The sequence below is a fragment of the Pseudomonas sp. IT-93MI4 genome (genome assembly GCF_949767635.1).
In the GTDB taxonomy this organism is placed as follows: Bacteria; Pseudomonadota; Gammaproteobacteria; order Pseudomonadales; family Pseudomonadaceae; genus Aquipseudomonas; species Aquipseudomonas putida_A.
Window position 1 is genome coordinate 1 of the sequence record NZ_CATKPP010000044.1, and the last position, 230,686, is coordinate 230,686.

General features: G+C 61.2%; 194 protein-coding genes, 2 tRNA genes and 1 pseudogene (1 of these 197 cut by a window edge). 98 read left to right on the forward strand and 99 right to left on the reverse strand.

The features are described from left to right. Positions 1–399: 399 nt before the first annotated feature. On the reverse strand, positions 400–1,893 hold the full coding sequence (locus ACM6I7_RS16920; protein ID WP_027613649.1) for a CoA-acylating methylmalonate-semialdehyde dehydrogenase: 1,494 nt from the start codon (positions 1,891–1,893) through the stop codon (positions 400–402). Between the two features lie 76 nt (positions 1,894–1,969). After that, positions 1,970–3,319, reverse strand: coding sequence for an aspartate aminotransferase family protein (locus ACM6I7_RS16925; protein WP_003221395.1), 1,350 nt, complete (start codon positions 3,317–3,319; stop codon positions 1,970–1,972). Between the two features lie 138 nt (positions 3,320–3,457). On the opposite strand from ACM6I7_RS16925, the gene ACM6I7_RS16930 reads away from it, so the two are divergent. From ACM6I7_RS16930 to ACM6I7_RS16970, 9 genes are all read left to right on the forward strand, one after another. After that, on the forward strand, positions 3,458–4,378 hold the full coding sequence (locus tag ACM6I7_RS16930; RefSeq protein ID WP_007968115.1) for a LysR family transcriptional regulator: 921 nt from the start codon (positions 3,458–3,460) through the stop codon (positions 4,376–4,378). 121 nt (positions 4,379–4,499) lie between these two features. Continuing rightward, on the forward strand, positions 4,500–5,888 hold the full coding sequence (locus tag ACM6I7_RS16935; RefSeq protein WP_336840591.1) for a nucleobase:cation symporter-2 family protein: 1,389 nt from the start codon (positions 4,500–4,502) through the stop codon (positions 5,886–5,888). Between the two features lie 87 nt (positions 5,889–5,975). After that, complete coding sequence (locus ACM6I7_RS16940; RefSeq protein ID WP_414888917.1) at positions 5,976–6,626, forward strand: TetR/AcrR family transcriptional regulator; 651 nt, start codon at positions 5,976–5,978, stop codon at positions 6,624–6,626. A 7-nt stretch (positions 6,627–6,633) separates the two neighbouring features. Continuing rightward, positions 6,634–7,215, forward strand: coding sequence for an IMPACT family protein (locus ACM6I7_RS16945; protein WP_096794857.1), 582 nt, complete (start codon positions 6,634–6,636; stop codon positions 7,213–7,215). A 606-nt stretch (positions 7,216–7,821) separates the two neighbouring features. Further along, a complete protein-coding gene (locus tag ACM6I7_RS16950) occupies positions 7,822–9,369 on the forward strand; it encodes an ABC transporter ATP-binding protein (RefSeq protein ID WP_414888918.1) in 1,548 nt (515 codons plus the stop codon). A 15-nt stretch (positions 9,370–9,384) separates the two neighbouring features. Continuing rightward, the gene (locus ACM6I7_RS16955) at positions 9,385–10,491 is read left to right on the forward strand and encodes an ABC transporter permease (protein WP_414888919.1); all 1,107 of its coding nucleotides are present in this window, start codon (positions 9,385–9,387) and stop codon (positions 10,489–10,491) included. Next, positions 10,491–11,417, forward strand: coding sequence for an ABC transporter permease (locus tag ACM6I7_RS16960; RefSeq protein WP_003221385.1), 927 nt, complete (start codon positions 10,491–10,493; stop codon positions 11,415–11,417). Before ACM6I7_RS16955 ends, ACM6I7_RS16960 begins: the two co-directional genes overlap by 1 nt. 247 nt (positions 11,418–11,664) lie before the next feature. Further along, the gene (locus tag ACM6I7_RS16965) at positions 11,665–12,351 is read left to right on the forward strand and encodes an SDR family oxidoreductase (protein ID WP_095138233.1); all 687 of its coding nucleotides are present in this window, start codon (positions 11,665–11,667) and stop codon (positions 12,349–12,351) included. A 258-nt stretch (positions 12,352–12,609) separates the two neighbouring features. Continuing rightward, on the forward strand, positions 12,610–13,968 hold the full coding sequence (locus ACM6I7_RS16970; protein WP_336840600.1) for an 8-oxoguanine deaminase: 1,359 nt from the start codon (positions 12,610–12,612) through the stop codon (positions 13,966–13,968). A 124-nt stretch (positions 13,969–14,092) separates the two neighbouring features. Here ACM6I7_RS16970 and ACM6I7_RS16975 read toward each other — a convergent pair whose 3' ends face one another. Then, positions 14,093–15,184, reverse strand: a complete 1,092-nt coding sequence (locus ACM6I7_RS16975) for a calcium:proton antiporter (RefSeq protein ID WP_096794854.1) — start codon at positions 15,182–15,184, stop codon at positions 14,093–14,095. Positions 15,185–15,471: 287 nt separating this feature from the next. Between ACM6I7_RS16975 and ACM6I7_RS16980 the strand changes: the two genes are divergently transcribed. The 3 genes from ACM6I7_RS16980 to ACM6I7_RS16990 all read left to right on the forward strand — a co-directional run bounded on the left by ACM6I7_RS16980 (position 15,472) and on the right by ACM6I7_RS16990 (position 18,690). Then, positions 15,472–16,545 (forward strand): BMP family ABC transporter substrate-binding protein, encoded by a 1,074-nt coding sequence (locus ACM6I7_RS16980; protein ID WP_414888920.1) that lies wholly within the window; start codon positions 15,472–15,474, stop codon positions 16,543–16,545. A gap of 143 nt (positions 16,546–16,688) precedes the next feature. Beyond that, on the forward strand, positions 16,689–17,654 hold the full coding sequence (locus tag ACM6I7_RS16985) for a 2-oxoglutarate and iron-dependent oxygenase domain-containing protein (protein WP_414888921.1): 966 nt from the start codon (positions 16,689–16,691) through the stop codon (positions 17,652–17,654). Between the two features lie 82 nt (positions 17,655–17,736). Next, complete coding sequence (locus tag ACM6I7_RS16990; RefSeq protein ID WP_003221371.1) at positions 17,737–18,690, forward strand: adenosine deaminase; 954 nt, start codon at positions 17,737–17,739, stop codon at positions 18,688–18,690. Positions 18,691–18,808: 118 nt separating this feature from the next. On the opposite strand, the gene ACM6I7_RS16995 is transcribed toward ACM6I7_RS16990, so the two are convergent. The 3 genes from ACM6I7_RS16995 to ACM6I7_RS17005 form a co-directional block, all read right to left on the reverse strand. Beyond that, positions 18,809–20,191, reverse strand: coding sequence for an MFS transporter (locus ACM6I7_RS16995; RefSeq protein ID WP_150369578.1), 1,383 nt, complete (start codon positions 20,189–20,191; stop codon positions 18,809–18,811). A 126-nt stretch (positions 20,192–20,317) separates the two neighbouring features. Continuing rightward, complete coding sequence (locus ACM6I7_RS17000) at positions 20,318–21,049, reverse strand: ArsR/SmtB family transcription factor (protein ID WP_027613635.1); 732 nt, start codon at positions 21,047–21,049, stop codon at positions 20,318–20,320. A gap of 315 nt (positions 21,050–21,364) precedes the next feature. Further along, positions 21,365–22,294, reverse strand: coding sequence for a LysR family transcriptional regulator (locus ACM6I7_RS17005; RefSeq protein ID WP_007962958.1), 930 nt, complete (start codon positions 22,292–22,294; stop codon positions 21,365–21,367). Between the two features lie 118 nt (positions 22,295–22,412). On the opposite strand from ACM6I7_RS17005, the gene ACM6I7_RS17010 reads away from it, so the two are divergent. From ACM6I7_RS17010 to ACM6I7_RS17020, 3 genes are all read left to right on the forward strand, one after another. Continuing rightward, a complete protein-coding gene (locus ACM6I7_RS17010) occupies positions 22,413–22,706 on the forward strand; it encodes a putative quinol monooxygenase (protein WP_336840608.1) in 294 nt (97 codons plus the stop codon). Positions 22,707–22,738: 32 nt separating this feature from the next. Then, positions 22,739–23,752, forward strand: a complete 1,014-nt coding sequence (locus ACM6I7_RS17015; protein WP_183783568.1) for a zinc-binding alcohol dehydrogenase family protein — start codon at positions 22,739–22,741, stop codon at positions 23,750–23,752. 153 nt (positions 23,753–23,905) lie between these two features. Next, complete coding sequence (locus tag ACM6I7_RS17020) at positions 23,906–24,079, forward strand: hypothetical protein (protein ID WP_166496092.1); 174 nt, start codon at positions 23,906–23,908, stop codon at positions 24,077–24,079. A 5-nt stretch (positions 24,080–24,084) separates the two neighbouring features. Here the strand turns inward: ACM6I7_RS17020 and ACM6I7_RS17025 are convergent, their stop codons facing one another. Together ACM6I7_RS17025 and ACM6I7_RS17030 are read right to left on the reverse strand one after the other, a co-directional pair. Next, positions 24,085–25,287, reverse strand: a complete 1,203-nt coding sequence (locus tag ACM6I7_RS17025; RefSeq protein ID WP_183783570.1) for a multidrug effflux MFS transporter — start codon at positions 25,285–25,287, stop codon at positions 24,085–24,087. A 233-nt stretch (positions 25,288–25,520) separates the two neighbouring features. Then, a complete protein-coding gene (locus ACM6I7_RS17030) occupies positions 25,521–25,721 on the reverse strand; it encodes a heavy-metal-associated domain-containing protein (RefSeq protein ID WP_096794848.1) in 201 nt (66 codons plus the stop codon). A gap of 148 nt (positions 25,722–25,869) precedes the next feature. Between ACM6I7_RS17030 and ACM6I7_RS17035 the strand changes: the two genes are divergently transcribed. The 3 genes from ACM6I7_RS17035 to cueR all read left to right on the forward strand — a co-directional run bounded on the left by ACM6I7_RS17035 (position 25,870) and on the right by cueR (position 29,251). Next, positions 25,870–26,253: a hypothetical protein gene (locus ACM6I7_RS17035; RefSeq protein ID WP_027613629.1), complete on the forward strand. Its 384-nt coding sequence runs from the start codon at positions 25,870–25,872 to the stop codon at positions 26,251–26,253. 194 nt (positions 26,254–26,447) lie between these two features. Continuing rightward, positions 26,448–28,841, forward strand: coding sequence for a heavy metal translocating P-type ATPase (locus tag ACM6I7_RS17040; RefSeq protein WP_414888922.1), 2,394 nt, complete (start codon positions 26,448–26,450; stop codon positions 28,839–28,841). Next, positions 28,838–29,251 (forward strand): Cu(I)-responsive transcriptional regulator, encoded by a 414-nt coding sequence (gene cueR, locus ACM6I7_RS17045; RefSeq protein ID WP_007962968.1) that lies wholly within the window; start codon positions 28,838–28,840, stop codon positions 29,249–29,251. The genes ACM6I7_RS17040 and cueR overlap by 4 nt, the downstream gene beginning before the upstream one ends. Here the strand turns inward: cueR and ACM6I7_RS17050 are convergent. The 3 genes from ACM6I7_RS17050 to ACM6I7_RS17060 all read right to left on the reverse strand — a co-directional run bounded on the left by ACM6I7_RS17050 (position 29,205) and on the right by ACM6I7_RS17060 (position 33,041). Further along, positions 29,205–30,407 carry an MFS transporter gene (locus ACM6I7_RS17050; RefSeq protein ID WP_414888923.1) on the reverse strand — a complete coding sequence of 401 codons (1,203 nt, stop codon included), beginning with the start codon at positions 30,405–30,407 and terminating at the stop codon, positions 29,205–29,207. The genes cueR and ACM6I7_RS17050 overlap by 47 nt on opposite strands. Before the next feature lie 223 nt (positions 30,408–30,630). After that, positions 30,631–31,527, reverse strand: coding sequence for a PA4780 family RIO1-like protein kinase (locus ACM6I7_RS17055; RefSeq protein WP_003221347.1), 897 nt, complete (start codon positions 31,525–31,527; stop codon positions 30,631–30,633). A 236-nt stretch (positions 31,528–31,763) separates the two neighbouring features. Continuing rightward, positions 31,764–33,041 carry an acetyl-CoA C-acetyltransferase gene (locus tag ACM6I7_RS17060; RefSeq protein ID WP_183783578.1) on the reverse strand — a complete coding sequence of 426 codons (1,278 nt, stop codon included), beginning with the start codon at positions 33,039–33,041 and terminating at the stop codon, positions 31,764–31,766. Positions 33,042–33,277: 236 nt separating this feature from the next. On the opposite strand from ACM6I7_RS17060, the gene ACM6I7_RS17065 reads away from it, so the two are divergent. The 4 genes from ACM6I7_RS17065 to ACM6I7_RS17080 all read left to right on the forward strand — a co-directional run bounded on the left by ACM6I7_RS17065 (position 33,278) and on the right by ACM6I7_RS17080 (position 39,184). After that, positions 33,278–34,630, forward strand: coding sequence for a 3-oxoacyl-ACP reductase (locus tag ACM6I7_RS17065; protein WP_097089933.1), 1,353 nt, complete (start codon positions 33,278–33,280; stop codon positions 34,628–34,630). Positions 34,631–34,632: 2 nt separating this feature from the next. Beyond that, complete coding sequence (locus tag ACM6I7_RS17070; protein WP_414888925.1) at positions 34,633–35,487, forward strand: MaoC family dehydratase; 855 nt, start codon at positions 34,633–34,635, stop codon at positions 35,485–35,487. 302 nt (positions 35,488–35,789) lie between these two features. Then, positions 35,790–37,379: a collagen-like triple helix repeat-containing protein gene (locus ACM6I7_RS17075; protein WP_414888926.1), complete on the forward strand. Its 1,590-nt coding sequence runs from the start codon at positions 35,790–35,792 to the stop codon at positions 37,377–37,379. Positions 37,380–37,513: 134 nt separating this feature from the next. Beyond that, positions 37,514–39,184, forward strand: a complete 1,671-nt coding sequence (locus ACM6I7_RS17080; protein ID WP_027613621.1) for a ShlB/FhaC/HecB family hemolysin secretion/activation protein — start codon at positions 37,514–37,516, stop codon at positions 39,182–39,184. A 169-nt stretch (positions 39,185–39,353) separates the two neighbouring features. On the opposite strand, the gene ACM6I7_RS17085 is transcribed toward ACM6I7_RS17080, so the two are convergent. The 9 genes from ACM6I7_RS17085 to cpaB form a co-directional block, all read right to left on the reverse strand. Further along, positions 39,354–41,756: an autotransporter domain-containing protein gene (locus ACM6I7_RS17085; RefSeq protein WP_414888928.1), complete on the reverse strand. Its 2,403-nt coding sequence runs from the start codon at positions 41,754–41,756 to the stop codon at positions 39,354–39,356. Between the two features lie 226 nt (positions 41,757–41,982). Next, positions 41,983–42,255, reverse strand: a complete 273-nt coding sequence (locus tag ACM6I7_RS17090) for a DUF3613 domain-containing protein (RefSeq protein ID WP_097089929.1) — start codon at positions 42,253–42,255, stop codon at positions 41,983–41,985. A gap of 17 nt (positions 42,256–42,272) precedes the next feature. Beyond that, a complete protein-coding gene (locus tag ACM6I7_RS17095) occupies positions 42,273–42,995 on the reverse strand; it encodes a tetratricopeptide repeat protein (RefSeq protein WP_097089928.1) in 723 nt (240 codons plus the stop codon). A gap of 23 nt (positions 42,996–43,018) precedes the next feature. After that, a complete protein-coding gene (locus ACM6I7_RS17100) occupies positions 43,019–43,903 on the reverse strand; it encodes a type II secretion system F family protein (protein WP_096794837.1) in 885 nt (294 codons plus the stop codon). 1 nt (position 43,904) lies between these two features. After that, positions 43,905–44,789 (reverse strand): type II secretion system F family protein, encoded by an 885-nt coding sequence (locus ACM6I7_RS17105; RefSeq protein ID WP_097089927.1) that lies wholly within the window; start codon positions 44,787–44,789, stop codon positions 43,905–43,907. 18 nt (positions 44,790–44,807) lie between these two features. After that, a complete protein-coding gene (locus ACM6I7_RS17110) occupies positions 44,808–46,076 on the reverse strand; it encodes a CpaF family protein (protein WP_115988283.1) in 1,269 nt (422 codons plus the stop codon). Continuing rightward, positions 46,073–47,263, reverse strand: a complete 1,191-nt coding sequence (locus tag ACM6I7_RS17115) for a pilus assembly protein (protein ID WP_414888929.1) — start codon at positions 47,261–47,263, stop codon at positions 46,073–46,075. Before ACM6I7_RS17115 ends, ACM6I7_RS17110 begins: the two co-directional genes overlap by 4 nt. Continuing rightward, entirely contained in the window at positions 47,260–48,483 is a 1,224-nt protein-coding gene (locus tag ACM6I7_RS17120) for a type II and III secretion system protein family protein (RefSeq protein WP_097089924.1), read from the reverse strand. Before ACM6I7_RS17120 ends, ACM6I7_RS17115 begins: the two co-directional genes overlap by 4 nt. A gap of 20 nt (positions 48,484–48,503) precedes the next feature. Continuing rightward, positions 48,504–49,439: a Flp pilus assembly protein CpaB gene (cpaB, locus tag ACM6I7_RS17125; protein ID WP_096794832.1), complete on the reverse strand. Its 936-nt coding sequence runs from the start codon at positions 49,437–49,439 to the stop codon at positions 48,504–48,506. 336 nt (positions 49,440–49,775) lie between these two features. On the opposite strand from cpaB, the gene ACM6I7_RS17130 reads away from it, so the two are divergent. The 3 genes from ACM6I7_RS17130 (at position 49,776) to ACM6I7_RS17140 (ending at position 50,798) form a co-directional block, all read left to right on the forward strand. Next, positions 49,776–49,991, forward strand: a complete 216-nt coding sequence (locus ACM6I7_RS17130; protein ID WP_414888930.1) for a Flp family type IVb pilin — start codon at positions 49,776–49,778, stop codon at positions 49,989–49,991. Between the two features lie 120 nt (positions 49,992–50,111). Next, positions 50,112–50,324: a Flp family type IVb pilin gene (locus ACM6I7_RS17135; protein WP_134785354.1), complete on the forward strand. Its 213-nt coding sequence runs from the start codon at positions 50,112–50,114 to the stop codon at positions 50,322–50,324. 66 nt (positions 50,325–50,390) lie between these two features. Continuing rightward, complete coding sequence (locus tag ACM6I7_RS17140) at positions 50,391–50,798, forward strand: response regulator (RefSeq protein WP_095138201.1); 408 nt, start codon at positions 50,391–50,393, stop codon at positions 50,796–50,798. A 60-nt stretch (positions 50,799–50,858) separates the two neighbouring features. On the opposite strand, the gene ACM6I7_RS17145 is transcribed toward ACM6I7_RS17140, so the two are convergent. Beyond that, the gene (locus tag ACM6I7_RS17145; RefSeq protein WP_096794830.1) at positions 50,859–51,644 is read right to left on the reverse strand and encodes a response regulator transcription factor; all 786 of its coding nucleotides are present in this window, start codon (positions 51,642–51,644) and stop codon (positions 50,859–50,861) included. A gap of 118 nt (positions 51,645–51,762) precedes the next feature. Further along, entirely contained in the window at positions 51,763–52,233 is a 471-nt protein-coding gene (locus ACM6I7_RS17150; RefSeq protein ID WP_115988286.1) for a prepilin peptidase, read from the reverse strand. A gap of 75 nt (positions 52,234–52,308) precedes the next feature. Between ACM6I7_RS17150 and ACM6I7_RS17155 the strand changes: the two genes are divergently transcribed. Continuing rightward, complete coding sequence (locus ACM6I7_RS17155; RefSeq protein ID WP_414888931.1) at positions 52,309–52,752, forward strand: TadE/TadG family type IV pilus assembly protein; 444 nt, start codon at positions 52,309–52,311, stop codon at positions 52,750–52,752. Continuing rightward, positions 52,749–55,496, forward strand: a complete 2,748-nt coding sequence (locus ACM6I7_RS17160; RefSeq protein WP_414888932.1) for a PAS domain-containing protein — start codon at positions 52,749–52,751, stop codon at positions 55,494–55,496. The genes ACM6I7_RS17155 and ACM6I7_RS17160 overlap by 4 nt, the downstream gene beginning before the upstream one ends. Here the strand turns inward: ACM6I7_RS17160 and ACM6I7_RS17165 are convergent. From ACM6I7_RS17165 to ACM6I7_RS17185, 5 genes are all read right to left on the reverse strand, one after another. After that, positions 55,493–57,490 carry a pilus assembly protein TadG-related protein gene (locus ACM6I7_RS17165; protein ID WP_414888933.1) on the reverse strand — a complete coding sequence of 666 codons (1,998 nt, stop codon included), beginning with the start codon at positions 57,488–57,490 and terminating at the stop codon, positions 55,493–55,495. The genes ACM6I7_RS17160 and ACM6I7_RS17165 overlap by 4 nt on opposite strands. Positions 57,491–57,742: 252 nt before the next feature. Beyond that, positions 57,743–58,300: a DUF4136 domain-containing protein gene (locus ACM6I7_RS17170; protein ID WP_103368076.1), complete on the reverse strand. Its 558-nt coding sequence runs from the start codon at positions 58,298–58,300 to the stop codon at positions 57,743–57,745. A 51-nt stretch (positions 58,301–58,351) separates the two neighbouring features. Continuing rightward, complete coding sequence (locus ACM6I7_RS17175; RefSeq protein WP_098967043.1) at positions 58,352–58,960, reverse strand: DUF4136 domain-containing protein; 609 nt, start codon at positions 58,958–58,960, stop codon at positions 58,352–58,354. A gap of 12 nt (positions 58,961–58,972) precedes the next feature. Then, a complete protein-coding gene (locus ACM6I7_RS17180) occupies positions 58,973–59,722 on the reverse strand; it encodes a methyltransferase (protein ID WP_103368075.1) in 750 nt (249 codons plus the stop codon). Next, entirely contained in the window at positions 59,722–60,024 is a 303-nt protein-coding gene (locus ACM6I7_RS17185; protein WP_007951009.1) for a MazG-like family protein, read from the reverse strand. The genes ACM6I7_RS17180 and ACM6I7_RS17185 overlap by 1 nt, the downstream gene beginning before the upstream one ends. Before the next feature lie 160 nt (positions 60,025–60,184). Here ACM6I7_RS17185 and ACM6I7_RS17190 point away from each other — a divergent pair, with 160 nt between their 5' ends. Both ACM6I7_RS17190 and ACM6I7_RS17195 read left to right on the forward strand, forming a co-directional pair. Beyond that, entirely contained in the window at positions 60,185–60,478 is a 294-nt protein-coding gene (locus ACM6I7_RS17190) for a hypothetical protein (protein ID WP_007963021.1), read from the forward strand. Between the two features lie 151 nt (positions 60,479–60,629). Beyond that, a complete protein-coding gene (locus ACM6I7_RS17195; protein ID WP_414888934.1) occupies positions 60,630–61,979 on the forward strand; it encodes an MATE family efflux transporter in 1,350 nt (449 codons plus the stop codon). On the opposite strand, the gene ACM6I7_RS17200 is transcribed toward ACM6I7_RS17195, so the two are convergent. The 7 genes from ACM6I7_RS17200 to ACM6I7_RS17230 form a co-directional block, all read right to left on the reverse strand. Further along, complete coding sequence (locus tag ACM6I7_RS17200; RefSeq protein ID WP_414888935.1) at positions 61,973–62,848, reverse strand: alpha/beta hydrolase; 876 nt, start codon at positions 62,846–62,848, stop codon at positions 61,973–61,975. The genes ACM6I7_RS17195 and ACM6I7_RS17200 overlap by 7 nt on opposite strands. A 12-nt stretch (positions 62,849–62,860) precedes the next feature. After that, positions 62,861–63,655 carry a DUF4123 domain-containing protein gene (locus ACM6I7_RS17205; protein ID WP_414888936.1) on the reverse strand — a complete coding sequence of 265 codons (795 nt, stop codon included), beginning with the start codon at positions 63,653–63,655 and terminating at the stop codon, positions 62,861–62,863. After that, the gene (locus ACM6I7_RS17210; protein WP_414888937.1) at positions 63,652–64,989 is read right to left on the reverse strand and encodes a type VI secretion system Vgr family protein; all 1,338 of its coding nucleotides are present in this window, start codon (positions 64,987–64,989) and stop codon (positions 63,652–63,654) included. The genes ACM6I7_RS17205 and ACM6I7_RS17210 overlap by 4 nt, the downstream gene beginning before the upstream one ends. 230 nt (positions 64,990–65,219) lie before the next feature. Beyond that, positions 65,220–67,133, reverse strand: coding sequence for an arginine decarboxylase (gene speA / locus ACM6I7_RS17215; RefSeq protein WP_003221289.1), 1,914 nt, complete (start codon positions 67,131–67,133; stop codon positions 65,220–65,222). A 219-nt stretch (positions 67,134–67,352) separates the two neighbouring features. Beyond that, on the reverse strand, positions 67,353–67,724 hold the full coding sequence (locus ACM6I7_RS17220) for a translation initiation factor Sui1 (protein WP_007914613.1): 372 nt from the start codon (positions 67,722–67,724) through the stop codon (positions 67,353–67,355). 188 nt (positions 67,725–67,912) lie between these two features. Next, positions 67,913–68,470 carry an NUDIX hydrolase gene (locus ACM6I7_RS17225; protein ID WP_135294876.1) on the reverse strand — a complete coding sequence of 186 codons (558 nt, stop codon included), beginning with the start codon at positions 68,468–68,470 and terminating at the stop codon, positions 67,913–67,915. A gap of 3 nt (positions 68,471–68,473) precedes the next feature. Then, complete coding sequence (locus ACM6I7_RS17230; protein WP_007963034.1) at positions 68,474–69,541, reverse strand: DUF2333 family protein; 1,068 nt, start codon at positions 69,539–69,541, stop codon at positions 68,474–68,476. Positions 69,542–69,967: 426 nt separating this feature from the next. On the opposite strand from ACM6I7_RS17230, the gene gcbA reads away from it, so the two are divergent. The 12 genes and pseudogenes from gcbA to ACM6I7_RS17290 all read left to right on the forward strand — a co-directional run bounded on the left by gcbA (position 69,968) and on the right by ACM6I7_RS17290 (position 86,176). Next, a complete protein-coding gene (gene gcbA, locus ACM6I7_RS17235; RefSeq protein ID WP_027613596.1) occupies positions 69,968–71,638 on the forward strand; it encodes a diguanylate cyclase GcbA in 1,671 nt (556 codons plus the stop codon). A 1,491-nt stretch (positions 71,639–73,129) separates the two neighbouring features. Continuing rightward, positions 73,130–73,636: pseudogene (locus ACM6I7_RS17240) on the forward strand (methyl-accepting chemotaxis protein); the annotation flags it as partial. 241 nt (positions 73,637–73,877) lie between these two features. Beyond that, complete coding sequence (gene aroQ / locus ACM6I7_RS17245; RefSeq protein WP_025111759.1) at positions 73,878–74,330, forward strand: type II 3-dehydroquinate dehydratase; 453 nt, start codon at positions 73,878–73,880, stop codon at positions 74,328–74,330. Positions 74,331–74,378: 48 nt separating this feature from the next. Beyond that, positions 74,379–74,840, forward strand: a complete 462-nt coding sequence (gene accB, locus ACM6I7_RS17250; RefSeq protein ID WP_027613594.1) for an acetyl-CoA carboxylase biotin carboxyl carrier protein — start codon at positions 74,379–74,381, stop codon at positions 74,838–74,840. A gap of 17 nt (positions 74,841–74,857) precedes the next feature. Beyond that, the gene (gene accC, locus ACM6I7_RS17255; RefSeq protein WP_007961940.1) at positions 74,858–76,216 is read left to right on the forward strand and encodes an acetyl-CoA carboxylase biotin carboxylase subunit; all 1,359 of its coding nucleotides are present in this window, start codon (positions 74,858–74,860) and stop codon (positions 76,214–76,216) included. Between the two features lie 255 nt (positions 76,217–76,471). After that, entirely contained in the window at positions 76,472–77,350 is an 879-nt protein-coding gene (prmA, locus tag ACM6I7_RS17260; RefSeq protein ID WP_027613592.1) for a 50S ribosomal protein L11 methyltransferase, read from the forward strand. 30 nt (positions 77,351–77,380) lie between these two features. Beyond that, the gene (locus tag ACM6I7_RS17265) at positions 77,381–78,655 is read left to right on the forward strand and encodes a DUF3426 domain-containing protein (RefSeq protein WP_096794818.1); all 1,275 of its coding nucleotides are present in this window, start codon (positions 77,381–77,383) and stop codon (positions 78,653–78,655) included. 185 nt (positions 78,656–78,840) lie between these two features. Next, positions 78,841–79,851, forward strand: coding sequence for a tRNA dihydrouridine synthase DusB (gene dusB, locus ACM6I7_RS17270; RefSeq protein WP_003221277.1), 1,011 nt, complete (start codon positions 78,841–78,843; stop codon positions 79,849–79,851). Then, the gene (fis, locus tag ACM6I7_RS17275; RefSeq protein ID WP_003221275.1) at positions 79,848–80,168 is read left to right on the forward strand and encodes a DNA-binding transcriptional regulator Fis; all 321 of its coding nucleotides are present in this window, start codon (positions 79,848–79,850) and stop codon (positions 80,166–80,168) included. Before dusB ends, fis begins: the two co-directional genes overlap by 4 nt. A gap of 82 nt (positions 80,169–80,250) precedes the next feature. Continuing rightward, the gene (purH, locus tag ACM6I7_RS17280) at positions 80,251–81,858 is read left to right on the forward strand and encodes a bifunctional phosphoribosylaminoimidazolecarboxamide formyltransferase/IMP cyclohydrolase (protein ID WP_097089909.1); all 1,608 of its coding nucleotides are present in this window, start codon (positions 80,251–80,253) and stop codon (positions 81,856–81,858) included. 148 nt (positions 81,859–82,006) lie between these two features. Next, complete coding sequence (purD, locus tag ACM6I7_RS17285) at positions 82,007–83,302, forward strand: phosphoribosylamine--glycine ligase (RefSeq protein WP_027613589.1); 1,296 nt, start codon at positions 82,007–82,009, stop codon at positions 83,300–83,302. Positions 83,303–83,401: 99 nt separating this feature from the next. Further along, positions 83,402–86,176 (forward strand): hybrid sensor histidine kinase/response regulator, encoded by a 2,775-nt coding sequence (locus tag ACM6I7_RS17290; protein ID WP_027613588.1) that lies wholly within the window; start codon positions 83,402–83,404, stop codon positions 86,174–86,176. Positions 86,177–86,206: 30 nt separating this feature from the next. On the opposite strand, the gene ACM6I7_RS17295 is transcribed toward ACM6I7_RS17290, so the two are convergent. Together ACM6I7_RS17295 and ACM6I7_RS17300 are read right to left on the reverse strand one after the other, a co-directional pair. Beyond that, positions 86,207–87,001: a hypothetical protein gene (locus ACM6I7_RS17295; RefSeq protein ID WP_414888938.1), complete on the reverse strand. Its 795-nt coding sequence runs from the start codon at positions 86,999–87,001 to the stop codon at positions 86,207–86,209. Then, positions 86,982–87,767: a hypothetical protein gene (locus tag ACM6I7_RS17300; RefSeq protein WP_027613586.1), complete on the reverse strand. Its 786-nt coding sequence runs from the start codon at positions 87,765–87,767 to the stop codon at positions 86,982–86,984. The genes ACM6I7_RS17295 and ACM6I7_RS17300 overlap by 20 nt, the downstream gene beginning before the upstream one ends. A 256-nt stretch (positions 87,768–88,023) precedes the next feature. Between ACM6I7_RS17300 and ACM6I7_RS17305 the strand changes: the two genes are divergently transcribed. After that, positions 88,024–88,620: a MarC family protein gene (locus ACM6I7_RS17305; RefSeq protein WP_027613585.1), complete on the forward strand. Its 597-nt coding sequence runs from the start codon at positions 88,024–88,026 to the stop codon at positions 88,618–88,620. Between the two features lie 62 nt (positions 88,621–88,682). On the opposite strand, the gene ACM6I7_RS17310 is transcribed toward ACM6I7_RS17305, so the two are convergent. The 7 genes from ACM6I7_RS17310 to ACM6I7_RS17340 all read right to left on the reverse strand — a co-directional run bounded on the left by ACM6I7_RS17310 (position 88,683) and on the right by ACM6I7_RS17340 (position 108,341). Then, a complete protein-coding gene (locus ACM6I7_RS17310) occupies positions 88,683–95,642 on the reverse strand; it encodes a TcdA/TcdB pore-forming domain-containing protein (protein ID WP_414889036.1) in 6,960 nt (2,319 codons plus the stop codon). 109 nt (positions 95,643–95,751) lie between these two features. Then, positions 95,752–102,807, reverse strand: coding sequence for a TcdA/TcdB pore-forming domain-containing protein (locus tag ACM6I7_RS17315; RefSeq protein WP_414888939.1), 7,056 nt, complete (start codon positions 102,805–102,807; stop codon positions 95,752–95,754). Positions 102,808–103,216: 409 nt separating this feature from the next. Further along, entirely contained in the window at positions 103,217–104,917 is a 1,701-nt protein-coding gene (gene cobJ / locus ACM6I7_RS17320; RefSeq protein ID WP_414888940.1) for a precorrin-3B C(17)-methyltransferase, read from the reverse strand. Then, positions 104,917–105,651: a precorrin-2 C(20)-methyltransferase gene (locus tag ACM6I7_RS17325; RefSeq protein WP_371917839.1), complete on the reverse strand. Its 735-nt coding sequence runs from the start codon at positions 105,649–105,651 to the stop codon at positions 104,917–104,919. Before ACM6I7_RS17325 ends, cobJ begins: the two co-directional genes overlap by 1 nt. Then, entirely contained in the window at positions 105,648–106,274 is a 627-nt protein-coding gene (locus ACM6I7_RS17330) for a precorrin-8X methylmutase (RefSeq protein ID WP_096794809.1), read from the reverse strand. The genes ACM6I7_RS17325 and ACM6I7_RS17330 overlap by 4 nt, the downstream gene beginning before the upstream one ends. Next, on the reverse strand, positions 106,267–107,565 hold the full coding sequence (gene cobG / locus ACM6I7_RS17335) for a precorrin-3B synthase (protein WP_414888941.1): 1,299 nt from the start codon (positions 107,563–107,565) through the stop codon (positions 106,267–106,269). Before cobG ends, ACM6I7_RS17330 begins: the two co-directional genes overlap by 8 nt. A gap of 119 nt (positions 107,566–107,684) precedes the next feature. Beyond that, the gene (locus ACM6I7_RS17340) at positions 107,685–108,341 is read right to left on the reverse strand and encodes a hypothetical protein (RefSeq protein ID WP_414888942.1); all 657 of its coding nucleotides are present in this window, start codon (positions 108,339–108,341) and stop codon (positions 107,685–107,687) included. 233 nt (positions 108,342–108,574) lie between these two features. Here ACM6I7_RS17340 and cbiE point away from each other — a divergent pair, with 233 nt between their 5' ends. The 26 genes from cbiE to ACM6I7_RS17470 all read left to right on the forward strand — a co-directional run bounded on the left by cbiE (position 108,575) and on the right by ACM6I7_RS17470 (position 134,799). After that, positions 108,575–109,786: a precorrin-6y C5,15-methyltransferase (decarboxylating) subunit CbiE gene (cbiE, locus tag ACM6I7_RS17345; RefSeq protein ID WP_414888943.1), complete on the forward strand. Its 1,212-nt coding sequence runs from the start codon at positions 108,575–108,577 to the stop codon at positions 109,784–109,786. Then, positions 109,779–110,876 (forward strand): cobalt-precorrin-5B (C(1))-methyltransferase, encoded by a 1,098-nt coding sequence (locus tag ACM6I7_RS17350; protein WP_134785333.1) that lies wholly within the window; start codon positions 109,779–109,781, stop codon positions 110,874–110,876. The genes cbiE and ACM6I7_RS17350 overlap by 8 nt, the downstream gene beginning before the upstream one ends. Beyond that, positions 110,873–111,601 (forward strand): cobalt-precorrin-6A reductase, encoded by a 729-nt coding sequence (locus ACM6I7_RS17355; protein WP_414888944.1) that lies wholly within the window; start codon positions 110,873–110,875, stop codon positions 111,599–111,601. Before ACM6I7_RS17350 ends, ACM6I7_RS17355 begins: the two co-directional genes overlap by 4 nt. 159 nt (positions 111,602–111,760) lie before the next feature. After that, positions 111,761–112,063, forward strand: coding sequence for a type II toxin-antitoxin system RelE/ParE family toxin (locus tag ACM6I7_RS17360; RefSeq protein ID WP_003221246.1), 303 nt, complete (start codon positions 111,761–111,763; stop codon positions 112,061–112,063). 3 nt (positions 112,064–112,066) lie between these two features. Continuing rightward, on the forward strand, positions 112,067–112,357 hold the full coding sequence (locus tag ACM6I7_RS17365; RefSeq protein ID WP_003221244.1) for an addiction module antidote protein: 291 nt from the start codon (positions 112,067–112,069) through the stop codon (positions 112,355–112,357). 99 nt (positions 112,358–112,456) lie between these two features. Further along, positions 112,457–112,855, forward strand: coding sequence for a DUF2946 domain-containing protein (locus tag ACM6I7_RS17370; protein WP_414888945.1), 399 nt, complete (start codon positions 112,457–112,459; stop codon positions 112,853–112,855). A 48-nt stretch (positions 112,856–112,903) separates the two neighbouring features. Further along, a complete protein-coding gene (locus ACM6I7_RS17375; RefSeq protein WP_097089900.1) occupies positions 112,904–113,383 on the forward strand; it encodes a copper chaperone PCu(A)C in 480 nt (159 codons plus the stop codon). A 21-nt stretch (positions 113,384–113,404) separates the two neighbouring features. Continuing rightward, positions 113,405–113,851: a DUF2946 domain-containing protein gene (locus ACM6I7_RS17380; protein WP_414888946.1), complete on the forward strand. Its 447-nt coding sequence runs from the start codon at positions 113,405–113,407 to the stop codon at positions 113,849–113,851. Positions 113,852–113,936: 85 nt separating this feature from the next. Next, on the forward strand, positions 113,937–116,057 hold the full coding sequence (locus tag ACM6I7_RS17385) for a TonB-dependent copper receptor (RefSeq protein ID WP_414888947.1): 2,121 nt from the start codon (positions 113,937–113,939) through the stop codon (positions 116,055–116,057). A 177-nt stretch (positions 116,058–116,234) separates the two neighbouring features. After that, complete coding sequence (locus tag ACM6I7_RS17390) at positions 116,235–117,614, forward strand: PepSY-associated TM helix domain-containing protein (RefSeq protein ID WP_414888948.1); 1,380 nt, start codon at positions 116,235–116,237, stop codon at positions 117,612–117,614. A gap of 150 nt (positions 117,615–117,764) precedes the next feature. Further along, a complete protein-coding gene (locus tag ACM6I7_RS17395) occupies positions 117,765–119,888 on the forward strand; it encodes a TonB-dependent receptor (protein ID WP_414888949.1) in 2,124 nt (707 codons plus the stop codon). Positions 119,889–120,060: 172 nt separating this feature from the next. Further along, positions 120,061–120,849 (forward strand): ABC transporter ATP-binding protein, encoded by a 789-nt coding sequence (locus ACM6I7_RS17400; RefSeq protein ID WP_103368053.1) that lies wholly within the window; start codon positions 120,061–120,063, stop codon positions 120,847–120,849. Continuing rightward, on the forward strand, positions 120,846–121,793 hold the full coding sequence (locus ACM6I7_RS17405) for an ABC transporter substrate-binding protein (RefSeq protein WP_103368052.1): 948 nt from the start codon (positions 120,846–120,848) through the stop codon (positions 121,791–121,793). The genes ACM6I7_RS17400 and ACM6I7_RS17405 overlap by 4 nt, the downstream gene beginning before the upstream one ends. After that, on the forward strand, positions 121,790–122,800 hold the full coding sequence (locus ACM6I7_RS17410) for a FecCD family ABC transporter permease (protein WP_103368051.1): 1,011 nt from the start codon (positions 121,790–121,792) through the stop codon (positions 122,798–122,800). Before ACM6I7_RS17405 ends, ACM6I7_RS17410 begins: the two co-directional genes overlap by 4 nt. Before the next feature lie 328 nt (positions 122,801–123,128). Continuing rightward, positions 123,129–124,394 carry an urea ABC transporter substrate-binding protein gene (gene urtA / locus ACM6I7_RS17415; protein ID WP_027613564.1) on the forward strand — a complete coding sequence of 422 codons (1,266 nt, stop codon included), beginning with the start codon at positions 123,129–123,131 and terminating at the stop codon, positions 124,392–124,394. Positions 124,395–124,632: 238 nt separating this feature from the next. Continuing rightward, positions 124,633–126,135: an urea ABC transporter permease subunit UrtB gene (gene urtB, locus ACM6I7_RS17420; protein WP_027613563.1), complete on the forward strand. Its 1,503-nt coding sequence runs from the start codon at positions 124,633–124,635 to the stop codon at positions 126,133–126,135. Further along, positions 126,135–127,214 (forward strand): urea ABC transporter permease subunit UrtC, encoded by a 1,080-nt coding sequence (urtC, locus tag ACM6I7_RS17425; protein ID WP_098966991.1) that lies wholly within the window; start codon positions 126,135–126,137, stop codon positions 127,212–127,214. The genes urtB and urtC overlap by 1 nt, the downstream gene beginning before the upstream one ends. After that, on the forward strand, positions 127,211–128,080 hold the full coding sequence (urtD, locus tag ACM6I7_RS17430; RefSeq protein WP_414888950.1) for an urea ABC transporter ATP-binding protein UrtD: 870 nt from the start codon (positions 127,211–127,213) through the stop codon (positions 128,078–128,080). Before urtC ends, urtD begins: the two co-directional genes overlap by 4 nt. Before the next feature lie 140 nt (positions 128,081–128,220). Next, on the forward strand, positions 128,221–128,919 hold the full coding sequence (urtE, locus tag ACM6I7_RS17435; protein WP_346651193.1) for an urea ABC transporter ATP-binding subunit UrtE: 699 nt from the start codon (positions 128,221–128,223) through the stop codon (positions 128,917–128,919). Between the two features lie 30 nt (positions 128,920–128,949). Further along, positions 128,950–129,789, forward strand: a complete 840-nt coding sequence (locus tag ACM6I7_RS17440) for an urease accessory protein UreD (protein WP_414888951.1) — start codon at positions 128,950–128,952, stop codon at positions 129,787–129,789. A gap of 157 nt (positions 129,790–129,946) precedes the next feature. Further along, on the forward strand, positions 129,947–130,249 hold the full coding sequence (ureA, locus tag ACM6I7_RS17445) for an urease subunit gamma (RefSeq protein ID WP_007915951.1): 303 nt from the start codon (positions 129,947–129,949) through the stop codon (positions 130,247–130,249). 9 nt (positions 130,250–130,258) lie between these two features. After that, on the forward strand, positions 130,259–130,792 hold the full coding sequence (locus ACM6I7_RS17450) for a GNAT family N-acetyltransferase (protein ID WP_027613559.1): 534 nt from the start codon (positions 130,259–130,261) through the stop codon (positions 130,790–130,792). Positions 130,793–130,798: 6 nt separating this feature from the next. Further along, complete coding sequence (locus tag ACM6I7_RS17455) at positions 130,799–131,335, forward strand: GNAT family N-acetyltransferase (protein WP_027613558.1); 537 nt, start codon at positions 130,799–130,801, stop codon at positions 131,333–131,335. Continuing rightward, on the forward strand, positions 131,332–131,640 hold the full coding sequence (locus ACM6I7_RS17460; RefSeq protein WP_007966984.1) for an urease subunit beta: 309 nt from the start codon (positions 131,332–131,334) through the stop codon (positions 131,638–131,640). The genes ACM6I7_RS17455 and ACM6I7_RS17460 overlap by 4 nt, the downstream gene beginning before the upstream one ends. Positions 131,641–131,823: 183 nt before the next feature. Continuing rightward, positions 131,824–133,524 carry an urease subunit alpha gene (gene ureC / locus ACM6I7_RS17465; RefSeq protein WP_414888952.1) on the forward strand — a complete coding sequence of 567 codons (1,701 nt, stop codon included), beginning with the start codon at positions 131,824–131,826 and terminating at the stop codon, positions 133,522–133,524. Between the two features lie 147 nt (positions 133,525–133,671). After that, positions 133,672–134,799 carry a sensor histidine kinase gene (locus ACM6I7_RS17470; RefSeq protein ID WP_027613555.1) on the forward strand — a complete coding sequence of 376 codons (1,128 nt, stop codon included), beginning with the start codon at positions 133,672–133,674 and terminating at the stop codon, positions 134,797–134,799. Between the two features lie 124 nt (positions 134,800–134,923). On the opposite strand, the gene ACM6I7_RS17475 is transcribed toward ACM6I7_RS17470, so the two are convergent. Next, positions 134,924–135,229: a chaperone modulator CbpM gene (locus ACM6I7_RS17475; protein ID WP_027613554.1), complete on the reverse strand. Its 306-nt coding sequence runs from the start codon at positions 135,227–135,229 to the stop codon at positions 134,924–134,926. A 23-nt stretch (positions 135,230–135,252) separates the two neighbouring features. Further along, positions 135,253–136,200 carry a DnaJ C-terminal domain-containing protein gene (locus tag ACM6I7_RS17480; RefSeq protein ID WP_027613553.1) on the reverse strand — a complete coding sequence of 316 codons (948 nt, stop codon included), beginning with the start codon at positions 136,198–136,200 and terminating at the stop codon, positions 135,253–135,255. A 291-nt stretch (positions 136,201–136,491) separates the two neighbouring features. On the opposite strand from ACM6I7_RS17480, the gene ACM6I7_RS17485 reads away from it, so the two are divergent. After that, on the forward strand, positions 136,492–137,766 hold the full coding sequence (locus ACM6I7_RS17485) for an Hsp70 family protein (protein ID WP_007966976.1): 1,275 nt from the start codon (positions 136,492–136,494) through the stop codon (positions 137,764–137,766). A gap of 132 nt (positions 137,767–137,898) precedes the next feature. On the opposite strand, the gene ACM6I7_RS17490 is transcribed toward ACM6I7_RS17485, so the two are convergent. The 3 genes from ACM6I7_RS17490 to ACM6I7_RS17500 form a co-directional block, all read right to left on the reverse strand. Further along, the gene (locus ACM6I7_RS17490) at positions 137,899–138,912 is read right to left on the reverse strand and encodes an AI-2E family transporter (RefSeq protein ID WP_027613551.1); all 1,014 of its coding nucleotides are present in this window, start codon (positions 138,910–138,912) and stop codon (positions 137,899–137,901) included. Between the two features lie 197 nt (positions 138,913–139,109). Continuing rightward, positions 139,110–139,415 (reverse strand): PsiF family protein, encoded by a 306-nt coding sequence (locus ACM6I7_RS17495; protein WP_007966973.1) that lies wholly within the window; start codon positions 139,413–139,415, stop codon positions 139,110–139,112. A gap of 63 nt (positions 139,416–139,478) precedes the next feature. Then, the gene (locus ACM6I7_RS17500; protein WP_414888953.1) at positions 139,479–140,273 is read right to left on the reverse strand and encodes an AraC family transcriptional regulator; all 795 of its coding nucleotides are present in this window, start codon (positions 140,271–140,273) and stop codon (positions 139,479–139,481) included. Positions 140,274–140,369: 96 nt separating this feature from the next. Here ACM6I7_RS17500 and ACM6I7_RS17505 point away from each other — a divergent pair, with 96 nt between their 5' ends. Next, complete coding sequence (locus ACM6I7_RS17505) at positions 140,370–141,257, forward strand: DMT family transporter (protein WP_027613549.1); 888 nt, start codon at positions 140,370–140,372, stop codon at positions 141,255–141,257. 120 nt (positions 141,258–141,377) lie between these two features. Here the strand turns inward: ACM6I7_RS17505 and ACM6I7_RS17510 are convergent, their stop codons facing one another. From ACM6I7_RS17510 to ACM6I7_RS17520, 3 genes are all read right to left on the reverse strand, one after another. Then, entirely contained in the window at positions 141,378–142,268 is an 891-nt protein-coding gene (locus ACM6I7_RS17510) for an esterase/lipase family protein (protein ID WP_150369546.1), read from the reverse strand. A gap of 91 nt (positions 142,269–142,359) precedes the next feature. Then, complete coding sequence (locus ACM6I7_RS17515; RefSeq protein WP_098966977.1) at positions 142,360–142,665, reverse strand: DMT family transporter; 306 nt, start codon at positions 142,663–142,665, stop codon at positions 142,360–142,362. Then, positions 142,666–143,304 carry an FMN-dependent NADH-azoreductase gene (locus ACM6I7_RS17520; protein WP_150369545.1) on the reverse strand — a complete coding sequence of 213 codons (639 nt, stop codon included), beginning with the start codon at positions 143,302–143,304 and terminating at the stop codon, positions 142,666–142,668. Positions 143,305–143,424: 120 nt separating this feature from the next. On the opposite strand from ACM6I7_RS17520, the gene ACM6I7_RS17525 reads away from it, so the two are divergent. Both ACM6I7_RS17525 and ACM6I7_RS17530 read left to right on the forward strand, forming a co-directional pair. After that, the gene (locus ACM6I7_RS17525) at positions 143,425–144,342 is read left to right on the forward strand and encodes a LysR substrate-binding domain-containing protein (protein WP_414888954.1); all 918 of its coding nucleotides are present in this window, start codon (positions 143,425–143,427) and stop codon (positions 144,340–144,342) included. A gap of 90 nt (positions 144,343–144,432) precedes the next feature. Beyond that, positions 144,433–144,966, forward strand: coding sequence for a ferritin-like domain-containing protein (locus ACM6I7_RS17530; protein WP_027613544.1), 534 nt, complete (start codon positions 144,433–144,435; stop codon positions 144,964–144,966). A gap of 101 nt (positions 144,967–145,067) precedes the next feature. On the opposite strand, the gene ACM6I7_RS17535 is transcribed toward ACM6I7_RS17530, so the two are convergent. After that, on the reverse strand, positions 145,068–147,143 hold the full coding sequence (locus ACM6I7_RS17535; protein ID WP_097089886.1) for an AsmA family protein: 2,076 nt from the start codon (positions 147,141–147,143) through the stop codon (positions 145,068–145,070). Between the two features lie 385 nt (positions 147,144–147,528). Here ACM6I7_RS17535 and ACM6I7_RS17540 point away from each other — a divergent pair, with 385 nt between their 5' ends. The 7 genes from ACM6I7_RS17540 to ACM6I7_RS17570 all read left to right on the forward strand — a co-directional run bounded on the left by ACM6I7_RS17540 (position 147,529) and on the right by ACM6I7_RS17570 (position 152,822). Further along, the gene (locus ACM6I7_RS17540; RefSeq protein WP_098966970.1) at positions 147,529–147,993 is read left to right on the forward strand and encodes a hypothetical protein; all 465 of its coding nucleotides are present in this window, start codon (positions 147,529–147,531) and stop codon (positions 147,991–147,993) included. A 172-nt stretch (positions 147,994–148,165) separates the two neighbouring features. After that, positions 148,166–148,798 carry a TetR family transcriptional regulator gene (locus tag ACM6I7_RS17545; protein WP_027613541.1) on the forward strand — a complete coding sequence of 211 codons (633 nt, stop codon included), beginning with the start codon at positions 148,166–148,168 and terminating at the stop codon, positions 148,796–148,798. 297 nt (positions 148,799–149,095) lie between these two features. Beyond that, complete coding sequence (gene ureE / locus ACM6I7_RS17550) at positions 149,096–149,596, forward strand: urease accessory protein UreE (RefSeq protein WP_003221180.1); 501 nt, start codon at positions 149,096–149,098, stop codon at positions 149,594–149,596. Continuing rightward, positions 149,593–150,267, forward strand: coding sequence for an urease accessory protein UreF (locus tag ACM6I7_RS17555; RefSeq protein ID WP_027613540.1), 675 nt, complete (start codon positions 149,593–149,595; stop codon positions 150,265–150,267). Before ureE ends, ACM6I7_RS17555 begins: the two co-directional genes overlap by 4 nt. A 23-nt stretch (positions 150,268–150,290) precedes the next feature. Then, positions 150,291–150,905 (forward strand): urease accessory protein UreG, encoded by a 615-nt coding sequence (gene ureG / locus ACM6I7_RS17560; RefSeq protein ID WP_007966946.1) that lies wholly within the window; start codon positions 150,291–150,293, stop codon positions 150,903–150,905. A 27-nt stretch (positions 150,906–150,932) separates the two neighbouring features. After that, entirely contained in the window at positions 150,933–151,505 is a 573-nt protein-coding gene (locus ACM6I7_RS17565) for a HupE/UreJ family protein (RefSeq protein WP_097089885.1), read from the forward strand. Positions 151,506–151,688: 183 nt separating this feature from the next. Next, the gene (locus ACM6I7_RS17570) at positions 151,689–152,822 is read left to right on the forward strand and encodes an AGE family epimerase/isomerase (protein ID WP_414888955.1); all 1,134 of its coding nucleotides are present in this window, start codon (positions 151,689–151,691) and stop codon (positions 152,820–152,822) included. Positions 152,823–152,944: 122 nt separating this feature from the next. Here the strand turns inward: ACM6I7_RS17570 and ACM6I7_RS17575 are convergent, their stop codons facing one another. The 9 genes from ACM6I7_RS17575 to ACM6I7_RS17615 form a co-directional block, all read right to left on the reverse strand. Next, positions 152,945–153,850 carry a cation diffusion facilitator family transporter gene (locus tag ACM6I7_RS17575; RefSeq protein ID WP_414888956.1) on the reverse strand — a complete coding sequence of 302 codons (906 nt, stop codon included), beginning with the start codon at positions 153,848–153,850 and terminating at the stop codon, positions 152,945–152,947. A gap of 198 nt (positions 153,851–154,048) precedes the next feature. Continuing rightward, positions 154,049–154,813, reverse strand: a complete 765-nt coding sequence (locus ACM6I7_RS17580; RefSeq protein WP_027613536.1) for an SDR family oxidoreductase — start codon at positions 154,811–154,813, stop codon at positions 154,049–154,051. Between the two features lie 759 nt (positions 154,814–155,572). After that, entirely contained in the window at positions 155,573–156,289 is a 717-nt protein-coding gene (locus ACM6I7_RS17585; protein ID WP_027613535.1) for an ABC transporter ATP-binding protein, read from the reverse strand. Next, a complete protein-coding gene (locus tag ACM6I7_RS17590; protein ID WP_027613534.1) occupies positions 156,286–157,158 on the reverse strand; it encodes an ABC transporter ATP-binding protein in 873 nt (290 codons plus the stop codon). Before ACM6I7_RS17590 ends, ACM6I7_RS17585 begins: the two co-directional genes overlap by 4 nt. Then, positions 157,155–158,456, reverse strand: a complete 1,302-nt coding sequence (gene livM / locus ACM6I7_RS17595; RefSeq protein ID WP_027613533.1) for a high-affinity branched-chain amino acid ABC transporter permease LivM — start codon at positions 158,454–158,456, stop codon at positions 157,155–157,157. The genes ACM6I7_RS17590 and livM overlap by 4 nt, the downstream gene beginning before the upstream one ends. A 3-nt stretch (positions 158,457–158,459) precedes the next feature. Next, positions 158,460–159,374: an ABC transporter permease subunit gene (locus ACM6I7_RS17600; RefSeq protein WP_027613532.1), complete on the reverse strand. Its 915-nt coding sequence runs from the start codon at positions 159,372–159,374 to the stop codon at positions 158,460–158,462. 242 nt (positions 159,375–159,616) lie between these two features. After that, positions 159,617–160,750 (reverse strand): ABC transporter substrate-binding protein, encoded by a 1,134-nt coding sequence (locus tag ACM6I7_RS17605; RefSeq protein WP_027613531.1) that lies wholly within the window; start codon positions 160,748–160,750, stop codon positions 159,617–159,619. A gap of 368 nt (positions 160,751–161,118) precedes the next feature. Then, a complete protein-coding gene (locus tag ACM6I7_RS17610; protein WP_115988328.1) occupies positions 161,119–162,402 on the reverse strand; it encodes an NAD(P)/FAD-dependent oxidoreductase in 1,284 nt (427 codons plus the stop codon). A gap of 149 nt (positions 162,403–162,551) precedes the next feature. Beyond that, on the reverse strand, positions 162,552–164,042 hold the full coding sequence (locus ACM6I7_RS17615) for an aldehyde dehydrogenase family protein (protein WP_414888958.1): 1,491 nt from the start codon (positions 164,040–164,042) through the stop codon (positions 162,552–162,554). Between the two features lie 165 nt (positions 164,043–164,207). Between ACM6I7_RS17615 and ACM6I7_RS17620 the strand changes: the two genes are divergently transcribed. The 3 genes from ACM6I7_RS17620 to nadE all read left to right on the forward strand — a co-directional run bounded on the left by ACM6I7_RS17620 (position 164,208) and on the right by nadE (position 167,380). After that, positions 164,208–165,110 (forward strand): LysR family transcriptional regulator, encoded by a 903-nt coding sequence (locus ACM6I7_RS17620; RefSeq protein WP_097089881.1) that lies wholly within the window; start codon positions 164,208–164,210, stop codon positions 165,108–165,110. Positions 165,111–165,324: 214 nt separating this feature from the next. Continuing rightward, complete coding sequence (gene pncB / locus ACM6I7_RS17625; RefSeq protein WP_041065644.1) at positions 165,325–166,548, forward strand: nicotinate phosphoribosyltransferase; 1,224 nt, start codon at positions 165,325–165,327, stop codon at positions 166,546–166,548. 4 nt (positions 166,549–166,552) lie between these two features. Next, positions 166,553–167,380, forward strand: a complete 828-nt coding sequence (gene nadE / locus ACM6I7_RS17630) for an ammonia-dependent NAD(+) synthetase (RefSeq protein ID WP_027613527.1) — start codon at positions 166,553–166,555, stop codon at positions 167,378–167,380. Positions 167,381–167,448: 68 nt separating this feature from the next. Here the strand turns inward: nadE and ACM6I7_RS17635 are convergent, their stop codons facing one another. Together ACM6I7_RS17635 and azu are read right to left on the reverse strand one after the other, a co-directional pair. Then, a complete protein-coding gene (locus tag ACM6I7_RS17635; protein WP_414888959.1) occupies positions 167,449–168,369 on the reverse strand; it encodes a hypothetical protein in 921 nt (306 codons plus the stop codon). 222 nt (positions 168,370–168,591) lie between these two features. Beyond that, positions 168,592–169,038 carry an azurin gene (azu, locus tag ACM6I7_RS17640; protein WP_097089879.1) on the reverse strand — a complete coding sequence of 149 codons (447 nt, stop codon included), beginning with the start codon at positions 169,036–169,038 and terminating at the stop codon, positions 168,592–168,594. A gap of 340 nt (positions 169,039–169,378) precedes the next feature. On the opposite strand from azu, the gene ACM6I7_RS17645 reads away from it, so the two are divergent. Next, entirely contained in the window at positions 169,379–169,966 is a 588-nt protein-coding gene (locus tag ACM6I7_RS17645) for a TIGR00730 family Rossman fold protein (protein ID WP_027613525.1), read from the forward strand. 68 nt (positions 169,967–170,034) lie between these two features. Then, on the forward strand, positions 170,035–170,220 hold the full coding sequence (locus tag ACM6I7_RS17650) for a hypothetical protein (protein ID WP_103368243.1): 186 nt from the start codon (positions 170,035–170,037) through the stop codon (positions 170,218–170,220). Positions 170,221–170,431: 211 nt separating this feature from the next. Here the strand turns inward: ACM6I7_RS17650 and ACM6I7_RS17655 are convergent, their stop codons facing one another. The 11 genes from ACM6I7_RS17655 to rnr form a co-directional block, all read right to left on the reverse strand. Continuing rightward, positions 170,432–171,322 (reverse strand): transglutaminase family protein, encoded by an 891-nt coding sequence (locus ACM6I7_RS17655; protein ID WP_096794772.1) that lies wholly within the window; start codon positions 171,320–171,322, stop codon positions 170,432–170,434. Beyond that, positions 171,322–173,808, reverse strand: a complete 2,487-nt coding sequence (locus tag ACM6I7_RS17660) for a circularly permuted type 2 ATP-grasp protein (RefSeq protein WP_414888960.1) — start codon at positions 173,806–173,808, stop codon at positions 171,322–171,324. The genes ACM6I7_RS17655 and ACM6I7_RS17660 overlap by 1 nt, the downstream gene beginning before the upstream one ends. A gap of 88 nt (positions 173,809–173,896) precedes the next feature. Further along, on the reverse strand, positions 173,897–177,172 hold the full coding sequence (locus ACM6I7_RS17665; RefSeq protein ID WP_414888961.1) for a DUF2126 domain-containing protein: 3,276 nt from the start codon (positions 177,170–177,172) through the stop codon (positions 173,897–173,899). 337 nt (positions 177,173–177,509) lie between these two features. After that, the gene (locus tag ACM6I7_RS17670; RefSeq protein WP_007967456.1) at positions 177,510–179,813 is read right to left on the reverse strand and encodes a YgiQ family radical SAM protein; all 2,304 of its coding nucleotides are present in this window, start codon (positions 179,811–179,813) and stop codon (positions 177,510–177,512) included. A 192-nt stretch (positions 179,814–180,005) separates the two neighbouring features. After that, positions 180,006–181,403 carry a replicative DNA helicase gene (gene dnaB, locus ACM6I7_RS17675; RefSeq protein ID WP_003221138.1) on the reverse strand — a complete coding sequence of 466 codons (1,398 nt, stop codon included), beginning with the start codon at positions 181,401–181,403 and terminating at the stop codon, positions 180,006–180,008. Positions 181,404–181,523: 120 nt separating this feature from the next. Beyond that, positions 181,524–181,970 carry a 50S ribosomal protein L9 gene (gene rplI / locus ACM6I7_RS17680; RefSeq protein ID WP_003221136.1) on the reverse strand — a complete coding sequence of 149 codons (447 nt, stop codon included), beginning with the start codon at positions 181,968–181,970 and terminating at the stop codon, positions 181,524–181,526. 19 nt (positions 181,971–181,989) lie between these two features. Next, entirely contained in the window at positions 181,990–182,883 is an 894-nt protein-coding gene (locus tag ACM6I7_RS17685; RefSeq protein ID WP_097089873.1) for a hypothetical protein, read from the reverse strand. A 36-nt stretch (positions 182,884–182,919) separates the two neighbouring features. Further along, positions 182,920–183,150 (reverse strand): 30S ribosomal protein S18, encoded by a 231-nt coding sequence (gene rpsR / locus ACM6I7_RS17690; protein ID WP_002551829.1) that lies wholly within the window; start codon positions 183,148–183,150, stop codon positions 182,920–182,922. Between the two features lie 28 nt (positions 183,151–183,178). Continuing rightward, the gene (rpsF, locus tag ACM6I7_RS17695; protein ID WP_003221133.1) at positions 183,179–183,601 is read right to left on the reverse strand and encodes a 30S ribosomal protein S6; all 423 of its coding nucleotides are present in this window, start codon (positions 183,599–183,601) and stop codon (positions 183,179–183,181) included. 313 nt (positions 183,602–183,914) lie between these two features. Further along, a complete protein-coding gene (gene rlmB, locus ACM6I7_RS17700) occupies positions 183,915–184,679 on the reverse strand; it encodes a 23S rRNA (guanosine(2251)-2'-O)-methyltransferase RlmB (RefSeq protein ID WP_003221131.1) in 765 nt (254 codons plus the stop codon). Then, the gene (rnr, locus tag ACM6I7_RS17705; protein ID WP_027611420.1) at positions 184,676–187,306 is read right to left on the reverse strand and encodes a ribonuclease R; all 2,631 of its coding nucleotides are present in this window, start codon (positions 187,304–187,306) and stop codon (positions 184,676–184,678) included. Before rnr ends, rlmB begins: the two co-directional genes overlap by 4 nt. A 225-nt stretch (positions 187,307–187,531) precedes the next feature. On the opposite strand from rnr, the gene ACM6I7_RS17710 reads away from it, so the two are divergent. From ACM6I7_RS17710 to ACM6I7_RS17725, 4 genes are all read left to right on the forward strand, one after another. After that, positions 187,532–187,618: transfer RNA gene (locus ACM6I7_RS17710), tRNA-Leu, on the forward strand. A 180-nt stretch (positions 187,619–187,798) separates the two neighbouring features. Continuing rightward, positions 187,799–187,885 (forward strand) — tRNA-Leu (locus ACM6I7_RS17715). Positions 187,886–188,088: 203 nt separating this feature from the next. Next, a complete protein-coding gene (locus tag ACM6I7_RS17720) occupies positions 188,089–189,099 on the forward strand; it encodes an iron ABC transporter substrate-binding protein (RefSeq protein WP_414888962.1) in 1,011 nt (336 codons plus the stop codon). Then, a complete protein-coding gene (locus ACM6I7_RS17725) occupies positions 189,099–190,664 on the forward strand; it encodes an ABC transporter permease (protein WP_414888963.1) in 1,566 nt (521 codons plus the stop codon). Before ACM6I7_RS17720 ends, ACM6I7_RS17725 begins: the two co-directional genes overlap by 1 nt. A gap of 100 nt (positions 190,665–190,764) precedes the next feature. Here the strand turns inward: ACM6I7_RS17725 and ACM6I7_RS17730 are convergent, their stop codons facing one another. The 12 genes from ACM6I7_RS17730 to ACM6I7_RS17785 form a co-directional block, all read right to left on the reverse strand. Beyond that, entirely contained in the window at positions 190,765–192,699 is a 1,935-nt protein-coding gene (locus ACM6I7_RS17730) for a methyl-accepting chemotaxis protein (protein WP_097089869.1), read from the reverse strand. A gap of 139 nt (positions 192,700–192,838) precedes the next feature. Next, positions 192,839–194,128: an adenylosuccinate synthase gene (locus tag ACM6I7_RS17735; RefSeq protein WP_003221122.1), complete on the reverse strand. Its 1,290-nt coding sequence runs from the start codon at positions 194,126–194,128 to the stop codon at positions 192,839–192,841. Positions 194,129–194,182: 54 nt separating this feature from the next. Further along, positions 194,183–195,370, reverse strand: coding sequence for an ATP phosphoribosyltransferase regulatory subunit (locus ACM6I7_RS17740; protein WP_047600701.1), 1,188 nt, complete (start codon positions 195,368–195,370; stop codon positions 194,183–194,185). Between the two features lie 313 nt (positions 195,371–195,683). After that, positions 195,684–196,553 (reverse strand): protease modulator HflC, encoded by an 870-nt coding sequence (gene hflC, locus ACM6I7_RS17745; protein WP_027611416.1) that lies wholly within the window; start codon positions 196,551–196,553, stop codon positions 195,684–195,686. Then, positions 196,553–197,728 carry an FtsH protease activity modulator HflK gene (gene hflK / locus ACM6I7_RS17750; protein ID WP_007967435.1) on the reverse strand — a complete coding sequence of 392 codons (1,176 nt, stop codon included), beginning with the start codon at positions 197,726–197,728 and terminating at the stop codon, positions 196,553–196,555. Before hflK ends, hflC begins: the two co-directional genes overlap by 1 nt. A 96-nt stretch (positions 197,729–197,824) precedes the next feature. After that, on the reverse strand, positions 197,825–199,126 hold the full coding sequence (gene hflX, locus ACM6I7_RS17755) for a ribosome rescue GTPase HflX (RefSeq protein WP_003221114.1): 1,302 nt from the start codon (positions 199,124–199,126) through the stop codon (positions 197,825–197,827). A gap of 12 nt (positions 199,127–199,138) precedes the next feature. Next, positions 199,139–199,399: an RNA chaperone Hfq gene (gene hfq / locus ACM6I7_RS17760; RefSeq protein WP_003221112.1), complete on the reverse strand. Its 261-nt coding sequence runs from the start codon at positions 199,397–199,399 to the stop codon at positions 199,139–199,141. Positions 199,400–199,493: 94 nt separating this feature from the next. Then, positions 199,494–200,465, reverse strand: coding sequence for a tRNA (adenosine(37)-N6)-dimethylallyltransferase MiaA (gene miaA, locus ACM6I7_RS17765; RefSeq protein WP_330207439.1), 972 nt, complete (start codon positions 200,463–200,465; stop codon positions 199,494–199,496). Then, the gene (mutL, locus tag ACM6I7_RS17770) at positions 200,465–202,363 is read right to left on the reverse strand and encodes a DNA mismatch repair endonuclease MutL (protein WP_414889037.1); all 1,899 of its coding nucleotides are present in this window, start codon (positions 202,361–202,363) and stop codon (positions 200,465–200,467) included. Before mutL ends, miaA begins: the two co-directional genes overlap by 1 nt. A 5-nt stretch (positions 202,364–202,368) precedes the next feature. Next, entirely contained in the window at positions 202,369–203,748 is a 1,380-nt protein-coding gene (locus tag ACM6I7_RS17775) for an N-acetylmuramoyl-L-alanine amidase (protein WP_371260346.1), read from the reverse strand. A gap of 51 nt (positions 203,749–203,799) precedes the next feature. Then, the gene (gene tsaE, locus ACM6I7_RS17780) at positions 203,800–204,270 is read right to left on the reverse strand and encodes a tRNA (adenosine(37)-N6)-threonylcarbamoyltransferase complex ATPase subunit type 1 TsaE (protein WP_098966932.1); all 471 of its coding nucleotides are present in this window, start codon (positions 204,268–204,270) and stop codon (positions 203,800–203,802) included. Then, complete coding sequence (locus ACM6I7_RS17785) at positions 204,258–205,757, reverse strand: NAD(P)H-hydrate dehydratase (protein ID WP_150369529.1); 1,500 nt, start codon at positions 205,755–205,757, stop codon at positions 204,258–204,260. The genes tsaE and ACM6I7_RS17785 overlap by 13 nt, the downstream gene beginning before the upstream one ends. Positions 205,758–205,820: 63 nt before the next feature. On the opposite strand from ACM6I7_RS17785, the gene queG reads away from it, so the two are divergent. Further along, a complete protein-coding gene (queG, locus tag ACM6I7_RS17790) occupies positions 205,821–206,891 on the forward strand; it encodes a tRNA epoxyqueuosine(34) reductase QueG (protein ID WP_097089863.1) in 1,071 nt (356 codons plus the stop codon). 2 nt (positions 206,892–206,893) lie between these two features. Here queG and ACM6I7_RS17795 read toward each other — a convergent pair whose 3' ends face one another. The 3 genes from ACM6I7_RS17795 to orn form a co-directional block, all read right to left on the reverse strand. Further along, the gene (locus ACM6I7_RS17795) at positions 206,894–207,940 is read right to left on the reverse strand and encodes a Fic family protein (protein WP_414888964.1); all 1,047 of its coding nucleotides are present in this window, start codon (positions 207,938–207,940) and stop codon (positions 206,894–206,896) included. 154 nt (positions 207,941–208,094) lie between these two features. Further along, positions 208,095–208,706, reverse strand: a complete 612-nt coding sequence (locus ACM6I7_RS17800; RefSeq protein WP_003221099.1) for a trimeric intracellular cation channel family protein — start codon at positions 208,704–208,706, stop codon at positions 208,095–208,097. 204 nt (positions 208,707–208,910) lie between these two features. Beyond that, on the reverse strand, positions 208,911–209,453 hold the full coding sequence (gene orn / locus ACM6I7_RS17805) for an oligoribonuclease (RefSeq protein ID WP_003221098.1): 543 nt from the start codon (positions 209,451–209,453) through the stop codon (positions 208,911–208,913). 107 nt (positions 209,454–209,560) lie between these two features. Here orn and rsgA point away from each other — a divergent pair, with 107 nt between their 5' ends. The 4 genes from rsgA (at position 209,561) to ACM6I7_RS17825 (ending at position 212,659) form a co-directional block, all read left to right on the forward strand. Next, the gene (rsgA, locus tag ACM6I7_RS17810; RefSeq protein ID WP_123585491.1) at positions 209,561–210,592 is read left to right on the forward strand and encodes a small ribosomal subunit biogenesis GTPase RsgA; all 1,032 of its coding nucleotides are present in this window, start codon (positions 209,561–209,563) and stop codon (positions 210,590–210,592) included. 212 nt (positions 210,593–210,804) lie between these two features. Then, positions 210,805–211,212, forward strand: coding sequence for a TIR domain-containing protein (locus ACM6I7_RS17815; RefSeq protein ID WP_103368233.1), 408 nt, complete (start codon positions 210,805–210,807; stop codon positions 211,210–211,212). A gap of 2 nt (positions 211,213–211,214) precedes the next feature. Next, a complete protein-coding gene (locus ACM6I7_RS17820; RefSeq protein WP_135294832.1) occupies positions 211,215–212,174 on the forward strand; it encodes a caspase family protein in 960 nt (319 codons plus the stop codon). Beyond that, the gene (locus ACM6I7_RS17825; protein WP_027611406.1) at positions 212,174–212,659 is read left to right on the forward strand and encodes a toll/interleukin-1 receptor domain-containing protein; all 486 of its coding nucleotides are present in this window, start codon (positions 212,174–212,176) and stop codon (positions 212,657–212,659) included. Before ACM6I7_RS17820 ends, ACM6I7_RS17825 begins: the two co-directional genes overlap by 1 nt. A 52-nt stretch (positions 212,660–212,711) precedes the next feature. Here the strand turns inward: ACM6I7_RS17825 and motB are convergent, their stop codons facing one another. Beyond that, complete coding sequence (gene motB / locus ACM6I7_RS17830; protein ID WP_134785299.1) at positions 212,712–213,788, reverse strand: flagellar motor protein MotB; 1,077 nt, start codon at positions 213,786–213,788, stop codon at positions 212,712–212,714. 3 nt (positions 213,789–213,791) lie between these two features. Then, positions 213,792–214,643, reverse strand: coding sequence for a flagellar motor stator protein MotA (gene motA / locus ACM6I7_RS17835; RefSeq protein WP_007952169.1), 852 nt, complete (start codon positions 214,641–214,643; stop codon positions 213,792–213,794). Positions 214,644–214,809: 166 nt separating this feature from the next. Here motA and ACM6I7_RS17840 point away from each other — a divergent pair, with 166 nt between their 5' ends. The 3 genes from ACM6I7_RS17840 to asd are packed head-to-tail and all read left to right on the forward strand — an operon-like array spanning position 214,810 to position 218,084. After that, positions 214,810–216,348, forward strand: a complete 1,539-nt coding sequence (locus ACM6I7_RS17840) for an HDOD domain-containing protein (protein WP_414888965.1) — start codon at positions 214,810–214,812, stop codon at positions 216,346–216,348. Between the two features lie 42 nt (positions 216,349–216,390). Then, positions 216,391–217,224, forward strand: coding sequence for a thiosulfate sulfurtransferase (gene rhdA, locus ACM6I7_RS17845; protein ID WP_098966921.1), 834 nt, complete (start codon positions 216,391–216,393; stop codon positions 217,222–217,224). Then, positions 217,224–218,084 (forward strand): archaetidylserine decarboxylase, encoded by an 861-nt coding sequence (gene asd / locus ACM6I7_RS17850; protein ID WP_414888966.1) that lies wholly within the window; start codon positions 217,224–217,226, stop codon positions 218,082–218,084. Before rhdA ends, asd begins: the two co-directional genes overlap by 1 nt. 60 nt (positions 218,085–218,144) lie before the next feature. Here the strand turns inward: asd and ACM6I7_RS17855 are convergent, their stop codons facing one another. Continuing rightward, positions 218,145–218,546, reverse strand: coding sequence for a hypothetical protein (locus ACM6I7_RS17855; protein WP_027611401.1), 402 nt, complete (start codon positions 218,544–218,546; stop codon positions 218,145–218,147). A 221-nt stretch (positions 218,547–218,767) separates the two neighbouring features. On the opposite strand from ACM6I7_RS17855, the gene ACM6I7_RS17860 reads away from it, so the two are divergent. After that, positions 218,768–220,522, forward strand: a complete 1,755-nt coding sequence (locus tag ACM6I7_RS17860; protein ID WP_414888967.1) for a molecular chaperone — start codon at positions 218,768–218,770, stop codon at positions 220,520–220,522. 118 nt (positions 220,523–220,640) lie between these two features. Here ACM6I7_RS17860 and serB read toward each other — a convergent pair whose 3' ends face one another. Continuing rightward, positions 220,641–221,855: a phosphoserine phosphatase SerB gene (gene serB, locus ACM6I7_RS17865; RefSeq protein ID WP_007967407.1), complete on the reverse strand. Its 1,215-nt coding sequence runs from the start codon at positions 221,853–221,855 to the stop codon at positions 220,641–220,643. 134 nt (positions 221,856–221,989) lie between these two features. Between serB and ACM6I7_RS17870 the strand changes: the two genes are divergently transcribed. Continuing rightward, entirely contained in the window at positions 221,990–223,504 is a 1,515-nt protein-coding gene (locus tag ACM6I7_RS17870) for an AhpA/YtjB family protein (RefSeq protein ID WP_096794755.1), read from the forward strand. Positions 223,505–223,757: 253 nt separating this feature from the next. Here the strand turns inward: ACM6I7_RS17870 and ACM6I7_RS17875 are convergent, their stop codons facing one another. From ACM6I7_RS17875 to ACM6I7_RS17900, 6 genes are all read right to left on the reverse strand, one after another. Further along, positions 223,758–224,468 carry a membrane integrity-associated transporter subunit PqiC gene (locus tag ACM6I7_RS17875; RefSeq protein WP_095138104.1) on the reverse strand — a complete coding sequence of 237 codons (711 nt, stop codon included), beginning with the start codon at positions 224,466–224,468 and terminating at the stop codon, positions 223,758–223,760. A gap of 186 nt (positions 224,469–224,654) precedes the next feature. Beyond that, positions 224,655–226,919 carry a DNA topoisomerase IV subunit A gene (parC, locus tag ACM6I7_RS17880; RefSeq protein ID WP_027611397.1) on the reverse strand — a complete coding sequence of 755 codons (2,265 nt, stop codon included), beginning with the start codon at positions 226,917–226,919 and terminating at the stop codon, positions 224,655–224,657. A gap of 7 nt (positions 226,920–226,926) precedes the next feature. Beyond that, complete coding sequence (locus ACM6I7_RS17885; protein WP_027611396.1) at positions 226,927–227,451, reverse strand: TIGR02281 family clan AA aspartic protease; 525 nt, start codon at positions 227,449–227,451, stop codon at positions 226,927–226,929. Next, on the reverse strand, positions 227,448–228,437 hold the full coding sequence (locus ACM6I7_RS17890) for an esterase-like activity of phytase family protein (protein WP_150369524.1): 990 nt from the start codon (positions 228,435–228,437) through the stop codon (positions 227,448–227,450). Before ACM6I7_RS17890 ends, ACM6I7_RS17885 begins: the two co-directional genes overlap by 4 nt. Continuing rightward, positions 228,437–230,344, reverse strand: a complete 1,908-nt coding sequence (parE, locus tag ACM6I7_RS17895) for a DNA topoisomerase IV subunit B (RefSeq protein ID WP_007967400.1) — start codon at positions 230,342–230,344, stop codon at positions 228,437–228,439. Before parE ends, ACM6I7_RS17890 begins: the two co-directional genes overlap by 1 nt. Before the next feature lie 42 nt (positions 230,345–230,386). After that, positions 230,387–230,686, reverse strand: partial view of a YqiA/YcfP family alpha/beta fold hydrolase gene (locus ACM6I7_RS17900; RefSeq protein ID WP_096794752.1) — the final stretch only. Its footprint extends 309 nt past the window's final position; only the last 300 of its 609 coding nucleotides appear in the window; the start codon falls outside the window, past its right edge; it ends in the stop codon at positions 230,387–230,389.

Genomic DNA, 230,686 nt, shown 5'->3' on the forward strand with positions numbered 1-230,686 from the left:
ATTTTCAGAAGTTTTCGAAGATTTCTTCAACAACTTCAACCACTTACGCTTCCGATCTCTCGTTAGCGGGAGGCGAATTCTACAGCGTTACACGCTGCTGTCAACACCTCTTTTTCTCCGCTTTCGACCGAGAAGATCGAACCGTCAAAAGAGCCAAACATCACCGCTCTTTCAACTCCCTCCAGGCTTCGATGAACTGAAGCAAGCCACTGCCGAAAACTGCGTAACTCATTGAATCTCAAGGAGTTTTCCGTTTCGACTGCGCCGGAAGTGGGGCGAATTATAGACCTCCAGAATCTGCCGTCAACCGCTTTTTTCACATTTCTGTCATATCGGTCAAAAAAACACGAAAACACGAAGGCCGACCTCTAGAGGTCGGCCTTCGTCATGCCCTGCTACTTACAAGCTAGGGAAAGCAAACTGCGAAGCCTCATGGCTCGCACGCTGCGGCCAGCGCTGGGTGATGGCCTTGCGACGGGTATAGAAGCGCACACCATCCGGGCCGTAGGCATGCAGGTCGCCGAACAGCGAGCGCTTCCAGCCGCCGAAGCTGTGGTAAGCCACCGGTACCGGCAGCGGTACGTTGACGCCGACCATGCCGACTTCAATTTCGTCGCAGAACAGACGCGCCGCTTCACCATCACGAGTGAAGATGCAGGTGCCGTTGCCGTATTCGTGATCGTTGATCAGCTTCATCGCCTCTTCCAGGCTATTGACCCGAACCACGCACAACACCGGCCCGAAGATCTCTTCCTTATAGATGCGCATCTCAGGGGTGACGTTGTCGAACAGGCAGCCGCCGAGGAAGAAGCCCTCTTCGTTACCCGGAATGCTCAAGCCGCGACCATCGACGACCAAGGTCGCGCCCGCTGCCACACCGTCATCGACATAACCACTGACCTTGTCCCGCGCCTGACCGGTCACCAGTGGGCCCATGTCCAGACCACACGAAGTGCCGGCACCGATTTTCAGCGCCTTGATCTGTGGAACCAGTTTCGCCACCAGCGCATCCGCTACCTGATCGCCGACACACACCGCGACCGAAATCGCCATGCAGCGCTCACCGCAAGAACCATAGGCCGCGCCCATCAGCGCGCTGACTGCGTTGTCCAGATCCGCATCCGGCATCAGCACCGCATGGTTCTTCGCCCCGCCCAGTGCCTGAACGCGTTTACCGCGCTTGGTACCTTCGGCGTAGATGTATTCGGCAATCGGCGTCGAACCAACAAAGCTCAGCGCTTTGACTTCCGGCGCTTCAATCAGTGCGTCCACTGCAGTCTTGTCGCCATGCACCACGCTCAGCACGCCTTTCGGCAGACCGGCTTCGATCAGCAATTGAGCGATCAGCAGCGTCGAGCTTGGGTCACGCTCGGACGGTTTGAGGATAAAGCAGTTGCCGCAGACGATCGCCAGTGGGTACATCCACAGTGGCACCATCGCCGGGAAGTTGAATGGCGTGATACCTGCAACCACACCCAGTGGCTGGAAGTCCGACCAGGCGTCGATGTTCGGGCCGACGTTGCGGCTGTATTCGCCCTTGAGGATTTCCGGGGCGGCGCAGGCGAACTCGACGTTCTCGATACCGCGCTTCAGTTCACCGGCGGCGTCTTCGAGGGTCTTGCCGTGTTCTTCGCTGATCAATTGCGAGATGCGTGCTTCGTTCTGCTCCAGCAGTTGCTTGAAGCGGAACATCACCTGGGCACGCTTGGCCGGAGGAGTGTTGCGCCATGCCGGGAACGCAGCCTTGGCGGCGTCGATCGCGTGTTGAATGGTTTCGCGGGTGGCCAGCGGCAGCTTGTGGATCGCCTGACCGGTGGACGGGTTGAACACATCAACCGCGCGACCGTTCTCGGTCACCAGTTCGCCATTGATCAAATGCGGGATAACGCTCATCGAAAACTCCTGAATTCTTGTGTACAGACGCCCACATGGGGCGCCTGTTATTCGCAGGTATATATAGAGGGAAAAATCAGTCGAGCTTGTTCAGCACTTCGCCAACCGCGTCGAACAGACGATCGAGGTCTTGCGGCTTGCTGTTGAAAGTTGGGCCGAACTGCAGAGTGTCGCCGCCGAAGCGCACGTAGAACCCGGCTTTCCACAGAGCCATGCCCGCTTCGAACGGACGCACGATGGCGTCGCCGTCACGGGCCGCGATCTGGATCGCACCGGCCAGGCCGTAGTTACGGATGTCGATGACGTTCTTCGACCCCTTTAGGCCGTGCAGGGCATTTTCGAAATGCGGCGCGACTTCGGCCACGCTCTGCACCAGGTTTTCCTTTTGCAGCAGGTCGAGTGCCGCCAGGCCAGCGGCGCACGCCACCGGGTGGGCCGAGTAGGTGTAGCCGTGGGGGAATTCCACCGCGTATTCCGGAGTCGGCTGATTCATGAAGGTCTGGTAGATCTCGGAGCTGGCAATCACCGCGCCCATCGGAATCGCGCCGTTGGTGACTTGCTTGGCGATGCACATCAGGTCCGGGGTCACGCCAAAGCTCTCGGCGCCGAACATCGAGCCGGTGCGGCCGAAACCAGTAATCACTTCGTCGAATACCAGCAGGATGTTGTGCTGATCGCAGATCTCGCGCAGACGCTTCAGGTAACCCTGAGGCGGAACCAGCACACCAGCGGAACCGGCCATCGGCTCAACGAATACCGCCGCGATGTTCGAAGCGTCGTGCAGTTCAATCAACTTCAGCAGCTCATCGGCCAGAGCGATACCGCCCTGCTCCGGCATGCCACGGGAGAATGCGTTGCTGGCCAGCAGCGTGTGCGGCAGGTGATCGACATCCATCATCGCCTGACCGAACAGTTTACGGTTGCCGTTGACGCCGCCGAGGCTGGTACCGGCGATGTTCACACCGTGGTAGCCACGGGCACGGCCGATCATTTTGGTCTTGGTCGACTGACCTTTCAGGCGCCAGTAGGCACGGACCATTTTCACCGCGGTGTCGGCGCATTCGGAGCCGGAGTCGGTGAAGAACACGTGGTTCAGGTTGCCCGGGGTCAGGTCAGTGATCTTTTCCGCCAACTGGAACGACAGCGGATGGCCGTACTGGAAGCCTGGCGAGTAATCGAGGGTGCCCAGTTGTTTGGATACCGCTTCCTGAATTTCCTTGCGGGTGTGCCCGGCGCCGCAGGTCCACAGACCGGACAGCGAATCGTAGATCTTGCGGCCCTTGTCATCGAACAGCCAGCTGCCTTCGGCACCCACAATCAGACGCGGATCGCGCTGGAAGTTGCGGTTGGCGGTGTACGGCATCCAGTGCGCGTCCAGCTTCAGTTGGCTGGCCAGTGGCGACGGCGCGTTTTCAGGCATGTTCATCGGGCAAAACCTCGCAGGGCATAAGCATCAGGGAGATAAAAAGCGTTGTTGCAGCTAAATTGCCACGCGGATAAAGTCGGTGAAATCCAACTTTTCTAACCTTCAGTTAGAAGCCTGCTAAACAATGAGAACAACAGCATGAGCAGTCGCCGCCCCGATCCGCTGGCCCAGGTCAGTGATTTTGATATTCGCCTGCTGCGGATTTTCCGCAGCGTGGTGGAGTGCGGCGGCTTCTCGGCGGCGGAAACCGTGCTTGGCATCGGTCGCTCGGCGATCAGCCAGCAAATGAGCGATCTCGAACAGCGCCTTGGCCTGCGTTTGTGCCAACGCGGCCGCGCCGGGTTCTCGCTGACCGAAGAGGGCCGCGAGGTTTATCAGTCAGCGCTGCAACTGTTAAGTGCGCTGGAAAGTTTCCGCACCGAGGTCAATGGCCTGCACCAGCACCTGCGTGGCGAACTGATCATTGGCCTGACCGACAACCTCGTCACCCTGCCCCACATGCGCATCACCCACGCCCTCGCACAGTTGAAGGAACGCGGGCCGGACGTGCAGATCCAGATTCGCATGATCGCTCCCAACGAAGTCGAACAAGGCGTGCTCGACGGTCGCCTGCATGTCGGCGTGGTGCCGCAGGCCAGCGCACTGTCGGGGCTGGAATATCAGCCGTTGTACAGCGAACGCTCACTGCTTTATTGCGCGGTGGGTCATCCGCTGTTTTATGTCGATGACAAGCAGCTGGATGACGAGCGCCTTAATAGCCAGGATGCGATTGCCCCGACCTTTCGTTTGCCGGCGGAGATTCAGGCGCATTACCAGGCGCTCAATTGCACCGCCAGTGCGTCCGACCGTGAGGGCATGGCGTTTTTGATTTTGACCGGGCGTTACATCGGTTATCTGCCGGATCATTACGCCAGCCTGTGGGTGCAGCAAGGTCGCTTGCGTGCGCTGAAATCGACGACACGTTTTTATGATTTGAGTCTGGCATCGGTCACGCGCAAGGGGCGGCGCCCTCATTTGGTGCTGGAAAGTTTTCTGGAGAGTCTGGCGGCGACGCGTTGAAAAATCCTGCAAGGCCCGACAGATCAGGTTTTCAACCACAAAATCACTGAATAACCTGAGCAAGTGGACAGCTTTTTGCAAAGCAGGATCAACCCCGATCCTTCAACAAGAAGCCTAAGCCATGCAGCCAGATTCTGAACCGTCCAGCGACCTGATCTACGGCCTCGACGACCGCCCAAAACCACCCGCCGCAATCCTCGCCGCCCTGCAACACGTGCTCGCCAGTTTCGTCGGCATCATCACCCCGCCGCTGGTGATCGGCTCGGCCCTCGGCCTGACCGCACACTTGCCGTACCTGATCAGCATGGCGCTGATGGTTTCCGGGGTCGGCACCTTTATTCAGGCGCGGCGGCCGTTCGGCATCGGCGCCGGGATGATCTGTTTGCAGGGCACCAGTTTTGCCTTTCTCGGCGCGGTGCTGTCGGCCGGGTTTCTGGTCAAGCAGCGCGGTGGCAGCCCGGAAGACATTCTGGCGATGATCTTCGGCGTATGCTTTTTCGGCGCCGTGGTGCAGATCGTCCTCAGCCGTTTCATCGGTCAATTACGCCGGGTTGTTACGCCGCTAGTGACCGGGATCGTCATCACCCTGATCGGCGTCAGTCTGATCAAGGTCGGCATCACCGATCTGGGCGGTGGATTCAATGCGCCGGACTTCGGCGCGCCGGGCAATCTGGCGCTGGGGGTTTTCGTGTTGCTGACGATCATCCTGCTCAACCGCTCGAACACGCCGTGGGTGCGGCTGTCGGCAATCATTGTCGGACTGTTGCTCGGCAGTCTGGCCGCGTGGTTCAGCGGGAAACTGGTTCCGCAGGCATTGCCTGACTTGCCGCTGGTGAGTCTTCCTGCACCGTTCAAGTTCGGTTTCAGCTTCGACTGGACGGCTTTCCTGCCCGTCGCGTTGATTTATCTGATCAGCACCATCGAAACCGTCGGCGACCTCACGGCCAATTGCATGCTCGCCCGCCAGCCGATCAGCGGCCCCTCCTATATAAGCCGATTGCGCGGTGGCGTACTCGGTGACGGCGTGAGCTGCATGATCGCCGCCACCTTCAGCGCCTTCCCCAACACCACGTTTGCGCAGAACAACGGCGTAATCCAGTTGACCGGCGTGGCCAGCCGCTATGTCGGGCTGTACATCGGCGCGATCCTGTTTTGTCTTGGCCTGTTCCCCATGATCGGCGCGGTGCTGCAGCAGATCCCCAAACCGGTGCTTGGCGGCGCCACGTTGGTGATGTTCGGCAGCGTGGCAGCGGCCGGGGTGCGGATCCTCGCGCAGTCGCCGCTGGACCGACGCAGCATGCTGATCATCGCCACCTCGCTCGGCGTCGGCCTGGGCATTGCCGCGCAACCGAACCTTCTGCATCTGTTGCCGAAACTGGTGCAAAACCTGTTCGATTCGGCGATCACCAGCGGTGGCCTGACCGCGATCATCCTGTGCCTGTTGCTGCCGGAGGCAAAAACCACCCGCGTCGAATCCGCCGCAGCGCTGAACAAGATCGAACAGGCGTAACGGTTTTATTGCATCAGGACTTGTCGGATGCCTGTGGGTGCGTTATCAACGCAACTGGTTGCACCCACAGACAAACCGGAAGTGCCTATGACCTTTGAAGTCCCCGCTCACGGCGGCAAACCCGCCAGCCGCATTCGTCAGAAGAACGAAGAGACCATCCTCAAAGCCGCCGAAGACGAGTTCGCCCGTCACGGTTACAAAGGCACCAGCATGAACACCATTGCGCAGAATGCCGGGTTGCCCAAGGCGAACCTGCATTACTACTTCACCAACAAGTTGGGGTTGTACGTGGCGGTGCTGAGCAACATCATCGAGCTGTGGGACAGCACCTTCAACACCTTGACCGCCGAGGATGATCCGGCCGAAGCGCTGACCCGCTACATTCGCGCCAAGATGGAATTCTCCCGCCGCCAACCGCAAGCCTCGCGGATCTTTGCGATGGAAGTGATCAGCGGTGGCGAATGCCTGACCGAGTATTTCAACCAGGACTACCGCGCCTGGTTCCAAGGCCGCGCAGCAGTGTTCCAGGCCTGGATCGATGCCGGCAAGATGGACCCGTTGGATCCGGTGCACCTGATTTTCCTGCTGTGGGGCAGCACCCAGCATTACGCCGACTTCGCCACGCAGATCTGTCGCGTCAGCGGTCGCAGCAAGTTGACCAAGCAGGACATGGAAGACGCCGGCAACAACCTGATCCGCATCATTCTCAAAGGCTGCGGCCTCACCCCGACTATTTAAGACGTTTATGCCTTTCACCCTCAGCGGTTTTTGCGAGTACCGCGAAGAGATTCGCAAGAGCCGCTTCATCACCTTCGCCGCGCCGATCGGCAGCCCCGCCGACGCGCAGGCGTTCTTCGAACAACACAGCGACTTGAATGCCTCGCACAACTGCTGGGCGTGGAAACTCGGTGCGCAATACCGCAGCAACGACGACGGCGAACCCGGCGGCACCGCCGGACGACCGATTCTGGCGGCCATCGAAGCGCAGGATTGCGATCAGGTCGCGGTGCTGGTGATCCGCTGGTATGGCGGCATTCAACTGGGCACCGGCGGTTTGGCCCGAGCCTATGGCGGCGGCGCGAACAAGTGCCTGCAAGCGGCGGCAAAAGTCGAGTTGATCAGCCGTGTGCCGCTCAGTTGTGCCTGCGGCTTTGCCGAGTTGGCGTTGGTGAAGCTGCGGGTGGCGGACCTGGGTGGGTTGGTCGTCGAAGAAAACTTCACCGCCAATGGTGTTGAGTTGCAGTTGGCGGTGGGTGAGGCGCAGATCGAGTTGTTGCAAACGCAGCTGGCGGATCTCAGCCGTGGGCGGATAGTGCTGCAGCGTTAGAAGAGCAAAAGATCGCAGCCTTCGTCAGCTCCTGCACAGGACTTTGCGTTTCCCTGTAGGAGCTGCCGAAGGCTGCGATCTTTTAGGGCATCGACGGATTTCTTTATTCCAGCAACTTGCCCACATCTGCTGTGCACCCGACTGTGGATAACCTGAGCACATATGGCTGTAACCCTTCTGTCACGTGGCTTTGCGCGATTTGCTCACTTTTCGTCCATTGCGCATGAAAAAAGAGAAATCCCACGTAAAAACAGATAGTTAGCGCTGTTTATCACCATTGGGAGATAGCACCGCAGCGCTTATGCCGAGGATTTCCAATTGCGCACAAATACTGTGGAACAACCTGTGGATAAGCCGTTCATGGCTGGCGCAGTAGCAGGTTCTGTATAGCTTCGACCCGGCTGCTCGTTTTTTAACCAGTTCGTCACGGTGCAAAAGTGGAGCCTGATCAACGGCTTTGCGCTGAATTGGTGCCCGCTCCCCCTGCGATTTTCATCGCGAAGCTCTGTCGCCGGCGCGCGGCGACAGTGACGGCGGGCGTTCCTGACTCAATGGCCAGGAAATTGCTTTATCCACAGGCACAACTCCAAGCCAGTCGAGCCTGTCATGCCAAGCCCAGATTCAACGCCGCGCCTGCAACTGCGCCAGATCAGCAAACGCTACCCCGGTTGTCTGGCCAATGACGCCATCGACCTGAGCATCGCGCCGGGAGAAATCCACGCACTGCTGGGTGAGAACGGCGCGGGCAAAAGTACCTTGATGAAGATCATCTACGGCGTGACCCAGGCCGATTCCGGCGAAATGCTCTGGCAGGGGCAACGGGTGAATATCCGCAACCCGGCGCAGGCCCGGCAGTTGGGGATCGGCATGGTGTTCCAGCATTTCTCGCTGTTCGAAACCCTCAGCGTGGCGCAGAACATTGCCCTGGCGATGGGCGCCAGGGCCGGCACGCCGAAACAGCTTGAGCCGAAAATTCGTGAAGTGTCGCGCCGCTATGGCATGGCGCTGGAGCCGGAGCGACTTGTCCACAGCCTGTCGATCGGCGAACAGCAACGGGTGGAGATCATTCGCTGCCTGATGCAGGACATCCGCCTGCTGATCCTCGACGAACCGACGTCGGTGCTGACGCCGCAAGAGGCCGACGAATTGTTCATCACACTGCGCCGTCTCGCCGCCGAGGGCTGCAGCATTCTGTTTATCAGCCACAAGCTCGCGGAAGTGCGCGCGCTGTGCCATAGCGCCACGGTCTTGCGCGGCGGGCGGGTCGCCGGGCATTGCCGGCCGGCCGAATGCTCGGATCAGCAATTGGCGCAGATGATGGTTGGCGAAGCGGCAGCACTGATCGGCGAATACCCGAAGGTCAGTGGCGGCGCGGACTTTCTACAGGTCAACGGCTTGAGCTGGCACAACCCCGATCCCTTCGGCTGCTCGTTGAGCGACATCAACCTGCAAGTGCGCGGCGGCGAAATCGTCGGCATCGCCGGGGTCGCGGGCAATGGCCAGGATGAGTTGCTCGCCCTGCTCAGCGGTGAACAAACGCTGCCCCGCGACGGCGCGACAACCATTTGTTTCGCCGGGCAAGCGGTCGCCGATTTGCGTCCGGATGCGCGGCGCCAACTCGGTCTGGCGTTCGTCCCGGCAGAACGCCTGGGCCACGGCGCAGTGCCGGAACTGAGCCTTGCCGACAACGCCTTGCTCACGGCCTTTCAACAGGGGCTGGTGAGCAACGGTTTGATCGAGCGCAGTAAAGTCGAAGCCCTCGCCCAACAGATCATTCAGCGCTTCGGGGTGAAAACCCCGGGCACTCACGCGGCCGCGCGCAGCCTGTCCGGCGGCAATCTGCAGAAATTTATCCTCGGCCGGGAAATCCTCCAGCAACCGAAACTGCTGATCGCCGCGCACCCGACCTGGGGCGTGGACGTTGGCGCAGCGGCGACCATTCACCGCGCGCTGATTGCCCTGCGCGATGCCGGCGCGGCGATCCTGGTGATCTCCGAAGACCTCGACGAACTGTTCCAGATCAGCGACCGTCTCGGCGCCCTGTGCGCCGGGCGTCTGTCGCCGCTGCAGAACACCACCGACACCCTGCTGGGCGATGTCGGCGGCTGGATGGCCGGGCACATCAACCACCCGCATTCATCGGCCACGGCCTGACGGAGTTTTCCCAACATGCTGCTTTCCCTAGAACCCCGTGGCCAGCAATCGCGCCTGATGCTGTGGTGCTCGCCATTGCTGGCGGCGCTGCTGACCCTCGGTTGCGGCTCGCTGCTGTTCATCGCCCTGGGGCATGATCCGCTGCAAACCTTGCACACGCTGTTGATCGCACCGGTCAGCGATCTGTATGGCGTCTCCGAACTGCTGGTCAAGGCGCTGCCGATTCTGCTTTGCGCACTCGGTCTGGCGGTGGCTTATCAAGCGCGGATCTGGAACATCGGCGCCGAAGGTCAATTGCTCCTCGGCGCACTTGCCGGCAGTGCCTTGGCGGTGAACATTATCGACCTGCAAAGCCGTTGGGTGCTGGTGCTGATTCTGCTCACCGGGACCTTCGCCGGGGCCGCTTGGGCCGGGCTGACGGCATGGCTGCGCACGCGCTTCAACGCCAACGAAATCCTCACCAGCATCATGCTCAATTACATCGCGCTGAACCTGTTGCTGTTCTGCGTGCACGGGCCGCTGAAGGATCCGGCCGGCTACAACTTTCCCGAGTCGGCGATGTTCGGCGACGCCAGTCGCCTGCCGCTGCTGATGGAGGATGGCCGGGTGCACGCCGGGGTGTATTTCGCTTTGCTCGCACTGGTTGCGGTGTGGGTGTTGTTGCAGAAAAGCTTCGTCGGTTTCCAGATCAAAGTGCTCGGTCTGGATAAACGTGCGGCGGGGTTCGTCGGCTTTCGCGAAAAACGTCTGATCTGGCTCGCGCTGTTGATCAGCGGTGGTTTGGCCGGGCTCGCCGGGGTTTGCGAAGTGACCGGGCCGATCGGGCAATTGGTGCCGCAAGTCTCGCCGGGCTATGGCTATGCAGCAATCACCGTGGCGTTTCTCGGGCGGTTGAACCCGATCGGGATTCTGTTCTCAAGCCTGCTGATGGCGCTGCTGTACATCGGCGGTGAAAGCGCGCAAATGACCTTGAATCTGCCGCAAGCGATCACCCAACTGTTTCAGGGAATGATGCTGTTTTTCCTGCTGGCCTGCGACGTGCTGATTCTCTATCGGCCACGCCTGAAACTGCGCTGGGCACGGCGCACCTCGACCACCGCCGTAACCGCCGGAGCGCTGTGATGGATATCGATCTGTTGAGCAATATTTTCTACGCCATGGTGCGTTGCGGCACGCCGCTGTTGTTGGTGGCGCTGGGTGAGTTGATCTGCGAGAAGAGCGGCGTGCTCAACCTCGGGCAGGAAGGAATGATGCTGTTTGGCGCGGTGATCGGTTTTATCGTCGCCCTCAACAGCGGCAACCTGTGGCTCGGCGTTTTGCTGGCGATGCTCGCGGGGATGCTCTTGTCATCGCTGTTTGCCCTGGTGGCGCTGGTGTTCAACGCCAATCAGGTGGCGACCGGGCTGGCGCTGACGATCTTCGGTGTGGGCCTGTCGACCTTTGTCGGTGCAGCGTGGGTCGGCAAGCCGTTGGCCGGATTCGAGCCGTTGGCGATTCCGTACTTGAGTGAGATTCCGCTGATCGGTCGCATGCTGTTTGCTCAGGACTTGCTGGTGTACCTGTCGTTCGCGCTGTTTGCGCTGGTGGCGTGGGTGATCATCAAAAGCCGTGTCGGGCTGATCATTCAGGCCGTTGGTGAGAACCCGGACGCGGCCAGTGCGATGGGCCTGCCGGTGCTGACCGTGCGCACGCTGGCGGTGCTGTTCGGCGGGGCGATGGCCGGTTTGGCCGGTGCCTATCTGTCCCTGGCTTACACGCCGATGTGGGCCGAGAACATGACCGCCGGACGCGGCTGGATTGCCCTGGCGCTGGTGGTGTTTGCCAGTTGGCGGGTGTGGCGCTTGTTGCTCGGGGCTTATCTGTTTGGCCTCGCCAGCATCCTGCATCTGGTGGCGCAGGGCTTGGGGCTGGCGATTCCGTCGAGTCTGCTGGCGATGCTGCCGTATGTGGCGACGATTGTGGTGTTGGTGCTGTTGTCGCGCGATGCCGTTCGGACTCGGTTGTATGCGCCGGTGTCGTTGGGGCAGCCGTGGCAGGCGGGGCATTAAAGCGATGACCCTGCCGGCCTCTTCGCGAGCAAGCCCGCTCCCACAGTGTGGTGTTGTGTATCTGACTTGCGAACACCGCTGAGGGTCCTGCGAATTCGAGAAGCAACCACGCTAAAGTCTGGAGTATGCTTCGGGATCAACAGCTCTTTTGAGACCCGGCTCGATGTGTTGCGACGAGTGTTGCAACTACGGCTCGGTCAGGCGTGTCCATTGAATCCGTGAACCGTAACTTTCAAGGAACCCCGTCATGTCCCAGGCAAAAAACGCACTGATCATCGGCGCCTCCCGTGGCTTGGGCCTCGGGCTGGTGAAAACCCTGCTGGCCGACGGCTGGCAAGTGACCGCCACCGTGCGCAATCCGCAAAAGGCCGAGGCGCTGCAAGCGCTGGGCAAGGTGCGGATCGAGAAACTCGACATGGACGACCAGCAAGCGGTGATCGCCCTGAGCCAGCAGCTCAAGGGCGAGACCTTCGACCTGCTGTTCGTCAACGCCGGGGTCAAAGGCCCTGAAGTGCAAACCCCGGGTGGCGCGACACTGGCCGAAGTCGGGCAACTGTTTTTCACCAACGCCGTGGCGCCGATCAACCTGGCGCAACGCTTCGTCGGGCAGATCCGCGACGGCAGCGGCGTGCTGGCGTTCATGAGTTCCGGCCTGGGCAGCGTCACCGTACCCGACGCCCCGGAGCTGGCGCTGTACAAGGCGAGCAAGGCCGCGCTGAATTCGATGACCAACAGTTTTGTCACCCAGTTGGGCGAGCAGAAACTTACCGTGCTGTCGCTGCATCCGGGCTGGGTGAAGACGGATATGGGCGGTGAAGGGGCTGACCTGGATGTGGAGACCAGCACTCGCGGGCTGATTGATCAGGTGAATGCGTATACCGGCAAGGGCGGCCATCACTTCATCAACTACAAGGGTGAAACCATTCCCTGGTAAGCACTGAAAATCCCAATGTGGGAGCGAGCCTGCTCGCGAATGCGGTGTGTCAGACAATGGATGTATCGACTGATACGACGCCTTCGCGAGCAGGCTCGCTCCCACAAGGGTTGTGTGGTGAATGGTCGGGTTGGGCTTGCCCGATCCGGCGATTTGTTTGAAACTCCGCACCTCGTCCAACGCGGCGACCCTGGATCAGCAGACAGGGCAACACTGAGCTGGCAACCCTGAACCCAACTTTCAGAGGAGCCGGCCACAATGCCTGCGACCCGTACCTGGTTAAAAAATCCCCTCGCCATTTTCACGGCCAACGCGCTTGATGCCCGTGGCGGTCTGGTGCTGCAAGACGGCGTGATCGTCGAAGTGCTGGCGGCCGGTCAGCAACCGTCCGCGCCGTGCAGCGAAGTGTTCGATGCCCGCGTGCATGTGATCCTGCCGGGCCTGATCAACACCCATCACCATTTCTATCAAACCCTGACTCGCGCCTGGGCGCCGGTGGTCAATCAGCCGCTGTTCCCGTGGCTGAAAACCCTGTACCCGGTGTGGGCACGGCTGACCCCGGAAAAACTCGCCCTCGCGACGAAAGTGGCTTTGGCTGAACTGCTGCTGTCAGGTTGCACCACCGCCGCCGACCACCATTACCTGTTCCCGGACGGTCTGGAAAACGCCATCGACGTGCAAGTCGACACCGTGCGTGAACTGGGCATGCGCGCCATGCTCACACGCGGTTCGATGAGCCTCGGCGAGAAGGACGGCGGCCTGCCGCCGCAGCAGACCGTGCAGGAAGGTCAGGTGATTCTCGACGACAGCCAGCGCCTGATTCACGAGTACCACGAGCGCGGCGATGGTGCGCAGATCCAGATCGCTCTGGCGCCTTGCTCGCCCTTTTCGGTGACCCCGGAAATCATGTCGGCCAGCGCCGAACTGGCGAATAAACTCGACGTGCGCCTGCACACGCACTTGGCGGAAACCCTCGACGAAGAGGATTTCTGCCTGCAACGTTTCGGCCTGCGCACCGTGGATTATCTGGACAGCGTCGGCTGGCTCGGCCCACGCACCTGGCTGGCCCATGGCATCCACTTCAACCCGGATGAAATCGCTCGCCTCGGCCAGGCCGGCACCGGTATCTGCCATTGCCCGAGTTCGAACATGCGTCTGGCCTCCGGCATCTGCCCGAGCATCGATCTGACCGATGCTGGTGCGTTGTTCGGTCTGGGCGTGGACGGTTCGGCCTCGAACGACGCGTCGAACATGATTCTCGAAGCGCGGCAGGCGTTGTACATCCAGCGTCTGCGTTACGGCGCCGAGAAGATCACCCCGGAACGCGTGCTCGGCTGGGCAACCAAAGGCTCGGCGAGCCTGTTGGGACGTACCGACATTGGTGAACTGGCGCTGGGCAAGCAGGCGGATCTGGCGTTGTTCAAGCTCGATGAGCTGCGTTTCTCGGGCAGCCATGATCCGATTTCGGCGCTGCTGTTGTGCGGTGCCGATCGTGCGGATCGGGTGATGATTGGCGGCAAGTGGCGCGTGGTGGACGGTCAGGTTGAGGGGCTTGATCTCAAAGGCCTGATCGCCGATCACAGCCAGGCGGCTCGGCAGTTGATCGCCGGCACCTGATCCACCGCCGTTCAAAACTGTGGGAGCGAGCCTGCTCGCGAAGAGGGAGTGTCAGACAACATGTTTGTTGAATGACACACCGCTTTCGCGAGCAGGCTCGCTCCCACATTGGTCTCTGTCAGCCTCAAAGGCCGAGCAGGGACAGCATGATAAACGTCGCAAACAGCACAAAGTGAGTCATGCCTTCGATGGCATTGGTCTCGCCGTCATTCAGGTTGATCGCACTGACAATCAGCGTGATGAAGATCATCACCGTCTGCACCGGGGTCATCGCCATCTGAAACGGCTGACCGGTGTACAGCGCCATCGCTTCCATCACCGGCACGGTGAGGATCACCGTCGACAGTGACGCGCCCATCGCAATGTTCACCACCGACTGCATGCGGTTGGCCAACGCGGCACGCAACGCCGTCAGAATCTCCGGCGCCGCGGAAATCGCCGCCACCAGAATCGCCGTGATCACCGGCGGTGCGCCCGTACCTTCCAGACCCAGATCGAGGGTCTTGGACATCACTTCGGCCAGTGCGCCGATCACCACCACGCCGAACACCAGAATGCCGATCGACCAGGTCAGGCTCAGCGGTTTCGGTTCATCTTCCACCGGCTCTTTCTTGCGGCGTTTATCCGGGTAGCTGTAGCTGAAAAAGTAACTGTGCGGCCCGACCTGCATGCGCAGGAACAGCGCGTAAAGCACCACCATCGCACCAATGGTGAACGCTGAATAAATCTTCCAGTTGGCCGCCGGAATAAACTCCGGCACCACCATCGATACGCCCATGGCGGTGAGGATCATCACGCTGTAGCTGCGTGCCGAATCATCGTTGTACGACTGCTCGCCGTGCTTGAGCCCGCCCATCAACGCGGCGAGGCCGAGGATGCCGTTAATGTCGAGCATCACCGCCGAATAGATCGTGTCCCGCACCAGCGTGGCGGACGCCTCGTTGCTCATCATGATCGCCAGGATCACCACTTCCACCAGCACCGCAGCGAGGGTCAGGATCATCGTGCCGTAGGGGTCGCCGACTTTTTCTGCGAGCAGTTCGGCATGATGGGCGACGCGCATCGAGGCGGCGACGATGAAGGCGATCAGCACCAGACCGCAGATCAGCGCGACGATCTGGCCGCTGTGGAGCATCCAGTGTTCCAGCGGATAAGCGATGCACGCGGCGATCACCGCCAGCAGCAGAAAGCTTTCTTGCTTGAGGATCGTGAGCATGGCGGGCCTTTTTGCCGAGAGATTCGAATGAGCTACTGACTGCGGCGCGGCGCTAACGTTTCGTTACACCTTAGCGCACCAACCGATTGCAGCGGGTTTCAGGCATGCACTTTTATCGTTCCTGCCGGCCTCTTCGCGAGCAAGCCCGCTCCCACAGGGAATCGCATTCCAATGTGGGAGCGGGCTTGCTCGCGAAGGCCGCGCCTCGGTTTCGGATTGTTTGTTGTCCTGTTGGTCAGCAATTTGCATTGCCCCTGACCACACACAACAAAATGGAGTTCGAATTCATGCAAATACGTCCGTTGCACAAACTGCTGTGCGCCGCCATCGGTCTGGGGATCAGCCTGAGCGCCAGCGCTGCCGATCCGCTGAAGGTCGGTTTCGTCTACATCGGCCCGATTGGCGACCACGGCTGGACGTATCAGCATGAACAGGGGCGCAAGGCACTGGCGGAGAAATTCGGCGCGCAGATCAGCACCAATTACGTCGAGAACGTGGCCGAGGGCGCCGACGCCGAGCGGGTGATCCGCAACATGGCCAAGGACAATTACGACCTGATTTTCACCACCTCCTTCGGCTACATGAACCCGACGCTGAAAGTCGCCAAACAGTTTCCCAAGGTCACCTTCGAACACGCCACCGGCTACAAGCAGGACAAGAACCTCGGCACCTATCTGGCGCGCACCTACGAGGGGCGTTATGTCGGCGGTTTCCTTGCAGCGAAGATGACCAAGACCAAGAAGGTCGGTTACGTCGCCTCGTTCCCGATTCCGGAAGTGATCCGCGACATCAACGCCATCCAGCTGGCGCTGAACAAGTACAACCCCGGTACCGAGATCAAAGTGGTGTGGGTCAATTCGTGGTTCGACCCGGGCAAGGAAGCCGACGCCGCCAACGCCCTGATCGATCAGGGTGTGGACGTGGTGTTCCAGCACACCGACAGCCCGGCGCCGATTCAGGCCGCCGAACGGCGTGGCGTGTACGCCGTGGGTTACGCCTCGGACATGGCACACTTCGGCCCGAAAGCGGTGCTGACTTCGATCGTCAATGACTGGGCGCCGCATTACATTCAAGCGACCCAGAGCGTGATCGACCACAGCTGGAAATCCCAGGACTACTGGGGCGGGCTGAAGGAAGGCACGGTTGAACTGCCGATCAGCGAGCTGGTGCCAGCACCGGTGAAAGCCGAGGCCGAACAGATCATCGCCGACATCAAGAGCGGTGCCCTGCAACCGTTCACCGGGCCGATCAAGGATCAGGCCGGCGTCGAGAAAATCCCGGCCGGTGTGAGCGCAACCAATGCCGAACTGGCGTCGATGAACTACTACGTTGAAGGCATGAAGGCCGAGATGCCGAAGTAATCTCTTCAAACTTGCATCGTCCCTGTGGGAGCTGGCTTGCCAGCGATGGGGTCCTCACATTCAACATCATTGTTGCCTGTCAGACCGCTATCGCTGGCAAGCCAGCTCCCACATTTGATCTTCAGCGTTCTCAAGGATTGTGTATGGATCAGCTTCCGGTCATCGACATCAGCCCGCTCTATTCCACCGACCAAAACGCCTGGCCCGCCGTCGCCGCGCAGATCGACCAGGCCTGCCGCGAATGGGGCTTTTTCTACATCAAGGGCCACCCGATTTCCGCACAGCGCATCGACTCGCTGCTCGACCACGCCCAGCGTTTTTTTGCGCAACCGACAGAAGAAAAACTCAGGATCGACATCACCCAGACCCGTCACCACCGCGGCTACGGCGCTATCGCCACCGAGCAACTCGACCCGGACAAACCCAGCGACCTCAAAGAAACCTTCGACATGGGCCTGCACTTGCCGGCGGATCATCCCGAGGTGCTCGCGGAAAAACCGCTGCGCGGGCCGAATCGTCATCCGGCACAAGCAGGCTGGGAGGCGCTGATGGAGCAGCATTACCTCGACATGCAGGCGCTCGCGCAAACCCTGCTGCGGGCGATGACGATTGCGCTGGGGATCGAACGCGACTTCTTCGATTCGCGCTTCGTTGAGCCGGTCAGCGTACTGCGGATGATCCACTACCCACCACGCCACACCGCCAGCAGCGCCGAACAGCAAGGCGCCGGAGCGCACACCGATTACGGCTGCATCACCCTGCTCTACCAGGACAGCGCCGGCGGCCTGCAAGTGAAGAACATCAACGGTGAATGGATCGACGCGCCACCGATTGACGGCACCTTCGTGGTCAACCTCGGCGACATGATGGCGCGCTGGAGCAACGACCGCTATCGCTCGACCCCTCACCGGGTGATCAGCCCGCTGGGGGTGGATCGCTATTCGATGCCGTTCTTCGCCGAGCCGCACCCGGACACCCGCATCGAATGCCTGCCCGGTTGCCAGGACGCACAGCATCCGGCGAAATATCCGACCACCACCTGCGCCGAATTCCTGCTGTCGCGCTTCGCCGATACCTACGCCTATCGGCGCGAGCCGCAAGCGGTGTGATGGATCGCTTGGTCAGGTTTTGCCAATTGTTTCGGCGCGCATCTGTAGAATGGCCGCCATCTGCACCTGATGAGAAAAGAATATGTACGATTGGCTCAACGCCCTGCCCAAGGCCGAACTGCACCTGCATCTGGAAGGCTCGCTGGAGCCTGAGTTGCTGTTCGCCCTGGCCGAACGCAACAAGATCGCCCTGCCGTGGAGCGATGTCGAAACCCTGCGCAAGGCTTACGCCTTCAACAACCTGCAGGAATTTCTCGACCTGTATTACCAGGGCGCCGACGTGCTGCGCACCTCGCAGGACTTCTACGACCTGACTTGGGCCTACCTGCTGCGCTGCAAAGCGCAGAACGTGATTCACACCGAACCGTTCTTCGACCCGCAGACCCACACCGACCGGGGCATCCCGTTCGAAGTGGTGCTCAACGGCATCGCTGCGGCACTCAAGGATGGCGAACAGCAACTGGGCATCACCAGCGGTTTGATCCTGAGCTTCCTGCGCCACCTGAGCGAAGACGAAGCACAGAAAACCCTCGATCAGGCGCTGCCGTTCCGTGATGCGTTTGTCGCCGTCGGTCTCGACAGCTCCGAGATGGGTCACCCGCCAAGCAAGTTCCAGCGTGTGTTCGACCGCGCCCGCCACGAGGGTTTCCTGACCGTCGCCCACGCCGGTGAAGAAGGCCCGCCGGAGTACATCTGGGAAGCCATCGACCTGCTGAAGATCCAGCGTATCGACCATGGCGTACGCGCCATCGAAGACGAGCGCCTGATGCAGAGGATCATCGACGAGCAGATCCCGTTGACTGTGTGCCCGCTGTCGAACACCAAGCTCTGCGTGTTCGATCACATGTCGCAGCACAACATCCTCGACATGCTAGAGCGTGGGGTGAAGGTCACCGTCAACTCCGATGACCCGGCGTATTTCGGCGGCTACGTCACCGAGAACTTCCATGCGCTGCATGAACACCTGGGCATGACCCAGGATCAGGCCAAGCGCCTGGCGCAGAACAGCCTGGATGCGCGTCTGGTAAAACCGTAAGTACAAAGCAAATCCCCTGTGGGAGCGGGCTTGCTCGCGAAAGCGGTGTGTCAGTCGACATATTGGTTGAATGACACACCGCTTTCGCGAGCAAGCCCGCTCCCACAGGGTGCTGTGTTCAGCCAGCGATCTCTGCTTCAGTCAGCTCTTCCAGCGTCTTGCCCCGCGTCTCCATCCCGAACAGCCACACCACCCCCGCCGCAATCGCAAAGCACAGCGCGCCCAGCGCAAAAACTCCGCCTTGCCCGGTAATCGGGAACACCAGCCCGGTCACCAGCGGCCCGAGCAACGAGCCGACACGGCCAATCGCCGAGGCAAAGCCCGAGCCTGTGGCGCGCGCCGAAGTCGGGTACAACTCCGGCGTATAGGTGTAGAGCACCGCCCACATGCCGAACAGGAAAAACTGCATCAGCAGCCCCGAGCTGATCAGCAAGGCGACGTTGCCGCCGAACACCGCGCTCTGCCCGTAGAGAAACGCCATCACCCCGCCGCCAAGCAACGTCACGATGCACACCGGCTTGCGCCCCCAGCGCTCCACCAGCCACGCCGCCATCAGGAATCCGGGAATCCCGCCCAGAGAAATCAGCACGGTGTAATACACCGACTGGGTCACGGCAAAACCCGACTGTTGCAACAACGCACTGAGCCACGACGTCAGCCCGTAAAAACCGAGCAAGGCGAAAAACCACAGGCTCCAGATCATCGTGGTGCGCTGGCGATATTGCGGCGACCAGATCTGCCTGAGCGCCGAGAAGAAGTTGCCCGGCGGCGTCACTGTTCTTGGCAGGCGCACCGGCTCAGGCAGCGTCGCGACCCCGAACGAGGTGCGCACGCGCGCCTCGATCGCGCTCAGTACTTTGTCCGCCGCCTCATGGCGTCCGGCTTGCTCCAGCCAGCGCGGTGATTCGGGGATAAAGAACCGGATCGCCAGCACAAACACCGCCGGCACCGCCAACACCAGGAAGATATCGCGCCAGCCAATCAGCGGCAGCAGAAAGTACGACAGCACCCCGGCGGCAACAAAACCCAGCGGCCAGAAACCGTCCATCAATGCAATGTAGCGCCCGCGCCGCTGCGCCGGGATCAACTCCGAAAGCATCGACTGTGCAATCGGAAACTCCATGCCCATGCCGATCCCCAGCAGGATCCGGAACAGCGTCAGGCTCTCGACCGTTTGCGCGGTCGAACACAGATAACTGGCCACGCCCCACAACACGATGCTCCACTGAAACACCGGTTTGCGCCCGAAACGATCGGCGAGCATCCCCGATAACGACGCCCCCAGCACCATGCCGAAAAAACTCGAACTGGCGAGCAGGCCAGCCTGTGCACTGCTCAAGCCGAACTCGGTTTTGATCGAGCCGAGCAGGAACGTCATCATGGCCAGGTCCATGGAGTCGAAAAAGAACGCCAGGGCAATGATGATGAAAATAACCCGGTGATAACCGCTGAGCGGCAGCCGTTCCAGGCGTTCTGCCGCGCTGAAGTCTCGCGTATCCATGCCCATCCCCTCCGCAATGTGTGCGGATCGAGTGTGCGCGATAACGCCTCAGCGCTTTTTCTGGATACGACCTGTTCGCAGTCACAGGCGACGCCAGCGTCGAAGTGTCGGCCGGCGAACGCTCTATTACGCCAATTCCAGCTCGGTTTCCTTGGCGAACCGCTGGATTTCCCGCTGCCCGGCCGAGGTCACTTGCAAGGCTCGGGAGTCCTTGGGCAGCACCAGCCAGCCGGACTGCATGAACAGTTGCAGCACCGCCGCGCCGAGTGAACCGCCCAGGTGCGGGCGACGTTCACTCCAGTCCGGACAGGCACACGCCACCTGAGCCTTGCGATGAGCGAGGGCCTGGATGAACACACCGCGGTTGGCCAGTTGCGTCGAGCCTTTGAGGGTCACCACGACCCGCTGCTCGATCTGTTCGAGCCAGCCGGCATCGAGCAGACGCTGATACAGATCGGCGGCCAGCGTGCCACCCAAATGATCATCGCAAAAGCGCGCACGCAGCAGTGAAGACGGCGCAGTCCGGGGATTGGCGCTCGGTGCCGAGCGTTTGAATACGTGAGGAATTTCCCGCGGTGCGCTGGCGATCGTGGCACTGGCCAGCGCTTCGATGGCCGCCGCGATCTCCGGGGCTGCCAGACGGAAAAAGCGCTTGCGCCCACGGACCTCGACTTTCAACAGGCCCCCGGCGGACAAACGCCCCAGATGCGCACTGGCCGAAGATGGCGACAACCCTGCCAGCAGCGCCAGCTCTTCGGTCTGGCGTGCCGAGCCATCCATCAACGCCCACATCATCGCACTGCGCTTGGGGTCGGCCAGCAGCGTGGCGATCTGGCTGATGCAAGGTGCATGTTCCATGTATTCACTCCCTGTTGAATCGTATCGTCTACTGCTCGAAGACATCTTGACCAGTAATGGGTCATCGGCCAAGACGGGTAAAACGCCATGAACCGGAGCAAGCCAGGCCGGTGCTGCGGCACCCGTCAATGGAGTGTCCGCGGCGTTTGTGCAGCGCTCGCCCGGCTCTGAAAAACCGGCCGGATTCAGTCCTGACCGGTTATCGGTGCAGGTTTGAGGCGGTCGCTAGTATAAGCGGGATGCACGCTGCTTCCTGCGCCGTGGCTGACACGAATGGTGATAGTTCCTGAGTGAAATTTCGCTAATTGCCTGCGACTAATGATCAACTTTCGGGAAATGGGGAAATTGACTACTCAATTCGGCGCATCGGCTGGCGAGCATTTCCCTCAAAAGGTTCACCGGCTTACTCAATTGTGCGCGATGGGCGCACAACAGATTCAGCGGAGCACGCTCACAGAGCAGCTCTGGCAGCAACACTTTGAGGCGCCCGGCGAGCACATCCGCGCCGACATCGAGCCACGATTTGTAGGCGATGCCCGCCCCCGCCACCGCCCACAACCGGACGACGTCGGCGTCATCACTGAAACGATCACCACTGACCGTCAGGCCGACTTCACGTTTGCCGTCATGAAAACTCCAATGGTCGTGCACGCGACTGCCGAGCATGTACAGCAGGCAATTGTGCTGCGCCAGTTGTTCGAGCTGACGCGGTTCGCCGTGGCGCGCCAGGTACGCCGGCGATGCGCAGAGCACGCGGCGATTGTCCGGAGCGATGGGCAGGGCCACCAGGCTCGAATCCTCGGGTTCGCCATAACGCAGGGCGATGTCCACCGGCTGGCGGAACAGGTCGGCGATGCGATCACCGAGCAACAGGCGCACGGTCAGTTTCGGATGCTCGCGCTGAAACTCGTCGAGCCACGGCAACAGCAAGTTGCGCCCGAAATCCGAAGGCGCCGACAACTGCAGGATGCCGCTGACCTGATCCTGCGCGCTGGAGAGAAATCGCCGGCCTTCGTCCAGCGAACTCAACGCGGCCCGCGCGTATTCGAGGAAGCCTTCGCCCTCGGCGGTCAGACGCAGGCTGCGGGTCGAGCGCGCCAGCAAACGCACGCCCAGTTGCTGTTCGATGCGTTTGAGCGCGGCGCTGGCCACTGCCGCGGACATGTCCATCACCCGCGCCGCTGCCGACAGGCTGCCCAGATCCGCCGCGCGAACGAACAACTGTAAATCGTCGAAACGCAGCATTCTCAGCCTCGATTATCAAAAAAATATTGAAAGAGACTGCTCTTTTAGCCGGTTTTATCGCGCCGAGAAATAGCCAATGATGGGTTCAAGCAAATTTATCCCGCGACTGGAGCCGCACATGTCCCAAGCATTCACCGCCATCGCCACCCTGATCGCCAAACCCGGCCAGCAGGACACCCTCGAAAACGCCCTGCGCGAACTGGTTGAGCCGAGTCGCGCCGAAGAAGGCTGCAGCCAGTACGACCTGCATCGCGACCTCGCCGATCCGCTGACCTTTTATGTGATCGAACACTGGGCCAGCGAGGAAATCCTTTCGGCGCACAACGCCAGCGCGCATTTTCAGAACTTCCAGGCCGTCGCCGGCCACTGCATCGAACACTTTCAATTGAAACGTCTGGGCGCCATCGCCTGAGCCCTTCTTCTATTACCGTTACGGAGCAAGTCATGAAAGCCATCGCCTATTTCGCCTCCCTGCCGATCAGCGACGAAAAATCCCTGCAAGACATCGAACTGCCGGAGCCGGTCGCCGGCCCGCGCGACCTGCTGGTGGAAGTCAAAGCCATCTCGGTCAACCCGGTCGACACCAAGGTGCGGCAGAACGTGGCGCCGGAAAACGGCGCAGCAAAAGTACTCGGCTGGGACGTCGCCGGTGTGGTCAAGGCCGTCGGCAGTGAAGTGACGCTGTTCAAGGCCGGCGACAAAGTGTTTTACGCTGGCTCCATCGCCCGTGCCGGTGGCAACAGCGAGCTGCACGTGGTCGATGAGCGCATTGTTGGCCACATGCCCAAATCCCTCGGTTTTGCCGAAGCCGCCGCGCTGCCGCTGACCGCGATCACCGCGTGGGAACTGCTGTTCGAACGCCTGCAGATCCGTGAGGGCAAGACCGATGAAGGTCAAAGCCTGCTGATCGTCGGCGCCGCTGGCGGCGTCGGTTCGATCCTCACCCAACTGGCCAGCCAGTTGACCGGCCTGAAGGTCATCGGCACCGCGTCCCGTGCACAGACTCGCGACTGGGTGACCGAGCTGGGTGCCGACCTGGTGATCGACCACAGCCAGCCGTTGAGCGAGGAACTGAAACGCGCCGGCATCGATCACGTGACCCACGTCGCCAGCCTGACCCAGACCGATCTGCACCTGGAGCAACTGGTCGAGGCGTTGGCCCCGCAAGGCAAACTCGCGCTGATCGACGATCCGAAGTCGCTGGACGTGAGCCAGCTCAAGCGCAAGAGCCTGTCGCTGCACTGGGAGTTCATGTACACCCGCTCGCTGTTCGAAACACCGGACATGATCGAGCAGCACAAGCTGCTCAACCGCGTGGCCGAGCTGATTGATGCGGGGACGTTGAAGACCACCGTCGGCGAGCATTTCGGCACGATCAACGCGGCGAACCTGCGCCGGGCGCATGAGCTGCTGGAAAGCGGCAAGGCCAAGGGCAAAATTGTTTTAGAAAGTTTCTGAAAACCCGGACGTCGTAATCAGCGCCAGTCCTTTCAAGGGCTGGCGCTATTTTTTGCCGTCAGTCAGATGCTTGATCGTTGTCACAAATCCGATCGTATTCAGGTCTACACTCGAAGCCTCTGCGATGCATCTTTTACACAAGGGAGGTCAGTAATGAAGATCCTGATAAAAGAAGTGGCAAAGTCCCAATGGCAGGTTCGCCTGGACCAGCACGCCGTGACCTTTCGCAGTGAAGCCGAGGCGCTCGCCTTCACCCGCACCCTCGAAGCGCGCCTGCACGCGCCCCATCGGATTCCCGACCCCGGACAGCAACGCGCCGTCGGCTGAGGCAATCAGGCTTCGGCCTGCGCTTGCGCCAACGCCCGGGCATTCTGCAAATGCCGGGTGTACATCGCGACGCTCACCACCAGCAACCCGCACAGACTGATGACCATGGCCATCGGCATGGCGCTGCCATCGTGCAGAACGCCCACCAGCGAAGCCGCGCCGGAAGCCACGCTGAACTGCAGGCAGCCCATCAGTGCCGACGCACTACCGGCACGCGCACCCTGGCCGTTCATTGCACACGCCGCTGCGTTGGGCAGGATGCAGCCGAGGCTGGCGATACACACGAACAACGGGATCAACAGCGGCCACAACGCTTCGGTGTGCAGCGAGCTGACCGCGAGCAAAGAAACCCCGGCCAACAGATACACCCACACCGCCCGTGCCAGCAGGAATGCCGGACCGCGCTTGGCCAACAGCCGCGCATTGACCTGGGCCACCAGAATGAACCCCGCCGCATTGGTGCCGAACAGCCAGCCGAAATGCTCGGCGGGTACGCCGTACAGTTTGATGAAGACGAACGGCGAACCGGCGATATAGGAAAACATCCCGGCGACCGCGATACCGCCGGTCAGGGCGTGGCCGAGAAACACCCGGTCGCCAAACAGCCGGCCGTATTGGCGCAACGCACCGGACAACGGCTGGCGCGGCACATAGTCCGGCAGACTTTCCGGCAGACCCAGCGCCACAGCCAGGCCGGCCAGTGCGCTGAAGCCCGTCAGTGCGAGGAAGATCGACTGCCAGCCCGTGGTATTGACCAGCAGACCGCCGAGCAACGGCGCGAGAATCGGCGCCAATCCCATCACCAGCATCAGTTGCGAAAAGACTTTCGCCGAACCGACCGCATCGCACTTGTCACTGACCACCGCCCGGGAAATCACCATCCCCGCGCAGCCGCCCAGCGCCTGAACGAAACGCGCGCCGATCAGCCATTCCAGATTCGGTGCATAAGCACAGGCCAGCGAAGCCAGGGTGAACAGGCCGACACCGACCAACAGCGGCAGGCGCCGACCAAACCGGTCGGCCACCGGCCCATACAGCAACTGCCCGATCGACAGACCGGCGAAATAGGCTGCCAGGGTCAGTTGCACATGCTTTTCATCAGTGCCAAAGGCCAGCGCCATCGACGGGAACGCCGGCAAATAGAAGTCGATCGCCAGCGGACCGAAGGCGCTCAGGGCACCGAGAATCAGAATGGTACGGAAGTTCATCAGGCATCCAGGTGGGATAGAAGTCGGCAGCCCGACAGTCTAGCCGCGCTGAGACACCTTGAACATTCCGATAGCTCGCTAACTATTAGAAATCAGATGACCTACACCTGAAACCTGTGGCGAGGGAGCTTGCTCCCGCTGGACTGCGCAGCACGCCGAGTGTTTTTCAATTGAAAAAAAGGGCCGCTTCGCGACCCGGCGGGAGCAAGCTCCCTCGCCACAGGGATTTATCGTTATCCGGCGAGTTTTACCGGGTAGCCCTCTTCGCTGATCACCTCGATCACTTGCTCGGCACTCAGCGAACTCTCGACACCAACTTCTTTAGCCGCCAGATCGACCCGTACGCTGGCCGCCGGATCCTTCGCCTGCACGGCGTTGGTGATGGCTTTGACACAGTGGCCGCAGGACATGCCTTGAACGTTGAACACTTGCATGGATGGACTCCTTTGAGTGAGGTTGCCCGCAGTGTCGAGCTTGCCACCATGGCAAGGTCAAGTTCTGCAGAAAACTGCCGGGCTGGCAATCGGCGTCGCGCTCAGCCAAGCTGCGTGCATCAATGACTCAAATTCAGGAGATTCAGCCATGCGCTGGTCAGCTTTCAGCCTGTTTGGCTTGCTCAGCCTCTTTGCCGCCCTGCCCCAGGCCAACGCGACCGGTGAGGACTACGCCGTTCTGATCATCTCGCGCGAGCGTCTGGAAGTGCCGACTCCCTGCGAGATTGGCGTGTACGTCAATGATGAACTGGCAGCGCGCCTGCTGCAGGAACAGACCACTTCGTTCAACCTGCCCCACGGGACGATTTCCATCCGTCTGAAACAATTGCCTGGCCAAGTGCCGGGTTGCCAGGCAGGCATGCTCGCGCCGCCGGCGCAGGAGATCTCGCTTAAGGCCGGCGATGTGCTCAAGTACCGGATCGCGGCAAATGCCAAAGGCTTGTACCTGCGACCTGCCGCCCTCGAATACTAAGCAAAACTCCAAATGTGGGAGCGGGCTTGCTCGCGAATGCGCTGTGTCATTCAGCGATGATGTTGACTGACACACCGCATTCGCGAGCAAGCCCGCTCCCACACTGTTTTTGTAGTGAGTCAAATATTGGCGCTTGACCTTGCCCGCGTGGCAAGGTTGATCCTTGTAGGCATCTTCTACAGGGAGTAAGACCGATGTCCGATTCCATCACTTTCGATCTGCCGATTGCCGGCATGACCTGCGCCAGTTGCGCCGGGCGTGTCGAGCGGGCGTTGCGCAAAGTCAGCGGCGCCAGTGCCGTCAGCGTCAATCTCGCCACCGAACAGGCCCGCGTCCAGGCGCCTGGTGACAGCTTGCCGTCGTTGATGGCGGCGGTTGAACGCGCCGGTTACAGCGTGCCGCAGCAGACGGTGGAGTTGAGCATCGACGGCATGACCTGCGCCTCGTGCGTCGGTCGCGTCGAGCGCGCCCTGAACAAAGTCCCCGGGGTGAAGAGCGTCAGCGTCAACCTCGCCAACGAACGCGCACACCTCGAATGGCTCGGTCAGGTCGACATTCAGTCGCTGCTCGATGCTGTAAGCAAGGCCGGTTACTCGGCCAGCGTCTGGCAAGCCGAACACCCCGCCACCGATAACCAGCAACAGCGCCTGCAACATGAACGCTGGGCGCTGATCTGCGCGATCGTCCTGGCGTTGCCGCTGGTGTTGCCGATGCTGCTGCAACCGTTCGGCATTCACTGGATGCTTCCGGCCTGGGCGCAATTCGCCCTCGCCACCCCGGTGCAATTCATTTTCGGTGCACGTTTCTACGTGGCCGCGTGGAAAGCCGTGCGCGCCGGCGCCGGTAACATGGACTTGCTGGTGGCCCTCGGCACCAGCGCCGGTTATGGCTTGAGCCTGTACGAATGGGCCACCGCCGCCGGGCGCATGCCGCATCTGTATTTCGAAGCCTCGGCGGTGGTGATCGCCCTGGTGCTCCTCGGCAAATACCTGGAAAGCCGCGCCAAACGCCAGACCGCCAGCGCCATCCGCGCCCTCGAAGCCTTGCGTCCGGAACGGGCGATTCAGGTCATTGACGGTCGCGAGCAAGACGTGGCGATCAGCGCTCTGCGCCTGAATGATCAGGTGCTGGTCAAACCCGGCGAACGCTTCCCGGTCGACGGCGAAGTGCTCGAAGGTCAGAGCCACGCGGACGAAGCGCTAATCAGCGGCGAAAGCCTGCCGGTGCCAAAACAGCCGGGCGACAAAGTCACCGGCGGCGCGATCAACGGTGAAGGTCGCTTGCTGGTGCGCACCACCGCCCTCGGCGCGGAAAGCGTGCTGGCGCGGATCATCCGTCTGGTAGAAGACGCTCAGGCGGCGAAAGCGCCGATCCAAAAACTGGTGGATAAAGTCAGCCAGGTGTTCGTGCCCAGCGTGTTGCTGATCGCCCTCGCCACCCTGATCGGCTGGTGGCTATACGGCGCGCCCATGGAAACCGCGTTGATCAACGCTGTTGCCGTGCTGGTGATTGCCTGTCCATGTGCCCTCGGCCTCGCCACGCCGACGGCGATCATGGCCGGCACGGGTGTGGCTGCGCGTCACGGCATTCTGATCAAGGACGCCGAAGCGCTGGAACGTGCCCATGCAGTCGACAACGTGGTCTTCGACAAGACCGGCACGCTGACTTCCGGCACCCCGCGCATCGCCCATTTCAGTGCGCTGGATGGCGATGAAAATACTCTGCTGAGACTGGCCGGTGCCCTGCAACGCGGCAGCGAGCATCCGCTGGCCAAAGCCGTGCTGGACGCGGCCGCCGAGCGTGACCTGAGCGTGCCGGATGTCAGCGACAGCCAGTCCCTGACCGGGCGCGGTATCGCTGGCACGCTTGACGGTCGGCGCCTGGCGCTGGGCAATCGGCGCTTGCTGGAAGAAAGTGGCCTGAGCGCGGGCAATCTCGCCGAGTCCGCCAAGGCTTGGGAAAGCCAAGGCCGAACCCTGTCGTGGCTGATCGAGCAAAGCCCGGAACCGCAAGTGCTCGGACTGTTCGCCTTCGGCGACACGCTCAAGCCCGGCGCACTGCAAGCCGTGCAGCAACTGGCCGTCCGCGGTATTCACAGCCATCTGCTGACCGGCGACAACCGTGGCAGTGCGCGCGTGGTGGCCGAGGCGCTGGGCATTGAAAACGTTCATGCCGAAGTGCTCCCCGCCGACAAAGCCGCGACCGTCGCCGAACTGAAGAAAACCGGCGTGGTGGCGATGGTCGGCGACGGCATCAACGACGCCCCCGCACTAGCCGCTGCCGATATCGGCATCGCCATGGGCGGCGGCACCGATGTGGCCATGCACGCCGCCGGCATCACTCTGATGCGCGGCGATCCACGGCTGGTGCCGGCAGCGCTGGAGATCAGCCGCAAGACCTACGCGAAGATCCGCCAGAACCTGTTCTGGGCCTTCGTCTACAACCTGATCGGCATTCCGCTGGCGGCGTTCGGCTTCCTCAACCCGGTGCTGGCCGGTGCGGCGATGGCACTGTCGAGCGTCAGCGTGGTGAGCAATGCGCTACTGTTGAAAACCTGGAAACCGAAGGATCTGGAGGAACAGCGATGAACATCGGCCAAGCGGCCCGGCACAGTGGCCTGAGCGCGAAGATGATCCGCTATTACGAGTCGATCGGCCTGCTCAAGGCTGCCCATCGCACCGACAGCGGCTACCGGGTCTACAGCGACGATGACCTGCACACCCTGGCGTTCATCAAGCGTTCGCGGGACCTGGGTTTTTCCCTTGAGGAAGTCGGCAAGCTGCTGACCCTGTGGCAGGATCGCCAGCGTGCCAGTGCCGATGTGAAAGCGCTGGCGCGTCAGCACATCGACGAGCTGAATCAGAAGATCCGCGAACTCGGCGAGCTGCGCGACACCCTGCAGGATCTGGTCGAGCACTGTAATGGCGACCATCGCCCCGATTGCCCGATCCTCAAGGAACTGGCGTCGGGCTGCTGCGCTCAACCCGCCCGCGCCTGAGCGCCAGCCACTTCACGGCCAACAATGTGCCGAGCGGGATGCCGTGGAACAGCATGACCACGGCACCCGGCGTCCACCAACCGTAAAACGGCGCGGCAATCAGCATGCCGACGCCGAACCCGGTCATTTGCAGCAAGGTCAGGAAACTGAAAATCGGCAGCCGCAAATGCTCCGGTTCACGTTGCAGGCGCGACATCAGGCCGACTTCAGAAATACCGTCACCCAACCCCGCCGGCAGGGAAAACAGCAGCAGACCGAAAAGGCTGTGCTGCTGGAACATCAGGATGAAACCGCAGGACATCAACGCCACGCCGAAGAAATACCGTCGTTCCAAATCAATGTTATCCGTGCCTTTGAGGCGACTGGCAATCCGTGCCCCGAGCAGTTTGCCGCTGGCCCACACCGCCAGCATCAGGCCCAGCGTGGTGCTGGCCGAGTCGGGTGTCAGCAGTTTGGAAATGATCGGGAAGCCGACGTTGTGCGCGGCACTGCCCAAGGTGTCGGCCATGGTCACGGCGAGCATCGCCGCAATCACCGGAGCGCTGCGCAGGCCTTGTTTCAGGGCTGACCATTCGCCGCGTTCGCTGATCGATTGTTCGCTGACTTCTGCAGCGGCGAAGCGCAACGGTGCAATCAACAGCGCCGCCAGCACATAGGTCAGTGCGTTGAGCGCGAAGACCGTTTCGAAACCGAAGGCTGCCACCAGCAAACCGGACACCAGGCTGCCGCCGACCATCGCTGCGGATGACGCCGAGGTGATCCAGGCATTGGTTTTCAGTAGCAGCGCCGGCTCGATCAGCCGTGGCAACTGGCTGTTGAGGCCGATGGCGAACATCGAATTGCCAAAACCCAGGCCGAAAGCGATCACCGGCAACAGCAACGCCTGCTGGCTCACCGGCAGGATCAACAGCAGCCCGAGCAGCGCCGCGCGCAGCAGATCGAAGGCGATCAGCGGCACCCGGCCATTCCAGCGCCGATAGAACCGTGTGCCGATCAGGCTGGCGAAAATCCCCCCACCGACGCGGCTGGCGAGGAACACCCCGACGCTCATGGCGCTGTTGCTTAGCAGGTAAACGTAAGTCGCCAGGGCGACCATGTTGAGGAAGGCGCCGAAGTCGGAGATCAGCCGGGCGGTGATGATGAGGCGGGCGTTCACATTCAATCCTTGAGTGTGCGAGGGCGGACAAGATTCCCACACACATTCCAGGAACACCACAAATCCCTTGTAGGAGTGAGCCTGCTCGCGATGGCTGTGTATCAGGCAACACTTTTGCTGAATGACACACCGCCATCGCGAGCAGGCTCACTCCTACAAGGGATCTTCGGTGTTTTGGGCAGGCACAAAAAACCCGGCCGAAGCCGGGTTTCTGTTCATGCGCTTACTGCATCCACGGTGGCGGCGGCGGTTCGTCGGACTTGCCTTTGGGCTCGTCATCCGCCGCACGGATCGCCTGCTTGCGCTCTTCGTCGAGCCGCGCCGCTTCGATCTCGCGCAACACTCCGCCAACGTCGGCCAGGTCTTCAGGATCGTCGAACTCGCCGGTGAGCACGCTGTTGGGGTGCAAGGTGCCGGCTTCGTACAGCGCCCACATTTCTTTCGCGTAGCGGGTCTGCTTCAGCTCCGGGGCAAAGCGCCCGAAGTACGAAGCCATGTTGCCCACATCGCGCTCGAGCATGCTGAACGCGTGGTTGTTGCCAGCGGCATCCACCGCCTGCGGCAGGTCGATGATCACCGGGCCGGTCGGGGTCAGCAGCACGTTGAACTCCGAGAGGTCACCGTGCACCAGACCGGTACACAACATCAGCACGATCTGCGAGATCAGGAACGCGTGATATTCGCGGGCCTGATCCGGCTCCAGCACCACATCGTTCAGACGCGGGGCGGCATCGCCGTATTCGTCGGCCACCAGTTCCATCAGCAGCACGCCATCCAGAAAGTCGTACGGCTTGGGCACTCGCACGCCGGCACCGGCCAGACGGAACAGCGCCGCGACTTCGGCGTTCTGCCAGGCGTCTTCGGTCTCTTTGCGACCGAATTTCGAACCCTTGGCCATCGCTCGCGCCTGCCGGCTGTTACGCACCTTGCGGCCTTCCTGATACTCGGCTGCCTGGCGGAAACTGCGTTTGTTCGCCTCCTTGTAAACCTTCGCGCAACGTAACTGGTTACCGCAGCGCACCACATAAACAGCTGCTTCTTTACCACTCATGAGTGGGCGCAGCACTTCGTCGACCAGACCGTCTTCGATCAGGGGTTCAATGCGTTTTGGAGTCTTCATCAGCTTTTATTGTGGGTCCTTTATTACCAAACACGCGAATGTCACTCGTTATACGGCAATCCTCGCGCTACGGGGAGGGGTTGCCGACCTGTGAACCCTGTGGATGCACACACTGTGCCGAAATAATCGACCGTTGCCGATCATAGCTGAGCCCGTTTGAAATGTTGGCAATCAGCGTCGAGGGCATTTGCGACAGAATCTGACATTGGCATTCATTTCCCCCTATGGGAGCGGGCTCAACGTTCGATGATCGCGGTGACACCCTGGCCGCCCGCCGCGCAGATCGAGATCAGCCCCCTGCCCTTGCCGGCCGCATCCAGCAGTTTTGCCAGGTTGGCGACAATCCGCCCTCCGGTCGCGGCAAACGGATGCCCCGCCGCCAGCGAGCTGCCTTTCACATTCAGCCGGCTGCGGTCGATCGAACCCAGCGGTGCGTCCAGCCCCAAACGCGTCTTGCAGTATTCGGGGTCTTCCCAGGCCTTGAGCGTGCACAGCACCTGCGCGGCAAACGCTTCGTGAATTTCGTAGTAATCGAAGTCTTGCAGGGTCAACCCATTACGCGCCAGCAGGCGCGGCACTGCATACACCGGCGCCATCAACAGGCCTTCGGCGCCGTTGACGAAATCCACCGCCGCCGCTTCGCCATCGCGCAGGTAGGCGAGGATCGGCAAACCACGCTCCTTCGCCCATTCCTCGCTGCCCAGCAGCACCACCGAGGCGCCGTCGGTGAGTGGCGTGGAGTTGCCCGCTGTCAGCGTGCCCTTCGCGCTTTTTTCGAAAGCGGGTTTGAGCGTGGCGAGTTTTTCCAGGGTCAGGTCCGGACGCAGGTTGTTGTCGCGGGTCAGGCCGAGGAACGGCGTCATCAGGTCGTTGTGCCAGCCTTCACTGTAGGACGCGGCGAGTTTGTGATGGCTTTCGAGGGCCAGTTGATCCTGCTCCTCACGGGGGATGTTCCAGGTCTGCGCCATCAGTTCGCAGTGCTGGCCCATCGACAGACCGGTACGCGGTTCGCCGTTACGCGGGAATTCCGGGATCAGGTGCCGCGGACGCAGTTGCAGAAAGGTTTTCAGCTTGTCGCCGGTGGTCTTGGCGCGGTTGGCCTGCAGAAGGATTTTGCGCAAGCCTTCGCTGACGCTGATCGGCGCGTCCGAGGTGGTGTCGACGCCACCGGCAATGCCGCAGTCAATCTGGCCGAGGGCGATTTTGTTGGCCACCAGCAGCGCCGCCTCCAGCCCGGTGCCGCAGGCTTGCTGGATGTCATAGGCCGGGGTGGCCGGCGACAGCCGCGAGCCGAGCACGCACTCGCGGGTCAGGTTCATATCTCGTGACAATTTAAGCACCGCACCCGCCACCACTTCCCCGATGCGCAGGCCGTGCAGGTTGTAGCGTTCGATCAGGCCTTCCAGGGCAGCAGTGAGCATCACCTGATTGCTGGCAGTGGCGTACGGCCCGTTGGAACGGGCGAAAGGAATACGGTTACCACCGATGATGGCGACGCGGCGCAGCTGACTCATGAAAAGCTCCTTGTTGATCCGAATTCATGGAAATCCCTGTGGGAGCTGGCTTGCCAGCGATAGGGCCGGCACCTCCAGCATTTCCAGTGGCTGACACTCCGCCATCGCTGGCAAGCCAGCTCCCACAGGGACGGTGGTCTACTCTGCTGTTCTAGCGTAGGCCTTATTGCGTGGATCGAACGATTGATTGCCGTTGGTAGTCCACACTTTGAACCCCAACTTTTGGAGAGCGTTCCATGTCTGACCGCTATATCGACTTCGCCAACTCATCCATCGGCCACCGTCTGGTCGGGGCTTTGGGCCTGCCGTCGCCGGTGCGGCTGGAACGCTGGCAGGCCGGACGCCTGCGGCCGGTGGACGGCGCGCTGTTGATCGGTGGCGGGCCGCTGGCCGAGCGGGTCAATGCGTTCGCCAACCGCCTGACCGATGCGATCTACAGCTACGGCACTGAACCGTCGCTGGCCACCGCGTGGATTCCCGGGCACGGGCCTAAACTCAAGGCCGTGGTGTTCGATGCCAGCGACCTGCAACACACCGACCAGCTCAAACAGCTGCGCGAATTCTTCCAGCCGTTGATGAAAAACCTCGACAGCAGCGCGCACCTGGTGATTCTCGGCCGCGCCCCGGAAACCCTGCGCGAGCCCTTTGCATCCAGTGCGCAACGGGCGCTCGAAGGCTTTTCACGTTCGCTGGCCAAGGAGCTGCGCAGCGGCGGCACGCTGCAACTGATCTATGTCGGTGACGGCGCTGAAGATCAGCTTGAGGGGCCGTTGCGGTTTTTCCTGTCACCGAAAAGTGCCTTTGTTTCCGGGCAGGTGATTCGCCTGAGCCCGTGCGCCACGCCGGTCACCGATTGGACCCGGCCATTGGCCGGACGCAAGGCGCTGGTCACCGGTGCGGCACGCGGGATCGGCGCCTCGATTGCCGAGACCCTCGCCCGCGATGGCGCCGAGGTGATTCTGCTCGACGTCCCCCCGGCCAAGACTGATCTGGAAGCCCTCGCCGCACGTCTTGGCGGCCGGGCGATCACCCTTGATATCTGCGCCGAAGATGCCGCCGCGCACCTGATCGAACAACTGCCGGACGGCCTCGACATTCTGGTGCACAACGCCGGGATCACCCGCGACAAGACCCTGGCCAACATGACCCCGGAATTCTGGGACGCGGTGCTGGCGGTCAACCTCAATGCCCCGCAAGTGCTGACCAAGGCGCTGCTCGACAGCGGCACCCTGCACGACAATGCGCGGGTGATTCTGCTGGCCTCGATCAGCGGCATCGCCGGCAATCGTGGACAGACCAACTACGCCGCGAGCAAGGCCGGGCTGATCGGCCTGGCCCAGGCTTGGGCGCCGACGCTGCACGAGCGCGGCATCAGCATCAACGCCGTGGCCCCGGGCTTCATCGAAACCCAGATGACCGCGCACATCCCGTTCGGCCTGCGTGAGGCCGGACGGCGCATGAGTTCGCTGGGCCAGGGCGGCTTGCCGCAAGACGTCGCCGAAGCCGTCGCGTGGCTGGCGCAACCGGGCACCGGCGCATTTACCGGCCAGGCGCTGCGGGTCTGTGGCCAAAGTGTTCTGGGGGCATAGGCATGAGCATTGAATGGCACACCCTCGACCGTGAACCGAGCCTGCCCGGCCTGTACGCGCGGGCCGCGACACGGCGCAAGATCACTGGCACCCGACTGCCCGACAGCGGTTTGCGCTGCTGGGTCGATGTCGACCCGCAAAAACTGGCGGCCTATCGCAAGGTCTGCGGCTTTACCGATGACGGCCTGCTGCCGCCGACTTATCCACACATCCTCGCGTTCGCCCTGCAGATGCAATTGCTCACGGCGAAGGAGTTTCCGTTCCCGTTGCTGGGGCTGATTCACCTGAGCAACCGCATTCGCGTGTTGCGGCCGATGGGCGGGATCAGTCGCGCGCAAGTCAGCGTCCGCGTGCATAACCTGCAGCCGCATCCCAAAGGCGCGACCTTCGAGGTGTTGACCAGCCTCGATGATCAACTCGGGCCGCTGTGGGAAGCCGAAAGCCAGATGCTCTGTCGCGGAGTGAAACTGGACGGCGAACCCGTCGAGCAACACTGGGAACCGTCCCAGGTGTTGACGCAAGTCGCGCAATGGAAAGCCTCTGCCGACATCGGTCGGCAATACGCCAAAGTCTCGGGCGACTACAACCCGATTCACCTGAGCGCGGCCAGTGCCAAGCTGTTCGGTTTTCCCACGGCGATTGCTCACGGTCTGTGGAACAAGGCACGAACCCTCGCCGCGCTGGCTGATCATCTACCCAAGGCCAACCTTGAAATCGCCGTGCACTTTCGCAAACCGGTGCGCTTGCCCAGCGAGGTCTCATTGCTGGCGAGCGCGCCGGGATCCAGCGGCGAGTTGCGCCTGATCGGCAACGGCGATCTGGAACATATGGTCGGTCAGTGGCAACCGGTTGCCTGAGTATCCGCCCGGGCGAGCCTGTAAATTGTGTATATATCACTTAAGTTTTTCCACGTTTGGCGCCGCACTCTGAAAAACTCCAGGCCTTGATTTTCAAGGCCTTTTTTTATGCGTCTATATCCTGGGTATTAGTCCTTAGGCACGGCGCGGCGCCTTATATATAAAGGCGTTAATACCAACTTGAGAATGGTGGAAAAGCACAGCGCGATCGAGATTGGCACCACGGACGAGGCATCACCGGCGACAGATCGGTGAGCCATCGAAAACGACGAATGTTGTTACAGGTGCAAGGAATCTCAATCATGAAAACTCAAGTGTGGTGCAAATCGGCAACAGCTCTGGCATTGATCCTCTCCCTTGGTCTGGCTGGCTGCAGCAGCGGCGGTGGCGGCCATCACAGCAGCTCCGGCAGCTCTTCGCCAGACAGCGCGACGTCGGGCACTGGCGGCACTGGTGGCACAGGCGGTAGCAGTGGCACTGGCGGTACTGGCGGCACCGATACCGCTGGCACAGGTGGTACCGGTGGCACTGGCGGTACCGGCACGACCAACCCGACCAATCCGACGAACCCGACCAATCCTACCAATCCGACAGACCCTACGGATCCAACCAACCCGACCAACCCGACTACCACCCCGCTAGTGACCACCACCCTGGTGCAGGATGTCGGCAACACCGTCGCGGGCGTCGGCAGTGGTGTCGGTCAGGTCGGCGACTCCTTGAGCACCGTTCCAGTAGTGGGCGGCGTGGTGCAAAGCGCAGTAAAAACCACAGGCAATGTGGTCACTACCCTGGGTGATGGCGTGGCCAACGGCATCGGCAAACTGGGCACGGTCGACAATGGCCTGGGCGTCACGGCGTCCTCGGTCGGCGGCGTGGTTTCAGATGTCGGTACCGGCGTCTCGGATCTGAGCAGCAAACTGGCGACCGCCACCGGCAGCGTTCCGGTTGTCGGCGGCGTGGTCACCAAAGTCGCTCCGGTGCTCGACGGCGTCGGTGAAAAAGTCACCATGCTCGGCGACACCCTGAGTCTGGCCACTACCACTGGCCCACTGGGCTCGGTGACTAAAAGTGTCGGCAACGGTCTGGTACCAGTGATTGCCATGGTTGAAAGCACCACCGACAAAGTCGGCGATGCAACCGGCCTCGGCGCTCCGCTCAATGGTGTCCTCGGCCAGGTCGGTGGCGCCGTCAAAGGCGTGGGCGGTCAGGTAACCGGTGCTGGCGGCGGCAACGCGTTGACCAACACCGTCGGCGGCGCCTTGACCAATGTCGGCACTGCCGTCGGCAAAGCCGGCGGGCTGGTGGACAACGGCACCAGCAGCGGTGGCGGATTGGGCGGTGGTCTCGGCGGCGGCCTGGGCGGTACCGGCTTGCTGCAAACGGTTGGCGGCGCCGTGGTCAACGTCGGTGCCGGTCTGAACGCCGGCAGCACCAACGGCGTGGTCAGCGCCGGCGGCGTCACGGCTGGCGGACTGGGCAACACCATCGCTTCGCTCAACACCGTACTCGGCGGCTCGGGCACGCCGATCACCGCCACCACCTCGCCACTGGCCACCGTCGGCGCTACCGTCGGCGCAGGGCTGAACCCAGTCACCAGTGCGGTCACCAGCGTCACTCAACAAGTCGGCGCCGCGACAGGTCTGGGCGCGCCGGTCGCCGGTCTCACCGGCCAGGTCGGCGGAGCGGTCAGCATGATCGGCAACACCATTGCCGCCACCAACAACCCGGTCACCACCGCCGTGGGTGGTGTGGTCAGCAACGTCGGCGCCACCGTCGGTGCGGTCGGCGGACTGGTCAACGGCGGCACCGCCACTGGAGGCACCGCAACCGGAGGTCTGGGTGGCGTGCTCGGTGGTCTGACCGGCGCTCTTGGAGGCAACAAACGCTAAATTGCACCTGGCCGATTCGACGGCCGCACCTACAGCGCCTACGCTTGGTTGAGGGCGGAAGATTCCCACGAGTCTTCCGCTTTTTTCTTAGGAAAAATTCAGCCCAGCGCTGTGATCTGACCATGGAGTGTCCTATGCGCGTAATGGCATCCCTGCTGTTCCTCAGTCTCAGTTCCGCCGCCCTCGCCGACACCCTGCCCAGCTTTCTCAACAGCAACGAAACCACCCGCAACCTGCCCGTGCCGAATCTGCCGGCAGATGCCTATCGCCCCGCCGCCACGCCCCTGCAAGTACCCGACCCCGGCGCGGCCACGGCGCAGCCGTTGTTGATGGAGACCAAAGTCAATCTGAAAACCGTGCAGATCGAAGGCGGCACGATCTACCCGCTCAACGAACTGGCCGAAGTCTACAAACCCCTGATCGGCCATCAGACCAGCCTCGCCGACCTGATCGAAGCCACACGCGACATCACCCGGCGCTACCAGAAGGACGGCTATCTGCTGTCCTACGCCTTCCTGCCGCAACAGCGTTTCGACGACGGCGTAGCGCGGGTGGTGCTGGTCGAAGGTTATGTGCGCGATGTGCAGGTGCAGGGCGATGTCGGCCGGGTCAAAGGTCTGCTCGACGAACTGGCAGCCAAAATCCAGGCCGAACGCCCGCTGACCCGCAAGACCTTCGAACGCTACACCACCCTGATGACCCGCATCCCCGGCGTGACCATCCAGGCGCAAGTGCCGCCGCCCGGCACCACCGACGGCGCAACAACACTGGTGGCCCAGGCCAGCCGCAAACCGTTCACCAGCACCATGAGCACCACCGAAGATAACCGCAACGGCACGCAGGCATTGCTGGGGGTCAGCAGTAACTCGCAGACCGCCATGGGCGAGCAATTGACCCTCAGCGGGCTGTTTCCGCCGGGCGACGATCACGAACATTACTACCGCCTAGACTACAACCAGTTCCTCAATAGCGAAGGTACGCAACTGAGCCTGTTTGCCTCGCGCTACCGGGCCGATCCGGGCACCAATGTGCTCACCAGCGATGGCTTCGAACTCAAACCGCACAAGGAAGACAATCGTTACTCCATCGGTGTCAGCCACCCGTTCATTGCCGCCTCCAACGAACTGCTTAACGCGGGAGCGCGGCTCTATGCAGTGGATGACAAAAACCGCTACGACGTGGTCGGCTATCCGCTCAGCATCGAAGAGCGCACCAACGTGCGTGCCCTCGCATTCGAAGGCGACTGGCGCAAGAGCGATGCCCGGCAACTGCGGATTCTCAGTGGTGGCGTGTATCAGGGTCTGGACAGCATGGGCGCGCATTCCAACAACCCGGCGCTGGACCTGAACTTCCTGCGCCTGCGCCTCTCCGGGGTGCAAAGCGACAAGTTCTTCGACAACTGGCAAGGCGTGCTGTCGGCCGCGCTGTACTGGAGTGATGACACCCTGCCTGACAGCGAACGCGCGGTGTTCGGCGGGCAGAATTTCGGCCGTGGCTACCCGGACGATCAGGCATCGGGCGACAAGGGCTGGGGTGCGGCTTACGAGATCAACTACAGTTTCAATCGCGACGGCAACTGGGTGCGCATCCTGCAGCCATACGTGGTGCTGGACCGTTCGAAAACCTGGTTCAACAAGCTGGCGGTGCAGAGCAATGACCTGTCATCGGCAGCAGTAGGCCTGCGTTTTGGCGATGCCAAGTACTACAACATTGCGTTGGAGGCCGCCAAACCGATGTCCGATGAAGCGCTGGACACGTTCAATCGTCGGGCGCGTTACAGCATCAGTTTCAGCTATCAACTGTAGGGTGTCAGATCAATCAACTGAGCAGGCAGACCGCTTGCTCTCACATTGCAGCGCACATCCCTGTGGGAGCGGGCTTGCTCGCGAAAGCGGTGGATCAGTCAGCATTTTTGCCGACTGACACTACACCTTCGCGAGCAGGCTCGCTCCCACAGGTTTTACGCGATGTGGATCAGAACGCGTAACGCACCTTCGCAGTAAAGCTGTCGGCGTCGAAACCGCTGGAGGTCAGATAGTTGTAAGAGCCGCCGACGCTCCACGCGCCCATCCGGTAGTTGGCGCCCAGGCCCAGTTCATAGCTGTCACGCACCGGAGTGGTACCGCGGCTGACGGACGACTCGCCCCCCAGCACGAAGGCCGATGTGGTGCTGACCTTGTCACCGATGAAGTCATGCCAGGCCATCAGCTTCGCTTCCGGTTCCAGGCTGCCGCTGCCAACATCGAATGCCGCCGCCAGACGTGCACCGACGCCCATCTCACCGACTTCATAACGCTGACTGCCGACATTCAGCGACGCCGAGCTGCCCTTCTCGCGATACGCGTCCATGCCGACATTGGCATAGCGCGCGCCAACCTGTGGTTCCAGCACCACATCAGGCATCAGCCGCAGGCTGTACCCGGCCAGTGCGCTCACGCCGAATACATCACTGTCGTAATCAGCCTTGGCCTGAGTGCCAGCGATATAGCGTTTGGATTCGTTATCGTTCCAGCCGTACATCAGCGACGAGTCGACGAACCAGTTGTCATGCACCCAGTTGCTGTACAGCGTCAGCGCATGCCCAGTGACCTTGGTCTTGTTGCCGAGGTCGGATTTCACATCGGTATCGAGGTAGCTGTAGGCCAGACCCAATGTGGTATCGGCATTCAACTGACCATCGGCACCGACCGCGATCCCGTGGCTGTCGGCGTCATAACCGGCCACACCACGGCGCTCGTCCTGATTGGCATCGCTGCTCAAGGCTTGCAGCCATACGCCTTTTTCCGGGGCGCCGGTGGCTGAGCGTGCGCGACTGGAGCGATCATTGATCACGCCCGAGACCAGCGTCTGACTGTTGGTCGCCGCGTGCAGTACACCACGGCTGACATCCGGGCTGAGGGTTTCACTCAGGCGCGCCAGTTCGGCATCGGTGCCAGCGTTGGCGAATGCCTGGAACACCGGATCCTGTTCATCGAGGCGTGCCAGCAGTCCTGGCACATGCCCGACCGCCGTCGCCGCGTTATCACTACCGCCGACTGCCAGGGTGTTCTCGGCCAGCACCTCGCTCGACTTGGTCGTCACCACGCTGGTGATGTCGTTACCGACCACACCGAAACTCTTCACATCCAGCAGCGCGGAGGTCGAGGTCACGGTCAGGTTGTTGCCACCGACCAGATTCCCCGAGCTGATCAGGGTGTAACGCGTTCCACCGGGGCTCACGCGAAAATCACTGGAGCGCGCCAGCAGACGCAGTTGCGCGCCCGGAGCGATATCGGTGGTGCCGGTGACTTTCAGCACAGGCAGCGCCGGGTTGGTGTCATTGCCCAGGTACATCTCCAGCACCGAGTTCGACTCTTCCATATCGAAGTCGCCGATGAAGGTGGTGTGCGGCTTCATCAGGGTCAGCGTGCCCTCTTCGATAGTGACGTAGCCGGAGCGGATGGTCGAACCGTCGAAAGTCGCATCACCGTCGACCAGTACTCCAGACAGGCCGAGCAAGTCACCCTTCACCGCGCCGCCATAGAAATAAAAGTAGCTCGTGCCGTCATCGACCTGGATCGCCGCCTTGCCGCCCTCGATCAACCCGTTCATTTGATAGATGCTGAAAGGCAGGGCGCCACTGGCCTGGCCACTGACATGCACACCGATGTCCTCGCCGGAGATGGTTCCGCCGTTCCACAGCGCGGTGGAATTGGCGCTCGCCGGAGCGCTGAACTTGACCCCCTCGAACACTACCGCCTCGGCATTGGCACCGGTCGCACGGATAGTCCCGGTGTTGTTGACCGACTGGCTCAGCGTCGCGCCATCGAGCAATACGCCCAATGCGTCGGTGCCGCTAGCGGTGATGGTGCCTCGGTTGCTGAGCCCGGTCATGTTGGTATGCACCAGCAACAGGCCACTGGCGGTCTGGCCGCTGACGTCGATGCTGCCACTGTTGACCAACGAATCGCCCAGCGTGCTGCCGAGATCGGAAATACCGCTGGAGGTGCCAGCGTCGGCCAGACCGTGAACTGAAATAGAGCCTTCGTTGAGCAGCGCGCCGGCGATTTTGGTCGGCACCACTCCAGCGGTCCCCAGACTGATCCCGGTGCCGAACCTGGCGCCGTCAATCCGGATATTGCCGGTGTTGCGCAGTTGATCCGCCGTGACTCCCGAGAGCTGTGCGCCGTAGGTCGTACTCACCTGGGAAACAGGAGCGATATTGCCGTTACCGCTCAGAGTGATCAGCCCCCAGTTCTGCAGGTTACTGGTCAGCGGGCCGCCACTCAGGTCATGGTTCAGGCTCGCGCCGGCGGCGACAGCCATAGAGGTGTGCAAAGCGGCGGCGGCGGAGATGGAGAGCGCCAGGACAGAGCGGCGCAGGCATACGATAGTCACGCGAGATTCCCTTCCAAAACATGAGAAACAGTTTCAGCAGGGTTCATTACATGATTCAGGCATCCCTACCGTCCCACCAAGTCGTCCTGGTTCGGGCGCGGGGAATGTACACGAGCCATCATTTTGATACCACACAAAAGTCAAATTGATGGCGTCAATTTTCAAGACAATCCATCCAGTATCCGCTCAGGCCGCATCTCCTGCGCGCTTGAGCGTGGCGATCAACCTAGTTCTTGGTCTCGATCTTGCCGCCCGCATCCGGGTCGTAAAAATCCGGAATCTCGTATTTGTATTTCTTCAACCAGCGTTGCAGCGCCAGCTCCCGCTCCGCCGCCGTGGCGGTTTGCGGCTTGAGCGAGGCGGCCTGGTTGCGACTTTGCAGCACCAGCCACCCTTCGGTTTCCTGTTGCTGCGCCGAGGCCGGGCCGGCGTCGATCGCCTGGGCGGCGAACGGCAGGCTGAGCAGGGCCAGGCAATAAACACTGTGCAAGGTGTTCATGGTCATCTCCCGGAGTGTCACTTGAGCTTCGACGGTTGTGGGTCAGCCACCACCGCTACTTGATTACCAACCGCGGTCGGGGCCTTGGCCGGCACCTTGAGTTTTTCCGCGCGGGCCTGGGCGTCGGCGAACTGCTCCGGCGTCAGGTGCGCGCGGCTGACGATTTCGGCTGCTTGCTGCCAGTTGTTCTGGTACAGCAGCAAGCTCACCAGATTCAGCGTGGCCAGTTGATCGTTCTGCTTGAGTTCGATGGCCGTCAGGAACTCGAAACGCGCATCTTCAAGACGCAACTGGTTGAGGTAGACCACGCCGAGGTCGTTGCGGATTTTTTCATTGGTCGGCGCCAGACGCACCGCGCGTTGCAAGTGCGCCTGAGCCTGGCCGTTGTCGCCACGGGCGGCATAGATCTGCCCCAGGCCGTGTTCGGCGTCCGCCGTGAGGCAAGTACCGAGTAGCCCGCGATACAGCGGCTCGGCTTCATTGCGCCCGAGCAAGCGATACACCCTGGCCTTGCGTAGGCGGACCTCGACCAGTTTGTCGGGCAGGCTTTGCAGGTTGGCCAGGCTGGCGTGCAGTTTGCCGTCGTTGGCCAGATCGTCCGCCAGGTTCAGTGCCAGTTCCTGTTCGGAATCGAGTTTGCTGCAACTGGTCGGTGCGAGCATCGCCGACCACGGCGCCGGACCGTCGGTGGCGCAACCACCGAGCAACAACACACTTGCCAAGACAATCAGTGCTTTCATCAAACGCTCTCCATGAGCCAACGTCAGTTTGCAAACGCCCGGGTAATCGCGGTGAACCCCGGGCCGGCCAGTACGATCAGCAAGGCAGGAAACAGAAACAGCATCATCACCACCGACATCTTCGCCGACATCTTCGAGATGTATTCCTGCAGTCGGGTGAGGCGGCGGTCGTCGAGTAATTGTTTGAGCGCCAGCAGCGATTTCATTGCCCCGCCACCCTGCTGAATCAGTTGCTGCAGGATCACGCAGGTGTCGGTGAACTCATCGACCGCCAGCATCACCGAGGTCTTGTTCAACTCCTGTCCCAGCTCCAGTCCCGAGTCGACCCGGGCCAGAATCAGGCGCAGTTCGCGGGTCAGTTCCGGCAGCAGTTTCTGCCCTTCGGTGCTGAGCACGCGCAAGGCTTGTTCAACCGCCATGCCCGACTCGAATAGGATGCGCAGCAGCGGAATGAACGTGGAGATCTCCACGGCGATGGTTTTCTGCCGACGCCCGGCGGCGTAAGCCAGCAGCCGCTTGGGTAACAGGTAACCGGCGCCGGTGGCGAGCATCGGCACGATCCAGCGGTTGGCGGCGTGCGGAAAAAAAACTTCCTGGAGAAAGATCGCCAACCCAAGCGTCAGCAGCGGCGTGCCGATCTGGCAGGCGGCGAACAGCGAGCGCTCACTGGCGCGGCGCCAGCCGAGGCGACTGAGCAGGGTCTGGGTTTCGCTGTCGATGCTCACCGAGCGCTGACCGAACCTGCTGTTACCCAGAGCCCGCAGCCAGTTACCGAAACGGTTCTCGCGCACCAGATGCCCCTGCAAACGCTGGTTGACCTGGCGCACCCGGCGGCGCTCGGTCAGCAGGTGATTGACCACCAGCAACAGCGCGCCGAGCAGCAGCATCAGAGCGGCGAGATAGACCATTTCAAATACTCCGCAACATGCGCCACAGCGCCAGGCAACCGGTCACTTGCAACACCACGGCGATGATCAACATGGTCCGACCACCGGAGTCGTGCCACATGCCGAGCATGTAGCCGGGGTTGGTCAGCATGAAGTAGCTCACCAGAATCACCGGCAGCGAACCCAGCACCCACGCGGTCATGCGTGTTTCGCCAGTCAGTGCGCGCAGTTGCCGGGCGCCCTGGTCACGTTCGCGGATCAGCTTGATCAGGTTCTCCAACAGCTCGCTGGCATTGCCGCCGTAGCGATGATTGACCTTGAGGCCGAGGGCAAACATGCGCAGTTCGTCCTGTTCGTAGAGTTCGGCGAAATCGCTGACCGCATCCGGCAGATTGACCCCCAGTTGCACGTTGCGCTGCACCCGGCCCATGGCTTTTTTCAGCGGATCCTCGCTCGATTCGATGCCGCCCATGACGGCGTCGCTCAAGGTGCGGCCGGACTTGAGACTGCGTACCGTGTAGTCGAGCAGCTGTGGCAACTGCTCGATCATGCGTTTGATCCGCCGGTGGTACAGCCAGGAAATGTACAGGCGCAGGATCAGCGGCGGCGCCAGCAGCATCGCCAGCAAACCGATCCAGTCCGCCAATAGATAACCCAGGACAATCGCCACGCCCCACAGGGTCATCCACAGCCCGAAACGCTCGCTGGGACGGCCAAGCCCGGCGCGCAGAAACATCCGTTCAAGCCCGACCCAGGTCGGTTTCTGTGCGGCCAGTTGCGGCTGCCCCGCCGCGAGACGATTGAGAACCCGTTCGTTGCTGGTCTTGTGGATACCGTGCACGAACAGCCAGATCGACAGCCCGAGCAGGATCAGACACAGGAGGATAAGAATGGCCGGTCCGATCATGATGCAAGTCCCATGCGGTCAGCCCAGGTGGGTCTCGTAGCGCAACTTGTCGCCCGCCGGATTGACCGCTTCGCGCAGGAAGCCGAAACCAGTGCGCCGATCAAGGCGAAACAAGGTGTTGGTGACGTAGACGTCTTCACGGATGCCGACCACTTCCACCACCTCGCTGACACAGCGGCGGCCGTCGGGCATGCGAGTCAGCTGGATGATCACATCGAGGGCGGCGCAGATCATCTGGCGCAAGGTGCGCTCGGCGATCGAGCGACCGGTCAGCCCCACCAGCGTCTCCAACCGCAGCAACGCATCCTGGGCATTGTTGGCGTGTACGGTGCTCATCGAGCCGTCGTGACCGGTGTTCATCGCGGTCAGCACATCGACCACCTCGACTCCACGAATCTCGCCAAGGATGATCCGGTCGGGGCGCATGCGCAGGGCGTTGCGGATCAGGTCGCTGGCCTTGACTTCGCCGTGGCCCTCGGCATTCGGCGGACGGGTTTCCAGGCGCACAACATGCGGGTGGCTGAGCTGCAATTCGGCGACGTCTTCGATGGTCACCAGACGTTCGTGGGGGTTGATCAATTGGCTGAGGATGTTCAGCAGCGTGGTTTTGCCGGTGCCGGTACCGCCGCTGATCAGCACGTTACAACGCTTGCCGACCGCCTCCTGAAGGAACTCGAAAATCGCCAGATCGATGGTCTGCATCGCCATCAGATCACTGCTTTTGAGCATGTCCTTGCGAAACTTTCGAATCGACAGGCAGGGGCCGTCGAGCGCGATCGGCGGGATGATCGCGTTGACCCGGCTGCCGTCCGGCAGACGTGCATCGACCATCGGCGAAGACTCGTCGAGACGCCGCCCGAGTGGCGCGAGAATCCGTTGCATGACCCGCTCGACGTGGTGCGCGTCGATAAAACGCAGGTCACTTTGATGCAGCACGCCATCGCGTTCGATGAATACCCGGTGCGGGCCGTTGACCAGAATTTCGGTCACTGACTGATCGCGCAGCAGCACTTCCAGCGGACCGAAACCGGTGAGTTCATCGACGATTTCCTCGGCCAGCCGCTCCATCTCGTAACGGGAAATCGCCAGGTGCAGGCGGGCGATGTATTCGGCGACCTTATCGGTGACAAACTGCGCCAGCAATTGGCGCGAGCCCTCCAGCAGGTTTTTCCCCGACTCTTCGATGGCGTCGATGATGTAGCGGTGCAGGACCAGTTTCAGGCCTTCGTGATCGGTATTGCCGGTCGCGCCGCGCTGCACCGCGCCGAACAGTTTTTCCGCGCTCATGAGGTGCCTCGCAAGCGATCGAACCAGGTGACTTTGGGTTTGGCCAGGCCTTCGGAGCGCCTGGCCAGACGCTCACCGAGAGCACGCAGGCTTTGCGTGATTTTTTCCCGCGGGGCCAGTTCGAACAGGCTGACGCCCTGATTCTTGGCGTTCAGGCGCACTTCGGCATTGGCCGCCAATACCGCGATCACTTCGAGGTTGAAGGTTTTGCCCAGGGTTTCAGCATCCGGGGCCACGTTGCCCAGATAGCCGTCCACCAGCAAACGTGCGTGGTCGAGCTTCATGCCCTTCTCGCGCCACAAGTTGAGTACGGCGAGGTTGCGGCGGCAGTTGAGCACGTTCTGATCGGTATACCAGATCAGCTTGTCGCAGTGGCTGACAAACGTGCGCAAGGCTTCACTGTCAGATTGCCCGGTAAGGTTCACGACGATGTGCTGAAAGTGTTGGCGCAAAGCGCTGAGCAACATGTACAGCTCGGCGGCACTGGTGTTTTCCAGCGGCTCGTCGCTGCTGGCATACGCCAGAATCCGCAGCCCCGCTTCAGCGCTGGTGAAGGCACTGTCGATCAGCGTCGCATCGAGCCTGCGCAAGTGACGCAAGGCATCGCCGAAGTGGAACGAACTCTCGAGCCCGAGCAACGCCAGGCTGTCACCGCGCGGCAGGCCCAGATCCAGCAGCAAGGTCTGCTGTCCGCTCTTTTGCACCACCTGCGCCATATGGTTGGCCAGCAGCGCGCCATCCGAATAGCTCTGCGTGCCGTACAACACCGTAAGGCCGCCAAGCTGGGTATTGGCCGCCACGGGGGGCAGACGTTTGTTCAGGCGCCGCACCAGCCCCGCGACCTCACTGGCCCGCGAACCGTAGGCGACGAAATCCCGGGCGCCGGCACGCATGGCGTTGAGCACCAGTTGGTTGTCCATGCCGTCGCCGAGCGCAACGATGGCAAGCATCGGTTTGGCTTCCAGCGCGCCTTCGATCAACGCACTCTGCGCCACCACATGGTCGCGATCGAGGCCGACGAACACCAGGCTGGCGAAGGTGACATCGACCAGCGCCAGCAACTCGTCCAGGCTCCCGGCCCCGGCGCTCACCACTTGGCCCAGCGGCGCGAGTGCGCCTTGCAGCCACTCCAGATCGGTGCTGTTACGGGTGATCGCCAGAAAGGTCTGGCTCAGGTTCTGGTTCATTGGGACAGCCCACTGCGTTTGTCGAAGTTGCCGTTTTCGAGGAAGAACATGCGGTAGAAATTCGGATCGTAGTTGCGCAGTTTTTCCCCCGGCAGCGATGGCAGTTGCGCGTCCGCCGCCAGTGGCTGCACCAGGTGCGGGGTGACAATCATCAGCAGTTCGCGCTCTTCGCGTCTGATCTGCGAGCCTTTGAAAAAGGCGCCGAGCACCGGGATATCGCCCAGCCCCGGAAACTTGTTCACCTGCGAACTGTTGGTGGTGCTGATCAGGCCGCTGATCACGAAGCTTTCGCCATCGGCCAGCGAGACGCTGGTGTCGGTACGGCGGATGGTCAGGGCCGGCACGGTGGTGCCGGCGATCTGCACGGCGTTGCTCAAATCCAGTTCGCTGACTTCCGGTGCGACCTTCAGCGCGATGCGGTCGTGGCTGATCACGGTCGGGGTCAGGGTCAGGCGGATACCGAACTCCTTGTACTCGATCGACACGTTGTCGCTACCGGCGCTGGGCACCGGAATCGGGATTTCACCACCGGCCAGAAAGCTTGCGCTCTGCCCGCTCAACGCCACCAGGCTGGGGCGCGCGAGGGTGTAGGCGAAACCGCTGGTTTCCAGCGCGTTGATGATCGCCATGGTCTTGCCGCCGATCCACGAAAAATTGAACAGGCCGTTATCCACCGGCAGTCTCGGCGTCGGCACGCCATCGATTGGCGGCAACGTACCGGGCGAACCAAACAGGAAATTGCCCCGGGTGCCGATCAGCGAAGCGGTGGCTTCCTTGAGTTTGGTGCGGCTGACTTCGACGAAACGAATGTCGGTCTGCACTTGCGAGGGCAGCATCGGATCATCGGAAGGCATTCTGCTGGCGCTGGTCAGTGCGGCAGTGGCACTGCCCTTGACGAACACCATGCTCTGGCGCGGCTCACTGGAGCACGACGTCCAGACCATCAGGCTGGTGGCGCCGGGGGCCACGCCGGTGAGTAGAAACGAGGCGCTGCCGGTGTCGTGCACATCAGCGATCTTCGGGTCGCCGATAGCCACGCGGGTGATTGCCACGGGCGACTGGATGTCCTGCTGGAAGCCTTCGCCGATCTCGATCACCGGCGGCATACGGCCGAGTGCCGAGCAATTGCCGGTGGCCGCGACGGCGGCGTTGATCGACAGTCCCATCAGTATCAAGGCCCGGACGACAGGTGTTAATAGCGGCCTGAATCGACTCTGCATGCACGTGGATCCTTGCTCAGTCATGGGGCTTGTTGGGAAAGCTGATTGCCGCGGATCACTTCCATCGGCCGCGCACCGCCATGGCCGCCAGCGGCCGGCGCTTTTGGCGCGGCACCGAGGGCCAGTTGGGTGAACTGGAAGAGCTGGCTGTTGGCGTTATCCACATGCGCCGGTGACTGGGTTTCACCGGCCCAGTACTTGGCCAGACGCTGTTCTTCGCTGCTGCGCACGGCCAGGCGCAACGTGCCGACCTGAGTGGCGAGCATCATCCGGCTGAGCAATTGTTCGGGCACCGCCAGCACCACGGTGCGTGCAGCGATCCGGCGTTGATCCTGTTTGAGTTTTTCGTCGGCGCTCAAGGCCGGGGTGGCGGGTTGGCCGTCGTTGGTCAGGCCGTATTGCTCACCGACACCGAGTACGCGCATGGCCGGCACCACGATCTGCGCCGACTGCTGCAGATTGCTCGCGTCCTGACGCAGGTAGAGCAGCACATCGACGTAGTCGCCGGGAATCAGTTGCCCGGCGGCGCCGATCACTTCATCCACGGCCACGGTGAGCGCGCGCTCATCACTGTGAATCATCCGCGCCAGTGAGCCACCGGCCTGAAAGCTTTCGTCGTTGAGCCAGGTGCCTGCGCTCAAGTGCCGCCACGGCGTGCGACCCACCGCTTGCTCGACACTGGAAAGGCTGCCGGCTGGCGCACTGCGCAATTTCTCCACCGCCACATCGGCAGCCGTGAGCGGCGTGAACGGCGGCACATCGTGCAACAGCACGACCACTGGCTGGCGGGTCTGATCTTCGGCGGCGGCCAGGGTTTTTTCCATGGCGACTGCCGGGGCGGCAGGCACTTGGGCAACGGGAGCCGGTTGCCGACTGAGCATCAGGCCCCAGTAGCCGACGACGATTGCCCCCAGCAGCAGAACGGCTGCAAGACCCATGGTGACGCGACTGTTCATGACGGCTCTCCCTTTCCTCACTGCACCGACAGCCTGTACTTCCTGCCGAGAGAATTTTTCGCGATCAGGCAGCTATGAACATGCAACGATTTCGCTATTTCCAAGCTAGCTGATCCGAGCCAAAACGCCATTTCTGACAGGAAAATAACTCACTAAAGTATGAGTCCTGGCCAATTAACTGTAGGGTTTGGCTCGACTAACGTTCTGGTTAATCCTTTGTGATTAATCCGTTCTTACAGTTGTTGAGCAGGGGTTTGTTGACAATGCTCTGATAGCACGGTGAAAGCATGCCGCTGTAGCGTTGGATCGGCGCCAGAGGCGCAAAGGAGTGGACGTATGTTTCGGATGATCATCGACTATCTACTGGCCAGGGCCAGGCTGCTGTGCAGAAGTGAAGAAGGCGCATCTGCCATCGAATACGCGATTGTGGTGGCAATGGTGGCGGTCGTGGTTGTGGTGTTTGTGACGCCCATCGGCGACAAGGTGCTGGCCATTTTCAACCTGGTGTTGACCAAACTCGGTGGCGCTACGCAGGTCAGACCGACACCTTGATCAAAAACCTTGCCCCTCTTCCAGTGCCCGGTCCCATGCTCACCCATAGCAGCGCTCAGGCACTGGCAAGTCATCGGATTTCACAGGTCCGATCTCCCGTTGTAACTAAGGAGAATGTCAATGATCCTTGAATACCTGATCATGCGCCTGAGGTCCTTTCTGGCCAGTACGGAAGCCGCTTCAGCCATCGAGTACGCGATTGTCGTGGCTATGGTGGCGGTCGTGGTGGTGGTGTTCATCACACCCCTGGGCGCGAAAATCTTTGCGATTTTCAACAATGTTCTGGTGGCGCTCGGTGGAGCCTCGCAAACCGCTCCGGTACAAACCCCCTGATGTGAGTCGCGTCCGGCGAATGTCGCGCTACACTCGATCTCACTTCCAGCTTTTCAGGGACTGCCCATGACTGCCTCCTCGCTCCCCCGCCAACAGTTGCTTCTGGTTGACGACGAAGAGGACGCGTTGCTTGAGCTGGCCGAGTTACTGGAGGGCGAGGGCTTTGTCTGTCACACCGCCACCTCGGTGAAACTCGCCCTGCATCACCTCACCCGCTTTCCGGATATCGCCCTGGTGATTACCGATCTGCGTATGCCGGAAGAGTCCGGCATGTCGCTGATCAAGCGTCTGCGCGAGCACACCTCACGCCAGCATCTGCCGGTGATCGTGACCTCCGGACATGCCGACATGGAAGACGTCAGCGACATGCTGCGCCTGCAGGTGCTGGACCTGTTTCGCAAGCCGATCTACCACGTGCGCCTGCTGGAAACCCTGGACAATCTGTTCCCCAAACCGAAGACGCAGGCCGGGTAATTCACTCAGGGTGTTTTTGGAAGAATTGACTGCCTGCCCGCGAGGAACAGGCAATCAAGATCAGTGTGCTGTCACACGCTGACGGGCGGCCGAAGCACTCGGTGATAGCGCCAATGCCAACTGGGTGCGGTTGTGCATATGGGTCAGGCGCAAGACCTGCGAGACATACAGTTTCACGGTGTTTTCGGTGATGCCCAACTCGCAGGCGATCTGATAGTTGGTCTGCCCTTTGCCCACCAGCCGCGCCACATCCAGTTGCCGTGGCGAGAGCTGATTGAAGATCGCCGGGATCTCCTGCTCGGCTTCGGCGCCGTCGCCGCCGAGCATGTCTTTGACCACCGCCGCCGGATTGCGCCGGACCTTGTCCAGATCCTGGTAGAGATCGTCGATGGATTCCGAGAGAAACTGCAGCTTCTGGTTCAAGTGGCCCAACTGGACATTCTTGTGCCGCTCTTGCAGGGCCGCTTCCTGACGTTTCACGCCTTCGAGCAGTTCATCCAGCTGGATCGGCTTCTGGTAGTAGTCGGCAATCCCGGCACGCAGGGCCTTGATCACGTCCTGTTTGTCGGCGCGCCCCGTGAGCATGATCGCTTCGAACACCCGGTGTTTGCCGCTGATGCGTTGCAGCTCCTGCACCAGTTGGATGCCATCCATGTCCGGCATATGCAGGTCGCTCAGCACCAGACCGATTTCGGCGTCTTCACTGAAACGCTCGATCGCCTGAGTGCTGGATTCACACGGCACACAGCGGTACCCGCTGCTTTCGAGAAACTCGCACAATTCTTCGACGATCAACGGTTGATCATCGACCACGAGCACTTTTACCGCCGACGTAAGCTTGTTCACGAACCACTCCATTGCTCGGGCCAAAGCTGACTTTTTCTGCACTTTGGCGATGTAACCACTTCATTTGAAAGTAGACGCACTTTCCGACTATGTACATAGGACTAGTGGCATCTGGCGACTAATGGATCCAATGTATTGAAGCCAATACACCCAGCAGCACGAACGGCGCAAATGGCAGCTTCTTTGACGCTCCTGGCTCTAAATATCGAAGACGTTCTCTAAGCCATTGACTCATATGAAGCCAGACTCTTGGCGCGATCAGCAGCCAGAGCAAACTCGCGATACCCGCGCCGATAAACGCACAAAGAATGAATAAACCGTTCGTCGCAAGGCCCATGGCTGTCATTAATTTCACATCGCCTGCGCCCATCCGGCCCATGAAATACCCAGGAACGGTCAACATCAGGGCGATCGCGGCGGCCCACCATCCCTGCTGCGCATCGGCTCCGAACCAGGTCGTGCCAGTCGCCAGCAAATGGATCAGCGCCAGCGCTCCTGCACCGAACGTCAGCACATTGGCGATACGCCGTTGCCGGGCATCCTGGGCGGCGCACAGGGCCAGCCAGATCAGGAGAACTAAACTCTGCATCCGGTTAAATCCATCCGATTTTGCTGAATGATTCTATGCTGATACTACGCAGTGAAAGTCAGGGTAGACGCACTCATGAAAACCGGCTTCGCAAAATCACAGGCAGGCGCAGTGGCGATCGAATTCGCCTTGGTATTTGTGATTTTTTTTGCCGTGTTCTACGCGCTGGTCAGTTACAGCCTGCCGTTTCTATTGATGCAGAGCTTCAACGAGGCGACGTCCGAAGCCGTGCGCCGCAGCGTCGCGGTGGATCCGAATACCCCCGGTTATGCCTCGGTGGTGGTGAGCACTGCCAACGCCGTATTGGCCGATCAGTTGCAGTGGACATCAACCCTGAATCTGGTGGTCGGCGTCGACACCTCAGCGGTCTATGACGCCGCTCAGGGCACGTTGACGGTCAGCGTCAATTACCCCACTAGCAAGCTCAATCAGATCATGCCGTTTCTGGTGCTGCCGGGCGTGGGTGCAGTGCCGAGTCTGCCCGCCACCCTCTCCGCCGCGTCGAGCCTGAAATTTTGACCGCCGGCGACAATCTGTTCGGGCGCCTGCTCAAGCGCGCGCCACCGCCGGCCAACGAACTGCCCGATCATCTCGGCGCACCGCCGCTGGGCCTGCACCTGCAACTGAACCACGACGGCGGCGTATTGCAGATCGCCGGGCCGTTGCGCCACCAACTCGCGCAACAGCCACCCCACGACTCGCCGCTGCCGTTGTCGGCTTATTTACTCGAGCACAGTACGTTGGCAATTGAAGGCCGCCCGCAGGACTGGCAAGGGCAAATACTCGATCTGGATTTTCCCGGCCTCAGCGATCAGACCCTGCACCTGCGCGGTTGGGTGCAGCCTTCGGCCGAGGGCTGGATGCTGCAACTGATGGACATCGGCGACCTGCTGCTGGAGCGCCAGCAGTCGCGCAATCGTGAAACCTGTCAGGCCCTCGCCGGGCAGATCAGCGAACACCTGCGCGTCTGCAACCTGACGCGTTTGCCGATGGTGCTCAGCGAGCAATTGCAGGCCATCGCCCAGCGCTGGCATATCCCGTGTCTGGCCATCGCCCTGCTCGACGAACAGGCACAGGGCTGGCAGATCTACGAGCAATATCGCGCCCACGACGCGCCGCTGCTGTGGCAGGATGGCCAGCGTCTGGGCACGCCGCTCGACAGCCTCAACGGCAGCGCGCCGCAACGCCTTGGCGCCCATCATGGTTTGTACGAACACGCGCGGGTGGAGGCCACGTTTGGCAACGCCGATGGTTTCGCCGTGCCCTACAGCGATGATCGTGGGGTGGTCGCGTGGCTGCTCTGCGGCTTCTACAACGTGGACGTTGCCGCCCCGCACCTGAACGACCGCGACTGGATGGCCCTGACCAGCGCACTGGCCGGCCCGTTACTCAGCCGCCTGCGAGAACAGCAACATCATCACTACACCGAACGCCTCGAATCGCTGCAGACCCTGCTTGGCACCGGTTGGTGGGAAATGCTTGGCGACGACATGCTGCTGGCGCCTACGCTGCTCGATGTGTTGCCGGCGGACCGTGCTCGCATCTCGCTGCAAGACTGGCTGGCACTGATTCATCCGGCCGACCGCGAAGAACTGCGCAGTCGTCTGCATGCCCTGCAATTGCACGGCGAGCCCCTGACCCTGTGCGTTCGCCTGCACCGCAGCGGCCCCGGACAAACGCCCCTGTGGTATCGCGTTCAGGGCCAGGTCGCCGGCAGCGGTGAACAGCGGCGGCTGGTGGGATTCATGCTCGACATCAGCGACATCCAGAACCAGCAGCAACGCGCCGAAGCCGCCCATGCGCGGCTGGATAACCTGATCGCCAGTTCGCCGGCGGTGATTTATGTGCAGCGCTACGTCGAGGGTGCGCTGCTTCCCGACTTCTTCAGCGCCAGCCTGCAGCCGCTGCTGGGCTGGACGCCGGCCGAGGGCTGCGCCGCCGACTGGGTGCAACTGATTCACCCCGAAGACCGCGAGCTGTATTTCGCTCGCACCCGGCAACTGTTGCGCGAAGGCTCGGCGCGCGCGCGTTTTCGCTTGCGCGACGCACGCGGCGACTACCACTGGCTGCTCGACGAAGCCAAACTGCTGCGCAATGATCTTGGTCTGCCGGTCGAAGCCGTCGGGCTGTGGCTGGACGTCACCGAAGCGACCCTCGCCGCCGAACAGGTCAGACACAGCGAAGAGCGTTACCGGATTCTGGTGGAAGACTCGCCGGCGATGATCTGCCGTTATCGCCCGGACCTGACGCTGACCTTCGGCAATCGGCCGCTGGCGACTTATCTGGAATGCACCCCGGAGCAATTGCCGGGGGTAGATCTGGGCAGCTGGATGTCCGACGAACAACGCGCCGCCTTCATCCAGCGTCTGGCACTGCTGACCCCGGAGCTACCAGTGAGCACTGCCGAAATCAGCCTGCAATTACCCGGGCGCGAACATGCATGGTGGGTGTGGTCCGATCGCGGGGTGTTCGATGAACACGGGCGCCTGCTTGAGGTGCAGGCCGTGGGCCGCGATAACACCGAGGTGCGGCGCTCGCAGCAGCAACTCACGCAAAGCGCAAAAATGGCCACCCTCGGCGAAATGGCCACTGGTCTGGCCCATGAAATCAATCAGCCGCTGAACGTGATGCGCATGGCCATCGTCAACGTGCTCAAGCGTCTGGGCAACGGCGATGTGCAGATCGACTATCTGACCGACAAACTCAATCGCATCGACGCCCAGGTGCAGCGCGCCGCGAAAGTGGTCGATCACATGCGCGTGTTCGGCCGTCGTTCGGAGATCGAGCAACAACTGTTCAACCCGGCCTCGGCCATCGAAGGCACCTTGTCGTTGCTGGCCGAAGGCATGCGCGGCAAAGGCGTCGAACTGCGGATCAGCGAAACCGCTTTCAGCGTGCAGGTGCGCGGTTACGTCGATCAGTTGGAGCAGGTGCTGATCAACCTGATGGTCAACGCCCGCGATGCGCTGCTCGGCAAACGCGAGAAAGACTCATCGTTCAAGCCATGGATCTCGATTTATGCCGAGCGCGACGAGCACAAGGTTCGGCTGTGGGTCGAGGACAACGGCGGCGGCATCGAGCCGCGTTTGCTGGAGCGGATTTTCGAACCGTTCTTCACCACCAAACCGGTGGGCGTCGGCACCGGGCTGGGGCTGTCGGTGAGCTACGGCATCATCGAAAACATGGGTGGTCATTTGAGCGTGCGCAACTCGCTGGAGGGCGCACGTTTCTGCATCGAGTTGCCGATTGCACCGGACGCCTAGATCACCAGATAGGCCTTGCCGGTCTGGCCGCAGGTCATGTTGGCACCGACGTCGACGTCCATAAGGTTGATGCCCAGGCTTTTCAGCAGGTTGTTGAGCAAGGGGTCGAGCAATGGGCTGAGCACGCTGGTCACCACGGGCAACAAACGGCTGCTGACATCACTGATCAACGAGGCCACTCCGGTGACAATGGCACCGAGCGGGTTGCTGCCGACCGGTTGGTAAACGATCAGGTTGATACCCGCCAGGGTGTTGCTCAGGCTACCGACGATATTGTTGGTGGGAATCGCCGATTGCACGCTGGAGGGCAATTTGAGGTTGGGCGGAGTCGCGAACGGCGTGCCACTGGAAAACACCAGGTCCTGTGAATTTTGCGCGACCGGGGTGTCGAGTTTGATCGCGATGCCGCCGGCACCGTATTGAACACGGGTCGCGGCGTCGCAACTGCCGAGGCCGAGAATCTTGTGGCAGGTCACGATGCCCAGATCCACCAGCGGTAAAGGCGAGACCACAGGCTCGGCCGCCGATGAAAAGGCGTTGGTCGGATCAATCTTGCCAAGTTTGAGGTCTGCAATCGACGTGACGGTGTGGGCTGTCAGGCTTTTGGTGCCGGTAGTGCCGGTCGGACAGCTGTAGTCCGTGACATAACTTTTCGCGCCGCCGGCATCCAGCGCGATATCGATTTGCGGGCTCGGCAGCAGTTTCGGATCGAGTTGCTCGCAACCGGCGCCCAGCAGACAGAGCACGGAGTTGAGCGTGTCGACCAGATTCAGACTCAGCAGCGCATTGAGGGTCGGGGTCAGTGTGCCGACCAGCCCCAACACCGCATTGGCCAGCCCGGTCACCCCGGACAACACCGGCAGATTCACCGAGAGCATCGTGCGAATCTGCGCCGTGCGCACATAAATCCGATCCGCCCCCAATGGGTTGGCCTTGGCCCGCGCCGGATCACCAATCGCCGAGAACTGCGGCGGCTCGATCACCTTGACCCGCACCGTGACATTCGCCAGCCCCAGCACGCTGATCGGCAAGGTCGCGGCCACCGCGCTTTTGCTGTTGGCCAGTTGCACCACACCCTGAATCAGTTGCAGCAGTTGCAGGTTGGCATCCAGCCCGGCGGCGGTGGTGCCGGTCTGCAACTGCAGGATGTCGCCGAGTTTGACCGGCGCAGCATTGATCGCCGCAACCTGCAGCTGACCCAGCGCAGTGATCACCGTCGCGGTCGCGCCATTGAGCTGCACCACCGTCGCGGCCGCCTGAATCAGTTGGGTGACCGTGGCCTGGGTGTTGAGCAGTTGCGTGTAGTTGCCGGCGGCGACGTTGAGGTTGATCGCCAGTTGGTTGAGGTAGCTGAGCAGGTTGATGTCGGTGTTGAGCAGACCGTCCCAACCCAGAGCCGTGAGGTTGACGCTGCCGCCGAGCAGCCCCGAGAACAGCGGATTGAGAATGTTCGACTGGGCGGTGTTGATGCTCGCCAGCGTACTGCGGATGTTCAGTTGCGCAACCGTCGGGGTCGGTTGCGCGGCGACGGCTGAGGCGTTGAGTGTGGTTTTCAGACTGACCGTCGAGCCGCTGAACAGGGCCTGCACCCCGCCGGCAAAACTGGTGGTCACCGTGCGGCTGGCGTCCACTTTGATTGCGCTCGACCGGGTTGCATCGGCGGTGAACGCGCGCAACCCGCTGGCCGCGGTCTGCACGCTGCCGCAGGTGGTCGTCAGAGTGTTGTTGGTATCGACGGTGTAGCCATTGCGCACTGCGCTTTGCCCGGTATACGTGGCCGCGCTGAGGCCTGACTGACAATTGCCGCCGCGACTGACCGCTTCCAGCGCCGCGCTGTCGACCACTCGCTGCAACTTGCGCTGCTCCATGTATAGCCGACCGGTGTCGACCACCAACAGCATCAACACCAGCGCCAGACTGAGGGTGGCAGCCGCCATCAACCCGATCGCCCCGCGTTGCCGGGCCGGGCCGTTGAACTGCGTACGAGGCGACATGGCGCACTCCTTTGCCGGCGCGTTGCCGAGCGCTACCTCCGATGGTGGATTTGAGTGTAGACGGCGCTAATGGCAACGCGCCATTTGGTGCTGCACAAAACCCTGCAGACCTCGTCTTCTCGCGAATGCGCTGTGTCATTCAACATGGATGTGGCTGACACGCCGTCTTCGCGAGCAAGCCCGCTCCCACAGGGAGATTTGTGGTGGGGCAAAAAATGGGAGCCTCTTGGGCTCCCTTTTTTTTACAGCGAACTAGCGCGGTGGATAGTTGGCCAATATCCGGCCCACCGTTTCGCGCACTGCGTTGCTGCGATCCTGCGGATTGGGCGTGCTGCTGAGCATCTGTTCATCGCTGCCGCGCCACACGAGTTTGCCGTCCTTGCCGTCGAGCAGGTCGATCTGGATCGTTGCCACCTTGTAGGTGATGTTGCGAGTTTCGTTGTACATCGGCGCGCCCCAGTAACCGTTCCACGGGCCACCCCAACCGCCGCCGTAGTTGGTGGTCACTTGCTGCTGGCGATCCTCGACAATCAGGTAGGTCTGCACGCTCAGGTCGCCCTTGGCCCCCGCCGCGGCGGGACGCAAACCGCGCTGGTCGAGCTGATCGCTGACGGCCTGGCGGATGCGTTGCTCGGTCAGGTCGCTCTTGATCCGTGGATCATCCGGGCGATATTGCAGCGCGGGTTCTTTCCAGCTCCAGCTGCGATAGGCGGCGAAATCGCGGCTGGCGTCAAAGTCGTGATTGACCTGGTTGGCAGCGCAAGCACTGAGCAGCGCGGCCATGGCCAGTAAAGCGAGACGACGGAACATGGTTGTTCTCCGGTTGAAGGCCTGAACCTGCGAAGCGTTCTCACATGAAGTCTAGCTCGGCGGATAGGCCGACAGGGCTTTTTCCAGAGCCTCGCGAATGGCGTCGGTGCGCACCAGTTGGCTACCCTGGTTGGCGGTCTCGGCGCTGGCGCTCCACACCGGTTGACCGGTGCCGGCATCGAACAGATTGACCTGCACCACCACGACCTGCTCCTGATAGGTGCGAACAATCGGCACAGTGTTGTACATGCCGTAACCGCGCCCGTAGCGATCATAGCCACTGTATCCGCCGTAACCGTAATCGTCCTGCACCTGCCGCAAGCGAGTTTCCAGACGCAGATTGGCGCTGACCAGCAAGTCGGCCGGACGGTTGTCGTGCAACGGACGCAACCCGCGTTGGTCCAGCGCATTGCTCACCGCTTCGGCCACTTGCGCCGAGTCGGCCCAGGCCGTGCCCGGCGGTAACTGCCCGTTGAGCCAGGCCCAACTGCGATAGCGCCCGTAATCGCGTGTCGGCGCCGGGTAGGCGCTGCGATCAAAGGTGTTGGCCGCTTGCGGCGGCGCTGGCGGCAACGGCCGCGACTGCGCGACGTACGGGTTGCTGCCTTGGCAGGCGGCCAACCCCAGACAGATCAGCAATAAACCGGATTGAGCTTTCATGTGGTGCTCCGATCAGATCGGCCGGCAGATCCAGTGCAAGTAACGCCCAAGCCCGGCGAAGCTTGGGTGGCGACGGTGAGCGAGCTCCATCTCCAGCAAATCCACGAGTTCGGCGCGGGCCTGGAATTCCACCGGCATGTAGTCGTGGAAAACCCGGATCCCGCTCTGGGTTTCGACCTGCCACAACCCTTCGAGTTGCGTTGCCAGCTCCCTCGGATCAAGCGGCTGCTGCGGGGTCAGGCTCTGCTTTTCACCGGCCATGGTGTTTTTGCGCATTTTCTTGAAATGGCCCTTGAGCAGATTGCGATAAATCAGCGCATCACGGTTGTAGAACGCCAGCGACAGCCAGCCACCGGGTTTGGTCAGTTGATGCAGCACCGGCAGGATCGCGTGAGGTTCGGCCAGCCATTCGAGCACCGCGTGGCAAATCACCAGATCGTAGGGTTCGGTGAGCTGACCGAGCAGTTCCTGCCACGGCGCCTGAATGAACGTCGCGCTCTGCCCGGCTTCGGCGAAGCGCTGGCGGGCACCTTCGAGCATCGGTTCGGCCGGCTCGGTGAAGGTCACTTCATGGCCGCGTTCGGCCAGCCACAGCGACATGTGGCCCAGACCGCCGCCGATGTCCAGCACGCGCAGCGGTCGGTCCGGCAATGCTTCGGCCAGGTCGGCCTGCAACACCGCGAGGCGAATCGCGCCTTTGGCGCCACCGTAGATTTTTTCGGCGAAACGGGTCGCCAACTGATCGAAATGCCGGTCGCTCATCAGCTGAACCGCCGTTCGCTGTCGGCGAGCTTGCTGCGCACCACTTCATTCATGTCCAGCCCCAACTCGCTGCACAGCAGCAACAAATACAGGACGATATCGCCGACTTCCTGCCCGGCATGCGCCAGTTTGTCCGCCGGCAACTGGCGTGACTGGTCTTCAGTCAGCCACTGGAAAATCTCCACCAACTCGGACATCTCGACGCTGGCGGCCATGGCAAGGTTTTTCGGGCTGTGAAATTGCCGCCAGTCATTGCGGTCGCGAATGGCGTGCAGGCGTTCGGTCAGTTCAACAAGGTTCATCGGGCTCTCCTGAAGGCGTATAGCTTCGGGGGGATGTCGGCTGAACGCAAGCGGCCATGGCTCGCTCCCACACAGGATTGAGGCAAACCCTCTATAGTTGCAGGGAACTCGGCCACCCGCGCGGTGGCCCAAGGCTCAGCTCTTTCATCAGGATGCACACATGCAGGTAGAAAGCTTTTTCGAATGGCTCGGCCAGGCACTCGGTTCGATCATCCGTTTCATCGTCGATGGGCTCAGCGGCCTGTTCAACATTCTGAGCAACGCCGGCGGCAATTTTGTCGATGGCCTGGCGAAGACGCTGGGCATGGACACTTCGATCATCAGCATCCTCGCGCTCATCGTCGGCCTGATGCTGCTGTGGTCGGCGATTCGCGCGTTCATGAATGCGTCGATCATTGCCGGGATCATCTGGTTGCTGCTGGGGTTGTGGTTGTTGAGCTGGATTATTCATTAGCCCTTGTGGGAGCGAGCCTGCTCGCGAAGGCGTCAGATCAGTCAAAACTGTTCTGAATGACACACCGCTTTCGCGAGCAGGCTCGCTCCCACATTGGTTGCATCGCAGGCCGTACGAATCGCTACAATCCCCGCTCCCCCAAGGAGCCCGCATGTCCAACCTGATTGCCGACTGGCGCGACCGCCCGACTCACCGCAAGGTCTGGGCGCTCGCCGCGCCGATGATTCTTTCCAATATTTCCGTGCCGCTGGTGGCGCTGGTTGACAGCACCGTCATCGGCCACCTGCCCCACGCCCATCAGTTGGGCGCAGTGGCGGTCGGCGCCAGCCTCTACACGTTTCTCGCCTGGGCCATGGGCTTTCTGCGCATGGGCACTACGGGGTTTGCCGCTCAGGCCGCCGGGCGCAGCGACGGCGCGGCGTTACGGCAGATTCTGTTGCAGGGTTTGCTGCTGGCGCTGGGACTGGCGATCGTGCTCGGCACTCTCGGCGTGCCGTTGAGCGGCGTGGCCCTGCACTTCATGCAGCCGTCGGCCGAACTCGATCAACTGACCCGCGAGTTCTTCCACACCCGGTTATTCGGGCTGCCGGCAGCGCTGGCCAGTTACGCCCTGGTCGGCTGGTTCCTCGGTACCCAGAACGCCCGGGCGCCGCTGGCGATTCTGCTGAGCACCAACCTGATCAACATCGCTCTCAACCTGTGGTTCGTGATTGGTCTGGAATGGGGTGTGGTCGGCTCGGCCCGAGCCTCGGTGATTGCCGAGTGGAGCGGCGCCCTGCTCGGCCTGTGGCTGACCCGTGGCGCCTTGCGCGCCTATCCCGGGCACATCGTCTGGGCAGCGTTGAAGGTGTGGCAGAGCTGGCGCCCTTTGCTGGCGGTCAACCGCGACATTTTCATCCGCAGCCTGGCGCTGCAATCGGTATTTTTCCTGATCACCGTGCAAGGCGCGCGGCTCGGCGATGCCACGGTGGCGGCCAATGCTCTGCTGCTCAACGGTTTGCTGCTGACCGCGCATGCGCTGGACGGTCTGGCGCATGCGGTCGAAGCGTTGTGCGGACACGCCATCGGCGCCCGCGACCGGCTCGCCCTGCGCCGTTCGCTGGTGGTGGCCGGCGGCTGGTCATTGCTGGCCAGCCTCGGTTTTGCCGCGCTGTTTCTGTTGGGCGGACACTTGTTCATCGAGATGCAGACCGACATCCAGAGCGTCCGCGACACCGCGTTCATCTACCTGCCGTATCTGGCGGTACTGCCGCTGATTGCGGTCTGGAGCTACTTGCTCGACGGCCTGTTCATCGGCGCCACTCGAGCCCGGGAAATGCGCAACGGCATGCTGCTGACCGTCGCCTTGCTGCTGCCGTTCGCCTGGGCATTACAGGGACTGGGCAATCATGGGCTGTGGATAACGTTCCTGCTGTTTATGGTCTTGCGCAGCCTGACCCTCGGCGCACTGGCCCTGTGGCTGCGGCGCAACGACGGCTGGTTCAGCGGTGCCGCTCACTGAGCCGGTGTGTGTTTGACGAACGCGACGACCTGATCAAGCACCGGCGCCAGTCGCCGAAGTGGCCGCGACAGAGTCGCCACCAGCGTCACATGATTGGGGCGCGAGTAGTACAGATCCTGCACCGATACACCCGCCTCGCGCAGTTTACGCGCCAGACCTGCGGTGTTGCGTGCCGGGTTGACCAGATTGTCCTTGGTCGCGGCAATCAGCAGCGCCGGGGGTTCACCCCTACGGACATGGTTGATCGGCTGCGATTGCGGCGGTGAGTCCGGCCAGAAGAATACCGGACGCACCTGCGGATTCTTGATGGGCAGAAAATCATACGGACCGGCCAGGCCGATCCAGCCGCTGAGGTCTTTGGGCGTCATGCCCACCGCACCGAGCAGACGCGGATCCAGCGCCAGCATCGCCGCGTTGTAAGCGCCGGAACTGTGGCCCATCAGGTACAGGCATTGCGGGTTGCCGGAGAACTCGCGGATATGCGCCCGGGTCCAGGCCACCGCCCGCGCCGAGTCTTCAAGAAACAACGGATAGCGCACCTGCGGGTAGAGCCGATAATCCGCCAGCACCGCGACAATCCCCCGCGACGCCAGCGCCTCGCCGACAAACGCGTAATCGCCACGATCACCGCTGTTCCAGCTACCGCCGTAGAAGAACACCACCACCGGCGCGTCCTCCAACGGCTGGCGCGGCACGTAGACGTCGAGCTTCTGTCGCGGATCATCGCCATAGGCAATCCCGGCGGTTTTGTGGAACGTGTCGTCGGGGGTCAGCGCATTGAGCACCTTGACCGGGGAACATCCCGTCAGCACCAGCAGCAGAAACCCGCCGAGGACTGCGCCGAACCGCTGCCACAGAGGGTTTGTCATGGATGTCGCACCTCAAGATTGATCGTTCTGCCACTGTCGCCGCACATGCTCGAGCCGTTCCTGCTGGCTCAGCCCGTCCGGCACGCCGGGCAGTTGCGCCCGGGGATGCTGCAAGCGTAGCCACAACCAGCCATCCAGCACCGTGCGGTCGCTGAACCCCAGGCTCAGCCCCTCCTGCACATGGGAGGCCATGCGCGCGTAGTCGGTTCCCATTGATTGGCACCAGCGCCAGATGTGTTGTTCCAGCAGGCAGCTTTGCAAACGTTCGCGCTGACGATGGGTGAGGCTTTCGTCGATCCCCAGCGGTTCGACCGCCCACTGCGGGTTGCGCAGTTGCTGCCAGCCCTGACTGCCGATGGCGAGGTCGGCCCAGGTGCCGCCGTACCAGCGCAGCAGACGAATCGGCCCGAGCCAGCGGCTCAAGTCGGCGGCGTCACAGGCGTCGAAGAAATAACTTGCCGTCTGGCGGTTGTAATAACCGAGCAAGGCACGGTGATTGAGCCCGAACGAGACCGTCAGCATCCGTCGCAGGTGGCTCAGCATTACTGCCTGCGAGGCATCACTGGCGAACAACAACCCGCGCCAGGTCTGCGGATCACGCTGACACAGCGCCGCCAGTGCCGGGCAGTCATGCAGGTCGACCAGCAGCGGACCGTGCTCGCTTACCGCTTGAAACTCGGTGCACTGGAACAGCCGCGTGCAACGTACGCTGGCGAACCCCTGGCGCAATGTCGCCAGCGCCTGCTGCGCATCGGCGCCATCGAGCAACAGCCACTGTACCTGCGGGGCAAAGCCGACGCCGCTCAAGCGGCGCCGTCCTGATCCAGCGACGCGACCAATCGGCAACTGCAGATCGACGCCGTGCAGTGGTTGTAACTGCCGCCGCCGGGCATAAGACACAACAGCAACAGCGGTTCGGCAGACTTGAGCCATTGCGCCAGGCCCGCGCTCGGCAGCACGTCCGGCAGCGCCAATGGCGCTTCGCAGTCTTCGATCACCGCCGGCTCCTGCAGCACACCACTGATCACCGGCTGATCCGGATCGCCTTCATGAAAACTCACCACCACTTCAACGCCTTCGCGCAACGATGTCAGTGAGGCGTCGCTCAACGCTGCTGCGAGCGGCAGCCAACAATGGCTGGCGGCAGCGCCTTCGCCCTGATAAAGCCAGTCGAACTGCACCGCCACCGGCCGCTGATCGTCGGGCTGCGGTTCATCGACCGTCACTACCCATGCACGTTGCAGACTGTGCATGCGCGGCCTGGCACAGGTGCTCGTCAATGTCGGCAGTTGCGCCTGGGCGGCGGCGACGATCCGGTTGCTGTAAGCCGGCTCGCTGGCGGGATCAGCACGATGCTCGATCCGGCTCAGCAACCAGCGGCGGTTGCATTCGGCAAACGGATGCGCGGTCAACGCCAGCCACTGCGCGGCGCGCAAGGTCGGCAGATCGCTGTGGCCATAAGCTTTGCCGGCCTGCGCCGAACCCGCGTCCACATCGCTGGCGTCCACCTGCATCTGCCAGCGTCTTACCGCCGGGGTGCTCGCGCCATCGTCCACAGACGCCGCGCCGGCCACGGGAAAACGCCCTGGATCATCGACAAAGACCAGACAGTGTCCGTCCGGTCGGTGCTCGAAGTAGTAGTGGATCCGCGCCTGCGCGCACAGCCGCTGCACGAACTGCAGGTCCGACTCCCGGTACTGGGTGCAGAAAGTGTGCACCGGGTATTCGCACTGCAAATCAAAACGCCGTTGCGCACCAACGATCCCATGCTCCTTGAGCACCTGCGCGAGGATCTTCGGCACGCACTGACTGCTGAAGATCCGTTGACTGAAACGCAGCGCCAGACAACTCAGCTTCGGTCCTAGTGTCACTCGACACAATCGGGCGCCCTGATCGTGCTCATGTTGGACGACACTCTGCAATTGCCCGCTCAGGCCATTGCGTCCGGGACCGAACTGCAGGAACGCCGAGCGGTAAAGCAGGCCGGCCAGGTCCAGTTGCGGATCATTGATCAACAGATCGATATCAAAGGCGAAGGGTTCGCTGATGCCCTCACTTCCGGTAAAGGCCAGCACCTCGAAGGGCTCGGGCAGCCCCGTTACATCGAGACGAAACGACGGCTCGTTGACTGATTCGAACATGGGCGGATCTCTACAGGAGGGGCGGCCGGGGATTCTCGCCGAGAGCCATGGCCGAGTAGAGAGCTGAAGTACAACTTAGGAAATGACCTACGCGAAAAGCAGACCGGATCACTTCTCCGGCTGTGGCAGGCAATTATTTCGCAGGGGATTTGGGAAATGTCCCACCGGGTCATCCGAATTTTCCACAGCTTGAGGGAAAATTTCAGACAACCCGGTGCAACAGACCTGACTCAGGAAGACAGGTAGGAGGAGCGGGTCAGGCCCAGACGCAAGGCATCGAGGAACTGCGTACGCTCGCTGGCACTGATGCGGGCACTGGCGCACTTGTCGCGGTAGTGGGTCATCAGTTCTTCCGGCGACAAGTGCACGTAACGCAACATGTCTTCGATGGTGTCGTGGGTCTCGATACCGGCGTGGTACACGCTGCCATCGGCGTTCTGGTAGATGTTCACCGAGTCGGTGTCACCGAACAGGTTGTGCATGTCGCCGAGGATTTCCTGATAGGCGCCGACCAGGAACACGCCCAGCAGATAGTCTTCACCTTCGTTCAGACCGTGCACCGGCAGGCTGGTCTCGATGCTCTGCTCGTCGACGTACTGGTTGATCTTGCCGTCGGAGTCGCAGGTCAGGTCTTGCAGCACGGCGCGACGCAGCGGCTCTTCGTCCAGACGATGCAGCGGGATGATCGGCAGCACCTGATCGATCGCCCAGGTGTCCGGCAGGCTCTGGAACACCGAGAAGTTGCAGATGTACTTGTCGGCCAGCTTGTCGTTGAGTTCGTCGAGCACCTGGCGGTGCGAACGCTGACGTGCCTTCAACGAGTTGTGCAGGCGACGGCACACAGCGAAGTAGCACTGCTCGGCCAGGGCCTTTTCCGCCAGGGTCAGTTTGCCGTCGGCGTACTGCGAAGCCACGTCGCTCATGTAGTGCGTGGCGCGCCAGTAAGTCTCGGTGACCATTTCGATATCGGTCGGGCCGAGCAGGTCCACCAGCCACTGCACGGTTTCCGGCAGGTTTTCCTTGTTTTCGATCAGCGGGATTTCGTCGTTGTGTTTCTCGACGTCGGTCACCTGCACCACCAGCATCGCGTGGTGCGCGGTCAGCGAGCGGCCGCTTTCGGAGAAGATGTGCGGATGCGGCAGGCTCTGCGCGTCGCAGAATTCCTTGAGCATGCCGACCACGACACCGGCGTAGTCGTCCATGTCGTAGTTGATCGAACTGGCATTGCGCGAGTGGGTACCGTCGTAGTCGACACCCAGACCGCCGCCGACGTCGATGTGATCGACCGGCAGGCCAAGGTTGCGCAGCTCGCCGTAGTAACGGATCGCTTCCTTGAAACCGTGCTGGTAGTCAGCCAGGTTGGCGATCTGCGAACCCATGTGGAAGTGCAGCAGGCGAATGCCCTGATCCAGGCCGGCCGCGCGGAAGCGCTCGACCACCGACAGCAGTTGCGCCGCCGACAGACCGAACTTGGATTTCTCGCCACCAGTGTCCGCCCACTTCGAGGAGGCCAGCGACGACAGACGCACGCGCAGACCAACCTGCGGCTTGACCTTGAGCGAGGCGGCTTCTTCGATCACCAGGCCGACTTCGGATTCTTTCTCGATGACGATGAACACATTGTGGCCGAGTTTCTGCCCCATCAGCGCCAGACGGATGAACTCGCGGTCCTTGTAACCGTTGCAGACGATGGTGCCGCCCTTCGGCGCCAGTGCCAGCACCGCCAGCAGCTCAGGCTTGGAGCCGGCTTCCAGACCGATGGAAACGTTCTGGGTGGCGATGATGTTCTCGATCACCGCTTCTTGCTGGTTGACCTTGATCGGGTACAGCGCGGTGTACTTGCTCTGGTATTCCAGGCGCTCGATGTTCGAGTCGAAAGCACCGGTCAGTTGACGGACACGGTCTTGCAGGATGTCGGGGAAACGTACCAGCAACGGCAGGGACAAGCCGCTCTTGCGCAGTTGGTCGACTTGTTCGAACAGGTCGATAGGCGAGCTGCTCGGGCCGTTCGGACGAACTTCGACGCGACCGGCGTCATTGATCGCGAAATACCCGGCCCCCCAATGGCGAATCCCGTAAACACTGCGGCTGTCCGCAACTGTCCATTGGCTGCCATCGTCTTTACGTGTGCGTCGTACGGACATCGAAGTCCCCTATAAAGAAGTCATAGTGCGTCGCCTGATCGCAGGCCGGCGCAGTCTAAAGAATGAAAATGACGGTTCGTCAGTGCGGCGGTAGACCGCACTGACTGCGTGTAGTTTAGAAACCGGTCATGAACAGGCTCTGTGAAAACCATGGAGACGACGCCGGATCTGAACTGCTTCAGTGCCGGATCAAGCCGCAGATGGATTTCACAGAGGCTGCTAGCCGCCGGACTTCTTCGCTTTGAAACCGTGTTTGATCAGCTCTGCCAAGAGTAGCTCGACATGATCGCCCTGGATTTCGATGATCCCGTCCTTCAACGCCCCACCGGTGCCGCAACGTTTCTTCAGCGTTGTCGCCAGCTCCTTGAGGGCGTCTTCGGCCAGTGGCACGCCGGTGATGGTGGTCACCGTTTTGCCGCCACGGCCCTTGCTCTCGCGACGCACGCGGGCAATGCCGTCCCCGGCCGGGATCACGGTTTGTTTGCAGATACAGGCGTCCACCGGTTTACTGCATTCCGGGCAATGACGACCTGCGTCGGTGGAAAATACCAGGCCACCAAGGGCGGCGAAGGATGCGGCTTTTTTGGCCACCGGCAATCCTCTTGGGAGGACAAAGACTGATCGCGACCTTGGGCAAGGTCATCGACCGCGAAGCCCCACTCAGGCAGGGGCAGCGCTACTGCACCGTGCGCTTGAACAAAAGCAGGTCAGTGCAGCTTGAAAAGGTCGCGCAGTGTAACGGCAAAAAGCGCAATTGCTAAGAGCCAATCGGCGCCAATTTATGTGTTCTTTGCGACGCCGCTTTGTTGAGCCTTCAGATAGCGCTTCAACGCGGCCAGAGAGTCCGGGCAGTAAGGCTTTTGCTGGATTTCCAGCATTACCTGATCGACCGGAATAAAGCGTGCTTCCAGCACTTCTTCCGGCTGCAGTTTCAGCGGGCCGTCCCACACCGCGGAAAATGCCGAGCACCACAGGCGATTGCCGGTGTCCTCGAAGAAAAAATGATCGTGGGCGGTCAGCTCCACCCCGCTCACGCCCAATTCCTCTTCCAGCTCGCGGGCCGCCGATTCAGCGTAGGTCTCATCGGCCTGCACCATGCCGCCGGCTGCCACATCCCAGTAACCGGGATAGATCGCCTTGCTCAAGGTGCGTCGATGCACGCAGAGCTCACCAGCGGAATTGAACAACATGATGTAGGTGCCGCGCCCGATCAGCCCGCGCTCACGCAGATCGGCCCGCACCAGGGCGCCGAGCAAGTTGTCCTGCTCGTCGACCCAGGCGATCTGTTCGGCATCGGAGGCGGCGCGGTGCGCCGCCTCTTTGGCGCTATCGACCATGACTCAGCCCTGATTGAGCAATTGACGCAGATCGATCACTGCAGCGTTGGCCCGGGAAATGTAGTTGGCCATGACCAGCGAGTGGTTGGCCAGCACGCCGAAGCCGCTGCCGTTGAGGATCATCGGGCTCCAGACCGGCTCCTGCGATGCTTCCAGTTCACGGATGATCTGGCGCACGCTGACCGTGGCGTTCTTTTTCGCCAGCACATCGGCAAAGTCCACTTCGATGGCGCGCAACAGGTGCGACAGCGCCCAGGCCTGACCGCGTGCTTCGTAGAACACGTTGTCGATCTGCATCCACGGGGTTTCGACGACTTCCTCGTCGACCTGCGGTACTTCGCCAACCGCAGGCACTTCGGTTTTCAGCGCGGTGTTGAGCTTGACCCGGCCGACACTGGCCGAAAGGCGTTGCGACAGCGAACCGAGACGGGTTCCGACATCGCCCAGCCAGTTGTTGAGGTTGTCGGCGCGGGCGTAGAACAAGGCGTTTTTCTGCGTTGGATCAGACAGACGCGCCTGATAACGGCTCAGGGAGTTGATGCCTTCCTGATATTCCGATTCGCTCGACGGCAGGATCCAGCTCTTGTTGTCGAAGTTGAAACGCGGTTCGGCCTTGGCCAGATCAGCATCCTCGGCCGACTGCGACTGCGAACGGGCAAAGTCCTTACGCAGGGCACGAGTCAGGTCACGCACCTGCACCAGCACGCCGTATTCCCAGCTCGGTGTGTTGTCCATCCACAGGCCAGGCGGAAAACGGTCGTTGGAAATGTAGCCTCCCGGTTTGTTCAGCAACGTACCGGCAACGGTCTTGAGAGTTTCGACCGTGGTGTAGCCGACGACCATCTGCTTGCCTTCTTTCTCGGCAGCCGCCTGGGCGTTTTGTGCCACCGGAAACAGCGCCGGCTCCTGGCTCCAGTACCAGCCCAGGCCGATGGTCACCAGCAGATAAATGCCGATCAGCGTGGCCAGCGCGCGGCTGAACAACAGCCCGCCCACATAGCTGCGGGTGGCCGACTTCGGCTCAGCGGCACGTTCAGGCGCGCTGCCCGCGCGGTTCTTCCAGTCCAGCATGGCGATATCCTTTCAATCACTTGGGTTCAACGGTTCGACCACAACCATACAACAACGTGCCAAGGCCGGCACCCGCCATTGAAGAGAAGCAGAAAATCCACGGAACGCGCGGCATCGACCCGCAAATTCTCTAGGGGTTTCCCTGATACAGCGCCATCAACAAAGCTGCGAAACAGGCATTTGCAGATCAGCGTCTGTCTGCAGCACAGCGTGGTGCACACAGGCTTGTTTACGCTTCGAGCAGCACCATATGCCCGGTTTTCGGGAGGTTCATCGACGAACAGGTCTCATCCAAAACCACCCGGTCAGAAACTGAATTGTGCAGCACCGCAGATTATTGACGCACGACACTCATATAAGGGAAAAGAGGTGCTAGCATAGAGCCACCAGTCGATCTCAGCATGCGCCCTAACTAGTAGTCAGGATATGACCGAGCCAGAAGACCCCAGCCGTGAGCGCCTCAAGCACCACTTTGCCCAGCGGGTAATTCATCAGGCACGTCAGATTCTTGAGATATGGCAGCGCCTGCAACGCAGTGAGTGGTCCACCGCCGACCTCGCCGAACTGAGCGAGGCCAATCTGCGCCTGCTGCGTTTTGCCGAGCGCTTCGAGCAGCCCGAGCATACGCAACTCGCGCGTCATATCGGCCAGTCGCTGGAAGCGGTGGACGCCAATCGCGGACGCCTGAGCAGCGGCCTGATCACTGACCTCAATCGTTTGATGCAGCGTCTGTCGCGCACCGGTCTGCGCCACGGTGATCAACTCGACCAGACCTTCCTGCCGCCGCTGCGCAAACCGATCTACGTCATGTTGCAGGATCACGACCGCGCCGAGCGGCTGGCCAAGCAGTTGGAGTTTTTCGGCCTGACCGCGCAGGCGCTGGACAGTGTCGCGGCGTTTCGCTCCTCGATGGTTGAGCGCTTGCCCGCCGCGATCGTCATGGACGTGGACTTCAGCGGCGCAGGCGTCGGCCTGCAACTGGCTGCCGAAGCCCAGGTTGGCCTGGAAGAACCGCTGCCGCTGCTGTTTTTCAGCCTGCACGAAACCGACACCCCGACGCGCCTCGCCGCCGTGCGCGCCGGCGGCCAGGAATTCCTCACCGGCACCCTCGAAGCGTCGAGCCTGCTGGAGAAGATCGAAGTCCTGACCTGCGTCGCCCAGTACGAACCTTATAAAGTGCTGATCATCGACGACTCCCGCGCCCAGGCCTTGCACACCGAGCGCCTGCTCAACAGCGCCGGAATCGTCACGCGCACCCTGATCGAACCGATCCAGGCGATGGCCGAACTGGCGGACTTCCAGCCGGATCTGATCATCCTCGACATGTACATGCCGGCCTGCACCGGCACCGAACTGGCCAAGGTCATCCGCCACAACGACCGCTACGTCAGCGTGCCGATCATTTATCTTTCGGCCGAGGACGATCTGGACAAGCAGCTCGACGCCATGAGCGAGGGCGGCGACGATTTCCTTACCAAACCGATCAAGCCTCGGCATCTGATTACGACTGTGCGCAACCGCGCCGCCCGCGCGCGCAATCTCAAGGCACGCATGGTCCGCGACAGCCTCACCGGCCTGTACAACCACACGCACATCCTGCAATTGCTCGAAGACTGCTCGTTCCGCGCCCGTCGCGAGAACAAGCCGCTGAGCTTTGCCATGCTCGACATCGACCACTTCAAGCGAGTCAATGACAGTCACGGCCATCCGATGGGCGACCGAGTGATCAAGAGCCTGGCGCTGTTCCTCAAGCAACGCCTGCGCAAGACCGACTTCATCGGCCGGTACGGTGGCGAAGAATTCGCCATCGTCATGCCCGACACGGATATAGAAGCGGCGCACAAAGTGCTCGACGAGATCCGCCAGCGCTTCGCCGAAATCCACTACCCGGCGCAACCGCACGATTTGTGGTGCACCTTCAGCGCCGGCGTGGTGGAAATGCACGAGGATTCCGACAGCCTGATGATGGCTAGCCAGGCCGACGAAGCGCTGTACCGCGCCAAAGGTGCCGGACGCAATCGAGTGCAGACCGCGCGCGACTCAAAGCAAAGTGCCACCTTTTCATCGGAATCCACTGATTCGGTCATAACCCTGTAACAGAACCGCAATAAATTCAGGCGCTTACCATTTCTGCCGTTGGTAGCCGTCATGCGCCTGAAGTTGCTCACCAATCTCAACACTCTGCTGCTGGTCGCCGTTTGCGTGGCCCTCGGCGCGACGCTGTGGTGGTCGCAAAAAGCCCTGGAGCGTCCGTATCTGTTGATGGAGCGCTACCTCGGCCTGTCGCAGCAATTTCAGAATGACGTGGCGCGCAATGTCGAGGACTACCTCGCCAGCGGCGACGCCCTGCGCCTGAGCAGCGCCAGCCAGGCCATCGACGGCCTGCAGAAGGAGCTCGGCGAACTGCCGCCGGCACTGGCCGAGACCCTGCGCCCGAGTCTGTCGAGCCTCGAAGAGTTCAGCAAAACCGACCTGCTCGCCGCCGGCAAACTGGCCGGTGATCCGCAAGCACTGCTGCTGCAAGCCGAACGCGAACTGAGCGCCAGCCTCGATCAACTCAGCACCTACGCCAATGGCAACGCGTCTTACCTGACGCCGCTGCTGGTCGCTTCGCAGCACCTGGGCAAGCTGTCGCTGGCCCGCGACAAACTGGTCAGCAGCGGCCGCAGTGAATTGGCCGCCGACGTCGAGCGTGAAGTCGACAATATCCGCACCCAGGCTCAGGCCATCGACGCCCTGCCCCTGCTCGGCGTGGTCGCCAAGAATGAATCCGGCAGTGATGATTTCGCCGCGATGATGGGCATCGAAAGCACCGAAAAAGCAGCCGCCGAAGACGCCGGGGTCGGCCTCAAGCGCGAACTCAACAGCCTGCTCGGTCGCTATCCGGCGGAGCTGGCACGTACCCGCGAGCAGATCCAGAAACGCACCGACCTGAGCACCGCGACCCACCTGAAGATCGCCGCCGTGCAACAGGCGATCGCCGGGCTTGAGCCGGTGGTACGCGCCCAGCACGGGCAGATTCAGGGCGAAGTGCGCCTGATGCAGGGCGTGATGATCGGCCTGATTCTGTTGATCGCCCTGCTGATCGACACCTTGCAGCGGCGCCTGTCGCGCACTCTGACCAACCTCGCGCCGGCGCTGTCGACCTGGGCCGAAGGCGATTTCAGCAACGACATTCAGTTGGGCAAGACCAACCGCGAACTGCATGACATCGAGGCTTCGCTCAACCGCTTGCGCGCGTATCTGGTGGATCTGGTCGGGACGATTCGCGGCAACGCCGAACAAGTCGCCGGCAGCAGCCGTACCCTCGCCGAACTGAGCAACGAGCTGCACAGCGGCGCCGAACATCAGGCCGGCGATACCGCGTTGATCCGCGACTCCCTCGGCGAACTGGAGGCGACCATTCAGCAAGTGGCCGGTGATGCGCGCCAGGCCGCGGACGCCAGTCGCCATGCAGGGCTGGCGGTCGAACATGGACAGACCGTGATCGGCCAGAGCCTCACCGGGCTGCACGCGCTGGTCGGCGAGGTGCAAGGCAACGCGCAGATGATCGAGCACCTGGCCGAAGAGTCGGCGACCATTGGCGGCGTGCTGACGGTGATCCGTTCGATTGCCGACCAGACCAACCTGCTGGCGCTGAACGCAGCCATCGAAGCGGCGCGGGCCGGAGAAATGGGCCGTGGTTTTGCGGTGGTGGCCGAGGAAGTGCGCTCACTGGCGCAACGCACGGCGGGCGCCACGGCGGAGATTCAGACGCTGATCGCCGGCCTGCAAACTGCTGCCCGACAATCGGTCGAAGGCATGCGCGCACAGGTCGAACACGCCGAAGCCACAGCCAATCAGGCACAAGCGGCGGACGGCGCGCTGGACAAGATCGTTGGCGCGATCCAGACCATTTCCGACACGGCGATCCGCATCGCCGACATCACCGCCCAGCAGAGCGGCGCGGTCAGCGAGATCCGCGACCACAGCGAGCGGATCCATCAATTGGGCGGGGATAACCTGCTCCGTATCGGCGAAGGTCGCGAACAGGGCGAGAACCTGCTGGTATTGGGCGGGCAACTGCACACCGCCGTGCAGGCATTCCGCGTCTGAAAAATCGCCTTCGCGAGCAAGCCCGCTCCCACATTGGAATGCGTACCCCTGTGGGAGCGGGCTTGCTCGCGAAGGCGGTATTCCTGCCCCCACAAATGACCGGATCAAATCACTCGGTCACAAATTTCGCGCAAACATCGGTCATCGTGCTGGCTATTGCAGAGAACTGGACAGTCACAAAGCCTTTGCGGCATAGTCGCCGGGTTCTGACGACTGCTCATTCATAACAAGGAACACGCAGATGGCGACGCTACTGGTGCTGCACGGCCCCAACCTGAACCTGCTCGGCACCCGCGAACCGGGCACCTATGGGTCAACGACCCTGGCGCAGATCAATCAGGATCTGGAGCGCCGCGCCCGTGAAGCCGGCCATCATCTGCTGCACCTGCAAAGCAATGCCGAGTACGAATTGATCGACCGCATCCACGCCGCTCGCGGTGAGGGTGTCGATTTCATTCTGATCAATCCAGCAGCATTTACACACACAAGTGTCGCATTACGTGACGCGCTGCTGGGAGTGAGCATCCCATTCATCGAAGTGCATTTGTCCAACGTGCACAAGCGCGAACCTTTCCGCCATCACTCTTACTTCTCCGATGTAGCGGTGGGAGTGATCTGCGGCCTTGGCGCCAGCGGTTACCGACTGGCCCTGGAGGCCGCACTAGAACAGCTTGAAACACAGGCAACGACTTGAACCACAAGCGTTAAACGCCCCTGACCGACCCTTGGGAGTTGATGATTCATGGATATCCGTAAAGTTAAGAAACTGATCGAATTGCTGGAAGAGTCCGGCATCGACGAGCTCGAGATCAAGGAAGGCGAAGAGTCCGTACGCATCAGCCGTCACAGCAAGACCCCGGCTCAGCAGTACTACGCTCCGGCGCCGATGCAGGCTCCGGCCGCTGCGCCTGCCGCCGCTGCTCCAGTAGCTGCTGCCGCTCCGGCTGCCGCTGCTGCTCCTGCACTGAACGGCACCGTGGCCCGCTCGCCAATGGTAGGCACCTTCTACCGTAAATCTTCGCCAACCTCGCCAGCCTTCGTTGAAGTCGGCCAGACCGTGAAGAAAGGCGACACTCTGTGCATCGTCGAAGCCATGAAGATGATGAACCACATCGAAGCTGAAACCAGCGGTGTGATCGAATCCATCCTCGTCGAAGACGGCCAGCCGGTTGAGTACGACCAACCGCTGTTCACCATCGTTTGAACTGCGGAGAGCCTTTGATGACTGCGAAGTTGGAAAAAGTTCTGATCGCTAACCGCGGTGAGATCGCCCTGCGGATTCTTCGTGCCTGCAAAGAGATGGGCATCAAGACCGTCGCCGTTTACTCCAAGGCCGACAAAGAGCTGATGCACCTGGGTCTGGCAGACGAGTCCGTCTGCATCGGCCCGGCTTCTGCCGCTCAGTCCTACCTGCACATCCCGGCCATCATCGCTGCCGCTGAAGTGACTGGCGCTACCGCCATCCACCCAGGCTACGGTTTCCTCGCGGAAAACGCCGATTTTGCCGAGCAGGTCGAGAATTCCGGCTTCGCCTTCATCGGCCCGAAAGCCGAAACCATTCGCCTGATGGGCGACAAGGTATCGGCCAAGCACGCGATGATCGAAGCCGGCGTGCCTACCGTTCCAGGTTCCGACGGCCCGCTGCCGGAAGACGAAGAAACGGCGCTGCGTATCGGTCGTGAAGTCGGCTACCCGGTGATCATCAAAGCCGCTGGCGGCGGCGGTGGTCGCGGCATGCGCGTGGTGCACAAGGAAGAAGACCTGATCGCCTCGGCGAAACTGACCCGCTCCGAAGCTGGCGCGGCGTTCGGCAACCCGATGGTCTATCTGGAAAAATTCCTGACCAACCCGCGTCACGTCGAAGTTCAGGTACTGTCCGACGGCCAGGGTCACGCCATCCATCTGGGCGACCGCGATTGCTCGCTGCAACGCCGTCACCAGAAGGTTCTCGAAGAAGCGCCGGCACCGGGCATCGACGAGCAGGCGCGTCAGGAAGTTCTGGCTCGCTGCGTCAAGGCGTGCATCGACATCGGCTACCGTGGCGCTGGTACCTTCGAGTTCCTGTACGAGAACGGTCGTTTCTACTTCATCGAAATGAACACCCGTGTTCAGGTGGAGCACCCGGTTTCGGAAATGGTCACCGGTATCGACATCGTCAAGGAGATGCTCAGCATCGCCGCTGGCAACAAGCTGTCGTTCACGCAGGATGACGTGGTGATCCGCGGTCACTCGCTGGAGTGCCGGATCAACGCTGAAGACCCGAAAACCTTCATGCCGAGCCCGGGCACGGTCAAGCATTTCCACGCCCCAGGCGGCAACGGCGTTCGCGTCGATTCGCACCTGTACAGCGGTTATGCAGTTCCGCCGAACTACGACTCGCTGATCGGCAAGCTGATCACTTACGGCGCCACCCGCGACGAAGCCATGGCGCGCATGCGTAATGCCCTGGACGAGATCGTGGTTGACGGGATCAAGACCAACATCCCGCTGCACCGTGATCTGACCCGCGACGAAGGCTTCTGCAAAGGGGGCGTGAACATTCACTACCTCGAGCACAAGCTGGCAGGCGAGAAGCACTAAGCTTCAAGTCCGCACAGACAAGGCCGCCTTCGGGCGGCTTTGTTGTTTCTACAGCTTTCAAATCCCCTGTGGGAGCGGGCTTGCTCGCGAAAGCGGTGCATCAGATACATTTATTTGTCTGGCACACCGCCTTCGCGAGCAAGCCCGCTCCCACAGGGTGCAATGCAGCTCCCACAAACCCTGCGCGCTCGCGTAAACTTGCGCGCTTCTCGCTGGCCGCTAGGCTGCAATCATATTTTTTCAAAGGTGCCCGCCATGCCTTGGCTGCAAGTACGTCTCGCCATCAGCCCGGAACAAGCCGAAACCTACGAAGACGCTTTCCTTGAAGTCGGCGCCGTTTCGGTGACCTTCATGGACGCCGAAGATCAGCCGATCTTCGAGCCGGAACTCAACACCACCCCACTGTGGGCGCACACGCACCTGCTGGCCCTGTTTGAGGGCGGCACCGAGCCTGCGCCGGTGCTCGCGCATCTGGAACTGCTGACCGGCAGTCCGCTGCCCGAGCATCACAGCGAAGTCATCGAAGACCAGGACTGGGAACGCAGCTGGATGGACGGCTTCCAGCCAATGCGTTTCGGTCAGCGCCTGTGGATCGTGCCGAGCTGGCACGCCGCGCCCGAGCCTGACGCGGTCAATCTGTTGCTGGATCCGGGCCTGGCGTTCGGCACCGGCACCCACCCGACCACCGCCCTGTGCCTGGAATGGCTCGACGGTCAGGACCTGAAAGACTGCAACGTCCTGGACTTCGGCTGCGGCTCGGGAATTCTGGCGATCGCCGCCCTGCTGCTCGGCGCGAAAGAAGCCGTCGGCACCGACATCGACGTGCAGGCGCTGGAAGCCTCGCGCGACAACGCCGGGCGCAACAATATTGCCGACGAGCTGTTCCCGCTGTACCTGCCGGAAGATCTGCCGCAGGTCAAAGCCGACGTGCTGGTGGCCAACATTCTGGCCGGCCCGCTGGTTTCCCTGGCGCCGCAGCTGTCCGGCCTGGTGAAAACCGGCGGTCGTCTGGCGCTGTCGGGCATCCTTGCCGAACAAGGTGAAGAAGTCGCCGCCGCCTATGCGCAGGACTTTGATCTGGACCCGATCGCCAATCGCGATGGCTGGGTGCGTATCACCGGCCGTCGGCGCTAGAATGACCGCCTGCATAAACCGGATCGCCGCATGACCGACAGCTTCGTCACCCAGTGCCCGCATTGCCAAACCAGCTTCCGCGTCAGCCATGCTCAGTTGAGCGTGGCCCGCGGGGTGGTTCGCTGTGGCTCCTGCCTGCAAGTGTTCAACGCCGCCAAACAGCTGCTGGAACAACACGCCGGCAAGGAAGCGGTCACTCCGGTGGCGCCGTCCATTGTCCAGCCAGCACCGTCTCAGGCAGTGGTCAGCGAGCCGCCGCCAGTGGTCGAAGCACCCGTCAACGACGAACCGCCCGCGCCGCGCGCCATCAGCCAGAAGCAATGGAGCGCCAGCGAGCTGGATCTGGACAGCCTCGATCTGGACGAAGAACTGGCCCGCCTCGAACAACGGGAAATCCAGCCGACCACCGAGTTCGGTCGTCAGCGCGAGGAGTCCCTGAGCGCCCGGCGCGACAGTCCTGAAGCCGATGAAACGGAGTGGCGCGACAGCCTGTTCAGCGCACGCGACGATGAACGTCTGCCCGAGCCCGAAGATGACGTCGAGTCAGATGCCGTCGAACCGGAACCGCTAAACACCGCGCGCACCGAGCCTTCCCTGTCGCTGGAGCCGGTGGATCTGGATGACGAGCCGCCGATCCCGCAACTGCGCCTGCACGACCCGATTGATCCGAATGCCCGCCGCGAACGCCTGTCGGCCAACGTCGAGCCGGACGATGACGACTTGCCATCGGTCGAACCGCTGCGCAAAAAACGTCAACGCGCCGAAGTGTTGCAGGACCTGACCGACGACCCGCTGCAACTGGACTGGCAGAAACGCCGTTCGCCCTGGGGCCGGCGTCTGCTCTGGGGTTTGCTGGTGCTGCTAGCTGCCGCCGGTCTGGCCGGCCAGTACATTGCCTATCACTTCGATGAACTGGCGCGGCAGGATCAGTACCGCCCATGGTTTCAGCAGTTCTGCCCGCAGATCGGCTGCACGGTGCCGTCCAAGGTCGACATCGGCAAAATCAAAAGCAGCAATCTGGTGGTGCGCAGCCATCCGGAATTCAGCGGGGCGCTGGTGGTGGATGCGATCATCTACAACCGCGCGACGTTCTCCCAGCCATTTCCGTTGCTGGAGCTACGCTTCGCTGACCTCAACGGTCATCTGATCGCCAGTCGTCGCTTCAAACCCGGCGAATACCTCAACGGCGACCTTGAGGGCATGGCGGAAATGCCGCCGCAGACGCCGATCCACATCGCGCTGGATATCCTTGATCCAGGCCCCAAAGCGGTGAATTACAGCCTGAGTTTCCACTCGCCCGAGTGAATCGCTTCATCGCTTCAGGTTTGACGGCAGTTTTCTGACTTCGCCCGCGCTTACCAAACCGCTGGTAATAACAGAATAACTGTTCAGATTTTGTTCAATTCAGCCTTTATCCAGTCATCGAGAGCGGGTATCATGCCAACCCTTTTTCGAACTCTCATGATCCGGCCCCACTTCAGGGAAGTCCTATGTCGGCGGTACGCATCGGCCCATATACATTGCAGAACGGTTTGATTCTCGCCCCGATGGCGGGCGTCACCGACCAGCCCTTTCGTCAGCTGTGCAAGCGTTTGGGCGCAGGGCTTGTAGTCTCGGAAATGGTCACCAGTGACATGAGCCTGTGGAATACCCGCAAGTCGCGCATGCGCATGATCCACGAAGGCGATCCCGAGCCACGCTCGGTGCAGATTGCCGGTGGCGATGCGCAGATGCTGGCGGACGCGGCACGGGCCAACGTCGAACTGGGCGCACAGATTATTGATATCAACATGGGTTGCCCGGCAAAGAAGGTCTGCAACAAGGCCGCCGGCTCCGCGTTATTGAAAGACGAAGCACTGGTGACCGAGATCCTGCAGGCCGTCGTCGCTGCAGTGGATGTGCCGGTGACCCTGAAGATCCGCACCGGATGGGATCGCGACAACAAGAACGGCCTGACTGTGGCGAAGATCGCCGAGCAGGCCGGGATCACCGCGCTGGCCGTGCATGGCCGCACGCGCGCCGATCTGTACACCGGCGAAGCCGAGTACGACACGATTGCCGCGATCAAGCAGGCGGTGTCGATGCCGGTGTTTGCCAATGGCGATATCGATTCGCCGGAAAAGGCCCGTTACGTGCTTGACGCGACCGGTGCCGATGGCCTGCTGATAGGCCGGGCTGCCCAGGGGCGGCCATGGATTTTTCGCGAGATCGAACACTTCCTGCGTACCGGCGAGAAATTGCCGGCGCCGGAGCTGAGCGAAGTGGAACGCATCCTGCTGGAGCATCTGGCCGCACTTCACGCCTTCTATGGGGATGTGATGGGCGTGCGTATTGCCCGCAAGCATGTGGGCTGGTATCTCGCAACCTTGCCGGGCGCCAGGGAGTTTCGCGCCCACTTCAATCGTTTGGATGGTACGGAAACACAATGCGCCAACGTTCGGGAGTTCTTCGCCGAGCGTTACAAGAGCCTGACAGGGGACGAAGAAGGGGTGGCCGCATGACGATGATGACCGAGACTTTAGTGAGTGGAACAGCACCCGTGAGCGACAACGTGAATTTGAAACAGCACCTCAATACCCCGAGCGAAGAAGGTCAGACCCTTCGCGGGAGTGTCGAGAAGGCGCTGCACAATTATTTCGCCCACCTTGAGGGCGCGTCCGTCACGGATGTGTACAACCTGGTGCTCTCCGAAGTCGAGGCTCCCCTGCTCGAAAGCGTGATGAACTACGTCAAGGGCAACCAGACCAAGGCCAGCGAGCTGCTCGGACTCAACCGCGGCACGCTGCGCAAGAAACTCAAGCAGTACGATCTGCTGTAAGCATTCAATCAAACCAGAAAGGCGCCCGCGTAAAACCGGTCGCCTTTTTTGCTGACTTCCTTTGCTTTTGATGGAAATTGAGATGACCGACCAGACTACCCGCCTGCCGATCCGCCGCGCCTTGATCAGCGTTTCCGACAAGACCGGGATCCTCGAATTCGCCAAGGAGCTTGAAGCCCTCGGCGTCGAGATCCTCTCCACCGGCGGGACGTTCAAGCTGCTGCGCGACAACGGTGTTGCCGCAGTGGAAGTCGCGGATTACACCGGTTTCGCGGAAATGATGGACGGTCGGGTGAAAACCCTGCACCCGAAAATCCACGGCGGGATCCTCGGTCGTCGCGGTATCGACGATGCAATCATGAACGAGCACGGCATCAAGCCGATCGACCTGGTTGCGGTCAACCTGTACCCGTTCGAAGCCACCATCAACAAGCCCGGCTGCGACCTGCCGACTGCGATCGAGAACATCGACATCGGTGGCCCGACCATGGTTCGTTCGGCAGCGAAAAACCATAAAGACGTGGCGATCGTGGTGAATGCCAGCGATTACGCCAACGTTCTGCAAAACCTCAAGGCCGGCGGCCTGACCTACGCTCAGCGTTTCGACCTGATGCTCAAGGCCTTCGAACACACCGCCGCCTACGACGGCATGATCGCCAACTACATGGGCACCGTGAATCAGGCTGCCGACGTGCTGAGCACCGAAGGCCGCAGCGAATTCCCGCGCACCTTCAACAGCCAGTTCATCAAGGCTCAGGAAATGCGCTACGGCGAGAACCCGCACCAGAGCGCGGCGTTCTACGTGGAAGCCAAGCCTGCTGAAGTCGGCATCGCCACCGCGACCCAACTGCAAGGCAAAGAGCTGTCGTACAACAACGTGGCCGACACCGACGCCGCGCTGGAATGCGTGAAGAGCTTCGTCAAGCCGGCCTGCGTGATCGTCAAGCACGCCAACCCGTGCGGCGTGGCCGTGAGCCCGGACGCCGAGGGCGGCATCCGTCAGGCCTACGAATTGGCCTACGCCACCGACACCGAGTCGGCCTTCGGCGGCATCATCGCCTTCAACCGTGAACTGGATGCCGAGACCGCCAAGGCGATCGTCGAGCGTCAGTTCGTGGAAGTGATCATTGCTCCAAGCGTCAGCGCAGAAGCCCGTGCTGTTGTGGCGGCCAAAGCCAACGTGCGCCTGCTGGCCTGCGGCGAGTGGTCGGCGGATCGCGCTGCGGCCTGGGACTACAAGCGCGTCAACGGTGGCCTGCTGGTGCAGAGCCGCGACATCGGCATGATCGGCGCCGACGACCTGAAAGTGGTGACCAAGCGTGCACCGACCGAACAGGAAATCAACGACCTGATCTTCGCCTGGAAAGTCGCCAAGTACGTTAAATCCAACGCCATCGTCTACGCCAAAAACCGTCAGACCATCGGTGTCGGCGCCGGCCAGATGAGCCGCGTAAACTCCGCACGTATCGCTGCGATCAAGGCTGAGCACGCCGGTCTGCAAGTGGCCGGTTCGGTGATGGCCTCGGACGCGTTCTTCCCGTTCCGCGACGGTCTGGACAACGCGGCCAAGGTCGGTATCACTGCGGTGATCCAGCCGGGCGGCTCGATGCGTGACGCTGAAGTGATCGCTGCAGCCGACGAGGCTGGCATCGCCATGGTCTTTACGGGCATGCGCCACTTCCGTCACTGATACAACTCGATCCAAATGTGGGAGCGGGCTTGCTCGCGAATGCAATCTGTCAGCAACAGCCGTTTTGCCTGACACACCGCTTTCGCGAGCAAGCCCGCTCCCACATAAAGCGCTCCAGTAGCGCCTGACAGAATTTGAGGTTCTTGAAATGAATGTTTTGATCATTGGCAGCGGTGGCCGTGAACACGCCCTGGCCTGGAAAGTGGCTCAGGATCCGCGCGTGCAGAAGGTTTTCGTCGCGCCGGGCAACGCCGGTACCGCGATTGAAGCCAAGTGCGAGAACGTCGCCATCGACGTGCTGGCCCTTGAGCAACTGGCCGACTTCGCCGAGAAAAACGTTTCCCTGACCATCGTCGGCCCGGAAGTGCCGCTGGTGGCCGGCGTGGTCGATCTGTTCCGCTCCCGTGGCCTGGACTGCTTCGGCCCGACCGCTGGCGCTGCGCAGCTGGAAGGCTCGAAAGCCTTCACCAAGGATTTCCTCGCGCGTCACAAGATCCCGACCGCTGACTACCAGAATTTCACCGAGATCGAGCCGGCCCTGGCTTACCTGCGTGAAAAAGGTGCACCGATCGTGATCAAGGCCGACGGCCTGGCCGCCGGTAAAGGCGTGATCGTTGCCATGACCCTGGCCGAAGCCGAAGACGCCGTGCGCGACATGCTCGCCGGCAACGCCTTCGGCGACGCCGGTTCGCGCGTGGTGATCGAAGAATTCCTCGACGGCGAAGAAGCCTCGTTCATCGTCATGGTCGACGGCAAGAACGTGCTGCCGATGGCCACCAGCCAGGACCACAAACGTGTTGGCGACGGCGACAGCGGCCCGAACACCGGCGGCATGGGTGCCTACTCCCCTGCCCCGGTGGTCACCGCCGACGTGCACCAGCGCGTGATGGATCAGGTGATCTGGCCGACCGTGCGCGGCATGGCCGAAGAAGGCAACGTCTACACCGGTTTCCTGTACGCCGGTCTGATGATCGACAAGGCCGGCAACCCGAAAGTCATCGAATTCAACTGCCGCTTCGGTGACCCGGAAACCCAACCGGTGATGCTGCGTCTGCAATCGAGCCTGGTGCTGCTGGTCGAAGCCGCTCTGGCGCAAGCGCTGGACAAGGTTGAAGCGCAGTGGGATCCACGTCCGAGCGTCGGCATCGTGCTGGCCGCCGGCGGCTACCCGGGCGACTACGCCAAGGGCGCGGTGATCAACGGTCTGGACACAGCCGCAGGCCTGGAAGGCAAAGTCTTCCACGCCGGTACGGCGCTGAAGGATGGCAACGTGGTGACGGCCGGTGGTCGCGTACTCTGCGCCACCGCCATGGGCGCCAGCGTCAGCGAAGCGCAGCAGCAAGCCTACAAGCTGGCCGCTGCCATCGACTGGGAAGGCTGCTTCTACCGCAAGGACATTGGCTACCGCGCCATTGCCCGTGAACGTGGCGAAACCCAGGAATAAGCTGTCCTTCACGTCCGGCGCGGGATGCAGTCCCTCGCCGGGCTGTTCCGCCGCCGCGCATCGTTATATTCTGGCATCAACCTACGAAGGGATTTCGCCGTGCGCTGGCTCAGGATTGCCATAAGTTTCACCGTCACGTTGCTGACCTTGCTCTGCATGCTTCCGGCTCTGGCCGCGCAAGGCAGTGGCTGGTCGGTATTGCTTGACGATCAGGGTAATCTGCAACTGAGCGACATCCGCTCGGCGCGCTACACCAATCAATTCAGTCCCATCGAACTTGATCGCCTCACGGCGGCCGAGCCCGATGGTGCACTCTGGCTGCGCTTCAAACTGGCGCCGGGCAAGCACGAGCAGGTGCTGCGGATCTTCGCTCCCGACCTGTCCAACCTCAGCCTCTACGTGCTGGACGGCGACAAGCTGATCGAGCAACGCACTTCCGGCACCCATCAGCCGCAGGTCGAGCGGCCACTGCCGAGCAGCGACTTCCTGCTGCCGCTGCCGCAAAGCGACAAGTCCCTCGACGTTTATCTGCGGATGGTTTCCGACCATCAGCTGCGCCCGCACATCACCCTGCAATCGGCGGTGATGAGTGCCGCCAACCAGAACCAGACGCTGATCTTCGGTCTGCTGTTCGGCTGCCTCGGCATGTTGCTGCTGCACAATCTTGTGCGCTACGCCTACTCCCGCTCGCGCAGCAGCCTGTGGCTGGCGGTCTGCGAAGGACTGCTGGGCCTGAGTCTGTTGCTGTTGCTCAACCTCGCCGGCCCGTGGTTGCCGAACTGGCACGCGATCCAGACCCCGGGCGCGTATCTGGCGTTGCTGCTGACCGCCCCGGCCGGGCTGATGTTCGCCCTGCGCTTCTTCGCCCCGCTCGGCCCGCACCCGCTGAACAAACTGTTGCTGGGCGACATTCTGTTCATCGTGATCTGCAGCCTGCTGCTGTTATTCGTCAACACCCTGCCGCTGAACATCATCACCTACGCGCTGGTGGCGCTGGCCGGTCTGAGCATGTTGCTGGTCGGCTTCTATCACTGGCAAAAAGGTTATCGCCCGGCGCGGCTGTTCGTTGCCGGGATGGTGGTGTTCAACATCGGTACGCTGATTATTTTGCCGGCCCTGCTGGGGCTGACCCTGGTGGCGCCGCAAGGCCTGATCATGACCCTGATGGGTTTCATCTGCATCAGTGGCTTGCTGATGAGCATCGCCTTGGGTGAACGCCAGCGCAGCATCACCGAAAGCCGGTTCAGCATCAGCCGCGACCTTGCCGCGAGCAATGCCGAGATCAACGCCAAAGCCGAATTCCTCGCCAAGATCAGCCACGAAATCCGCACCCCGATGAACGGCGTGCTGGGCATGACCGAGCTGCTGCTGGGCACGCCACTGTCGGTCAAGCAACGCGATTACGTGCAAACCATCCACAGTGCCGGCAACGAACTGCTGACGTTGATCAACGAGATTCTCGACATTTCCAAGCTCGAATCCGGACAGATCGAACTGGACGATGTGCAGTTCGACCTCAACGCGCTGATCGACGACTGCCTGAGCATCTACCGGGCCAAGGCCGAACAGCAGAACGTCGAGCTGATCAGCTTCATCCAGCCGCAAGTGCCGCGCGTGATCAGCGGCGACCCGACCCGCCTGCGCCAGACCCTGCTGAGCCTGCTGGAAAACGCCCTGAAGAAAACCGACGAAGGCGAAGTGCTGATCGTCGTCGCCCTCGACGAACGCAGCGTCAAACCGCGCCTGCGCATCGCCGTGCAGGACAGTGGTCAGCCGATGGAACCGGAGGAGCGCGATGCGCTGATGCACGCCGAACTGCACAGCAAACACTTCCTCTCGGCCAACCGTCTGGGTGGCAACCTCGGGCTGGTGATTGCGCGGCAACTGATCCGCCTGATGCACGGCGAGTTCGGGATCAAGAGCGGCGCCAATCAGGGCAGCACCTTGTGGCTGACCCTGCCACTGGACCCGGATCGTCTGGAACACCCGACCTCCGACCTCGACGGCCCGTTGCAAGGTGCGCGCGTGCTGGTGGTGGACGACAACGATACCTGCCGCAAAGTGCTGGTGCAGCAATGCAGCGCCTGGGGTCTGAACGTCAGCGCCGTGCCATCGGGCAAGGAAGCGCTGGCGCTGCTGCGCACCAAGGCGCACCTGCGCGACTATTTCGATGTGGTGCTGCTGGACCAGAACATGCCCGGCATGACCGGCATGCAACTGGCGGCCAAGATCAAGGAAGACCCGAGCCTCAATCACGACATCCTGTTGATCATGCTCACCGGCATCAGTAACGCGCCGAGCAAGATCATCGCGCGCAACTCCGGGATCAAACGCATCCTCGCCAAACCGGTGGCCGGCTATACGCTCAAGACCACGCTGGCCGACGAGTTGAACCAGCGCAATAAAGGTCAGGTAGTGTTCCAGCCGCAAGTGGTCACTCCCGCGACGGCGGCCAAGGTGCCGAGCGATTTCCGCATTCTCGTCGCCGAAGACAACACGATTTCGACCAAAGTGATTCGCGGCATGCTCGGCAAACTCAACCTGCAACCAGACACCGCCAGCAATGGCGAAGAGGCCCTGCAGGCGATGAAGGCCCAGCGTTACGATCTGGTGCTGATGGACTGCGAAATGCCGATCCTCGATGGCTTCTCGGCGACCCAGCAGCTACGGGCGTGGGAGGTCAGCAATCAGCGTATACGCACGCCGATTGTCGCGCTGACCGCGCACATCCTCGCCGAACACAAGGAACGCGCGCGTCAGGCCGGGATGGATGGCCACATGGCCAAACCGGTGGAGCTGTCGCAACTGCGCGAGCTGATCGAACACTGGGTAGCCCAGCGCGATCAGCAGAACCGTACGGCCTCGACCTTTTAAGCAGGGGTACCACGCCAGTTCGAGCGTGACTCAATCGGCTGCGCCGTTCTCTTCGGCTGGAACGTCTTCATTCAGCCTCAACAACGCCACGTTAGCTTCAAGCCTGTCCTGGACTTTCAGGGCGATGGCTGCGCGAACCGGCCCATAGAGCGTTTCGGACAAATTGGCACTGGCAGAGCGTCTGCAAACACTGCCGCGAATATCCTCAGCCTGGAATAGCTCGGCCAAAGGGTTGTCAGCGAGAATCCGTCCAGTCGCAAATTCGATGTAGACGCTGCTCATCGACATCGGCGAGTGCGCCACGACCACCAACAGCCGTATGATTCTGGAAACATCTGACTGATCCGTCGATGCATCGCTGGCGCCTTTCTGCATGTAACCACGCAGCAGCTCTAGTGCCGGCTCGCTTGCGGAAAGTGCTGCCAGTCGACGCATGACTGCGTTTGCAACGCCACATTGCTCCACAGCACCCCCGAACTCAGGAGCGACCACCCAGTCAACGACAGACACGCTGTTACCCTGTGCGACGGACAGATCCAACCGTGCTCTGAAATGTCGCAGCCAATATTTGTCCAGAAATTCCATGTAGACGTCATACCAGGCAATACCCGGATCTTTCTCAAGTTTCTTGTTAGCCGCCAGTTGCGCCAACAACAGAGAGTTTATTAAATCCTGATAGCGTTCCGGTTTGTCTGCCGGCGGAATCATTACAACGGCACCCGCAACGATCAAAACGGAATATTTGCAATTCATATAATCGCCCCCAAAAAAAAGCAGTCGACCTTCGACTGCTTTTTTCGATTTATCAGATATCAATATCTTCAATCTGATCGATACCCACCAGCTTTTTCTTGATCGTCTCACGCACTGCGTTGGCGACGTCGGTGTTTTTGGCAAAGAAAGTTTGAGCTCGATACAAACTTACATTACGAACATCGACATCCACGAACATCACTTTGGTAGAGGTGTTCTTGCGCAGAAAACGCACCGTTCCCAGCGCCATGATTGCCTCACCGTCGAGTTCGACACACGCTCCGGTCGAGATGCCGCCCACGCCGTGGTCCAGCAAATTTCGCTCATAAGCGGTCAACGCAGCAGTGTCCCGTTTTTGCAGGGCCGAGATTGCATCACCCGCGACCTTCAGCATCAGAACGCTGGTTGGCCCTGGCAGTGCAACATTAGCCAGCACGGAACCCAGAATCTCCAGTACCAGCTTGTCCATCCGCACACTCGTGCCTTCGATACTGAGGTCATTGTAGTACTGATCGACAGGCGTCCAGCCAGCGAGGGTCATCACCTCACGGAACCGCTTATACCACTCTCGGCCCTGATGCTCTTCGGGGTATAGCTTGTTCGCTGCACGTGTGGCGAACAGAAGAGCGTTCTGGGCATCCGACTTGTTCTGATCCGAAAGTTTGCCAGAAAAACCCATTGTGACTTCGCCGACAACAGAGCCTTTCGACGGTGCCTCGATTTCGTCCCCTACAGCCAACAGGCCACGAGAGCGAATAACTGGCGCACCCACATCACAGGCTTCAATCGCGTTAATACAGGAAGAGATATAAAGCTCATTAACGATTTGACCATGCACAATAAAAGTCCTTATTAATTAGTAGGCAAGCCCCTCTTGAACTTGCAAGAAAACAATAAACAAACAAGCCCAGCACTACAAACTCAAATCTGTAACATCTTATCCAGCAAACAAGATGCAACTAACAACATCACACAAAACAACTATAAAACAAAAAACGAAAAACCGACTGCCTCGCGCAGAATCTTCTGCACACACAAGCAACTAACCGACTGATAGACTCGCCGTCATCACTCTCCGGATGCGAGTCGCCCTCATGCTCCACGTGTTATTCAGCGTTTACCTGAAGATGCTGGTGCTCTACAGCCCGTTCTTCGTGTTGTCCTGCTTCATCAGCCTGACTCGTGGCTACTCGCGCAAGGAACAGCGGCGCCTGGCCTGGAAAGTGGCGATCGCCACTCTGATCTCCAGCGTCTTGCTTTATCTGTTCGGGCGGGTGATTTTCGATGTATTCGGGATCACTGCGGACGCATTCCGCATCGGTGCCGGCAGCGTGCTGTTCATTTCGGCGTTGGGCATGGCGCAGGGCAAGCCTGTGGTGCAGAGTGACAACGTGCAACAGGACGTGACGATCGTCCCGCTGACCATTCCGCTGACCGTCGGCCCGGGCACCATCGGTGCGCTGCTGGTGATGGGCGTCAGCCAACCACACTGGGACGACAAACTGACCGCGATCATGAGCATCACTCTGGCCAGTTTCACCGTAGGGGTGGTGCTGTATCTGTCCAATCACATCGAACGGGTGCTCGGTGATCAGGGCCTGCAGATCGTCAGCCGGCTGATGGGCCTTTTCGTCTGCGCACTGGCGGCGCAGATCATCTTTACCGGGATCAAGGGCTATCTGGTGTCCTGAACGAAAAAGGGCTGCGGAGGACAATCTCCGCAGCCCGGTCTGATCTGCCAGCTCGCAATGGCTTACTGGTCGATGGACAGCCCGATCAGCGCGCCGAGTTCCAGCAGGGGTTCCGTGGCCATCGCACTCATCAGCTCCTCCAGGCTAACGGTCACCGAGATTTCGTCAGGTAACGCAATCCCGAATGTCACCTGCTGTTGCCGTGCCGCATCAAGGCTCGTGGCATTGCGCAAGATGATGCTGCTTCCCGAATCGGGATCCGTCAGCAGCAAATGGCCGTCGGACCTCGAGACCAGCCATCGCTGCATCGGCTCCAGTGTCAACGCCAGATGAATGCCTGCTTCCTCGGCGTCGACAATCAGGCAATCAAGCCGATCCCAAGTCTGTCGGGCCAGTGAAAGGTAATCTGCAGATTTCGCAAACTTGAGTACCAGTGTATCGACGCCATCCGGAATCGCTACAATCCTGCCCGATGAGCCAATACCGTCGATAACCAGCGTATCTGCAATCCGGCTGACCGCTTCCACAGTCATCCATATATCGATGGGTTCAATGTCTTCACTGGCATTGCTGAACAGGCGGCCCGTTACAGGGTCATGCAGCACCAGGGTCTGATCGTTCGCCACGCCCAGATATTGTGGCCATTCACGTCCTGACACCGCGACACTGAGCAGACGGCCGGCTGCGACGTCATACCAGCTGCAAATATTATCGCTCCTGCCCGCAAAGAGGTAAGGACCGCTACGCTGACCGGCAAGCAGTCGCGCCAGCTTTTGCTCCCGCGCCTGACGAGACGCCAGGCCATTGAAGAATTCGACTTCTACACCGACGATACGCGGTGGCTCGCCATCGACCAGGTTGAACAGCACGTGGTCATGCCGGCGGACGTGCAGGCCGGCTCCATGGGGCACGGCCCAGGCAAAAGTGTCCCGCGGCATGACTCGCTGCATCGGGGCCAGCAAGTGCGCCTGCAGCAGACGTGTCCCCGAACCGAATGCCGCCGCCAGGCTTTCAGGCGCCATGAAGGGCTGACGATAGATTCGTCCGGATGCCCAGTCCATCATCCACGCCGCTTTTTTATCTGGCGTCAGCCTCAACACGCGCATGGCTTTGCCCGCTGTGTCGGCAATCAGAAATTGCTGATCCAGATAGATGACATACAGCGATGTCTTGCCCGTTGCATCGCTGATACCTCCGACTTCCACGCCATCGGCGGACTCGTTCTGAATGCTGGTCCCGACCGTTTCCCACCACTTGAACCCTTGCACAGTGCGCTGCTGGCGGGCCGACAGCCATGCGTGATTGAGTCCCACCAGCCGCGTCTGGCCGTCGTCATTCATCTGGAACAGCATGCCTTCGTCAGTGAGGATGACGTATTGTCCGCCCTGGCGGTGCACATGCTGCACCTCAAGGTGCAAGACACTTTGTGCAAACATCTCGGGCATCTGATCCGCTGCGCCGATGTGCTGTCGATAAACAAGGCGATGGCCGAGATGATGAAACAACACTGTATCGCCGCTTGATTGAAGCGGATCAAGCAGCACCCAATCGAGAAAGTCAGGTGTACCTTCCGTATTGCGCAGCACAGGCCGAATGACGCGCTCATCTTCACTGCGCACCCAGGCTCGGGTGGCTTTGCGCAAATTCTCGTCGAAGGTGTCGATCGTAATCATTGCGCCCAGTGTGAATTCCACTCTCTGGTCATCAAGTACCTCATGGTATGGGTAGTCGTGCCGTCGGAGGAAATCCGAAACATTGTCGCGTCCTTCACGAATGATCCACGGATGGTCTGAATTCATATCGGAGATCGCAGTAAGGGCGAGGTAGTCTTCACCGAGCAGGTAAGTCAGCTTGTAGAAGCTTTTCCACATGTCTTCAAAGCGCTGGACCACCTGCAGCAAACCCTCTGGCGTCGCCTGAATCGAAACAATGCAGGGTTTTTTTGATGAATGTATTTTCATCACCCGGTAAGTGCGCTTGATCTGCCCGGTGACCAGATCCGTACGCCAGATGATTCCCTGCGCCGGGCAGTAATAAAACATCTCCTCGCCGGTCTTCGGGCCGATGCAGATCTGCGCCGCATACTGTGGGTCCAGTCCGCGCACCAGGTGCATGGCATCTTCGGTGTGGTCGTACCAGGCCGTGGTACGAACACCAGTCAGGGCATCGTGATAGTTGCGGATGACCGTCGGGCCATCGGCCAGACGATGGGCGCGGGCGAGTTCGCGCAAATGCTTGCGTGTGGCCGGGCCGTCGGCATCGTTGAGCGCGTCGAGTTCAGCAAAGAGCAGCGCTCCCGTTGCCCAGCCAACCTGATAGAAGCCCTCCGCAAGTTGCAGGTACACGACACTCCTGGCGGGCACCTGCACCCGCATCGAGCCCAACTGAAAAGTATCCTGTTCCAGCTTCACCGCCGCCGCACTCACCCATGGGGCACGCAATGACCACGTCATTGGATCATCGGAGGAAACCTGCAGCCGCAACGACTTGACGCCCTCGGTCAGGGTGATCGAGCAGTGCCCGCCAGTGGCATCGATGTCATAGCAAAGGTAACCGTGCACCTCCTGCGGCAATGGGGGGACGTGCAGAAAACGCTGATCAGGGCCAATCGCAACACTGACGCGGGTTTCCTCGTAGTTGGGCACCATTTTTTCCATGATGTACTCGGTCGGTGCCTGGTAAAAGCTGAACCAGAATTGCCGCTTGCCTGCCAGCTTGTATTTTTCCAGTGCCAAAGCCGTTTCCATGTTTTCTGTGAGCGTTGTCGCAAATGGCAGACCTTCATGGACGAAGCCCAGAAAGCACTCCGGCACACTCGGCAGCACGACGCTTTCAATACCCGGCGCCATATCGAAGGAAATCGAGTCGCGAAGGTCGAGGGCCTCTCGAATGCTGAATGCCTTGCTGCGATCCCCGACGATCCTCGGCTTATGCAGAAAGGAGTAATCTTCCGCGGCGAAAATTTTGTGGCCGCCGAAGGTAATGAGCCCTTTGCGCAAATCAAGCCCGGTATAGACCGCACAAGGATTGGCAATGTAGGTATCGCCTTGCACCGAATGGCTTTGCGGTCGATAGGCCGAATGCACATCATTCAGATACCGGCCGATCCGTCTTCCACGTTCTGCCCTGGCGCTGAACCCCTCGACCAGGGCGCCGATGCCCACCGCCAGCCCGCCCAGAATCACCCCGGCGCCGCCGAGGAAGGCCGCCGCCGTGCCCGCACCGGCAACACCGGCGCCCAAAGCGCCAACACCCAGCGCCAGCCCAGCTGAATCGAAGGCCAGCTGCGTGGCATAGACCGCACGCTGGATATCGTTTTGGGCATTGACCAACAGATAAATGTCGAAGCCGATGCTGGCCAGCTGCAAAACGGTGCCGACACCTTCGTTCAAGACGCTGCCCAGCGCATTACTGACAATCGACGAGGTGGTTTTGGCCACCCGCAAACCGTCGGTAAAGGCATGACGCACCAGATTCAGCAGTTGTACTGCGTCGACCACCAGCCCGTGAGCCATCTGCGCGTAGGCCAGGTAACCGTGGATGCGCACTGCTGACGTCAACGCGGTCGACCCCATCCCGGACTCCGCGTTCTGCAACCCGAGCAGCAGGGCTTGAATGGCAAATCCGGCATTGAGCGTGTGCACCGCACCGACATCCGTCGGATCGATCACTGGCGCCCCCGCGCGTCTGCCGGACAACGCTTCAAACGTATCGCTCAGGTAAGACTTGATCCCTTGCAGGCGCGTGTCATCAGTCTGCACTGTGCGTGTGCGCTGCGGATCACTGGCACTGACCATGGTGATTTCGCTGCGCCCTTGCGCAGTGCTCTTCAGGGAGTCGAACACCGGAACGAAGTCACGAGACAGTTGATGCTGGTCCTGTAACCGCAGGGTCGCGCTTTCGATCGTCCGCGCCCACTTGTGGCTGTCCACACTGCTCAGCGCCTGTCCCAGACGCGCGTTCTCTGACAAGGAACGCGCGCGCAAGGCGGCATGCTGACTCCAGGGTTCGACGGCACGCCCGCCACCCAGCGGATCACTGCTGAGCAAATGCTCAACGCTAATTTCCGAAGGCAACGATTTACCGGCAATGCTTGCGCCGTCGAGTTCGATGACCTCGAAAACGCTGGCAGCCCCCCGTTCCAGACCATAAAGCCTGGCAATCACTTCCTCCTGCATGAAGCGCTGGACGCCTTGTTGCAGATCCTCGATCCGGGCGAACGCATACAGCCCGAAGTTGGGATCGTAGAAGCGATAGGATGTCTCGCCTTGCACCACAACCTTGCTCACCAGCATCGAATGATTGTCTGTGTTGAGCAGCAGGCTGCCGGCAGCGGTTTTCGCTTCCAGCGTCTGCATCACAGTGGCCAGGTTCGCCGCCGGTCTCTTCTCGCCGAATCGCGCCATGGGTACGCCACGCAACTCGTCCAGCACCTTGAGCAGGGCATGGGCTTGCGGTGCGTCGGGAGTGAGATTGGCAATCGCCAGTTTGCCGATCAACGCGCGCTCGGCCGAGGCGCCTTTCTCCAGCGCGGCGGCCATCACCAGCGCCAGTGGATAGCAGCGTCGGCCCGGATCCCCCGCACCGCGCAACAACAAATCCTGCGGCAATTGTCTGGCCGTATGCGCACCCGCCTCGAAGAACGTCTCGCGCACTGCCGCACCCCGCGCAAGGATCGACGCCCGGCGCTCATTCACGGCGGCGACCTCGACCCGACTCACGTACTCGCGCCATTGCCGCACGCTGATCGGTTCGGCAAATGCCTGCGCCTTCAGCACCCTGGAGTTCTGCCCGAGCGATTCGCGCTCCGATGCATTGACTCGTGCCTCCACCGGTGCAGGATCGCGATTGAGCAGTGTCTGTTCGATCACCTCGTAGCGCGCGACCAGGCCACGGTCGCGCGTATCTTCGGCAAAGGCGACGGTGGTTGCCCAGGCGTCTGCGAACCCGACCTGATCCAGTGTTGCGGCACCGAACAGGCCGCCGAACATCACCCGATGCAACGGGCTCAACTGATCCAGCGGCAACTTGCCCGCCGCGATGCGCGCCAAGGCCTCGTTGAGGTTACCCAGTGACTCGGCCCCCATGGACGTTGGAGCTTTGTCGACTGTCTGGTTCAGCACCTGCTGTCGAGTATCAAAGTCGAGGTGGATGGGAACGTTGAACGTCACATCACCGGTCAAGCGGTCATTCATGGCCCGTACAAACGGCTCACCCAGATCATCAAGCAGTTGCTGCAGGACCGAAGTCAGCAACACTGATTTTCCTTCTATGACCGGCCAGCCAAGTTTGAACGTGAGGGTCCGCTCTTTCAGCAAGTCGGCCAGATTACCGGCGTAGCGCGACTTGACCTTGCCCGAATTCCACTTCTCATGTTCTTTTGCCAGCCAGTCTTCGGGGGTATCCTTGACTGCCCAGCCGGAGATCATTTCTTCTTCGGTAAAGACGTTGAAGCCGTCGACCTGCTTCATATGATGGCGAATGTTGTTCAGCTGTTCACTCTGCAGTTCTCTTTCGACATAGCCGATTACACCGCCTTCAAGTGCGCCCGGACCGGTCATGTAGATGGTGCCCAAGGCGTCGAAACGAATCCCGTCCTGATAATACTGAGCTATGGCGCGTATGAGCTTCTCTGATGAATATTCACGCGATGTATTGGGCAAGCGCCCATCAGCCTGTGCTTCAGAGACGACCTTGATTGCAATATCATCGACTGACGACACATCTGCTGGCGTCACGCCTGCGAGTATCATGCGGCGCTCAACCTCATACAGGCAGTCATAAGCCACCCGGATGAAGTGCATGCTCGCATTGACCATCTTGCTGCCAGGATGAGCCAGAACATAGGCATTCATTTCCTTCGACGACGGATTGCCCCAGGCCGCGCCGCGCCCGATGGCATCCTGGGATAAAGACGTCGGCTGCGGCGAAGCGAAAATCTGCTCCACACCCGGCCTGCTCCGGGCAAATGCGCTCAGTGCCTCGAGATGCTCGGCGGGAATATGCCCGGTTCTGTCGACATAACGTTGCCGATCGCGCCCCGGCATCAAGGTATCGTCATGGTTGAGCAATAACTGCAGGACACCGATCTTCGCGTCTGTGCTGAAACCACTGATGTCCACGCCGCCCGGTCTCTCGATCAGCGGCGGCAAATAATCCATGTCGCTGTAACGCCCGCCCTCGAGAAACTCGGCCTGCAGTCGCACCACGTCACTGGCAGCAGCAAAGTTGCCGCGCATGGCGACTTCGCGCTGGTAGACGTCAGCCAGAAAATGACTGGCAAACTCCTGGCGAACATCGCGCAGGCGCAAGTCCTCACCCACCATGGCCTGATGCGAATCCAGACATTTCTGGCGGAAGGCTTCGAGCGTCGCACGTTCCTTGCCATAACCCCGCACCATCAGGTCGATCCGCGCCTCGTCTGCGCGTCCGGCCCAGCGTGGCTGATTCAGGTAGTCGAACATCTGCTGTTTGAGTACCCGTGCGCGGTCTTCGATCATTCTCGACAGTCCCGTCGGGGTTACCTTTTCGTCCTTTAATACCTTCATCGTGTCCGCACGGGCACTGTCGAGAATCACCCGATTCATTTCAAAGGCCAGCAGCGCATCACTGTCATACCAGAGATTGAATGCATATCCCTGCGACGCCAGTACCTTGCGCCAGATGTTCATGTAATCGCGCTGATTCGGCCCGACCTCACTGCCACCGACCCAGACAAAATGCATGATGCGCGGTATCGGTTTGCCAGCGGAGAGCATCTTCACAGTCGCACTCAAGCGGCGGTCGTAGTCGCCCAGTTTCAGGCGCAGTTTATTGACCTGAGCATCCGCGGCGTCCAGCTGTGGTGATTCAATCGCGTCCTTGAGCAATCTGATCGCTATCAATTGTTCTGCAAGACTGGTAGCCGCCGTAGCTCCGTCGTAGTACCGCAAAGGAGCCTCCCCCAGGCTACCGCTGACGGACTCAAGTTCTGTGCGCGCAATAAGATCGGCGAACACTCTGCCCATCGTGACTTCATCCATAGTGCTCAATGCAATTTCCTTTTTTTGGCCAAACGAACCCATCGCGACGACATGAACCGTCGCGACACGGAGAGAAAACAAACTTCAAAAAACCCAACGAAGACTTTCGTCAGGCCGGCACCGCTCCCAGCAACTGCGCCAGCGTTGTACTGCCGTCGGCATCATCGACTTCGACGATTTCCCGTAGCCTCTGCACCAGGCTCGATACCGGATAGGAACGCCCGCCCTCGAACCCGAGGAAGACGTCACCGCGCATCGCCGGATCCGCCGAGCACACATCCCGCAGGATCAGGCTGTGCTGGCGATCCGGGTCGACAATCAGCAAGTGCTCGTCGACAAACGACAGTTGCAGTGTTTGCGGTGCGTCCAGCGCCCAGACCAGCTTGCCGGGAATCGCCGGGATCTCGCCCAGCGGGTGACGGCAATCGACAATCACCGAGTCCAGCCGCAACCAGCAGGCCCTCGACAGGTGATACGTGACGCCGCCCTGCCCCAGGCGCAACACCAGACAGCTCACGTCATCAGCGATCAGTGGCAACAGGTCTTCAACCTTGTTCTGGCCCTCGACCACCAACACCTCGGCCTCGCGCCGCATGTATTCGAACGGGCCGATGCTCTGCTGACCGGGGTAGACGTGTACGCGGTGTGCCTGAAGTTCGTGCAACAGCACATGCCGATGGCGGGTGCCGAGCAATTCGCAATCGTCTGGCAGATCCTGGCCTGCTACACGAATCAGTTGTGCATTCGCCACGTCGTACCATTGCAGGTTGCCCGCGCCAGACTCCACGGCGATGTAGGGCCCATGCTCAGCGGTCTCCAGCAATGCCTGCAGAGACTCCGGCAAATGTTCCGCGTGCTCGCTGGCCCAGTGATGATCGACGCCGATGATCCTTTCAGCTTCCTGATATCGCAGCTTGAGTGACACGCCGTTGACCGATGTTCCGTACAGACCGGAGCCGTCATTGCGCACGGCGCTGAACCGCCAGTCGTCCCACTCGGCCTGCGGTGCCGGCAGCAAGTCGCTCGCCAGTAACTGGGCGCCGCTGCCGAATGCTGGCTCGAGTTGCCGGCTGTCGAAGAACCGCTGACTGCAGATCTCACCGCTGGCGACATCGAACAGCCAGACCGCCTGGTTGTCCGGTGTGACCCCGAGCAGGCGCATTTCCCGTTCGTGCCCCGGATCGCACAGCAGCAAGCGGTTATCCACATACCAGGCACACAGGCTGCGATCACCGGCGGCGTTGCGCAGACCCAGAATGGCGAAACTGTTGACCGGGTACTTCGCCGCCAGCGTTTCGAGTGCCTGCCACCACTGTGCGCGCCCCCTGAGCCAGCGCTCACTCAAGCCACCCAGATGCACTTCACCCTCTGCGGTGAGGTTGAAAAACAGACCGTCATCGGTCAGGGCCAGATACCCGTTCTGGACCGGCACCACGTCACTGAGCCCATCAGGCTGCAGCCATTGATGCGTCCATTGCGCTGGCCAGCGCTCGCTGCCAGCGGACGCGCTGCGTTGCACCTTGCACAGCTTTTGCGCCAGCCGGTCGTAGATGAAAAACAGCTCGTGCTCATCGTTGACCGGCAGAAGCAGCAGATCACCAAGCTGTTTGATCGAATCGACCCAGCCGCGGTCATGCCCGAAGGCAAACGGATGAATGCACAACAGGTCACGGCTGCGAATCCAGACCAGGTCACGTTTGCCCGGATCGAACGCCCAGCAGACTGACACGTAGGCGGCCGGTTGCCAGTCGAGGGTACTGACGCCTGCGCGTTCGGGCACCGGCGATAACGTGAAATAGTGACCAAGCACCGCCGTCCAATCCGTCAAGGTCGGGTTGGCGAACACTCGCTGGCCCAGCTCACGGTCAATCTCTCGGGTAACTGCCACCAGTTGCAGTTGGCCCTCATGGATCAGATAGTTGAATTGCGTGACTTGCCGATCGGTACCCAGCCATTGCTGTTCGATATGAATCACGCCCTGCGCATCGACTTCAATACGCCGAATGCTGCACTGCCCCTCCATGACAAGCAGACGATAGCGGCACTTGAGCAAACCGCTGACGGCATCGACCTGCCAGATGTCGTAGTTGCGCACCTCATAGAAAAACGCAGAATCGTCGACCACCGCCGCCAGCAGCATTTCATCGGCCGCCAGTACCTCTTCACTGCGGATGTACAGAAAACGATCCTCGGCAGCGTCGTACCAGGCCGTGGTGTGACGCGGCTGGCTTTCGGGCTCGAAAGGAATCGGAAAGTGATGAACTGGCGTGTAAGGCAGCACCAGCCGATGCTCCCGGGCCAGTGTCTGGTAATGCGTGAGGAGTGACTGTTCATTCTCCCCGGCTGGCGCGCTCTGCTCGATAATGTCCAGTCGTCCGTCGCTGCGGTTGACCTTGAACGATTGCCGCCCGGTCAGTTGGAGCATGACCTCATGCCGACCTCTGCCGCCGAACGTCACCTTCACGCCACCCACCGAAAGAACCCCGCCAACGTCGATCCGCACATCCCTCTCAGTGGCCCAGGCGGCTACCAGATTCCAGCGGCACTGCTGAAGGCTGGGGGACTGCAACTGGAGATTCACCCCGCGATTGAGGATCAGTGAACAGGCACCGCCCGCACCTTCGATGCGGTACGACACCTTGTCGTGCCAGAGCTGCGGCATCATTGGCACCGCCAGCGCACGCTCGTGGGCATCCAGCCGCACCTCGATCACGGTTGGCCGATACGACGGTGCGAGACGGTTGATGATGTAGTGCACGGGAAAGGAGTAGAACGAAAACAGAAACCGCCGCTGGCCAGCCGCATCCTTCTTCTCCAGCTTGCGGGCGGTATCGAAGCCGGTGTCGTGACGCAGCGTCGAGAAAGGGAGCGCCTTGTATTCGTAACCGTAGAACGTGGTCGGCGTGCACGGCAGGACGACCAGTTGCGTGGTCGGCGGATCGAAGTGGATGTAGCCGGGAAGTCCCAGTTCACGCCGCAGATCGAGCGCTTGTTGATCATCCGGATTGAAATCCGGCACCCCGAAATGGTCGCGCAGCCGATACACCTTCGGACTGTCGAGCACCAGCATCGTGCGATTGAAGTCCAGGCTCTGGACGACCAGCGAAGGGTGAGCGACCCACGCCCCGAGTCCGTCGTCATACCGATAACCGACACCCCGACAGGCCCGCTCCAGCTCATCGAAGAACAGCCCGACCTCCTGCGCCTGCTCAGCGATCCTGGCAAACCCCTGGGCCAGGGCCGCCACACCCACGGCCAGTCCGCCCAGGATCACCCCGGTTCCACCGAGCACGGCGGCCGCTGTTGCCGCGCCCGCCGTGGCAGCCCCCAGACCACCGGCGGTCAACGCCAGACTGGCGGAGTCGAAGGCCAGTTGGGTGCCGAATTGCGCGCGCTCGATCTCGTTGTCTGCCGTCGCCAATTGATAGATGTCGAAACCGACATTGGCCAGCCCCAGCACCGCGCCCACGCCTTCGTTGGCGACATGTCCCAGCGCCTCGCCAACCACCGGCGCACAGGTGCGGGCGATGATCTTCTCTTCATTGAGCGCGGTTTTTACCAGACTGATCAGGCCAGCGACATCCGTGACATTGCCATGCACCAACTGCGCGTAATTGACGTAAGCGTGCAAGCGCACGGCGGTGGTCAAGGTGCGGTCATCCCCCTCTCGTCCACGCAGGACGTTCATCAGTGCCTGGATGGTGAAGCCGGTATTGAGCGTGTGTACGGCACCCGCCTCTGCCATCTGTGGCGAGGCTCGGGTGCCCAGTGCCGAAAACTGCTCCGACAGATAATTTCTGATGCGCAGCAGACGGTGATCGGAGCTCACCACCTGCACCACATGCTCGGCCTGCGAGGGATCGATCAGGTTGATCCGGTACTCGCCGGCAGGCGTCATCTCCAGGGTTTCGAACAACGGCACCAGCGGTTTTGCCGCAGCATGCAAGTGCTGTAGAGCGTCAGTCGCCTGGGCAATCTGCTGTCCCCACCAATGACTGTCCAGATCGCGCAGGCTGCGCCCCAGGTGCGGATTACTGACCAGGGAATGGCCGCGAGCACTGTTCAGGCGCCGACGGATCGGTCGCTGTGTATGCTCCGGCAGCACATTGTCGGATTCCAGCAATTGCCCGACGCGCAAACCGCCGGACAGATCCAGCGCCGCTATCTTTTGCCCCTGCAGCTCGATCAGATCAAATGTCGGGCGCGCGTCGTCGCCATAGGCCGCATAGTATTTCGCCATGCCCTGTTTCTGGAAAAGGTCGGTCAGTGCCAGTTGGAGCTGGTCTGGCTGGCCGAACTCGAACACGCCGAAATTGGGATCATAAAAGTGATAGGTGGCGCGCCCACCATTGAAGGTTTTCGCCACCAGCATGGCGTGGTTATCCGAGTTGAGCATCAGCGTGCGCGAGCTGGCGAACGCCTCCAGCGTGGTGCCGAGCTGCTGCAGATCGACCCGCCCCAGCGGCTTGCCGATATCGTGCAACTGCACGCCGCGCAACTCCTCGAGCGCCTCCAGAAATACAATTGAATCGCGCTGCTGCGGCTCGACGGTGGCCAGAAAGAATCGCTCGCGCAAGCGTCGCGACGCCGCCACGCCGTGCTCCAGAGCAGCGCTCATGATCAGCGCCAGCGGGTAACAACGGCCACCGGGATCCCCTGGCCCCTGGAGCAACAGATCCTGCGGCACCAGTTTGACGTCACTGGCCTCGATTTGCCCCAGTACCTGACCCAGCCGCAGGATCACCTGCTCACGATGTTCGCGGGTGGCGATGGTCTGGATATGGGCAACATGACGGCCCCATTGAAACAGCGTGTGCGCCTGCGACAGCGCAGCTCGTTTCAACGTTAGCGCGCTGTCCGACGAGACCATCGGCTGGTCGACATGGCTGGCGAGACCGGCCATGAATTGCGGCGCCCGATGCTGATACAGATGGCGTTCAATGGCCGCATAACGCACCGATGCTCCTACCTCGGCAACGCTGTTGGCGAGGTTGTCGAGCTCGGGGGCAAGTTGCGTGAAGCTTGAGTTATCCAGTGAGCGTACGCCGAGCATCTGTCCCAACACTACCCTTTGCAAGGGACTGATCTGGAAGAACTGCAGCGAACCCTCGGCAATGCCGCTTAGCAACTCATCCAGCGCCAGCCCCTGAATCCGCGCATCACTGAGCGACGCCGGAGCTTGCAGAGTGACGGGTTGGGCCTTGATGGCCTGACGATCGTCGAACCCCAGACCCGGCCCTTCGGGAAAAACCAGCGGACCGTTATGACCTTGCCTCATCGCCGCCACAAACGGTGCACCGAGTCGGTCGATCATCCCTTGCAAGACCTCCGTCAATAACACCGGGCGTCCCTCGATGAGCGGCCAACCCTCTTCGAACAACACAGTCTGTTGTTTGAGCAGGGCAGCAACATCACCGCTGTAGCGGGCACTGAACTGTCCTTGCCGCCAACGCTGCTGTTCGTCGACAACCCATTGTTCATCATCGCTGGCGTTGTCTTTCCACGAGTGATCCTGCTCCTCCTCGGTCTTGTCGTTGATCATCCAGAGCGGCTCGATGGCAGTCTCGACGCGCACTGTTTCATCTTCGCGCGGGACGAAGTTGTGCCGTTCGTAATCGCGCATGCCAGCGCGCATCGCGGCCGGGCCAGTCAGAAAAATTGTCCATTCGCTCTGCGGGCGGATACCGTCTTCGAAATATCCAGCGACCGCCAGAATCAGTTCGTTCGCCGTTGCGTGTTCGATCGAGGACAGAGCGGCAATCGAGCCGCAGTTTTGCTCGAATACCTCGCGCGCAAGCGTCGACATGCCGTAAAAATCGCTCAGCGCAACGCCGCGCTTGGCCGCCAGTCGAGCCGTCAGGTCGATGAAGTCATAATTGAAGCGAAACCGGTCGATCACGCTTTTGAGCATCGGCGATCGGGCATGGGCCATCAGGAAGGAATTGCTCAGCGAGCTCTGCACAGCAACTGCCCGCAAGTCCTGTGGGCGGACGAGCAACTCGGCCGGCGCCTGGAACACTTCATTCAGCGCCGGTTTTTGTCGGGCAAACGTCTCAAGCGCGGCGCGGTGTTGCTCGGGAATGCTTGCCAGATAATCAGTGTACTGGTGGCGCAGCGCCTCGCGTGCAGGCATCCAGTGCCGATTGTGATCGAGCAGCAGTTGCAGAACGCCAACGCGTGACCGGGGATCAAACCCGCTGATGTCAACGCCTCCCAGAGTCTTGACCAGTGGCGGCAGATTATCGACATCGGCATATCCGCCGCCCTCTTCGTAAAGGACCTCGGCGCGCACCACATCGGAAGCAGCGGCCAGATTGCCGCGCAACCGGATTTCACGCTCGTAGATATCCTGTAATTGCAGCGGAGTATCCAGGGCGTTCAAGTCGCGCAACTGCAGGTCGTCTCCTGCGAGGTCCAGCAGACTGCGGCGGTTTTGCTCGATCAGCGCCTCCAGTTGCGCGGCGTCCTGCCCATAGGCACGGGCCAACAGATCGACGCGTGCTTCATCAGCTGAAAGTCCCCGCGCCAGTGCGGCATCGATATGCATGGACATCTGTTGTTTAAGGACGATGGCCCGTTCTTCGTACAGCGTGCCCAACTGGTCTTTGGAAATACTGTCGCTGCCATCTTGTTGCAGGGCGTCAGCCTTGGCCGCCTCGACGATCAGCCTGTTGGTTTGCCAGGCCAACAATGCGTCGCTGTCGTACCAGAGATGGAGGCTGTAACCTTGCCCGTTCAGCACCTGTTTCCAGAGGTTGAGATAGTCACGCTGTATCGCGCCCAGTCCTCCACCGAGCCAGACAAAGTGCAGATTCTTCGGCACCGCAGTCGGGGTGCTCTTCGCGTACGCCAGGCTGTTTTGCACACGGGTCTCGAAAGCCTGGATGCTGTTATAGATGCGCGACAACTGTGCAGGCTGGCTATCGGATTGCGAGTATTTATGTGGCGAACCGATCAACTGGCCGATCGACTGCTTGAGCAGTGCCAAAGGCTCGATCAGTCGTGGAGAATCGAGCAAGCCGATACAGGCAAAATAATAACGCCAAACTGACTGATAGGATTCACTGCCCCTGTACGCCGACATGGCCTGTTCCAGATCCGCCTGCTTGAACAGTTTGATGAATTTGACAAACCCGCTGGCGTCTTGAGTTCTTCGGTCCTGCATGAAAGTTGCTCCTTTGCCCTGACCAATAACGAAAGTGCCCGCTGGCACTTGCATAGCGGCCAAACTAACTTCTGGCGAATCGGAGCTCAAACTTCAAAACTTTCAATACATGTCAAAATCAACAACTAAAAAACAACTGATAACGCATGTAACGGCAACAAGTTATTTCTACAATCAATATATAAATCAAACGCACCCGAGCAGAACGCGAAATTATCAAGGCTGCAATTTCAGGTCTGCCTATCAGTATTCAAGATAAGTCGAACAGAATGTAAGCAAAGAGAAAGCTCTCACACAGAAGCGGAGCAGATCGTACAGGTCGCGTTGAACAATATGACGCGGTCAGATCCGGAAACAATCTGTGCGGGAGATCGCGGTTGGCGAGGCAGCAAGCTCCCTCGCCAACGGCTCAGGACTGGGGCTTTTCGCCGTACCAGCGCGGCGTGTAGACCCACTCGCCACCTTCAGCCTTGGGGAAGGTGCAAGTCGTTGAAGAGCCAACCAGCACCATGGTGCGCATGTCCACCTGATCCGGGGTCAGTTGCCCCAGTGTCGTCACGCGCAGAGTTTGCCCCGGGCGACCGATGTCGCGCCCCAGCACCACCGGTGTTGCCGCGCTGCGATGCTGCGCGACGATTTCCAGCGCACGCCCCAATTGCCACGGGCGTGCCCGGGAAATCGGGTTGTAGAAGGCCAGCGCCAGATCGGCCTCGGCCGCCAGATCCAGACGTTTTTCAATGATCGACCACGGCTTGAGGTTGTCCGACAGCGACATCACGCAGAAATCATGCCCCAGCGGCGCACCCGCTTGCGCAGCCGTGGCAAGCGAGGCGGACACACCCGGCAGGATTTCCAGCTCGACGCTGTGCCATTTCGGGTCGGTCGACTCGTGCAACGCTTCGAGCACCGCCGCGGCCATGGCGAACACGCCGGGGTCGCCGGATGAGACCACGATGACCGAACGCCCCTCGGCCGCCAGCCGGAAGGCGTGGCGGGCGCGCTGCATTTCTTCGCGATTGTCGGTGCAGTGCTGCACCTGATCATCGCGAAACGGGCCGGCCATGCGCACATAGGTTTCGTAGCCGAGCACATCGGTGGCCCGCGCCAGTTCCGCCTTGACCGCAGGCACCATCAACTCGGCAGCGCCAGGGCCGAGGCCGATCACCGCCAGGCGCCCACGTTGACGACCGATCTGCGCGACGTCCAGCGGCTGTTCGGCGCGCGCAATCGCCAGACCGTTGGTATTGCTGATCACGGCCTGCGGCAGTACCTGACGAGCCAACTCGCCGAGGTCTTTCTGCGCCGCGACAAAGCGCAGCGGCACCCCCAGTTCGAGGGCGGCTTTACGCAGTCTGGCCGACGCGATTTCAGTGTCAGCCGCCAGCAGACAGGCCAGCGACTGCTGCGCAACCCCGGCCTGCTGCAACGCGGCGCGCACGGCATGCGGCAGATCGTCCAACTGCGCACTCACCGCCACCGCCACACTGCGGGGATAGATCAGCAACTCGTTGGCGCTCGCGACACGCTCGGCACTGCCGACATGAATCGAGCGCTGCGCCTGCGGGTCTTGCGGCAACTGCGCCTGATCCAGCCACGGCGCCGCCCCTTCAATTCGCACGCTGTGCCCCGCCAGCAGATCGGAAACGAAACGCTTGCCCAGTTCCAGATCAGCCAGCGCATAACCGCTGGGTGGATTGAGCAGGCAGGTGCCAAAACGCAATTCGCCACTGGTGGTGATCGCCGCGGCGACCTGCAATGCGGCGGCGATTTCCCGGGCCATGACATTCACTCCGCCGAGGCCACCGAGCAGCGGCACCACGGCGCTGCCGTCTTCAGCAACGGCGAGCACCGCCGGTTCAGCACCTTTTTCCAGCAACAACGGCGCCAGGGTGCGAATGACAATGCCGGCCGCGCACAGGGCAATGATCGGCGTGTCTTGCTGATACAACTCACGCAGGGTCGCGCCGAATTCCTGATAGCTGCAGTCGGCGCCTTCGACGCGTCCGGCGAGGCCGTGGATCTGCGCTGTCGGATACAACTGCTGGATCCGCCGTGCGGTGGCGAGCGCGCCTTGTCCGAGGATGACAATGGCCGGTGTGGATGGCGTCATCAACCTTGCCACCGTTCGCCCGGGACGATGATCAGCGAGAAGTACGGCGAGGACATCGGCTCGACCTGATCCAGCGGCACGATCTTCTGATTGGCCATGGTCGCGCGTTCGACGTACAGCGCCCGCTCGGCCAGACCGAGTTCTTCGAGTACCGCACGGACCTTGGGAAAGTTGCGCCCCAGTTTCATGATCACCGCCGCATCGGCGTCGGCCAGACGGCGCTTGAGATCCTCATGCGGCAGCACGCCGGAGAGCACCGACAGGCTCTGGTTGCGATACACCAGCGGCGCGCCGAGCACCGAGGCGCCGCCGAGCATCGAGCACACGCCCGGTACCACTTCGGCTTCATAGCGCGTGGACAACCGGTCATGCAGATACATGTAGGAGCCGTAGAAGAACGGATCGCCTTCGCAGATCACTGCAACGTCGCGCCCGGCGTCCAGATGCGCCGCAACTTCTTCGGCGGCATCATCATAGAAATCGCTGATCACTTGCTCGTAGGACAGCGGCGCCGGCAGCACTTCGGTGGTCACCGGGTACACCAGCGGCAACAGATTCTGCGCGTCCTGCAGGTGCGCCTCGATAATGCCGAAGGCATTGCCCTTCTTGCCCTTGGCGACGAAGTACGCCACCACCGGCGACTCGCGCAGCAGGCGCAGGGCTTTGACGGTGATCAGTTCCGGATCACCGGGGCCCACACCGAGGCCGATCAAACGTCCTTTGGCCTGCATCATTCGATCTCCGTGGCGAGGGCATTGACTGCTGCGGCGGCCATGGCGCTGCCGCCGAGCCGGCCTTGCATGATCACGAACGGTACGCCGCGACTGTCAGCCGCCAGCGCCGCTTTCGATTCGGCAGCGCCGACGAAACCCACCGGGAAGCCGAGGATCAGCGCCGGTTTCGGTGCCCCGGCGTCGAGCATTTCCAGCAGATAGAACAGCGCGGTCGGCGCGTTGCCGATCACCACCACGCTGCCTTCCAGATGCGGACGCCACAGTTCCAGCGCGGCCGCCGAGCGGGTGTTGCCCAGCTCACGGGCCAGCTGCGGCACGCTGTCGTCACGCAAAGTGCAGATCACCTCGTTGTTGGCTGGCAGACGGGCGCGGGTCACGCCTTCGGAGACCATCCGCGCGTCGCACAGGATCGGCGCACCGGCCGCCAGCGCATCGCGCCCGGCCTTGCCGGCACCTTCGGAAAACTGCAGACCATCGACCGCCTCGACCATGCCGCAGGCGTGGATCACCCGCACCGCGAGTTTCTCCAGATCGGCCGGGATGCGCGCCAGATTGGCCTCGCTGCGAATGATCGCGAAGGAGTTGCGATAGATCTCCTGACCGTCGCGGATGTAATCAAGCATCAAGGGGGCTCCGTGAGCGGGCGTCGAGCAGGATCGCGGCCGCTTCAATAGTAAGGTTGCGTGCGTGCAGCGTGCCAAAACCCGGCAGCGTTGCATCGCGAAAATAGAGGTCGTAGTGACCGGGGCTGACCGCCAGCAATGTCGCCGGTGTGCGATGGGCCGCAGCGCAAGAGCGCGGGCAACCGGACAGGTGCACGCTCTGCGCCTGTGGCAATAGCGTCGCCAGCAGCCGCGCGTCGTGTTTGGTATCGGCCAGGCCTTTGCCGCAGCCGCTGGAGCCGGTGCAGGCAATCAGTCGGGACAACGGCTCGCTTATGTCGGTCAGCCAGTGCAATTGCCTCAGGTGTTGCAGGACTCGCCCCGCGTCGGCGGGCTTCACGTTCGGCAGCAGCAGACTTTGCCAAGGGGTGAAACGCAGGCTGCCATCTCCGAACTCGCGAGCCAGCTGGGCCACGCCCCGCAGCATGGCCGGATCGAGACGGCCGAGCGCCGGCACCACACCGACATATACCCGGTCGTCAGCGTTTTGCGCGTGAACACCGATATGCAGCGCATCCGTCATCGGTGTGCGCTGTCGAGCGACGGCAGCTTTGATCGCCACGCGTTCGCGCAATTGTTCGAGAAACGCCAGCAGCGGCAGTTCATCGAGCAAATGGCGCATGCGGGTCTGCTCCGGCCGAGCCAGCTCAAGGAACAACTCCAGCACCGCGACCACCAGTGCATGGCCGTTTTCCACGCTCACGGCACCGGCCGCACGATCGGTCGGGCAGCCGGCCAGACCGAACGCCAACAACACTTCACCGTCACGTTCGAACGCCGACAGCCACAGATCATGCGGATGCTCGAGCATCGCCAACGCCTCACCGCCGTCCAGCTGCACGGCGAACTTGGCACTCAACTGGTGAAAGCGCGGATGCGTCTGCAATGTTGCCAGAGTCTGTTCGGCCAAAGGCCGGGTATCGAATAGCAACTGCCGATCGATCCCGGCACTCGGGCTGAGCATCAGGTTGCGCACATCGTCGCCCGCAGCGGTTTGCGGCCCCAACCCGGCGGCCAGCAAACTGTCGACCAATGCCGCGGACTGCTCGCCGATGCCGCGAATCTGCAGATTGGCGCGGTTGGTCGCCTCGATCGCGCCACTGGCAAAACGCTCGGCTGCATCGGCCACCGCGTCGGCCTGATTGGCAGTGATCGAGCCGCCATTGAGCTTGATCCGGCAAATGCCGCCGTCCAGCGCCTGGACAATACGCAGCAACCCCGGACAAGCCGAGGGGCGCAGAGCGGTGGACATTGAGCGTTCGTTCAAGGGATGACCGGCTGACGGGCAGCGCTGTGGTGGGCGAAAGGTCGCCATTATGCCTGCTTTGCCCGAGCGCATGAAAATGCCTGCCGGTCGGAAACTGCGGCTTTTCAGAGTTCGACCTCCTCAAGGTCGGGCACGCTCTCGCGAATCGCCTGATCTACAACGTCCCGGTTTTTGTCGATGTCCCGTCGATTGATCACCATTCTTCTGGCGCGGATGTCCAGTTGCGACATCGGTTGATGGACCTGCCAGAACAGGTAGTTGGTACTCAACACCAACTTGAAAAAGCGGATATGGCTGAGCAACACAACCAACTCGCCGTTGGCGTTCTGACTGACCGGCACAATGTGCGAGGTGAAGGTTTTGCCACTCATGGCGGTAAACTTTTGCAGTAGCGCTACATCTTTTTCAAGCGCTGCCAGCCCGGCTTCAACCTGCGCTAATTGAACGCGCGCGAGCAAGGGTGCTGTCGACCGCCGCCACGCCTCCTGCACACTTCCGGAAAACGCCTCCTGGACCAGCACCACCGGTTTCTCCTCCTGTTCCCAGCCACATGACCACAAGCCTCCGACAAAGTAATCGAACCACTCTGCAGGCTGAAGACTGCTGTCACAACGGCTGTCCGCCGCGATCTGGGCGAGATAAATGCAGTTCCTCACAAATCTGTTATCGGCCTCTGCCCGCCCCTCCAGTCCGGTGAACAACATATTATTAACGGCAACTGCATTACTCTGACTTAAACGTGTAGCTGAATTGATATCCATATCGCCCCCTGCCAACTTGGCACGTATTAATTTTATAGCTTCATTGCGCCAGACTTATTAAAAAGAACTGACTTGGAATCAAACTAACAAAAACGGAAGTTGAAAAAATCACTATTACTCGACATTAAGTTTCCGCGTTGTTCTCGACACGCCGCGACGACAGACCTGCGTCAGGTGCCGGCAGTCGCGTTATCATGCCGCCCGTGAAGATCTACTCAGGATTAAGGAACGGCATGACACCCTGGCTGACGGTTGTGGGAATCGGTGAAGACGGCTTCAAGGGCCTGGGCAAAAACGCCCGGCGCGCCCTGCTGGCTGCTTCGCGGATCATCGGCGGCCAGCGGCAACTGGACTTGCTGCCGGTGTGCATTCGTGGCGAACGCACTTTGTGGCCGAGTCCGTTTTCCCTCGCGCCGGTATTGGAGCAGCGCGGCCGAGCGGTGTGCGTGTTGGCCAGTGGTGATCCGATGTTCTACGGCGTCGGCGCCAGCCTCGCGCGTCACGTGCCGAGTGTCGAGATGCTGATCCTGCCCGCGCCCTCTTCCTGTTCGCTGGCCGCCGCCCGGCTCGGCTGGCCGTTACAGGAGGTGGCCATCCTCTCGCTGGTGGCGCGACCACTGGCGGCACTCAATGCGCAGCTGTTCAGCGGGGTGCGCCTGTTGCTGTTGAGCAATGACCGGCACAGTCCGGCGGCAGTCGCGGCGATGCTGCGCGAGCGCGGTTTTGGCGGCAGCCGCCTGACTGTGCTTGAGCATTTGGGCGGCGATGCCGAACGGCGCCTCGAAAGTACTGCCAATGACTGGAATGACCCGGCGATTGCCGATCTGAATGTGATCGCCATCGAATGCCTGGCCGATGCGCAGGCACCGCGCCTGTCACGTCTTGCCGGACTGCCCGATTCGGCATTCCAGCACGACGGCCAACTGACCAAACGCGATGTCCGCTCCATCACCCTAGCCCGCCTCGCGCCGATCCCCGGCGAACTGCTGTGGGATGTCGGCGGCGGTTGCGGCTCGATCGGCATCGAATGGATGCGCGCGCACCCGAGCTGCCGCGCGATTGCCATCGAGGCGGACGAAGGCCGACAGGCCTTGATCGAACACAACCGCGACGCGTTGGGCGTGCCCGGTCTGCACTTGGTGCGTGGCCGTGCGCCGCAAGCCCTCGCCGGACTGGAGCGACCCGACGCGATCTTCATCGGCGGCGGCGTGACCCGTGAAGGCGTGTTTGAAACCTGCTGGGAACAACTCAAACCCGGTGGTCGACTGGTTGCCAACGCCGTGACCCTGCAAAGTGAAGTCACTCTGATGCACTGGCGCGAACGCCACGGCGGCGAACTGACCCGAATTCACGTGGCCCAGGCGCAACCGCTGGGCGAGTTCGACACCTGGCGTCAGGCGTTGCCGATTACCCTGCTGGATCTGGTCAAACCCCTCGATGCGTGACGAAACCGCCGAACAACCCGCGCCCCTGCGTAGCGGTCTGACCACCGGCAGCTGCGCCACCGCCACCAGCCTCGCCGCCGCCCGCCTGCTGCTCGGCGGTACGTCGGCGGATGCGGTGCAGATCGTTCTGCCCAAAGGCAAACAAGTGCAGATGCGCCTGGAGTTCTGCCGCCTGACCGAGGGCGGCGCCGAGGCCGGGACGATCAAGGACGCCGGCGACGACCCGGACGTAACGCACGGTGCGCTGCTCTATTCGCACGTGCGGCTGCTGGCCGAGCCGGGGATTCGCTTTGTCGCGGGCGCAGGTGTCGGCACCGTGACCCGGCCGGGGCTGGTGCTCGGCGTCGGTGAACCGGCGATCAACCCGGTGCCACGCAAGATGATCAGCGACCACCTGACGCTGCTCGCCACCGAAAGCGCTTATGCCGGCGGCTTCGAGGTCACCGTCAATGTCGAGGGCGGCGAGGCGCTGGCACTGAAAACCATGAACCCGCGGCTGGGCATTCTCGGTGGTTTGTCGATCCTCGGCACCAGCGGTATCGTCCGGCCGTTTTCCTGCGCGGCGTACATCGCCTCGATTCATCAGGGCATCGACGTCGCCAAAACCAATGGCTACCTGCACATCGCCGCGTGCACCGGCAACGCCAGCGAAGACACCATGCGCCGGGTCTACGACCTGCCGGAAATCGCCTTGATCGAAATGGGCGACTTTGTCGGTGCGGTGCTCAAGCATCTGCGCAAAGTGCCGGTGGATAAACTCAGCCTGTGCGGCGGCTTCGGCAAGATCAGCAAACTGGCGGCCGGGCACATGGATCTGCACTCGCGGCATTCGAGTATCGACCTGCCGCAACTGGCTGAATGGGCGGCGGCGATTGGCGCTGATCAGGCGTTGCAGCAGAGCATTCGTGAAGCGAACACCAGTCAGCAGGCCTTGGCGATGGCCAGCGCGGCGGGCATTGCCCTCGGCGATGAGGTCTGCCGCCACGCGCTGAATTTCGCCTGCAGCGTGGTGCCGGCGCAGGTGCAGGTCGAGGTGTTTGCGATTGATCGCCAGGGCGGCATTGTCGGCCACGCCGGAGGTTTTGCATGAAACGCATTCTGTTGCTTGGCGGCGTCACCGAGGCGTTGGCCATCGCCCGTACGCTGGGGCCAGAACACATTTACAGTCTGGCCGGCGTGGGCCGGGTGCCGACCGACCTGACCTGCCAGGTGCGCGTCGGCGGCTACGGCGGGGCCGAAGGTCTGGCGCAATTCATTCGCGCTGAAGGCATCGACCTGCTGTTCGATGCGACCCACCCTTACGCCGCGCAAATCAGCCACAACGCCGCCATCGCCGCACAACTCGCCGGCATCCGCTGCTGGGCCTTGCGCCGCCCCGCATGGCAGCCGCAGCCGGGCGACGACTGGCGTGAAGTCAGCGACTGGGCCGAACTGATCGAAGCCCTCAAACCGTTCCGCCGCCCGCTGTTCACCCTCGGCCGCGAACCGCTGCAACACCTCGACGAAATCCCTGCCAACCAGTATTGGACCCTGCGCGCCCTCGACGCTTATCCCGGTAACGAACGCTGCGAAGTCATCGGCGCCCGTGGGCCGTTTCTGCTGGAGGATGAACGCGCACTGTTCGAACGCCGGCAGATCGATGTGCTGATCAGCAAGAACAGCGGCAGCACCGCGACCGAGCCGAAACTGGAAGTGGCGCGGGAGTTGGGGGTGCCGGTGATGGTGTTGAAGCGGCCGGTATTGCCGGGAGTTGATCGGGAGTTTCTGACGACGTCTGAAGTCCTCGCTTCCCTGCTTACGTCAGAATTTTCCTGATTTCGAATTTTTCTGCGAATTAGCCGGCTTAATTTGAAGAAGCAGCCGACTGTCCCTAGCTATCCCCTCACCCAATACTTCGGTTCCTTTAATCCATACAGACAGACAAGCGCTAAAAAGCGGCTTGCCAGACTGTATCCCAAGGAATACAATCCTGACATGATCGAACTTGAACGATCCCGTATATTTTCCGAGTGGCTCGACTCGTTAAAAGACATCATCGGCAAAGGCCGAATCATCTCCAGACTTCGAGCAGCCGAACATGGCAACTTTGGCGATTGCGGATTTGTCGGTGACACCGTTTACGAGATGCGTGTTCACTACGGTCCTGGTTACAGGATGTACTTCACTCGTCGAGACGAAGTGATTTATCTGCTTTTGATCGGCGGCGATAAATCGACACAACGGCGTGATATCAAGCGCGCCGTACAAATGGCACATAGCATCGGTAATGAGGAGTAAGTCATGACCGAAAAATTCACCCGTTTCGACGCCGCCGAATACCTCAAAACTCCTGAGGATATGGCGGCGTATCTGGACGCTTGCTTTGATGATGATGAAGGCGATGGCGTGCTCATCCGTGCAGCACTGAATGACATAGCCCGAGCTCAGGGCATGACACAGGTGGCACGTGATGCTGGCCTGGGTCGTGAAAGTCTCTATAAAGCGCTGAGCAGCACGGGTAATCCCGAATTCGCAACTATCATGAAGGTCATGAAGGCTTTGGGTTTGAGATTGCACGCCGTCGCGGTTTGATTGATCTGCGACACCAAACCGCACGACGCTTTTTTACTTATCGGCCCTGATCAGGCTAAATAGCCCGCGCCTGATCGCCCATCCAACGGATCTGTCCCCATGAACCGACACCGGCTTGCATTTGCCTGGATCGCCTGCTTTGCAGTGCTGTTCAACATGCTCGCCATGCCGATGACCGGGGTGATGGCGCAGGCGGCCAATTCACCGGCCGAACAATTGCTGTGGAGCAGTTTCTGCACCGGCAGCGGGACGAAGATGGTGGCGATCAACATCGGCGCCCCAGAGCAGAAAGCCCCGTCCAACGACAGCCATTCCAACATGCAGCATTGCTGGTGCTGCTCGGGTTCAGCGCCGCTGGTGGCGTTGCCGGGCCATGCACCGCAGCTGTATTTCGCCCGCTACGAAAGCAATCGCAGCGTGGCGCCGCCCTCGTTGCAAACACCGACACCGCGCCAGCAATGGCCGAGCCTTAATCCCCGCGCCTCGCCTCTGGTTTGATTTGTTCTCGCAATTGACCTGCGTATCAAATCGTTCTGGAGAACTGCCATGTTGAACAAACTCTTCGTCATCGCTGCGCTGTTGCTGCCGGCGTGCTTCGCCCATGCCCACGAATACAAGGCCGGCGAGCTGGAAATCGCTCACCCGTGGTCGCAGGAGCTGCCGCCCAACGCGCCGACCGTCGCGGCTTATTTCGTGATCAGCAATCCCGGCAAGACCGACGACCGCCTGCTCAGCGTCGACTCGCCGATCACCGCCGAAGCGCAACTGCACGAGCATGTGATGCAGGGCGATCTGATGAAGATGCAGCAGGTGCCCAACGTGGTGATTCCGGCCGGCGGCAAGGTGACGTTCGCGCCGATGGCCTATCACGTGATGCTGCTCAACCCGAAAGACCGCAGCCTGCTCAGCGACGGCAAACGCTTCCCGCTGACCCTGCATTTCGAGAAGGCCGGTAACGTCACCGTCGAAGTCGCGGTGCAGAAGAAACCTCCGCAAGATACCCAGGCACACGATCACGCCCAGTAACCGATCCGGCTGACCACGCCCGTGCGCCCGCAACGCGCCGGGGCATCCCGCCTGCATCGCCAGAGCCAGACTCTGACCCGCGGTAGCTGGATCGCCCTGTTCGCCATGTTGATGATCTTCATCGGCCCGCTGATTTCTCAGTCGATGCCGATGGATCAGCACGCCTCGACTTCCATGCCGATGAGCATGGACATGGCGATGGACATGCCGAGCATGGATCACGCCGCGCACGGTGCACAACCGGCTGCCGAACACTGCCCGCCACAATCCTCGCACCACGCCCTATGGGAAAAGTGCGGTTATTGCAGCCTGCTGTTCAATTGCCCGGCGCTGACCGGTGGCGGCACGTTCGCCACGTTCAGCATTGCCCACGTCAACACCTTCACCCCATCCTCCCCGCGTCTGGGCCACGCCCGGCAGACCTTCTTCCCCGGCGCCCGCACCCGCGCCCCGCCCGTCAACGCGTAAACACCGCACCTTTGATTGCACACGGTTGAGAAGACAGCTTCAGGCTGCTGGCCGTGTCGTTTACGACTGTTTGATGGAAATTGTCATGTCCAGGTTTTCTGCTGTTCCACGCTCGGGTTCTGCCCGGGCGTCTTTCGCGCTGAACGCATCGCGCATTGGTTTCTCGCACGCCACCGCCGTCCTTTGCGGCGTTCTGTTATCGCCGCTGGTGTTGGCCGATGACCACGCCGGGCACAACGAAGAACTGAGTCCGACGGTGATCACCGCGATCGCTCCAAGCTCGCCACTGACCATCGTCACCAACCCCAAGGACCCGCGCCAACCGGTGCCAGCCAGTGACGGCGGCGATTACCTGAAGACCATTCCCGGCTTCGCTCTGGTGCGCAATGGCGGCACCAACGGTGATCCGGTGCTGCGCGGGATGTTCGGTTCGCGCCTGAACATTCTCACCAACGGCAGCATGCTGCTCGGCGCCTGCCCGGGGCGGATGGACGCGCCGACCTCGTACATCTCGCCGGAAACCTACGACAAACTCACGGTGATCAAGGGCCCGCAAACCGTACTCTGGGGGCCGGGCGCATCGGCCGGCACGATCCTCTTCGACCGTGAGCCGGAAAGCTTCGGCGAACTCGGCACGCGGGTGAATGCCAGCGTGCTGGCCGGCTCCAACGGACGCTTCGACAAAGTTGTCGACGCCGCTGCCGGCGGGCCATTGGGCTACGTACGGGTAATCGGCAATACCGCGCACTCCGACGACTATCGCGACGGCAACAACGACATCGTTGCCTCGCGCTACGACAAATGGAACGGTGACATCGCCGTCGGCTGGACCCCGGACGCCGACACCCTGATCGAACTCACCGCCGGCAAGGGCGATGGCGAAGCGCGCTACGCCGGGCGCGGCATGGACGGTTCGCAGTTCCTGCGCGAAAGCCTCGGCCTGCGCTTCGAAAAATCCAACATCACCGACGTGCTGGAGAAAGTTGAAGCACAGGTTTACTACAACTACGCCGACCACGTGATGGACAACTACACCCTGCGCACGCCGTCCGGCACTGGGATGATGGCCGGGCCCATGGCGTCCAACGTCGACCGCCGCACCCTCGGCGCGCGGATCAAGGCAACCTGGCGCTGGGCCGACATCCAGCTGATCACCGGTCTCGATGCGCAGACCAACGAGCATCGCCAGCGCAGCGGCATGGGCATCGACACCTACAAGGATCAGCCCTACACCAAGGACGCCGATTTCCATAACTACGGCGTGTTCAGCGAAATGACCTGGTACGCCGCCGACCGTGATCGGCTGATTACCGGCGCCCGGGTCGACCGTGCTTCGGCCAAGGATTACCGGCAGCGCATTGGTTCGGGAATGATGAGCCGGCCAAATCCGACCGCCGACGAGACCCGCGCCGACACCCTGCCAAGCGGCTTCGTGCGTTACGAGCATGACCTCGCTGACAGCCCGGCCACGCTGTACGCCGGCCTCGGTCACGCGCAGCGCTTCCCGGATTATTGGGAGCTGTTTTCACCGAAGTCCGGCCCGGCCGGCTCGCTGAATGCGTTTGACTCGATCAAACCGGAGAAGACCACCCAGTTCGACTTCGGCGTCAACTACAAGACCGCCGAACTCGAAGCCTGGGCCTCGGGCTACATCGGTGTGGTGCGCGACTACATCCTGTTCGACTACACACCGACAATGATGGGCATGAGCACTTCGCGCGCGGAAAACATCGACGCACGGATCATGGGTGGCGAGCTCGGTGCCGCCTACAAACTCACCGATAACTGGAAAGCCGACGCGACCCTGGCTTACGCCTGGGGCAAGAACAGCAGCGACGGCAAAGCCCTGCCGCAAATGCCGCCGCTGGATGCCCGCTTCGGCCTGACCTACAGCGAAGACAACTGGAGCGCCGGGGCGCTGTGGCGCGTGGTCGCGGCGCAAAACCGCATCGATCAGAACAAGGGCAACGTGGTCGGCAAGGACTACGACAAGAGCGGCGGCTTCGGCGTGTTCTCGCTCAACGGCGCCTACCGGATCAACAAGAACTGGAAGGTCAGCACCGGCGTCGACAACCTGTTCGGCAAGGCTTACGCCGAGCACCTGAACCTGGCGGGCAACGCCGGTTTCGGCTACCCGGCCAACGACCCGCAAGCGATCAACGAGCCGGGGCGCACGCTCTGGACCAAGGTCGATATGAGTTTCTAACCGAGCGGGACGCCCTGCCCTTGTGGGAGCGGGCTTGCTCGCGAAGACGGCGGTACATCCAGCATGGGTGGCGCCTGACACGACGCTTTCGCGAGCAAGCCCGCTCCCACAGGAGTGCAGTGGTGAAACTCCCCATACAGAACAAAGAAAAGATCCAAGCCAAGCGGAGCAAACGTGATGCAAAAGCCCAAAGCGAATTTCTACAACCTGGCGTGGCGCTGGCATTTCTATGCCGGATTATTCGTCGCGCCATTCATGGTGATGCTGGCCCTGACCGGCATCATTTACCTGTTCAAACCGCAGCTCGATTCGCTGATGTACAGCAGCCTGCTCAACGTCCCCGCCGGGCATCACATGGTGCCGGCCGATGATCTGCTGCAACGGGTGAAAAGCGCTTATCCACAAGGCCAGATCACCCAGTACCTGCCGCCGGCCAACGCCGAACGCAGCGCTCAGTTTGTCGTGAAGAATGAGGGTCATGAACTCAATGTGTTCATCGACCCGTACCACGGCGACATCCTTGGCGAGCAGGATGCGAAGAAAAATCTGCAAGCCGTCGCCCGCGCCATTCACGGCGAATTGATGATCGGCACGCTCGGTGATCGCCTGATCGAACTCGCCGCCGGTTGGGGCGTGGTGCTGGTGGTGTCGGGGGTGTTTCTGTGGTGGCCGCGCGGTCAGGCCGCCGGGATTCTGTGGCCACGCCTGAACAGTCGCGGTCGGGTGTTGTGGCGTGATCTGCACGCGGTCACCGGGTTCTGGGGCGCGGCATTGCTGCTGGTGATGCTGCTCAGCGGCATGACCTGGACCGGGTTCTGGGGCAAGCAGTACGCCCAGGTCTGGAACGTATTCCCGGCTGCAATGTGGAACAACGTACCGACCTCCGACGTCGAGGCCGGCAGCCTCAACAACGCCGCGCGCCAGACCGTGCCGTGGGCGATGGAAAACACGCCGATGCCGATGTCCGGCGACCACGCCGAACACATGGCCCACGGCGGCATGCAACACGGCCCCGCCGCGCCAGCGATCAGCCTGCAGGATGTGCAGAACATCGCCGTCGAGCGCAAGGTCGAGCCCGGCTACAGCATCACTCTGCCGACCACCGCGACCGGCGTGTTCACCATCGCCGTGTTCGCCGACGACCCGCGTAACGATGCGACCCTGCATGTCGATCAGTACACCGGCAAGGTCCTCGCCGATGTGCGTTTCGAGCAGTACGGCGCAGTCGCGCGGGCCACGGAAATCGGCGTGATGCTGCACGAAGGCAAGATGTTCGGCACCTTCAACCAGATCGTCGTGCTGCTGATCTGCCTGATGATTCTGCTCAGCGCCGTCAGCGGTGTGGTGATCTGGTGGAAGCGGCGTCCGCAGGGCAAGTTCGGCGTACCGCCGCTGCGCCATGATCTGCCGAAGTGGAAAACCGGGGTGGCGATCATGCTCGCTCTGGCAGTGATCTTTCCGCTGGTGGGCGCTTCGCTGGTGCTGGTCTGGCTGCTGGATCGGCTGCTGTTGTCGCGTCTGGGCCGCCAAGCTGAATCTGCCTCAACTTCAACGTGAAGCAGGCGAGATGCGCGTTTCAGACAGATCTTTAAACTGCCGGGGCTTAAACTCCGGCATTCTTTAGTGTTACTGTATAACGCAAATAGGCCGCCCTGCCCGCAACCAAAAGTTGCGGGCTTTCTTTTGAAGAAGTGATTCACCGTCCCGATGAACAAGTACCTCTTGTCCAGCCTCTGCCTGTTCGCCCTGAACAACGCCAACGCCGACGGCCAGCCGCTGACGCTGCCCACCGGCACCATCTCCGCACCTGCGGTTGACGAAGAAAGTGTCAGCCTGACCACGCCGACCACCGCCGGCTCGCGCCTGAACCTGACGGCCATGGAAACTCCGGCCAGCGTCGAAAGCCTTAGCGGCGAGCAGGTTCGCGCCCGTGGTGATCGCAGCGTGCAGGACGCCGTGTCGCGCAGCACCAGCATCAGCCGCACCGGCACCCCGGGCGATGGCGGCACCTCGTTGCAGGCACGCGGTTTTACCGGGCAGAGTTCGGTGATGCAGTTGTATGACGGCAATCGGATGTACACCGGCATGGGCACCGTGACCTTTCCGGTCGACACCTGGTCGGTGCAGCGCGTAGACGTACTGCGCGGCCCGGCCTCGGTGCTGTACGGCGAAGGCGCGACCGGCGCGGTGGTCAACGTGATTCCGAAGAAGCCGTTCGAGGGTGAAATCGAAAACCACCTGGGCCTTGGCTACGGCTCCTACGACAGCCAGCAGCAGGCGTTCGACAGCGGCGGCTCGCTGACCGATACCCTTAGCTATCGCCTCAATCTCAATCGCCTGCGCAGCAACGGCTGGATCGATCGCGGTGATTCATCAAGCGATTTCATCAGCGCCGCGCTGCGCTGGCAGGCCACCGACGACCTGGCCTTCACCCTCGCCCATGACTACGGCGATCAGCGCCCGCAGAACTACTTCGGCACTCCACTGATCAACGGCCGATTGCAGGACAGCCTGCGCAACAAGAACTACAACGTGCGCGACGACCAGCAGCACTACAACGATCAGTGGACGCGCCTGACCAGCGATTGGCAGATCAACGACGCCGTCAGTGCCAGCAACGAGCTGTACTACCTCAAAGCCCAGCGCCGCTGGCAGAACGCCGAAAACTACAACTTCGACACCGCCACGCAACAGCTCAGCCGCAGCGGCTACTTCGGCATCGGCCACAAGCAGGAACAGATCGGCGACCGCCAGACCTTCACCTTCAAACACTCGCTGTTCGGCCTCGACAGCCAGACCGTGACCGGCGTCGATTACAACCGCATCCGCTTCCAGCTCAACAGCAACTCGCCGTTCAACGACGTGCTGCCCAACGGTCAGCCCTTGGATCTGTATCACCCGCAGCCGGGCTATTTTGAAAGCGCCAACCCATACCGCGACCAGTTCGACAGCACCACCAAACAGATGTCAGTGTTCGCTGAAAACCGCACGCAACTGAGCGAGCGCTGGTCGCTGGTGACCGGCGTGCGCCGTGATTACGTGCACGTTGATCGCAACAATCTGGTCGACGACAGCCAGAGCGACAAGCCCCTGACCGGCAACAACTGGAAGGCCGGACTGGTGTTTGCCCTGACGCCGCAGACCTCGTTCTACGGTCAGGTCGCGACCAGCACCGACGGCATCGGCGGCCTGATATCCCTCAGTCCGAGCCAGCAGCAATACGACCTGTCGACCGCGCGCCAGACAGAAATCGGCCTGAAGCAGTTGTTCTGGGATCAGCGCGGCGAGTTCACCCTGGCGGCCTATCGCATCGTCAAAAAGAAACTGCTGACCGACGATCCGGGCAACCCGACGCTCAAGCAGCAAGTCGGCCAGCAATCGTCCAACGGCCTGGAAGCCAGCCTCGATCTGCAACTGCCGCACGCCTGGCAATTGCAGGCCAACGCGGCGATTGTGAAGGCCAAGTACGATGACTTCTCCGAAGTGGTCGACGGGCAAACCCTGTCGTACAACGGCAATCGCCCGGTGGATGTGCCACGGCGCACCGCCAATCTGTGGCTGAACAAAAACCTCAGCGATGATCTGAAGGCCGGTGCCGGCGTGCGTTATGTCGATGCGCGTTACGCCGACATGGCCAACCGCAACGAGCTGCCAAGTTACACCGTGGTCGATGCGACGCTGTCGTGGCAAGCCCTGCGCAACACCACGCTCGGTCTGCAGCTGAACAATCTGTTTGACCGCCAGTACGCACAAAGCCAATACAATGACGGCCAGCAATGGATTCTCGGCGAGCCGAGGTCGTTCTTCGTCACGGCGGATTACACCTTTTAAAAGCTCAAACATTCCTGTGGTGAGGGGATTTATCCCCGATCGGCGGCGAAGCCGTCGCAATCCGATGAATACAGTCTTCTGACAAATCGTGATTACAGGTTTTGGGACCGCTGCGCGGTCCATCGGGGATAAATCCCCTCACCACAAATGATGTAATGAATTCAGGAATTTGATGACCTCGCTAAATCTCGCCAACCTCGCCTGGACTCCTCTGGGCCACGGCCACTGCCATCACCAGTTCCAGCTGCGTGACGCCTCGTTGCAGGTGGCCGCCGGTGAGTTTGTCGGGCTGATCGGCCCCAACGGCAGCGGCAAGACCAGCCTGCTGCGCTGCGCCTATCGCTTCAGTCAGCCGGAGAGCGGCGAGGTCAGACTCGATCATCACAACGTATGGAAGCAATCCTCGCGCTGGTGCGCGAAACGCATCGCCGTGGTCCTGCAGGAATTCCCCGACGCCTTTGGCCTGACCGTCGAAGAAGTGGTCGCCATGGGCCGCACGCCGCACAAAGGCCTGTTCGATGGCGACACGCTGGAAGATCGCAATCTGGCGACGCAAGCGCTCAGATCAGTCGGACTCGACGGCTTCGAAGACCATGCGTTCGCCACCCTGTCCGGCGGTGAGAAGCAGCGGGTGATCCTTGCCCGCGCCCTGACTCAGCAACCGCAACTGCTGATCCTCGACGAGCCGACCAACCACCTCGACCCGCGTTATCAGCTCGAACTGCTGCAACTGGTCAAACGTCTGCAGATCGGCACCCTCGCGAGCATTCACGACCTGAACCTGGCCGCCGCGTTCTGTGACCGACTGTACGTGATCAATCACGGGCGGATCGTCGCCAGCGGCACGCCGCAACAGGTACTCACCACCGAGCTGCTGCGCGACGTGTTCGGCGTCGAGGCGTTGATCGATTCCCACCCTCTTCACGGCTACCCGCGAATCACCTGGATAACCCGACCATGACTGTGCGTTCCCTGCTTTGTGTCGCTCTTTTGTTGTGCAGTGCCCAGGCTTTCGCCGAAGCCACGAAATACCCGTTGACCATCCACAGCTGCAACCGTGAAGTGACCTTCAACGAGGCGCCGAAGCACGCGGTCAGCCACGACATCAACATGACTCAGATGATGCTCGCCCTCGGTCTCAAATCACGCATGGCCGGTTATAGCGGCGTCAGCGGCTGGAAGTCGGTGACGCCCGAGATGCAGTCGTTGCTCGACGGTTTGCCGGAGCTGGCTGCGAAATATCCATCGGTGGAAACCCTGCTCAACGCCAACGTTGATTTTTTCTTCGCCGGCTGGGATTACGGCATGCGCGTCGGCGGCGACCTCACGCCGCAGACCCTGCAACCGCTGGGCATCAACGTGTATGAGCTGACCGAGTCCTGCGCCTTCGTGATGAAGCGCCCGGCGGCGACGCTGGACGACACCTACAACGATCTGCGCAACCTCGGGAAAATTTTCGACGTGCAGGATCGCGCCAATACACTGATCGCCGACATGCAGAATCAGGTTGCCGAGATCCGCAAAGACCTGCCCACCGACAAGCCGCGCGTGTTTCTCTACGACAGCGGTGAAGACCGCGCCATGACCTCCGGGCGACTCGGCATGCCGCAGGCGCTGATCGACGCGGCGGGTGGGCGCAACATTCTCGATGACGTCGAAGCGAGCTGGACCCGGGTCAACTGGGAGACTGTGGTCGAACGCAATCCGCAGGTGATCGTGATCGTCGACTACAGCGAAATCACTGCCGAGCAGAAGATCGAATTTCTGCTGAAGAACCCGGCGCTGCAATCGGTCGATGCGATCAAGAACCAGCGCTTCATCGTCATCCCTTACGTGCAGGCCACGCCGGGGATCGATAACGTGCTGGCGGTGGAAACCCTGGCCAAAGGATTCCACGGCGAATGATCGACCGTCGCTACGCCCTGTTACTGACTGCCCTCGGCGCCGTGTTGCTGGTGTCGTGCGTGGTCTCGCTCGGTTTTGGTCCGGCGCGGGTGCCGGTGGAGGTGGTGTGGCGGATTCTGCTGCACAAGACCTTGGGTTTCGGCGAGGTGAGCTGGAGCGCCGGGCAGGAGCACATTGTCTGGCTGATCCGTGTGCCGCGCATGTTGCTCGGGGCGTTGGTCGGTGCCGGGTTGGCGTTGATTGGCGCGGTGCTGCAAGCGGTGACGCGCAATCCACTGGCCGATCCGCACCTGCTTGGCGTCACCTCCGGCGCGACCCTCGGCGCCGTGATCGTGGTGCTGCACATCGGTGAAGTCGTCGGCCTGCTGACCTTGCCGATTGCCGCATTCATCGGTGCGTTGCTGAGCATGTTTCTGGTGCTGGGCATTGCCAACCGTCAGGGTCGGCTCGACAGCGACCGGTTGCTGCTGTGCGGCGTGGCGGTGTCGTTCGTGATGATGGCAATCGCCAATCTGCTGCTGTTCATGGGCGACCATCGCGCCAGTTCGGCGGTGATGTTCTGGATGCTTGGCGGTCTTGGCCTGGCGCGTTGGGAGTTGCTGACGGTGCCGGCGCTGAGCGTGTTGCTCGGCCTCGGTTTGCTGCTGGGTATGGCCCGACCGTTGAACGCACTGATGGCCGGTGAACAGACCGCCGTCACCCTCGGCCTGAATGCCCGCGCGGTGCGCCTGCGGGTGTTTGTGATCGCGTCCTTGATGACCGGGGTGCTGGTGTCAATCAGTGGCTCGATCGGTTTTGTCGGGCTGATGGTGCCGCACATTGCCCGGCGTCTGGTGGGTGCCGAACACCGCCGATTGCTGCCGGCCTGCGTCCTGCTCGGCAGCCTGTTTCTGGTGTGGGTCGATGTTGCCGCGCGAACCCTGATCGCGCCGGAAGACCTGCCCATCGGCGTTGCCACCGCGGCTATCGGCGGTCTGTTCTTCATCGGCCTGATGCGCCGCCGCTGACACAACAAACATAAAAAACTGTGGGAGCGAGCCTGCTCGCGAAGAGGCCGTGCCAGCCAACTTCATTTTTGAATGACCCACCGCATTCGCGAGCAAGCCCGCTCCCACAGTGATGGCACTGTTTGCGAAATCGGCGCCCTAATCTGGCGCACACGAATGCACCGTCACACGCGACCGGTCCCTTCATGGTGCATCCCACCGACGCGCGACCGCTCTAAACCGACATTTTCCTGCCCGATCCCGACCGGGCACAGCCCTTGCAAAACACACCTTCAGTCGTCCGCATCTGCCAACCATAAAAAACTTTAACGTTCATGGAGATCGCACAATGAAGCGTCGCAGTTTGATCAAGGCTTTCACACTCACGGCATCCATTGCCGCGATGGGCATGACCTGGACTGTCCAGGCCGCCGAGACCATCAAGGTGGGGATTCTGCATTCGTTGTCCGGGACCATGGCGATCTCCGAAACATCGCTCAAAGACATGGCGCTGATGACCATCGACGAGATCAACGCCAAGGGCGGGGTGAACGGCAAGATGCTAGAACCGGTGGTGGTCGACCCGGCATCGAACTGGCCACTGTTCGCCGAAAAAGGCCGGCAGTTGCTGACCCAGGACAAGGTCGCGGTGGTCTTCGGTTGCTGGACCTCGGTGTCGCGTAAATCGGTGCTGCCGGTGTTCGAAGAACTCAACGGCCTGCTGTTCTACCCGGTGCAATACGAAGGTGAAGAGATGTCGCCGAACGTGTTCTACACCGGCGCCGCGCCGAACCAGCAAGCGATCCCCGCCGTTGAATACCTGATGAGCGAAGAAGGCGGCAGCGCCAAGCGCTTCTTCCTGCTCGGCACCGACTACGTCTACCCGCGCACCACCAACAAGATCCTGCGCTCGTTCCTGCATTCCAAAGGCGTGGCCGACAAGGACATCGAAGAGGTCTACACCCCGTTCGGTCACAGCGACTATCAAACCATCGTCGCCAACATCAAGAAATTCTCCGCCGGCGGCAAGACTGCGGTGATCTCCACGGTCAACGGCGACTCCAACGTGCCGTTCTACAAAGAGCTGGCCAATCAGGGCCTGAAGGCTACCGACGTACCGGTGGTGGCGTTCTCGGTGGGTGAAGAAGAGCTGCGCGGCATCGACACCAAACCGCTGGTGGGCAACCTTGCGGCGTGGAACTACTTCGAGTCCGTGGAGAACCCGGTGAACAAGAAGTTCGTCGCTGACTGGAAGGCTTACGCGAAGAAACACAACCTGCCGGGCGCCGACAAAGCGGTGACCAACGACCCGATGGAAGCCACTTACGTCGGCATCCACATGTGGGCGCAGGCAGCGGAAAAAGCCAAGTCCACCGACGTCGACAAAGTTCGCGAAGCGCTGGCCGGCCAGACCTTCGCCGCGCCGTCCGGTTACACCCTGACCATGGACAAGACCAACCACCACCTGCACAAACCGGTGATGATCGGCGAGATCCAGAACGACGGTCAGTTCAACGTCGTGTGGCAGACCGAAGGCCCGATCCGCGCCCAGCCTTGGAGTCCGTTTATCGATGGCAACGACAAGAAGCCGGATTACGCGGTGAAGAGCAACTGAGCCATTGGGTGTCGGCCTCGCGCCTGGCGTGAGGCCGACTCGATCCCCCTGTGGGAACAATATTTTGTGGTGAGGGGATTCATCCCCGACCGGCTGCGAAGCAGTCGCGAAATCAGTCGACGCGATCAATCTGATACACCGCGACCGCTGGATTTGGGGCTGCTTCGCAACCCATCGGGGATGAATCCCCTCGCCACAAAGACTGTGCCCACAATTAGTCCGCGCAAGGCGACTCTTTATGCCGACTACCCTATACCGCTTCATCCTCGCCATCGCACTGCTGTTGCCGATGACTGCCTTTGCCGGCGACGCCGAAGACTTCGTCGCCGCCAATCCCGTGCAGCAAGCCAGACTGCTGGAAGCCTGGGCCGCGCAGCCCGAGCCGGCGCGTGTCGAGCTGATCAACGCCCTGCAACAAGGCGAATTGACCCTCGACGGCCAGCCGAAAACCCTGCGCCTGAACAACCGCCTGCGGGGTCTGATCGACACCGCGTTGGCCAGCCACCAATTGCTCGCCGCCGACGCCAAAACCCGTCTGACTGCCGCGCAGCAATTGCAGAAAAGCGCGAAACCCGCGCAGCTGAAATTCCTCGACCAGCAACTGGCTGGCGAAAAAGACGAGAACGTCCACGCCGCCCTGAGCCTGGCGCTGGCCAATCTGCAGCTGGTCGACAGCGATCCGGCGGTGCGTCTGGCCGCCGTGCGCCTGCTCGGCGAAACAGGCGATCCGCTGGCCCGCACCCGCCTCGAAGGCCTGCTCGAACCCGGCGTGGAAAGCGATGCCGGGGTGCGCACCGCCGCCGAAACCAGTCTGGCTCAGGTCAAGCGCAAACTGCTGATCGGCGAAGTGTTGGGTCAGGCGTTCAGCGGCATGTCCCTCGGCTCGATCCTGCTGCTCGCGGCCCTCGGGCTGGCGATCACCTTCGGCCTGCTCGGGGTGATCAACATGGCCCATGGCGAGATGCTGATGCTTGGCGCCTACTCGACCTACGTGGTGCAGCTGATGTTCCAGCGCTACGCCCCGCAAGCCATCGAGTTCTATCCGCTGATCGCACTGCCGGTGGCGTTCTTTGTCACAGCGGCGATCGGCATGGCGCTGGAACGCACGGTGATTCGTCATCTCTACGGCCGCCCGCTGGAAACCCTGCTCGCCACCTGGGGCATCAGCCTGATGCTGATCCAGTTGGTGCGCCTGCTGTTCGGCGCGCAGAACGTTGAAGTAGCGAACCCGGCGTGGCTGTCCGGCGGGATTCAGGTGCTGCCGAATCTGGTGCTGCCGTACAACCGCATCGTGATCATCGCTTTCGCCTTGTTCGTGGTGGTGCTGACCTGGCTACTGCTGAACAAGACCCGCCTCGGCCTCAACGTGCGAGCGGTCACGCAGAACCGCAACATGGCTGCCTGCTGCGGCGTGCCCACCGGCCGCGTCGACATGCTCGCCTTTGGCCTCGGCTCGGGCATCGCCGGGCTCGGCGGTGTGGCGCTGAGTCAGATCGGCAACGTCGGCCCGGACCTCGGCCAGAGTTACATCATCGACTCGTTCCTGGTGGTGGTGCTCGGCGGCGTCGGCCAACTCGCCGGCAGCGTGCTCGCCGCCTTCGGGCTGGGCATCGCCAACAAGATTCTCGAACCGCAGATCGGTGCGGTACTCGGCAAGATCCTGATCCTCGCGCTGATCATTCTGTTCATCCAGAAACGTCCGCAAGGCCTCTTCGCACTGAAAGGACGGGTGATCGACTGATGAACCAGCCTCTACTTGTCACGGCCACGCAAAAGGCCGGCCCGAAAGTCACCCTCGCCATCGGCGCGGTGATCCTCGCGCTGCTGATCGCTCTACCGTTGCTCTCGCTGTTGCCGGCAGACAGCGCGCTGCATGTCTCGGCCTACACCCTGACGCTGGTCGGCAAAATCCTCTGCTACGCCATCGTCGCTCTGGCGCTGGATCTGGTCTGGGGCTACGCCGGGCTGCTGTCGCTGGGCCACGGCCTGTTCTTCGCCCTCGGCGGCTATGCGATGGGCATGTACCTGATGCGTCAGGCCGCCGGTGATGGTTTGCCGGCGTTCATGACTTTTCTGTCGTGGACCGACCTGCCGTGGTACTGGAGCGGCACCAGCAGCTTTATCTGGTCGATGTGTCTGGTGGTGCTGGCACCGGGTCTGCTGGCGCTGGTGTTCGGCTTCTTCGCCTTCCGCTCGCGGATCAAGGGCGTGTATTTCTCGATCATGACCCAGGCCCTGACCTTCGCCGGGATGCTCCTGTTTTTTCGCAACGAGACCGGCTTCGGCGGCAACAACGGCTTCACCAATTTCCGCACGATTCTCGGTTTCGGCATCACTGAGCCGGGCACCCGCGCGGTGCTATTTCTGGCGACCGTACTGTTGCTGGTGGCGAGTCTGTTCATCGGCTGGCGTCTTGCACAGAGCAAGTTCGGCCGGGTGCTGACCGCGCTGCGCGATGCAGAAAACCGCCTGATGTTCTGCGGCTACGACCCGCGCGGTTTCAAACTGTTCGTCTGGGTCTTGAGCGCGGTGCTGTGCGGTCTGGCCGGGGCCCTGTACGTGCCGCAGGTCGGCATCATCAACCCCAGCGAAATGTCGCCGACCAACTCGATCGAGGCGGCGGTATGGGTCGCCCTCGGCGGTCGCGGCACGCTGATCGGGCCGCTGCTCGGTGCCGGTGTGGTCAACGGCATGAAGAGCTGGTTCACCGTGGCTTTCCCCGAATACTGGCTGTTCTTCCTCGGCGCGCTGTTCATCGTCGTGACGTTGTATCTGCCCAAAGGCGTAATCGGCCTGCTGAAGAAACGAGGTGAACAATGAGAGTCACTGCGAGTGCTGAATTCATGCTCGAACCGGCGTTTTTCCCCGTGGAACCGAACAAGGACGAAGGCACCAGTCGTGACTCGATCGGCCTCGGCCAACGCGTCGGCCCGGGCCTCGATACCCGTCACGGCACGATCCTGACCCTGGAAGATATCAGCGTCAGCTTCGACGGCTTTCGCGCGCTGAACAATCTGAACCTGTACATCGGTGTCGGCGAACTGCGCTGCATCATCGGCCCCAACGGCGCGGGCAAGACCACGCTGATGGACGTGATCACCGGCAAGACCCGCCCCAGCCACGGCAAGGCCTGGTTCGGCGAAACCCTCGACCTGACGCAGATGAGCGAAGTACAGATTGCCCAGGCCGGCATCGGTCGCAAGTTCCAGAAACCCACAGTGTTCGAAGCGCTGAGCGTGTTCGAGAACCTGGAACTGGCGCAGAAAACCGACAAGTCGGTGTGGGCCAGTTTGCGCGCACGCTTGAGCGGCGAGCAGAAAGACCGGATCAGCGAAGTGCTCGACACCATTCGCCTGACCACCTCGGTCAATCGCCCGGCGGGCTTGCTGTCCCACGGGCAGAAACAGTTTCTGGAAATCGGCATGTTGCTGATGCAGGACCCGCAACTGCTGCTGCTCGACGAGCCGGTGGCGGGCATGACCGATGCCGAAACCGAATTCACCGCCGAGCTGTTCAAGTCGCTGGCCGGCAAGCATTCGCTGATGGTGGTGGAGCACGACATGGGCTTCGTCGGCTCGATTGCCGATCATGTGACGGTGCTGCATCAGGGCAGCGTGCTGGCCGAAGGGTCGCTGGAGCAGGTGCAGGAAAACGAGCGGGTGATCGAGGTCTATCTCGGCCGCTGAATTTTGCGAATGCAAAACCTGTGGGAGCGAGCCTGCTCGCGAAAGCGGTGCATCAGGCGCTGAAAATGCTGAATGTGACGCCGCATTCGCGAGCAGGCTCGCTCCCACAGGGTTCTGTGTGCAACAGAAGGAATTTGAACATGCTGCAAGTCGACAAGCTGCACCAGTACTACGGCGGTAGCCACATCCTCCGTGGCCTCTCATTCGACGTAAAAGTCGGCGAAGTCACCTGTCTGCTCGGGCGCAACGGCGTGGGCAAGACCACCCTGCTCAAATGCCTGATGGGCCTGTTGCCGGCCAAGGAAGGCGTAGTGAACTGGGAAGGCAAAGCGATCACCACGTTCAAGCCGCACCAGCGGGTACACGCCGGGATCGCCTACGTGCCACAGGGCCGGGAAATCTTCGGCCGGCTCACCGTGGAGGAGAATCTGCTGATGGGCCTGTCACGGTTTCCCGGCAGCGAAGCGAAAGAAGTACCAGGTTTCATCTACGAATTGTTCCCGGTGCTGCTACAAATGAAGCAGCGCCGCGGCGGCGATCTGTCCGGCGGTCAGCAACAGCAGCTGGCTATCGGTCGCGCCCTGGCCAGTCGTCCGCGATTGCTGATCCTCGACGAGCCCACCGAAGGCATCCAGCCCTCGGTGATCAAGGAGATCGGCGCGGTGATCAAAAAGCTCGCGGCGCGTGGCGACATGGCGATTTTGCTGGTCGAGCAGTTCTACGATTTCGCTGCGGAGCTGGCCGATCAGTACCTGGTGATGTCCCGGGGCGAGATCGTGCAGCAGGGCCGCGGTGAAAATATGGAGGCCGAGGGTGTACGAGGTCTGGTAACAATTTAATCTGTAGCTTCCTAACGATAATTACAAACCATGAACTTACCGCTTCCCACTGCCCTGTTTACCCCGAGCTGGCACGCCGAGCTGGAGCTGGCCTACGCCCGCTTCGGCGACTGTACGCGCCCGGTTCAGCGCCGGCATCTCGGCCCGCTGCGCGTGCAAAAGCACCTGTATGCCGAAGGCCCCGAGGTCTGCCAGCACATCATCGTCCACCCGCCCGGCGGGATCGCCGGCGGTGACCGGCTGAACATCAGCGCCCGCGTCGAAGCAGACGCCTGGGCGCAGATCACCAGCCCCGGCGCGGCCAAGTGGTATCGCGCAGCGGGGCCGGCGTATCAGCAACTCGATTTGAAAGTGGCCGCAGGTGCGACGCTGGAGTGGCTGCCGCAGGAAACCATCGTCTACAGCGCCGCCCAGGCCGAACTCACCACCTCGATCGAACTTGAAGGCGATGCGCGGCTGTTCTATTGGGACGTGGTGGCGCTGGGCCGACCGGCCAGTGGCGAGCGCTTCGACCTCGGACACTTTCAGGCGCATCTGGATATCCGCCGTGACGGGCGATTGCTCTGGCACGAACGTCAGAGGATTACTGGCGGTGACGGGTTGCTGGATTCGCCGATCGGTCTGGATGGCAATCCGGTGTTTGCGACGCTGTTGGTCACCGGTGAAATTGATGCCGAGTTGCTGGAGCGTTGCCGCTCGCTGGGCCATGAGGTGCGCGGTGATCTGACCCAGTTGCCGGGGCTGTTGGTGGCCCGTTGCCTGGCGAGCGAGGCACTGCTGGCCCGCGCCTGGCTGATCGACCTGTGGCGCCTGCTGCGCCCGGCCCTGCTCGGCCGCGAGGCCCAGCCACCACGAATCTGGAATACCTGAAATGCACTCCAATGTGGGAGCGAGCCTGCTCGCGAAAGCGCTTTATCCGTCACCTCAAATATTGAATGTGCCGGCGCCTTCGCGAGCAGGCTCGCTCCCACAGGGATCTGTGCCAACAGTCCCGACCCTTTTCAAACTGCCCTGATGGATACCCGCAATGGACCTGACCCCACGCGAAAAAGACAAGCTGTTGATCTTCACCGCCGGCCTCGTCGCCGAGCGCCGACTGGCCCGTGGCGTGAAGCTCAACTACCCGGAAGCCATGGCCTATATCTCCGCCGCCCTGCTCGAAGGCGCCCGTGATGGCCAGACCGTGGCCGAGCTGATGCACTTCGGCACCACCCTGCTCAGCCGTGAACAGGTGATGGAAGGCATCCCGGAAATGATCCCGGAGATCCAGGTCGAAGCGACGTTTCCCGACGGCACCAAACTGGTCACCGTCCACCAACCGATCGTCTGAGGCCGCGCCATGACCTACACCATTCGCGATGCCCTGCACGCCGACCTCCCTGCAATCCGCGACATCTACAACGACGCGGTGCTCAACACCACGGCGATCTGGAACGAATCGGCGGTCGACCTCGGCAACCGCCAGGCGTGGTTCAGCGCCCGTCAGGCCCAGGCCTACCCGATTCTGGTGATCGTCGACGCCGACAACGTTGTGCTCGGCTACGCTTCCTTTGGCGACTGGCGGCCGTTCGACGGTTTCCGCCATACCGTCGAGCACTCGGTCTACGTGCGCAGCGACCAGCGCGGCAATGGCCTTGGCCCGCAATTGATGAGTGTGCTGATCGAGCGGGCCAAAGCCTGCGACAAGCACGTGATGGTCGCCGCCATCGAAAGTGGCAATTCCGCTTCCATTCGTCTGCATGAGCGCGCCGGTTTCAGCATCACCGGACAAATGCCACAAGTCGGCACCAAGTTCGGTCGCTGGCTCGATCTGACCTTCATGCAACTGACCCTCAATCCTGGCGCCCAGCCGCCGGTCGCCAACAAGGAGTGATACGCGATGAACCCCGCCCAACTGCGACGCGTCAATGCGGAAAGTTTTGCGCACTATCGTCAGGGCCTGATTGATCTGCTGCTCGACGCCGTGGGTTATGGCGCCAGCGTCGGCTTCATGGCCGACCTCGATGCCGCGCAGGCCCGCGCCTACTTCGATGAAGTGCAGCAACAAGTGAACAAGGGCAGCGTGTTGCTCTGGGTGGTGGTCAAGGATGAAGAGGTGCAGGCCAGCGTGCAGTTGGGTCTGTGCCAGAAGGCCAACGGCCTCAATCGCGCCGAAGTGCAGAAGCTGCTGGTGCGCGAACAGGCGCGTCGACGCGGCCTCGGTCAGCAATTGATGAATGCGCTGGAGCTCGAAGCGGCCAAGCACAAGCGCGGCATGCTCTACCTCGACACCGAGGCCGGCTCCCCCGCCGAAGATTTCTACAAGGCCCTGGGTTACACCCGCGCCGGCGAAATTCCCGACTACGCCTGCGACCCGCACGGTACCTATCGCCCGACCGCCCTCTACTACAAGATTCTGCAAGGAGCCCGGCCATGATTCCCGGCCAGTACCAGATCCAGCCCGGCGACATCGAATTGAATGTCGGCCGCCGCACCCTCAGCCTGAAAGTCGCCAACAGCGGCGACCGACCGATCCAGGTCGGTTCGCACTATCACTTTTTCGAAACCAACGACGCGCTGACCTTTGATCGCGCGGCCAGCCGTGGCATGCGCCTGAACATCCCCGCCGGCACCGCCGTGCGCTTCGAGCCGGGGCAAAGTCGCGAGGTCGAGCTGGTGGAGTACGCCGGGCATCGGCGGGTGTTCGGCTTTGCCGGGCGGGTCATGGGTGATCTCGACTGACGATGATTTATTTGTTGTGAAGGGATTTATCTGTGGTGAGGGGATTCATCCCCGATCGACCGCGCAGCGGTCGCCAACCGCCACCGGCCCCACCACAAAAATCACTTTTGCTGAATGGCGGGTGCTTCGCACCCGATCGGGGATGAATCCCCTCGCCACAATAAATTTGTGCAAGGAATTCGGATGAAAATTTCAAGACAAGCCTACGCCGACATGTTCGGCCCCACCGTCGGCGACAAGGTGCGCCTGGCGGACACCGAGTTGTGGATCGAGGTCGAAAAAGACTTCACCACCTACGGCGAAGAGGTGAAATTCGGCGGCGGCAAAGTGATCCGCGACGGTCAGGGCCAGAGCCAGCTGCTCGCCGCCGAAGTGGTCGACACGCTGATCACCAATGCGCTGATCATCGACCACTGGGGCATCGTCAAAGCCGACGTCGGCCTCAAGGACGGGCGCATCGCCGCGATCGGCAAGGCCGGCAACCCGGACGTGCAACCGAACGTGACCATCGCCATCGGCGCCAGCACCGAAGTGATCGCCGGCGAAGGCATGATCCTCACCGCCGGCGGCATCGACACGCACATTCACTTCATCTGCCCGCAGCAGATCGAAGAAGCGCTGATGAGCGGCGTCACCACCATGATCGGCGGCGGCACCGGGCCGGCGACCGGCACCAACGCCACCACCTGCACCTCCGGCCCGTGGCACCTGGCGCGCATGCTGCAGGCCGCCGACGCGTTCCCGATGAACATCGGCCTCACCGGCAAGGGCAACGCCAGCCTGCCGGAGCCGCTGATCGAGCAGGTCAAGGCCGGGGCTATCGGCCTCAAGCTGCACGAGGACTGGGGAACCACCCCGGCGAGCATCGACAACTGCCTGAGCGTCGCCGACCAGTATGACGTGCAGGTGGCGATCCACACCGACACCCTCAACGAATCGGGTTTCGTCGAAACCACCCTCGGCGCGTTCAAGGGTCGCACTATCCACACCTATCACACCGAAGGTGCCGGCGGCGGCCATGCGCCGGACATCATCAAGGCCTGCGGTTTCCCTAACGTGCTGCCGAGCTCGACCAACCCGACCCGACCGTTCACCCGCAACACCATCGACGAACACCTCGACATGCTGATGGTCTGCCACCACCTCGACCCGAGCATTGCCGAGGACGTGGCGTTCGCCGAAAGCCGTATCCGCCGCGAGACGATTGCCGCCGAAGACATCCTCCACGACCTCGGCGCGTTCTCGATGATCAGCTCGGACAGCCAGGCCATGGGCCGTGTCGGCGAAGTCATCACGCGCACCTGGCAGACCGCCGACAAGATGAAAAAGCAGCGCGGCCCGCTGCCCCAGGACGGCGCAGGCAACGACAACTTCCGCGCCAAGCGCTACATCGCCAAGTACACGATCAATCCGGCGATCACCCATGGCATCAGCCATGAAGTGGGTTCGGTGGAAGTCGGCAAATGGGCTGATCTGGTGCTGTGGCGTCCGGCGTTTTTCGGCGTCAAACCGACGCTGATCCTCAAGGGCGGCGCGATCGCCGCCAGTCTGATGGGCGACGCCAACGCGTCGATTCCAACCCCGCAACCGGTGCACTACCGCCCGATGTTCGCCAGTTACGGCGGCTCGCTGCACGCCACCAGTCTGACCTTCATCAGTCAGGCCGCGCAGGAGGCCGGGCTGCCCGAGGCACTGGGATTGAAGAAGAAAATCGGCGTGGTCAAAGGCTGCCGCGAGGTGCAGAAAACCGACCTGATCCACAACGATTACCTGCCGAACATCGACGTTGACCCGCAGACCTATCAGGTCAAGGCCGACGGCGTGCTGCTGTGGTGTGAACCGGCCGAGACCCTGCCGATGGCCCAGCGTTACTTCCTGTTCTGACGCACGGCAAAAGGCCCCGGTTTCGTGTCTTGCGCACGATCCCGGGGCCTTTTTCATGTCGCTGGAAAAGCACTGTGCAAACGGTCGTGTATTTCCCGCCAAAGGGGCTAATATTCGATTCGCTCCGCCTTTTTTCAGGAACTGCCCATGCGTCTTTCCGAGTTCATCGTGGCCAATATCGACCCTATCGTCGATGAGTGGGAACAGTTCGCCGCGACCATCACGCCGGCCGCCGACTATCTGGATTCCACTGCGCTGCGCGATCACGCCAGCGAGATTCTGCGGGCCGCCGCCCGCGACATGAACAAGCCGCAAAGCCCCGCCGAACAGGCTGCCAAAGCCAAGGGCGAAGGCCCGGAAAAGACCCCGAGCCTGGACGAGGCCGGCGCCAGCCATGGCGAACTGCGCCACACCGTCGGTTTTGACCTGGTGCAGATGACCAGTGAATTCCGCCATTTGCGTGCCTGCGTGATCCGCCTGTGGGTCAACAGCCTTGAATCGCCGGACATGACCTATTTTCAGGACATGATCCGTTTCAACGAAGCCATCGACGAAGCCCTCGCCGAATCCACTGCGGCCTACGCCGAGCAGGTCAATCGCTCGCGGGACATTTTCCTCGCCATTCTCGGCCATGACCTGCGCGCGCCGCTGCAGGCGGTGAGCATGTCCACCGAACTGCTGCTGCGCAAATCCAGCCTTGAAGGCGATGCCCTGGCCTGCGCCCAGCACATCAAGCGTGGCGCGCGGCACATGGCGACGATGGTCAGCGATCTGCTGGAACTGGTGCGCAGTCGTCTGGGCCGTAGCCTGCCGATCGAGCCGGCACCGATGGATCTGGCCGTTGCGGCGCGAGCGGCGATCGCCGAAGCCTGCGCCGGTCAACCGCAATCCGATCCCAGGCTCACTGTGCACGGTGACACCAGCGGCGTGTGGGACGCCGGACGGATCGACCAGTTACTGCAAAACCTGATCGGCAATGCCTTGCAGCACGGTGCCAACCAGCGCGACGTGACCCTCGATCTGCGTGGCGAGGGCGACCACGTGTGCCTGTCGGTGCACAACTACGGCACACCGATTTCCGAAGAGGCGATCGGTACGATTTTCGACCCGCTGGTGCGCAGCGCCGACGAAGAACTCGGGCAGCCGTCGACCAGCCTCGGGTTGGGCTTGTTTATCGTCAAGGAAGTGGTGACCGCCCATGGCGGGACGATCGATGTCAGCTCGAGCGAGGCTGACGGGACGCTGTTCAGTGTGGTGTTGCCAAGAAAGGTTTAAGCAGGCCTACCGCGTAATCGTTCTTCGCGAGCAGGCCCGCTCCCACATTCAGATCGCGATCTACTGTGGGAGCGGGCTTGCTCGCGAAGGGGCCAGCAAAGACACTCCAGAACCAACGGTAAAACTACTCGACCACCAAACGCCCCAACCGCTGGCGCAGCATGCGATTCTCGGCTCGCAGTTCCTTCACTTCATCCAGCAGATCAAGTGCCAGCGCGACGCCCTCCCACTCCAGCTCCAGCTCGCGCCGCAACTTCGCGGCGCGCTTGGCCAGGCTCAGTTCGTAGTCGGTGAACCGCCATTCCCGGGGCTGCGCGCCCTGAGGTTCGAGGATGCCGTGTTCGACGATTTCGATCACGTAGACGTCCGACAGATCGGCCGCCTCACAGAATTCTGCCATGTCCAGTTGAACGATCAGGGGGCTGCTCATGATGGGCTACTCCGTCGTCGGATTCAGAAGTTCTCGCGTGGGTTGAACGCGGCTTTTTTCGCCAGTTCCTGCCACAGCGCCTTGACCTCGTCGTCGGAGGTTTTCGGCATCACGGCCTTGAGCTGCACGAACAGATAACCGCGCTCACCGGCCTTGTTTTTCAAGCCGTGACCCTTGGCGCGCATACGCTGGCCGTTCTGGCTGCCGGCCGGAACCTTGAGGTTGATCTTGCCGGTCAGAGTCGGCACCGCCACTTCAGCGCCCAGCGCCAGCTCCCACGGTGCCAATGGCAGGGTGATGATCAGGTTTTCGCCTTCCACATCGAATTTCGGATGCGGCGCAAAGCGAATGGTCAGGTACAGGTCGCCATTGGCCCCGCCACCGATGCCCGGTGCGCCCTGGCCTTTGAGGCGGATGCGCTCGCCGTCGGTGACGCCCGCCGGGATCTTCACGTTCAGGCTCTTGCTGGTGTTGCTGACGTGCTGACCGTTGGCGTTGTATTGCGGGACCTGAAAGCTGACCTTCTTCGACTCGTCCGACAAAGTCTCCTCAAGGAAGACCGGCAGTTCCATTTCCACGTCTTGCCCTCGGCGCCCTGCACTGCGTTGTTGCCGACCGTCGCCACCGAAACCGGCGCCGCGATTGCCGAAGATCGAACTGAAGAAGTCCGAAAAGTCGCCGGTGTCGCCACCGCCGCCGCCAAAACCGCCACGGCTCTGCCAGCCCGGCGGGCCCTGGAACGGCTGACCGTGCTGGCCATAACGGCGCAGCTCGTCATATTCGGCGCGTTTGTCGGCGCTTTTCAGCGCTTCATAGGCTTCCGAGGCGTCCTTGAACTTGGCCTCGGCGTCTTTTTCCTTGCTGACATCGGGGTGGTATTTGCGCGCCAGCTTGCGATAGGCAGCCTTGATCGCCTTGTCGTCCGCTGTCGGCTCCACGCCGAGTATCTTGTAATAGTCTTTGAAGTCCATCGAAGGAATCACCATCCGTTATCGATTTCGCGCCGAGGCCAGCATGCGCTCATTCGCGCGTGCCGGGTTGACCGATCTCAACTTTGTGACCGGGTGGCGCAGCAGAAGTTTATCGGCAGTGGACGACGGTTCTTGCGACCGCCGGTATGTCTGCCGGCCCATGCCAGCAAGTTTGGGGCGAAGCTGCGACTTTCAAGAAGCTTAGTCGTGAAATAGCAGATGACCGGCCTTCGAATCTGCCGCGCACTGACATACACTGCGCGGCCGTTTTTTGACCGGAACCCGAAAGACATGAACAACGCCTCTCCAGCCCGTGCCTGCGGTATCGACTTCGGCACCTCCAACTCCACCGTCGGCTGGCTGCGCCCCGGCATGGAAACGATGATCGCGCTGGAAGACGACAAGATCACCCTGCCGTCGGTGGTGTTCTTCAACATCGAAGAGCGCCGTCCGGTTTACGGTCGTCTGGCCCTGCACGAATACCTGGAAGGCTACGAAGGCCGGCTGATGCGCTCGCTCAAGAGCCTGCTCGGTTCCAAGCTGATCAAGCACGACACCAGCGTTCTCGGCACGGCGATGCCGTTCAAGGATCTGTTGGGTCTGTTCATCGGTCAGCTCAAGAGCCGTGCCGAAACGGCCGCCGGTCGCGAGTTCGAACAAGTGGTGCTGGGGCGTCCGGTGTTTTTCGTCGATGACGACCCGCTGGCTGACCAGGAAGCCGAAGACACCCTTGTCGAAGTGGCGCGCAAGCTCGGCTTCAAGGACGTGTCGTTCCAGTACGAACCGATCGCTGCAGCATTCGACTACGAGTCGACCATCGAAAAAGAAGAGCTGGTGCTGATCGTCGACATCGGCGGTGGTACTTCGGACTTCTCGCTGGTGCGCCTGTCGCCCGAGCGCCGCGGCATGGACAACCGTCACGACGACATTCTCGCCACCGGCGGCGTGCACATCGGCGGTACCGATTTCGATAAACAGCTGAGCCTGCAAGGCCTGATGCCGTTGTTCGGCTACGGCAGCCGGATGAAGAGCGGCGCCTACATGCCGACCAGCCACCACATGAACCTGGCGACCTGGCACACCATCAACTCGGTGTACTCGCAAAAATCCACCCTGGCGCTGGGCAGCATGCGCTACGACATCGAGGACACCGGCGGCATCGACCGGTTGTTCAAGCTGATCGAACAGCGCGCCGGGCACTGGCTGGCGATGGAAGTCGAAGAAACCAAGATCCAGCTGACCCACGCCGACAGCCGCCACGTACCGCTGGACCGTATTGAGCCGGGCCTGAGCGTGGAACTGAGCCGCGCGCTGTTCGAATCGTCGATCGACGCCTTGCTTGAACGCGTGCGCGGCAGCGTTACGCAGCTGTTGAACGATGCCAACGTGTCGGTGGCTCAGGTCGATACGGTGTTCTTCACCGGCGGTTCAAGCGGCATTCCGGCGCTGCGCAACAGCGTTTCGGCGATGCTGCCGAATGCGCGACATGTGGAAGGGAACATCTTTGGCAGCATTGGCAGCGGTCTGGCGATTGAGGCGATGAAGCGTTACGGCGCCATGAACTGATCCAAGACCGCGTTGCGCCCATCGCTGGCAAGCCAGCTCCCACAGGTTCTGCGCCGCTTTCGAAAGCGCTATCAATCCTGTGGGAGCTGGCTTGCCAGCGATGGCGTCAGCTAAGGCAACACAGTTATCGGATCAAACCATCCCGCCCAGCTTCAACTCACTCTTCAGATACGCGTAATAAATCGGCCCCGCCACCACCCCCGGCAGGCCGAACGCGGCTTCGAACACCAGCATCGCCAGCAGCAATTCCCACGACTTGGCACTGATCTGCCCGCCGACGATGCGCGCGTTGAGGAAGTATTCGAGCTTGTGGATAAAGATCAGATAGCCCAGCGCCGCCACCGCCACCCAGATCGACAGCGACAGGCCGACGATGGTGATCAGCGTGTTCGACATCAGGTTGCCGATCACCGGCAGCAGGCCGAGCAGAAAGGTCAGGACGATCAGGGTCTTGGTCAGCGGCAGCTTGATGCCGAACAGCGGCAAGACCACCACCAGGAAAATCGCGGTGAAGAACGTGTTCAGCAGAGAAATCTTGATCTGCGCGAAGACGATGTTGCGGAAAGCTTGAACCACCAGATGCAGACGGTCGAACAGGGCGGCGGCCAGCGGTTTGCGCTTGGTCAGATCCGGTACTCGCTGCAGGGCAATGATCGCGCCGAGGACCATGCCGATCAGCAGGGTGACGAACATATGCGCCGCGTCCTTGCCTACCAGTTGCAGCTCGGACAGGTGCTTGCTCGCCCATTCGCCGATGGCCACGCGAAATTCCGCTGCGCTGGCCGGCAGGTAGGCATCGAGAAACGGCGGCAGTTGCCCGCGCGCGCGATCGACCACGCCCATGAATTTGTCGAGCGAGGCGCCCGGGTTTTCCGCTTCGTGCAGCAGGAAACTGATGGCACCGGCAAAGATCAGCGCCAGCACGCTGACCACCAGGGTGCCCAGCAGTGCCACCGCCAGCCAGCGCGCACGCCGACCTTCGATCAGCCGTTGCAGTTGCGGGGTGAGCATGTTGACCAGCTCGAACACCAGCAAACCGGCCAGCAGGCTGGGCAACAAGCGCAGCGGCAACGCCAGCAACAAACCGCCGCAAATGATGATGCAGCTGACCCAAAACACAACATGACGCTCAGAAAACGTTGGCATACAGCCTCAAAACGAACGGCGTAAAAGGATTGGCAGTCTGCCAGCGTTCCGGGGAGAGCACTAGGGATATGCAGGGGCTATTGTCGTGCTCAATGGCCCCTTCGCGAGCAGGCTCGCTCCCACATTGGAATGCGCACTCCTGTGGGAGCGAGCTTGCTCGCGAAGAGGCCAGCCCGCTCACCACAAGACTCAAGTGCTTACTTTTTCTTCAGACAATCACTCATGAAGGTCTTGCGCGCATCGCCGGTCAGCGCCTTGGTTTTCGCGTCGGCGTTGCAGGTTTTCATTTTTTCCTGCTGCGGGGTCAGCACTTTGCCGTCATTGGCGGCCGGTGCAGCCTTGAGGCAGGTGCTCATGAAAGTCTTGCGCTCGTCGCCCTTGAGGCTTTTGGCGGTAGCGTCAGCATTGCAGGTGGTCATTTTGTTCTGTTGCGCCGTGGCGGCGAAACCCTGGGAACACAGGAGCAGACCGATCATCAACAAAGGGACACGCAACATCTTCATGGAGTTTTCTCCTTGTCGCCGCATCGATGGATGCGGCCTCCGCTGAAGTGTAGCCAAATCTTGTTACACCTTCCTGCCTTCCACGTGGCTACGCCGATACTGTTCCGGCGTACACCCGGCCTGCCGGGCAAACATGGCAATGAACGCCGAGCCGCTGCTGTAGCCGAGATCGAAAGCGATTTCCTGCACGCTCTTCGTGCTTTCCAGCGCCTCGATCGCCGCGAGATAACGCAGGCGCTGACGCCATTCGCCGAAACTCATTCCCAGTTCGCGCACGAACTGCCGGGCCAACGTACGCTCGCTGACGTGCACTTGCGCCGCCCAGTGGGCCAGCGGGAGGTTATTGCCCGGATCAGCCTGCAAGGCGTCGAGGATCGCCAGCAACCCGGGATTGCTTGCGTACGGCAGATAACATTCATGCACCGGCGCCTGTTGCAGTTGATCGACCAACACCTGGGCCAGACGCTGGTCGGCATCCAGTTCGGGGATTTTCACGTCGCGGGCGGCGAAGTCCTTGAGAATCGCCTTGAGAATGTCGCTGATCGCCAGGGTGCAGGCGCGCGGCGGCAGATCGGCGCAAACCTTCGGATCGAGGCACACCGCGCGGTAGTTGACCGGTTGGTGACTGTAGAAACTGTGCTCGACCTGCGGCGGCACCCACACCGCGTAGTGCGGCGGCGACATGAAACGGTTGCCGTCGACGTCCATGTGCAGCACACCGTGGGCCGCGTACTCCAGCGTGCCCCACGGATGACGGTGCGGCGCCGCGTATTCATGGGTGTTGAAGTCAGCATAGCGAAAGTACACCGCCGACGGCAGTTCGCTGAAATCCAGCAGATCGATATGTTTACTGTTCATGCTGTCCGGTTGCAGTGGCAGGTTGTCCGGTTCGCAGTATAGGGCTGTATCCAGACAGGCGATAATCACCGTTCATCAACGTTCTGGTTTTAACCCATGCAATACGCGTTTCCGCTGCTGGCGATTTTCATCTGGGCCGGCAATACCGTGATCAACAAACTGGCGGTCGGGGCGATCTTCCCCGCCGAGATCGGTTTCTACCGCTGGCTGCTCGCCGGGCTGCTGTTCACCCCATTCATGCTCAAAGCGGTGATCGCGCACTGGCCGCAGATCCGCCCGAATCTGGGCAAGATCTTCATCCTCGGCGTGCTCGGGATGGCGGTCTATCAAAGCCTGGCCTACTTCGCCGCGACCCTGACCACGGCGACCAACATGGGCATCATCCTGTCGCTGATGCCGCTGATGTCGCTGGCTATGGCAATCATCAGCCTCGGCCAGCGCCTGACCGCCGGGGCATTGTTCGGCGCGGTGCTGTCGTTCGCCGGCGTGCTGGTGGTGGTGTCGTCCGGCAGCCTCGGCGCGCTGCTGCAACACGGGGTGAACCTGGGTGACGCGATGATGTTGATCGCCACCCTGGCCTACGCGATCTACAGCACCCTGCTGAAAAAATGGCAGCTGCGTTTGCCGCCGCTGGTGTTGCTGTACCTGCAGGTGCTGGTGGCGATTGTGGTGCTGTTTCCGCTGTACGCCGCCTCACCGAAAACCGGTTTCACCGCGCAAAACATTCCGCTGGTGCTGTACGCGTGCCTGCTGGCCTCGATGCTCGCGCCGCTGGCGTGGATGCAGGCGGTGCAGCGTCTGGGGCCGAGTCGCACAACCTTGTTCTTTAACTTGCTGCCGCTGATTACCGCGCTGATTGCGGCGGTGGTGTTGAAGGAAGAGCTGGCGATGTATCACCTGGTGGGTGGGGTGTTGACGTTGGGTGGGGTGATTCTGTCGGAGCGCTGGACCACCGTTCTAGGCCGAAAACTCAGCGTTGCCTGATCTGGCCCTGTGGTGAGGGGATTTATCCCCGATGGGGCGCGAAGCGACCCCGCTATTTATCTCAAAACAAGGGCTGCTGCGCAGCCCATCGGGGATGAATCCCCTCGCCACAAAAGCGAGTCACAATCCGGCAGCCTTTAGCCGCGCCGCATGCTCGACAAACAACCGCACCGGATCCGCGCCCTTCCCCACCAGCCCCAGCGACTGATTGACGATGTCGAAGTGATCCAGCGGATAGTCGTCGCCAATTACCGTGCCGAGGTGCGAGCTATAGCGCCCGACCATCCCGTCACACTGCCCCGGCTCACGCACAAAGGTTTTCGCGAACAAGCGGCAGCTGCGGTTGGTGCCGTCGAACAGGTTGCCACCGCGATCGGTTTTGCCCGGTTGCAACGTCCCCGACCACGAGTAATAACGCACGCCGTTGACCTCTTCCGGCCCGTGACCGCCCCAGGTCTCGGGCAGGCCCTGTGGATAACGCTGATTGAACAGCGCCACGCCTTCACTGGTCAGCGATTGATGCGAAGCGTGGATGTCCACCGGCAGTTTCGGCCCGTGGTAACCGGTTTCCAGCAACGCCATCAGCCAGCCGACAAAACGCAACAGCACCTCCAGCACGCGGCCCTTGGCGCTGTTCGCCGGGTAGTGTTTCTGCAGATAGTCGGCCAGTTCAGAACCGTGATTGGGCCCGGCCACGGAGGTTACCGAGGCGACCAGATCCGGCCGTTTCGCGGCGGCATAACGCGCGGTCAACGAGCCCTGGCTGTGGCCGAACAGATTGACCTTGGCGGCGCCGGTCTCGCGCAGAATTTCGTCGATGCGCACCAGCAACTGCTCGCCACGCACCTCGGTGGAATTGAGCGGCGACACCTGCACCGCAATCACCGTCGCCCCGCCACGGCGCAACGCCTTGATGATGCCGTACCAGTACGGATACAGCAGCAGCCGGATAAACCCGAGCATGCCCGGCACCAGCACCAGTGGATAACGTGTCGCCGAACCTTGTGACATGGGCAAACATCCTTGTGGTCGCTGAGTGGATGCCAGACGTGCAAAACGCCCGCCAAGCCTCCTCCCTGATGATGACAACTGCACCATCAGCCTACTTCAGGCCCACCACCCCCGCCACAATCAGCCCCACCGACAGCAGTTTGACCAAGGTCAGACTCTCGCCGAGCAGGGCAACACCGAGAAACACCGTGCCCAGCGAGCCGATCGCCGTCCAGATCGGATAGGCGATGCTCACCGGCAACTCGCGCAGCGCCAACGTCAGGAAGTAAATCCCGCCAATCGCCGCCACCACCGTGATCAGCGACGGCCACAAGCGGGTGAAGCCTTCGGCGTACTTCATGCCCATGGCGAAAGTCACCTCGAAACCGGCGGCGATCAGCAAGAACAGCCAGGCCACTTAGAACGTCCGGACGAGGTCGAGCAAACGCTGCTCGGCCTCGGCCACTGATACCGCGAAGGTGCGCTCGGCCGATTCCTCGCCCTCGGCCGCGACCACGCTGACGTCGTTGATGCCGATAAAGCCCAGCGCGGTGCGCAACCACGGATCGGCATGGTTCAACGCTTCCAGTTCGCCGCCAGGGCCGAAGCCGAAACCGCCACGGCTGGTGACAATCAGCGCTTTCTTGCCTTGCAGCAGCGGCGTGTACTGGGCCACGCCGTTGTCCAGGGTGTGGTCGAACGTCAGGCCCAACCGTACGATTTGATCGACCCAGGCCTTGAGGCCGCTGGGCACGCTGAAGTTGTACATCGGCGTGGAAATCAGCAGCAAGTCATGCTCGAACAACTCGCCGACCAGTTGATCGCTGAGCGCCAGATCGGCCTGCATCGACAACGGACGCGCTTCGGGTTCAGGGTGAAACGCGGCGGCGACAAAGGCTTCGTTGACTGGAGGGATCAGCGCCCGTCCGACTTCCCGGCGGGTGACCTGAGCCTGTGGATGGCGCACCTGCCAGGCGCTGAGAAAACTTTCTGCCAAACGCCGTGAGTGCGAACGATCACCGCGCGGGCTGGCATGGATCGCAAGAATCTTGCTCATCTGAAACTCCTTGGGATTAGACTTGAGTGGCTAAGTGGCGCCAGATTGGCGCCGACCCGCCGCTGTCTCAAATGAGCAAAAATCAGTCGGGATGAATTTGTTTCATCCATGGAGTATTGAATGTTCGCCTCGTTGCCGCTGACCGCCCTGCGCGCCTTCGAATCCGCTTCGCGGCTGTTGAGCTTCAAGGCCGCTGCTGAAGAGCTGTCAGTCACACCGACGGCGATTTCCCATCAGATCCGAGCGCTGGAAGACTGGCTCGGCGTGGCGCTGTTCGAGCGTTTGCCGCGTCAGGTGCGCCTGACCGAAGGGGGCGAGCGACTGTTTCGCAGCCTGCACGGCGCGCTGCTGGAAGTCGCGCAAAGCGTCGACACCCTGCGTCCGCAACGCAGCGGCAGCAACCTGACACTGTCGACCACCGCCGCGTTTGCCGCGCTGTGGCTGGTGCCGCGCCTCGGAAGGTTTTATGCGCAACACCCGAACATCAACGTGCGCCTCGATACCCACTGCGAAGTCATCGACCTGCATCAGGACGCCAGCGTCGATCTGGTGCTGCGCTATAGCCTCGACGATTACCCCAACCTTTACGGCTTGTGCCTGTTCGATGAGACCTTCGGCGTGTATGGCTCGCCGGAACAGGTGGCGCTGGCCGCCCGGCGCACGCCGGCGCTGATCAGCGTGCGCTGGCACAACTCGAAGCTGTATGCCCATGGCTGGGAAGCGTGGTGCGCTGGCTCCGGCGAGTCGTGGCTGAACCAGCATCCGGCGATCCGTGAATACGATGAGGAGCATTACGCTCTGCAAGCGGCGATTGCCGGGCAAGGTCTGGTGCTGGCGAGCAATATTCTGGTCTCGCAGAGCGTCGCCAGTGGGTTGCTGGTGCCGTACAAGGGGCAGGTGCAAGTCGATGGTGCCGGGTACAGCGCGCTGTGTGTGCCGGGACGGGAGCGGCATCCGCCGGTGCGGGCGTTTTTTGCCTGGTTGCGCGAAGAAGCGCAGTTGTCCGGGCTGTTACCAAGGTCGCCGGAAATCTCATAAAACTTTTTGCGTCGCTCAGGACTCACAACTTGGGTAACCGATCACGCCTGTAGAGCGTGGCGCCATTGGATTAGCCTCCTGGAGATCAACATGAGCGACGACCTGCACTTGTCAGATGTCAAAACCCTGCGCGAACGTGCGCGACAACACGTCGAGAACGGCGCGGTAACCGAGAGCTACAGCGCCGACCGTGACGAGGTGCTGCGCTTGCTCAACGAGTCGCTGGCCACCGAGCTGGTCTGCGTGCTGCGTTACAAGCGTCATTACTTCATGGCCAACGGCGTCAAAGCCCACGTGGCCGCGGAAGAATTCCTCGAACACGCGACCCAGGAAGCGCAACATGCCGACCGTCTGGCCGAGCGCATCGTGCAACTGGGTGGCGAACCGGAGTTCAATCCGGACCTGCTGTCGAAAATGTCCCATGCCCAATACGTGGCCGGGAACACCTTGAAGGAAATGGTCTACGAAGACCTGGTGGCCGAACGGATCGCCATCGACAGCTACCGCGAGATCATCCAGTACATCGGCGAAAAAGACCCGACCACCCGGCGCATCTTCGAAGATATCCTCGCGCAGGAAGAAGAGCACGCGGATGACATGGCCGACATTCTGAAAGACTTGTAACCCCTCCAAAAACGCCTTCGCGAGCAGGCTCGCTCCCACACTGGAATCTATTTCAAATGTGGGAGCGAGCCTGCTCGCGAAGGGGGCCTGTCAGTCACCGATCATTTTGTTGGCTTGACGGTCACTGGCGCCTTGCCCGCCTTCATCTGCTCAAGCAGAGGCGCACACTGGTTCGGCTCCCCACCGCTCGGCGCCACCAGCGCCAGCAGCCCCGCCGCCGGTGCAGCGATCACGCCCAACGCCACCATACCCGCGCCGCGTAGCATCAACGGCACGGCCTTGACTCCGGCGTCCGGCTTGATGAACTTGCCGCGCACGTACAGCGGTGAACGCAGCGAAATCAGACGCCAGCCTTTGGACTCCGGTGTCACCGTCAGGTCCAATTGCTCGGTGGCCATGTTCGCGGTGCCGTCGATGTAGATGATCGCGTTCTCGGTATCGAACACAAACAGCCGTGTGGTCGCCAGGCCAGTCTTGATGTCGAAGTCCGCCGCCGCGCAGTTGATCTTCACTTCCTTGTCGCCAAAAATCTTGCCGACCACGTAGTTACCGACGTTGAGACCGGCCAGCTCCATCAGTTCACGGCTGATCGCGCCGTCGTTGATCAGCATCTTCAACTGGCCATTGGCGCCGCCGAGCAGCTTGGCCACCGAGTTGCCGCGACCGCTGATATCAGCATCACCGTTGAGCTCACCGAAGCTGGTTTTCATCGGTTCGAAGGTCGGGAACAACTGCTTGAGCTTGAAGCCGCGCGCGGTCAGTTTGGCCCGGCCTTCCAGCGGTTCGGTGCGACCATTGAGGCGGATCTGCGCGTCCAGATTGCCGCCGGCCACGCCGAAGCGCAGCGGCTCGAGGCTGAGTTCGCCGTCGTTGAGTTTCAGGTGGGTATAGAGGTCGGTGAACGGCAGCTTTTCGCTGTGGACGATGCGCTTGCCGGTGAACTCGACGTCGGCATCCATCGCGCGCCAGCGGTCGGTCTTGAATTCTTCCACCGGCAGCACTTTGTCGGTCGGCTGCTTGCTCTCGCCGCCGCGGGCCTTTTGCTTGTCATTCGAGTCGGCGCCGATCAGCGGCGCGAGGTCGGCGAACAGCAATTGATTGGACAGCAACGCGCCGCTGAGCTTGGGCCGTGGCTGGCTGGCGACGTAGGTCAGATCGCCGTGAATGTCACTGCCGCCGATCTTGCCGTTGAACTGTTCATAGGTGAATTTCGCACCGGCGGCGTCATGCAATTTGGCAATCAGATGGCCGTCGGTGGAGTACGGCGGCGTGTCCGGCAGGGTCACGCCGGTCAGTGGATAGAGGTTGCCGAGGCTGGCGCCGGCCAGTTTCAGACGCAGATCGAGGGCGCCGAGGTTGAGCGGGTCGGTCAAGGTGCCAGCGAGTTCGATGCTAGTGGCGCCGATCTTCGCCTGAGCCTGCAGCGGGAATGGCTTGTTCGCGTCCTGCAACGCCAGTAATCCGCCGATCTTGCCCTGGCCGGTAAGATTCTGACCGTGGTACTGGCCTTTGACCTTCAGCGCGAACGCATAGTCCTGCGGCGCGGCACCTTTGTCCTGGGCGGTCTTCGCGGCTTTGGCGCCGACGATATCGCTGAACGGAATCGGTTTGCCCAGCGGATCGATCAACACGTCGAGATTAGTCTTGAGTGTCTGGTCATCCAGGGTGACGTGGCCCTTGTCGAAGCCAATCGCACCGATGTCCACCACCCAGTTCGACGGTTCGGCATTCGGGTCTTTCGGGTCGAACTTGAAGGTCCAGTTGGCGCGGCCATCGGCCAGGCGTTGCAGTTGCGCGTTGGGTTCGGTCAGGTCGATGCGCGGGATCGTCACCCGTTGCGCCAGCAGTGCCAGCGGCGAAATGCGCAGTTCCACGCGTTTGAGCGTGACCATCTGCGGCTGCTTCGACCAATCCGGGTTGCCCAGCGTCAGGTCCTCAGCCACCACGTGCGGCCACGGCACCCAGGCCCGCCAGCCGCCTTCGTCCGGCTCACGCTGCCAGATCACCGCGAGGTTGCCATTGATGGCGAACGGACGATGCAATTCTTCCGAGACTTTGGCGTTGAGCGGCGGTTTGATCCGGTTCCAGTCGAAGAACACGATGATCAGAACCAGTACCGCCAGCAGCAGTACGAGAGTGGCGAAGGTCCAACTGAAGATTTTTCCGGTGCGCGTCATGCACAAAACTCCTGATGACGACCGCACGCCGATTTCGCGACGCACAGCTGAAACGGCGGGCCAAAGCGGCCCTCATGAATTCTACGACTGGCAAACAGTGCGCAGGTTTAATCGGAATATAGATTCCGCGGCAAAAAATCGCCCGAATGCTGACCGATTGGTCGAACAGCGTTACCGCTGCCCGCACATTTGCGAGGCGCGAGTGAGTCGAAAATACCCACTGCGGTGCAAAACCACCGCCCGCAAATGCCCGAGCTAGAGCGCTTCCGCAGAACAATCAATTCTGTTGATTATTACCATTGCGTTTATGAACTTTTATATCGACTTATCGAGAGTAGCATTGGCTTCGTACCCACTTTATCGCCCTCCCAAGGAGCAACCCATCATGAAACGCCAATTACTGCTCAGCCTTACCCTGTCGATGCTAGCCAGCACTGCTTTCGCCCTGCCCGCTGCCGATCAGGCTACCCCACAAGTGAAATCCAGCCACTCGGTGTTCAGCCAGACTGTGGCGGCTGACGGCAGCGACCGTACCCCACAAGGTCAGACCCTGGCTGAAAACGGTCGTCATCGTCTGGAAGAAAAAGGTCTGGTTGAAGATGGCTACGACAAGACCCCACAAGGTCAAGCTGTAGCAGAAGGCGGCCGTGATCGCCTGGAACAGAAAGGTCTGGTTGAAGACGGCTATGACAAAACTCCACAAGGTCAGACCCTGGCTTCCGATGGCAGCGACCGTACCCCACAAGGCCAGACCCTGGCTGAAGACGGTTTCGATAAAACCCCACTGGGCCAAGCCGTTGCCGAAGGCGGTGGTGACCGTGTGATCGAACGCAACAGCGCTTTGAGCTAAGCCCATGGCGGCCTGGAAAAAAAGCCCAATCACCGGATTGGGCTTTTGACTTTTTCAGTACCGACAATCTGCGAAACCTTTTTTCCTGCTGACTTTCCCCCTGCCGTTCGACGCCAGCAAAGCCGATTTGCTAGAGTGCGGCGCTTGTCCCGCTCAAGAAAACGCCTTTGCGATGCTGCCCCGCGCCGAACAGAAACAACAGACCCGCAACGCCCTGATGGACGCTGCCCGCCATTTGATGGAAAGCGGCCGAGGTTTCGGCAGCCTGAGCCTGCGCGAAGTGACCAAGACCGCCGGCATTGTGCCCACCGGTTTCTATCGGCATTTTGCCGACATGGACGAGTTGGGTCTGGTGCTGGTCAGTGAAGTCGGCCAGACCTTCCGCGAAACCATCCGCCTGGTGCGCCACAACGAATTCGTCATGGGCGGCATCATCGACGCGTCGGTGCGGATCTTCCTCGACGTGGTCAGCGCCAACCGTTCGCAATTCCTGTTTCTCGCTCGTGAGCAATACGGCGGCTCGCAGCCTGTGCGTCAGGCGATTGGCCGTCTGCGCGAAAACATCAGCGCCGACCTTGCGGCCGATCTGACGCTGATGCCCAAGCTGCAACATCTGGATGCAGCCGGCCTGAGCGTGATCGCTGACCTGATCGTCAAATCGGTATTCGCCACCCTGCCGGACATCATTGACCCGCCCGCCGAGGCCCTGCCGGAGCATCTGACGCCGCAGGCGAAGATCACCCAGCAACTGCGCTTCATCTTTATCGGCCTCAAGCACTGGCAAGGGCTGGGCAGTACCGAGTAATTCCCTTTCCCAAAACCCCACAAATCCCCTGTAGGAGTGAGCCTGCTCGCGATAGCGTCCGTTCAGTCAGCCGAGAATTGACTGGAAGACCGCTATCGCGAGCAGGCTCACTCCTACATTGCTCTGTGTGACAGCCACAAATTGGTGCATGTAAAAATCTTCACGCACCAAAACCTTCCAAAATTCCGCAACATCTTGAAACATCCTCTACGCTCCGACAGGGATTTCCTACATCTCGCCCGGTTGGCAAGCCCCTTGCTCTAGCCCTCCTACAAGTCCACTGCTGGAAGCTTTCCGATGCTGGTGATTCATCGCAGAATCGACCCTCAACCTGTCTGGTCCGCCGAGTTGCACCTGACCTTCGAAGCGCGGAGCAAGAGCCGTCTGCGCTGTTTCAGTGCCGATGGCGAAGACGTCGGGTTGTTTCTGGAGCGCGGTCAGGCACCGTTATATGACGGCGAATGCCTGCAGGCCGAGGACGGCCGCATCGTTCGCGTCTGCGCCCGCCCCGAGCAACTGCTGCACGTCACCTGCGCCAATGCCTTCGAACTGACCCGCGCCGCCTATCACCTCGGTAACCGCCACGTTGCCTTGCAAGTCGGCGATGGCTGGCTGCGTCTGCTCGATGATTACGTGCTCAAGGCCATGCTCGAACAGCTCGGCGCCCAGGTCGAGGCGATTGAAGCGCCGTTCCAGCCGGAACACGGTGCCTACGGCGGCGGCCATCATCATTCGCGGCATGGCGACGAAGATTTCAACTACGCGCCCAAACTCCATCAGTTCGGCGTACGCCTGTGAATCCGGCCTGGGCGCTGCTGCGCCTGGCTAGTCCGCAACTGCCGATTGGCGGCTACAGCTATTCGCAAGGCCTGGAAATGGCGGTGGATAACGGCCGCGTGAACAACCCGGACAGCGCCCGCCGCTGGATCAGCGATCAACTACTGCTCAACCTCGCCCGTTTCGAGGCGCCGCTGCTGCTGGCTCATTGTCAGGCCGCGGCCGAGGAAAACTGGCCCGAGTTGCTGCATCTCTGCGAAACCCACCGTGCCAGTCGCGAGACCCGTGAGTTGCATCTGGAGAGCCGGCAGATGGGTTACTCGCTGCAGCAATTGCTCAACGGTTTGCCGGAACTCGACGCGCCAGCCCGCAGCTTTCTTGAGCAATGCGCCGAACCGCACCTCGCTCTTGGCTGGGCACTGGCTGCCCGCGCCTGGCAAATCAGTCCGCAGGATGCGCTCGCCGCGTGGCTGTGGAGCTGGCTGGAAAACCAGCTCGCGGTACTGATGAAAACCCTGCCGTTGGGCCAGCAAGCCGCCCAGCGCCTGACCAGCGAACTGTTGCCGCTGCTGCAACAGGCGCAGCAGGACGCCACCCGCATCAATCCCGAACACATCGGCAGCGCCGCATTCGGCCTGTCCCTGGCGTGCATGGCGCATGAGCGCCAGTACAGCCGTCTGTTTCGCTCTTAGGGCCTGTCATCTTGGAGAAGCACATGAACACACAACCCCTGCGCGTCGGTATCGGCGGCCCGGTCGGTTCCGGCAAGACCGCATTGACCCTGGCCCTGTGCCTGGCATTGCGCGATCGCTACAACCTGGCCGTCGTCACCAACGACATCTACACCCGCGAAGACGCCGACTTTCTGGTGCGCAACGAAGCACTGGCGCCGGAGCGGATCATCGGCGTGGAAACCGGTGGCTGCCCGCACACGGCGATCCGCGAAGACGCTTCGATCAACCTCGAAGCCGTCGATCAACTGAACCGGCGCTTTCCGGGGCTGGACCTGATTCTGGTGGAATCCGGTGGCGACAACCTGTCGGCAACCTTCAGCCCGGAGCTGTCAGACCTGACCATCTACGTGATCGACGTCTCCGCCGGCGACAAGCTGCCGCGCAAGGGCGGCCCGGGGATCTGCAAGTCCGATCTGCTGGTGATCAACAAGATCGACCTGGCGCCGCTGGTCGGTGCTTCGCTGGAAATGATGGATAGCGACACCCAGCGCATGCGCAACGGCAAGCCATTCGTCTTCAGCAACCAGAAAACCGGCCAGGGCCTTGAAGAGATCATCGCCTTCATCGAGCGCCAAGGCCTGCTGAACGCCGCCTGACTTATTGACCAACAAGGAAGCTTATCCATGACACTCAAACGCATTCTCGGCGCCGTGGCGCTGCTGCTGACCCCAGCCCTGGCCTTCGCCCACCCGGGCCACGGCGACAGCGGTCTGGTCGCCGGCATCAGCCACCCGATCGGTGGCCTCGACCATTTGCTGGCGATGGTCGCGGTCGGCCTGTGGGCCGCGCAGCAACAAGGCGCGGCGCGCTGGGCGCTACCGTGCACGTTTGTCGGCACCATGCTGATCGGCGGCATGCTCGGTTTTGAAGGGCTGGAGTTGCCGGCGCTGGAAAGCGGGATCGCCGCTTCGGTGCTGGCGCTGGGTCTGGCAGTGGCACTGGCGGTGCGTCCACCGCTGGTGATGGCGGTGGCGGCAACGGCGTTGTTTGCGTTGTTCCATGGCGTGGCGCATGGCCTGGAGCTGCCGGACATGAGCAGCCCTTGGGCGTATGCCGCCGGCTTCGTGGCGGCGACTGCTGCCCTGCATGCGGCGGGTTATGCGGTGGTTCGTTTTCTGCCTCAGGCTGCTGCGCCTCTGGTGCGCGTGGCGGGTGCCGCTTCGGCTGTGACTGGCGCGTGGTTGCTGGCCGGTTGATTCTCTAGCGCCTGCCACTGGCCTCTTCGCGAGCAGGCTCGCTCCCACAGGTTTTGTGTACGCTGCAAATCCACTGTGGGAGCGAGCCTGCTCGCGAAGGCGGACTGACAGACTCCGCGTCTCTAAGGCCCGCCGCTCTGCTACCATGTCGCGCAATCGCCCCAGCCGTGACGACGTCCGCCAATGCCCCATGCTTGCCGCTCCACCTCCCTGCCCGAATTGACCGCCCTGTTCAGCAACGTGCAACAGCACTTTCTGAACGTGATCGTGCCGCTTTGGCAAGGCCCGGGCTGGAACGCCGACATGGCGCTGCCCTACGAGGCACTCGACGCGGCGCATCAACCTTTGCCACCGCAACGCTATCGGGCGATGGCCTGCGCACGGCAGCTGTACCTGTTTTCCAGCCTGATCGGGGTTGTGGATAACGCCGAGGTGCGCGCCGCCGCGCTGTTCCGCTCGCTGCAACGGCATTTCCACGATGCCGAGCACGGCGGCTGGTTCTACAGCATCGACGCGCAAGGCAAGCCGCTGGATCAGCGCAAAGACCTCTACACCCACGCCTTCATCCTGTTCGCCTGCGCCCATTACTGGGCCAAGTCCCGGGAGCCGCTGGTGGAATCCACGCTCAACGCCGCACTGGAAATCATCGGTCGGCGCTTCGCCACCGGTGATGGCCTGTACGAAGCCTGCCTGGACCGCGACTGGATCACCCTGCAAACCGGGCCACTGCAAAACCCGCTGATGCACCTGGCCGAAGCGTTCCTCGCCACCTTGGCGGTGCGTGAAGACGCGGCGACGCAGAAAGCGCTGGTGGAGTTATGCACAGCCATGCACACGCAGTTCGTCGATCCGCAGCACGGAGTGTTGATGGAGAAGCCGCTCGGGGCTGTGGATAACTGGTACGAGCCAGGGCATCAGTTCGAATGGTATTTCCTGCTTGAGTCTTCAGCCCTGCTGCGCGGTTCGAAACTGCATGCAGCGCTGGACCGGGCATTCGCTTTCACCGAGCAATTCGGTGTTGAACAGCCTTCAGGGGCGGTGCGGGCGATGCTCGATCTGCAACTGGATGGACGGCCGAAAGATTCGACCCAACGCATCTGGGCGCAGGCGGAATACCTGCGCGCCCTGACCTTGCGCCCGGACAGCGAAGCTACAGTGCTGCGCCAGTTGCAGGCGCTGCAACAGCGTTTTCTGCATGCGGGCGGTTGGCATGAGTGCCGAGATGAGCTGGGAGAGGTCAGCCGCAAGGACATGCCTTCAACGACGCCTTATCACTTGGCGACGTGCTACAGCGGTTTAGCCGAATATCTGCGTTGATTGAAAAATAGCTTTCGCGAGCAAGCCCGCTCCCACATGGGAATTTCGCCGAACACATAATCTGTGAACAGCTCGGATCCCTGTGGGAGCGGGCTTGCTCGCGAATAGCCGTTACACGGTCTCTAGGCAATCCACTTCTTGTCACCGGTAAAGCTGATCGTCAACCAGCGTGCCGCATCCGGCTCGCCGAGCTGCGCCGAGATTTCCTCCCGCAACACATCCAGCTGACCTACGCTGCTCAGAGCATAATCCGCCGGCAACACCACATGAATCTCGATAAACCGCGCCCGCCCGTGCTTCTGCACGTAGGTCACGTAGTCGTCGAAACCATGCTCGCTCTTCGCAGCTTCCATGACCTGACGCACGTGATCATCCAGGGTGTCCGGGGCGATACCCAGTACATCACGCAGCGCCGGGCCGAGGATCTTGAACGCCGGGGGCAACATGGTCAGCGCCAGCACGATCAGGATCAGCGGGTCGACAAATTTCGCCCACTCGTCAAAGCCCTGGGCCTTGAGCAGCAACGCGGCGAGAAAACTGATCAACAGGCCGACCGAGAGCATCGCGTCCACCAGCCAGCTGATGTTGTCGAACTGGATCAGGCTGGACTTGAGCTTGCGATTGCGCCGACGCACATAGAAGAAATAGGCGAATTCGACGACGGTGAACACCGCCGCATAAATGATCACCAGCCCCAGCTCGATCTCGCGGCCACCGTTGATGATGCCGAATACACCGTTGAGAAACGCATAGATGGCGATCAACAGCAGGAAGCTGCCTTCGATCAGCAGCACCATCGGCTCCAGATGCCAGAAACCGAACTGGAAGCGGTGATTGCTTTCTTTGGCGATCAGCCTGGCTGTGATCAGCATCAGCACTTTGATGAACGTTGCGATCAGCGAGAAAAAACCATCGAAAAGGATGGATTGCGAACCTGAAACAAAACCGGTGACGATCCCGGCAATCGACACCGCGAACATCAGGATGGTCGATTGTTTGAGCAGTGATTGCTCACCTCGGTTACTCACTTTAACTCCTCGAAAACCTTGAAAACCGCAGGGTGCGGTGGGGTTGTTGAGGAGAGAGTCTACCTTATCGCCATGTTTTGCCTGTTACGGCCTCATCGCTGGCAAGCCAGCTCCCACAGGTACCGAGTCGATTACAAGATTTATGTATACCGACGATCCTGTGGGAGCTGGCTTGCCAGCGATGGCCATTATGCGGTCTTACGCCTTGTTACGCTCGATCGCAAACCCCGCCCAGGTCTGGCTCACCGGCATCAGCTCCAGGCTGTTGATGTTGATGTGCGCCGGGGCGTTGAGCACCCAGAAGATGGTCTCGGCGATGTCCTGCGGCTGGATCGGCTCGGCACCGGCGTAAGTGGCGTTGTAGCGTTCCTGGTCACCGGCAAAGCGCACCAGCGAGAACTCGCTTTCGCACAGACCCGGCTCGATGTTGCTGACGCGCACGCCGGTGCCCTGCAGGTCGCAGCGCAGGTTCAGCGAGAATTGCTTAACGAACGCCTTGGTCGCGCCATACACGTGGCTGCCCGGGTACGGGTAGTTGCCGGCGATGGAGCCGAGGTTGACGATACCGGCGCCACGGCCGTGAGCGATCAAACGCGGCAGCAGCAGACGAGTGCTGTACATCAGGCCTTTGACGTTGGTGTCGACCATAGTGTCCCAGTCGTCGAGGTCGCATTTGGGCGCCGGATCGACGCCCAGCGCCAGCCCGGCGTTGTTGATCAGGCCACGCAGCTTGGCGAACGACGGCGGCAGATTGGCAATTGCCTCTTCCATCGCCTTGCGGTCACGCACGTCGAGCACCAGACCATGCACTTCAGTCTGCTTCGACAACTCGGCGCACAGCGCATCGAGACGTTCTGCACGACGGCCGGTCAACACCAGTTTCCAGCCAGCCTCGGCGAAACGACGGGCACAGGCTTCACCAAAACCGGAGGTTGCGCCGGTAATAAACAGGGTGTTGGACATCGTGTTCTCCTTGCGTCGGCCGCCAGCGCAGCCATTGGAATAGAAAATCAGCAGCCAGCATGCCCGGCCCGGCATTTACGAGCAACACCCGCACCGGGACATCTTCCGATCAAAATTTGATCAATCGTCGCTACACCGTATGTGGCTTGGCCTGTAGCCATGTGCACGCACGTTATCCACAGTCCCTTCCACAGTTTCCGGGGGCAAGTGGAAACGCGCAAAGCCGCGCCATACAAGGCTTTGCGCGGTAAACAGAAAGTTTTTTGCTTGACCCTGAAGCCGCTGTTGTGCCGGAGATGGCATTTTGCACGACCGACCGGTCAACGCAGTGATTGCGCGAGGCCAGTAATTACGGCCCTCAGCGGAGTCTTTCCAGAGTTTAGTCACAGACTTATCCACAGGCTTGCTTACACGTAATTGTTTCTACAGAACAGCCTAGAAAAAGGTTGACAACAGCGTCTTCAGCTCCAGCAAAAACGCCTGATCAAAAAGCGATCACCAGCCTGCAAGCCACGGAACACAAGGGCTGCAGCCAGCTACTCCCACGTTATTCACAGCCAGCTCCACAGCAAACGGGGACAAGTCAAAACTGTGGAAAAACAGCCATTTGCAGCGTCTATATGTCGCGCTTTGGCAGCTATGGGAATTTGTTTTCCACAATTCTGAAATCTGGCGCTCCCACAAGGGATTTGTGCTGGACTTGGGATGTAAAAAGCCCCGAGACTTTCGTCGCGGGGCTTGTGGACAACTCAAGTAGAATCAGTGCCCGCCCAGATAAGCGTTACGCACCTCCTCGTTCACCAACAACTCCTTACCGGTACCGGTCAGACGAATCTCGCCGTTGACCATCACATACGCCCGGTCCGACAGCTTCAACGCATGGTTGGCGTTCTGCTCGACGAGGAAAATGGTCATGCCGGTTTTCGCCAGTTCCCGCAGGGTGGCGAAGATCTGCTTCACCACGATCGGCGCCAGGCCCAGGCTCGGTTCATCGAGCAACAACAGCTTCGGCCGGCTCATCAGCGCACGGGCGATGGCGAGCATTTGCTGCTCGCCGCCGGACATGGTCATTGCCCGCTGAGTGCGGCGCTCTTCGAGCCGCGGGAACAACTCGAACATGCGCTGCATATCTTCCTTGGCGTACTTGTCGCCAATCGGGATGGTGCCCATCAGCAGGTTTTCCTCGACGGTCATGTCGGGGAACACCCGCCGCCCTTCCGGCGACTGCGCAATGCCGTTGGAAGCGATGTAGTGCGAGGACTTGTGGGTAATGTCGACGCCCTGATAGAGGATCTGCCCGCCCGCCGCGCGCGGCTGGCCGAAGATCGACATCAGCAGCGTCGATTTACCCGCGCCGTTGGAGCCGATCAGGCTGACGGTTTCGCCTTCGTTGATCTGCAGCGACACGCCCTTGAGGGCCTGGATCGGGCCGTAGAACACGTTCAGGTCTTTGAGTTCGAGGATCGGTTTGCTCATACCAGCTCCTCTTCGTCGGCGCCCAGGTAGGCGGCAATCACTTTCGGATCGTTGCGGATCGCCTCGGGACCGCCCTCGGCGATGACCACGCCGTGATCCAGCACCACGATGTGGTCGGAAATACTCATGACCATGCCCATGTCGTGTTCAATCAGCACCACGGTCAGATCGTGCTCGTCGCGCAGCAGCCGGATCATCGCGCTCAGCGCTTCGGTTTCCTGAGGGTTGAGGCCGGCGGCCGGTTCGTCGAGGCAGATGATCTGCGGCCGCGTGCACATGGCCCGGGCGATTTCCAGACGGCGTTGCTGGCCGTAGGACAGTTCACCGGCCAGACGGTTGGCGCAGTCCACCAGATCGACCACTTCGAGCCAGTAGAACGCGCAGTCCAGCGCATCGCTTTCGGCCTTGCGGTAGCCCTTGGTGTTGAGGATGCCGGCGAGCATGTTGCGGTTGACCCACATGTGCTGGGCCACCAGCAGGTTCTCCAGCACCGACATTTCCTTGAACAGGCGAATGTTCTGGAATGTCCGGGCCAGGCCGGCGCGGTTCACCAAATGGGTGCCGCCGAACATCTTGTAGTACAGGCGACTGAGGAAGCTTTTCGGCGAGACGAAGTCGGTCGGTTTGAAAGACTCGCCCAGCAGCTGGATGACGTTGGTCTGCTTGCCGCGCACGTTGAGTTCGATCTTGCCGCCGGAGGCCTTGTAGAACCCGGTCAGGCAGTTGAACACCGTGGTCTTGCCGGCGCCGTTGGGGCCGATCAGGGCGAAGATCGAGTTGCGTTTGACCTTGAGGCTGACATCGCTCAGAGCCTTGATGCCACCGAAGTGCATCATCAGTTTTTCCACAGAGAGTACGACTTCACTCATGACGCAGTCCTCTCATAGTGAATGGCACCTTTGCGTGGAGTGACCCCGGTACGGCTGATGCGAATCAGCCCGCGAGGTCGCCAGATCATCATCAACACCATCAGGATGCCGAACAGCAGCACGCGGTATTCAGCGAAGCCGCGCAGCAGTTCCGGAGCAACCGTCAACACGAATGCCGCAATCACCACGCCGATGGTCGAGCCCATGCCGCCGAGCACGACGATGGCGAGGATCAGCGCCGATTCGAAGAAGGTGAACGAGGTCGGGTTGACGAAGCCCTGGTAGGTGGCGAAAAACACCCCGGCCAGGCCCGCGGTCGATGCACCGATGGTGAACGCCGAAAGCTTGACCAGTACGTGGTTGAGGCCCATCGAGCGGCAGGCGATTTCATCTTCGCGTAGCGCTTCCCAGGCGCGACCCACCGGCATCTTCACCAGACGATGCTTGATGTACAGCACGGCCAGTACCACCAGGAACAACACCGTGTAGATGAAGTAATACTTCACGTCCGGGTTGTAGGCGATGCCGAAGAACTCGTGGAACGGCACCCCGCCATCCTTGGCCCGCTTGCCGAATTCCAGACCGAAGAAGGTCGGCAGTGGCGCCGGCATGCCGTTCGGCCCGCCGGTCAGCGACAGCCAGTTGTTGAGGATCAGGCGGATGATTTCACCGAAGCCCAGAGTCACGATCGCCAGATAGTCGCCGTGCAGACGCAGCACCGGAAAACCGAGGATGCAGCCGGCCAAACCGGCAGTGATTGCCGCCAGTGGCAGCACGGTCCAGAAGCCCAGCCCGAGGTATTGATAACCGAGCGCCAGACCGTAGGCGCCGATGGCGTAGAACGCCACGTAACCGAGGTCGAGCAGGCCGGCCAGACCGACCACAATGTTCAGCCCCAGGCCCAGCAGCACGTAGATCAGCCCGAGGATGACCACGCCCAGCAGGTACGAGTTGGAGACAAACGGCACGATGACCGCGAGCACGATCAGCAGTGGAATGATCCAGCGCAGACGTGATTTGTGATCGGCAGGCAGCACATGCACACCGGAGCCGGTGCTCTCGAATCCGTCGAGAATCTTCAGGCCCTTGGGCGTCTGCAGAAACAGACTCAAGGCAAAGCGGCCGATCATCACGATGCCGATAAGCCACGCCACGCGGGTTGGTTCGAGGTTGAAGCTGTAGCCTTCGAGCACGACGCCGACAATCGGGCCGAACACGATCAGGGCAATCAGGCCGGCCAGAATCGCCTCAACCAGGCTTTTTTTGATATCGATATTTTTTTGAGTGGTTGAAGACATCGCTTACACCTTCGACACAAGAGGACGGCCCAACAGGCCCTGAGGCCGGAAGACCAGAACAAGTACGAGCAGCGAGAAGCTGAACACGTCTTTGTAGTCGGAGTTGACCAGGCCCGAGAACAGCGACTCGGAGATCCCGAGAATGATCCCGCCGAGCATCGCGCCGGGCAGTGAGCCGATCCCGCCAAGCACGGCGGCGGTGAACGCCTTGATGCCGATGACGAAGCCTGCGTAGAAGTCGAACGTGCCGTAGTTCATGGTGATCAGCACGCCGGCCAGCGCCGCCATTGCTGCACCGATGATGAACACGTAGGAAATCACCCGGTCGGTGTTGATCCCGAGGATTGAGGCCATCTTGCGGTCTTGCTGGGTGGCGCGGCACATGCGGCCGAGCTTGGTGTACTTGATCACGTAGGTCAGCAGGCCCATGCCGACAAATGCGGCGACCAGAATGAAGATCTTGGTGTAGGTCAGTTGGACGAAACCGCTGCCGACGTCGATGCGCCAGGCACCGGTGAGCAGCGTCGGAACACCCTGTTGACGGGCGCCCTGGCTGATCTGGGCGTAGTTCTGCAGGATCAGCGAGATACCAATGGCACTGATCAGCGGTGCCAGTCGAGTGGAGTTGCGCAGAGGTTTGTAAGCGACGCGTTCGATTACCCAGCCATAGACGCCGGTGACGACGATAGTGAAAACCAGCGTGCCAAGCATCAACAGCGGGAAGGATTCGATACCGAAGTAAGCCAGCAGAGCCAGACTGATTGCCGCGAGGTACGCGGAAATCATGTAAACCTCGCCGTGGGCGAAGTTGATCATGCCGATGATGCCGTAGACCATTGTGTAGCCGATGGCGATCAGGCCATAGACCGACCCGAGGGTCAGGCCGTTGACCAGTTGCTGCAGGAAAATACCATCCATAACGCAATCTCACGCAATGAGAACCTGCCCACCGGAGCGGGCGGCTCTTCTAGGAAAAATACAGATTTACGTCGGAGCAATGCAGATACGATCAGCCCATCCGACCGACACCGTCCCTGTGGGAGCGAGCCTGCTCGCGAAAGCGGTCGATCATTCAACACATGTGTTGGCAGTCATTCCGTCTTCGCGAGCAGGCTCGCTCCCACATTGGATGAGTGGGGATCAACCGATCGCGTCAGCCCTTACTTCTGTTTTTCCAGCTGATGGTATTTGCCGTCCTTGTCCCACTGGTAAACCACGTAGTCAGAGACTTTCAGGTCGCCCTTCTTGTCCCAGGCTTTCTCGCCCATGACGGTTTTCACCGGGTTGGCCTTGAGCCACTCGGCGGCTTTTTCGCCACTGTTGGACTTGGCGCCGTTGAAGGCGGCCGCCAGGGTCTGAACCGACGCGTACGCGTACAGGGTGTAGCCTTCAGGCTCGGTGCCGGCCTTGCGGAACGCGTCCACTACCGTCTTGCTGTCTGGCAGCAGGCGAGGGTCGGCGCCGAAGGTCATCAGCACGCCGTCAACGTATTGCGGGCCACCGGCGGTGGTCACCAATTCGTCGGTGACGATGCCGTCGTCAGACATGAACTTGACGTCTTTCAGGCCTTCGGTACGCAGTTGCTTGACCAGCGGGCCGGCTTCCGGGTGCAGGCCGCCGAAGTAGACAACGTCGGCACCGGCTGCACGAATCTTGGTGACCACGGCGCTGAAGTCTTTCTCGCCACGGGTCAGGCCTTCATACAGCACCGGCTTCACGCCACGTTTTTCCAGTTGAGCCTTGGTCGCATCGGCCAGGCCCTGACCGTAGGTGTCCTTGTCGTGCAGCACGGCGACTTTCTTGCCCTTGAGCACGTCGACGATGTAGTCGCCCGCGACGATGCCTTGCTGGTCGTCACGCCCGCACATACGGAACATGGCGCTCAGGCCGCGCTCGGTCACTTGCGGGTTGGTGGAACCCGGAGTGATCGCGATAACGCCGGCTTCGTCGTAGATTTCCGAGGCGGGGATGGTGGAAGAGGAGCAGAAGTGACCGACCACGCCGGCTACCTTCTGGTTGACCAGATCCTTGGCGACTGTCACTGCCTGTTTCGGTTCGCAGGCGTCATCGCCCTTGACCAGTACGATTTTCTCGCCGTTGACGCCGCCCGCCGCATTGACCGCGTCCGCCGCTGCCTGTGCACCCTTCATGTACTGCTCGCCAAATGCCGCGTTGGCGCCAGTCATTGGACCCGCTACACCGATTTTCACATCGGCTTGAGCAAACGCAGAAACACCCAACGCAGTAGCTACTGCGAGGGCCAGAAAGCCTTTCTTGTAAAACGTCTGGGACATGAGGTGGTGCTCCAAGGTTTTTTTTAGTTGGCACTGCGACTTCACTTCACTGAATGCTCTGAGCAAGCGCCGTGCCATCGGTTTTTTATTCTTCAAAAAGTCGCTGCTTTCTTGTTATTTCGACTGTTTCGTTCCCATTTTCATTGGGCGTGCAACCGTCTAAACCGCGGAAGGTGAAACCTTTTTAAATCTTAGGCGCAACCCACTTGCGCCATCATTGCAACCGCGGCACCAAACGACGTGCAACCAGCCTGTAACAGCTCGCGTCACCGAACTGCACACTGCTGGTGCGGGACTGCTACAACCCGCACCATTAGAGGCTAGTCGCTACGCCGAAAAGCGCCGCTTCCGGCAACATATTTCAACACTCAAATGACGATGCGCAGGCACTGGCCCGCGTGATACAGCGAGAAGCCGGCCTCGTACAGGCAACTGCGCAGGCCGACGCCGGCCAAGGGCTGCATCGGTGCGAAGGGGATCGGCAGGGCTTGAGGATTTCCGTCACACAGGTAGTCGGCGAAGGCTTTGCCGACCACGGTGCCGGTGGTCACGCCACGACCGTTGTAACCGGTGACGGCCACCAGTCCCGGCGCCGGTTCGAACAGGCGCATCAGGTGATCGGGGGTGAAGGCGATGCGCCCGGTCCAGGTGCATTCCCATTCCACCGGTTTCAGGTTGGGGAAGTAGTGTTGCTGCACCCGGTCGGCCCAGGCCTTGAGGAACCACGTCGGCTTCTGATTGCCGTTGCCCAGACTGCCGAGCAACAACCGGCCGTCCTTGTCGCGACGGATGCTGCTCAACACTTGCCGCGTGTCCCATGAGCCCTGACCGCCGGGGAGAATGTCATGGGCGGCGTCTTCGGTCAGCGGCACCGAAGCGACCTGATAGTAGTAACCGGGGAAGAAGTTGCGCTTGAGTTCGGTCCAGTCGCCCTCGGTGTAGGCGTTCGAGGCTATCACCACTTGCTCGGCGAGTACCGAACCTAGCTCGGTCTGCACCGACCATAGCTGGCCCACGCGTTCGAGACGGGTCACTGGCGAGTGATCGAACATCTGCCCGCCCAGGCCCTTCACCGCGTTGGCCAGGCCGGTGACATAGGCCATCGGGTTGAGCGTACCGGCGCGGCGATCGAGCAGCGCGGCGGCAATCTTCTGCGTGCCGGTGGCTTGCTCGCAGGCCTTGCCGGTGAGCAACTCGACCGGCGCGCCGCGACGCTTCCATTGTTGCTCGCGACTGCGCAGATCCGCCTCGCCCTTGGCGTTGTGCGCCATGTGCAGGGTGCCTTCGCGGCGCAGTTGGCAATCGATGTTGTATTTATCCACAAGGCTGAACACCAGCGCCGGCGCCGCCCCGAGCATGCGGTTGAGCTGACTGCCGACCGCTTCGCCGAACCCGGCTTCGATCTCGTCCGGCGGGATCCACATACCGGCGTTGACCAGCCCGACGTTGCGTCCGGAGCCGCCATGCCCGGCACGATGCGCTTCGAGCACGCAGACGCTTTTGCCTTTTTCCAACAGATGCAGCGCCGCCGACAACCCGGTAAACCCGGCGCCGATCACGCAGACATCGACTTTGACCTCACTCTTGAGCGCGGTGTTATCCGGGCGCTGCGGCGTGAGTTTTTCCCACAGACATTCTTCGCGTAACGGCATTGCCAGACTCCAACAGAAACCTAACAAACACTGCGTACCCTGTGGGAGCGAGCCTGCTCGCGAAAGCGGTATATCAGCCAACATCTATACCGACTGACACACCACATTCGCGAGCAGGCTCGCTCCCACTAAGGAGGGATCTCCACCTGTCAGTCGAAGGTAATGCCCTGCGCCAGCGGCAACTCCAGCGAGTAGTTCACGGTGTTGGTCTGCCGGCGCATGTACGCGCGCCAGGCGTCGGAGCCCGACTCACGACCGCCACCGGTTTCTTTCTCGCCACCAAACGCGCCGCCGATTTCCGCGCCGCTCGGGCCGATGTTGACGTTGGCGATGCCACAGTCGCTGCCAACCGCCGACATGAACTGCTCGGCCTCGCGCACGTCAGTGGTGAAGATGCACGACGACAGGCCTTGCGGCACCGCATTGTTCAGGCGCAGCGCTTCCTGGAAGTCGCTGTAGCCGACCACGTAGAGGATCGGCGCAAAGGTTTCGCTGCAGACCACGTCGCTCTGCTCCGGCATTTCGACGATGGCCGGCGACACGTAGTACGCATTCGGGAATTGGTCTTCCAGTTGGCGCTTGCCACCGAATACCCGGCCGCCCTCGCTCAGTGCCTGCTCCAGCGCGTCCTGCATGTTTTCGAAGCTGTGTTTGTCGATCAGCGGGCCGACCAGATTGCCTTCCAGCGGATGGCCGATGCGCACTTTGGCGTACGCGGCTTTGAGGCGGGTGACGATTTCTTCCTTCACCGATTCATGGGCAATCAGCCGACGCAGAGTGGTGCAACGCTGACCGGCGGTGCCGACCGCACTGAACAGAATCGCGCGTACGGCCATGTCCAGATCGGCGCTCGGGCCGAGGATCATCGCGTTGTTGCCGCCCAGTTCGAGAATGCTGCGAGCAAAACGTGAGGCGACTTTCGGCGCCACTTCGCGGCCCATGCGGGTGCTGCCGGTGGCGCTGATCAGCGCCACACGCGGGTCGTCCACCAGCGCTTCGCCGGCGTCACGGCCACCGATGATCACCTGGCACAGATTCGCCGGCGCATCGCTGAAATTCTTCACCACACGATCGAACAGCGCCTGACAGGCCAGTGCGGTCAGCGGGGTTTTCTCCGACGGTTTCCACACCACCGGGTTGCCGCAGACCAGCGCCAGCGTGGTGTTCCACGCCCAAACCGCGACCGGGAAGTTGAACGCGCTGATCACGCCGACCACGCCCAGCGGATGCCAGGTTTCACGCATGTGGTGGCCCGGGCGCTCGGAGGCGATGGTCAAACCGTACAGTTGACGCGACAGGCCTACGGCGAAGTCGCAGATGTCGATCATCTCCTGCACTTCACCGAGGCCTTCCTGTGTGATCTTGCCCGCCTCCCACGACACCAGCTCGCCGAGGTCAGCCTTGTACTCACGCAGCACTTCGCCGAACTGACGCACCAGTTCGCCGCGACGCGGGGCCGGCACCTTGCGCCACTGCTCGAACGCATGATCTGCGCGACTGATGTGCTGCTCGACTTCGGCCGGGCCTTCCCAGTTCACGGTGGCGATGCGGCTGCCATCGATGGGCGAATGCACCGGCACTTTGCCGTTCTGGTACAGGGCCGGGTTCACACCAAGACGATCAAGCAATGCGGCAACCATGGGTCACTCCTCAAGCGAAAAACTGAATGTGTGCGGCCGAATACTCACGACCGGGCAGGCCTTTAGTTGTAGCTTCCCGAAGGCAAGGCAACAAACGACCTTTACGCGAGATATCATTCCGTTTATTCATGCTGCGCACAGAAAGACAAGAAAAAGGGATCACCCATGCTGAACAAACGCCACTTGCCGTCGATCACCGCACTGCAGTGCTTCGAAGCCGTGACCCGGCACCTGAGCTTCACCCGGGCCGCCGAAGAACTGAACCTGACCCAGAGCGCGGTCAGCAAACAGGTGGCGCAGCTTGAGGAATTGTTGCAGCACTTGTTGTTCCGCCGAGTGCGTCGGCGTTTGCAGATGACCCCGGCCGGGGATTTGTACCTGGTGGAAGTCCGAAAAATCCTCACTCAGGTGGAAATGTCCACGCATTACCTGCGCTCCTACGGCGGCGAGACCGAAGTCCTGCGCGTTTCCACGCCCTCGACCTTCGGCGCCCGCTGGCTGGTTCCGCGCCTGAAGGGCTGGCGTCTGCGCCATCCGTCGATCCATCTCGACTTGTGCAACGAGCAGGAGGCCGACGATTTGCTACAGGGGCGCAGCGATCTGGCGTTCTATTTCGGCCAAGGCTCACGGCCCGGCACCGAATGCCTGAAGCTGTTCGGCGAAGAGCTGGTGCCGGTCTGTGCCCCCGGCAGCCTGCCAGACAGGCCCTTCACCGACCCGACGCAACTGACCGATTTGGTGCTGCTGCAAAACGCCTCGCGCCCACAGGCCTGGCACGACTGGTTCGACAGTCAGGGTTACCACACCGAGCACAGCTACCACGGGCCGCGTTTCGAAACCTTTTATATGTGCATCCGCGCCGCCCAGGTCGGCTGCGGTGTGGCGCTGCTGCCACGGTTTCTGGTGGAAGAGGAATTGGCCGACGGCAAACTGGTCATTCCCTGGCAGCATGCAATGCCCAGTTCCGACGCCTATTACCTGGCCTACCCGGAGCATGCGGCGGAAGTGCCGAAGGTGCGGGATTTTGTGAAGTGGATGCTGGAGCAGATCGACAGCCCGAATGCCTGACCCGATTGAAAACTGTGGGAGCGAGCCTGCTCGCGAAGAGGCCGGCACATTCAATGTCAATGTCGACTGAAATGACGCCTTCGCGAGCAGGCTCGCTCCCACAAGGGTTCTGCGGTGATCTAAAAAATTGCTGGCAATCCCCACCGCTGATATGCGCCACTAGCGTCATTGATTGATCCCGCGCAACCGCGCGGTGCACCTGGAGACCCCGTTTATGAGCGAGAGTGTGTTTGCCGATCGCATCGTGCAGAACCTGCTCGACACCGACTTCTACAAACTGACGATGATGCAGGCGGTGCTGCACAACTACCCCAACGTCGAAGTCGAATGGGAGTTTCGTTGCCGTAACAGCGAAGATCTGCGGCCGTATCTGGCCGAGATTCGCTACCAGATCGAGCGTCTGGCCGAGCTGAGCCTGAGTGCCGACCAGTTGAGTTTTCTCGAGCGCATCACCTTCCTCAAACCGGATTTCCTGCGCTTTCTCGGCCTGTTCCGCTTCAACCTGCGCTACCTGCACACCGGCATCGAGAACGGCGAACTGTTCATCCGTCTGCGTGGCCCGTGGCTGCATGTGATCCTCTACGAAGTGCCGCTGCTGGCGATCGTCAGCGAAGTGCGCAACCGCTATCGCTACCGGGAAATCGAACTGGTGCAGGCGCGGGAACAGCTGTATCGCAAGTTCGACTGGCTCAGCGCCAACGCCTCGGCTGACGAACTGGCGCAATTGCAGGTCGCCGACTTCGGCACCCGCCGGCGCTTTTCGTACCGCGTGCAGGAAGAAGTGGTCAATGTGCTGAAGCACGATTTCCCCGGGCGCTTCGTCGGCACCAGCAACGTGCACCTGTCACGGGAACTGGACATGAAACCGCTGGGTACCATGGCCCATGAATGGATCATGGCCCACCAGCAACTCGGCCCACGCTTGATCGACAGCCAGATCGCCGCGCTCGACTGCTGGGTGCGCGAATACCGTGGCCTGCTGGGGATTGCTCTCACCGATTGCATCACCACCGACGCGTTTCTCGGCGACTTCGACCTGTTCTTCGCCAAGCTCTTCGATGGTCTGCGCCACGATTCAGGGGATCCGGTGCAGTGGGGCGAAAAATGCATCGCCCACTATCACAAGCTCGGCATCGACCCGATGAGCAAGACCCTGGTGTTCTCCGACAGTCTGACCTTGCCCAAGTCGCTGGAGATCTTCCGCGCGCTGCACGGGCGGATCAACGTCAGCTTCGGCATCGGCACCAACCTGACCTGTGACATTCCGGGTGTCGAACCGATGAGCATCGTGCTTAAAATGACCGCCTGCAACGGCCAGCCGGTGGCGAAGATCTCCGACGAGCCCGGCAAGACCCACTGCAAAGACCCGAATTTCGTCGCCTATTTGCGACATGTGTTCCAGGTTCCTGCCGTTTCCAGCCTATCTAGCAAGGAGTGAATTCATGCAAGCCGTACAGCGTGAGATTGCTGAACAGCTCAAGGTGCAACCGCCATTCGCCGGGCATCAGGCCCTCGAAGCGGAAGTCGCCCGGCGCATCACCTTTATCCAGGATTGCCTGGTCAATTCCGGCCTCAAGACCCTGGTGCTGGGCATCAGCGGCGGTGTCGACTCGCTGACCGCCGGCCTCCTGGCCCAGCGCGCCATGCGTGAACTGCGCGAGCGCACCGGCGACGACGCCTACAAGTTCATCGCCGTGCGCCTGCCGTACGAAACCCAGTTCGACGAGCACGACGCCCAGGCGTCGGTGGACTTCATCGCTCCGGACGAACGCCACACGGTGAACATCGGCCCGGCGGTCAAATCACTGGCCAAGGAAGTGGCGGCGTTCGAAGGCAAACATGCGGTGTCGGTGGATTTTGTGCTCGGCAACACCAAGGCGCGGATGCGCATGGTCGCCCAGTACACCATCGCCGGCGCGGCCCACGGTCTGGTGATCGGCACCGATCATGCGGCGGAAGCGGTGATGGGCTTCTTCACCAAGTTCGGTGACGGCGCCTGCGATCTGGCCCCGCTCAGCGGTCTGGTGAAAAACCAGGTCCGGGCGATTGCCCGCAGCTTTGGCGCACCGGAATCGCTGGTGGAAAAAGTGCCGACTGCGGATCTGGAAGACCTGTCGCCGGGCAAACCGGACGAAGCCTCCCACGGCGTGACTTACGCCGAGATCGACGCCTTCCTGCACGGCGAGCCGGTGCGTCAGGAAGCGTTCGACATCATCGTCAATACGTACAACAAGACTCATCACAAGCGTGTGATGCCGTTTGCGCCTTGATCGGTAAGTGAATGAAAAGCCCGCTAAGGAGTGATCCTCAGCGGGCTTTAGCAGTGTCAATAAACGATTTAACGGGCTTTGGGTGCAACCACCCTGAATGCCCAAGGGTCCGAGACTCGACCACTCGCCGTTACCGCTCTGATGGTGTGAACCTTTTCAGCCAGATTCGAAATCTTTGCCGTGTAGATTCCATTCAAGTTAGCCGTGAATTTAACCAGATCGTTATCGTAGTCGACGATTGTTCCGTTTTCACCAGGGTTTGCCGTACCGACAACCGTTAACGATGTATCGGTCGTTTGCTCGTGATTGTCGATCAACTGCCCGCTTTCTCCCAGAAGAAACTGGATGCTTACCGGCACGGAGTTCACGACTCGAATGTTCCAGGGACTGGATTCAACACCATCGCTTCCTACCACTGTGAAGCTGTGCGCCCCTACTGACAGTCCGTTCAGCACAGCACTCCAGTGCGCATTTGCATCGATATTCAGTGTGCCTACATGAATTCCGCGATCCAGAAGACTGACTGTTGTATTTGGCTCTCCCTCACCTACAAAGCTCAGATCGACAAACGTAGTGCTTCCACTATTTTCGATGACGTCTCCGTTGGGATCGTTTATCCACAAAATTGCGGCGTGCAGGGACAGTTTCATGTGAACTATGTATGGATCAGACACCTGCCCGTCGGTGGTTTCCACGGTGTAGAAATGCGGCCCGTTTTTCTGATCTGTAATGATCAAACTGTAGTGGCCAACGTGATCAACATTTACCGGGGCATGCGCAGGGACACCGTTGTCGAAAAGCTGCGCCTTTTGATTGGGAGCAGCGGAACCAACAAAAGACAAATATGGATTTGTGCTGACCCCGCCATTTTCGATGAGTTCACCATTGCCATTGGTAACTGTCTCAATGACGGTTCCGCTTGTCACATTACTTCTGTTCGGATCCTGAACCAACGTACGCTGCTGGGGTAATTTCTCTTGATCGGTCATACGAAAACTCCTTTTTCGGAATGGATGCGTACAGTCATCTGAGCGCACCCTCATTCGAGGCTTCTTCGAAATCCGTGTCTACTGTCAGAAATTACAGGTACGAGGGCAATTCCGACGGGCGGTCATGATCACAGAAATGAGGTAAGGTGCAGATTTGATCAGCAGAAAAAACGCCGCTGCAATCACTTGCAGCGGCGTTTTTCGTGTTACGTGTGAGCAGTATTACTTTAGGGTCACGGTGCCTTTCATCATCGAGATGTGGCCCGGGAACGAGCAGAAGAAGCCGTACTTCTCGTCAGCCTTGAGCTTGGACACGTCGATGGTCAGCGAGTCGGCTTCCTTAGCGCCGATGATCTTGGTGTGAGCGATGACACGCTCGTCACCGTCCTTCAGGTAGTTCTTGTCGATGCCGGCAGCCAGGCCGTCGGTAGCGATCGGCTGCATGTCGGCTTCTTTGCTGATCACCAGGTTATGGCCCATGACGTTCTTCGGCAGGCTGCCAGAGTGAGTCAATTCGACGGTGAAGGTCTTGCAGCTCTTGTCGATCACGATCTCCTTGGTGTTGAAGGACATCTGGTCGGTGGAATCAACGGTGGTTTTGCACTCGGCAGCCATCAATTGGCTGCTGGCCAGCGCCAGCAGGGATACCGCAACAACTTTGGAAAACATGGTGAATCTCCAAGGCAGGGTTAACAAAAACACTAATGGTGGAAAGACTGCCTGAAATCTTCGCAAGTTCCTATGACTTGAGTCAAAAATTGTATACAACTTTCAGGCTATGACACTCATCGAAACAATCTACCGGCGATAATCCCGGGCCGGGCCTATGATCGGCGCATCTACTGAAACGGAGTACCGATCATGTTCTTTAACGGCCTGTTGTGCAGTTTGCTCGCCGCCTACGCCTGTGGCGCCAGCGGTACCTTTGAATCGCCAGAACGCGAAGCTTAGCCCTTGGATCAAGACGTGCCAGCCATTACCCTGTGACGGATTGACCCAGGAGGAAGGCATGTCTCTCAAATCCGTTTGTGTATTTTGCGGTGCCAACGCCGGCACTGATCCGGCTTACACCGAAGCCGCCCAAGCCCTTGGCCGGGCACTCGCCGAGCGCCAACTGACGCTGGTTTACGGCGGTGGTGCCGTGGGCCTGATGGGCCTGGTGGCGGACGCCGCGCTGGCCGCCGGCGGCGAAGTGATCGGGATCATTCCGCAAAGCCTGATGGACAAGGAGATCGGCCACAAAAACCTGACGCGCCTCGAAGTCGTCGATGGCATGCACGCGCGCAAGGCCCGCATGGCCGAGCTGAGCGATGCGTTCATCGCGTTGCCCGGCGGTCTCGGCACGCTGGAAGAGCTGTTCGAAGTCTGGACCTGGGGCCAGCTCGGCTACCACGGCAAACCGCTGGGGCTGCTTGAGGTGAACGGTTTTTACAGCAAACTCACGGCTTTTCTTGACCATATCGTCGGCGAAGGCTTCGTTCGCGCCCCACACCGTGACATGCTGCAAGTGAGCGAATCAGCACAATCGCTGCTCGACGCCCTGGATAACTGGAAGCCGACCGTCACGCCCAAGTGGGTCGACCAAAAACCCGGCTAACCGCCGGGCACCGATACAGGGCAGAATACGCGCCGCTCAACCTCACCTTCGACCCCAGAGGATCGCCCATGGCCAAACCCAATTACTCCTTCGCCAAACGTCAACGAGACCTGGAAAAGGAAAAGAAGAAAGAGGAAAAGCTTCAGCGCAAGAAACAGCAGGCTGAAGAAGCGGCACTGAACCCTGACGGTGAAGTGGCGACTGACCACGATGATGATGTTGATGCACCGAAAGACCAGGCGCCTGACGCCTGAGCCCCATCGGGTTTGATCATCGAATCAGACCCTGCGGATTTGTGACGGGGCTGGCGGCTCAGCCGCTGGCCCCCACACCCTCCCCGTTTTCCGAACACGATACGGCTTCCTGTGGGAGCGGGCTTGCTCGCGAAGGCGTCTTCACCTTCAACATTGATGTAACTGACACACCGCCTTCGCGAGCAAGCCCGCTCCCACATGGGTTGCTGTGTTATTCCAATGGCATCACGGTAACGCGGACCTCCGGGTCGTGACTGCCCCCCCCCAGAATCACCCCCCGCAACGGCGACACATCGGAAAAATCCCGGCCCCAGGCCAGGGTGATGTGCTCCAGCGCCGGCTGCACGTTGTTGGTCGGATCGAAATCCACCCAGCCCAATACCGGACAGAACACCGAGACCCAGGCATGCGACGCATCGGCGCCGATCAGCCGTGGCTGTCCCGGCGGCGGCTGGGTCAGCAGATAACCACTGATGTAACGCGCTGCCAGCCCTCGCGAGCGCACGCAAGCGAGCATCAGATGCGCGAAGTCCTGACAAACGCCACGCCGGCGCTCCAGCACCTCGACCAGCGGCGTCGCCACTTGCGTGGCCTCGGCATCGAAGGTGAATTCGCTGAAAATTTTCTGCATCAAGGCCTGCACGCCCAGCAACAAGGGCCTTCCCGGTGGAAAACAGCTTTCCGAAAATTCGACGAAACTGCGTTTCAAATGCACGTAGGGTGACTGAAACCGATAGCGACAAGCCTCCAGCATTTCGGCGGACAATGGCTGGCTGCTGTAGGTCAGCGCATCACGCGTCTGCTCCCACGCCGGGGACAGACTGAAATCCGCCGGTGGCCGCGCCAGCACCTCAACCGTGAGCCGGGCGTTGACCTGCAACTCGTCATGCGGGCGCTCGAAGGCCAGTCGGGTCAGCGGATTGCCGAACACATCCAGTTCATCCCGCCGCGTGGTCGGGTCCGGGCTGATCAGCAATTGCTGCTCGGTGCAGCGTTGCCACGTGCACTCACGCGGCCACAGGTGCGCGAGTTGCTGCGCCAGCGACACCGGGCTGTCGTAGTGGTAACAGGTGTCGTGGAAGATCTGGTAGTGCGCGCTCATCAGACGGACACCGTGCGCTGGCTGACATCATCGACATGGGCAAAGTGGCGCAGCGCCAGTCGATCGGACACCTGACCGCTGGCTTCGGCAATCTCTTGCAGCAGATCCGCCAGACCATCGAGCGCGGCACGCACGCTGTTTTCCCCGAACAGCGGGTTCTCCAGACAGCCCAGATCGAACCGCGCCAGACGCTCGACCAATTGCGGCAGCCCGGCCTCGCGAGGTACGCCGAAATCATCGTTCAAGCGTTTCAAAGTGCGGGTCACCAGTTTCAACTGGAACAACACCGCGTGCGGGTTCTGCTCATCCAGCAGCAACAGGTCGAGCACCGGAATCAACTGCGCCACCGCCAGATACCGCGAACGGTAGGTGATGCTGCTGTTGCCCAACTCCAGCAGCCATTCCAGCCCCGCTTGATCGAACGCCCCGGCGCCGCGCAGAAACGCCGCCAGACTGCTGCTGAGAAACTGCAACCGCTCGATGCGCCGGCCGATCATCAGAAAGCGCCAGCCTTCGTCGCGCGTCATGTCGTCGAGCGCGAACCCCGAGAGCGCCGCCAGCGACATCACCAGCCGGTTGAGGAAATCCAGCAACTCGCCGAAGTCCGGCTCTTCGGTGTCCAGTTCCAGCGCCTCGCGCTGCAACTCGACCAACGCCTGCCAGTTTTCCCGTGAAAGCTTGCCGCGCACCTGCGAGGCCGCCCACTGCAAGCGCTGCAGGTTGGAGCGCAGGCTGAACGACCAGTCCTCGCCGAGCAGCGCCGCCAGCAGCCGCTCCGGTAGCTCACCCTCCTCAGGCAGCAACATCAGCCGCTCGCCCAGCTCCACGGCCGCCTGCAAGGCTTGCGGATCATCGCCATCGACATACCGCGCGAGCATGATCCGCAGCAGTCGCGCACTGTCGTCGCAACGCTCGCAGTAACGGCCGAACCAGAACAGGTTCTCCACCACCCGCGAGGGCAGGTACGGGTCGCGGCGCACCAGATCGTATACGCCGACGTTGCGCTGGGTTTTCCATTGCTCGCCACTCGGCGCACGATCGCCCAACACCCAGGTGTCCTTGCTCGCCCCGCCGCGCTGCATCGACACCACTTCGGCATCGGCCTCGGCGGCGACCCGGGTCAGCCCACCGGGCAATACGCGATAGCCGTCACCACTGGCCACCGCGTACACGCGCATGCCGATCGCTCGCGGTTGCAGTTGGCCGTCTTCGGCCTGCCAGATCGGCGCCTGGGACAGCTGCGCCAGTTCTTGCGCGACATAGGCGTATGGCCGCGCCTGCATGCGCTCGGCGAGCGCCTGGCGCTGTTGTTTGCTCAGATCGCGGCCGAATACCGGCGCGAAGCTTTGTGAGGGGAACGCCGGTTTGATCAGCAGCTCGGGAAGCTTTTCCAACGCCTGCGCCAGCACCGGCGCCTCGCCGCACCACCAGGTGGCGATGGACGGCAGCAGCAGTTCTTCGCCGAACAGGTACTGATTGATCTTCGGCAGAAATCCGAGCAACCCCGGCGACTCTAGCACGCCGCTGCCCAAGGCATTGGCCACCAGCACCCGGCCCTGACGCACCGCTTCCAGCAGGCCAGGCACACCAAGTGCCGAATCGGTGCGCAGCTCCAGCGGATCGCAGAAGTCATCGTCGAGCCGGCGCATGATCGCGTGCACCCGGCGCAGACCACTGAGGGTTTTCAGGTACACCGTGGCATCGCGCACGGTGAGGTCGCCGCCCTCCACCAGCGGATAACCGAGCTGGCGTGCCAGGTAAAGGTGTTCGAAATAGCTTTCGTTGAAGCGCCCGGGCGTCAGCAGCACCACCAGCGGCGCATCGTCAGCACACGGTGCCTGACGCGCGAGGGTTTCCTGCAGGGTGCGGAAGAAGCCGGCCAGGTGCTGCACTTTCAGATCGCGGTACAACTCGGGAAACGCCCGCGAAACGATGGTGCGGTTTTCCAGCGCATAGCCCGCGCCCGACGGTGCCTGAGTACGATCCGCCGTGACCCACCAGCGCCCGTCCGGCGTGCGCGCCAGATCCACGGCGTACAGATGCAGAAAGGCATCTTCCGGTGGCGCGATACCCTGACAAGGCCAGAGAAAATTGTTGTGGCCGAACACCAGCTCCGCCGGTAACAACCCTTCGCTGATCAGCCGCTGCGGGCCATACAGATCGGCCAGTACCGCATTGAGCAGGCGTGCTCGCTGGGCAATCCCCGTCGAGAGTTGTTGCCACTCGTCAGCAGCGATCACGTGCGGCAGCAGGTCCAGCTCCCACGGGCGGTCAGCGCCCTTGGGATCGGCATAGACGTTGTAGGTCACGCCGTTTTCCTGAATCTGCCGGGCCAGCAACGCCTGCCGCTGCACCAGTTGCGCCGGGGTGCTGCGCTGCAATTGATCGAACAGCCGCCGCCAGTGCGGGCGCACTTCCCCGCTGTCATTCAGCAGTTCGTGATAAGTGCCCGCGGTCAGCGGGTAGCGGTCTAGCAGGTCAGGCATGGAAAGCTCGGCAGACAGCAGGGAACGGTCAGACTAACGCAGGCACATGACGTGCGGATATACGAAAAATCCGCATGTCGTGCAGGACTTAGAAACGTCGCAAATCGAGCGTCATCGGCAGCTCGTCGGAGATTGTCAGGTTCGGTATCGGAAGTTTCCCCGGCGTGTGTCCGATGCGGAAAAACCGCGCCATGCGCCGGCTCTCAGCTTCGTTGGCATTGACCGGCAACGTCTCGTAATTGCGCCCGCCCGGGTGCGCCACGTGGTACTGGCAACCGCCCAGCGAACGCTGCATCCAGGTGTCGAGCAGGTCGAACACCAGCGGCGCGTGCACCGGGATGGTCGGTTGCAGGCAGTTGGCCGGTTGCCAGGCCCGAAAGCGCACGCCGGCGACGAACTCACCGATGCGCCCGGTCGGTTGCAGCGGCAGCGGAATGCCGTTGCAGGTCAGCAGATAGCGCTGCGGCGGCAAGCCGCTGAGCTTGATCTGCAAACGCTCCAGCGACGAATCGACATAACGCACCGTGCCGCCCGCCGTACCCTCCTCGCCCAGTACATGCCAAGGTTCCAGCGCCTGGCGCAGCTCCATCTCGATGCCGCTGACCGCGTAATCGCCGACCTTGGGAAAACGGAACTCCAGATGCGCAGCGAACCACTCGGCGCGCAATGGATAACCGGCGTTGTTCAGTTCGACGATGACGTCGGCGAAATCCTGCTCGATAAAGTGCGGCAGCATGAAGCGGTCGTGCAGCTCGGTGCCCCAGCGCGCCAGTTTCGGCGGCGCATAGGGCTCGCGCCAGAATCGCGCAACCAGCGCCCGCAGCAATAACTGCTGAGCCAGGCTCATCCGCGCATGCGGCGGCATTTCGAAGGCGCGCAGCTCCAGCAGGCCGAGACGCCCGGTAGCGCCATCCGGCGAATACAGTTTGTCGATGCAGAACTCGGCGCGGTGAGTGTTGCCGGTGACGTCGATCAGCAGATTGCGCAGCAGGCGATCCACCAGCCACGGCGCGCACGCTTCGCCCGGTTCAGGCATCTGCGCGAAGGCGATTTCCAGTTCGTACAGGGCGTCGTTGCGCGCTTCATCGACCCGCGGTGCCTGCGAGGTCGGGCCGATGAACAAGCCGGAAAACAGGTAGGACAGCGACGGGTGGTTGTGCCAGTAACTGATCAGGCTGCGCAGCAGATCCGGGCGGCGCAGGAATGGTGAGTCCGCCGGGGTCGCGCCACCGAGGACGAAATGGTTGCCGCCGCCGGTGCCGGTGTGGCGCCCGTCGATCATGAATTTTTCGGTGGTCAGGCGGGTTTGCCGCGCCTGTTCATAGAGAAACTCGGTGCGCTCGACCAGCTCGTCCCAGGTCGCCGATGGCTGCACGTTGACCTCGATCACGCCCGGATCCGGGGTGATGCGGAAGTTGCTCAGGCGCGGATCACTCGGCGGCTCGTAACCTTCCAGCAGCACCGGGCAATGCAGCTCCTCGGCGGTGGCTTCGATGGCCGCCACCAGTTCCAGATAGTCCTCGACCCGCTCCAGCGGCGGCATGAACAGATACAGACGCCCTTCGCGCGCTTCGGCGCAGAAGGCGGTGCGAGTCAGCCAGTCGGCGGACTCGTCGATTGTCGGCGCACGTTCGGCGGCCGTTGCGGGTTCGGCATGGCTGTTGAGCTGGGTGGTGTCCGGCAGCTCGGGAAAGTCCTGATTCGGATCGTTGGGATGAATGAACGGATACTCCGCCGCCTTCACCCACGGCTGCGAGCCGAGTGGCAAGCGATAACCCAGCGGCGAATCCCCCGGTACCAGTCGGCAATGCTCGTCGCGCAGATACCAGCGCCCGCTCTGCCATTGATCACCCTTGGCGGTGCGGGCCAGCGGTAGCACCTGGCCGATTACTTTATCCAGCCCCTGAGCGAAAACCTTGCGCAGACGCGCACGCTCCAGCGGTTCTTCAAGACGCGAGTCTTCAGCGCTGACGTTGCTCGGCAATGCGCCCTCACGCCAGAGGTAATAAAAATTGTCTTCGTAGGCTGGAAACACGAAACGAGCAGGCAGTTTCAGGCGTTCGGCAACACTCGCGAGAAAGCGTCCCGCCAGTTCGCCATCGGCGCCGTAGTCCTGCTGCTCATCGGCGATCAGCGCGTTGTTGTGCCAGATCGGCACGCCGTCGCGGCGCCAATAGCAGTTGAGCGACCAGCGCGGCAATTGCTCGCCGGGGTACCACTTGCCTTGACCGAAATGCACCAGACCTTTCGGCGCATAGTGCTGGCGCATGCGCTGGAACAGTTCGGCGGACAGTAGGCGCTTGTCCGGGCCTAGCGCGGCGGTGTTCCACTCGGCGCCGTCCGGGTCGTCGATGGAGACGAAGGTCGGCTCGCCGCCCATGGTCAGGCGCACATCGCCTTCCAGCAGGTCGGCATCGATCTGCCGGCCCAGCGCCTGAATCGCCAGCCACTGCTCATCGGTGTAGGGCTTGGTCACCCGTGGCGCTTCCCAGATCCGCTCCACCGACATTTCGTGGCTGAACTGGCATTCGCACGGCTCGACCAGACCACTGATCGGTGCCGCCGAGGATGGATCGGGGCTGCAGGCCAGCGGGATATGCCCTTCGCCGGCGAACAATCCGGACGTAGCATCCAGACCGATCCAGCCTGCGCCTGGCAAGTACACCTCGCACCAGGCGTGCAGGTCGGTGAAATCCACCTCGGTGCCGGATGGGCCGTCGAGGCTCTTCACGTCGGCAGTCAGTTGAATCAGGTAACCGGAGACAAACCGCGCGGCCAACCCGAGGTTGCGCAGCAGTTGCACCAGCAGCCACGCCGAGTCGCGGCAGGAGCCGGAGGCATGTTCGAGGGTGTGTTCCGGGGTTTGCACGCCCGGTTCCATGCGGATCAGGTAGCGGATGTCTTCGCTGAGGCGCTGGTTGAGCATCACCAGGAAATCCACGGCGGGCAGCGGCGTACGGTCGATCCCGTCCAGATAGGCTTTGAATGCCGGGGTCAGCGGCAGAGTTTCGAGGTACGGCGCCAATTCCTTGCGTTCATCTGCGGCGTAAGTGAAGGGGATTTTCTCGGCATAGGGTTCGAGGAAGAAGTCGAAGGGGTTGAACACCGCCATCTCGGCCAGCAGATCGACCTCGATGCGCAACTCGTCGGTTTTCTCGGGGAACACCAGACGCGCGAGGTAGTTACCCTGCGGGTCTTGCTGCCAGTTGATGAAATGCTGCTCGGGCGAGACCTTCAGCGCATACGAGAGGATCCGCGTGCGGCTGTGGGCGGCCGGGCGCAGGCGTACGATCTGCGGGCCGAGTTCGACAGCGCGGTCGTAGCGGTAATGCGTGACGTGATGCAATGCGACATGAATCGACACGGCGTGCCTCCTGCGAGCCTAAGCGTATTCGAAAGCGCGCAAGACTTATGCCATGCAGAGGCTTGGGCGCTTTCCCGGAATGCTCAGGGCAGTACAGCACCAAAATCGGGCGATGCGGGGAAATGGTTCGAGGAAGTTGCGCCTAAATGTGGCGGCAGTGGTAGATGCGGCGCCTGAGATGAAGCCTTCGCGAGCAAGCCCGCTCCCACAGGTGTACGTATTCCAATGTGGGAGCGGGCTTGCTCGCGAAAGGGCCAGTCGTTTCAGCACACTTCTTGAGCCCTGAAATGCAAAACGCCAACCCGAAGGTTGGCGTTCTGTTGAAACAAAAAGCGACTTAGCGCGGAACGACCGGCTTGCGAGCCGGTTTCGGCCCCTTGCCCTTGGCCGCTTCCTTGCGTTCCTTGGCCGCCTGCTGGTTGCGGGCGAACGCCGCAGCCTTGGCTTGTTCACGCTTGTCCCACGGATTGCCACCGTCGCTGGCACGCGGCGGCAGGCCGTTGTGCTGGGTGAGAATCTTGGTGGTCTTCTCTTTCGCGACCTTGTGGCTGCCGGCCGGTGTCGAGTTCTTGCGACGGGCGCTCTGGTAGCTGTCGGTAGCCGGTTGATGCAGCGGAATCAACTGATCCTTGCCCGGACCGATCAGGTCACCACGTCCCATGCGAATCAACGCTTCGCGCAGCATCGGCCAGCCTTTCGGGTCGTGATAACGCAAGAACGCCTTGTGCAGACGACGCTGCTCTTCGCTCTTGACGATGGTCACGCCGTCGCTCTTGTAGGTGACCTTGCGCAGCGGGTTCTTGCCCGAGTGGTACATCGCGGTGGCGGTGGCCATCGGCGACGGGTAGAACGCCTGCACCTGGTCGGCACGGAAACCGTTGCCCTTGAGCCACAGCGCCAGGTTCATCATGTCTTCGTCGGTGGTGCCCGGGTGCGCGGCGATGAAGTACGGGATCAGGTACTGCTCTTTGCCTGCTTCCTTGGTGTACTTCTCGAACATGCGCTTGAACTTGTCATAGCTGCCAATGCCCGGTTTCATCATCTGGTTGAGCGGACCTTCCTCGGTGTGTTCCGGGGCGATCTTCAGGTAACCGCCGACGTGGTGGGTCACCAGCTCTTTGACGTACTCCGGCGACTCGACCGCGAGGTCGTAACGCAGGCCGGAGGCGATCAGGATCTTCTTCACACCCGGCAGGGCACGGGCACTGCGGTACAGCTGAATCAGCGACGAGTGGTCGGTGTTCAGGTTCGGGCAGATGCCCGGGAATACGCAGGACGGCTTGCGGCACGCGGATTCGATTTCCGGGCTCTTGCAGGCGATGCGGTACATGTTTGCGGTCGGGCCGCCAAGGTCGGAGATGACACCGGTGAAGCCCGGAACCTTGTCGCGGATCTCTTCGATCTCGCGAATGATCGACTCTTCGGAACGGTTCTGGATGATCCGGCCTTCGTGCTCGGTGATCGAGCAGAAGGTGCAGCCGCCGAAGCAGCCACGCATGATGTTCACCGAGAAACGGATCATGTCGTAGGCCGGAATCTTCTCCTTGCCGTACGCCGGGTGCGGAACCCGGGCGTAAGGCATGCCGAACACGTAGTCCATTTCTTCAGTGGTCATCGGAATCGGCGGCGGATTGAACCAGACGTCGATCTCGCCATGTTTCTGCACCAGCGCGCGGGCGTTGCCTGGGTTGGTTTCCAGGTGCAGCACGCGGTTGGCGTGGGCGTACAGGACCGGGTCGTTACGCACCTTTTCCATCGACGGCAGGCGGATCACGGTCTTGTCGCGAGTCATGCGCGGGCTGGCCAGGATCTGTACGACCTTGGCTTCCTCGGGATCATCCACCGGGCCCTTCTCTTGCTCGATGGCGCAGGCCTGGGTGTCCTGGGTGTTGACGTACGGGTTGATGATCTTGTCGACCTTGCCCGGACGGTCAATGCGCGTGGAATCGACTTCGTACCAGCCCTGCGGCGTGTCACGACGGATGAACGCGGTGCCGCGCACGTCGGTGATGTCTTCGATCTTGTGCCCGTAGGACAGACGCTGGGCCACTTCGACGATGGCGCGCTCGGCGTTGCCGTACAGCAGAATGTCGGCGCTGGCGTCGATCAGGATCGAGTTGCGTACACGATCCTGCCAGTAGTCATAGTGGGCGATGCGGCGCAGCGAAGCTTCGATGCCGCCGAGGACGATCGGCACGTGTTTGTAGGCTTCCTTGCAGCGCTGGCTGTAGACCAGGCTCGCGCGATCCGGACGCTTTCCCGCCATGCCACCCGGGGTGTAGGCGTCGTCGGAACGGATTTTCTTGTCCGCGGTGTAGCGGTTGATCATCGAGTCCATGTTGCCGGCCGCGACGCCGAAGAACAGGTTCGGCTCGCCGAGCTTCATGAAGTCGTCTTTGGATTGCCAGTTCGGCTGGGCAATGATCCCGACGCGGAAGCCCTGGGACTCCAGCAACCGGCCGATGATCGCCATGCCGAACGACGGGTGATCGACGTAGGCATCACCGGTGACGATGATGATGTCGCAGGAATCCCAGCCGAGCTGATCCATCTCCTCCCTGCTCATCGGCAGGAATGGCGCTGGCCCGAAACATTCGGCCCAGTACTTTGGATAGTCAAATAACGGCTTGGCTGCTTGCATGTCGATAACCGGTGTTGGCTTTCATTGAATTTCGCGGGCGCGGAATATAGCACAAATTTTGACCAATTCCGACGGCTGTGGTCGGAAATTGCGCCACGCCCATTCGCGAGCAAGCCCGCTCCCACATTTGAATGCATTCCAGGTGTGGGAGCGGGCTTGCTCGCGAAGGCGTCAGCTCAAACGATGAAGAATTTACTCGTCGTCGTCGAAGTTGTAACTGCCCGGCGCGAGGTTTTCGAAGCGGGTGTACTTACCGATAAACGCCAGGCGGATAAAGCCGATCGGGCCGTTCCGCTGCTTGCCGATGATGATTTCGGCGATGCCCTTGTGCTCGGTTTCCGGGTGATACACCTCGTCCCGGTACACGAACATGATGACGTCGGCGTCCTGCTCGATAGCTCCGGATTCCCGCAAGTCGGAGTTCACCGGACGCTTGTTGGGACGTTGTTCCAGGGAACGGTTGAGCTGCGACAGCGCCACCACCGGGCAGTTGAATTCTTTGGCCAGGGCTTTCAGGGATCGGGAGATCTCGGAAATCTCGTTGGTCCGGTTGTCACCGCTGGAGCCGGGAATCTGCATCAGCTGCAGGTAGTCGATCATGATCAGACCGATGTCGCCATGTTCGCGCACCAGGCGCCGGGTCCGCGCACGCATTTCCGACGGGCTGATGCCGGCGGTATCATCGATGAACAGCTTGCGATCGTTGAGCAGGTTGACCGCCGAGGTCAGGCGCGGCCAGTCGTCGTCTTCGAGCTGGCCGGAACGCACCTTGGTCTGATCGATACGACCGAGGGACGAGAGCATACGCATGATCAGCGATTCACCTGGCATCTCGAGGGAGTACACCAGCACCGCCTTGTCGCTGCGCAGTACGGCGTTTTCCACCAGGTTCATCGCGAAGGTGGTTTTACCCATCGACGGACGGCCGGCGACGATGATCAGGTCGGACGGCTGCAGACCGCTGGTCTTCTCGTCGAGGTCGGTATAACCGGTGGACAGACCGGTGATCGCGTCGGCGGTGTTGAACAGGGTGTCGATGCGGTCGATGGCCTTGGTCAACAGTTCGTTGACCCCCACCGGGCCGCCGGTCTTGGGCCGAGCCTCGGCGATCTGGAAGATCTGCCGTTCGGCTTCGTCGAGGATCTCTTCGGCTGTACGGCCTTCAGGGTTGAAGGCGGCGTCGGCAATTTCGGTGCTGATACCGATCAACTGGCGCAACGTCGCCCGCTGGCGAACGATCTGCGCATAGGCCTTGATGTTGGCGACGGACGGCGTGTTTTTCGCCAGTTCGCCGAGGTAACCGAGGCCGCCGACCTGGGACGTCTGACCTTCCTTGTCCAGTTGCTCGGCAAGGGTCACGACGTCGATCGGCATGTTCTGATCGGCCAGTTTGGCGATCGCACGGAAGATCAGACGGTGGTCATGTCGGTAGAAATCGCCGTCGGAGACTTGATCGAGCACGCGTTCCCAGGCGTTGTTGTCCAGCATCAGACCACCGAGTACGGCCTGTTCGGCCTCGATGGAGTGCGGCGGCACCTTCAGGGCAGCGGTTTGCAGATCGTATTGCTCGGGAGCGGTGATTTCGTTCATGGCCACTTGGAGTCAGGTTTGAAAACGGGAGTACCAGAAAGACAAAGGGCACGACCTGTAAACAGGATCGTGCCCGATGTTACCGGCAAGCACCCGAGGGTGCCAGCCGACAAGTATTGCTTAAGCTGCTACCACGACAACGCGTACGGTGGCTTCAACTTCGGCGTGCAGGTGCACAGCCACGTCGAATTCACCCACGTTGCGGATGGTGCCGTTCGGCAGACGAACTTCGCTCTTCTGCACTTCAACGCCGGAAGCGGTCAGTGCGTCAGCGATGTCGTGAGTACCGATCGAACCGAACAGCTTGCCTTCGTCGCCAGCGGTGGCAGTGATGGTCACTTCCAGCTCGGCCAGTTGGGCAGCACGGCTTTCAGCCGATGCTTTACGGTCTGCGGCAGCTTTTTCCAGCTCGGCACGACGCTCTTCGAACGCAGCCAGGTTGGCAGCGGTCGCAGCGGTAGCCTTGCCGAAAGGCAGCAGGTAGTTACGGCCGTAACCGGCTTTAACGTTTACTTTGTCGCCCAGGTTGCCCAGGTTGGCGATTTTTTCCAGAAGGATCAGTTGCATGTGGAAATCCTCTTAACTTTTAACCTTCACCGTTCGCGTTATCGGTGTCTTTCGACACGTGACGACCGCGAAAATCAATCAGGCTGTCGACAATGGCCAGAACCACGAGCAACGGATAGAGCAGCTGCATGAACAACAGCAGCGTGACGTACAACCCCACCAGCCAGAAACCGGCCAGTCGCTTCTGCCCGACCAGCCCGTGAATCAGGGCGAGTCCGGCGAACACCAGCGGTACGCTGCACAACGGCGTCAACATGGCCATCTGTGCACCGAGATTCGGGCCCAGAAGCATCAACGCCAGCAGCAACATCGCCGGCCCCAGCGGGATCCGGATGACGCGAAACTCGCGACCAAAACCACCCGGGTTGTACAACAACGCTTGCCAATGCCGCCCGACAATCAGGCTCAGCACGCTGACGATCTGCAACAGAGCCGCAATCAGTCCGGTCAGGACTGGTGCAATCAGGGACGCGAAGCGCGCTTGCTCATCGACCGACAATTGCTTGTAGGTTTCACCAAGAAGCGCCGGCATGACCTTTATCAAGGCCTGCGCGAGCATCTCAATCTGGGCCGCAAACGCTGCCCCGAGCACCACTGAAAACACCACTCCAATCACTACGCTGACCAGCAGCGTGCGAACCCAGGACTCACTTGCGCGCAACACCAACGCAAGCCCCGAAGACCCCAGCAGCACCAGAAGTGCCCGTGGATCATCGGCATACAGCCACCAGACCAAAGCCGGCAGCAGCCCCAGAGACAGAACACCCAGGGCGTCCGTCAGTCCGCGCCGCAGGAGCACAAGGCTCCCGGCGGCAGCACCCAACCAATACAACAACGGCAATGTTGCACATCCGGCCACCACGAGAGTGGCCTGCATACGGCCTCGCATGATGAACTCAGCTAAGGCACGCATGCATTCAATCCTTTGCTACTTGTCGACTGCCCGGTCTCAGCGGCCGTGGCTGTCGGTGTAGGCCAGCAGGGCCAGGAAGCGGGCGCGCTTGATAGCGGTGGCCAGCTGACGCTGATAACGAGCTTTGGTACCGGTGATGCGGCTTGGAACGATTTTGCCGGTCTCGGATACGTAGGCTTTCAGAGTGTTGAGATCTTTGTAATCGATCTCTTTCACGTCTTCAGCGGTGAAGCGGCAGAATTTACGACGACGGAAGAAACGTGCCATTTGATAGGCTCCTTAAAAGGTCCGTGGATTACTCGTCAGCGTTATCGCTGTTGTCGCTGTCATCACCCTCAACGCCATCAGCGTCGGAGTGCTCAGGACGGTCGCGACGCTCACGGCGCTCACTGCGGTTTTCTTCAGCCTTGAGCATCTCGGACTGGCCGGTAACGGCTTCGTCGCGACGGATGACCAGGTTACGGATCACAGCATCGTTGTAGCGGAAGTTGTCTTCCAGCTCGGCCAGGGCCTTGCCAGTGCACTCAACGTTCAGCATCACGTAGTGAGCCTTGTGAACATTGTTGATTGCGTAGGCCAGTTGACGACGGCCCCAGTCTTCCAGACGGTGGATTTTGCCGCCGTCTTCTTCGATCAGCTTGGTGTAACGCTCAACCATGCCGCCGACTTGCTCGCTCTGGTCAGGGTGGACCAGAAAGATGATTTCGTAATGACGCATGAATGCTCCTTACGGGTTGTAGCCTGCCGCTCAAAAACGGTCAGACAAGGAGTGAATGACACTTATGGACTTGCTGACGCGGGGCACATGCGTGCCTGCCGTCACAGCAAGGGGCGCAATTGTAGAGAAGGGACTGCGCAGGTGCAAGGCAATTGGTGATTATTTGAACAACCACCGATCTTCGACCTGACACAAAACACTGTGGGAGCGAGCCTGCTCGCGAATGCGATATATCAGGCAACATTATTGTCAGCTGACACACCCCTTTCGCGAGCAGGCTCGCTCCCACATTTGAACCGATTTCAGCTCAAGACTACTTCTTCGCGGCAGCTTTGGCCTTGGCGCCGCGTTGACGCTGTGCTTCGAACAGGCACACACCGGTGGCCACGGACACGTTGAGACTGCTGACGCTGCCGGCCATCGGCAGGTTCACCAGATAGTCGCAGTGCTCGCGAGTCAGGCGACGCATGCCTTTGCCTTCGGCGCCCATGATCAGGATGGTCGGGCCGGTCAGGTCCTGGTCATAAATGCTGACCTCGGCCTCACCCGCCGTGCCGACCACCCACAGACCGCGCTGCTGAAGCTTTTCCAGAGTGCGCGCCAGGTTGGTCACCGCCACCAGCGGAATCACTTCCGCCGCGCCGCAGGCCACTTTACGCACCACCGGCGTCAGGGTTGCCGACTTGTCCTTGGGCACGATCACCGCCAGCGCGCCGGCAGCATCCGCCGAACGCAGGCAGGCGCCGAGGTTGTGCGGGTCGGTCACGCCGTCAAGCACCAGCAACAGCGGTGCGCCTTCGGTACGGTCGAGCAACTCGTCGAGCATCGCCTCGCCCCAGACCTGGCTCGGACTGACGTCCGCAACCACGCCCTGGTGCACGCCTTCAACCCAAGCGTCCATTTCGCGGCGCTCTGCCTGACCGATCTGCACACGATTTTCGTTGGCCAGCTCGATCAGGGTCTGCACGCGCGGATCGTTGCGGCTTTCGGCCAGCCAGATCTGCTTGACGCGTTTAGGGTGGTGACGCAGCAACGCTTCTACCGCGTGAACGCCGTAGATTTTTTCCAACTGACTCATGACTTCGCCTTCGGTTTACGCGACCCGCCACTTTTGGCTGGAGCCGAACCCGCTTTCGGCGGGCCTTTACGGTGTTTGCTCGGTTTGGCTGGCTTGCCGCCGACGGCCTTCTCAGGCGCCGACCGTCCGGTCTTTCCCCCAGACGCCGCTTTACCACCGCTTTTGGCTTCGGCCAGCAAGGCCTTCTTCAATTCACGGCTTTTGCGCAGCTCGGCGTTTTTCGCCACGGCATCGCTCGGGCGATAGGCCTCGACGGCTTTTTCCTTGGCCGGACGACGGCTGGCGGTTTTCGCCGGAGCCTTGTCTTCCACAGCCTTGCTCGCAGGTGCTGCGGTATCGGCGCCACGTTTCTTGCGACCGATCGGCGCGCTGATGGTTTTTTCTGCCATCTCGAAGTCGATCTTGCGCTCGTCGAGGTCGACGCGCATCACGCGCACTTCAACGGTATCGCCGAGACGGAAGCTGCGACCGGTGCGCTCGCCCGCCAAGCGGTGATGCACAGGGTCGAAGTGGTAGTAGTCGCCCGGCAGCGCGGTGACATGCACCAGGCCTTCGACGTAGATATCAGTCAGCTCGACGAACAGGCCAAAACCGGTCACGGCGGTGATCACGCCCGGGAACGATTCGCCCACACGATCTTTCATGAACTCGCACTTGAGCCAGTTCACCACGTCGCGGGTGGCTTCGTCGGCACGGCGCTCGCTCATCGAGCACTGCTCGCCGAGTTGCTCCAGCGCCGCTTCGTCGTAGGGATAGATGCGCGCCTTCGGAATGGTCATCGCCCCGGCACGACGAACGTGCGGAGTGTCCTGTTTCGAATGGATCACGCTGCGGATGGCGCGGTGCGTGAGCAGGTCCGGGTAACGACGGATCGGCGAGGTAAAGTGGGTATAGGCCTCGTAATTCAGGCCGAAGTGGCCTTCGTTCTGGGCGCTGTACACCGCCTGACTCAGGGAGCGCAGCATCACGGTCTGGATCAGATGGAAATCCGGACGGTCCTTGATGCTCGCCAACAGGGCCTGATAGTCCTTCGGCGACGGGCCGTCCTTGCCTTTGTGCAGGGACAGGCCGAGCTCGCCGAGGAAGGCGCGCAGTTTTTCCAGACGCTCCGGTGGCGGGCCGTCGTGGACACGGTACAGCGCGGGGATTTCGTGCTTCTTGAGGAATTCGGCGGTGGCCACGTTGGCCGCCAGCATGCATTCCTCGATCAGCTTGTGCGCATCGTTGCGGGTGGTCGGACGGATTTCGGCAATCTTGCGCTCGGAACCGAAGATGATCCGGGTTTCCTGGGTTTCGAAATCGATCGCGCCACGCACGTGACGGGCAGCCAGCAACACTTTGTACAGCGCATAGAGCTGCTTGAGGTGCGGCACCACGTCGGTGTATTCGCCGCGAAGCTTGCGCGCTTCGGTGGCTTTCGGGGTTTCCAGCATCGCGCTGACCTTGTTGTAGGTCAGGCGGGCGTGGGAATGGATCACCGCTTCATAGAAGCAGTAGTCGGTCATTTCGCCGGACTTGGAGATGGTCATCTCGCAAACCATGGCCAGACGATCGACGTGCGGGTTCAGCGAGCACAGGCCGTTGGAGAGCTGCTCAGGCAGCATCGGCACCACGCGCTCGGGGAAATACACCGAGTTGCCGCGTACCTGGGCTTCATTGTCCAGCGCCGAACCGATCTTCACGTAGCTGGAAACGTCGGCAATCGCCACGTACAACTTCCATCCGCCAGAGAACAGGCGCAACTTGCCCGGCTTGGCTTCGCAGTAGACCGCGTCGTCGAAGTCGCGGGCATCTTCGCCGTCGATGGTGACGAACGGCAGATGGCGCAGGTCGACACGCTTCTCTTTGTCTTTCTCTTCGACTTCCGGCTTGAGCTTGGCGGCTTCTTTGAGCACCGCTTCAGGCCAGACGTGCGGAATGTCGTAGGTACGCAGCGCGACATCGATTTCCATGCCCGGCGCCATGTAGTTGCCGACCACTTCGACCACATCGCCTTGCGGCTGGAAGCGCGGCGTCGGCCAGTGGGTGATTTTCACCTCGACGAACTGACCGATCTGCGCGTTGGCGTTGCGGCCTGGCGTAACCAGCACTTCCTGCTGGATCTTCGGATTGTCGGCAACAACGAAACCGATACCGCCCTCTTCGAAGTAGCGACCAACAATCGTTTCGTGGGCACGGGACACCACTTCGACGATCACGCCTTCACGGCGGCCACGACGGTCGAGACCGGAAACACGGGCCAGCGCACGGTCGCCATCGAACACCAGACGCATCTGCGCCGGGCTCATGAACAGGTCATCGCTGCCGTCGTCCGGCACCAGGAAGCCGAAACCGTCACGGTGACCGCTAATGCGGCCGAGGATCAGGTCGAGCTTGTCCACCGGCGCATAGGTGCCACGGCGGGTGTAGATCAATTGAGCGTCGCGCTCCATGGCGCGCAGGCGGCGGCGCAGGGCTTCGATCTGGTCTTCTGTGGTCAGACCAAACTCTTCGACCAGTTGCTCGCGGGCAGCAGGCGAACCCCGATCGGCGAGATGCGCCAGGATCAGTTCGCGGCTGGGAATAGGGTTTTCATATTTTTCCGCTTCACGAGCGGCCTCGGGATCGAGGGACTGCCAATCGGCCATTAGAGAGTTTTCACCTTGTCTATATGCGGGTTAGTTTGGCATAGGCGCCATCAAACGGGAAATTTCCGACTATATAAGGCCCTTCTGGAGCCTTGTATCGACGCCTGAAAGCCCTTTTGAACACCGCTGGTAAAAAAATTCATTTTTTTTGCTGACAGGGGTTTACAGTTAAAAAGGCGCTCCGTATAGTGCGCGCCATCGACGACGTACACACGTTGACGAGATGCCCAGGTGGTGAAATTGGTAGACACGCCAGCTTCAGGTGCTGGTGACCTTACGGTCGTGGAAGTTCGAGTCTTCTCCTGGGCACCAATTTCGAGTTTGAGACTAGATCAGTTTCAAGGCTCACACAAAACCCGCGAAAGCGGGTTTTTTGCATTCTAAGGAACGGGTTTGTTAAAACTGATTAATTAAAATTAAATCAGGGGTTTACAGATCAAAAAGCGCTCCGTATAGTGCGCCACATCAACAGCGGCAACGCTCGCGATGAATGCCCAGATGGTGAAATTGGTAGACACGCCAGCTTCAGGTGCTGGTGACCTTACGGTCGTGGAAGTTCGAGTCTTCTTCTGGGCACCAATTCAAACTCAAGGTTACGACGTTGAGTTTCCCAAAAAACCCGCGAAAGCGGGTTTTTGTGTTTCTGGCGTTTGAAAACCTGCAAGACCTTGTGGCGACCAGCCTCTAGCAAACACTCAACCGACCCGCAAGGCGCACTTGAGAAACAATATCGTTTATCATTGTTGCAAGTTTTTGCAATGCGACAGTGAGGAACCCTGCGAATGATGTTTCGAAATACCCTGCGCCGCGGCTTGACCTTCACCCTGCTCGGCCTGGCACTCGCCACTCCCCTCACCCAGGCAGCCGATGCGGTTTCCCTGACGCTCTACAACGGTCAACACAAGGAAGTCGGCGATGCGATCGCCAAGGCTTTCGAGGCCAAGACCGGCATTCACGTCAACGTACGCAAGGGCAGCAGCAACCAGCTCGCCAGCCAGGTCATCGAAGAAGGCGACCGTTCCCCCGCCGACGTGATCTACACCGAAGAATCTCCTCCGCTGAACAACCTCGGCGAGCAAGGCCTGCTGGCCAAGACTGACGACGCCACGCTGGCGGTGCTGCCCAAGCAATACGTCGCCGGCAACGGCACCTGGATCGGTGTCACCGCGCGGGTTCGCGTGGTTGCCTACAACCCGAAACTGGTCGATGAGAAAGACCTGCCGAAGTCGGTGATGGAATTCTCCGATCCGAAGTGGCAAGGCAAAGTCGGCTTCGTCCCGACCAGCGGCGCATTTCAGGAACAGGCCGTGGCGATCATCAAGATGCACGGTCGCGACGCCGCCGAAGAATGGCTGACCGGCCTGCGCGCTTTCGGCAAGACCTACAGCAACAACATGGTCGCGCTCAAAGCCGTGGAAAACGGCGAAGTCGCCACCGTGCTGGTGAACAACTACTACTGGTTCGCCCTGCAACGCGAAAAAGGCAAACTCGACTCGAAACTGCATTACTTCACCGGCGGCGACGTCGGCGGACTGATCACTGTATCTAGCGCTGCCGTGCTGAAATCCAGCAAACATCCAAAAGAAGCCCAGCAATTCCTTGCCTACATGGCCAGTGAGGAAGGCCAGCGCGTGATCACTCAGACCACCGCCGAATACCCGCTGCACAAAGGTATGGAATCGGATCGCGGGCTCAAGCCGTTCAGCGAACTGCAAGTGCCAAACGTGACCCCGGCCGATCTGGGCAACGCCGAAGAAGCCTTGGACCTGGAACGTGAAGTTGGCCTGAACTGATGGCCACATCGTTATCCGCCCCCGCCGCGCGCGGGGGTTTCGTACCACGACGCAAGCGGCCGTCAATCTGGCTGGTGCTGCCGGTGTTATTGCTGGTGGTTATGAGCCTGTTGCCACTGGCCTACGTCGGCCTGAAAGCCTGGCAAGCCGGCTGGGCTGAGGCGCTGCACTTGTTGTGGCGCCCGTACGTTTTCGGTCTGCTGCGCAACACCTTGGCATTGATGGTTGGCGTGACGCTGGCTTGCGGTGTGATCGGCCTGTCACTGGCGTGGTTGCTGGAGCGCAGCAATCTGCCGGGCCGACGCCCGTGGGGAGTGATTCTGTGCCTGCCATTTGCGGTGCCGGCGTTTGTCAGCAGCTTCACCTGGGTGTCGTTGAGCGCGCAGTTCGAAGGCCTCGGCGGGGCGATTCTGGTGATGAGCCTGTCGAAGTATCCGCTGATCTTTCTGCCGGTCGCGGCGACCCTGCGCAACCTCGATCCGTCCCTTGAAGAATCCGCCCGCACCTTGGGACAGAATCGCTGGGGCGTGTTTTTCCGCGTCACCCTGCCGCTGCTCTGGCCGTCGCTGCTGGCCGGTTCGCTGCTGATTGCCCTGCACATGCTGGTCGAGTTCGGCGCACTGTCGATCATCGGCCTGCAAACCTTCACCACCGCGATCTATCAGCAATTCGAACTGGAATTCAGCAACGCCAACGCGGCGATGCTTTCGGCGGTGCTGCTCGCGCTATGTCTGATGCTGTTGTGGCTGGAGCTGCGTGTACGCGGCAAGGGTCGCCATGTGCGCACCGGCCAGGGCGCAGCGCGTCAGGCCGAGCAAGTGCGGCTGGGGCCGTGGGCGGTTGCCGGTCAGTTGTATTGCCTGTTGCTGGCGATTGTCGGCAGCGGGATTCCGCTGGGCATGCTCGCGTACTGGCTGGCGGTGGGCTCATCGGCAGCCTTCCCGGTCGCGGCGATCACCGAAGCCCTGCTGTCTTCGCTGGCCTTGTCGCTGGGTGGCGCAGCGCTGTGCCTGCTGCTGGCGGTGCCGGTCGGGCTGCTGGTGGTGCGTTACAAGGGCCAACTAGCGATCTGGGCCGAACGCTTGCCGTATCTGCTCCACGCCTTGCCGGGCCTGGTAATCGCGCTGACGCTGGTGTATTTCGCCCTGCACTACGTGCCGGCGCTGTACCAGACCTCGGCATTGCTGCTGATCGCTTATGCGCTGCTGTTCCTGCCATTGGCACAGGCGCCGATTCGCACGGCACTGAACAAGGCTGCGCCGCAGCTGGAAGAAGCGGCACGCACGTTGGGGGCATCGTCATTCACCGCGTTTTGCCGGGTGACCCTGCCGATCATCTTCCCGGCACTGGGTGCGGCGTTTGCGCTGGTGTTTCTGGATGCGATGAAGGAATTGACGGCGACGCTGTTGCTCAGTCCGACCGGGCTGAACACGCTGGCGACCGAGGTTTGGGCGCATACGGCAAATGTCGAGTTCGCGGCGGCAGCGCCTTATGCGGCGTTGTTGATTGTGGTGTCGGGGTTGCCGGTGTATCTGCTGACGACGCGGATGTATCTGAGCCGCTGAAATCGCCTTCGCGAGCAAGCCCGCTCCCACAGTTTGACCGAGCCCCACCAGAGGAATGCGATCGAATGCGGGAGCGAGCCTGCTCGCGAAGGGGGAAACATCAGGCCCTGAACTGTCCCAGACTGGCCTTCAGCTGCGCCGCCAGCCCATCCAGTACCTTGCCACTGGCCGTGGTTTCCACCACCGCCTGCGCCGCCTTCTCGGCTTGGGCATGAATCGTTTCGACCCGCCCACGCACTGCCTGCGCGCCCTGCGCCTGATGCGCCGCTGCCTGCGTTGCCAGACCGATCGCCGCATGCACCTGCTCGACCGAGGCCTGCACCGACTGCTGCAACCGTGCGCTGTCGCGCAACACCAGCAAACCTTCGCTGGCCTGACGCCCCGCCTGACCGATCGCTTCTACCGCTTCACGCGCGCCCTGCTGCAACGCGACGATGTGCGCCTGAATGTCGCCGGTCGAGCTTTGCGTCTTGCTCGCCAAGGCGCGCACCTCGTCCGCGACCACGGCAAAACCGCGGCCGGTCTCACCGGCCCGCGCCGCTTCGATCGCCGCATTCAAGGCCAGCAAGTTGGTCTGCTCGGCTATGCCGTGAATCACCGTCAGCACCACTTCGATCTGTTCGCTCTGCTGCGCCAGCCGCTCGATGACTTTCGCCCCGGTGTCGACCTGCCCGGCCAGCGCCTCGATCAGGCTGCCGACTTTCGCCGAGGTACGAGTGTTTTCATCGGTGGCCTGGCGAATATCCACCACCTGCTTCAACGCAGCCTGCATGGCATGGCTTTCCGATTGCGCCTCGTCAGCCATTTGCGACAGCGCGCGCAGGCTTTCCGCCACTTCGTCACGCTGCATCCCGGCCGCTGCGTCGGCACCGGCATTGCGCAGGGTCATGGCACCAATCTCGACACCGGTACGCTGCGCGACATCGCCCGCCTCGCGCACGATCGGCTGCAACTTATCCACAAAGCGATTGACTGCCGAGGCCATGTCGCCGATCTCGTCCTTGCTGTTGATCTGCACGCGCTTGGTCAGGTCGCCCTCGCCTGCCGCCAGATCGTCCATCGCCGCGTTGAGCATCTTCAAGCGATTGACCACCCGGTGCCCCAGCACCACCGCCAGCAACAGCAGCACGCCGCAACCGACGAGTGCCAGGCCCATGCCGATGCGCCAGCGCAAGGTCGCGGCGGCTTCCTGCACGGTGCTGCTGGTATTGGCTTTCATCTCGGTCGCGGTGGATTGCGCCGACTGCAGACGCGCCTGCATTGCCGTCGCGCTATCGGCAGCGGCACCCTTGAGACTGTCGCCGACCAGTTGATCGCTGCTGGCGATCAGCGCCGAGAAGCGCTGGTCGAGCGCCGCCAGATCGGTGTCCACCGAAGCCGTCGATACGCCCATCAGCACCTTGCCGATTTCCACGCCGTTGGGATTGATCGAGGCCTCAAGGTAGTAGACCGACGGATCGTTTTTCGCCGCGTCCAGCACTTTATCCAGCGCGCGTTCGCCCTGGCCCTTTTCCAGCAAGGCCTTGTTGATCGGGTTTTCGCGGTTGAGATAACGCGTCAGGTGCTGTCCGGTGGCATCGTCGTAAACCACGAACAACACGTTGGGATTGCGCTGGGCGCGACGAGCAAATTCGGACAGGGTCGGCACGTCGCTGTCCCACATGGCGCGCGGCGCCACCGAGGCGAGCAACTGAGCCATGTCATTGGCCGAGTCCTTGAGATCTTTTTCCAGTGTCGTACGCAGTTGCGCCTGCTCTTCCTTCAGACGGGAAGACAGGCCGGCGGTCAGGCGCTGCCGGGTACTTGAGGAAAGGTTATCGAGGCTTGAGGTGACTTCACGCCCGGCCTGCTCCAGCTCGCCGGAGAGCTTTTGGCTGTCAGCGCCCAGACGAGCGCCGAGATCGGCTTCCAGCGCCGTGACCGTGCTTCGTGTCAGGGCGACTGCCACCAGCACTTGCACCAAAAGGGCGATACCAAGGGTAACGAACACGGGCCGCAACAAACGGCTTTGTAACAGTGAGAGAACGGCCGACACTGTGAATCCCTCTACTTCTGACGCCATTAATTTGATGGCACTCTTGTAGGAAGATTTACAGCAAAGGTCATGCCGTCCAACAGGCATAAACGACAAAGGCCCCGATTAAGGGGCCTTTGTTTTTTACATCAACGACTTATCAAGCGAACGGATGACGCAGAACGATGGTTTCGTTGCGATCCGGGCCCGTCGAAATAATGTCGATCGGCGCGCCGATCAACTCTTCAACGCGTTTGATGTAGGCACGAGCGTTAGCTGGCAGCTCTTCCAGGGTTTTGGCACCCACGGTCGATTCGGTCCAGCCCGGCACTTCTTCGTACACAGGCTGCAGGCCCACGTAGCTGTCAGCGTCGGTCGGCGCCACGGCATTGCCTTGCGCGTCCTTGTAGCCGGTGCAGATGTTGATGGTTTCCAGACCATCGAGTACGTCCAGCTTGGTCAGGCAGATGCCCGAGATGCTGTTCACATCGATAGCGCGACGCAGGATGACGGCGTCGAACCAGCCGCAACGACGGGCACGGCCGGTGGTAGCGCCGAACTCGTGACCTTGCTTGGCCAGATGCGCACCCACGTCGTCGAACAGCTCAGTCGGGAATGGACCCGAACCGACGCGAGTGGTGTAAGCCTTGGTGATGCCCAGGATGTAGTCGAGGAACATCGGGCCAACGCCCGAACCGGTCGCCACGCCACCTGCGGTGGTGTTGGAACTGGTCACGTACGGGTAGGTACCGTGGTCGATGTCGAGCAACGAACCCTGAGCGCCTTCGAACATGATGTCTTTGCCGGCGCGACGCAGGTCGTGCAGCTCGGCAGTCACGTCGAGCATCAGCGGCTTGAGCAGCTCGGCGTATTCCTTGCACTCGGCCAGAGTCTTTTCGAACTCAATGGCCGGCTCTTTGTAGTAACCGACCAGCATGAAGTTGTGGTAATCCACCAGTTCACGCAGCTTGTCTTCGAAGCGCGGCATGTTCAGCAGGTCACCCACGCGCAGGCCACGACGTGCAACCTTGTCTTCGTAAGCCGGGCCGATACCGCGACCGGTAGTACCGATCTTCAGCTCGCCACGGGCTTTTTCACGGGCCTGGTCCAGCGCCACGTGGAAGGACAGAATCAGCGGGCAGGACGGGCTGATACGCAGGCGCTCGCGCACCGGTACGCCTTTCTCTTCCAGCTTGGTGATCTCACGCAGCAGGGCGTCAGGTGCAACCACCACGCCGTTGCCGATCAGGCACTGCACGCCTTCGCGCAGTACGCCCGACGGGATCAGGTGCAAGACGGTTTTCTCGCCGTCGATCACCAGGGTGTGGCCAGCGTTGTGGCCACCTTGGTAGCGCACTACGGCGGCAGCATGTTCGGTCAGCAGATCAACGATCTTGCCTTTGCCCTCATCACCCCATTGGGTGCCCAGGACTACGACATTCTTACCCATAACACTTGTCCTCATTCGCGCAAACTTGGTGCCGGCGATGGCCGGCAGGAAAACTCAAGAAGCCAGTGGCGATACTTGCCAAAGCCCGTTCTGCTGAATCAATTGCCGGTCGCAGTCCGCATCACGGGCGGCGGCCAAAGGTTGTCCAGGCAATGCCTGAACGACACGCTGACCCTCACTGCGCAACTGGCAAACCTGCTGCCAGAGTGCCGCATCCGTACTGTCAGGCATCCAGATACCGCCAGACGGTAGCTCGATCTCAGCACGCCCCAGGGTCACCAGGGTTTTCAAATCGGTAGAGAAGCCGGTCGCCGGACGGGCACGACCGAAGTCGGCGCCGATGTCGTCGTAACGACCGCCCTGAGCGATGGACTGGCCCACGCCCGGGACAAACACCGCGAACACCACACCGGTGTGGTAGTGGTAGCCGCGCAGCTCGCCCAGGTCGAAGTACAGCGGCAACTCCGGGAAACGCGTCGCCAGACGATCGGCGATCTCCAGCAAATCTTCCAGCGCCGCCAGAACCGGCGCCGGTGCATTGGCCAGACGCTCACGGGCCGCACTCAGTACTTCACGTCCGCCACACAGATCGACCAGCGCCCGCAGCATGCCGGACAGATCGGCCGGCAGGCCTTCGGTCAAGGTAATGACCTCGTCGATGGCCTTGCGTTGCAACGCATCGAACAACTGCTGCTCGACTTCACCGGACAGACCGGCGGCGCGCGCCAGACCACGGTAGATGCCGACATGGCCAAGGTCCATGTGTACATCCGGCACATCGGCCAGTTGCAGCATGGCGAGCATCAGGCTGATCACTTCAACGTCGCTGCTCGGGCTGGCATCGCCGTACAGCTCGGCACCCAGCTGAATCGGGCTGCGCGAGGACGACAGTGCACGCGGCTGGGCATGCAGCACGCTGCCGGCGTAGCACAGACGGCTCGGACCTTCGCGACGCAGGGTGTGCGCATCGATGCGCGCCACTTGCGGCGTGATGTCGGCACGGAACCCCATCTGCCGACCCGACTGCGGGTCGATGACCTTGAAGGTACGCAGATCCAGGTCCTGGCCCGCACCGGTCAGCAGGGATTCCAGGTACTCGATATGGGGAGTCACGACAAACTCGTAACCCCAGCTCTGGAACAGATCCAACACCTGACGACGCGCGACTTCAATGCGCGCCGCTTCCGGTGGCAGTACTTCTTCGATGCCATCTGGCAGCAGCCAGCGGTCTACCGTTGCCATTACGCCATTCCCCTTTGATCCGGGCGGCCAGCCTGCGGGCGAGCCTTGAGTGAAGCAGAAAATGACCGATCCGTTCAAAACGCACGCGCATGAACGACGCGGCGAAAGGCCTGTTACCGGCTTCGCCCATCACTTTCCTCGAAAAACGCTCGGGCCATTCAACCCGATGCCTGCAACAAAAAACAGCAATCAAATGTGCAGACGCAAAAAAGCCGGGAATTTCCCGGCTGCCGCATCATACACACGTTTTCCCAAAGGATCACCCCGCCCGAGGTTTTAGCCGCCGGGCGGAATGATTCAGGTCAACGTCGTATCAAGGCTTGGACTTTTCCAGGTAACGGAAGAAGTCGCTGCTTGGGTCGAGAACCATGACGTCGGATTTGTTCGCGAAGCTTTCACGGTAGGCACGCAGGCTACGGTAGAAACCGTAGAACTCCTGATCCTGGCCGTAGGCCTTGGAGTAGATCGCAGCGGCCTGGGCATCGCCATCACCGCGAATCTCTTCGGACTCACGATAGGCTTCAGCCAGCAGCACGCGGCGTTGACGATCGGCGTCGGCACGGATGCCTTCGGCCAGCTCGTTACCCTTGGCGCGGTGCTCGCGAGCTTCACGCTCACGCTCGGTGCTCATACGTTCGAACACGCTGCGGTTCACTTCCTTCGGCAGATCGATGGCCTTGACCCGGACATCGACGACTTCGATACCCAGCTCTTTTTCCGCCATCTTGTTCAGCGACGCGGTGATGTCAGCCATCAGCGCATCACGCTCACCCGACACCACTTCGTGCAGAGTGCGCTTGCCGAACTGGTCACGCAGACCGGATTCCAGACGACGGGACAGACGCTCATCGGCGATCTGCTTGAGGCCGGAAGTCGCGGTGTAGAAGCGCTCGGCATCTTTCACCCGCCACTTGGCGTAGGCATCAACCATCACGGCTTTCTTTTCCAGGGTCAGGAAGCGCTGTGTCGGTGCATCCAGCGTCATCAGACGTGCGTCGAATTTACGCACCTGGTTAACGTAAGGCACTTTCACATGCAGGCCCGGCTGGACATCGGCCTGAACCACACGACCGAATTGCAGCAGCACCGCGCGCTCGGTCTGAGCCACGATATAGAAGCAGTTCCAGCCCACCAGCACCACGACAACGCCAACGATCAGGGCGATCAGCGATTTATTGCTCATCAGCGGGTCTCCCTTGTACGTGTCTGCGGCAGGTCAGTGACATGCGGCGCGACGTCCGTGTTGTTGCTGGCGGCAGCCGAACCGGTAACCGGTGCATTGCTGCCCGAACTGTTCTGGATCATTTTGTCCAACGGCAGGTAAAGCAGGTTGCTCTGGCCGTTCTTGTTGCCGGTCACGAGTACCTTGCTGGTATTGCTGAAGACTTCCTGCATGGTGTCCAGGTACAGACGCTGGCGGGTGACTTCAGGGGCCTTGCGATACTCGGCGACCAGTTTGGTAAAGCGATCCGCCTCACCCTTGGCGCGCGAAACCGTTTCGTCGCGGTAACCGTTGGCATCCTCGAGGATACGCTGGGCCTGACCACGGGCTTCCGGCACGACGCCGTTGGCGTAGGTTTCCGCCTGGTTGCGCGAACGCTGCTCGTCTTCACGGGCGCGGATCACGTCGTCGAAGGCTTCCTGCACTTCACGCGGTGCCGCTGCGCTCTGTACGTTGACCTGGGTGACGGTGATACCGGTGCGATAGGTATCGAGGAAACGTTGCAGACGCTCCTTGATTTCGCTGGCCATCAATTCACGACCTTCGGTCAGCACCTGATCCATGGCGGTCGAACCCACCACGTGGCGCAGGGCGCTGTCGGTCGCATGCTGCAGACTGATTTCCGGCTGATCGACGTTCAGCACGAAGTCCTGCAGATTGCTGATCTTGTACTGCACGGTCAGCGGCACTTCGACGATGTTCTCGTCTTCGGTCAGCATCTGGCCCTGCTTGGTGTAGGCACGCTCACGCGTGACGTTCTCCATGTACTTCTTGTCGATCGGCGGGAAGTAGATGTTCAGGCCGGGGCCGACAGTCTCGTAGTACTTGCCGAAGCGCAGCACCACGGCTTGCTCCTGCTCGTCGACCACATAGACCGCGCTGTACAGCCAGACAGCCGCCAGCACCACGAGGCCGATGCCGAGCAGACCGCCGAAGCCGCCACCACTCCTGCCCGAACCACCGCCGTCATCACCACCGCGTTTCTTACCACCACCGAACAACCCGTTCAGGCTTTCCTGCAGCTTTCGGAAGGCCTCGTCGAGATCCGGTGGCCCCTTGCGGTCGCCGTTATTGCGGCGCTTGCCACCCCAAGGATCCTGATTATTCGAGTTGCCACCCGGCTCATTCCAAGCCATAGCGCTCTCCATCTGATAAAGCAAAGACGCACCCACGGCGCGCCGACCAATGCTACAGAATGCCTGCCGTTGCGGCACAACCGCTTTGCCAGGCTTTTATTGCAAAGTGTGTTGCTCGATGAATTCCATCGGCTGCAATCCTTCGCGGCTTACCAGTCGATTCAACTCGACACGGGGCAAACGAACGGCCAGCAGGCAGATGCCTTCTTCGTCATGCTCTTCTTTCTGTACCGCACCGAGTTCGAAGAACTGCGCACGCAGTCGAGCGAACCGTTGCGGCAAGCGCAATGTCCCCACAAACAAATCACTGCCCAGCAACTCGGCAATGGCTTGTTCAAGCAATTCCAGACCCGTGCCATCGCGCGCCGACAGCCAGACCCGCTGCGGTTTGCCATCGGCATCGCGCTGGATCTGTGGCTCAACGCCTTCAAGCAAATCGAGTTTGTTGTATACCTCGAGGATCGGCAAGTCCTGGGCTCCGATCTCGCCCAGTACCACCATCACCTGCTCGATCTGCAACATGCGATCCGGTTCGGCCGCATCGATCACGTGCAACAGCAGGTCGGAATTGCTCGACTCTTCGAGCGTAGACCGAAATGCCTCGACCAGCTTGTGCGGCAAGTGCCGAATGAACCCTACCGTGTCCGCCAGAACGATCGGCCCCAGGTCGTCCAGTTCCAGACGGCGCAGGGTCGGGTCGAGCGTGGCGAACAACTGGTCGGCCGCGTATACCTCGGACTTGGTCACGTTATTGAACAGCGTGGATTTGCCGGCGTTGGTATAGCCCACCAGAGACACGGTAGGGATATCCGCACGGGAGCGGCCGCGTCGCGATTGCTCGCGCTGGCTGCGCACTTTTTCCAGACGACCCTTGATCTGACGCAGACGAACCCGCAGCAGACGCCGGTCGGTTTCGAGCTGGGTTTCACCCGGGCCACGCATGCCGATACCGCCACCCTGACGCTCAAGGTGAGTCCAGCCGCGAACCAGGCGGGTGCTCATGTGATCAAGCTGGGCCAGTTCTACCTGGAGCTTGCCTTCATGGGTACGGGCGCGCTGGGCGAAGATATCGAGAATCAGGCCGGTACGGTCGATCACGCGACACTCGAAAACACGTTCGAGGTTACGTTCCTGACTGGGCGTGAGAATGTGATTGAAAATCACCAGATCGGCCTTTTCGGCATGGACCAGGTCGCGTAATTCCTCGACCTTGCCGCTGCCAATCAGGAATTTGGCGGTTGGCCGATGACGCGGTACGTTAAAAAACGCAACGGTCTCGGCGCCCGCCGAATTAGCCAATTCCTGAAACTCCTGCGGATCTTCGCGCGCCTCAGGGTCCTGACCTTCCAAGTGAACGAGTATGACTCGCTCACCACCACCGTGGCGCTCAAAGAACAAAGGAGACTCCTATCAGGCGTTACCTGGCTCAGCGTCACCTGCATCGGATTCGGTTGCGCTAGGCAGACGAATTGGACGTACTGGCACGACTGTCGAGATAGCGTGTTTGTAAACCATCTGGCTGACGGTGTTTTTCAGCAGGATAACGAACTGGTCGAACGACTCGATCGTGCCTTGCAGTTTGATACCGTTGACCAGGTAGATGGAAACCCCAACTTTCTCTTTACGTAAAGTATTCAAGTAAGGGTCTTGTAGCGAATGCCCTTTTGACATGTGCCGCACTCCTTTAAGGATTCAATAATAAAAATAGGTAATTCAGATGGCTTTGGCCGCCACACCCCCAAGGATAGACGGCAATTGCAAGGACTCAGCTCAATATGGAGATGGTCCCAAGGTATTTCAAGGCGCGTGGCAGATTGTCGCAATCAAGACTGTCCAGCCAGTGCAGTTCTTCCCAGCTGCGCAGCCAGGTGAACTGGCGCTTGGCCAATTGACGCGTGGCAATGATGCCGCGTTCCTGCATTTCAGCTAACGACAGCTTGCCATCCAGGTAGTCCCAGACTTGGCGGTAGCCTACCGCACGTATAGACGGCAACCCGGAATGCAGGTCACTTCTTTTACGCAGGGCTACGACCTCGTCGATGAACCCCTGTTCCAGCATATTTGTGAATCTTTGTTTAATGCGCTCATGCAGTACCTGACGATTTGCCGGAGCAATGGCCAAGTTCGCGACAGTATAGGGCAATTGTTGCCGTCCCGAAGCGGCTGCTTCAGTACTTTGCGCAGATTGTTGCTGACGCAGGGCAGTCATGCTCTGACCGCTGACCCGATAAACCTCCAGCGCCCGACTCAGGCGCTGCGGATCGTTCGGATGAATGCGTGCCGCCGACACCGGATCGATGATCGCCAGGTGATCGTGCAGGGCTTGCCAGCCAAGGCGTGCAGCCTCTTCTTCGATCTGCGCACGAACCTCGGGATCGGCCGCCGGCATGTCCGCCAGGCCATCAACCAACGCCTTGTAATAGAGCATGGTGCCGCCAACCAGCAGCGGAATTTTTCCGCGCGCGGTGATCTCGGCCATGGCTTGCAGGGCATCACGACGGAAATCTGCTGCCGAATAGGCCTCGGCCGGATCGAGAATGTCGATCAACCGGTGCGGAAACTCGGCCAGTAGTTCTTTGGAAGGTTTGGCGGTGCCGATGTCCATGCCGCGATAGACCAGCGCCGAGTCGACGCTGATCAGCTCGCACGGCAGCACCTTGGTCAGCTCGATGGCCAGGTCGGTCTTGCCCGCAGCGGTCGGGCCCATCAGGAAAATCGCTGGAGGGAGCTGGCTCATCAACGACCGCGCAGGAACAGTTTGTCCAGATCGTCCAGGCCCAGTTGGGTCCAGGTCGGTCGGCCATGGTTGCATTGACCGCTGCGCTCGGTATTTTCCATGTCGCGCAGCAGGCCGTTCATTTCCGGCAAAGCCAGGCGCCGGTTGGCACGGATCGCGCCGTGGCAGGCCATGGTCCCGAGCAGTTCGTTCAGGTGTGCCTGAATCCGGTCGCTGGTGCCGTATTCCATCAGGTCCGACAGCACGTCACCCACCAGCCGATTGGCCTCGGCCTGCTTGAGCAGCGCCGGAATCTGCCGGATCGCCAATGTTTCCGGGCCCAGACGCTGCAGCTCGAAGCCCAGTTTCTGGAACCATGCAGCGTGTTCTTCAGCGCAATCGGCTTCACGCTGACTGACCGCCAGCGACTCCGGCACCAACAGCGGCTGACCGCTGAGGCCTTCGCTGGCCATGGCGATTTTCAGGCGTTCGTACATGATCCGCTCGTGCGCGGCATGCATGTCCACCAGCACCAAACCCTGAGCATTCTCGGAGAGAATGTAGATGCCCTTGAGCTGCGCCAGCGCGTAACCGAGCGGTGGAATGTCTTCCTGGCCGGCTGGCAGCGCGTTGGCATTCGCTTCCGGCAACGGTGCGAAGAACTCGCGGTAAGCAGCTTGTGCCTCGGCGGCCGGCACAGCCGACTGCGGACGCGGCGTGTACTGATACTGATAAGCGCCGCCAGCGCTGGCGCCCGACGAAGTATTGAACACCGGTTGCGCCTGCGGCTGTTCCAGCAGCGCGTTGGCCGCCAGACGCATTTCGCCCTGCGGGCCGAATTCACCGGCCTCGATACCGGTTGGACGCACCACGGCTGTGGTGACAGAGCCGGCCAGTTGATCTTCCGGACGCACATCGCCCAACGCGCGGTGCAATGTGCCGTAAAGGAAGTCATGCACCATGCGTCCGTCACGGAAGCGCACTTCGTGCTTGGTCGGGTGCACGTTGACGTCCACCACCGCCGGATCGACTTCGAAAAACAGCGCGAAGGTCGGATGACGACCGTTGAACAGCACATCGCGATAAGCCTGACGCACCGCGTGGGCCACCAGTTTGTCGCGTACCGCACGGCCGTTTACGAAGAAATACTGCAAGTCCGCCTGGCTGCGGTTGAAGGTCGGCAACCCGACCCAGCCCCACAAGTGCAGGCCATTGCGCTCGATCTCGATCGGCAGCGCCTGTTCGAGGAAGCCCGAACCACAGATCGCCGCCACACGCCGAGCGCGGGCTGCATCATCGTGGGCCTCGTGCAGGCTGAGGATGGTCTTGCCGTTGTGGCGCAGATGGAAGGCCACGTCGAAACGCGCCAGCGCCAGACGCTTGATCACTTCTTGCAGGTGATCGAATTCGGTTTTTTCGGTCTTGAGAAACTTGCGCCGCGCCGGCGTATTGAAAAACAGGTCGCGCACTTCCACCGAGGTACCGACCGGATGCGCCGCCGGCTGAACGCGAGGCGCCATGTCGCGACCTTCGGTTTCGACCTGCCAGGCCTGATCGGCATCGCGTGTGCGCGAGGTCAGGGTCAGGCGCGCCACGGAGCTGATCGACGCCAGTGCTTCACCACGGAAGCCCAGGCTCATCACCTGCTCCAGATCTTCGAGATTGCGAATCTTGCTGGTGGCGTGACGCGCCAGCGCCAGCGGCAGGTCGTCGGCGGAAATGCCGCTGCCATCGTCACGCACCCGCAGCAGCTTGACGCCTCCTTGCTCGACATCGACATCGATGCGTTTGGCACCGGAGTCGAGACTGTTTTCCAGCAACTCCTTGATCACCGAAGCCGGGCGCTCGACCACCTCGCCGGCGGCGATCTGGTTCGCCAGCCGCGGGCTGAGCAGTTCGATGCGTGCGGCGTTCAACACCTGATTCATTCTTTGGACGCCAGTTCGGTGCCGGGAATGGTCAGGTGCTGGCCGATCTTCAGCTCATCGCTACTGAGGTTGTTGGCACTGCGCAGCGTCGCGGGGGACACCTGATAACGCACGGCGATCATCGCCAGCGTCTCGCCCGGGCTCACGCGGTGATCGCGCGGGCCTTGGGCGATCTTGCCGGAGTCGCGCAGCCAGGCGATGTAGGTGCCCGGTGGCGGATTCTGCTGGAAGAACTGGCGCACGCCGCTGCTGATCGAACGCGCCAGCGCCTGCTGGTGGCTTGAAGCCGAGAGCTTGTTCGCTTCGTTGGCGTTGGAGATGAATCCGGTTTCGACGAGGATCGACGGGATGTCCGGCGACTTCAACACCATGAACCCGGCCTGCTCCACGCGCTGCTTGTGCAACGGAGTCACGCGACCGATGTTGGTCAGGACTTTCTGGCCGACGTTGAGGCTGGAGGTCAGCGAAGCGGTCATCGACAGGTCAAGCAGCACGCCGGCGAGCATGCGGTCCTTGTCGTCGAGGCTGACGTTGCCGGCACCACCAATCAGGTCAGAACGGTTTTCGCTGTCGGCCAGCCAACGGGCAGTTTCCGACGTCGCGCCGCGATCAGACAGGGCAAACACCGAGGCACCGAAGGCTGCCGCAGACGGCGCAGCGTCGGCGTGGATCGAAACGAACAGGTCGGCGCCCTTCTTGCGGGCAATTTCGGTACGGCCGCGCAACGGGATGAAGTAGTCGCCGGTACGGGTCAGTTCGGCGCGGAAACCTTTCATGCCGTTGACCTGACGCTGCAGCTCGCGGGCGATCTGCAGCACCACGTCTTTCTCACGCTGGCCGCGCGAGCCGGACGCACCCGGGTCTTCGCCGCCGTGACCGGCGTCGATCACCACAATGATGTCGCGCTTGCCAGCCGGGGCCGGTGGCAACTTGATCGCCGGTTCAGACGGTGTCACCGGCACTGCCGGCACGGTGGCGACCGATGGCGTCGGGGCTGGCGGCGGCGCGGCATCGGCCGGGTTGTCGAACAGGTCGACCACCAGACGATTACCGTATTGCGCGTTCGGCGCCAGCGAGAAACTTTTCGGGGTGACGGCTTTTTTCAGGTCGATGACCACTCGCAGATCGGTCGGCGTGCGCTGGGCCGAGCGCATCGCGGTGATCGGCGTGTTAGCAGTCGAGACCTTTAACGGCGCCCCCAGGGTGGCGCCATTGATGTCGATCACCAGCCGATCCGGTGCGGTCAGGGTGAAGACGCTGTGCTGCACCGGACCGCTCAGGTCGAAGACCAGTCGCGTGTTGTCCGGCGCCCGCCACAGGCGCACGCTGTTGACCTTTGTCTCGGCCACAGCGTTGACGGTTACTGCCATCAACATCAGTCCAACGGCAGCCACCAACGCGCGAAAGCGCATACCTAACCCCATCATTTAATTGGATTCCAATGCCAAAGCGGCACACCAGGCCTCGCCACGCGAGCCCTGGGATAAAATTTTCAGCGAACGCCCGCTGTCTTGCGGGCTAATGGTAATGGTCAGGTCAGGCTTTGGCAAAAAGCCTGCACCTTTATCGGGCCACTCGATCAGGCACAGTGCATCGTCTTCGAAATAGTCGCGGATGCCGAGAAACTCCAGCTCCTCCGGATCGACCAGGCGATACAGGTCGAAGTGGAAGGCACGCACGTCGCCGATCTCGTAGGGTTCGACCAGGGTGAAGGTCGGACTTTTTACCGCGCCGACATGCCCCAACCCACGAATGATGCCCCGCGACAGGGTGGTTTTGCCCATGCCCAGATTGCCTTCCAGGAAAATCAGGCCGTGGCCTTGGGTAATGCGGGCGATCCGTGCGCCAAAGTCGCTCATGGCCTGTTCATCGGCCAGGTACAGGGTTACTTCAGACACGGTGCATGCTCCTCCAACAACTGACGAATGACTGGAATCAGATCTCTGGCCGCCAGTCCACGGCCGAATTTACCTTGTTGCGCGCCGGCATTGGCGTGCAGCCAGACTGCCAGGCACGCGGCATCGAAGCCGTTCATGCCTTGGGCCAACAACGCGCCAGTCAAGCCGGCGAGTACGTCGCCCAGGCCGGCGGTGGCCATGGCCGGATGGCCTTGATGACACAGCGCCAGACGCCCATCGGGGTGGGCGATCAGGCTGCCGGCGCCTTTGAGCACGACGACGGCCGAGTATTTTTTGCTCAACGCCCGCGCGGCGGCCGGACGATCTGCCTGCACCTCGGCAGTGCTGATCCCTAACAGGCGCGCCGCCTCGCCCGGATGCGGGGTGATCACGCATTCCTTGGGCAGACTGACAAATCCGCTCGCCAGCAGATTCAATGCGTCGGCGTCCCACACCTGTGGCAGCGGCGCATTGGCGGCAGCGGACAACAGTGCCCGCCCCCAACTCGCCTGTCCGAGTCCCGGACCAACCACCAGCACCGAAACCTTTTCCAGCAGCCCCATCAACTGATTGGCCGACGACGTGCCGAGCACCATGACTTCCGGCATCCGCGTCAGCGCTGCCGGGACATGTTCCGCACGGGTTGCCAGCGACACCATGCCCGCGCCGCTGCGCAAGGCCGTTTCGCTACTGAGCAGAATCGCCCCGCCAAAACCCTGATCGCCACCGATCAGCAGCAAATGCCCGAAGCGCCCTTTGTGTGCCGCGGGCGCACGCGGGGCCAATCGTGGAAGATTAGCCGCCGAGAGACGCAGAGCGCTGACAGGAATGTCACGGTAGATGTCGGCGGCGGCTTGCAGATCGTTAAACACCAATGCCCCGACCTGATCCGCCGCATCCCCGGTGAACAGGCCGAGCTTCAAGCCGATGAAAGTCACGGTAAGGTCAGCGTGAACCGCAATGCCGAGGACATGTCCAGTATCGGCAGACAGCCCGGAAGGAATATCCACCGCCACCACCGGCAGGCCACTGGCATTGATCGCCTTGATCGCAGCGGCATACGGCTCACGGACATCGCCGGCCAGCCCGGTGCCGAGCAAGGCATCGACAATCACCCCGCGCAGCTCGCTTTGCGCAGCCCAGCTCTGCACGGCGACGCCATCGCTAATGGCCTGCGCATAAGCCTGCGCCGCGTCGCCCTGCAAGCGTTGCGGATCACCGACTGCGAGCACCCGCACCGCCCACCCGGCCCGGTGCGCCAGCGCGGCGATCAGAAAACCATCGCCGGCGTTGTTGCCATGCCCGGCAAGCACAGTCATTTCGCTCGCCGACGGCCATTGCCGCACCAATGCGCGCCAGGTCGCGTGCGCGGCGCGCTGCATCAATTCGAAGCCCGGCGTACCCGCAGCGATCAGCCGCGCATCGAGTGCTCGCACCTGTGCGGCGCCATACAGCGCGTCGGGTAATTGATCTTTCGTGTGCGGCATGCGTCTTCGGGCTCCGATGTCTGGCAGAATTATACGCACCTCAGCTCCGGTTTCTCTCGCCTCATGTCCGCCATCACCACAGATCTGCCCGCCCTCGCCCAATCGATCAAGGATTGGGGCCGCGAGCTGGGCTTCCAGCAAGTCGGCATCAGCGGTCTGGACCTGGCCGAGCATGAGCAGCACCTGGAGCGCTGGCTCGCCGCCGGCTACCACGGCGAAATGGATTACATGGGCGCCCACGGCAGTAAACGCTCGCATCCGGAGCAACTGGTTCCGGGTACGTTACGCGTGGTTTCGCTGCGCATGGACTACCTGCCCGGCGACACGCAAATGGCGCAAATGCTCGCGCAACCGGAGAAAGCCTACGTTTCGCGTTATGCCTTGGGCCGCGATTACCACAAATTGATCCGTAAACGTGTGCAGCAATTGGCTGACAGGATTCAATCCGAGATCGGCCCGTTCGGTTTTCGCGCCTTCGTCGACAGCGCCCCGGTGCTGGAAAAAGCCATCGCCGAGCAGGCCGGGCTGGGCTGGATCGGCAAAAATACCCTGGTGCTGAACCGCAAGGCCGGCAGCTATTTCTTCTTGAGCGAACTGTTTGTCGATCTGCCGCTGCCGGTGGACGAACCGCACAGCAGCGAACATTGCGGGCGCTGCACGGCGTGCCTGGACATCTGCCCGACCAACGCCTTCGTCGGCCCCTATGTGCTGGACGCCCGGCGCTGCATCTCGTACCTGACCATCGAGCTGAAAAACGCCATCCCCGAAGACCTGCGCCCACTGATCGGCAACCGCGTATTCGGCTGCGACGACTGCCAGATCGTCTGCCCGTGGAACCGCTTCGCCAAGCCATCCGGGGAAAGCGATTTCAAGCCACGGCACAACCTGGACAACGCCGAACTGGCGGAGCTGTTCATGTGGGACGAGGACAAATTCCTCAGCAGCACCGAGGGTTCGCCGCTGCGCCGTGCCGGTTACGAGCGCTGGTTGCGCAATCTGGCGGTCGGGCTGGGCAACGCGCCATCGAGCATTCCGGTGCTGGAAGCCTTGAAGGCGCGCCGTGACTACCCATCAGAGCTGGTGCGTGAACATGTTGAGTGGGCGCTGAAACAGCACGCTGAACGCCGTAATTGAGGCTATGCCGGCTTTCTCCACTTGGCTGTGCGCCCCTTACCTGTCGGCTCAATCAGCCCTTCTGCTTTCAGTGATCGTAAAACCAGGCGCACTGTATCGCGACTGACTCCCGGACAGGACTCTTCAATTTCCGAGATGGAAAAAGGGAGGACTCGCTTCAAGGCTTCGTCTCTGATTCGGTCGCTTTTACCCCCTCGGCGCTTCTCAATCGTACCCACTCGCTCTTCGAACTCTTTGTACGCTCTAAGCAATGCCCCCCAAAAATAATCCATCCATGGCCGAACATCATGCGTGCCCTCGTGCCATCCCTGAGAACTCAGTTCGAGTGTTGCGTAATAGCCCTCCTTTGACTCCTCGAATATCCGTTCAAGACTGATAAATCGCCCGACTCGGTAATCAAATTGATAGAGCAGCAGCAATGGCAGCAGACGAGCGACGCGACCATTTCCGTCAGAGAAGGGGTGTATGCAAAGGAAGTCGAGGACCGTAAGCGGCACTAAAACCAAAGGGTCAGCCAGATTCAATGCCAGCGCCCGGTGGTAATGCCCCAGGGTTTCAGTCACCGCAATAGGGGTCATATGAGCAGGAACAGGTTGGAAGCGAATCCGCGATGAACCATCGGCATGACGCTCGATGATGTCGTTGTTCATCGCCTTCCATTCACCACCATCCTGAGGTAGATAGCGGTAAAGAAGACTGTGTAATTGTCTAAGTACACCTTCGGAAAATGGCATCCCATCGGCAGATTCATGGATGAGTGACAGTGCGTCCCGATAGCCAGCAATTTCCTGTTCGGATCGGCTCTTGGGATCAGTGTTTTTGCTCATCAGTGACTTCAGCCGCGCTGGCGCGACAGTTACACCCTCCAGTCGGTTAGATGACTCCGTGGATTCGATTACGGCTATCTGCGTAAGCCCTTGGAGGACCTGCGGCGATTGAGCAACGAACAGTTGTTGCTTACCCCGAAACTCTCCCAATGCACGAAGCGTCGCAATCTGAAGACCGTCGAAGCGCAAGGCGTCAAGAAATTCCGGGGTGAGTGAGTGCATGATTCAGGCAGCCGTCTAAATGAGGTAAAAAGACTTAAATAGGGTATTTCATGACAAAATACCCCTTTTAGGCTTTATTTTTTACCCTTTTTAAAGGCGCAGCATCTATTCAACATTCCCGACAGAATATTTCCACGCGCCCGCCAGCGTGACGTCAAGGTGCGTCGTTATAAACGAACTTGGGCATTTCCCAGTGGAAACGAATGGCCAGCAACCGCAACAGAAAACCGCCGAACAAGGTAATCAGAATCGCCTGTTCGCTCGGCACATTCAGGTACAGGCAGAGCATGTAGCACCACGCGGCGGCGAACGAGACGCTGGCGTACAGTTCGCGGCGGAAGATCAGCGGGATGTCGTTGCAGAAGATGTCGCGCAGGATGCCGCCGAAGACGCCGGTGATCACACCGCTGACCGAAGCCACCAGCATGCCGTGGCCCATTTCCAGCGCGGTCATGCAGCCGATCAGGGTAAACGCCACCAGACCGACCGCATCGAGCACCAGAAACAATGAGCGCAGGTGACGCATCCAGCGTGCGGTGAATACAGTGAGCATCGCGGCGGCCGAGGTCAGCACCAGGTATTCCGGGTGCTTGACCCACGTCAGCGGATAATGCCCGAGTAACACATCGCGCACCGAACCGCCGCCCAATGCCGTGACGCAGGCGATCAACACCACCCCGAACCAGTCCATGCCGCGCCGCCCGGCAGACAGCGCGCCGGTCATGGCTTCAGCGGTAATGGCGATCAGATAGAGCATCAGCAACATGGCGGCGGTCCTGGCAGGAAGGCGCGCAGTCTAGCCATTTCAGCGCCGCACCAGAAGGGGGCGCGCTCCGGGATGCATTTCTGACTTGAATCTTACGGGACTCTGACGCCCTCTTCGCGAGCAAGCCCGCTCCCACAGGGGGAACGCATTCCAAATGGTGGGAGCGGGCTTGCTCGCGAAGACGTCAGGGCAGACACCCCTCAATCAGAACTTGATGAAATGCTTGCGGTAGTGCTGCAGCTCGGCGATCGACTCGCGGATGTCGTCCAGCGCCAGGTGGGTGCTGCCCTTCTTGAAGCTGTCGCGCACGTCCGGTGCCCAGCGTGCGGCCAGCTCTTTGAGTGTCGACACGTCGAGGTTGCGGTAGTGAAAGTAGCTTTCCAGTGCCTTCATGTGGGTATAAAGGAAGCGACGATCCTGGCAGATGCTGTTGCCGCAGATCGGCGACTTGCCCTTCGGTACCCATTTCTCGAGGAAAGCGATGGTTTCGGCCTCGGCCTCGGCCATGCTGATACGGCTGTCACGCACGCGCTGGGTCAGGCCCGAGTTGCCGTGGGTGCGGGTGTTCCACTCGTCCATGCGGGCGAGCACTTCGTCACTGTGGTGAATGGCGATCACCGGGCCTTCGGCCAGGGTGTTCAGGTCACTGTCGGTGACGATGGTCGCCATTTCGATGATGACGTCGTTTTCCGGATCCAGACCGGTCATTTCCAGGTCGATCCAGATCAGGTTCTGCGGGTTTTGCATATTCGGGCTCCTAGGCAATGCTGCGCAGTTTAGCCTAGGCCGGTGCCCGGGCGTGCTAAACTCGCGGCCGTTTTACCTAATCGCTGCATTCTTCAGACGGAACACCCATGGCCAAACGCCAACTCAATCGTCGTCAAAACTGGCGCATCGAAAAGATTCAGGGCGAGCGCGCCGCCCGCGCCGCCAAACGCGAGTCCTCGGCGGTCGAAGCCCTCGAGGGCGGCGACCTCGGCCCCGAGCAACACGGCCTGGTGATCGCCCACTTCGGTGTGCAGGTCGAAGTCGAGGCTGTGGACGGCGAACAGGCCGGCCAGGTTTTCCGTTGCCACTTGCGCGCCAACCTGCCGGCGCTGGTGACTGGTGATCGGGTGGTCTGGCGCGCCGGCAACCAGGGCATCGGGGTGATCGTCGCGCAACTGCCGCGCACCACCGAACTCTGCCGCCCCGACAGCCGAGGCCAGCTCAAGCCAGTGGCCGCCAACGTCGACATGATCGTCATCGTCTTCGCACCGCTGCCCGAGCCGCATGCCAACCTGATCGACCGCTACCTGGTCGCTGCCGAACACGCCGGCATCCGCCCGTTGCTGTTGCTGAACAAGTTCGACCTGATCGACGAGCAGAACGCCCCGGCGCTCAATGCCCTGCTGGCGGTGTACCGCACGCTGGGTTATCCGGTGCTGGAAGTCTCGGCGCATCACGGCAATGGCATGGAACAGTTGCAGAAGCAGCTCGACGGGCGCATCAGCGTGTTCGTCGGCCAGTCCGGCGTCGGCAAGTCGTCGCTGGTCAACAGCCTGCTGCCGGAAGTCGAGACCCGCGTCGGCCCGTTGTCGGAGCTGTCCGGTCAGGGCACGCACACCACGACCACCGCACGCCTGTTCCACTTCCCGGGCGGCGGCGAGTTGATCGACTCCCCGGGTATCCGTGAGTTCGGTCTGGGCCACGTCAGCCGCGCCGACGTCGAAGCCGGTTTCATCGAGTTCAACGACCTGCTCGGCACCTGCCGCTTCCGCGACTGCAAGCACGATCGCGAACCCGGTTGCGCACTGCTCAAGGCCCTGGAAGACGGCCGCGTGCAGCAGCAGCGGATGAACAGCTACCGCTCGATCATCGCCAGCCTGCCGGAAAACGGTTACTAAACATCTGCACCGGCAGCCTCTCGCCCGAGGGCTGCCGGATGTCGGACCGCGCCTGACAAATCCTCGATTCCGTTAAACGTCAGACTCTTCTGACAGACTCGTTCGCACCTGTTTGCAGGACATTTCTCTTTCACCGCCCAGCCCTTGTAGGCTCGCGTCAGATGCCTAGATTGGGGTCCTCCTTCGCACCTTCGCGACCTTCGAGGAACCCCATGCAGACCTACCATTTGTTCATCAGCCATTCGTGGAACTACGCCCACGCTCACGACAATCTGGTACGCCTGCTCGGCGCCAGACCGGATTTCAGTTTCAAGAATTTTTCCGTGCCGCCGCACAACCCGATCATGGGCGCACAGACCGACAAGCAGCTCGAAGAAGCCATCGAGAACAAGATTCGCCCGTGCTCGGCGGTGCTGATCATGGCCGGGATGTATTCGACTTACAGCAAGTGGATCAACAAGGAAATCGAGATCGCCAAGCGCATGGGCAAAGTGATCATCGCGATCAAGCCGTTCGGCGCCGAGCGTATTTCCAGCGTCGTGCGTGACGCGGCGCACGCCGAGTGCGCGTGGAACACCAACAGCATCATCGGTGCGATCCGTCAGCACACGGCGGTGTAACCATGCGCAAGGGACTGTTTATCGGCATCAACCACTACGACCACGTCTCGCCCTTGAGCGGCTGTAACAACGACGCCATGGCCATGGCGTCGGTGCTGGAGCGTCATGCCAACGGGCGACCGAACTTCAGCAGCAAAGTGCTGACTTCAGCCGAAGAAAAACTCACGCTCAGCCACATGAAACAGCAGATCCAGAGCCTGTTCTCAGGCGATTGTGACGTGGCACTGCTGTACTTCGCCGGCCATGGTCAGTTTGACACCAGCATCGACGAAGGACTCCTGATTCCCCAGGACTATCAGCCTGGCGGAGACGGGATCCGCATCAGCGACATTCTGGAGTGGGCGGACAAGGCCCCGCACATCAAGAACAAAATCATCATTCTCGATTGCTGCCAGGCCGGCGCAGCAGGCGCCATGCGCAATCTGCGTGGCGGCAGCAGTGTGATCGGCGAAGGCGTGACCATTCTCACGGCCTGCAAAAAAGAGCAGTACGCCCTGGAAAGTCGCGGTCATGGCGTATTCACGGATCTGTTGCTGCAAGCGCTGCACGGTGGCGCTGCCAACGTACTCGGCAAGGTCACCCCCGGTAGCGTTTACTCGTTTGTCGACAATGCGCTGGGCGCCTGGGAACAGCGTCCGGTATTCAAGACCAATGTCTCGCAGTTCGTACCGCTGCGCGAAGTCGCGCCGCTGATTGCCGAGGAAACCCTGCGCAAACTCAAGGACTGGTTCCCCGAGCCAAGTTTCGTCTTCCGGCTTGATCCCAGCTACGAGCCCACCGAAGCACTGTTCGACCCCGAACACGGCGACATCTTCAAGCAACTGCAAATGTGCAACCGCCACAGCCTGATCGAACCGGTGGATGCCGAGCACATGTACTACGCCGCGCTCCACTCCACGGGCTGCCGCCTCACGGCGCTCGGCGCCTATTACCGTGAACTCGCCCTCAAAGGACACTTCTGATGCCCGTATTCATCAGCTACCGCCACATGGATCGCCCGCAGGCCATGGCGATCAATGCGCAATTGATGCAGGCCAATATCAAAACCTACCTCGACGTGCTCGACCCAGAATCGCAGACCACCGATGACATCACCGGCGTGATCACCCGCAACATCACCGAATGCACACACCTGCTCGCGGTGGTTTCAGAGAAAACCGCTCTGTCGTGGTGGGTGCCGTTCGAAATCGGCGAAGCGACGATCAGCAACCGCCGGATCTGCTCGTTCCGCACCGGGCCGGCAAAGCTGCCGGAGTATCTGGACAAGTGGCCGAAGCTGAGCACGGCCAGTGATCTGAATTTCTTCATCGATGCCTATCGTGAAGAAGTATCGAGCAAGCGCTCGATGACGCTGGATTCGAGCAACGAATCCTTCAGCGGCACCTATAAGCGCAACGCCGATCTTTTCCATGAACAACTGAAGAATCGGATTCGGCGCGGTTTCTGAGGCCAATCGACAGCCACAAAAAAGCCGACATCACTGTCGGCTTTTTTGTCGCTCACTGCTTCGGCGCAGGGGCCGGTGCAGCGGCTGGCGGAGCTGTTGGCGCTGGCGCCGCAGTCCCCGGCACTGCCGGTTTTGGTGCAGCGTCGTCGAACAGGTTCAAGCGTTCGCGCAACTCGTGCGCCGGCACAGGTTGCTGATCCGCCGGCAGCGCGTTCGGATCGACCGGCGTCGCCGGAGCGGCGCCGTTCTGACCTTCGGCGGCAGGCTTGGCCGCGTCGGCACCTTGCGAACCTTCGATGGCCGCCTGGGCCTTTTTGGTCAGGACCACAATGTCGATGCGGCGGTTGACCGGGTTGAACGGGTTTTCCTTGTCGAACAGCGCCGACGAGGCGTAACCGACGACCCGCGCCACCTGCGAATCCGGATAGCTGCCTGCCACCAGCGCACGCCGCGCGGCGTTGGCACGGTTGGCCGAGAGTTCCCAGTTACCGAAATCGCCGGTGCCGGTGTACGGCTTGGCGTCGGTGTGGCCGCTGATGCTGATCTTGTTCGGCACCGCTTTGATGGTGTCGGCCATGGCCAGCAGGATGTCTTCGAAGTACGGCTTCAGACGTGCCGAGCCCGAGTCGAACATCGGCCGGTTTTCCGCGTCCATGATCTGAATGCGCAAGCCGTTCGGGGTGATCTCGAACAGGATCTGATCCTTGAACTTCTGCAGCTGCGGGTTCTCGTCGACCTTGTTCTGCAGTTCTTGCAGCAACAGCTCCAGGCGCTCTTTCTCGACCTGCTCGGCCATGCCTTCGACCTGTTCGGTGTCGACCGTGACCTTGTCCGGTTGCGGCTGCGACTTCACCTCAGGGTTGAGGGTGTTTTCTGGGGCCAGGGTCGGCGTGCCGCCCAGATCAATGATGTACGGCGTGCCACTTTCGGAGAAGCCGACCGGGTCCTTGAAGTAACCGGCGATGGCGATCTTTTGCTCAGGCGTTGCGGTGGACAGCAGCCACAACACCAGGAAGAACGCCATCATCGCCGTGGCGAAGTCGGCGAAGGCGATTTTCCACGCCCCGCCGTGGTGCCCACCGGCTATGCGCTTGACGCGCTTGATGATTATCGGCTGATTATTTTCCATGGCTTAGCGACCGCGAACGGCTTGTTCCAGCTCGGCAAAGCTTGGACGGTGCGCCGGGTACAGAACCTTGCGCCCGAACTCCACAGCCAGCGATGGCGGCATGCCGGAAGCCGACGCTACCAGCGAGGCCTTGATGGCTTCGTAGACGTTCAGTTCTTCCTTGGCATCGTGCGCCAGGGAATGCGCCAACGGCCCGAAGAAGCCGTAGGCCGCGAGAATACCGAAGAAGGTACCGACCAGTGCCGCACCCACGTGCAGACCGATGGATTTCTGATCGCCTTCACCCAGGGACGCCATGGTCACCACGATACCCAGTACCGCCGCAACGATACCGAAACCAGGCATGGCGTCGGCGATGCCGTTCACCGCATGGGACGGGTGCTCGAGATCTTCCTTGAGGCTGTAGAGTTCCATGTCGAACAGGCCTTCCAGCTCATGCGGAGCCATGTTGCCGGAGGACATGATGCGCAGGTAATCGCAGATGAACGCGGTCATGCGTTCGTCTTTGAGCACGGCCGGATACTTGGCGAAGATCGGGCTCGCGGCAGCGTCTTCGATGTCGCCTTCGATGGCCATCATGCCTTCGCGGCGGCTCTTGTTGAGGATCTCGTAGATCAGGCCGAGCACTTCCAGATAGAACGTGTGGCTGAAGCGCGAACTGAACATGCTCAGGGATTTCTTGAGCACGTGCATCGTCATGTAACCGGGGTTGGCCTGGAGGAATGCACCGAGGGCCGCACCACCGATGATCATCACCTCGAAGGGCTGGATCAGGGCGGCAATTTTGCCGTGGGAGAGCACGTATCCGCCGAGCACGCTCGCGAATACGACGATGATGCCGATAATTTTAGCCATAGGTAGAAAGTACTTATTTAAGTCGGGTTCAAGGTCATATTCGGAAGTTAAAAAATCTCTTCTTCTACTTATCGGCAAAACTGCGCCAGACTATAGCCAGTTCAGGCGAAAAGCCAATTTAGCCCATGCCGGGCGCGTCTACAGTCAGTGAAGATCTCGTCCAGACATGGCTAATGAAACGAACGTCCCACACGCAAAACCGACCACGCTCGAGGGCTGGGTCAAACTGCTCGATGGCGTGCGCCTGCCCGTGCCGCAAGAGGCGCACGACAAGGTTTGCCGGGCGATCCGCGATAACCGCAGCTCGTTGCGCGATATCGCCGACCTGATGCAGGACAGTCCGGCGCTGGCCTTGAGCATCATCCGTGAGGCAAATCGTCACACCCACGGAACCATGGCCGCTGCGGCGGAAAATCTCGAGGTGGCGATCAACCGTCTGGGCCTGGCGCGTACCGAAGAATTGCTCGCACGTCTGCCCGTCGAACCGCAGATGCAGATCCCCAAGGCCTTGCGCCAACTGCAGATGATCAGCCAGCACGCGACACAACAGGCCAACGGTTTTTTTGCCAGTCGCCTGGCGCGCCTGTGGCAGGACATTCACTGGGGCAGCCTGTTGTTTCTGTCGCCGTTATGGCCGCTGGCGCTGACGTTTCCCGAATTGCTCGAAGAGTGGGAGCTGCGGGTTATCCACAAGGGCGAATCGGCGCGCACGGTCGAGAAGCAACTGTTTGGCGTGCGCCTGCTGAAGATCGCCGAAGCGCTGGTGCAAGTCTGGCACCTGCCGATCTGGGTGCAGCAGGGTTATAAACTGCTGCTCAGCGAACAGCGCGAACTGGTGAAAGTTCTGCGCATCGCCCGCGATAGCGAACATCCGTTGCGCCAGCAGAATCGCCTCGACGACGATCCGACCCTGCGCCGCTGGCTCAACCAGCCGGCCAACACCGTGTTGCTGGCCAACGGCCTGGCGCTGTCGGCACAACAGGCCTGGGACAGTCCGCACAGCGAGCGCTGGCAGTACCTGACCAGCCTTTATCTGCAAATCTCGATGGACGAAGTGCAGCAGCAGTTGCACCAGCAAGCCGCCAACAGTGCGCGCCAGCATGCCATGCCCGATCTGTGGCACCCGGCCGTTTCATTATTATGGCCATGGGGCACCCATCGCTTGCCGGCCGGGATGCTGCCGGCGGCGGCGCCGAATGCCGAGGATCTGACTCAATGGCGCCGGCAATGCGCCGAACTGCTGGCCGAGCCGAGCCGCTTCACCAATGCCATGAGCCTGACCGTCGCCGCCCGTGATGCGCTGGTCGCCAGCGGCATGCGCCGGGTGATGATTCTGATGGCCGACCGCACGCAATCGAATCTGCGGGTGAACCAGACCTTCGGTTTGCCGAAGGAAGCCGCCGCGCTGAATTTTGTCGTCAGTCAGAGCAAAGTCTTGCAGCGCCTGCTCGCACAGCAGGCACAGGTACGGATCACCCCCGAGAACAACGCACAGTTTTCCGCATTGTTACCGCCGGGCCTGCGTGCGCTGTTCCGTGGCGAGCATCTGTTCCTGCGCTCGCTGGTCAATAACGGCCGGGTGATCATGATCGTCGTCGCCGACCAGGGCGGTGGGCCGTTCGCCGACATCACCGTGCGGGCTTTCGGCAAAACCGCGCAGTGCATCGAAAAGGCCCTGCACAGCTTTAGCAGCCGTGGTCGATGAGGCTGCGCTACAATCCCCCCCTTTGTGCTCTGGAGACCTCACATGTCTGACTTCTCTGGCTTGCCGCTCGTCATCGAACCGAGCGACCTGCTCCCTCGGCTGGATGCCAGCGAACTGATTCTGGTGGACCTGACCAGTGCCGCCCGCTATACCGAGGGCCATCTGCCCGGCGCACGCTTTGTCGACCCCAAGCGCACCCAGCTCGGCCAGCCGCCGGCGCCGGGGCTGCTGCCGGCCAAAGCCGATCTGGAGGCGTTGTTCGGTGAGTTGGGCCATCGTCCAGACGCGGTCTACGTGGTCTATGACGACGAGGGCGGTGGCTGGGCCGGGCGTTTCATCTGGCTGCTCGACGTGATCGGTCACGACAAATACCACTACCTCGACGGCGGTCTGCCGGCGTGGCTGGAAGCCGGCATGCCGATGTCGATCCAGGTTCCGCCTGCTGTGGGTGGGCCGGTGGCGCTGACCCTGCACGACGAGCCGACGGCAACCCGCGAATACCTGCAAAGCCGTCTCGGCGCCGCCGATCTGGCGATCTGGGACGCACGCGGGCCGCTGGAATATTCCGGTGAGAAAGTGCTGGCCGCCAAGGGTGGACACATCCCCGGCGCCGTGAACTTCGAGTGGACCGCCGGCATGGACAAGGCGCGTCAGTTGCGGATTCGCACGGACATGCCGCAGATCCTCGAAGACCTCGGGATCACCAAGGACAAAGAAATCATTACCCACTGCCAGACCCATCACCGGTCGGGCTTCACTTATCTGGTGGCCAAGTCCCTCGGTTATCCGCGGGTCAAGGGCTACGCCGGTTCCTGGGGCGAATGGGGCAACCACCCTGATACGCCTGTCGAGATTCAAGGTTCTAAGGACAACTAATGAAAGAGCGTCTGTTTATCCTCAGCCAGTACCTGCTGCCTCATCACCTGCTGTCGCGCCTGGCCGGCTGCGTCGCCGAGTGCCGCGTGCGCTGGTTCAAGAATGCCTTCACCCAGTGGTTCGCCAAGCGTTATCAGGTGGACATGTCGCAAGCGCTGGTCGAAGACCTGACCGCCTATGAGCACTTCAACGCGTTCTTCACCCGAGCCCTGAAAGACGGCGCGCGGCCACTGGATCAGACCCCGGGCGCGATCCTCAGCCCGGCCGACGGTGCGGTCAGCCAGCTCGGCCCGATCGAACACGGTCGGGTGTTCCAGGCCAAGGGCCACAGCTTCAGCGTGCTGGAACTGCTGGGCGGTGACACGGCGAATGCCGCGCCGTTCATGGGCGGCGACTTCGCCACCATTTACCTGTCGCCGAAGGATTATCACCGCGTGCACATGCCGCTGGCCGGCACCCTGCGCGAGATGGTCTACATCCCGGGCCGGATCTTCTCGGTCAACCAGACCACTGCGGAAAACGTTCCGGAGCTGTTCGCCCGCAACGAGCGTGTAGCATGCATTTTCGACACCGAACGCGGGCCGATGGCCGTGGTGCTGGTCGGCGCGATGATCGTCGCTTCGATCGAAACCGTGTGGGCCGGTCTGGTCACCCCACCGAAGCGCGAACTGAAAACCTTCCGCTACGACGAAGCCGCCCGTGCGCCGATTCATCTGGAAAAAGGTGTGGAACTGGGGCGCTTCAAACTGGGTTCGACGGCGATCGTGCTGTTTGGCCCGGATCAAGTGAAATGGGCTGAAGAACTGGTGGCGGGTTCGCCAGTGCAAATGGGCCAGGCCCTGGCCCTGCCGACGGCCTGAGCCGGCTGATCCGCCCTTTCACATGTCTGTGAAGGGGCGGACACGACCTGGGAAGCGCCGTTACTCTATCTGCCCACGGAAGCCGATCGGCCCTTCGTTGGCGTAGGTATTGGTGCCACTGAGGTTTTTCCCTCCATCGCTGGAAGTGACGCTCAACGCGACAACGTTCTGATTGTCCCGGCCACCGATCACCCACTTGCCGCCCGGATGCCATGGGGCATCATTGCCACCCCACTGGTTCTCGACGTTGTATTGATTCTGACCGGTGCGCTGCGCCTTGAAGCCAATCGGGCCTTCGCCGGCGTAAGTCATGGTGCCGGTGAAGCTTTTGCCGCCATCGCCCGACTTGATCTCGATGGCGACGACTTGCTGGTTGTCCCGCCCGCCCAGCACCCAGGTTCCACCCGGATGCCACGGTGCCGAACTGCCGCCCCATTGATTTGCCACTGCATATTTAGACATGAACCTCATCTCCTTGAAGTTTCGGGAGACCTGCCCGAGGTTGACGGACAGGCCGTGCAACCGTGCGTTTCCGATCGCACGTCTGAGAGACTAGTAGGGCTTGTTGAATGGCATCCGGCCAGTAGACCAGCGGTCAAAAAGCCTGACACCATCCGGCGAAACAGACCACAGCTGCTAGAGTTCTTGGTGTTGCCAATTTCGCCGCTGGAGCCAGTCACGGCATGAGTGAGTCACGCCCCCAACCCTCCCTGCGCGCCTCGATCCCGACGCAAACGCGCCTGTCGTTCTGCGAAGCCACCCCGCGCGATCTCAAGCGCTGGATCGCCGGCCTGCCCAAGGCCAACATCGGCGAAACTGCCCGCCAGTTGTATCAAGGCCTGGGCGAACTCAACCAATTGCTCACCCCCAGTGACAATCGCCTGCAACTCCTCGAACTGCTGCGCCCTGAGGTTTACTTCGTCTGCCAGCATCTGGAGCGGCATTTCCTGCATCAGGCGATCATGCTCGATGACCGTTCGCGCAAGATCAGCAACCTGTGTCAGGCGCTGCAAAGTCATCTGGCTATCGGCTACAAGCAGATCGTTCTGCGCATTGTCCCCAAGTATCACAAGGATCGTGCGGCGCTGGTCAGTCAGGCCCTGCAACGGGCCGCGCATGCGCTCAAGGGGCAACTGCTGCGGGCGACGCAGCTGTACAGTCCGCCGCCGGAACATCTGTGGTTCGAGCTGCATCAGTTGTATCGCTGCGCTTGCGCCTTGCAGTTGCAACAGCGTCGGGTGCATGACGATCTGGCGAGCCTGAGCAGCGAACTGAGCCTGGAACAGACCTACATCGCCGCCCTGCTGCTGGGCAGCGCCCGTTGCAATCAATTGCGGCAGAACCAGATCGCCCGGCTGGCCGAAGTGCTGGAGCCGTGGAGTGCCCTGCTCAAGCTGCATCCCGGCAGCCCGCAGGATGGACTGTTCGCCATCAGCGCTGAACTGGACGCCGGCCCGCGCTACCGCAGCATGTTTCGCAAAGAACAACAGGGCGCATTGCTGGGCTTCGATCCACAACCGCTGGTGAACATGATCGAAGCGCATTTACTGCAGCAGGAGACGTCGACACCGCTACCGGTCCCGGCAGGACTGAGCCTCGATACCCTGCAACATTTGCACGCCAGTTGGGGCCAGGCCGCCGAGCGCAGTTTTCAGCGCACCGCCGGTCAAGGCAGCCTGACCGTGTGCGTCGGCATGAGCGCCCTGCACTTTTACCTGGGCGGCGAACGCAGCTTCAGCGAACTGCTCAAACATCCCGGTGCCCGCGCGGCCAATTTCAGTCGCGTCGTGGTCCAGGGCGAAAAGGACAGCTGGAGCCAGGCCTTCGACGCCGCACCGCAGGGCGCGACTGAAGAGTTGCTGCCGTACGAAGAAATCCAGTACGACCATCTGGGCGAAGACGAGAGCAACGCGGACAGCCCTCCACACTATCCGACCTACAGCTTGCCGGTGATCAACCACAGTCCCGGCGGCTATTGTCTGGCGTGGCCGAGTGAAGTACCCGCCGAATTGCAGGCCGGGGAAATGCTCGGGATTCAGGACAGTGCGAATCAGGGCTGGAGCATCGCGGTGGTGCGCTGGATTCGTCAGGTACGCGGCAGCGGGCCGCAAATGGGCATAGAACTGGTCGCGCCACACGCCGAACCTTGCGGTTTGCAACTGGTGCGCTCGCGAGATGATCACAGTCAGTATTTGCGCGGTCTGCTGCTACCGGAGATCAGCGCCATCGACTTGCCCGCGACCTTGCTCGCCCCGCGCCTGCCGTTTCAGGAAGGCAATAAAGTGCTGATCAACACCCACGGCGAAGAACACCGCGCCGGGCTGGATCGACGGGTGGCGAGTACGCACAGTTTCAATCAGTTTGCCTATCGCTCGCTGGAAGCCGCGCAGAATGGCGGGGGCGAGGAGGATTTCGATTCGTTGTGGAAATCGCTTTAAGTACCCGCCGATGGATCGGCGGCGCTACCTTCGCGAGCAGGCTCGCTCCCACACTGGAATGCATTTCAACTGTGGGAGCGAGCCTGCTCGCGAAGAGGCCAGTCAGACGATAGAGATGTCAGAGCTGCCCGTCGCGATCGCGGAAGCCCAGCAGATACAGCACACCATCCAGTCCAAGGGTGGAAATCGCCTGCTTCGCCGACTGTTTGACCAGCGGCTTGGCGCGGAACGCCACACCCAGCCCGGCAATCGCCAGCATTGGCAGGTCATTTGCGCCGTCGCCCACGGCGATGGTCTGCTCCAGACGCAAGCCTTCCTTGTGCGCCAGTTCCTTCAGCAGATCCGCTTTACGCTGCGCATCGACGATCGGCTCGATGGCCACGCCGGTGCACTTGCCGTCGACCACTTCCAGTTCGTTGGCGAACACGTAGTCGATGCCGAGTTTGGCCTGCAACTGCTTGGCGAAGTAAGTGAAGCCGCCGGACAGGATCGCGGTCTTGTAGCCCAGGCGCTTGAGTTCGGCGAACAAGGTTTCGGCGCCTTCGGTCAGGCGCAGCGAAGCGCCGATCGAGTCCAGCACGCTGACATCCAGGCCTTTGAGCAACGCCAGGCGCTCTTTGAAGCTGGCGCGGAAGTCCAGTTCGCCGGCCATCGCGCGCTCGGTGATGGCCGAGACTTGCTCGCCGACACCGGCGGCCTTGGCCAGTTCGTCGATGACTTCGGCTTCGATCAGCGTGGAGTCCATGTCGAACACCGCCAGACGCCGGTTGCGGCGGAACAGCGAATCTTCCTGGAAGGCGATGTCGACGTTCAGCTCCTGCGCAACGCTGAGGAATTCGGCACGCAGCGCCTGCGGATCTGCCGCTTCGCCACGCACGGAGAACTCGATGCAGCCCTTGCCCTTGTCCGCCGGAGTGTCCAGCGGCATGCGACCCGACAGACGGTCGATATGGTCGATGTTCAGGCCATATTTGGCGGTGATTGAGCTGACCGCCTGCAATTGGCCGGCGGTCACTTTGCGGGTCAACAGGGTGACGATGTGGCGTTTCTTGCCCTGATTGCCCACCCATTGCTGGTAATCCTCTTCGGACACCGGGGTGAAGCGCACCTGCTGGTCGAGCTCGTAGCCCTTGAACAGGATGTCCTTGAGCACGGCTTTGCCTTGCTCGGAGTCGGGAATCTCGACCAGGATGCCGAACGACAGGGTGTCGTGGATCACCGCCTGACCAATGTCGAGAATGTTCACACCACCTTGTGCCAGAACGCCGGTAATGGCCGCAGTCAGACCCGGACGGTCGACTCCCGTGATGTTAATCAGGACGATTTCGCGCAACGCGCACCCCCGCAACTGGAAAAAAACCGCATTCTACCCACTTTCAGTGACCATCGGGCACCGCGAGCGCTTTGCCGGTCTAGGGCCTGTCGCTATACTGCGCGTCAACTTCACGGACAAAAGAGCCGAGCTCAGTGAACCGGCCCACGCCAGTTAAAACCGATAACTTCTTCCTGCTGATCTTCCGTGCACTGCGCCACCGCCGTGTGCCGATTGCATTGCGCATTGCCAGCCATAACGTGATCCTGGTCGCTCTGGCCCTGGTGATCTATGCCGGGGTGATGGGCTTGCAGTTCAAGCAGGCCATGCACGAGCAGGCCGATGCGCTGGGCGAAAGCCTGACCACGCAGACTGCCACCTCCGCCACTGAACTGTTGGTGTCCAACGACATCCTCAGCCTCAACGTGCTGCTCAACAACCTGACCAAGAACAAGCTGGTGGCACACGCCGCTATCTATAGCGTGGACAACCGCATCCTCGCCGAATCCGGTCAGCGCCCCAAGCACAGCCTGCTGGGCGAAGCCGAGGGCATGTACGAGAGCAAGATCACCTTCCAGGACGTGACTGCCGGGCAACTGCGCATCAGCCTGGACATGGATCAGTTCCAGCAGCCGATGACCATCAGCCTGCAGAGCATGGGCATTCTCAGTGCAATCCTGCTGGCCTTGTCGCTGGCCCTGAGCCTGCGCATGGGGCGCTATCTGTCGACGCCGTTGCTGCAATTGCGCGTCTGGCTGCGGCGCATCGACGAACACACGCCGGGCATAGATCGTCAGGACGAAATCGGCGATCTGGCGCGTCAGCTGCACGCCAACTACGCTCCGGAGCCTGCGCCTGAACCTGAGCCAGAGCCGGAACCCGAGTTCGAGGAAGAGGATGAGCCAGAGTTCGAAGTGCGCAACCTGCGTGACCCGAGCTTTGACGAAACCCGCCCGATGGCCGCGCAAAAACCGGCGCCGCGCCACGTGGTCAGCACCGTTGAAGACGATGATGACGACGAAGACCCGTTTGCCGATCTGCGCGACGAGTCGCTGACCGAAGCTGTTCCGGCGCCGCGTAAAGCGACACCAAGCGTGCCGCAGCACAGCGCGGTGCTGGCGATCCAGCTGGGTTCGCAAGAGCAACTGCGGCGCCTGCCGCGTGCCCGTCTGGAAGAGTTGCTGGAGCGCTATCGCGATTGTCTCGATCAGGCCGCTTCGCTGTATCAGGGCGAAATCGAAACCCTGAACGATGGCAGCACACTGATGCTGTTCCACACCGAAGACAGCGGTGACGACTACCTGACCAACGCCATCTGCTGCGGCGAGTTGCTGCGGGCGCTGGGCCATCAGTTGCAGATCGAAGTCGCCGACAGCGGCATCACCCTGCAATTGCAACTGGGCCTGACCCTGGGCGACGAGTTGTTCGGCCTGAGCCAGATCGACCTGCTGCTGACCGATTCGGCTCAGGATGCACTGGCCCTGTCGCAACACAGCCGCAACCTGCTGCTGGTCGAGCGCAAGATCGGTGACGACGCGCTGATTCGCCAGCGTGCGCGGATCCGTCCGATCGCCAGCCCGGAAGGCGCTTGCTGTGTCGAGCGCTTGATGGAGCCGTATCCGTCGATGCTTGAGCGACAACTGGCGCGGATGCATGAGCGCCGGGCGTAAGCCTTAGGCCTGAAACACAGAAGCCCGCAGACGAGCGATCGTCTGCGGGCTTTTTTGTTGCCTGCGATCTTTTATGGCGCCTGTTCCGGCCCCTTCGCGAGCGAGCCCGCTCCCACAGGGTGTGTGCCCGCCGCTGATCAAATGTGGGAGCGGGCTTGCTCGCGAAGGCGTCAGCACTGACGACAACTGTCCTCCAGCCCCCAGACACAACAAAGCCCGCACAAGGCGGGCTTTGTTTTGACTCAAACCACACTCAGAAGCGGAACACTTCCATATCCGTGCGAATCGGCGAAGCCATCGGAATCTTCGGCTGCTTCTCTGCATCCGCCGCCGGCGCTGCCGGTTTAGGCGCTGCCTTACGCGGTGCTTCGGCCACCGGAGGCTGGTTGGCCAATGGCTTGAGCGCCACCGACAACTGCTCGGCCAGACGCTGCAGCAGAATCCCCTGCGCCTGCACCTGCGAAGCCGTGGTACCGGCATGCAGCTCCTGCAGATGAACGATGCGGTTATCGCGCACCTGACCACGACGGTCGATCAGACGCCATTGTGCATCGAGGATCGCCGGTTGCTTCTCACCGGAGTCCAGACGCGTGATGGTCAGCAATACCTGCACATCCGGGGCAAATCCCAGAGTGGCGGGTGCCAATACCACACGCTGGCTGTCCAGATGACCGGCCACCTGACGCATCAGCAATTGATCGATATCCGACGAAAGGCTGCCCGCCCAGCGACCGTCGGTCGAGGCCTGCAGGCTGCCGTCTGGTTGACGTTGCAGCAAAGTTTCACGTTGCAGGTAATCAGCAATGACTACCGGACCCAACAAAACCGCCATGCCTGTGCTTTGCGCAGGCTGAGCCGGACTTCCGCTGTCCAGCTGATACAGCGACACCGGCTGGTGAACGCTGCAACCCGCCAGGCCCAAAACGCCGGCGAGCAGGAAAATAAGGGGGCGCAGAGCAGTCATCATCCCGTCCAGGTGGCCGCCACAAGGCTGACCACAGTGAAAATACTCAATAAATATGAAGAACGCTCGGCCACGCCGGCGCTTGGAAAGGCCATATCATCCGTGAATATGCGTTCCGACTCCAGCGCCAAAGCGTCGATCTACGCGTTAAATCGTAGATCGACGCCTCTAGATGGGCGTTTTCGCCTAATTGAGGTTTTCGACGAGCAGTGCATCGACCCGCTGGAAGCCACGTGGAAGCTTGTTGCCACGCCGTCCACGCTCACCTTTGTAGTGTTCGAGGTCTTCAGCTTTCAGTTTATACGGACGTTTGCCTGCTTGCAGGATCAACGTTGCACCCGCGGGAATCACAGCAATGTCCGTGACAAACTCTTCACGGCTGGCGACACGGTCACCCGGTACACCGATGATCTTGTTGCCCTTGCCCTTCGCCAACTGCGGCAAATCGCTGATATTGAAGACCAGCATCCGCCCCTCGCTTGTCACGGCGGCAAGCAAGTCATTCTCGCGATCAGTCACCGGACGCGGCGCGATCACCTTGGCGTTGTTCGGCAAGCTCAACAGGGCTTTACCGGCCTTGTTCTTGGCTTGCAGGTCTTCGCCCTTGACCACGAAACCGTAACCGGCGTCGGAGGCGATCACGTACAGCGCATCGTCTTCCGGCATCAGCACGCACTCGAAGGTCGCGCCCGGTGGCGGGGTTAGACGCCCGGTCAACGGTTCGCCCTGGCCACGCGCTGACGGCAACGTATGCGCGGCGACCGAATAGCTGCGGCCAGTGGAGTCAATTACCACGGCAGACTGGTTGGAACGTCCCGCCGCCGAGGTTTTGAAGCCGTCACCCGCCTTGTACGACAGGCCGGTGGCATCGATGTCATGGCCTTTGGCCGAACGGATCCAGCCTTTTTCCGACAGCACGACGGTAACTTTCTCGTTCGGCAGCAGATCGTGTTCGGTCAGCGCCTTCGCTTCAGCACGTTCGACGATCGGCGAACGACGGTCATCGCCATAGGTTTCAGCGTCTTTCAGCAGCTCGGTGCGCACCAGCTTCTTCAGCTTGGCTTCGCTGCCCAGCAGGGCTTGCAGCTTGGCTTGTTCCTTGAGCAGTTCGTCCTGCTCGTCGCGCAGCTTCATCTCTTCCAGACGCGCCAACTGCCGCAGGCGGGTGTCGAGGATGTAGTCGGCCTGGATCTCGCTGAGGGCAAATCGCTCGATCAGCTTGGCTTTCGGGTGCTCCTCGGTGCGGATGATGTGGATCACTTCATCCAGGTTGAGGTAGGCGATCAGCAAACCGTCCAACAGGTGCAGGCGACGCTCGACCTTGTCGAGGCGGAATTGCAGACGGCGGCGCACGGTCAGCACGCGGAATTCCAGCCATTCAACCAGCAATGCACGCAGGTTCTTCAGTTGCGGCTTGCCATCCAGACCGATGATGTTGACGTTGACCCGGTAGGTCGATTCCAGCTCGGTGCTGGCGAACAGGTGCTGCATCAGCGCTTCGTGATCGACGCGGCTGTTGACCGGAATGATCACGATTCGGCACGGGTTTTCATGATCGGATTCATCACGCAGGTCAGCGATCTGCGGTGCTTTCGACGGCTTGGCCTGCATCAGCGCGGCGATCTGCTCCAGCACTTTGGCCCCGGAGACCTGGTGCGGCAGCGCGGTGACGATGATGTCGCCGTCCTCGACGTGGTACACGGCGCGCATGCGTACCGAGCCCTTGCCGGTTTCGTACATTTTCAGCAGGTCGGCACGCGGCGTGATGATTTCCGCTTCGGTCGGATAGTCCGGGCCTTGAATGTGTTCGCAGAGCTGTTCGACCGTGGCTTTCGGCTCATCGAGCAAGCGCACGCAGGCAGTGGCGACTTCACGCAGATTGTGCGGCGGCACGTCGGTGGCCATACCGACAGCGATGCCGGTGGTGCCGTTGAGCAGGATGTTCGGCAAACGTGCCGGCAACACCAGCGGTTCCTGCAGGGTGCCGTCGAAATTCGGGCCCCAGTCAGCGGTGCCTTGGCCCAGTTCGCTGAGCAGCACTTCGGAATAGCGCGACAGGCGTGCTTCGGTGTAACGCATGGCGGCGAAGGATTTCGGATCGTCCGGCGCACCCCAGTTACCCTGGCCGTCGACCAGCGTGTAGCGATAGCTGAACGGCTGGGCCATCAACACCATCGCTTCGTAACACGCCGAATCGCCGTGCGGATGGAACTTGCCGAGCACGTCACCGACGGTACGCGCCGATTTCTTGTGCTTGGAATCGGCGTCCAGCCCCAACTCGCTCATCGCATAAATGATGCGCCGCTGTACCGGTTTCAGGCCGTCGCCGATATGCGGCAGGGCACGGTCCATGATCACGTACATGGAGTAGTTGAGGTAGGCATTTTCGGTGAAGTCAGCCAGCGAGCGGCGTTCTACACCGTCCAGGCTGAGATCAAGGGAGTCGCTCATGCGGGCCTCATCGGTTCGTTGTCTGGCGCAGCAGCATGGTGCCACCGCGCTGGGTAAATTCAAGTTTGTTCAGGGCGCTCATGCCGAGCAGCACCTGATCGCCATGCAGCCCCGGCGCCACCAGCGCGCGGACATCCCGCAGCACAATGTCGCCCAGTTGCAGACGGTCGATCTTTGTCCGGTAGCCCTGGCTCAGGCCGTTGGCCGTGCTCAGGGTCACACCGAAACCCTCTTCCAGTTTCAAGCGCTTGGCCAGATCCGCCGGGATCGCCACATCGGTCGCGCCGGTGTCGAGCATGAACTCCACCGGCTCACCGTTGATCTGACCGCTGGCGACAAAATGCCCTTGGGCGTTGCCGGCCAGCTTCACTTCGATTACGCCGCCATGCTGCTCGGACGTGACCACCACGTTCGGATTCTGCTGACGTTCTTCCCACTGGCCGAAAAACCGCGTGGCCAGAAACAACCCCGCGCACCAGGCCAGAATCATCAACACCCGGCCGGCGCGTTTGCCCGGCGGTTGCTGACTCACGGCTTGGCGCTCCAGCCACCTTCAGGCGCGGCGAAGCGCCAGACGATCGGTCGAACCTCTCCGTCGGCGCGGGGGCCGAAATTATTGTCGACGCCGACCCACGCACCCTCAGCGTCAACGATCAATGCTTCTTCCAACCCGAAGTTCTGCGCGTAACGGCGGTTGGCCTGCAACAATTCAGCGGCGTACGACCAGCAACGCTCGACCTTGGCGGTCTGCGCATCGCGCCGACAAATCTGGAAGGCGTTGCGCTCAAGGGTAAACAATTTGCCGTTGAACAACGAAAGGTCGGAAAAGTCGCGGTCGACCGCTTTGGCGTGCGGGAACTGCGGCGGCTGCATCTCCTTGCCGCCCTCGCTGAGCAGCACGCAACGACCGTCGCAATCCCACACCGTCTGCTGACGCTTGATCAGCAGCAGGCCGCGGTTTTGCCGTTCGCCGGCCAGCCACATCTGATCGCCCGCCGGGTTGATCGCCAAACCTTCGAAGATCGCATTGAAATGCAGGAGCATGCCACTGGCCCGCGCTTCGCGAACCATCATCGGCGAAATCTTCAGCCAGTTGACCGGGCCGCTGACGGGCACCTGCAAGACCGCCGCGTGGCCCTCGCTGACAATGTAGCGATTGCCGGCGCTGTCGCAACTGATGCCTTCGAAATCGAGGTCGCCACCGCGCACGAACGACGCGGCCCAATTGCGCGAGCGCAATCCCCACGGCAAACCGGTCTCCGGCACCAGCGGCACGTCGATGTGCAAGGCCTCGGCCTGCCAGACCTGATCGGCGGTATTCAGCCGATAGATCTGATCGTCATCGCGGTCCGACACCGTCCACAACTCGCTGCCACACATGGCCAGTCCCGACAGGTTACCGCCACGCATGCCTTCGACCGGGTGTTCGGAGAGCACGCGCAATTCCTGCAGCGGCTCCGCCGACACGCTCATCGCACTCAGCAGCAACGCACCCGCCAAGGCCCAGCCAAACCGCATCAGGCCAGCACCTCGGCCAGGTTGCCCTTGGATTCGAGCCAGGTCTTGCGGTCACCGGCGCGTTTCTTCGCCAGCAACATGTCCATCATTTCCGAGGTTTCGGCAAAATCATCGCCCAGCGTCAACTGCACCAGGCGCCGGGTGTTCGGGTCCATGGTGGTTTCACGCAGTTGCGGCGGGTTCATTTCACCCAGACCTTTGAATCGGGTGACCTGCGGTTTGCCGCGTTTCTTCTCGGCAACCAGACGATCGAGAATCCCGTCGCGCTCGGCTTCGTCGAGGGCGTAGTAGATCTCTTTGCCGAGGTCGATGCGGTACAGCGGCGGCATCGCTACGTAGACGTGACCGGCATCCACCAGCGGGCGGAAATGCTGGACGAACAACGCGCACAGCAGCGTGGCGATGTGCAGACCGTCGGAGTCGGCGTCGGCGAGGATGCAGATCTTGCCGTAGCGCAGCTGACTCATGTCTGCCGCACCCGGATCGACCCCGATGGCCACGGCGATGTTGTGCACTTCCTGGCTGGCCAGCACTTCGCTGCCATCGACTTCCCAGGTGTTGAGGATCTTGCCGCGCAACGGCAGGATCGCCTGGAATTCCTTGTCCCGCGCTTGCTTGGCGGAACCGCCGGCGGAATCACCTTCGACCAGGAACAGCTCGGAACGCATCGGATCCTGTCCGGCGCAGTCAGCCAGTTTGCCCGGCAACGCAGGGCCTTGGGTGACGCGCTTGCGCTCGACCTTTTTGCTTGCCTTGAGGCGGCGACCGGCGTTGTTGATCGCCAGTTCGGCCAGCGCCAGACCGGTTTCCGGGTTGGCGTTGAGCCACAGGCTGAATGCATCTTTCACGACGCCGGAAACGAATGCCGCCGCTTCACGGGACGACAGACGCTCTTTGGTCTGGCCGGAGAATTGCGGTTCCTGCATCTTCATCGACAGCACGAAAGCGATGCGTTCCCAGACGTCTTCCGGCGCCAGCTTCACGCCGCGCGGCAGCAGGCTGCGGAATTCGCAGAACTCGCGCATCGCATCGAGCAGGCCCTGACGCAAACCGTTGACGTGGGTCCCGCCCTGCGCCGTCGGGATCAGGTTGACGTAGCTTTCCTGCACCGCGTCGCCACCTTCCGGCAGCCACAGCAGCGCCCAGTCCACCGCTTCTTTATTACCGGCGAGGCTGCCGCAGAATGGCTCGTCCGGCAGGCGTTCGAACTCGCTGACCGCGTCCACCAGATAGGAGCGCAGGCCGTCTTCGTAATGCCACTCGACTTTCTCGCCGGTGCCTTTGTCTTCGAAACTGACCAGCAGCCCCGGACACAGCACAGCCTTGGCCTTGAGCACGTGCTTGAGGCGGCTGATGGAGAATTTCGGTGAATCGAAATATTTCGGATCCGGCGCGAAGTACACGCTGGTGCCGGTGTTGCGCTTGCCGACGGTGCCGACGATTTCCAGCTCGGTGGCCTTGAAGCCATCCTTGAAGGTCATCTGGTATTCGTTGCCGTCACGCTTCACGCGCACCCGGACTTCGGTCGACAAGGCGTTGACCACGGAAATACCCACCCCGTGCAGACCGCCGGAGAACTGGTAGTTCTTGTTGGAAAACTTGCCGCCCGCATGCAGCTTGGTGAGGATCAGCTCGACACCCGACACACCCTCTTCCGGGTGAATGTCGACCGGCATGCCGCGACCGTCGTCGCTGACTTCCAGCGAGTGATCGGCGTGCAGAATGACCTGCACCGATTTGGCGTGGCCGGCCAGGGCTTCGTCGACACTGTTGTCGATGACTTCCTGGGCGAGGTGGTTCGGCCGACTGGTGTCGGTGTACATGCCGGGGCGTTTGCGCACCGGGTCGAGGCCCGAGAGGACTTCGATGGCGTCGGCGTTATAAGAGCTAGCGCTGGGAGTGGCCATAGGGTCTCGTCGTCAGTGATTCAATGAAAAAGGGGCAAGACTTCACAGTGCGGTGAAATCGATTGCCTGATACAAATCGGCGCCAATGCCGGCAAAACTCAACAACGCCGGTAATTGTTCGGCAAAACCCTGGTAACCATGGTCGCCGCCGGCCTGAATGCGCAAGGCGCAGGCCCGGTAATACTGCTGGGCGAGGCGATAATCCAGTGTTTCATCGCCGGTCTGCAACCACACCTGATAACGCTGTGCATCCACGGGTGCCGGCACTTCCAGCTCGGCCAGGGCCGTCACATGGTCGTGGGTCAATTCCCAGGTTTCATCGGTATACAGGTTTTTCTGTGT

Coding starts and splice junctions, on each gene's coding strand:
- ACM6I7_RS16920 (WP_027613649.1), bottom strand. CDS start 1,893: ATGAGCGTTATCCCGCATTTGATCAATGGCGAACTGGTGACCGAGAAC.
- ACM6I7_RS16925 (WP_003221395.1), bottom strand. CDS start 3,319: ATGAACATGCCTGAAAACGCGCCGTCGCCACTGGCCAGCCAACTGAAG.
- ACM6I7_RS16930 (WP_007968115.1), top strand. CDS start 3,458: ATGAGCAGTCGCCGCCCCGATCCGCTGGCCCAGGTCAGTGATTTTGAT.
- ACM6I7_RS16935 (WP_336840591.1), top strand. CDS start 4,500: ATGCAGCCAGATTCTGAACCGTCCAGCGACCTGATCTACGGCCTCGAC.
- ACM6I7_RS16940 (WP_414888917.1), top strand. CDS start 5,976: ATGACCTTTGAAGTCCCCGCTCACGGCGGCAAACCCGCCAGCCGCATT.
- ACM6I7_RS16945 (WP_096794857.1), top strand. CDS start 6,634: ATGCCTTTCACCCTCAGCGGTTTTTGCGAGTACCGCGAAGAGATTCGC.
- ACM6I7_RS16950 (WP_414888918.1), top strand. CDS start 7,822: ATGCCAAGCCCAGATTCAACGCCGCGCCTGCAACTGCGCCAGATCAGC.
- ACM6I7_RS16955 (WP_414888919.1), top strand. CDS start 9,385: ATGCTGCTTTCCCTAGAACCCCGTGGCCAGCAATCGCGCCTGATGCTG.
- ACM6I7_RS16960 (WP_003221385.1), top strand. CDS start 10,491: ATGGATATCGATCTGTTGAGCAATATTTTCTACGCCATGGTGCGTTGC.
- ACM6I7_RS16965 (WP_095138233.1), top strand. CDS start 11,665: ATGTCCCAGGCAAAAAACGCACTGATCATCGGCGCCTCCCGTGGCTTG.
- ACM6I7_RS16970 (WP_336840600.1), top strand. CDS start 12,610: ATGCCTGCGACCCGTACCTGGTTAAAAAATCCCCTCGCCATTTTCACG.
- ACM6I7_RS16975 (WP_096794854.1), bottom strand. CDS start 15,184: ATGCTCACGATCCTCAAGCAAGAAAGCTTTCTGCTGCTGGCGGTGATC.
- ACM6I7_RS16980 (WP_414888920.1), top strand. CDS start 15,472: ATGCAAATACGTCCGTTGCACAAACTGCTGTGCGCCGCCATCGGTCTG.
- ACM6I7_RS16985 (WP_414888921.1), top strand. CDS start 16,689: ATGGATCAGCTTCCGGTCATCGACATCAGCCCGCTCTATTCCACCGAC.
- ACM6I7_RS16990 (WP_003221371.1), top strand. CDS start 17,737: ATGTACGATTGGCTCAACGCCCTGCCCAAGGCCGAACTGCACCTGCAT.
- ACM6I7_RS16995 (WP_150369578.1), bottom strand. CDS start 20,191: ATGGATACGCGAGACTTCAGCGCGGCAGAACGCCTGGAACGGCTGCCG.
- ACM6I7_RS17000 (WP_027613635.1), bottom strand. CDS start 21,049: ATGGAACATGCACCTTGCATCAGCCAGATCGCCACGCTGCTGGCCGAC.
- ACM6I7_RS17005 (WP_007962958.1), bottom strand. CDS start 22,294: ATGCTGCGTTTCGACGATTTACAGTTGTTCGTTCGCGCGGCGGATCTG.
- ACM6I7_RS17010 (WP_336840608.1), top strand. CDS start 22,413: ATGTCCCAAGCATTCACCGCCATCGCCACCCTGATCGCCAAACCCGGC.
- ACM6I7_RS17015 (WP_183783568.1), top strand. CDS start 22,739: ATGAAAGCCATCGCCTATTTCGCCTCCCTGCCGATCAGCGACGAAAAA.
- ACM6I7_RS17020 (WP_166496092.1), top strand. CDS start 23,906: ATGAAGATCCTGATAAAAGAAGTGGCAAAGTCCCAATGGCAGGTTCGC.
- ACM6I7_RS17025 (WP_183783570.1), bottom strand. CDS start 25,287: ATGAACTTCCGTACCATTCTGATTCTCGGTGCCCTGAGCGCCTTCGGT.
- ACM6I7_RS17030 (WP_096794848.1), bottom strand. CDS start 25,721: ATGCAAGTGTTCAACGTTCAAGGCATGTCCTGCGGCCACTGTGTCAAA.
- ACM6I7_RS17035 (WP_027613629.1), top strand. CDS start 25,870: ATGCGCTGGTCAGCTTTCAGCCTGTTTGGCTTGCTCAGCCTCTTTGCC.
- ACM6I7_RS17040 (WP_414888922.1), top strand. CDS start 26,448: ATGTCCGATTCCATCACTTTCGATCTGCCGATTGCCGGCATGACCTGC.
- cueR (WP_007962968.1), top strand. CDS start 28,838: ATGAACATCGGCCAAGCGGCCCGGCACAGTGGCCTGAGCGCGAAGATG.
- ACM6I7_RS17055 (WP_003221347.1), bottom strand. CDS start 31,527: ATGAAGACTCCAAAACGCATTGAACCCCTGATCGAAGACGGTCTGGTC.
- ACM6I7_RS17060 (WP_183783578.1), bottom strand. CDS start 33,041: ATGAGTCAGCTGCGCCGCGTCGCCATCATCGGTGGTAACCGTATTCCT.
- ACM6I7_RS17065 (WP_097089933.1), top strand. CDS start 33,278: ATGTCTGACCGCTATATCGACTTCGCCAACTCATCCATCGGCCACCGT.
- ACM6I7_RS17070 (WP_414888925.1), top strand. CDS start 34,633: ATGAGCATTGAATGGCACACCCTCGACCGTGAACCGAGCCTGCCCGGC.
- ACM6I7_RS17075 (WP_414888926.1), top strand. CDS start 35,790: ATGAAAACTCAAGTGTGGTGCAAATCGGCAACAGCTCTGGCATTGATC.
- ACM6I7_RS17080 (WP_027613621.1), top strand. CDS start 37,514: ATGCGCGTAATGGCATCCCTGCTGTTCCTCAGTCTCAGTTCCGCCGCC.
- ACM6I7_RS17090 (WP_097089929.1), bottom strand. CDS start 42,255: ATGAACACCTTGCACAGTGTTTATTGCCTGGCCCTGCTCAGCCTGCCG.
- ACM6I7_RS17095 (WP_097089928.1), bottom strand. CDS start 42,995: ATGAAAGCACTGATTGTCTTGGCAAGTGTGTTGTTGCTCGGTGGTTGC.
- ACM6I7_RS17100 (WP_096794837.1), bottom strand. CDS start 43,903: ATGGTCTATCTCGCCGCTCTGATGCTGCTGCTCGGCGCGCTGTTGCTG.
- ACM6I7_RS17105 (WP_097089927.1), bottom strand. CDS start 44,789: ATGATCGGACCGGCCATTCTTATCCTCCTGTGTCTGATCCTGCTCGGG.
- ACM6I7_RS17110 (WP_115988283.1), bottom strand. CDS start 46,076: ATGAGCGCGGAAAAACTGTTCGGCGCGGTGCAGCGCGGCGCGACCGGC.
- ACM6I7_RS17115 (WP_414888929.1), bottom strand. CDS start 47,263: ATGAACCAGAACCTGAGCCAGACCTTTCTGGCGATCACCCGTAACAGC.
- ACM6I7_RS17120 (WP_097089924.1), bottom strand. CDS start 48,483: ATGCAGAGTCGATTCAGGCCGCTATTAACACCTGTCGTCCGGGCCTTG.
- cpaB (WP_096794832.1), bottom strand. CDS start 49,439: ATGAACAGTCGCGTCACCATGGGTCTTGCAGCCGTTCTGCTGCTGGGG.
- ACM6I7_RS17130 (WP_414888930.1), top strand. CDS start 49,776: ATGTTTCGGATGATCATCGACTATCTACTGGCCAGGGCCAGGCTGCTG.
- ACM6I7_RS17135 (WP_134785354.1), top strand. CDS start 50,112: ATGATCCTTGAATACCTGATCATGCGCCTGAGGTCCTTTCTGGCCAGT.
- ACM6I7_RS17140 (WP_095138201.1), top strand. CDS start 50,391: ATGACTGCCTCCTCGCTCCCCCGCCAACAGTTGCTTCTGGTTGACGAC.
- ACM6I7_RS17150 (WP_115988286.1), bottom strand. CDS start 52,233: ATGCAGAGTTTAGTTCTCCTGATCTGGCTGGCCCTGTGCGCCGCCCAG.
- ACM6I7_RS17155 (WP_414888931.1), top strand. CDS start 52,309: ATGAAAACCGGCTTCGCAAAATCACAGGCAGGCGCAGTGGCGATCGAA.
- ACM6I7_RS17165 (WP_414888933.1), bottom strand. CDS start 57,490: ATGTCGCCTCGTACGCAGTTCAACGGCCCGGCCCGGCAACGCGGGGCG.
- ACM6I7_RS17170 (WP_103368076.1), bottom strand. CDS start 58,300: ATGTTCCGTCGTCTCGCTTTACTGGCCATGGCCGCGCTGCTCAGTGCT.
- ACM6I7_RS17175 (WP_098967043.1), bottom strand. CDS start 58,960: ATGAAAGCTCAATCCGGTTTATTGCTGATCTGTCTGGGGTTGGCCGCC.
- ACM6I7_RS17180 (WP_103368075.1), bottom strand. CDS start 59,722: ATGAGCGACCGGCATTTCGATCAGTTGGCGACCCGTTTCGCCGAAAAA.
- ACM6I7_RS17185 (WP_007951009.1), bottom strand. CDS start 60,024: ATGAACCTTGTTGAACTGACCGAACGCCTGCACGCCATTCGCGACCGC.
- ACM6I7_RS17190 (WP_007963021.1), top strand. CDS start 60,185: ATGCAGGTAGAAAGCTTTTTCGAATGGCTCGGCCAGGCACTCGGTTCG.
- ACM6I7_RS17195 (WP_414888934.1), top strand. CDS start 60,630: ATGTCCAACCTGATTGCCGACTGGCGCGACCGCCCGACTCACCGCAAG.
- ACM6I7_RS17200 (WP_414888935.1), bottom strand. CDS start 62,848: ATGACAAACCCTCTGTGGCAGCGGTTCGGCGCAGTCCTCGGCGGGTTT.
- ACM6I7_RS17210 (WP_414888937.1), bottom strand. CDS start 64,989: ATGTTCGAATCAGTCAACGAGCCGTCGTTTCGTCTCGATGTAACGGGG.
- speA (WP_003221289.1), bottom strand. CDS start 67,133: ATGTCCGTACGACGCACACGTAAAGACGATGGCAGCCAATGGACAGTT.
- ACM6I7_RS17225 (WP_135294876.1), bottom strand. CDS start 68,470: ATGGTCGATAGCGCCAAAGAGGCGGCGCACCGCGCCGCCTCCGATGCC.
- ACM6I7_RS17230 (WP_007963034.1), bottom strand. CDS start 69,541: ATGCTGGACTGGAAGAACCGCGCGGGCAGCGCGCCTGAACGTGCCGCT.
- gcbA (WP_027613596.1), top strand. CDS start 69,968: ATGACCGAGCCAGAAGACCCCAGCCGTGAGCGCCTCAAGCACCACTTT.
- aroQ (WP_025111759.1), top strand. CDS start 73,878: ATGGCGACGCTACTGGTGCTGCACGGCCCCAACCTGAACCTGCTCGGC.
- accB (WP_027613594.1), top strand. CDS start 74,379: ATGGATATCCGTAAAGTTAAGAAACTGATCGAATTGCTGGAAGAGTCC.
- accC (WP_007961940.1), top strand. CDS start 74,858: ATGACTGCGAAGTTGGAAAAAGTTCTGATCGCTAACCGCGGTGAGATC.
- prmA (WP_027613592.1), top strand. CDS start 76,472: ATGCCTTGGCTGCAAGTACGTCTCGCCATCAGCCCGGAACAAGCCGAA.
- ACM6I7_RS17265 (WP_096794818.1), top strand. CDS start 77,381: ATGACCGACAGCTTCGTCACCCAGTGCCCGCATTGCCAAACCAGCTTC.
- dusB (WP_003221277.1), top strand. CDS start 78,841: ATGTCGGCGGTACGCATCGGCCCATATACATTGCAGAACGGTTTGATT.
- fis (WP_003221275.1), top strand. CDS start 79,848: ATGACGATGATGACCGAGACTTTAGTGAGTGGAACAGCACCCGTGAGC.
- purH (WP_097089909.1), top strand. CDS start 80,251: ATGACCGACCAGACTACCCGCCTGCCGATCCGCCGCGCCTTGATCAGC.
- purD (WP_027613589.1), top strand. CDS start 82,007: ATGAATGTTTTGATCATTGGCAGCGGTGGCCGTGAACACGCCCTGGCC.
- ACM6I7_RS17305 (WP_027613585.1), top strand. CDS start 88,024: ATGCTCCACGTGTTATTCAGCGTTTACCTGAAGATGCTGGTGCTCTAC.
- ACM6I7_RS17310 (WP_414889036.1), bottom strand. CDS start 95,642: ATGGATGAAGTCACGATGGGCAGAGTGTTCGCCGATCTTATTGCGCGC.
- ACM6I7_RS17315 (WP_414888939.1), bottom strand. CDS start 102,807: ATGCAGGACCGAAGAACTCAAGACGCCAGCGGGTTTGTCAAATTCATC.
- cobJ (WP_414888940.1), bottom strand. CDS start 104,917: ATGACGCCATCCACACCGGCCATTGTCATCCTCGGACAAGGCGCGCTC.
- ACM6I7_RS17325 (WP_371917839.1), bottom strand. CDS start 105,651: ATGATGCAGGCCAAAGGACGTTTGATCGGCCTCGGTGTGGGCCCCGGT.
- ACM6I7_RS17330 (WP_096794809.1), bottom strand. CDS start 106,274: ATGCTTGATTACATCCGCGACGGTCAGGAGATCTATCGCAACTCCTTC.
- cobG (WP_414888941.1), bottom strand. CDS start 107,565: ATGTCCACCGCTCTGCGCCCCTCGGCTTGTCCGGGGTTGCTGCGTATT.
- ACM6I7_RS17340 (WP_414888942.1), bottom strand. CDS start 108,341: ATGGATATCAATTCAGCTACACGTTTAAGTCAGAGTAATGCAGTTGCC.
- cbiE (WP_414888943.1), top strand. CDS start 108,575: ATGACACCCTGGCTGACGGTTGTGGGAATCGGTGAAGACGGCTTCAAG.
- ACM6I7_RS17350 (WP_134785333.1), top strand. CDS start 109,779: ATGCGTGACGAAACCGCCGAACAACCCGCGCCCCTGCGTAGCGGTCTG.
- ACM6I7_RS17355 (WP_414888944.1), top strand. CDS start 110,873: ATGAAACGCATTCTGTTGCTTGGCGGCGTCACCGAGGCGTTGGCCATC.
- ACM6I7_RS17360 (WP_003221246.1), top strand. CDS start 111,761: ATGATCGAACTTGAACGATCCCGTATATTTTCCGAGTGGCTCGACTCG.
- ACM6I7_RS17365 (WP_003221244.1), top strand. CDS start 112,067: ATGACCGAAAAATTCACCCGTTTCGACGCCGCCGAATACCTCAAAACT.
- ACM6I7_RS17370 (WP_414888945.1), top strand. CDS start 112,457: ATGAACCGACACCGGCTTGCATTTGCCTGGATCGCCTGCTTTGCAGTG.
- ACM6I7_RS17375 (WP_097089900.1), top strand. CDS start 112,904: ATGTTGAACAAACTCTTCGTCATCGCTGCGCTGTTGCTGCCGGCGTGC.
- ACM6I7_RS17385 (WP_414888947.1), top strand. CDS start 113,937: ATGTCCAGGTTTTCTGCTGTTCCACGCTCGGGTTCTGCCCGGGCGTCT.
- ACM6I7_RS17390 (WP_414888948.1), top strand. CDS start 116,235: ATGCAAAAGCCCAAAGCGAATTTCTACAACCTGGCGTGGCGCTGGCAT.
- ACM6I7_RS17395 (WP_414888949.1), top strand. CDS start 117,765: ATGAACAAGTACCTCTTGTCCAGCCTCTGCCTGTTCGCCCTGAACAAC.
- ACM6I7_RS17400 (WP_103368053.1), top strand. CDS start 120,061: ATGACCTCGCTAAATCTCGCCAACCTCGCCTGGACTCCTCTGGGCCAC.
- ACM6I7_RS17405 (WP_103368052.1), top strand. CDS start 120,846: ATGACTGTGCGTTCCCTGCTTTGTGTCGCTCTTTTGTTGTGCAGTGCC.
- ACM6I7_RS17410 (WP_103368051.1), top strand. CDS start 121,790: ATGATCGACCGTCGCTACGCCCTGTTACTGACTGCCCTCGGCGCCGTG.
- urtA (WP_027613564.1), top strand. CDS start 123,129: ATGAAGCGTCGCAGTTTGATCAAGGCTTTCACACTCACGGCATCCATT.
- urtB (WP_027613563.1), top strand. CDS start 124,633: ATGCCGACTACCCTATACCGCTTCATCCTCGCCATCGCACTGCTGTTG.
- urtC (WP_098966991.1), top strand. CDS start 126,135: ATGAACCAGCCTCTACTTGTCACGGCCACGCAAAAGGCCGGCCCGAAA.
- urtD (WP_414888950.1), top strand. CDS start 127,211: ATGAGAGTCACTGCGAGTGCTGAATTCATGCTCGAACCGGCGTTTTTC.
- urtE (WP_346651193.1), top strand. CDS start 128,221: ATGCTGCAAGTCGACAAGCTGCACCAGTACTACGGCGGTAGCCACATC.
- ACM6I7_RS17440 (WP_414888951.1), top strand. CDS start 128,950: ATGAACTTACCGCTTCCCACTGCCCTGTTTACCCCGAGCTGGCACGCC.
- ureA (WP_007915951.1), top strand. CDS start 129,947: ATGGACCTGACCCCACGCGAAAAAGACAAGCTGTTGATCTTCACCGCC.
- ACM6I7_RS17450 (WP_027613559.1), top strand. CDS start 130,259: ATGACCTACACCATTCGCGATGCCCTGCACGCCGACCTCCCTGCAATC.
- ACM6I7_RS17455 (WP_027613558.1), top strand. CDS start 130,799: ATGAACCCCGCCCAACTGCGACGCGTCAATGCGGAAAGTTTTGCGCAC.
- ACM6I7_RS17460 (WP_007966984.1), top strand. CDS start 131,332: ATGATTCCCGGCCAGTACCAGATCCAGCCCGGCGACATCGAATTGAAT.
- ureC (WP_414888952.1), top strand. CDS start 131,824: ATGAAAATTTCAAGACAAGCCTACGCCGACATGTTCGGCCCCACCGTC.
- ACM6I7_RS17470 (WP_027613555.1), top strand. CDS start 133,672: ATGCGTCTTTCCGAGTTCATCGTGGCCAATATCGACCCTATCGTCGAT.
- ACM6I7_RS17475 (WP_027613554.1), bottom strand. CDS start 135,229: ATGAGCAGCCCCCTGATCGTTCAACTGGACATGGCAGAATTCTGTGAG.
- ACM6I7_RS17480 (WP_027613553.1), bottom strand. CDS start 136,200: ATGGACTTCAAAGACTATTACAAGATACTCGGCGTGGAGCCGACAGCG.
- ACM6I7_RS17485 (WP_007966976.1), top strand. CDS start 136,492: ATGAACAACGCCTCTCCAGCCCGTGCCTGCGGTATCGACTTCGGCACC.
- ACM6I7_RS17490 (WP_027613551.1), bottom strand. CDS start 138,912: ATGCCAACGTTTTCTGAGCGTCATGTTGTGTTTTGGGTCAGCTGCATC.
- ACM6I7_RS17495 (WP_007966973.1), bottom strand. CDS start 139,415: ATGAAGATGTTGCGTGTCCCTTTGTTGATGATCGGTCTGCTCCTGTGT.
- ACM6I7_RS17500 (WP_414888953.1), bottom strand. CDS start 140,273: ATGAACAGTAAACATATCGATCTGCTGGATTTCAGCGAACTGCCGTCG.
- ACM6I7_RS17505 (WP_027613549.1), top strand. CDS start 140,370: ATGCAATACGCGTTTCCGCTGCTGGCGATTTTCATCTGGGCCGGCAAT.
- ACM6I7_RS17510 (WP_150369546.1), bottom strand. CDS start 142,268: ATGTCACAAGGTTCGGCGACACGTTATCCACTGGTGCTGGTGCCGGGC.
- ACM6I7_RS17520 (WP_150369545.1), bottom strand. CDS start 143,304: ATGAGCAAGATTCTTGCGATCCATGCCAGCCCGCGCGGTGATCGTTCG.
- ACM6I7_RS17525 (WP_414888954.1), top strand. CDS start 143,425: ATGTTCGCCTCGTTGCCGCTGACCGCCCTGCGCGCCTTCGAATCCGCT.
- ACM6I7_RS17530 (WP_027613544.1), top strand. CDS start 144,433: ATGAGCGACGACCTGCACTTGTCAGATGTCAAAACCCTGCGCGAACGT.
- ACM6I7_RS17535 (WP_097089886.1), bottom strand. CDS start 147,143: ATGACGCGCACCGGAAAAATCTTCAGTTGGACCTTCGCCACTCTCGTA.
- ACM6I7_RS17540 (WP_098966970.1), top strand. CDS start 147,529: ATGAAACGCCAATTACTGCTCAGCCTTACCCTGTCGATGCTAGCCAGC.
- ACM6I7_RS17545 (WP_027613541.1), top strand. CDS start 148,166: ATGCTGCCCCGCGCCGAACAGAAACAACAGACCCGCAACGCCCTGATG.
- ureE (WP_003221180.1), top strand. CDS start 149,096: ATGCTGGTGATTCATCGCAGAATCGACCCTCAACCTGTCTGGTCCGCC.
- ureG (WP_007966946.1), top strand. CDS start 150,291: ATGAACACACAACCCCTGCGCGTCGGTATCGGCGGCCCGGTCGGTTCC.
- ACM6I7_RS17565 (WP_097089885.1), top strand. CDS start 150,933: ATGACACTCAAACGCATTCTCGGCGCCGTGGCGCTGCTGCTGACCCCA.
- ACM6I7_RS17570 (WP_414888955.1), top strand. CDS start 151,689: ATGCCCCATGCTTGCCGCTCCACCTCCCTGCCCGAATTGACCGCCCTG.
- ACM6I7_RS17580 (WP_027613536.1), bottom strand. CDS start 154,813: ATGTCCAACACCCTGTTTATTACCGGCGCAACCTCCGGTTTTGGTGAA.
- ACM6I7_RS17585 (WP_027613535.1), bottom strand. CDS start 156,289: ATGAGCAAACCGATCCTCGAACTCAAAGACCTGAACGTGTTCTACGGC.
- ACM6I7_RS17590 (WP_027613534.1), bottom strand. CDS start 157,158: ATGAGTGAAGTCGTACTCTCTGTGGAAAAACTGATGATGCACTTCGGT.
- livM (WP_027613533.1), bottom strand. CDS start 158,456: ATGTCTTCAACCACTCAAAAAAATATCGATATCAAAAAAAGCCTGGTT.
- ACM6I7_RS17600 (WP_027613532.1), bottom strand. CDS start 159,374: ATGGATGGTATTTTCCTGCAGCAACTGGTCAACGGCCTGACCCTCGGG.
- ACM6I7_RS17605 (WP_027613531.1), bottom strand. CDS start 160,750: ATGTCCCAGACGTTTTACAAGAAAGGCTTTCTGGCCCTCGCAGTAGCT.
- ACM6I7_RS17610 (WP_115988328.1), bottom strand. CDS start 162,402: ATGCCGTTACGCGAAGAATGTCTGTGGGAAAAACTCACGCCGCAGCGC.
- ACM6I7_RS17615 (WP_414888958.1), bottom strand. CDS start 164,042: ATGGTTGCCGCATTGCTTGATCGTCTTGGTGTGAACCCGGCCCTGTAC.
- ACM6I7_RS17620 (WP_097089881.1), top strand. CDS start 164,208: ATGCTGAACAAACGCCACTTGCCGTCGATCACCGCACTGCAGTGCTTC.
- pncB (WP_041065644.1), top strand. CDS start 165,325: ATGAGCGAGAGTGTGTTTGCCGATCGCATCGTGCAGAACCTGCTCGAC.
- nadE (WP_027613527.1), top strand. CDS start 166,553: ATGCAAGCCGTACAGCGTGAGATTGCTGAACAGCTCAAGGTGCAACCG.
- ACM6I7_RS17635 (WP_414888959.1), bottom strand. CDS start 168,369: ATGACCGATCAAGAGAAATTACCCCAGCAGCGTACGTTGGTTCAGGAT.
- azu (WP_097089879.1), bottom strand. CDS start 169,038: ATGTTTTCCAAAGTTGTTGCGGTATCCCTGCTGGCGCTGGCCAGCAGC.
- ACM6I7_RS17645 (WP_027613525.1), top strand. CDS start 169,379: ATGTCTCTCAAATCCGTTTGTGTATTTTGCGGTGCCAACGCCGGCACT.
- ACM6I7_RS17650 (WP_103368243.1), top strand. CDS start 170,035: ATGGCCAAACCCAATTACTCCTTCGCCAAACGTCAACGAGACCTGGAA.
- ACM6I7_RS17655 (WP_096794772.1), bottom strand. CDS start 171,322: ATGAGCGCGCACTACCAGATCTTCCACGACACCTGTTACCACTACGAC.
- ACM6I7_RS17660 (WP_414888960.1), bottom strand. CDS start 173,808: ATGCCTGACCTGCTAGACCGCTACCCGCTGACCGCGGGCACTTATCAC.
- ACM6I7_RS17670 (WP_007967456.1), bottom strand. CDS start 179,813: ATGCAAGCAGCCAAGCCGTTATTTGACTATCCAAAGTACTGGGCCGAA.
- dnaB (WP_003221138.1), bottom strand. CDS start 181,403: ATGAACGAAATCACCGCTCCCGAGCAATACGATCTGCAAACCGCTGCC.
- rplI (WP_003221136.1), bottom strand. CDS start 181,970: ATGCAACTGATCCTTCTGGAAAAAATCGCCAACCTGGGCAACCTGGGC.
- ACM6I7_RS17685 (WP_097089873.1), bottom strand. CDS start 182,883: ATGCGTGCCTTAGCTGAGTTCATCATGCGAGGCCGTATGCAGGCCACT.
- rpsR (WP_002551829.1), bottom strand. CDS start 183,150: ATGGCACGTTTCTTCCGTCGTCGTAAATTCTGCCGCTTCACCGCTGAA.
- rpsF (WP_003221133.1), bottom strand. CDS start 183,601: ATGCGTCATTACGAAATCATCTTTCTGGTCCACCCTGACCAGAGCGAG.
- rlmB (WP_003221131.1), bottom strand. CDS start 184,679: ATGAGTCAGTTGGAAAAAATCTACGGCGTTCACGCGGTAGAAGCGTTG.
- rnr (WP_027611420.1), bottom strand. CDS start 187,306: ATGGCCGATTGGCAGTCCCTCGATCCCGAGGCCGCTCGTGAAGCGGAA.
- ACM6I7_RS17720 (WP_414888962.1), top strand. CDS start 188,089: ATGATGTTTCGAAATACCCTGCGCCGCGGCTTGACCTTCACCCTGCTC.
- ACM6I7_RS17725 (WP_414888963.1), top strand. CDS start 189,099: ATGGCCACATCGTTATCCGCCCCCGCCGCGCGCGGGGGTTTCGTACCA.
- ACM6I7_RS17735 (WP_003221122.1), bottom strand. CDS start 194,128: ATGGGTAAGAATGTCGTAGTCCTGGGCACCCAATGGGGTGATGAGGGC.
- ACM6I7_RS17740 (WP_047600701.1), bottom strand. CDS start 195,370: ATGGCAACGGTAGACCGCTGGCTGCTGCCAGATGGCATCGAAGAAGTA.
- hflC (WP_027611416.1), bottom strand. CDS start 196,553: ATGAGCAATAAATCGCTGATCGCCCTGATCGTTGGCGTTGTCGTGGTG.
- hflK (WP_007967435.1), bottom strand. CDS start 197,728: ATGGCTTGGAATGAGCCGGGTGGCAACTCGAATAATCAGGATCCTTGG.
- hfq (WP_003221112.1), bottom strand. CDS start 199,399: ATGTCAAAAGGGCATTCGCTACAAGACCCTTACTTGAATACTTTACGT.
- miaA (WP_330207439.1), bottom strand. CDS start 200,465: ATGAGCCAGCTCCCTCCAGCGATTTTCCTGATGGGCCCGACCGCTGCG.
- ACM6I7_RS17775 (WP_371260346.1), bottom strand. CDS start 203,748: ATGTTGATGGCAGTAACCGTCAACGCTGTGGCCGAGACAAAGGTCAAC.
- ACM6I7_RS17785 (WP_150369529.1), bottom strand. CDS start 205,757: ATGCCGCACACGAAAGATCAATTACCCGACGCGCTGTATGGCGCCGCA.
- queG (WP_097089863.1), top strand. CDS start 205,821: ATGTCCGCCATCACCACAGATCTGCCCGCCCTCGCCCAATCGATCAAG.
- ACM6I7_RS17795 (WP_414888964.1), bottom strand. CDS start 207,940: ATGCACTCACTCACCCCGGAATTTCTTGACGCCTTGCGCTTCGACGGT.
- ACM6I7_RS17800 (WP_003221099.1), bottom strand. CDS start 208,706: ATGTTGCTGATGCTCTATCTGATCGCCATTACCGCTGAAGCCATGACC.
- orn (WP_003221098.1), bottom strand. CDS start 209,453: ATGCAAAACCCGCAGAACCTGATCTGGATCGACCTGGAAATGACCGGT.
- rsgA (WP_123585491.1), top strand. CDS start 209,561: ATGGCCAAACGCCAACTCAATCGTCGTCAAAACTGGCGCATCGAAAAG.
- ACM6I7_RS17815 (WP_103368233.1), top strand. CDS start 210,805: ATGCAGACCTACCATTTGTTCATCAGCCATTCGTGGAACTACGCCCAC.
- ACM6I7_RS17820 (WP_135294832.1), top strand. CDS start 211,215: ATGCGCAAGGGACTGTTTATCGGCATCAACCACTACGACCACGTCTCG.
- ACM6I7_RS17825 (WP_027611406.1), top strand. CDS start 212,174: ATGCCCGTATTCATCAGCTACCGCCACATGGATCGCCCGCAGGCCATG.
- motB (WP_134785299.1), bottom strand. CDS start 213,788: ATGGAAAATAATCAGCCGATAATCATCAAGCGCGTCAAGCGCATAGCC.
- motA (WP_007952169.1), bottom strand. CDS start 214,643: ATGGCTAAAATTATCGGCATCATCGTCGTATTCGCGAGCGTGCTCGGC.
- ACM6I7_RS17840 (WP_414888965.1), top strand. CDS start 214,810: ATGGCTAATGAAACGAACGTCCCACACGCAAAACCGACCACGCTCGAG.
- rhdA (WP_098966921.1), top strand. CDS start 216,391: ATGTCTGACTTCTCTGGCTTGCCGCTCGTCATCGAACCGAGCGACCTG.
- asd (WP_414888966.1), top strand. CDS start 217,224: ATGAAAGAGCGTCTGTTTATCCTCAGCCAGTACCTGCTGCCTCATCAC.
- ACM6I7_RS17855 (WP_027611401.1), bottom strand. CDS start 218,546: ATGTCTAAATATGCAGTGGCAAATCAATGGGGCGGCAGTTCGGCACCG.
- ACM6I7_RS17860 (WP_414888967.1), top strand. CDS start 218,768: ATGAGTGAGTCACGCCCCCAACCCTCCCTGCGCGCCTCGATCCCGACG.
- ACM6I7_RS17875 (WP_095138104.1), bottom strand. CDS start 224,468: ATGACTGCTCTGCGCCCCCTTATTTTCCTGCTCGCCGGCGTTTTGGGC.
- parC (WP_027611397.1), bottom strand. CDS start 226,919: ATGAGCGACTCCCTTGATCTCAGCCTGGACGGTGTAGAACGCCGCTCG.
- ACM6I7_RS17890 (WP_150369524.1), bottom strand. CDS start 228,437: ATGCGGTTTGGCTGGGCCTTGGCGGGTGCGTTGCTGCTGAGTGCGATG.
- parE (WP_007967400.1), bottom strand. CDS start 230,344: ATGGCCACTCCCAGCGCTAGCTCTTATAACGCCGACGCCATCGAAGTC.